This window comes from Shimia fortis (genome assembly GCF_040225985.1).
In the GTDB taxonomy this organism is placed as follows: domain Bacteria; phylum Pseudomonadota; class Alphaproteobacteria; order Rhodobacterales; family Rhodobacteraceae; genus Shimia.
On the sequence record NZ_JBBPEU010000001.1, the window covers coordinates 1 to 230,686 of the forward strand.

Annotated in this window: 195 protein-coding genes, 3 tRNA genes, 2 pseudogenes and 1 riboswitch (1 of these 201 cut by a window edge); of the genes and pseudogenes, 121 read left to right on the top strand and 79 right to left on the bottom strand. The window is 56.0% G+C overall.

What is annotated here, in order from left to right:
* Nucleotides 1-428: 428 nt before the first annotated feature.
* The 3 genes from msrQ to WNE31_RS00015 form a co-directional block, all read right to left on the bottom strand.
* Nucleotides 429-1,016 carry a protein-methionine-sulfoxide reductase heme-binding subunit MsrQ gene (msrQ, locus tag WNE31_RS00005; protein ID WP_349977532.1) on the bottom strand — a complete coding sequence of 196 codons (588 nt, stop codon included), beginning with the start codon at nucleotides 1,014-1,016 and terminating at the stop codon, nucleotides 429-431.
* Between the two features lie 88 nt (nucleotides 1,017-1,104).
* A complete protein-coding gene (gene msrP, locus WNE31_RS00010; protein WP_349977533.1) occupies nucleotides 1,105-2,013 on the bottom strand; it encodes a protein-methionine-sulfoxide reductase catalytic subunit MsrP in 909 nt (302 codons plus the stop codon).
* Between the two features lie 69 nt (nucleotides 2,014-2,082).
* Nucleotides 2,083-3,576 (bottom strand): FMN-binding glutamate synthase family protein, encoded by a 1,494-nt coding sequence (locus tag WNE31_RS00015; protein ID WP_349977534.1) that lies wholly within the window; start codon nucleotides 3,574-3,576, stop codon nucleotides 2,083-2,085.
* Nucleotides 3,577-3,702: 126 nt separating this feature from the next.
* On the opposite strand from WNE31_RS00015, the gene WNE31_RS00020 reads away from it, so the two are divergent.
* From WNE31_RS00020 to WNE31_RS00030, 3 genes are all read left to right on the top strand, one after another.
* Nucleotides 3,703-4,146, top strand: a complete 444-nt coding sequence (locus WNE31_RS00020) for a DUF302 domain-containing protein (RefSeq protein WP_349977535.1) — start codon at nucleotides 3,703-3,705, stop codon at nucleotides 4,144-4,146.
* Nucleotides 4,147-4,366: 220 nt separating this feature from the next.
* On the top strand, nucleotides 4,367-5,005 hold the full coding sequence (locus tag WNE31_RS00025; RefSeq protein WP_349977536.1) for a TetR/AcrR family transcriptional regulator: 639 nt from the start codon (nucleotides 4,367-4,369) through the stop codon (nucleotides 5,003-5,005).
* A gap of 35 nt (nucleotides 5,006-5,040) precedes the next feature.
* On the top strand, nucleotides 5,041-6,576 hold the full coding sequence (locus tag WNE31_RS00030) for a DUF1254 domain-containing protein (protein ID WP_349977537.1): 1,536 nt from the start codon (nucleotides 5,041-5,043) through the stop codon (nucleotides 6,574-6,576).
* Between the two features lie 100 nt (nucleotides 6,577-6,676).
* Here the strand turns inward: WNE31_RS00030 and WNE31_RS00035 are convergent, their stop codons facing one another.
* Nucleotides 6,677-7,111, bottom strand: a complete 435-nt coding sequence (locus WNE31_RS00035; protein WP_349977538.1) for a DsrE family protein — start codon at nucleotides 7,109-7,111, stop codon at nucleotides 6,677-6,679.
* 146 nt (nucleotides 7,112-7,257) lie between these two features.
* Nucleotides 7,258-9,873 (bottom strand): ATP-dependent chaperone ClpB, encoded by a 2,616-nt coding sequence (gene clpB / locus WNE31_RS00040; protein ID WP_349977539.1) that lies wholly within the window; start codon nucleotides 9,871-9,873, stop codon nucleotides 7,258-7,260.
* Between the two features lie 209 nt (nucleotides 9,874-10,082).
* Between clpB and WNE31_RS00045 the strand changes: the two genes are divergently transcribed.
* Together WNE31_RS00045 and pyrF are read left to right on the top strand one after the other, a co-directional pair.
* On the top strand, nucleotides 10,083-10,364 hold the full coding sequence (locus tag WNE31_RS00045) for a hypothetical protein (protein ID WP_349977540.1): 282 nt from the start codon (nucleotides 10,083-10,085) through the stop codon (nucleotides 10,362-10,364).
* 88 nt (nucleotides 10,365-10,452) lie between these two features.
* Nucleotides 10,453-11,148 carry an orotidine-5'-phosphate decarboxylase gene (gene pyrF, locus WNE31_RS00050; protein ID WP_349977541.1) on the top strand — a complete coding sequence of 232 codons (696 nt, stop codon included), beginning with the start codon at nucleotides 10,453-10,455 and terminating at the stop codon, nucleotides 11,146-11,148.
* 15 nt (nucleotides 11,149-11,163) lie between these two features.
* Here the strand turns inward: pyrF and WNE31_RS00055 are convergent, their stop codons facing one another.
* Entirely contained in the window at nucleotides 11,164-11,604 is a 441-nt protein-coding gene (locus WNE31_RS00055) for an NUDIX hydrolase (RefSeq protein ID WP_349977542.1), read from the bottom strand.
* A 33-nt stretch (nucleotides 11,605-11,637) separates the two neighbouring features.
* Between WNE31_RS00055 and WNE31_RS00060 the strand changes: the two genes are divergently transcribed.
* Nucleotides 11,638-12,891 carry a DNA polymerase IV gene (locus WNE31_RS00060; RefSeq protein WP_349977543.1) on the top strand — a complete coding sequence of 418 codons (1,254 nt, stop codon included), beginning with the start codon at nucleotides 11,638-11,640 and terminating at the stop codon, nucleotides 12,889-12,891.
* A gap of 3 nt (nucleotides 12,892-12,894) precedes the next feature.
* On the opposite strand, the gene WNE31_RS00065 is transcribed toward WNE31_RS00060, so the two are convergent.
* Complete coding sequence (locus WNE31_RS00065; protein WP_349977544.1) at nucleotides 12,895-13,758, bottom strand: N-formylglutamate amidohydrolase; 864 nt, start codon at nucleotides 13,756-13,758, stop codon at nucleotides 12,895-12,897.
* Nucleotides 13,759-13,908: 150 nt separating this feature from the next.
* On the opposite strand from WNE31_RS00065, the gene WNE31_RS00070 reads away from it, so the two are divergent.
* Nucleotides 13,909-13,983: transfer RNA gene (locus WNE31_RS00070), tRNA-Val, on the top strand.
* Between the two features lie 77 nt (nucleotides 13,984-14,060).
* Entirely contained in the window at nucleotides 14,061-14,186 is a 126-nt protein-coding gene (gene ykgO, locus WNE31_RS00075) for a type B 50S ribosomal protein L36 (protein ID WP_012177066.1), read from the top strand.
* 74 nt (nucleotides 14,187-14,260) lie between these two features.
* Here the strand turns inward: ykgO and WNE31_RS00080 are convergent, their stop codons facing one another.
* The 10 genes from WNE31_RS00080 to WNE31_RS00125 form a co-directional block, all read right to left on the bottom strand.
* Nucleotides 14,261-14,800: a GNAT family N-acetyltransferase gene (locus WNE31_RS00080; RefSeq protein ID WP_349977545.1), complete on the bottom strand. Its 540-nt coding sequence runs from the start codon at nucleotides 14,798-14,800 to the stop codon at nucleotides 14,261-14,263.
* A gap of 64 nt (nucleotides 14,801-14,864) precedes the next feature.
* Nucleotides 14,865-15,938 (bottom strand): cysteine synthase A, encoded by a 1,074-nt coding sequence (gene cysK, locus WNE31_RS00085; protein WP_349977546.1) that lies wholly within the window; start codon nucleotides 15,936-15,938, stop codon nucleotides 14,865-14,867.
* Between the two features lie 198 nt (nucleotides 15,939-16,136).
* The gene (locus tag WNE31_RS00090) at nucleotides 16,137-17,357 is read right to left on the bottom strand and encodes a phenylacetate--CoA ligase family protein (protein WP_349977547.1); all 1,221 of its coding nucleotides are present in this window, start codon (nucleotides 17,355-17,357) and stop codon (nucleotides 16,137-16,139) included.
* 158 nt (nucleotides 17,358-17,515) lie between these two features.
* Complete coding sequence (locus WNE31_RS00095; RefSeq protein ID WP_349977548.1) at nucleotides 17,516-18,340, bottom strand: ABC transporter ATP-binding protein; 825 nt, start codon at nucleotides 18,338-18,340, stop codon at nucleotides 17,516-17,518.
* Nucleotides 18,341-18,409: 69 nt separating this feature from the next.
* On the bottom strand, nucleotides 18,410-19,693 hold the full coding sequence (locus tag WNE31_RS00100) for an ABC transporter substrate-binding protein (protein ID WP_349977549.1): 1,284 nt from the start codon (nucleotides 19,691-19,693) through the stop codon (nucleotides 18,410-18,412).
* Between the two features lie 88 nt (nucleotides 19,694-19,781).
* Nucleotides 19,782-20,858, bottom strand: a complete 1,077-nt coding sequence (locus tag WNE31_RS00105) for a branched-chain amino acid ABC transporter permease (RefSeq protein ID WP_349977550.1) — start codon at nucleotides 20,856-20,858, stop codon at nucleotides 19,782-19,784.
* Nucleotides 20,859-20,863: 5 nt separating this feature from the next.
* On the bottom strand, nucleotides 20,864-21,118 hold the full coding sequence (locus WNE31_RS00110) for a hypothetical protein (RefSeq protein ID WP_349977551.1): 255 nt from the start codon (nucleotides 21,116-21,118) through the stop codon (nucleotides 20,864-20,866).
* Between the two features lie 4 nt (nucleotides 21,119-21,122).
* Nucleotides 21,123-22,127, bottom strand: a complete 1,005-nt coding sequence (locus tag WNE31_RS00115) for a branched-chain amino acid ABC transporter permease (protein ID WP_349977552.1) — start codon at nucleotides 22,125-22,127, stop codon at nucleotides 21,123-21,125.
* A gap of 41 nt (nucleotides 22,128-22,168) precedes the next feature.
* A complete protein-coding gene (locus WNE31_RS00120; protein WP_349977553.1) occupies nucleotides 22,169-22,984 on the bottom strand; it encodes an ABC transporter ATP-binding protein in 816 nt (271 codons plus the stop codon).
* Nucleotides 22,981-24,954, bottom strand: a complete 1,974-nt coding sequence (locus WNE31_RS00125) for an AMP-binding protein (RefSeq protein ID WP_349977554.1) — start codon at nucleotides 24,952-24,954, stop codon at nucleotides 22,981-22,983. Before WNE31_RS00125 ends, WNE31_RS00120 begins: the two co-directional genes overlap by 4 nt.
* 196 nt (nucleotides 24,955-25,150) lie before the next feature.
* Here WNE31_RS00125 and WNE31_RS00130 point away from each other — a divergent pair, with 196 nt between their 5' ends.
* The 3 genes from WNE31_RS00130 to WNE31_RS00140 all read left to right on the top strand — a co-directional run bounded on the left by WNE31_RS00130 (nucleotide 25,151) and on the right by WNE31_RS00140 (nucleotide 28,639).
* Nucleotides 25,151-27,058 (top strand): hybrid sensor histidine kinase/response regulator, encoded by a 1,908-nt coding sequence (locus WNE31_RS00130; protein ID WP_349977555.1) that lies wholly within the window; start codon nucleotides 25,151-25,153, stop codon nucleotides 27,056-27,058.
* A 4-nt stretch (nucleotides 27,059-27,062) separates the two neighbouring features.
* Nucleotides 27,063-27,767 (top strand): response regulator transcription factor, encoded by a 705-nt coding sequence (locus WNE31_RS00135; protein ID WP_349977556.1) that lies wholly within the window; start codon nucleotides 27,063-27,065, stop codon nucleotides 27,765-27,767.
* A 623-nt stretch (nucleotides 27,768-28,390) separates the two neighbouring features.
* A complete protein-coding gene (locus WNE31_RS00140; protein WP_349977557.1) occupies nucleotides 28,391-28,639 on the top strand; it encodes a WGR domain-containing protein in 249 nt (82 codons plus the stop codon).
* Here the strand turns inward: WNE31_RS00140 and WNE31_RS00145 are convergent.
* Nucleotides 28,629-29,828 carry a hydantoinase/carbamoylase family amidase gene (locus WNE31_RS00145; RefSeq protein ID WP_463407411.1) on the bottom strand — a complete coding sequence of 400 codons (1,200 nt, stop codon included), beginning with the start codon at nucleotides 29,826-29,828 and terminating at the stop codon, nucleotides 28,629-28,631. The genes WNE31_RS00140 and WNE31_RS00145 overlap by 11 nt on opposite strands.
* A gap of 120 nt (nucleotides 29,829-29,948) precedes the next feature.
* Complete coding sequence (gene fdhF / locus WNE31_RS00150; protein WP_349977559.1) at nucleotides 29,949-32,726, bottom strand: formate dehydrogenase subunit alpha; 2,778 nt, start codon at nucleotides 32,724-32,726, stop codon at nucleotides 29,949-29,951.
* 206 nt (nucleotides 32,727-32,932) lie between these two features.
* Between fdhF and WNE31_RS00155 the strand changes: the two genes are divergently transcribed.
* Entirely contained in the window at nucleotides 32,933-33,592 is a 660-nt protein-coding gene (locus tag WNE31_RS00155) for a histidine phosphatase family protein (protein WP_349977560.1), read from the top strand.
* A gap of 42 nt (nucleotides 33,593-33,634) precedes the next feature.
* Here the strand turns inward: WNE31_RS00155 and WNE31_RS00160 are convergent, their stop codons facing one another.
* Nucleotides 33,635-33,814, bottom strand: a complete 180-nt coding sequence (locus tag WNE31_RS00160; RefSeq protein WP_349977561.1) for a zinc-finger domain-containing protein — start codon at nucleotides 33,812-33,814, stop codon at nucleotides 33,635-33,637.
* A gap of 86 nt (nucleotides 33,815-33,900) precedes the next feature.
* Between WNE31_RS00160 and WNE31_RS00165 the strand changes: the two genes are divergently transcribed.
* Nucleotides 33,901-34,833, top strand: a complete 933-nt coding sequence (locus tag WNE31_RS00165) for an ABC transporter ATP-binding protein (RefSeq protein ID WP_349977562.1) — start codon at nucleotides 33,901-33,903, stop codon at nucleotides 34,831-34,833.
* A 27-nt stretch (nucleotides 34,834-34,860) separates the two neighbouring features.
* Here the strand turns inward: WNE31_RS00165 and WNE31_RS00170 are convergent, their stop codons facing one another.
* Complete coding sequence (locus WNE31_RS00170; RefSeq protein WP_349977563.1) at nucleotides 34,861-36,438, bottom strand: DUF5928 domain-containing protein; 1,578 nt, start codon at nucleotides 36,436-36,438, stop codon at nucleotides 34,861-34,863.
* Nucleotides 36,439-36,588: 150 nt separating this feature from the next.
* Between WNE31_RS00170 and WNE31_RS00175 the strand changes: the two genes are divergently transcribed.
* Nucleotides 36,589-37,407, top strand: a complete 819-nt coding sequence (locus WNE31_RS00175; RefSeq protein WP_349977564.1) for a sulfotransferase family protein — start codon at nucleotides 36,589-36,591, stop codon at nucleotides 37,405-37,407.
* 117 nt (nucleotides 37,408-37,524) lie between these two features.
* Here the strand turns inward: WNE31_RS00175 and WNE31_RS00180 are convergent, their stop codons facing one another.
* The 3 genes from WNE31_RS00180 to WNE31_RS00190 all read right to left on the bottom strand — a co-directional run bounded on the left by WNE31_RS00180 (nucleotide 37,525) and on the right by WNE31_RS00190 (nucleotide 40,008).
* Nucleotides 37,525-38,508 (bottom strand): adenosine kinase, encoded by a 984-nt coding sequence (locus WNE31_RS00180; protein ID WP_349977565.1) that lies wholly within the window; start codon nucleotides 38,506-38,508, stop codon nucleotides 37,525-37,527.
* A complete protein-coding gene (gene nth / locus WNE31_RS00185) occupies nucleotides 38,505-39,149 on the bottom strand; it encodes an endonuclease III (protein WP_349977566.1) in 645 nt (214 codons plus the stop codon). Before nth ends, WNE31_RS00180 begins: the two co-directional genes overlap by 4 nt.
* Before the next feature lie 61 nt (nucleotides 39,150-39,210).
* The gene (locus WNE31_RS00190) at nucleotides 39,211-40,008 is read right to left on the bottom strand and encodes an ion transporter (protein ID WP_349977567.1); all 798 of its coding nucleotides are present in this window, start codon (nucleotides 40,006-40,008) and stop codon (nucleotides 39,211-39,213) included.
* A 209-nt stretch (nucleotides 40,009-40,217) separates the two neighbouring features.
* On the opposite strand from WNE31_RS00190, the gene WNE31_RS00195 reads away from it, so the two are divergent.
* The 3 genes from WNE31_RS00195 (at nucleotide 40,218) to WNE31_RS00205 (ending at nucleotide 42,484) form a co-directional block, all read left to right on the top strand.
* Nucleotides 40,218-41,105 carry a bifunctional helix-turn-helix domain-containing protein/methylated-DNA--[protein]-cysteine S-methyltransferase gene (locus WNE31_RS00195; RefSeq protein WP_349977568.1) on the top strand — a complete coding sequence of 296 codons (888 nt, stop codon included), beginning with the start codon at nucleotides 40,218-40,220 and terminating at the stop codon, nucleotides 41,103-41,105.
* Between the two features lie 81 nt (nucleotides 41,106-41,186).
* Entirely contained in the window at nucleotides 41,187-41,840 is a 654-nt protein-coding gene (locus WNE31_RS00200; RefSeq protein WP_349977569.1) for a YiaD family glycine zipper/OmpA-like lipoprotein, read from the top strand.
* Nucleotides 41,841-41,944: 104 nt separating this feature from the next.
* Entirely contained in the window at nucleotides 41,945-42,484 is a 540-nt protein-coding gene (locus WNE31_RS00205; protein ID WP_349977570.1) for an NADPH-dependent FMN reductase, read from the top strand.
* A 3-nt stretch (nucleotides 42,485-42,487) separates the two neighbouring features.
* Here the strand turns inward: WNE31_RS00205 and WNE31_RS00210 are convergent, their stop codons facing one another.
* Complete coding sequence (locus WNE31_RS00210; protein ID WP_349977571.1) at nucleotides 42,488-42,886, bottom strand: VOC family protein; 399 nt, start codon at nucleotides 42,884-42,886, stop codon at nucleotides 42,488-42,490.
* 254 nt (nucleotides 42,887-43,140) lie between these two features.
* On the opposite strand from WNE31_RS00210, the pseudogene WNE31_RS00215 reads away from it, so the two are divergent.
* Nucleotides 43,141-43,314: pseudogene (locus WNE31_RS00215) on the top strand (FAS1-like dehydratase domain-containing protein); the annotation flags it as partial.
* Nucleotides 43,315-43,731, top strand: coding sequence for an HTD2 family dehydratase (locus tag WNE31_RS00220; RefSeq protein WP_349978254.1), 417 nt, complete (start codon nucleotides 43,315-43,317; stop codon nucleotides 43,729-43,731).
* Nucleotides 43,732-43,735: 4 nt separating this feature from the next.
* Here WNE31_RS00220 and WNE31_RS00225 read toward each other — a convergent pair whose 3' ends face one another.
* A complete protein-coding gene (locus tag WNE31_RS00225; protein WP_349977572.1) occupies nucleotides 43,736-44,770 on the bottom strand; it encodes an NAD(P)/FAD-dependent oxidoreductase in 1,035 nt (344 codons plus the stop codon).
* A 61-nt stretch (nucleotides 44,771-44,831) separates the two neighbouring features.
* On the opposite strand from WNE31_RS00225, the gene mnmC2 reads away from it, so the two are divergent.
* Both mnmC2 and WNE31_RS00235 read left to right on the top strand, forming a co-directional pair.
* A complete protein-coding gene (gene mnmC2, locus WNE31_RS00230) occupies nucleotides 44,832-45,506 on the top strand; it encodes a tRNA (5-methylaminomethyl-2-thiouridine)(34)-methyltransferase MnmC2 (RefSeq protein WP_349977573.1) in 675 nt (224 codons plus the stop codon).
* On the top strand, nucleotides 45,503-46,369 hold the full coding sequence (locus WNE31_RS00235) for a DMT family transporter (RefSeq protein ID WP_349977574.1): 867 nt from the start codon (nucleotides 45,503-45,505) through the stop codon (nucleotides 46,367-46,369). Before mnmC2 ends, WNE31_RS00235 begins: the two co-directional genes overlap by 4 nt.
* A gap of 3 nt (nucleotides 46,370-46,372) precedes the next feature.
* On the opposite strand, the gene WNE31_RS00240 is transcribed toward WNE31_RS00235, so the two are convergent.
* Entirely contained in the window at nucleotides 46,373-48,322 is a 1,950-nt protein-coding gene (locus WNE31_RS00240; RefSeq protein ID WP_349977575.1) for a lytic transglycosylase domain-containing protein, read from the bottom strand.
* 145 nt (nucleotides 48,323-48,467) lie between these two features.
* On the opposite strand from WNE31_RS00240, the gene dapA reads away from it, so the two are divergent.
* Nucleotides 48,468-49,340, top strand: coding sequence for a 4-hydroxy-tetrahydrodipicolinate synthase (gene dapA / locus WNE31_RS00245; protein WP_349977576.1), 873 nt, complete (start codon nucleotides 48,468-48,470; stop codon nucleotides 49,338-49,340).
* Between the two features lie 51 nt (nucleotides 49,341-49,391).
* Here dapA and ubiB read toward each other — a convergent pair whose 3' ends face one another.
* Nucleotides 49,392-50,924: a 2-polyprenylphenol 6-hydroxylase gene (gene ubiB, locus WNE31_RS00250; RefSeq protein WP_349977577.1), complete on the bottom strand. Its 1,533-nt coding sequence runs from the start codon at nucleotides 50,922-50,924 to the stop codon at nucleotides 49,392-49,394.
* The gene (ubiE, locus tag WNE31_RS00255) at nucleotides 50,921-51,673 is read right to left on the bottom strand and encodes a bifunctional demethylmenaquinone methyltransferase/2-methoxy-6-polyprenyl-1,4-benzoquinol methylase UbiE (protein WP_349977578.1); all 753 of its coding nucleotides are present in this window, start codon (nucleotides 51,671-51,673) and stop codon (nucleotides 50,921-50,923) included. Before ubiE ends, ubiB begins: the two co-directional genes overlap by 4 nt.
* A gap of 119 nt (nucleotides 51,674-51,792) precedes the next feature.
* On the opposite strand from ubiE, the gene WNE31_RS00260 reads away from it, so the two are divergent.
* The 9 genes from WNE31_RS00260 (at nucleotide 51,793) to WNE31_RS00300 (ending at nucleotide 63,016) form a co-directional block, all read left to right on the top strand.
* Nucleotides 51,793-52,407 carry a hypothetical protein gene (locus WNE31_RS00260; protein ID WP_349977579.1) on the top strand — a complete coding sequence of 205 codons (615 nt, stop codon included), beginning with the start codon at nucleotides 51,793-51,795 and terminating at the stop codon, nucleotides 52,405-52,407.
* A complete protein-coding gene (mutM, locus tag WNE31_RS00265; protein ID WP_349977580.1) occupies nucleotides 52,386-53,237 on the top strand; it encodes a bifunctional DNA-formamidopyrimidine glycosylase/DNA-(apurinic or apyrimidinic site) lyase in 852 nt (283 codons plus the stop codon). Before WNE31_RS00260 ends, mutM begins: the two co-directional genes overlap by 22 nt.
* A 63-nt stretch (nucleotides 53,238-53,300) precedes the next feature.
* Nucleotides 53,301-54,077, top strand: coding sequence for an enoyl-CoA hydratase (locus WNE31_RS00270; protein ID WP_349977581.1), 777 nt, complete (start codon nucleotides 53,301-53,303; stop codon nucleotides 54,075-54,077).
* A gap of 254 nt (nucleotides 54,078-54,331) precedes the next feature.
* Nucleotides 54,332-54,595 carry a 30S ribosomal protein S20 gene (gene rpsT, locus WNE31_RS00275; protein WP_349977582.1) on the top strand — a complete coding sequence of 88 codons (264 nt, stop codon included), beginning with the start codon at nucleotides 54,332-54,334 and terminating at the stop codon, nucleotides 54,593-54,595.
* Nucleotides 54,596-55,101: 506 nt separating this feature from the next.
* On the top strand, nucleotides 55,102-56,466 hold the full coding sequence (dnaA, locus tag WNE31_RS00280) for a chromosomal replication initiator protein DnaA (protein WP_349977583.1): 1,365 nt from the start codon (nucleotides 55,102-55,104) through the stop codon (nucleotides 56,464-56,466).
* A 218-nt stretch (nucleotides 56,467-56,684) separates the two neighbouring features.
* Nucleotides 56,685-57,803 (top strand): DNA polymerase III subunit beta, encoded by a 1,119-nt coding sequence (dnaN, locus tag WNE31_RS00285; protein ID WP_349977584.1) that lies wholly within the window; start codon nucleotides 56,685-56,687, stop codon nucleotides 57,801-57,803.
* Nucleotides 57,804-57,859: 56 nt separating this feature from the next.
* Nucleotides 57,860-58,966, top strand: coding sequence for a DNA replication/repair protein RecF (gene recF / locus WNE31_RS00290; RefSeq protein ID WP_349977585.1), 1,107 nt, complete (start codon nucleotides 57,860-57,862; stop codon nucleotides 58,964-58,966).
* A 128-nt stretch (nucleotides 58,967-59,094) separates the two neighbouring features.
* Nucleotides 59,095-61,512: a DNA topoisomerase (ATP-hydrolyzing) subunit B gene (gene gyrB, locus WNE31_RS00295; protein WP_349977586.1), complete on the top strand. Its 2,418-nt coding sequence runs from the start codon at nucleotides 59,095-59,097 to the stop codon at nucleotides 61,510-61,512.
* Nucleotides 61,513-61,870: 358 nt separating this feature from the next.
* Nucleotides 61,871-63,016: a tyrosine-type recombinase/integrase gene (locus WNE31_RS00300; protein ID WP_349977587.1), complete on the top strand. Its 1,146-nt coding sequence runs from the start codon at nucleotides 61,871-61,873 to the stop codon at nucleotides 63,014-63,016.
* A gap of 280 nt (nucleotides 63,017-63,296) precedes the next feature.
* On the opposite strand, the gene WNE31_RS00305 is transcribed toward WNE31_RS00300, so the two are convergent.
* From WNE31_RS00305 to WNE31_RS00320, 4 genes are all read right to left on the bottom strand, one after another.
* A complete protein-coding gene (locus tag WNE31_RS00305) occupies nucleotides 63,297-64,103 on the bottom strand; it encodes an outer membrane protein (protein WP_349977588.1) in 807 nt (268 codons plus the stop codon).
* A gap of 77 nt (nucleotides 64,104-64,180) precedes the next feature.
* Nucleotides 64,181-64,924 (bottom strand): hypothetical protein, encoded by a 744-nt coding sequence (locus WNE31_RS00310; protein WP_349977589.1) that lies wholly within the window; start codon nucleotides 64,922-64,924, stop codon nucleotides 64,181-64,183.
* A gap of 69 nt (nucleotides 64,925-64,993) precedes the next feature.
* The gene (locus tag WNE31_RS00315) at nucleotides 64,994-66,658 is read right to left on the bottom strand and encodes a sulfatase-like hydrolase/transferase (RefSeq protein ID WP_349977590.1); all 1,665 of its coding nucleotides are present in this window, start codon (nucleotides 66,656-66,658) and stop codon (nucleotides 64,994-64,996) included.
* 59 nt (nucleotides 66,659-66,717) lie between these two features.
* On the bottom strand, nucleotides 66,718-66,918 hold the full coding sequence (locus WNE31_RS00320; RefSeq protein ID WP_349977591.1) for a hypothetical protein: 201 nt from the start codon (nucleotides 66,916-66,918) through the stop codon (nucleotides 66,718-66,720).
* A gap of 30 nt (nucleotides 66,919-66,948) precedes the next feature.
* Here WNE31_RS00320 and WNE31_RS00325 point away from each other — a divergent pair, with 30 nt between their 5' ends.
* Entirely contained in the window at nucleotides 66,949-68,082 is a 1,134-nt protein-coding gene (locus tag WNE31_RS00325) for an AraC family transcriptional regulator (RefSeq protein WP_349977592.1), read from the top strand.
* Between the two features lie 342 nt (nucleotides 68,083-68,424).
* Here WNE31_RS00325 and WNE31_RS00330 read toward each other — a convergent pair whose 3' ends face one another.
* Genes WNE31_RS00330 through WNE31_RS00340 form a run of 3 tightly spaced genes read right to left on the bottom strand, consistent with a single transcriptional unit; the run spans nucleotide 68,425 to nucleotide 71,277 of the window.
* Entirely contained in the window at nucleotides 68,425-69,459 is a 1,035-nt protein-coding gene (locus WNE31_RS00330) for a tyrosine-protein phosphatase (RefSeq protein WP_349978235.1), read from the bottom strand.
* Nucleotides 69,357-71,027, bottom strand: coding sequence for a sulfatase-like hydrolase/transferase (locus WNE31_RS00335; protein ID WP_349977593.1), 1,671 nt, complete (start codon nucleotides 71,025-71,027; stop codon nucleotides 69,357-69,359). Before WNE31_RS00335 ends, WNE31_RS00330 begins: the two co-directional genes overlap by 103 nt.
* Nucleotides 71,028-71,055: 28 nt before the next feature.
* On the bottom strand, nucleotides 71,056-71,277 hold the full coding sequence (locus tag WNE31_RS00340; RefSeq protein ID WP_349977594.1) for a hypothetical protein: 222 nt from the start codon (nucleotides 71,275-71,277) through the stop codon (nucleotides 71,056-71,058).
* A 191-nt stretch (nucleotides 71,278-71,468) separates the two neighbouring features.
* Here WNE31_RS00340 and WNE31_RS00345 point away from each other — a divergent pair, with 191 nt between their 5' ends.
* From WNE31_RS00345 to WNE31_RS00355, 3 genes are all read left to right on the top strand, one after another.
* The gene (locus WNE31_RS00345) at nucleotides 71,469-72,779 is read left to right on the top strand and encodes a tetratricopeptide repeat protein (protein WP_349977595.1); all 1,311 of its coding nucleotides are present in this window, start codon (nucleotides 71,469-71,471) and stop codon (nucleotides 72,777-72,779) included.
* A 913-nt stretch (nucleotides 72,780-73,692) separates the two neighbouring features.
* Complete coding sequence (locus WNE31_RS00350; RefSeq protein WP_349977596.1) at nucleotides 73,693-74,199, top strand: helix-turn-helix domain-containing protein; 507 nt, start codon at nucleotides 73,693-73,695, stop codon at nucleotides 74,197-74,199.
* Entirely contained in the window at nucleotides 74,177-75,235 is a 1,059-nt protein-coding gene (locus tag WNE31_RS00355) for a tyrosine-type recombinase/integrase (RefSeq protein WP_349977597.1), read from the top strand. Before WNE31_RS00350 ends, WNE31_RS00355 begins: the two co-directional genes overlap by 23 nt.
* A gap of 5 nt (nucleotides 75,236-75,240) precedes the next feature.
* Here WNE31_RS00355 and WNE31_RS00360 read toward each other — a convergent pair whose 3' ends face one another.
* The 3 genes from WNE31_RS00360 to WNE31_RS00370 all read right to left on the bottom strand — a co-directional run bounded on the left by WNE31_RS00360 (nucleotide 75,241) and on the right by WNE31_RS00370 (nucleotide 78,056).
* Nucleotides 75,241-77,091, bottom strand: coding sequence for a 7-cyano-7-deazaguanine synthase (locus tag WNE31_RS00360; protein WP_349977598.1), 1,851 nt, complete (start codon nucleotides 77,089-77,091; stop codon nucleotides 75,241-75,243).
* Nucleotides 77,066-77,848, bottom strand: a complete 783-nt coding sequence (locus WNE31_RS00365; RefSeq protein ID WP_349977599.1) for a hypothetical protein — start codon at nucleotides 77,846-77,848, stop codon at nucleotides 77,066-77,068. Before WNE31_RS00365 ends, WNE31_RS00360 begins: the two co-directional genes overlap by 26 nt.
* Nucleotides 77,849-77,980: 132 nt before the next feature.
* Nucleotides 77,981-78,056: transfer RNA gene (locus WNE31_RS00370), tRNA-Lys, on the bottom strand.
* 110 nt (nucleotides 78,057-78,166) lie between these two features.
* Between WNE31_RS00370 and dapF the strand changes: the two genes are divergently transcribed.
* Genes dapF through WNE31_RS00385 form a run of 3 tightly spaced genes read left to right on the top strand, consistent with a single transcriptional unit; the run spans nucleotide 78,167 to nucleotide 80,922 of the window.
* Nucleotides 78,167-79,012: a diaminopimelate epimerase gene (gene dapF / locus WNE31_RS00375; protein WP_349977600.1), complete on the top strand. Its 846-nt coding sequence runs from the start codon at nucleotides 78,167-78,169 to the stop codon at nucleotides 79,010-79,012.
* Nucleotides 78,997-80,283, top strand: coding sequence for a tRNA (N(6)-L-threonylcarbamoyladenosine(37)-C(2))-methylthiotransferase MtaB (mtaB, locus tag WNE31_RS00380; protein ID WP_349977601.1), 1,287 nt, complete (start codon nucleotides 78,997-78,999; stop codon nucleotides 80,281-80,283). The genes dapF and mtaB overlap by 16 nt, the downstream gene beginning before the upstream one ends.
* Before the next feature lie 12 nt (nucleotides 80,284-80,295).
* Nucleotides 80,296-80,922 (top strand): glutathione S-transferase, encoded by a 627-nt coding sequence (locus WNE31_RS00385; RefSeq protein WP_349977602.1) that lies wholly within the window; start codon nucleotides 80,296-80,298, stop codon nucleotides 80,920-80,922.
* A 94-nt stretch (nucleotides 80,923-81,016) separates the two neighbouring features.
* Here the strand turns inward: WNE31_RS00385 and WNE31_RS00390 are convergent, their stop codons facing one another.
* The gene (locus WNE31_RS00390) at nucleotides 81,017-81,457 is read right to left on the bottom strand and encodes a 6,7-dimethyl-8-ribityllumazine synthase (RefSeq protein ID WP_349977603.1); all 441 of its coding nucleotides are present in this window, start codon (nucleotides 81,455-81,457) and stop codon (nucleotides 81,017-81,019) included.
* A gap of 99 nt (nucleotides 81,458-81,556) precedes the next feature.
* A riboswitch (FMN riboswitch) is annotated at nucleotides 81,557-81,706 on the bottom strand.
* 65 nt (nucleotides 81,707-81,771) lie between these two features.
* On the opposite strand from WNE31_RS00390, the gene WNE31_RS00395 reads away from it, so the two are divergent.
* From WNE31_RS00395 to pncB, 7 genes are all read left to right on the top strand, one after another.
* Nucleotides 81,772-82,404: an FMN-binding negative transcriptional regulator gene (locus WNE31_RS00395; RefSeq protein WP_349977604.1), complete on the top strand. Its 633-nt coding sequence runs from the start codon at nucleotides 81,772-81,774 to the stop codon at nucleotides 82,402-82,404.
* The gene (locus WNE31_RS00400; RefSeq protein WP_349977605.1) at nucleotides 82,401-83,006 is read left to right on the top strand and encodes a glutathione S-transferase; all 606 of its coding nucleotides are present in this window, start codon (nucleotides 82,401-82,403) and stop codon (nucleotides 83,004-83,006) included. Before WNE31_RS00395 ends, WNE31_RS00400 begins: the two co-directional genes overlap by 4 nt.
* 273 nt (nucleotides 83,007-83,279) lie before the next feature.
* Entirely contained in the window at nucleotides 83,280-83,843 is a 564-nt protein-coding gene (petA, locus tag WNE31_RS00405; RefSeq protein ID WP_349977606.1) for a ubiquinol-cytochrome c reductase iron-sulfur subunit, read from the top strand.
* Nucleotides 83,844-83,854: 11 nt separating this feature from the next.
* Nucleotides 83,855-85,168: a cytochrome b gene (petB, locus tag WNE31_RS00410; protein ID WP_349977607.1), complete on the top strand. Its 1,314-nt coding sequence runs from the start codon at nucleotides 83,855-83,857 to the stop codon at nucleotides 85,166-85,168.
* 15 nt (nucleotides 85,169-85,183) lie between these two features.
* Nucleotides 85,184-85,975 (top strand): cytochrome c1, encoded by a 792-nt coding sequence (locus WNE31_RS00415; protein ID WP_349977608.1) that lies wholly within the window; start codon nucleotides 85,184-85,186, stop codon nucleotides 85,973-85,975.
* Between the two features lie 157 nt (nucleotides 85,976-86,132).
* Nucleotides 86,133-86,726: a bifunctional nicotinamidase/pyrazinamidase gene (pncA, locus tag WNE31_RS00420; RefSeq protein WP_349977609.1), complete on the top strand. Its 594-nt coding sequence runs from the start codon at nucleotides 86,133-86,135 to the stop codon at nucleotides 86,724-86,726.
* A gap of 71 nt (nucleotides 86,727-86,797) precedes the next feature.
* A complete protein-coding gene (pncB, locus tag WNE31_RS00425; RefSeq protein WP_349977610.1) occupies nucleotides 86,798-88,090 on the top strand; it encodes a nicotinate phosphoribosyltransferase in 1,293 nt (430 codons plus the stop codon).
* Between the two features lie 9 nt (nucleotides 88,091-88,099).
* On the opposite strand, the gene WNE31_RS00430 is transcribed toward pncB, so the two are convergent.
* From WNE31_RS00430 to WNE31_RS00470, 9 genes are all read right to left on the bottom strand, one after another.
* Nucleotides 88,100-89,071 (bottom strand): phosphotransferase enzyme family protein, encoded by a 972-nt coding sequence (locus WNE31_RS00430; protein WP_349977611.1) that lies wholly within the window; start codon nucleotides 89,069-89,071, stop codon nucleotides 88,100-88,102.
* The gene (locus tag WNE31_RS00435) at nucleotides 89,068-90,333 is read right to left on the bottom strand and encodes an aspartate aminotransferase family protein (protein WP_349977612.1); all 1,266 of its coding nucleotides are present in this window, start codon (nucleotides 90,331-90,333) and stop codon (nucleotides 89,068-89,070) included. The genes WNE31_RS00430 and WNE31_RS00435 overlap by 4 nt, the downstream gene beginning before the upstream one ends.
* Before the next feature lie 62 nt (nucleotides 90,334-90,395).
* Nucleotides 90,396-91,346: a GlxA family transcriptional regulator gene (locus WNE31_RS00440; RefSeq protein WP_349977613.1), complete on the bottom strand. Its 951-nt coding sequence runs from the start codon at nucleotides 91,344-91,346 to the stop codon at nucleotides 90,396-90,398.
* 76 nt (nucleotides 91,347-91,422) lie between these two features.
* A complete protein-coding gene (gene arfB / locus WNE31_RS00445; RefSeq protein ID WP_349977614.1) occupies nucleotides 91,423-91,848 on the bottom strand; it encodes an alternative ribosome rescue aminoacyl-tRNA hydrolase ArfB in 426 nt (141 codons plus the stop codon).
* 277 nt (nucleotides 91,849-92,125) lie between these two features.
* Entirely contained in the window at nucleotides 92,126-92,761 is a 636-nt protein-coding gene (locus tag WNE31_RS00450; protein ID WP_349977615.1) for a queuosine precursor transporter, read from the bottom strand.
* 98 nt (nucleotides 92,762-92,859) lie between these two features.
* The gene (locus WNE31_RS00455; protein ID WP_349977616.1) at nucleotides 92,860-93,750 is read right to left on the bottom strand and encodes an esterase-like activity of phytase family protein; all 891 of its coding nucleotides are present in this window, start codon (nucleotides 93,748-93,750) and stop codon (nucleotides 92,860-92,862) included.
* Nucleotides 93,723-94,529, bottom strand: coding sequence for a penicillin-insensitive murein endopeptidase (gene mepA / locus WNE31_RS00460; protein WP_463407412.1), 807 nt, complete (start codon nucleotides 94,527-94,529; stop codon nucleotides 93,723-93,725). Before mepA ends, WNE31_RS00455 begins: the two co-directional genes overlap by 28 nt.
* Nucleotides 94,530-94,618: 89 nt before the next feature.
* Complete coding sequence (locus WNE31_RS00465) at nucleotides 94,619-96,004, bottom strand: MFS transporter (RefSeq protein ID WP_349977618.1); 1,386 nt, start codon at nucleotides 96,002-96,004, stop codon at nucleotides 94,619-94,621.
* A 54-nt stretch (nucleotides 96,005-96,058) separates the two neighbouring features.
* Nucleotides 96,059-96,595 carry an acyl-CoA thioesterase gene (locus WNE31_RS00470; protein WP_349977619.1) on the bottom strand — a complete coding sequence of 179 codons (537 nt, stop codon included), beginning with the start codon at nucleotides 96,593-96,595 and terminating at the stop codon, nucleotides 96,059-96,061.
* A gap of 132 nt (nucleotides 96,596-96,727) precedes the next feature.
* Here WNE31_RS00470 and WNE31_RS00475 point away from each other — a divergent pair, with 132 nt between their 5' ends.
* The 3 genes from WNE31_RS00475 (at nucleotide 96,728) to yaaA (ending at nucleotide 99,947) form a co-directional block, all read left to right on the top strand.
* Complete coding sequence (locus WNE31_RS00475) at nucleotides 96,728-97,009, top strand: YggT family protein (protein ID WP_349977620.1); 282 nt, start codon at nucleotides 96,728-96,730, stop codon at nucleotides 97,007-97,009.
* A gap of 84 nt (nucleotides 97,010-97,093) precedes the next feature.
* Nucleotides 97,094-99,133 (top strand): DNA helicase RecQ, encoded by a 2,040-nt coding sequence (gene recQ, locus WNE31_RS00480; RefSeq protein WP_349977621.1) that lies wholly within the window; start codon nucleotides 97,094-97,096, stop codon nucleotides 99,131-99,133.
* A 31-nt stretch (nucleotides 99,134-99,164) separates the two neighbouring features.
* The gene (yaaA, locus tag WNE31_RS00485; RefSeq protein WP_349978236.1) at nucleotides 99,165-99,947 is read left to right on the top strand and encodes a peroxide stress protein YaaA; all 783 of its coding nucleotides are present in this window, start codon (nucleotides 99,165-99,167) and stop codon (nucleotides 99,945-99,947) included.
* Nucleotides 99,948-99,951: 4 nt separating this feature from the next.
* On the opposite strand, the gene WNE31_RS00490 is transcribed toward yaaA, so the two are convergent.
* Nucleotides 99,952-102,141: a response regulator gene (locus WNE31_RS00490; RefSeq protein ID WP_349977622.1), complete on the bottom strand. Its 2,190-nt coding sequence runs from the start codon at nucleotides 102,139-102,141 to the stop codon at nucleotides 99,952-99,954.
* 140 nt (nucleotides 102,142-102,281) lie between these two features.
* On the opposite strand from WNE31_RS00490, the gene WNE31_RS00495 reads away from it, so the two are divergent.
* Both WNE31_RS00495 and pbpC read left to right on the top strand, forming a co-directional pair.
* Complete coding sequence (locus tag WNE31_RS00495; protein WP_349977623.1) at nucleotides 102,282-107,711, top strand: alpha-2-macroglobulin family protein; 5,430 nt, start codon at nucleotides 102,282-102,284, stop codon at nucleotides 107,709-107,711.
* Nucleotides 107,711-109,753: a penicillin-binding protein 1C gene (gene pbpC, locus WNE31_RS00500; RefSeq protein WP_349978237.1), complete on the top strand. Its 2,043-nt coding sequence runs from the start codon at nucleotides 107,711-107,713 to the stop codon at nucleotides 109,751-109,753. Before WNE31_RS00495 ends, pbpC begins: the two co-directional genes overlap by 1 nt.
* 59 nt (nucleotides 109,754-109,812) lie before the next feature.
* Here pbpC and WNE31_RS00505 read toward each other — a convergent pair whose 3' ends face one another.
* Nucleotides 109,813-110,988 carry an acetyl-CoA C-acyltransferase family protein gene (locus WNE31_RS00505; RefSeq protein WP_349977624.1) on the bottom strand — a complete coding sequence of 392 codons (1,176 nt, stop codon included), beginning with the start codon at nucleotides 110,986-110,988 and terminating at the stop codon, nucleotides 109,813-109,815.
* Between the two features lie 127 nt (nucleotides 110,989-111,115).
* Between WNE31_RS00505 and WNE31_RS00510 the strand changes: the two genes are divergently transcribed.
* The 4 genes from WNE31_RS00510 (at nucleotide 111,116) to WNE31_RS00525 (ending at nucleotide 115,013) form a co-directional block, all read left to right on the top strand.
* A complete protein-coding gene (locus tag WNE31_RS00510; protein ID WP_349977625.1) occupies nucleotides 111,116-111,679 on the top strand; it encodes a helix-turn-helix domain-containing protein in 564 nt (187 codons plus the stop codon).
* Nucleotides 111,680-111,781: 102 nt separating this feature from the next.
* Nucleotides 111,782-112,969: a glycine C-acetyltransferase gene (locus WNE31_RS00515; RefSeq protein WP_349977626.1), complete on the top strand. Its 1,188-nt coding sequence runs from the start codon at nucleotides 111,782-111,784 to the stop codon at nucleotides 112,967-112,969.
* Nucleotides 112,970-112,980: 11 nt separating this feature from the next.
* A complete protein-coding gene (gene tdh / locus WNE31_RS00520; RefSeq protein ID WP_463407413.1) occupies nucleotides 112,981-114,006 on the top strand; it encodes an L-threonine 3-dehydrogenase in 1,026 nt (341 codons plus the stop codon).
* A 50-nt stretch (nucleotides 114,007-114,056) separates the two neighbouring features.
* Nucleotides 114,057-115,013 (top strand): PLP-dependent cysteine synthase family protein, encoded by a 957-nt coding sequence (locus tag WNE31_RS00525; RefSeq protein WP_349977628.1) that lies wholly within the window; start codon nucleotides 114,057-114,059, stop codon nucleotides 115,011-115,013.
* A 252-nt stretch (nucleotides 115,014-115,265) separates the two neighbouring features.
* On the opposite strand, the gene WNE31_RS00530 is transcribed toward WNE31_RS00525, so the two are convergent.
* From WNE31_RS00530 to WNE31_RS00540, 3 genes are all read right to left on the bottom strand, one after another.
* The gene (locus WNE31_RS00530; protein WP_349977629.1) at nucleotides 115,266-115,994 is read right to left on the bottom strand and encodes a metallophosphoesterase family protein; all 729 of its coding nucleotides are present in this window, start codon (nucleotides 115,992-115,994) and stop codon (nucleotides 115,266-115,268) included.
* 93 nt (nucleotides 115,995-116,087) lie between these two features.
* Nucleotides 116,088-117,683, bottom strand: coding sequence for a phosphoglycerate dehydrogenase (gene serA, locus WNE31_RS00535; protein WP_349977630.1), 1,596 nt, complete (start codon nucleotides 117,681-117,683; stop codon nucleotides 116,088-116,090).
* 93 nt (nucleotides 117,684-117,776) lie between these two features.
* A complete protein-coding gene (locus tag WNE31_RS00540) occupies nucleotides 117,777-118,922 on the bottom strand; it encodes a phosphoserine transaminase (protein WP_349977631.1) in 1,146 nt (381 codons plus the stop codon).
* A 228-nt stretch (nucleotides 118,923-119,150) separates the two neighbouring features.
* On the opposite strand from WNE31_RS00540, the gene serB reads away from it, so the two are divergent.
* Entirely contained in the window at nucleotides 119,151-120,023 is an 873-nt protein-coding gene (gene serB / locus WNE31_RS00545; RefSeq protein WP_349977632.1) for a phosphoserine phosphatase SerB, read from the top strand.
* A gap of 53 nt (nucleotides 120,024-120,076) precedes the next feature.
* Here the strand turns inward: serB and WNE31_RS00550 are convergent, their stop codons facing one another.
* A complete protein-coding gene (locus WNE31_RS00550) occupies nucleotides 120,077-121,054 on the bottom strand; it encodes an asparaginase (protein ID WP_349977633.1) in 978 nt (325 codons plus the stop codon).
* A 181-nt stretch (nucleotides 121,055-121,235) separates the two neighbouring features.
* Here WNE31_RS00550 and WNE31_RS00555 point away from each other — a divergent pair, with 181 nt between their 5' ends.
* The 5 genes from WNE31_RS00555 (at nucleotide 121,236) to WNE31_RS00575 (ending at nucleotide 125,013) form a co-directional block, all read left to right on the top strand.
* Nucleotides 121,236-121,763, top strand: coding sequence for an invasion associated locus B family protein (locus WNE31_RS00555; RefSeq protein WP_349977634.1), 528 nt, complete (start codon nucleotides 121,236-121,238; stop codon nucleotides 121,761-121,763).
* A 131-nt stretch (nucleotides 121,764-121,894) separates the two neighbouring features.
* On the top strand, nucleotides 121,895-122,899 hold the full coding sequence (locus WNE31_RS00560; RefSeq protein ID WP_349977635.1) for a Hint domain-containing protein: 1,005 nt from the start codon (nucleotides 121,895-121,897) through the stop codon (nucleotides 122,897-122,899).
* Nucleotides 122,900-122,970: 71 nt separating this feature from the next.
* Complete coding sequence (gene rlmN, locus WNE31_RS00565; protein WP_349977636.1) at nucleotides 122,971-124,164, top strand: dual-specificity RNA methyltransferase RlmN; 1,194 nt, start codon at nucleotides 122,971-122,973, stop codon at nucleotides 124,162-124,164.
* Between the two features lie 124 nt (nucleotides 124,165-124,288).
* Entirely contained in the window at nucleotides 124,289-124,672 is a 384-nt protein-coding gene (locus tag WNE31_RS00570; RefSeq protein ID WP_349977637.1) for a hypothetical protein, read from the top strand.
* 131 nt (nucleotides 124,673-124,803) lie between these two features.
* Entirely contained in the window at nucleotides 124,804-125,013 is a 210-nt protein-coding gene (locus tag WNE31_RS00575) for a hypothetical protein (protein ID WP_349977638.1), read from the top strand.
* A 6-nt stretch (nucleotides 125,014-125,019) separates the two neighbouring features.
* Here WNE31_RS00575 and WNE31_RS00580 read toward each other — a convergent pair whose 3' ends face one another.
* Nucleotides 125,020-125,856 carry an LOG family protein gene (locus WNE31_RS00580; RefSeq protein ID WP_349977639.1) on the bottom strand — a complete coding sequence of 279 codons (837 nt, stop codon included), beginning with the start codon at nucleotides 125,854-125,856 and terminating at the stop codon, nucleotides 125,020-125,022.
* Between the two features lie 177 nt (nucleotides 125,857-126,033).
* On the opposite strand from WNE31_RS00580, the gene dapD reads away from it, so the two are divergent.
* A complete protein-coding gene (dapD, locus tag WNE31_RS00585; protein WP_349977640.1) occupies nucleotides 126,034-126,861 on the top strand; it encodes a 2,3,4,5-tetrahydropyridine-2,6-dicarboxylate N-succinyltransferase in 828 nt (275 codons plus the stop codon).
* A gap of 94 nt (nucleotides 126,862-126,955) precedes the next feature.
* Here dapD and WNE31_RS00590 read toward each other — a convergent pair whose 3' ends face one another.
* Complete coding sequence (locus WNE31_RS00590) at nucleotides 126,956-128,524, bottom strand: choice-of-anchor L domain-containing protein (RefSeq protein ID WP_349977641.1); 1,569 nt, start codon at nucleotides 128,522-128,524, stop codon at nucleotides 126,956-126,958.
* Between the two features lie 193 nt (nucleotides 128,525-128,717).
* Between WNE31_RS00590 and WNE31_RS00595 the strand changes: the two genes are divergently transcribed.
* A complete protein-coding gene (locus WNE31_RS00595) occupies nucleotides 128,718-129,086 on the top strand; it encodes a hypothetical protein (RefSeq protein WP_349977642.1) in 369 nt (122 codons plus the stop codon).
* 27 nt (nucleotides 129,087-129,113) lie between these two features.
* On the opposite strand, the gene WNE31_RS00600 is transcribed toward WNE31_RS00595, so the two are convergent.
* Together WNE31_RS00600 and WNE31_RS00605 are read right to left on the bottom strand one after the other, a co-directional pair.
* Complete coding sequence (locus WNE31_RS00600; RefSeq protein ID WP_349977643.1) at nucleotides 129,114-130,208, bottom strand: Hint domain-containing protein; 1,095 nt, start codon at nucleotides 130,206-130,208, stop codon at nucleotides 129,114-129,116.
* A gap of 12 nt (nucleotides 130,209-130,220) precedes the next feature.
* Complete coding sequence (locus tag WNE31_RS00605) at nucleotides 130,221-131,744, bottom strand: Hint domain-containing protein (RefSeq protein WP_349977644.1); 1,524 nt, start codon at nucleotides 131,742-131,744, stop codon at nucleotides 130,221-130,223.
* 354 nt (nucleotides 131,745-132,098) lie between these two features.
* Here WNE31_RS00605 and dapE point away from each other — a divergent pair, with 354 nt between their 5' ends.
* The 4 genes from dapE (at nucleotide 132,099) to WNE31_RS00625 (ending at nucleotide 137,663) form a co-directional block, all read left to right on the top strand.
* A complete protein-coding gene (gene dapE, locus WNE31_RS00610; protein ID WP_349977645.1) occupies nucleotides 132,099-133,244 on the top strand; it encodes a succinyl-diaminopimelate desuccinylase in 1,146 nt (381 codons plus the stop codon).
* A gap of 33 nt (nucleotides 133,245-133,277) precedes the next feature.
* The gene (locus WNE31_RS00615; protein WP_349977646.1) at nucleotides 133,278-133,856 is read left to right on the top strand and encodes a TIGR04282 family arsenosugar biosynthesis glycosyltransferase; all 579 of its coding nucleotides are present in this window, start codon (nucleotides 133,278-133,280) and stop codon (nucleotides 133,854-133,856) included.
* Nucleotides 133,857-133,907: 51 nt separating this feature from the next.
* Complete coding sequence (gene rnr / locus WNE31_RS00620) at nucleotides 133,908-136,160, top strand: ribonuclease R (RefSeq protein WP_349977647.1); 2,253 nt, start codon at nucleotides 133,908-133,910, stop codon at nucleotides 136,158-136,160.
* A gap of 126 nt (nucleotides 136,161-136,286) precedes the next feature.
* Complete coding sequence (locus tag WNE31_RS00625) at nucleotides 136,287-137,663, top strand: lytic murein transglycosylase (protein ID WP_463407406.1); 1,377 nt, start codon at nucleotides 136,287-136,289, stop codon at nucleotides 137,661-137,663.
* 56 nt (nucleotides 137,664-137,719) lie between these two features.
* On the opposite strand, the gene WNE31_RS00630 is transcribed toward WNE31_RS00625, so the two are convergent.
* The 6 genes from WNE31_RS00630 to WNE31_RS00655 form a co-directional block, all read right to left on the bottom strand.
* Nucleotides 137,720-138,895 carry an ABC transporter permease gene (locus tag WNE31_RS00630; RefSeq protein ID WP_349977649.1) on the bottom strand — a complete coding sequence of 392 codons (1,176 nt, stop codon included), beginning with the start codon at nucleotides 138,893-138,895 and terminating at the stop codon, nucleotides 137,720-137,722.
* Between the two features lie 5 nt (nucleotides 138,896-138,900).
* Nucleotides 138,901-140,172: an ABC transporter permease gene (locus WNE31_RS00635; protein ID WP_349977650.1), complete on the bottom strand. Its 1,272-nt coding sequence runs from the start codon at nucleotides 140,170-140,172 to the stop codon at nucleotides 138,901-138,903.
* Between the two features lie 126 nt (nucleotides 140,173-140,298).
* Entirely contained in the window at nucleotides 140,299-141,399 is a 1,101-nt protein-coding gene (locus WNE31_RS00640; RefSeq protein ID WP_349977651.1) for an extracellular solute-binding protein, read from the bottom strand.
* 75 nt (nucleotides 141,400-141,474) lie between these two features.
* Nucleotides 141,475-142,578 carry an ABC transporter ATP-binding protein gene (locus WNE31_RS00645; protein WP_349977652.1) on the bottom strand — a complete coding sequence of 368 codons (1,104 nt, stop codon included), beginning with the start codon at nucleotides 142,576-142,578 and terminating at the stop codon, nucleotides 141,475-141,477.
* A gap of 423 nt (nucleotides 142,579-143,001) precedes the next feature.
* Nucleotides 143,002-144,390, bottom strand: coding sequence for an aspartate aminotransferase family protein (locus tag WNE31_RS00650; RefSeq protein WP_349977653.1), 1,389 nt, complete (start codon nucleotides 144,388-144,390; stop codon nucleotides 143,002-143,004).
* A gap of 122 nt (nucleotides 144,391-144,512) precedes the next feature.
* On the bottom strand, nucleotides 144,513-145,223 hold the full coding sequence (locus WNE31_RS00655) for a GntR family transcriptional regulator (protein ID WP_463407407.1): 711 nt from the start codon (nucleotides 145,221-145,223) through the stop codon (nucleotides 144,513-144,515).
* Between the two features lie 111 nt (nucleotides 145,224-145,334).
* Between WNE31_RS00655 and WNE31_RS00660 the strand changes: the two genes are divergently transcribed.
* From WNE31_RS00660 to WNE31_RS00680, 5 genes are read left to right on the top strand one after another with little or no spacing between them, the layout of a single operon-like run.
* On the top strand, nucleotides 145,335-146,420 hold the full coding sequence (locus WNE31_RS00660; RefSeq protein WP_349977654.1) for a polyamine ABC transporter substrate-binding protein: 1,086 nt from the start codon (nucleotides 145,335-145,337) through the stop codon (nucleotides 146,418-146,420).
* 59 nt (nucleotides 146,421-146,479) lie between these two features.
* Nucleotides 146,480-147,604: an ABC transporter ATP-binding protein gene (locus tag WNE31_RS00665; RefSeq protein ID WP_349977655.1), complete on the top strand. Its 1,125-nt coding sequence runs from the start codon at nucleotides 146,480-146,482 to the stop codon at nucleotides 147,602-147,604.
* Between the two features lie 3 nt (nucleotides 147,605-147,607).
* Nucleotides 147,608-148,501: an ABC transporter permease subunit gene (locus WNE31_RS00670; RefSeq protein WP_349977656.1), complete on the top strand. Its 894-nt coding sequence runs from the start codon at nucleotides 147,608-147,610 to the stop codon at nucleotides 148,499-148,501.
* Nucleotides 148,498-149,319 carry an ABC transporter permease gene (locus WNE31_RS00675; RefSeq protein WP_349977657.1) on the top strand — a complete coding sequence of 274 codons (822 nt, stop codon included), beginning with the start codon at nucleotides 148,498-148,500 and terminating at the stop codon, nucleotides 149,317-149,319. The genes WNE31_RS00670 and WNE31_RS00675 overlap by 4 nt, the downstream gene beginning before the upstream one ends.
* Nucleotides 149,319-150,644 carry an NAD(P)/FAD-dependent oxidoreductase gene (locus WNE31_RS00680; RefSeq protein ID WP_349977658.1) on the top strand — a complete coding sequence of 442 codons (1,326 nt, stop codon included), beginning with the start codon at nucleotides 149,319-149,321 and terminating at the stop codon, nucleotides 150,642-150,644. The genes WNE31_RS00675 and WNE31_RS00680 overlap by 1 nt, the downstream gene beginning before the upstream one ends.
* Here the strand turns inward: WNE31_RS00680 and WNE31_RS00685 are convergent.
* The 3 genes from WNE31_RS00685 to WNE31_RS00695 are packed head-to-tail and all read right to left on the bottom strand — an operon-like array spanning nucleotide 150,614 to nucleotide 154,109.
* Entirely contained in the window at nucleotides 150,614-151,519 is a 906-nt protein-coding gene (locus tag WNE31_RS00685; RefSeq protein ID WP_349977659.1) for a phosphotransferase, read from the bottom strand. The genes WNE31_RS00680 and WNE31_RS00685 overlap by 31 nt on opposite strands.
* A gap of 43 nt (nucleotides 151,520-151,562) precedes the next feature.
* Nucleotides 151,563-152,222 (bottom strand): flagellar hook capping FlgD N-terminal domain-containing protein, encoded by a 660-nt coding sequence (locus tag WNE31_RS00690; RefSeq protein WP_349977660.1) that lies wholly within the window; start codon nucleotides 152,220-152,222, stop codon nucleotides 151,563-151,565.
* Nucleotides 152,223-152,234: 12 nt separating this feature from the next.
* Nucleotides 152,235-154,109, bottom strand: a complete 1,875-nt coding sequence (locus tag WNE31_RS00695) for a flagellar hook-length control protein FliK (RefSeq protein ID WP_349977661.1) — start codon at nucleotides 154,107-154,109, stop codon at nucleotides 152,235-152,237.
* A 110-nt stretch (nucleotides 154,110-154,219) separates the two neighbouring features.
* Between WNE31_RS00695 and WNE31_RS00700 the strand changes: the two genes are divergently transcribed.
* From WNE31_RS00700 to WNE31_RS00725, 6 genes are all read left to right on the top strand, one after another.
* On the top strand, nucleotides 154,220-154,501 hold the full coding sequence (locus tag WNE31_RS00700) for a rod-binding protein (protein ID WP_349977662.1): 282 nt from the start codon (nucleotides 154,220-154,222) through the stop codon (nucleotides 154,499-154,501).
* Nucleotides 154,491-154,838, top strand: a complete 348-nt coding sequence (locus WNE31_RS00705) for a flagellar biosynthesis protein FlgN (RefSeq protein WP_349977663.1) — start codon at nucleotides 154,491-154,493, stop codon at nucleotides 154,836-154,838. Before WNE31_RS00700 ends, WNE31_RS00705 begins: the two co-directional genes overlap by 11 nt.
* A gap of 198 nt (nucleotides 154,839-155,036) precedes the next feature.
* Nucleotides 155,037-156,248, top strand: coding sequence for a flagellin (locus WNE31_RS00710; RefSeq protein ID WP_349977664.1), 1,212 nt, complete (start codon nucleotides 155,037-155,039; stop codon nucleotides 156,246-156,248).
* A 66-nt stretch (nucleotides 156,249-156,314) separates the two neighbouring features.
* Complete coding sequence (gene flaF, locus WNE31_RS00715; RefSeq protein WP_349977665.1) at nucleotides 156,315-156,689, top strand: flagellar biosynthesis regulator FlaF; 375 nt, start codon at nucleotides 156,315-156,317, stop codon at nucleotides 156,687-156,689.
* Nucleotides 156,686-157,090 (top strand): flagellar biosynthesis repressor FlbT, encoded by a 405-nt coding sequence (gene flbT, locus WNE31_RS00720; protein WP_349977666.1) that lies wholly within the window; start codon nucleotides 156,686-156,688, stop codon nucleotides 157,088-157,090. The genes flaF and flbT overlap by 4 nt, the downstream gene beginning before the upstream one ends.
* Entirely contained in the window at nucleotides 157,087-157,884 is a 798-nt protein-coding gene (locus tag WNE31_RS00725) for a DUF1217 domain-containing protein (protein WP_349977667.1), read from the top strand. Before flbT ends, WNE31_RS00725 begins: the two co-directional genes overlap by 4 nt.
* Nucleotides 157,885-157,910: 26 nt before the next feature.
* On the opposite strand, the gene WNE31_RS00730 is transcribed toward WNE31_RS00725, so the two are convergent.
* Nucleotides 157,911-159,257, bottom strand: a complete 1,347-nt coding sequence (locus WNE31_RS00730) for a FliI/YscN family ATPase (protein ID WP_349977668.1) — start codon at nucleotides 159,255-159,257, stop codon at nucleotides 157,911-157,913.
* 84 nt (nucleotides 159,258-159,341) lie between these two features.
* On the opposite strand from WNE31_RS00730, the gene WNE31_RS00735 reads away from it, so the two are divergent.
* Genes WNE31_RS00735 through WNE31_RS00775 form a run of 9 tightly spaced genes read left to right on the top strand, consistent with a single transcriptional unit; the run spans nucleotide 159,342 to nucleotide 163,879 of the window.
* A complete protein-coding gene (locus WNE31_RS00735) occupies nucleotides 159,342-159,725 on the top strand; it encodes a FlgB family protein (protein WP_349977669.1) in 384 nt (127 codons plus the stop codon).
* A 15-nt stretch (nucleotides 159,726-159,740) separates the two neighbouring features.
* A complete protein-coding gene (gene flgC, locus WNE31_RS00740; protein ID WP_349977670.1) occupies nucleotides 159,741-160,127 on the top strand; it encodes a flagellar basal body rod protein FlgC in 387 nt (128 codons plus the stop codon).
* 10 nt (nucleotides 160,128-160,137) lie between these two features.
* Nucleotides 160,138-160,428, top strand: coding sequence for a flagellar hook-basal body complex protein FliE (fliE, locus tag WNE31_RS00745; RefSeq protein ID WP_349977671.1), 291 nt, complete (start codon nucleotides 160,138-160,140; stop codon nucleotides 160,426-160,428).
* Nucleotides 160,428-160,697, top strand: coding sequence for a flagellar biosynthetic protein FliQ (locus WNE31_RS00750; protein WP_349977672.1), 270 nt, complete (start codon nucleotides 160,428-160,430; stop codon nucleotides 160,695-160,697). The genes fliE and WNE31_RS00750 overlap by 1 nt, the downstream gene beginning before the upstream one ends.
* A 3-nt stretch (nucleotides 160,698-160,700) precedes the next feature.
* On the top strand, nucleotides 160,701-161,414 hold the full coding sequence (locus WNE31_RS00755; protein WP_349977673.1) for a flagellar hook-basal body complex protein: 714 nt from the start codon (nucleotides 160,701-160,703) through the stop codon (nucleotides 161,412-161,414).
* A gap of 16 nt (nucleotides 161,415-161,430) precedes the next feature.
* Nucleotides 161,431-162,216: a flagellar basal-body rod protein FlgG gene (gene flgG, locus WNE31_RS00760; RefSeq protein WP_349977674.1), complete on the top strand. Its 786-nt coding sequence runs from the start codon at nucleotides 161,431-161,433 to the stop codon at nucleotides 162,214-162,216.
* Complete coding sequence (gene flgA, locus WNE31_RS00765; protein ID WP_349977675.1) at nucleotides 162,216-162,632, top strand: flagellar basal body P-ring formation chaperone FlgA; 417 nt, start codon at nucleotides 162,216-162,218, stop codon at nucleotides 162,630-162,632. Before flgG ends, flgA begins: the two co-directional genes overlap by 1 nt.
* A gap of 12 nt (nucleotides 162,633-162,644) precedes the next feature.
* Entirely contained in the window at nucleotides 162,645-163,370 is a 726-nt protein-coding gene (gene flgH / locus WNE31_RS00770; protein ID WP_349977676.1) for a flagellar basal body L-ring protein FlgH, read from the top strand.
* A gap of 11 nt (nucleotides 163,371-163,381) precedes the next feature.
* Nucleotides 163,382-163,879 (top strand): flagellar basal body-associated FliL family protein, encoded by a 498-nt coding sequence (locus WNE31_RS00775; RefSeq protein WP_349977677.1) that lies wholly within the window; start codon nucleotides 163,382-163,384, stop codon nucleotides 163,877-163,879.
* Nucleotides 163,880-164,043: 164 nt separating this feature from the next.
* Here WNE31_RS00775 and WNE31_RS00780 read toward each other — a convergent pair.
* Both WNE31_RS00780 and dld read right to left on the bottom strand, forming a co-directional pair.
* Nucleotides 164,044-164,119, bottom strand: a tRNA-Thr gene (locus WNE31_RS00780).
* Nucleotides 164,120-164,256: 137 nt separating this feature from the next.
* Nucleotides 164,257-165,939, bottom strand: a complete 1,683-nt coding sequence (gene dld, locus WNE31_RS00785; RefSeq protein ID WP_349977678.1) for a D-lactate dehydrogenase — start codon at nucleotides 165,937-165,939, stop codon at nucleotides 164,257-164,259.
* A 398-nt stretch (nucleotides 165,940-166,337) separates the two neighbouring features.
* Here dld and WNE31_RS00790 point away from each other — a divergent pair, with 398 nt between their 5' ends.
* The 16 genes from WNE31_RS00790 to WNE31_RS00865 all read left to right on the top strand — a co-directional run bounded on the left by WNE31_RS00790 (nucleotide 166,338) and on the right by WNE31_RS00865 (nucleotide 198,861).
* Entirely contained in the window at nucleotides 166,338-167,111 is a 774-nt protein-coding gene (locus WNE31_RS00790) for a FadR/GntR family transcriptional regulator (protein ID WP_349977679.1), read from the top strand.
* 188 nt (nucleotides 167,112-167,299) lie between these two features.
* Nucleotides 167,300-169,516 (top strand): NADP-dependent isocitrate dehydrogenase, encoded by a 2,217-nt coding sequence (locus WNE31_RS00795; protein WP_349977680.1) that lies wholly within the window; start codon nucleotides 167,300-167,302, stop codon nucleotides 169,514-169,516.
* 187 nt (nucleotides 169,517-169,703) lie between these two features.
* A complete protein-coding gene (locus WNE31_RS00800) occupies nucleotides 169,704-172,328 on the top strand; it encodes a Hint domain-containing protein (protein ID WP_349977681.1) in 2,625 nt (874 codons plus the stop codon).
* A 62-nt stretch (nucleotides 172,329-172,390) separates the two neighbouring features.
* Nucleotides 172,391-175,327: a calcium-binding protein gene (locus WNE31_RS00805; protein WP_349977682.1), complete on the top strand. Its 2,937-nt coding sequence runs from the start codon at nucleotides 172,391-172,393 to the stop codon at nucleotides 175,325-175,327.
* Between the two features lie 16 nt (nucleotides 175,328-175,343).
* Nucleotides 175,344-176,168, top strand: coding sequence for a glycosyltransferase family A protein (locus WNE31_RS00810; protein WP_349977683.1), 825 nt, complete (start codon nucleotides 175,344-175,346; stop codon nucleotides 176,166-176,168).
* Nucleotides 176,165-177,553 carry an oligosaccharide flippase family protein gene (locus tag WNE31_RS00815; RefSeq protein WP_349977684.1) on the top strand — a complete coding sequence of 463 codons (1,389 nt, stop codon included), beginning with the start codon at nucleotides 176,165-176,167 and terminating at the stop codon, nucleotides 177,551-177,553. The genes WNE31_RS00810 and WNE31_RS00815 overlap by 4 nt, the downstream gene beginning before the upstream one ends.
* A 101-nt stretch (nucleotides 177,554-177,654) precedes the next feature.
* Entirely contained in the window at nucleotides 177,655-184,053 is a 6,399-nt protein-coding gene (locus tag WNE31_RS00820; RefSeq protein ID WP_349977685.1) for an SDR family NAD(P)-dependent oxidoreductase, read from the top strand.
* Nucleotides 184,050-185,057 carry a glycosyltransferase family 2 protein gene (locus WNE31_RS00825; RefSeq protein ID WP_349977686.1) on the top strand — a complete coding sequence of 336 codons (1,008 nt, stop codon included), beginning with the start codon at nucleotides 184,050-184,052 and terminating at the stop codon, nucleotides 185,055-185,057. The genes WNE31_RS00820 and WNE31_RS00825 overlap by 4 nt, the downstream gene beginning before the upstream one ends.
* Nucleotides 185,054-189,694: a MupA/Atu3671 family FMN-dependent luciferase-like monooxygenase gene (locus WNE31_RS00830; protein ID WP_349977687.1), complete on the top strand. Its 4,641-nt coding sequence runs from the start codon at nucleotides 185,054-185,056 to the stop codon at nucleotides 189,692-189,694. The genes WNE31_RS00825 and WNE31_RS00830 overlap by 4 nt, the downstream gene beginning before the upstream one ends.
* A gap of 86 nt (nucleotides 189,695-189,780) precedes the next feature.
* Nucleotides 189,781-190,386 (top strand): 4'-phosphopantetheinyl transferase family protein, encoded by a 606-nt coding sequence (locus WNE31_RS00835; protein ID WP_349977688.1) that lies wholly within the window; start codon nucleotides 189,781-189,783, stop codon nucleotides 190,384-190,386.
* Nucleotides 190,387-190,451: 65 nt separating this feature from the next.
* Complete coding sequence (locus tag WNE31_RS00840) at nucleotides 190,452-191,729, top strand: Wzz/FepE/Etk N-terminal domain-containing protein (RefSeq protein WP_349977689.1); 1,278 nt, start codon at nucleotides 190,452-190,454, stop codon at nucleotides 191,727-191,729.
* A 483-nt stretch (nucleotides 191,730-192,212) separates the two neighbouring features.
* Entirely contained in the window at nucleotides 192,213-192,881 is a 669-nt protein-coding gene (locus tag WNE31_RS00845; RefSeq protein ID WP_349977690.1) for a sugar transferase, read from the top strand.
* Nucleotides 192,882-193,314: 433 nt separating this feature from the next.
* Nucleotides 193,315-194,406: a hypothetical protein gene (locus tag WNE31_RS00850; RefSeq protein ID WP_349977691.1), complete on the top strand. Its 1,092-nt coding sequence runs from the start codon at nucleotides 193,315-193,317 to the stop codon at nucleotides 194,404-194,406.
* A gap of 112 nt (nucleotides 194,407-194,518) precedes the next feature.
* Nucleotides 194,519-196,516, top strand: a complete 1,998-nt coding sequence (locus tag WNE31_RS00855; protein WP_349978239.1) for an acyltransferase family protein — start codon at nucleotides 194,519-194,521, stop codon at nucleotides 196,514-196,516.
* On the top strand, nucleotides 196,509-198,098 hold the full coding sequence (locus tag WNE31_RS00860; RefSeq protein WP_349977692.1) for a GMC family oxidoreductase: 1,590 nt from the start codon (nucleotides 196,509-196,511) through the stop codon (nucleotides 198,096-198,098). The genes WNE31_RS00855 and WNE31_RS00860 overlap by 8 nt, the downstream gene beginning before the upstream one ends.
* On the top strand, nucleotides 198,091-198,861 hold the full coding sequence (locus tag WNE31_RS00865) for an SDR family NAD(P)-dependent oxidoreductase (RefSeq protein ID WP_349977693.1): 771 nt from the start codon (nucleotides 198,091-198,093) through the stop codon (nucleotides 198,859-198,861). The genes WNE31_RS00860 and WNE31_RS00865 overlap by 8 nt, the downstream gene beginning before the upstream one ends.
* 9 nt (nucleotides 198,862-198,870) lie before the next feature.
* Here WNE31_RS00865 and WNE31_RS00870 read toward each other — a convergent pair whose 3' ends face one another.
* A complete protein-coding gene (locus WNE31_RS00870; protein WP_349977694.1) occupies nucleotides 198,871-199,629 on the bottom strand; it encodes a WecB/TagA/CpsF family glycosyltransferase in 759 nt (252 codons plus the stop codon).
* A 134-nt stretch (nucleotides 199,630-199,763) separates the two neighbouring features.
* Between WNE31_RS00870 and WNE31_RS00875 the strand changes: the two are divergent.
* The 7 genes and pseudogenes from WNE31_RS00875 to WNE31_RS00905 all read left to right on the top strand — a co-directional run.
* Nucleotides 199,764-200,102: pseudogene (locus tag WNE31_RS00875) on the top strand (Gfo/Idh/MocA family protein); the annotation flags it as partial.
* Nucleotides 200,103-200,153: 51 nt separating this feature from the next.
* Entirely contained in the window at nucleotides 200,154-200,882 is a 729-nt protein-coding gene (locus WNE31_RS00880) for a Gfo/Idh/MocA family protein (protein WP_349978240.1), read from the top strand.
* Nucleotides 200,883-200,884: 2 nt separating this feature from the next.
* Nucleotides 200,885-201,841, top strand: a complete 957-nt coding sequence (locus WNE31_RS00885; protein WP_349977695.1) for an NAD-dependent epimerase/dehydratase family protein — start codon at nucleotides 200,885-200,887, stop codon at nucleotides 201,839-201,841.
* Nucleotides 201,838-203,112 (top strand): glycosyltransferase family 4 protein, encoded by a 1,275-nt coding sequence (locus tag WNE31_RS00890; protein WP_349977696.1) that lies wholly within the window; start codon nucleotides 201,838-201,840, stop codon nucleotides 203,110-203,112. The genes WNE31_RS00885 and WNE31_RS00890 overlap by 4 nt, the downstream gene beginning before the upstream one ends.
* The gene (locus WNE31_RS00895; RefSeq protein WP_349977697.1) at nucleotides 203,109-204,080 is read left to right on the top strand and encodes a glycosyltransferase family 2 protein; all 972 of its coding nucleotides are present in this window, start codon (nucleotides 203,109-203,111) and stop codon (nucleotides 204,078-204,080) included. Before WNE31_RS00890 ends, WNE31_RS00895 begins: the two co-directional genes overlap by 4 nt.
* A 28-nt stretch (nucleotides 204,081-204,108) precedes the next feature.
* A complete protein-coding gene (locus tag WNE31_RS00900; RefSeq protein WP_349977698.1) occupies nucleotides 204,109-206,205 on the top strand; it encodes an NAD-dependent epimerase/dehydratase family protein in 2,097 nt (698 codons plus the stop codon).
* A gap of 63 nt (nucleotides 206,206-206,268) precedes the next feature.
* Complete coding sequence (locus WNE31_RS00905) at nucleotides 206,269-207,027, top strand: CpsD/CapB family tyrosine-protein kinase (RefSeq protein WP_349977699.1); 759 nt, start codon at nucleotides 206,269-206,271, stop codon at nucleotides 207,025-207,027.
* Here the strand turns inward: WNE31_RS00905 and WNE31_RS00910 are convergent.
* The 3 genes from WNE31_RS00910 to WNE31_RS00920 form a co-directional block, all read right to left on the bottom strand.
* Nucleotides 207,019-208,707: a sulfatase-like hydrolase/transferase gene (locus tag WNE31_RS00910; RefSeq protein ID WP_349977700.1), complete on the bottom strand. Its 1,689-nt coding sequence runs from the start codon at nucleotides 208,705-208,707 to the stop codon at nucleotides 207,019-207,021. The genes WNE31_RS00905 and WNE31_RS00910 overlap by 9 nt on opposite strands.
* A gap of 77 nt (nucleotides 208,708-208,784) precedes the next feature.
* Nucleotides 208,785-212,048, bottom strand: coding sequence for a translocation/assembly module TamB domain-containing protein (locus tag WNE31_RS00915; RefSeq protein ID WP_349977701.1), 3,264 nt, complete (start codon nucleotides 212,046-212,048; stop codon nucleotides 208,785-208,787).
* A 179-nt stretch (nucleotides 212,049-212,227) separates the two neighbouring features.
* Complete coding sequence (locus WNE31_RS00920) at nucleotides 212,228-214,159, bottom strand: autotransporter assembly complex protein TamA (protein WP_349977702.1); 1,932 nt, start codon at nucleotides 214,157-214,159, stop codon at nucleotides 212,228-212,230.
* Between the two features lie 108 nt (nucleotides 214,160-214,267).
* Between WNE31_RS00920 and WNE31_RS00925 the strand changes: the two genes are divergently transcribed.
* The 5 genes from WNE31_RS00925 to WNE31_RS00945 all read left to right on the top strand — a co-directional run bounded on the left by WNE31_RS00925 (nucleotide 214,268) and on the right by WNE31_RS00945 (nucleotide 220,072).
* A complete protein-coding gene (locus tag WNE31_RS00925) occupies nucleotides 214,268-215,101 on the top strand; it encodes a flagellar motor protein MotB (protein ID WP_349977703.1) in 834 nt (277 codons plus the stop codon).
* 98 nt (nucleotides 215,102-215,199) lie between these two features.
* Entirely contained in the window at nucleotides 215,200-216,501 is a 1,302-nt protein-coding gene (locus tag WNE31_RS00930; protein ID WP_349977704.1) for a flagellar hook protein FlgE, read from the top strand.
* Between the two features lie 28 nt (nucleotides 216,502-216,529).
* The gene (gene flgK, locus WNE31_RS00935) at nucleotides 216,530-217,948 is read left to right on the top strand and encodes a flagellar hook-associated protein FlgK (RefSeq protein ID WP_349977705.1); all 1,419 of its coding nucleotides are present in this window, start codon (nucleotides 216,530-216,532) and stop codon (nucleotides 217,946-217,948) included.
* Between the two features lie 7 nt (nucleotides 217,949-217,955).
* The gene (locus tag WNE31_RS00940) at nucleotides 217,956-218,960 is read left to right on the top strand and encodes a hypothetical protein (protein ID WP_349977706.1); all 1,005 of its coding nucleotides are present in this window, start codon (nucleotides 217,956-217,958) and stop codon (nucleotides 218,958-218,960) included.
* Nucleotides 218,957-220,072, top strand: coding sequence for a flagellar basal body P-ring protein FlgI (locus tag WNE31_RS00945; RefSeq protein WP_349977707.1), 1,116 nt, complete (start codon nucleotides 218,957-218,959; stop codon nucleotides 220,070-220,072). The genes WNE31_RS00940 and WNE31_RS00945 overlap by 4 nt, the downstream gene beginning before the upstream one ends.
* A 66-nt stretch (nucleotides 220,073-220,138) precedes the next feature.
* Here WNE31_RS00945 and fliP read toward each other — a convergent pair whose 3' ends face one another.
* From fliP to fliF, 4 genes are read right to left on the bottom strand one after another with little or no spacing between them, the layout of a single operon-like run.
* Nucleotides 220,139-220,876: a flagellar type III secretion system pore protein FliP gene (fliP, locus tag WNE31_RS00950; protein ID WP_349977708.1), complete on the bottom strand. Its 738-nt coding sequence runs from the start codon at nucleotides 220,874-220,876 to the stop codon at nucleotides 220,139-220,141.
* Nucleotides 220,876-221,145, bottom strand: coding sequence for a FliM/FliN family flagellar motor C-terminal domain-containing protein (locus WNE31_RS00955; RefSeq protein WP_349977709.1), 270 nt, complete (start codon nucleotides 221,143-221,145; stop codon nucleotides 220,876-220,878). The genes fliP and WNE31_RS00955 overlap by 1 nt, the downstream gene beginning before the upstream one ends.
* A gap of 4 nt (nucleotides 221,146-221,149) precedes the next feature.
* Nucleotides 221,150-221,749, bottom strand: coding sequence for a FliH/SctL family protein (locus WNE31_RS00960; protein ID WP_349977710.1), 600 nt, complete (start codon nucleotides 221,747-221,749; stop codon nucleotides 221,150-221,152).
* Nucleotides 221,746-223,344, bottom strand: coding sequence for a flagellar basal-body MS-ring/collar protein FliF (gene fliF, locus WNE31_RS00965; protein WP_349977711.1), 1,599 nt, complete (start codon nucleotides 223,342-223,344; stop codon nucleotides 221,746-221,748). Before fliF ends, WNE31_RS00960 begins: the two co-directional genes overlap by 4 nt.
* A 117-nt stretch (nucleotides 223,345-223,461) precedes the next feature.
* Between fliF and WNE31_RS00970 the strand changes: the two genes are divergently transcribed.
* The 7 genes from WNE31_RS00970 to flhA form a co-directional block, all read left to right on the top strand.
* Entirely contained in the window at nucleotides 223,462-223,950 is a 489-nt protein-coding gene (locus WNE31_RS00970) for a flagellar basal body-associated FliL family protein (RefSeq protein ID WP_349977712.1), read from the top strand.
* Between the two features lie 17 nt (nucleotides 223,951-223,967).
* Nucleotides 223,968-224,330, top strand: a complete 363-nt coding sequence (locus WNE31_RS00975; protein ID WP_349977713.1) for a hypothetical protein — start codon at nucleotides 223,968-223,970, stop codon at nucleotides 224,328-224,330.
* Nucleotides 224,327-224,929: a MotE family protein gene (locus tag WNE31_RS00980; protein ID WP_349977714.1), complete on the top strand. Its 603-nt coding sequence runs from the start codon at nucleotides 224,327-224,329 to the stop codon at nucleotides 224,927-224,929. Before WNE31_RS00975 ends, WNE31_RS00980 begins: the two co-directional genes overlap by 4 nt.
* A gap of 117 nt (nucleotides 224,930-225,046) precedes the next feature.
* Nucleotides 225,047-225,916 carry a flagellar motor stator protein MotA gene (gene motA, locus WNE31_RS00985; RefSeq protein ID WP_349977715.1) on the top strand — a complete coding sequence of 290 codons (870 nt, stop codon included), beginning with the start codon at nucleotides 225,047-225,049 and terminating at the stop codon, nucleotides 225,914-225,916.
* Nucleotides 225,913-228,117, top strand: coding sequence for a hypothetical protein (locus WNE31_RS00990; protein WP_349977716.1), 2,205 nt, complete (start codon nucleotides 225,913-225,915; stop codon nucleotides 228,115-228,117). Before motA ends, WNE31_RS00990 begins: the two co-directional genes overlap by 4 nt.
* Before the next feature lie 70 nt (nucleotides 228,118-228,187).
* Nucleotides 228,188-228,934, top strand: coding sequence for a transglycosylase SLT domain-containing protein (locus tag WNE31_RS00995; RefSeq protein WP_349977717.1), 747 nt, complete (start codon nucleotides 228,188-228,190; stop codon nucleotides 228,932-228,934).
* 13 nt (nucleotides 228,935-228,947) lie between these two features.
* On the top strand, nucleotides 228,948-230,686 hold the 5' portion of the coding sequence (flhA, locus tag WNE31_RS01000; RefSeq protein WP_349977718.1) for a flagellar biosynthesis protein FlhA. 331 nt of this gene lie beyond the right edge of the window; 1,739 of the gene's 2,070 nt are visible here — the first part of the coding sequence; its start codon is at nucleotides 228,948-228,950; its stop codon lies beyond the right edge, outside the window.

A 230,686-nucleotide genomic window follows, 5' to 3' on the forward strand; every position in this document is an offset into this window, starting at 1 on the left:
TCCGCCGCTCCGTCTGGCGTCCCGTTGTGCGCCTCAGCGCCGCCGGTGAGGGGGGTTCTACGGTTACTGCACAAAACCCGCAAGTGCTTTTTTCAAAAAAATGCATCTTTTTGCGATTTTTCTGATTTTCGACGTGTTTACAATGGGTTACATTCCACTCATTTCAAAATAACCCATTCAAACGCAATTTTATTTCCCGCCCTTTAGATCCACCATTCGCACCAAACGAGATATCCACAGACATTCCCACAGTCCTGTCGCGATTCACCGCAAGTCACACACAGACTCGGTCCGTGAATCGGGATTCTTTACGAGTCTGCCACCGATTCACCGGCCTGTTTTCGGTAATCACACGTCAAAGGTCCGAGTCGCCCGAGATTCTCTATGAAACGGTTCGGGAATCGCAGATGGATTTTCCGGTAATCACCTCAGGCGCGGCAAACCTTGCGCGCGGGAACCCGTCTCAAGCCCAAAAGTACGAGAATCCCGATCAGATAAAGAAGCGGTTCGTATTGAAACCCCTTCACCAACATCGCGTAGTGCAGCGCCCCCAGCATGGCAGCCACATAGGTAAGCTTGTGGAGGACATTCCAGCGGCGACCAAGCCGACGCACCGACCAATTGTTCGAGGTCAGAGCCAAAGGCACCATTAGGGCGAAACCGACCATCCCGATGGTGATATAGGGGCGCTTGAGAATGTCAGCCCAGATCTGGGACAGGATCTGGACGTCCAGCACCAGCCAAACGCAAAGGTGCAGACATATATATAGGAACGCCAGCACACCGATTGCGCGGCGATACTTGATCAGGTTGAAACCAGCGAATTTGCGCAGAGGTGTAATGCAGAGGCCCACGACAACGAGCTGCAGGCCCGCTTTGCCAAGGCTGTGTTCCATTACCTTGACCGGATCGACGCCAAGCCCTCCGGTCATACCCTGAAAGAACAGCCACACCGGATATATCGCACCAAGGATATACAGCCACCAGGCCGGGATATGTCGCGTGAAGGACTTCATGTCAGAGACCCACCCTCGAAATATGCCTGACTTGGCACCATTTGTACGGACACCATGCCTGCGTCTGCCTTCCAAGTAGTCATTCTGCTTAATAGTGGGTCCGCAGGTCCATGCCTTCGTACAAAGACGCGACCTCTTTTTCATAGCCATTGAACATGAGGGTCGGTTTGCGTTTGGCAAACAGTCCCCCGCCAATCGTCCTTTCGGTCGCTTGCGACCACCGCGGATGATCTACGGTCGGGTTCACATTGCTATAGAACCCATACTCACGCGGGTTGGCCCGGTTCCAGCTGGTCGGCGGTTCGCCTTCGGTCAACGTGATACGAACGATCGATTTGATGGATTTGAAGCCATACTTCCAAGGTACAACCAGCCGGATCGGCGCGCCGTTCTGGTTCGGGATCGGTTTGCCATAAATCCCCGTCGCCATGAGCGTCAGAGGATGCATCGCTTCGTCCAGCCGCAAACCCTCGACATATGGCCACTCAAGAACAGGATATTTCTGACCAGGCATTTCTTCTGGACGCATCAGGGTTTCGAAGGCCACATATTTCGCACCCTCTTTCAGCCCGGCCATCTGCAATAGGTCGGCCAGTTCAAAACCGTTCCACGGCACAACCATCGACCATGCCTCGACACAGCGGAACCGGTAAATGCGTTCTTCCATCGTCATCTTGGACAGGATGTCGTCCAGAGCATAGGTACCCGGGCGTTCGACCAAGCCGTCTATCTCAATGCTCCAGGGCTCGGTGGTCAGCGAGCCCGCGTATTTCATCGGGTCGTCCTTGCCAGTCCCGAACTCGTAAAAATTGTTGTAAGAGGTAATGACCTCCCAGCTATCGGGTGTCAGGTCGGCACTTGCTCGTGCCGACGACGCCGCTCCAAGACCGGCAACGCTGACACCCGCCATACCTGCCAGGATTTGGCGGCGGTTCAGATAGGTGCTTTCCGGCGTGATATCCGCCTGTGACAGATCATTTATCCAACGCTTGGCCATCCGTACCTCCTTTGACAGTGCTTAATATGCATCTAGACAAAGTCCGGCCCCACGCCAAACCACGACATCTCACGAAGGTGTGCTTGAGTTGTAACTTGGGTAGATCTTGTTCATCGGAACCGAGCGACCGTTTGGCTGGACGATGCGGACATGCCGCCGCCGCATCTGGCGCGGCTCGCTGACGCCAACTGAATGGGCGATGGTCTCCACTTCCTTGATGATCGATTTCGCATAGCGCGCAACGCGCTTGTATTTGCGTTCTACGACCAACCCTTTCTGAAACCTGGGGTCATGCGTTGTGATGCCGGTCGGGCAGGTGTTCTTGTTACACTTGAGCGCCTGAATGCACCCGAGCGAGAACATGAATCCCCGCGCCGAAACCACAAAGTCCGCGCCCGCCGCCAGCGCCCAGGCAACATCTCCTGGATTGACCAGCTTGCCCGAAGCGATAATCCGGATGCGGTCATGCAGGCGGAATTCGTCCCGCAGGTTCACGACAAGCGGCAGCGCCTCGCGCACCGGCATCCCGACAAGATCGATCAGCGGCATGGGGGCAGCCCCGGTCCCGCCTTCGCCTCCATCGATGGTGATAAAGTCGGGCGCCGCTTCCGACCCGCGTCGCTCGATGGTTTCGAACAATTGCCGAAAGGGTTCCTCGGTGCCGACTACAGTCTTGATCCCCACCGGTTTGCCGGTGACCTCGCGCACGTGTTGGATCATGTCCAGAAGGTGGTCAAAATTGTCGATCTCGCGGTGACGGTTGGGGGAGATGCCGTCCTGCCCCACTTTCAAACCACGGATGGCAGCGATTTCCTCGGTCACTTTTTCGCCAGGCAGGATACCGCCTTTGCCGGGCTTGGCGCCTTGGGCCATCTTGATCTCGAACATGCGGATCTGCTCATGCGCAGCAACCGCGCGCAACTTGTCGTCGCTCAGGTTGCCATGCTCGTCCCGCACACCGAATTTGGCCGTGCCGATCTGGTAGACAAGATCACAGCCCCCTTCGAGGTGGAAAGGCGACACGCCCCCCTCGCCGGTGTTCATCCAGATACCAGCCTCTTTCGCACCAAGCGCAAGCGCTTGAACCGCGGGCTTGGACAATGCGCCGTAGCTCATGCCGGAAATGTTGAAAATCGACGGCGCCAGGAAAGGCTTTTCCGCAGTCGGGCCAATCAGCAGTGGTTCGGTGCTGGCGAACTGATCATCCAGCGGCGGGAACGGATCGTTGACGAAAATGGGTGTACCCACGACGTTAAGGTTGCGGGTCGATCCAAATGCAACGGTATTCCCCTTGCCCTCGCCCGACCGGGTGACCCAGTCCCGCTGCGCGCGGTTGAACGGCAGCTCTTCGCGGTCCATCGCGAAGAAATACTGGCGAAAGAACTCACCCAATTCTGAGAACAAATGCCGGAACCGTCCGATCAGGGGATAGTTACGCCGGATGGCATCGCCGGTCTGGATACGGTCAACAATAAAAAGAACCATGGCGACCAGCACCATGATCCCCAGTACGGCGACAAATACGAGACCCAGCACCTCGACGATGTCAAAGGCTCTATCCATAGACATATTCATATTATTGACTTTCTGTTGACCTGCATCAAAGCATTCAAAGGATATGGTAATAGGGTGCCCAATGTATTGCTTTATCTCAAGTCACGTTACACCAAACTTTTCGGGAGGACCGACATGAAATCCGTATTGCTGGCCGCAGGGCTTGTTCTGACTGCCTCTGTAGCATCTGCCGGGGACACCGCCGTGTCCTATACCGTCCTTCAGGACTATGATGATGTAACCTTCGGGCTGGAAAGCGCGATCACCGACAAGGGTTTGATTATTGATGCGGTGAACCACGTTGGCGACATGCTGGAACGCACCAAGGCCGATGTGGGGTCGGACGTGACCATCTTTACCCGCGCCGAAGTTTACAATTTCTGTTCGGCCACGGTGTCGCGCAAGGTGATGGAAGAAGATCCAATGAACCTGCAATTCTGTCCCTACGGTATTTTCGTGATGGAAAAACCGGGACAGGAAGGCACCACGACCATCGGTTATCGGGTGATGCCCGAGGGGCCGATGAAAGAGGTCGAGGCCTTGCTTGAGGAAATCGTCCGCGAGGCGATCGGAGAGTAAAGTGACCGGTTTGTACCTTTGAAAAACGGGCTTTGTCCGGTTTGTACAAAGTTTTCCGTTAAAGAAGAGGAAAGAAAGCCGCCTGTCTGGGGCGGCTTTTTGCATTAGGTGGCCGCCCCCACAACCTTGTGACCTTGCTCGAGGATGGAAAATTCTAGACTTCTGACACAGCGTCAGTTTTACTGACACCATGTCAGAAAAAGTTCCTCCGAAGGCGGGTATGACCCCGACCGATCCGCAACAAGCCTCTAGCAAGGCGGCCCTGACACGCGCGGCCATCCTGCGGGCTGCCGGAGAGTTTTTCGAGGAAAACCCGTTCCGCGATCTCACGGTGGGCGGCTTGATGCGGCAAACGGGGCTGAGCAGGGCCACGTTCTACCTCTATTTCAACGATCTGCACGGGTTGCTGGAAACCCTGCTGGAAGGCGTGAAAGGCGGGATCGTCGAGGGCGCGCATAAATGGTTGTCGAACGAAGGCGAGTCGATTGCGACCCTGCAGGACAGCCTGCGCGCGCTGGTGGATGTGGGCCATACCCACGGCGCCATTTTACGCGCGGTGTCTGATGGGGCACCCACGGATGCGCGTCTTGAAAATGTGTGGCAATCGTTTCTGGCATCTTTTGACGAAGTTGTGTCGGCCCGGATTGCCCAAGATCAGGCCAAGGGTCTGACACCCGAATTCGACCCGTTGCCAGTTGCGCGCACGCTGAACAGGATGGATGCGGCGATTTTGATCCACGCCTTCGGGTCGCCCCAGAAGAAAGAGAAAGAGGAGGTCCTGACGGCCCTTTTGCGCATCTGGCTGTCAACGCTGTACCCGTTCGACGCAAAGGCCGCACTGCAAAAAGAAAGCCCTTAACACCAAGCACAAACTCAAAAACAGGGAGGAGCAAGATGTCTCCGAAGAAACGACTGATCACGCTGGCCGGTTCGGCCGCATTGTGCCTGAGTACAAGTATGGCGCCGCTTTTGGCAGACGAGACGCAAAGCTTTGCGATGACCACGCCGATCCCGGACGGGATCACCACGCCTGACAATATAGAAACCCAACTGGGGGATCTGAATTTCTTTGACGGTGTGCCCGACGCGGAAACCACCGACAAGATCTATGACCTCTTGGATTTCACACATGCCTACCAAGCCTATATGGACGGCATCAAGATCGCGTCGATGGACGCCATGTTACGCGGGATCGAGGAATGGGGGCCGGCCAACAGCACCGTGGTGCAGTTCGCCGACCTGATGGATTCCAAAGCGCTGTTCCTGACGCCCAACACCACCAGCGTGTACCAGACTGCATCGCTGCGCATGACGGACGAACCCTGGGTGATCGAGACGCCGCCCAATGTACTGGGCTTTCTGAACAACGCATGGTTCAAATACGTCATGGACTTTGGCAACCTAGGGCCGGATGAAGGCAAGGGCGGCAAGTTCCTGATCCTGCCGCCCGGGTTCGAAGGGGAGGTTGACGCGTCCGGATTTACCGATGTCGTGCAGACCGACACCTATGCCCATTGGGTTTTGTGGCGCGGATATACCGACGAGAACGGATCGCCCGCGGCTGCCGTGAAAGCAACACAGGACATGTTCCGCATGTATCCGCTTTCGCAAGCGGACAGCCCGCCCGAAATGACATTTGTCAACGTCTCGGGCAAAGAGTTCAACACGATCCACCTGATGGATGGGCGGATGTTTGAAGAGGTGAACAACGTCATCCAGTCCGAACCACTGCTTGGCGAAAACCCCGAATTGCTGGGCCATCTGGCAGCGATCGGGATTATCAAGGGGCAGGAATTCACTCCGGATGCGCGGATGCAGTCGATCCTTGATCGCGCGGCTGCGGCTGGCGCGGTGACGGTGAAGACGCTGATCTCGAAACCCCGGGATGATCGCGCCTATTGGTATCCGGGCGAGAGCTATTGGCAAAACGCCTTTCCCGGCGGCGCCTATACATGGATCATCGACGGGGCCACGGTTCAGGATTTCCGGTCGGCCTTTCATTTCTATGCCACGGGTGTGACCCCCGCCATGGCGGTCAAGGCCGTAGGCAAGGGCTCGCAATACGCGTTTACCTATCGGGATTCGGACGGCAATGCGCTGGATGGCGGCAAGACCTACAAGCTGACAGTGCCCGCCAATCCGCCAGCCAAAGATTTCTGGTCGTTCACGCTTTATGACAACCAGACCCGTTCAATGCTGCAAACGGACAAGCAATTTCCAGCCCTTGGCAGCAACGATGCCAGCGTGGTCGAGAACGCGGACGGATCGACGGATATCTACTTTGGCCCGACCCCGCCTGAAGGCAAAGAAGGCAACTGGTTGCAGACCGTGCCGGGCAAAGGCTGGAATACGATCATGCGGCTTTATGGTCCGCTGGAACCCTGGTTCGACCAGACTTGGCGACCGGGTGAAATCGAACTGATGGAATGAGAAGTCTGCCCCGGCTGTACACCTTGGGCAGACCGGAGTGGTGATTTGATTGATCGGGAAGGCGGCGTCGGATTCCGGCGCCGCCTTGCATCTTGAGAGATCAGGGCCGCACGTAGGCGTAGCCCTGTTCTTGCAACTCGACGAGGCGGACAACTCCGGAAGGCACGATATTGGCTTCGTCCAGCAAAGTGATTTCCTTTCCTGCTTTCTCGCTCATCTTGCGATGGGTGTTGCCGCAAGCGGCGAATGTCAGGTTTTCAATTTCAAGAGACATCGTGGAAATGCGATCCACAACCGGGCTTTTGCCGGGAATATACATGTGCAAGCCCGGTCCGTAAGCGACGACCTCAACAATGGCGGTGTCGCCTTGCGATTCATAGTAGTTGGTCAGGTTCTGAACGTTGTTCAAAGCCATGTTGATGACCTTGGGATCGTTCTGATCCACGTGAACGGCGACATAGTGGGTTTCGCCTTCGGCGAATGCCGACGTTGCGACGGCGGCGGCCAGACAGGCCGCAGTGACAAGTTGTTTCATTTCGTTTCCTCCCTAGTGCCGTGCAGGCTAGCAAAGGAACATACGAAACCATAGAAAAACCTGCATATGTCGGTTTGTCCTTGAGGTGAAAAGTAAAATGCCGCCCCGGTGAGGGAGGCGGCATTTCTTGTCTGTCAAAACCAGAGTTAATGCACGACGGCATCATCCGGTTTCGGGCGGTCCGTTGTGCCAAGGCGATTGCCGATGATCAACCCGTCAGGACCCGCCGTGACAGGAATGGTTTCACCGTCCTTGATGTCACCAGCCAAAAGCGCCTCGGCCAGCGGGTTCTGCAATGCGCGCTGGATCACACGTTTCAGCGGGCGGGCGCCGAAGACCGGATCATAACCTTCATCGGCAAGCCATTTCTTCGCATCCTCGTCCAACGCGATCTCGATTTTGCGCCCTGCCAGACGTTTGCGCAGGCGTGTCAGCTGGATCTCGACAATGCCATCCATGTCCGCACGGGCCAGACGGTCGAAGATGATGGTTTCATCCAGACGATTCAGGAACTCGGGGCGGAAATGGGCGCGTACGGCGTCCATGACATCACGGCGTGCATCCGCGGCATCGGCCCCTTCGGGCAGTTGCGACAGGGCCTGCGCGCCTAGGTTCGACGTCAGGATGATCAGCGTCTGCTTGAAGTCCACGGTGCGGCCCTGACCATCGGTCAGTTGCCCATCATCAAGAACCTGCAACAACACGTTGAACACGTCCGGATGCGCCTTCTCGACCTCGTCAAACAGCACCACCTGGTAGGGGCGGCGGCGCACAGCCTCGGTCAGAACACCACCTTCGTCATAGCCGACATAGCCCGGAGGCGCGCCGATCAAGCGGGCGACCGAATGTTTCTCCATGAACTCGGACATGTCGATGCGGACCATCGCATTGTCGTCGTCAAACAGGAACTCGGCCACGGCCTTGGTCAGTTCTGTCTTGCCAACACCTGTCGGGCCAAGGAACAGGAACGACCCCAGCGGGCGGTTTTCATCATTGAGACCCGCACGGGCGCGGCGCACGGCGTTGGCCACGGCGGTGACAGCCGCATCCTGACCGATGACACGGCGGTGCAGGTCATCTTCCATGCGCAAAAGTTTCTCGCGCTCGCCCTCGAGCATTTTCGAGGTCGGGATACCCGTCCAGCGCTCGACGACCAAAGCGATCTGTTCGGGACGCACGGCCTCTTCAACCGCTTTGTCCGATCCTTCTTCCTCGGCCTCGGCAAGCTGTTTCTCAAGGTTCGGGATCACGCCGTAAGACAGCTCGCCCGCCTTGGCGAGGTTACCTTCGCGTTTCGCAATCTCGAGATCTGCACGTGCCTGATCAAGTTGCTCTTTCAGGTCGCGGGCCGATGCCAGCTTGTCACGGCCTGCCTGCCAGCGCGCCGTCATCTCGGCGGACTTGTCCTGAAGGTCGGCCAGATCCTTTTGCAGGGTTTCCAGACGGTCCTTGCTGGCCGCGTCATCCTCGAGTTTCAGCGCCTCTTCCTCGATCTGCAATTGCAGGATCTGGCGGTCGAGCGCGTCAAGTTCCTCGGGTTTGCTGTCCACTTCCATGCGCAGACGGCTGGCGGCTTCGTCCACAAGGTCGATTGCCTTGTCCGGCAGGAAACGGTCGGTAATATAGCGGTGTGACAGGGTCGACGCCGCCACAAGCGCGCTGTCAGAAATACGGACACCGTGGTGCAGTTCGTATTTCTCTTTGATGCCGCGCAGGATCGAGATCGTGTCCTCGACGGTCGGTTCCTCGACCACGACCGGCTGGAAGCGACGGGCCAGGGCCGCGTCTTTTTCCACGTATTTGCGGTATTCATCCAACGTGGTCGCACCAATACAGTGCAGCTCGCCCCGCGCCAGCGCCGGTTTGATCAGGTTGGCCGCATCCATCGCGCCGTCTGTTTTGCCCGCGCCGACAAGCGTATGCATCTCGTCGATAAACAGGATGATTTCGCCCGCTGCCTCGGTCACTTCGGTCAGAACGGCCTTGAGGCGTTCCTCGAACTCACCGCGATATTTCGCACCGGCAATCAGGGCACCCATATCGAGCGCGAGAAGCTTCTTGTTACGCAAGCTCTCAGGCACATCACCGTTCACGATGCGCAGCGCCATGCCCTCGGCAATCGCTGTTTTACCGACGCCGGGTTCCCCGATCAGAACCGGGTTGTTCTTGGTGCGACGGCTCAGCACCTGCATGGCGCGGCGGATTTCATCGTCGCGTCCGATGATCGGGTCGATCTTGCCCTGTTCGGCAGCTTCGGTCAGATCGCGCGCATATTTCTTCAGAGCATCATAGCCCTCTTCCGCCGACGCGCTGTCGGCGGTGCGCCCCTTGCGGATGTCATTGATAGCCGCGTTCAGCGCCTGTGCGTTCACAGCGCCTGCTTCCAGAGCGTCTTTCGCTTTGGATTTCACCATCACCAGCGCCATCAGGATTCGTTCGACCGGCACAAAACTGTCGCCGGCTTTCTTCGCGACCTTCTCGGCTTCGCTCAGAACCTTGACGGTGCTGTTGTCCAGGTAAGGTTGGCCGGTATCACCGCTGACCTGCGGGATCTTGGCCATGGCCAGATCAACAGATTCGCGGACACGGTCAGGCGCGCCACCGGCGCGTTGGATCAGGTTGGCGGCCAGCCCCTGATCGTCGTCCATCAGTGCTTTCAGGATGTGTTCGGGGACCAACCGCTGGTGGTTTTCCCGCATTGCAATGGTTTGGGCCGCTTGCACAAAACCGCGCGACCTCTCCGTGAACTTGCTCAAGTCCATGGTGTACTCTCCTCTTCTAAGCGCCCGGTTTTATATGGCGCCCGCTTTGCGGCACGCCCCGTTTCGGGCCTCGTTCAAGAAATGGAAATCTCTTCGTGGCATTTCAAGAGAAGCACGCGGAAAAGATACCTTTGATTGGTTCCAATCACGCCACAATTTGTCCTTTTCCATGTGTTTGATTTGGGATGAGCAGAAACGCGGAGGCGGAAATGAAAATTGTAGATATTGAAATGTCCGAGCAGTTTGTCGACATCAACGCAGGCATGTCTGTTGCACAGGTCACGTTTCACACCGACCAGAACAGTCAAACGCATTTCACGTGTTTGCTTCGGTCCGAAGACGTGAATGCCCAGCCTGCACCGAACCAGCGCCTGATGTTCGTGCGCGATGCGCTGCGCCAGCTACGCCGCATGCCCGAATTCCGCAGTGGTCGCGACGCCATCACATTTGGTCGGCGTCTGCTTGGGGCGCATGAGGGGCTTGCTGCATAAACCGTTTCGCCCGCCAACGCCGGTGGCTTGCGAAGTCGGGACGAGAGGACTAGGACAGGCGCAACCTGTTTCCTGAGAGGATTGCCCGATGTCCGATGACCGCCTGATCGTTGCCCTTGACGTGCCCAACGCGCTTCAGGGACTGCAATTGACTGAAACACTTGGCGACGCGGTGTCGTTTTACAAAATCGGCCTCGGAATGCTGACCGGTGGCGGCCTGGCGCTGGCCAATGAGCTGAAACAGGAACATGGCAAGCGTATCTTCCTCGATATGAAACTGTTCGACATCGGCGCCACGGTCGAGAACGCCGTGCGCGGACTAGCGCAATTCGATCTGGATTTTCTGACGGTGCATGGCGACCCCTACGTGGTCAAGGCCGCAAAGGAAGGTGCTTCGGGAAAGGATCTCAAGATTCTGGCCGTGACGATCCTGACCTCGCTGGACCGGGCCGATCTGGACGGCGCCCTGATCAAGGATGGCGCAATCAAGGATCTCGTGCAGGAGCGCGCGGGCAAGGCCTTTGAGGCGGGCGCGGATGGCGTGATCGCTTCGCCGCAAGAGGCCGCTCTCATCCGGGCCCTTCCCGCAGCTGCCGGCAAGCTGATCGTGACACCCGGTGTACGCCCGACCGGCGCGGCAATGGGCGACCAGAAACGCGTTGCCACCCCCGCCAGCGCGATTTCCGATGGCGCGGACCATATTGTTGTCGGGCGCCCCGTCTGGCAGGCGGAAGACCCCCGCGCTGCAGCCCAAGCGATCGTAGATGAACTCGCCACGCTTTGAGGGCCTGCGCCTGGATTACTCGGACGGTAACCCAGCCAAGTAATCGGCCAGTCGTGACTGGAATGGCGGAATGGCTTTGGGGTGGATCATGTACTCCATCGGATCCATCAGTTTCCAACCCTGCCCTTCATCGCCAAGCCTGATGTCGGCCTCGGCGGAGGCTGGCAGATTTACGGCCAGAAACCAGAATGGCAGTCCTTTGCGCCAATACATCCGCCCCCAATGAGGCGCGTCGAGGGGGATGATCAACCCCAGTTCTTCGTGGGTTTCGCGCACAGCGCATTGTACACCGGTTTCAGTACCCTCGCGCCCGCCACCCGGTAAATCCCAGTATCCGGGCCAAGGTATATTCGGCTTGTCGTCGCGCAAAAGCGTTGCCAGCCGCCGGCCGACAAACACGGCCAGCTTGGCCCCGTGAAAGGCCCTGTCGTCATGGCCAACTCGTGATACAGTCATACTTATACTCTCTCGCAACGTTTCGTCTTTGCCATGCCTGCCCTCTGCCGCGATTGCCTTTCTTCGTTTGATCAGCCGGGCCGTTGTCCGGCTTGTGGTAGCTTGCGAGTCAAGCACCACCCCGAATTGTTCGACCTGTCCATTGCTCATATGGATTGTGACGCGTTTTATGCCAGTGTGGAAAAGCGCGACAATCCCGATCTGCGGGACAAACCGGTCATCATCGGGGGTGGGCGCCGCGGCGTGGTCTCGACCGCCTGTTACATCGCGCGCATCCGGGGCGTGCGGTCGGCAATGCCGATGTTTCAGGCTTTGAAACTGTGCCCTGACGCGGTGGTGGTGAAACCGCGCATGGCCGTTTATGCCGGAATCTCGCGCGAAATTCGCAAGATGATGGATGACCTGACGCCGGATGTGGAGCCGCTGTCTCTGGACGAGGCGTTCATGGATCTCAGCGGCACGGCCAAGCTGCATGGCGCGCCACCGGCAGTGATGCTGGCGCGTCTTGTGAAGCGCATGAAAGACGAACTGGGGCTGACCGGATCCATTGGTCTGAGCCACAACAAGTTTCTGGCCAAGGTGGCCTCGGATCTCGAAAAGCCGCGCGGGTTTTCCGTGATAGGCAAAGAAGAGACTGCCGATTTCCTGCGCGACAGGCCGGTCCGGTTGATCTGGGGCATTGGACCCGCAGCGCAGGCGTCTTTGGATAAGGCCGGGATTCGCACATTTGCCGATTTGCTGCGCTGGGAAGAACGCGATCTGCGTGACCGTTTCGGATCAATGGGGACACGGTTGTGGCACCTTGCGCGGGGGCAGGACCGGCGCAAGGTCTCGGCACACGCGCCGATGAAAAGCATCAGCAACGAAACCACGTTTTTTGAAGATACAAGTAATCCGGATATTCTTGACGGGCATCTGTGGCGTCTGGCCGAAAAGGTGGCGGATCGCGCCAAGGCCAAGGAATCGGCCGGGCGGGTGGTGACGCTCAAGCTGAAACGCGCCGATCACAGCCTGATTTCGCGCCGGAGTGCACTCAGGGATCCGACCCAAATGGCCGATACGCTCTATCGCATCGCAAGCGGGCTGTTTGACCAAGTTGGTGATCAGGGGCCCTATCGGCTTTTGGGGGTTGGGCTGTCGGATCTGGTGCCGGAAGCACAGGCGGACATGTCGGCTGACCTTCTGGACCCGCAAGCCACCCAGCGGCGCAAGGCCGAACGGGCGACAGACGAGATCCGCAAGAAATTCGGTAGCGATGCAATTCTGAAGGGGCGCGCGATGCGCTGATAGCTATTCCGCGGCAAGTGGTTGGCTTGCCGGGCGTCCGATCTGGGAGATTTTTCCAATCACGTCGGACAGAAGACCGCGAAACGCCTCAAATTCGGCACGCGGCTGGATGGTATGTTCATCCATATAGAGGGATCGGTTCACCTCGATCTGAATGGCGTGCTGCTTGCGCGAGGGGCGACCGTAATTCTGGGTCACATAGGCCCCTGCAAACGGGGTGTTGCGAGCCACTCGCAATCCGGCATCAGTAAAGGCCTGTTCGACCTCATCGACGATATCCGGCTCGCAGGAAGCCCCAAAGCGATCGCCAAGAACGATGTCGGGGCGGGGTCGACCTGATTGGGCAATGCCGTCCAAAGCTTCGTTCGGCATGGAATGGCAATCCACCAGAATCGCACGTCCATACATCTGGATCGAGTCGTTCAAAAGCTCTTGCAGCCGGGCGTGATAAGGGCGCCAGTACGAATCAATGCGCCGGTTCGCCTCTTCCAGGGTCAGCTTGCCGCGATAGATCGGGCGGCCATTGGCGACAACGCGCGGAATCACCCCCAGCCCGGAAGCCACGCGAGGATTATGACCCACCTTGCGCACCCCCTTGATCAGGGCAGGGTCAAGCTCGTCCACCGACCGGTTCAGATCAAGGAAAGCCCGCGGCGCCCCCGCCATCAGGAACGGTGCGCCATGATCTGTTGCCATTTCAAACAACTTATCGACAAAGGCGTCTTCCGAACTGCGGATGCTGTGCGCGTTCAAAAGACTGCGACGCACGAACCATTCCGGGTAATCACAGCCGCTGTGTGGAGAGGCGAATACAACGGCAGAAGTTCTGCAGGCCGGCTGTAACAGGATAAAGGCGTGCTTGGGCATGGTGTCTCCGATCCGGCAATTATATAAACTGAAAATATTCATGTTCAAAAGCCCTTGAACCTTCCCGCGACTCCTTTTATAGACCCCGCTACCGGCGCGGATTTCCGCGCCCCCTTTTGTTAGGGGGCAAGGTCCCGAGTTGGTAAGAGTGGGCGATTAGCTCAGCGGTAGAGCACTTCGTTGACATCGAAGGGGTCACAAGTTCGATCCTTGTATCGCCCACCATTCTTATTCACCGCCTCCAAGGTTTGGGGGTGCCCGTTCAACCCGGCGCATGTCGCGCCCAATTGAGGAGAAAGGCCATGAAGGTCAAGAACTCGCTCCGCTCGCTGAAGCAGCGTCACCGCGACTGCCGTGTTGTGCGCCGCAAGGGCCGCGTTTACGTCATCAACAAGACGCAACGCCGCTTCAAGGCTCGTCAGGGCTAAGGTCCGACAGTCAGCATAGAGAAAGCCGTCCTTATGGGCGGCTTTTTTGTTTTTGGTATGCGATTGTGGAATGCTCACCAAAGATCAGGATTGTTCAACGCCTCGACACAACGCGACGCCCCCATCAAAGGGTGTAGAGGAGCGTCTGTTAATGACTGGCCCAGCCACCCCTCTGGATGTGACAGCGGAAGGGGTGGTGGTACGCACTCTGCGCTGACATGCTGAAACCCAACCTTAGCATAGAAGTTCGGGTCGCCGTAGGTCAGGGCAATGTCCACCCCGTGTAGCCGCAAATGTTCTAACCCGAACGCAATCAGGTTCTGGCCAATGCCGGTGCCCTGACGATCAGTTCTGACCGCGACAGGTGACAGGATAAACACCGTGCGATTGTCCTGATCAAAGATGAGTCGGGAAAAGCAAATGCAGCCGGCAAGGCCCCCCGACTCGACGGCGGAGACTACAAACAGGTCTTGGGGCGGTGTGCTCTCTAGAAGGCGCGTGACGAACTCTGCGATCAGCGCGCCTTCCTCTACCCCTTCCGAGTCGGAAAAAGTGTCCCTAAACAGGGCGGGCACGCTGCTGTCTTGAGGGTCTGCACCGATAATGAAGTTCATGGGGTCATCCGAAATTGGGTAGTTTCCCAAAGACTCTATCGCGCGTGGCAAACTCCCAAAAGGGCTATCCGTCCATCTGCTGACCTGGGGTGGAACGCGAAATTTGCCACTCTTCCTCGCTCATGTCCTCTGCCACCCCTTCAAACAGCGGTGTAGACAGGTAACGCTCGCCCGTATCGGGCAACATCACCAGAATATTCGAGCCTGTCGGAGCGTCCCGTGCGACCTCCATGGCCGCAGCCACGGTCCCACCCGCGGAAATGCCCACAAAAATGCCCTCTTCCGCGGCCAGCCTGCGCGACCACGCAATTGCGTCCGATCCACCGACCTTCAACAGGGAATCATAGAAACTCTTGTCGATAGTTTCCTGCAGAACGAAAGGAATGAAATCCGGTGTCCAGCCTTGAAGCGGATGCGCCTCGAACGCCTTGTGCCCTTCGGTCGCCTGATGCGCCGTGTTGCGAGGGTTGACCTCGCCCGAGGCAAGCAGCGCGGCATTTGAAGGCTCTGCCAAGACGATCTTGGTTGTGGGGCTTTTTCCCCGCAAAGCCCGCGCAACGCCTGTCACGGTGCCGCCTGTTCCATAGCCCGTCACCCAGTAATCCAGCGATGCATCCGAAAAATCGGCCAAAATCTCGCGCGCAGTGGTGTTCTCGTGGATATCAGCATTGTCTGCGGTTTCAAACTGGCTGGCCAGAAACCAACCGTTTTTCTCGGCCAACTCGATCGCCTTGCGGTACATGCCGAACGCTTTTTCGGCCTTTGGCGTCAAAACCACCTTGGCACCGAAAAACCGCATCAGCCGGCGGCGCTCGATCGAGAACGCCTCGGACATGGTGATCACAAGAGGATACCCCTTGGCGGCGCAGATCATCGCAAGGCCGATACCCGTGTTGCCCGAGGTGGCTTCGACCACGGTTTGTCCGGGCTTCAGGCGGCCGTCACGCTCGGCCGCTTCGATGATGTTCAGGGCCAACCGGTCCTTGACGGATCCGGCGGGGTTGAACGCCTCCATCTTGACGAACATGTTGACGTGGTCCGGCGCGATCTGGTTCAGTCGGATAACCGGCGTATCCCCGACTGTGTCCAGAACGCTGTCATAACGACGCCCACGGCCGCTGGTTTGTCTGATTGTCATGGCTCGCCACCTTTCCCAAGAGAACAGAGATATCTGAGCGAGTGAAGCATGTTTCGCCGCTCTGCGAAATGGGCGGGCCGCATTCAGGGAAAGCCTTCCGGACTCTGGGGCGAACACAGAAAAAGAGCGCAGGCAACGAAGCTGAAACAGGATCAGCGGTTGCCTGCGCCCCAGTCTACGGGAAGCAAATTCAGGCGATCAGTCGTATTTGCGCTGATCTTCAATCACGATTCCGTCCTTGGGCAGGCTGCCCACGGCGACAAGTTCAACCTTACCCTTCAGCTTGAGCGTTTCCGCGACCGATTTGGCATAAAGGTCTGCATCACCGCCATCGGATTCGATCTGGACTGTCATCACGTCCATCTCACCTTCGCGGGTGGCAATAACGCGCGCCTTGGCGATCTCGTCATGTTTGGCCACCAGCGCCCCAACCTGTTCAGGGCGTACGAACATGCCCTTGATCTTGGCGGTCTGATCGGCGCGCCCCATCCAGCCTTTGATGCGCAGATTGGTGCGGCCACAGGGCGAGTGTCCCTCCATCACGGCGGAAAGATCGCCGGTGGCAAAGCGGATCAACGGGTAATCGGGGTTCAGGGTGGTCACGACGACCTCGCCCACCTCTCCCGGAGCAACAGGGTCGCCGGTGCCCGGAGTGACGATTTCCACGATCACGCTTTCGTCAACGATCATGCCCTCCATCGCGGGGCTTTCATAGGCGATGTTGCCCAGATCTGCCGTGGCATAGGATTGCAGGCAGGTGATCCCGCGGTCGGCGTATTCCTGACGCAGGCTGGGGAACAGGGCCCCGCCCCCGACTGCGGCCTTTGTGATGTTCAGCTTGACGCCCATCTCGTCCGCCTTGTCGAGAATGATTTTGAGATAGTCCGGTGTGCCGGCATAGGCAGTCACACCGATGGCCGCGGCGGCCTGCACTTGAAGTTCGGTCTGCCCAATGCCGGCGGGCACAACGGCGGCCCCGACGGCCTTGGCCGCGTTTTCAAAGATCATACCGGCGGGGGTAAGATGATAGGCAAAACAGTTCTGTACGATATCTTCGGATCCGAAACCGGCGGCATGCATCGCTCGGCCCATCCGCCACCAGTCATGGCTGATGTTTCCCGGCTCGTAAATGGGGCCCGGAGACTGGAAGATATGGGCAAAATCACTGACCGGGATAGCATTGAAACCACCCAGAGGAGGATTTGCGGCCTGCGCCTTGCCCAGATCCGATTTGCGCAGAACAGGCAGCTTTACGAGGTCTGCTGCACTTGTGATCGAGGACGGATCGACATCCGCAAATGCCTCGGCATATCCGGGTAGGGCTTTGGCACGCGAAATCTGTTCCGGCAGGGCCTTGGCAAGGTCTGCTGCCCGGGCGTCCGCCGTACGTGTTTCCAGGTCGTCAAAATACTGGCTCATCTGGCCATCCTCTTTCATCTGCACTCGACCCTGTCTCCGGGCCAACTTGTTGCACGAGGCGCAACTCTCCCTTTGGCAGGCCGTTTCCGCCCTACCCTCGTGTCATTTCGATCTATTTGACCGCTTTGTTCGTCTGCCAGTTTATCTGGCGGACAGGTTCAGCTCAGCCAACGCTTGCGGCGGCGGTAAGAGCGCACGTCGCGGAAGGATTTGCGGCCTTCATCCGACATCCCGAGATAGAATTCCTTCACATCCGGGTTTTCGCGCAATTCCTTTGCCGGACCGTCCATCACGACACGCCCGCTTTCAAGGATGTAACCATAGTTCGCAAAGCGCAGCGCCACGTTGGTGTTCTGTTCCGCCAGCAAGAAAGTAACGCCTTCCTGCTCGTTCAGGTTCTTCACGATCCCGAAAATTTCTTCCACGAGCTGTGGCGCAAGACCCATTGAAGGTTCGTCAAGAAGGATGGTTTCCGGGCGCGACATCAGCGCGCGGCCCATTGCGACCATCTGTTGTTCACCACCCGACGTATATCCTGCCTGCGATTTCCGGCGCTCTTTCAGGCGCGGGAAATAAGTATAAACTAGGTCCAGATCCTGCTGGATTTTCGCGCCGCCGTCGGATCGCGTATAGGCCCCAGTCAGCAGGTTTTCTTCCACGGTCAGGTGTTCAAAGCAGTGACGGCCTTCCATCACCTGAATTACACCGGTTTTCACCAGCTCTGCGGGATCCTGATCCTGAATACGCTTGCCACGATATTCGATGGAACCTTTCGTCACCTCGCCCCGCTCGGAATGCAGCAGGTTCGAAATGGCTTTGAGGGTCGTGGTTTTGCCGGCACCGTTCCCGCCCAAGAGCGCAGTGATACCGCCTTTTGGAACCGAAAGGCTGACCCCTTTCAGAACGAGGATCACGTGGTTGTAGATCACCTCGATGTTGTTGACCTCAAGCAGGGTCTCTTCTGTGCGACCAGCGTCGAGCATGTGAAACGTCTTTCTTGTCGAAGGTTGGGGTCCCGGCCGGCGTGAACCGGCCGGGATGTTCAAAAAGCCTTACTTACACTGAGGCTCGATGTTGTTTTCTGCCGCATAGGCCGCCGAGTCTTCCTCGATCAGCTTGCCGATGACTTCCATGTCGGTCGGCGCGAAGTCCGAGATGAGCGACCAGGTCTGCGTATCCGCATCCCACTGGGTCACACCAACCAGACCGGGGCCGCCGTGGTTTTCACAGGACACGGTGAACGCCGGACCAAAGTTCGGCATGCCAAGCGACGCCATTTTCTCTTCGGTGATTTCCAGAGCTTCCATACCGTCACGCATCATCGCCGGGGTGATGTCTGCGGTGCCGTGGATTTCCTGAGCGGTTTTCGCGGCTTCGGCTGCGAGCATCGCTGCATAGAGACCACGGTTGTAGAGCACGTTACCCACCTGATCGCCAGCACCTGCAGCTTTGCCCGCGTCGACGACATATTTCTGGATGTCGTCAAAGACCGGGAAGTCACGACCAACGTTATGGAAGGTCAGCGCCTTGTAGCCGTCTGCCTTGGCACCTGCCGGGGTCACGTCATGCTCGGCACCCGACCACCAGATACCGATGAAGTTTTCCATCGGGAAACGGATGTTGGCGGCTTCCTGGATGGCGACCTGGTTCATCACGCCCCAGCCCCACATCAGGACATAGTCAGGCTTTTCGCGGCGGATTTGCAGCCACTGCGACTTCTGCTCCTGACCAGGGTGGTCAACGGGCAGCAGGCTCAGCTCGAAGCCGTGCTTCTTCTGCAGCTCTTCCAGTGTGCGGATCGGCTCCTTGCCATATGCCGAGTTGTGGTACACGAGGGCAACTTTCTTGCCGTTGATGTCGCCACCGTTGGTTTCCAGCAGGTAGTTGATCGCGCCCGACGCACCGTTCCAGTAGGTGCCCGGATAGTTGAAGGTGTGGCTGAACACGTTGCCGTTTGCCGCCGAAGTACGACCATAGCCCATCGTGTGCATCGGGATGTCGTCTGCGGTGGTTTTGGGGATCAGCTGATAGGTGATGCCGGTCGAGAGCGGTTGATACACCAGAGCGCCTTCACCCTTGGTGGATTCATAGCATTCAACGCCTTTTTCGGTGTTGTAGCCGGTTTCACATTCCAGCAGGCGGGCGGGAACGCCACCGATGCCGCCGTCGCGCTCGTTCAGCAGGGTAAAGTAGTCTGCATAGCCATCCGCGAAGGGGATGCCGCCTGCGGCGTAGGGGCCGGTGCGGTACGAGAGCGACGGGAATACCAGGTCCGCCATGACGGGGCCTGCGGCCATCAATGCGGTCAGTGCCGCGGTTGCAAAGGTCTTTTTCATCGGGTTAATCCTCCCTTTTGGTTTTCCGATGTTGTGGTCCCGGGGGCTCCTCCTGCCCCCAGTGGGATGAGTTGGCTGGGGCCCCGCCTTAGTGCGGGAAGGGCCAAAGCCGGAGTTTCTGTTTCGTCACGCGCCACAGTTGGGCGAGTCCGTGAGGTTCAAGGATCAGGAACATGATGATAAGCCCACCCACGATCACGAGCTGCAGATGCGCCACAATGTCGGTGGGCCAGCCCAGCCAGTCCACACCGACAACCTTCAGGACCACCGGCAGCAGAACCAGGAAGGCCGCGCCAGCAAAGGACCCGAAGATCGAACCCAGACCGCCAATGATGATCATGAAGAGCACAAGGAACGACTTGGTGATCCCGAAGGCTTCGCCAACCTCGACCGCGCCAAGGTAGACTGCGAAGAACAGGGCGCCCGAGATTCCGACAAAGAAACCCGAGACTGCGAAGGCACTGATCTTGGCCTTGAGGGGATTCACGCCAATGATTTCGGCTGCGATGTCCATGTCGCGGATCGCCATCCATTTGCGTCCGGCCATGCCACGCGTCAGGTTGCGGGCAATCAAGGCACTGACCACCGTGAAGACAAGGCAGAACAGATAGGTTGCCCAAGCTTCGGTGTTGGGGCCGGTCACTTCAATACCGAATACGGTGCGTTCAGGTGCGTTGATCTGGCCCGAGGCCGAGTAGTTGTAGAACCACGAGACGCGGTTGAACATCCACACAAGAAAGAACTGTGCCGCGAGGGTCGCCACCGCAAGGTAGAAGCCTTTGATCCGCAAGGACGGCAGGCCGAACACAACACAGACCAGCGCGGTAATCCCGCCCGAGAGGATGACGTGGAAGAAGATGTTCACTTCCGGAAAGCTGGTCATCAGCTTGTAGCAGGCATAAGCGCCTACGGCCATGAAACCACCGGTCCCTAGTGAAACCTGGCCACAATAGCCCACCAGGATGTTCAGACCCAGGGCCGCAATGGCGTAGATCAGGAACGGCAGCAGGATCGCGTTGGCCCAGTAGTCGTTGATCAGGAATGGAATAACCAGGAATGCCACAAGAAGTGCGGTGTAATATCCCAGCCGATCAAAACGGATCGGGAAGGTCTGGTTGTCGGCGGAGTAGGACGTTTTGAAATCGCCCGCTTCACGATAAAACATTGTATTTAGCTCCCTTGCGCGTGCGCTTTTTCGCGCGCAGCTGCGTCAAGTTGATTGGACTTCTTGGCATAGCCGCTTGCTTCGGCGGCACGCACAAGTTTCAGGTAGGCAAAGATCCCGAGGATGAGACCGGCGAAGGCAAGCAGGGCCGCCATCATCAACTGTCCGTCGGACAGGTCGCGGGAGGTGAGGGCGATGTACCCGAAGGCCCAGAACCCCGACCACGCGATGACATTGAGGATGGCGATCAGCTTGGTCATGCCGCTACACCCTCTCGATGATCTTTTCGCCGAACAGGCCTTGGGGACGGAACACCAGGAAGACCAGCGCCAGCACGTAGGCGAACCAGTTCTCCGTTGCACCACCAACCAGTGGACCCACCCAGAATTCGAACAGCTTTTCACCGACACCGATGATAAGGCCACCCACGATGGCACCCGGGATAGAGGTGAAGCCCCCCAGCATCAGAACCGGCAGGGCCTTGAGCGCGATCAGTGACAGCGAGAACTGAACACCGGATTTGGCGCCCCACATGATGCCTGCGACCAGAGCCACAAAGCCTGCGACCGACCACACCAGAACCCAGATGAAGTTCAGCGAGATACCCACCGAGAGCGCGGCCTGGTGATCGTCTGCCACAGCGCGCATGGCGCGGCCTTGTTTGGTGTATTGGCTGAAAATCACCAGCGCAGCCACAAGGATCACGGCAACAATGGTAGCGGTGATGTCGAGGTTATCGATGAAGAAGCCATAGCCGAACCAGCTATACGTGGCTTCGTCAATCGCGATGTTGATGCCCTGAGGCAGACAGGCGTTGGCGGTCATACAGACGTCGAGTGTCTTGATTTCCGAACCCCACATCAGGTCAGCAAACCCTTCAAGGAAGTAAGCCAAACCGATGGTCGCCATGAACAGGATGATCGGTTCCTGCCCCACCAAGTGGCGGAACACGAAACGCTGTACCGCCCAGGCGAGGAATACCATCACCCCAACCGTAAGCAGGATCGCGATGAATGAATGGATATGCCAGCCGAAGTGATGGATATGCGTTCCAAGAACCGCGTTGATCAGGTGCGAGAACGGCACCTGTCCGTTCTGGATCCCGACAAGCGTCATGGCCGCGAACAGCGCCATCACACCTTGGGCAAAGTTGAAGATGCCGGATGCCTTGTAGATGAGGACAAAGCCCAGCGCGACGAGGGCATAGAGAACGCCTGCCATAAGGCCGTTCAGGAACACCTCCATTGCAAATACGAGTTGTTCAGGCATTCTGCACGCCTCCGGATTTTACATTGGTTTCAATGATTTGATTAGTCATGTGCCACCCCCAGATAGGCGTCGATAACGGCCTGGTTGCTGCGCACTTCGTCGGGGGTCCCGTCGCCGATTTTCTTGCCGTAGTCCATGACGACAACGCGGTCAGACAGGTCCATCACAACGCCCATATCGTGCTCGATCAGCGCGATGGTGGTGCCGAACTCGTCGTTCATATCGAGAATAAAGCGGGACATGTCCTCTTTTTCCTCGACGTTCATACCGGCCATCGGTTCGTCCAAAAGCAGGATCGACGGTTCCGCCGCAAGGGCACGCGCCAGTTCGACCCGCTTTTTCAGACCATAGGGCAGACGACCCACGGGCGTTTTGCGGATGGCCTGAATTTCGAGGAAGTCGATGATCTTTTCCACGGCTTCGCGGTTTTCGATCTCTTCCTTCTCGGCCTTGCCGCGCCAGATTGCCTGCGACAGCAGCCCGGCATTCATCTGGCGCAGACGACCGGTCATGACGTTATCGAGAACGGTCATGCCTTCGAACAGCGCGATGTTCTGGAAGGTCCGGGCAATGCCCTGTTGGGCCACCTGGTAAGGTTTCATAGGCGGGCGCTTCTTGCCCTTGTACCAAACCTCACCTTCCTGCGGGACATAGAAGCCCGAGATCACGTTCAACATCGACGATTTGCCGGCGCCGTTCGGGCCGATGATCGCGCGGATTTCTCCTTCGCGGATGTCGAACGAAATGTCGGTGATTGCCTTCACACCGCCAAAGCGCAGCGTGATGTTTTTCATTTCCATCACCGTCGGGCCGATGGTGCGGCCGTCTTCGGTGACATAGCTTTCCTGGGTGCTCATTCTGCGGCTACCTTTGCGGATTGAGTGGGAAAGACCTTGGCGTCGCGCAGTTGCAGCGTCGCCTTGATCGCGCCCTTACGGCCGTCTTCATAGGTCACTTCGGTCACGGTCGAGACCTCGGGCGAGCCATCATAGAGCGCCTCGACGAGATCGTTGAACTTGTCGGCTACGACGACACGGCGCACCTTGCGGGTCCGGGTCATTTCGCCGTCATCCGCATCCAGTTCCTTGTGCAGGACAAGGAAGCGGTGGATCTGACAGCCCGACAGCATCGGGTCTTCGGCCACGGATTTGTTCACGGTTTCAACATGTTCCTGGATCGTGTCCAGAACACGCGGATGCCCGGCCAGTTCCTGATACGAAGCATAGGCGATGTTGTTGCGCTCGGCCCAGTTGCCAACAGCGGTCAGGTCGATGTTGATAAAGGCCACACAGCGATCTTTGCCGTTGCCGAACAGAACCGCCTCGAGAATGTCGGGATAGAACTTGAGTTTGTTCTCGACATATTTCGGGGCGAACATGCTGCCGTCGGCCATTTTGCCGACGTCCTTGGCGCGGTCAATGATACGCAAGTGACCCGAGTTTTCCTCGAAGAAGCCTGCATCGCCCGTTGCCACCCAGCCCTCGGGATCCTTGGTCGAAGCTGTCGACTCCGGGTTGTTATAGTATTCGACAAAGACGCCGGGCGAGCGATAGTAAATCTCACCATTGTCGTCGATGCGGATTTCCACGTCAGGAGCCGGCACACCAACGGTATCAGCCCGCACTTCGCCATCCGGTTGTACCGTGATGAACACAGTGGCTTCGGTCTGGCCATAAAGCTGCTTAAGGTTGATCCCAAGCGAACGATAGAAATCAAAGATCTCAGGGCCGATCGCTTCACCCGCCGTATAGCCGACACGCACGCGGCCAAGGCCCAGCGTATCCTTCAGAGGGCCATAGACGAAGAAGTTGCCGATGGCATATTTCAGGCGGTCCATGGCGCTGACGGGCTTGCCGTCGAGAATGTCACCGCCCACTTTCTTGGCGTGCGCCATGTAGCGGTTGAACATGTTGCGCTTGAACTTGCCCGCGTCTTCCATGCGGATCATGACGTTGGTCAGCTGGGTTTCGAACACGCGGGGCGGCGCGAAGAAATAGGTCGGGCCGATTTCCCGCAGGTCGGTCATCATTGTGTCTGCCGATTCAGGGCAGTTCACACAGAAGCCGCACCAATAGGCCTGGCCGACCGAGAAGATAAAGTCGCCAACCCATGCCATCGGAAGGTAAGACAGGATTTCTTCGTCCGCAGTCAGGCTGTCGAATTCTGACGCGTTCTTGGCCGACTCGATCACGTTACGGTTCGAGAGCACAACCCCCTTCGGGCGACCCGTGGTCCCCGAAGTATAAAGCATCACGCAGGTGCTGTCGTAATCCAGCTTTTCGCGGCGCTCTTTCAGATCGCTGATGAACTCGTCATGGGCCGCGCGCCCCTGGTTCTGCACATGGCTATATTCGTGCAGTGCATGGTGGTCGTATTTCCGCATGCCGCGCGGGTCGATATAAATCATGTGCTCGAACTGATGCAGGTGTTCCTGAATCTCGATGATCTTGTCGACCTGTTCCTGATCTTCAACGATGGCAAAACGTGCACCGCAGTGGCCAAGAATGTACTCCATCTCTTCCGCTGCACTGTCGTTGTAGACAGGCACTGGCACGGCGCCAACCGACTGGATGGCGACCATGGCTTGATAGAAATACGGACGGTTGCGGCCGATGATAGCGATGAAATCGCCTTCGTTCACGCCCAGATTGATCAGGCCAAGGGCCAGAGCCTCGACCTCTTTCTCGGTCTCGGCCCAGGTCCAGGTTTGCCAGATCCCGAACTCTTTCTCACGATACGCAGCCTTTTCGGCATACAGCGTGGCGTTACGTTGCAACAGCGCCGGAACGGACGCGAGTCCGCCGGTCGCCTGTGACGACTGTCCCAAAATTTAATCCTCCCTTAAGCCCGCCTCCACGGGCCAAAACCGCCAAAGCGATTCCTTCACCTGATTAGGTGCCGTTTCACACTGGTCGTCAACTTTTTCCTGAACATTTCCCAATTCTTACGAATTGTAACAGACTGCTTTTCCGTCTTTTCGCACCCTGATCCCGGTGTTAGCCATGAGATGGGAGGACAGCTTGATGGAGGCAAATTCAGCCACTGCACAGGCCATGACCATTGCCGGCCTTAACCTGATTCAACAGGCGCTGACGATTTATGACAGCGACCTGAAGCTGGTTCTTGCGAACGAACGCTTCCACGACATGTTCAAGCTCCCCAGAAAATACAACATGCCGGGAGCCGATTTCGGTGAGACCATCCGCTATCTTACAGAGCGGGGCGAATACGGGGACATCGACGATATCGATGCCTTTGTCCAAGGGCGCGTTGATCAGGCGCTGGCCTTCGAGCCGCATTATCTGGAACGCAGGATGCGCAATGGACGCTGGATCAGCGTAGAAGGATCCCCCTTACCTGAAGGCGGGTGGGTCGCGGTCTATACGGATATCACCAACACCAAGCGCCAAGAGCAACTGCTGCGCTCGCGATCCGAAGAACTCTCGGACCAACTCTTGCAATATGCAGAAGAGCTTTCAGCGACCAACCGGCAGCTTGAATCCACGGTCATGGCGCTGGAAGAGGCCAAACGGCAGCTGACCAACTCGGAAGCGCGGATGCGGTTGACGGCCGAGATGATGCCCGCCCACATCGCCCATGTCGGACCAGACAAGCATTACACCTATTCCAACAGACGCCTGTCTGCGGTGATGCCCGGCCGTCCTTCGAATATCGTCGGGCACCATATCCGCGATGCGTTGGGCGAATCTGCCTATCTCGCGATCGAGCCACATCTCGAGGGCGCCTTCCACGGCAAGGCGTCGGTATTTGAGTTCAATGACCATCTCAGCACGCGCAGGATCCGTGTGGCGTTTACCCCGGATGGCGGACAAGGCCAGTCGCGCGGCGTCTACATCCTTTCGATGGATATCACTGAAGAAACCCAAACCCGTGTCGCGCTCCAACAAACGCGTCGCCGCGAGATTGCGGCCCAAATGACCAGCGGGTTGGCCCATGACTTTTCGAACCTGCTAACCATCATCCTCGGGATGCAATCCAAACTGCAACGCATGGAGATTCCGCCGGAGGCGCAGGAGTTGATTGAGGCCACGCTGGCCGCATCGCGCCGAGGGGGTACGCTGCTGAACCGGATCGCCGACATGACAGGGCAGCGCGCGCCGGAAATGCAGCCCGTGAACATGAAGGCTTTCCTCGCCGATTTGCAAACGCTGGCCAACCCGACCCTGCCGCCGACGATCAAGCTTACAATCGAGAACGGAATTCCCGATGTGCCCGTTCTGGCAGATCCCGGCATGTTGCAGGATTCCATGGTGAACCTGATCCTGAACGCGCGGGATGCCTGCTCCGGTCATGGGGCCATCACGATCAACACCGCCCTGATCCATGACACATGGCTGCAAATCCGCGTGAGCGACACCGGCACAGGGTTTTCCGAGGAAGCCCTGAAGCGCGCGCTTGACCCGTTCTTTACCACCAAGGGCGGAGAAGGTTCGGGGCTGGGACTGGCCATGGTTTATGACATGACCAAACTGGCGGGCGGCGAAGTGCGTCTGGAAAACACGGTTGTGGGCGGATGTGTCACCCTACGCCTGCCCCTGCGGCGCGTTCATGACGAGACCGCCCCCGGGCTGGTGCTTCTGGTTGAGGACAACCCCGATTTGCGAGGCGTGATCCGCGACATGCTGACCGACATGAACCATACGGTGATCGAAGCCGCCAGTGTCGACGAAGCCCGTGCCTTGTTGGAAAGCGTGCCAGAGATTTCCATGCTTCTGTCCGATATTTCTCTGGAAGGTGAAGCAAGCGGCGTGGACCTCATCAGATCCTTGCCGCCCGATGGCATTCCGTGTTTCCTGATGACATCCTTGCCGAAGACAGATCCCCTTTATATCGAGGGGGCCGCACGGGTGCCGATACTTTCAAAACCCTTCAGCGTCGACCAACTCGACTCATTCCTGCACACGAGGTGACGCCATGACCGCCCCTTTGGTTACCATTCTGGATGATGAGCCGGAAATCCGGTCGATGCTTGCCGATGCTCTAGAGGATGCCGGGTTTCGCACGATGGGATTTGGACGCGCCACGGAATTCGAAGCGGCGCTCAAATCAACGACCCCGGATATCTGTCTTGTGGATCTGGGCCTGCCGGACAAGGACGGTTTAACGCTGGTGCATCGGCTGGCTCTGGAACAGGGCGCGTCGGTCATCATCATATCTGGGCGCGCGCAGGTGCAGGATCGTGTGACGGGTCTCGAGCTGGGAGCGGATGATTACATCATCAAACCATTTGATCCGGCCGAGGTTGTCGCCCGCGTGCGCGCGCGTTTGCGGAAAGAGCGACCCGCCGCACAGTCGAGCAGCAACACAGCCCATTTCAATGGCTGGACCGCCTATTTCGACCGGTATGTCCTTGAAGACGAAACAGGGGCCGAAACCACGTTCAGCCACGCCGAAGGCGAAGTTTTGCGCCTGTTTCTGGACAGCCCGAAGCGGCTCATCAGCCGCGCGCACATGCAGGAAACCCTTGGGGGGGCCGCCGGTGAGAGTTTCGACCGCGCCATGGACGTGCGTATTTCGCGGCTACGGACCAAATTGCAGGAAGACCCCAAGAACCCGCGGCTCATCAAAACGATCTACGGCGCGGGATATATCTTTCTCGGCGATGTCAGCTGGGGCTAGCTATAGCAGGTGCAATTCCGGCAGCGTCCCGTAACGAAGCCGCCTTTTAACACGCAGTTTGGCCGACCGGCGCAGACCTAGAAATTGGCAAAAACGCCAATCACACACAAAATATAGATTTAAGCGCAATATTATGTTATCCTTTTGGGTAAGGAGGATAACATATGACCTATGTTGGAGTCAGAACGGTGCCAAGCACAGTTTGGGTCTCCAAGTTTTTTGGCTACAGACATTCCAACCGGACCACTCTTCGCCGTTTCCCGAACATATGGAACGTTACCAGACGCCCGGATCGCTTGGGGTTACTCAAGGCGGGGCAGTCGCCACTCACGTTTCTGGGGCCGTCGCGTCCGATGCGCAGGCTGCCATGTTGATGTTGCCGGAGCGCATTTTTCCTGAGTGCGCTGGCACTGGGGATCAACAAGACATGTCTTTTCTGTTGCTAAGATACAAGCGTTCTTTTCTCTGTCGGAATGGGGCCGCGACAAATGCAAACGGCTTAAAATAGAAATCCGGGTTCACTCCCGCTGCCCCCGCAGATCCTGATGGCTGTGGGGGCCTTTTTTTGACGATGCAGAAAGGGATCTGTTGCACCGCGATTCGCGCTGGAATAGTCTGAACCTATGGCTGTCTGTATCCTTTATCGTCGAACACGAGCCTCTCGGCCCAGATACTATCGCGTTGAAATCTCTTACAATTTGTTTGAAGAGATTTCTGTTCTGCGGGAATGGGGTTTCACAGGTGGCAAAGGGCGATCCAAGGTTGACCTTTATGGCAACTTGCGCGAGGCCTCGCTGGCGGCCGACCGGTTGCGCAACAAGGCGATCAGACGCGGCTATGCCCGGTCCGATCGTATGCTTGTCAATTTGTAAGCCGCACGACCGCGCCAGCCAGCACGTTCAGGCCCACCACAAGATCTTCTTCCTCGGTGTCCTCGGAAAAGGCATGGCTGATCCCGTTAATGGAAGGTACGAACAGCATGGCCACGGGCAAATGCGCGGCGACATTCGTAGCATCATGCAGTGCACCGGAGGGCATGTCGCGCCACTGGCCCGGAGCCAAGCTCTCGGCACTCTGTCGCAGCGCCTGTTTCAGGCGCGCGTCCATTGCAACGGGTTCAAGCCCCAAAAGCGGTCCGAAGCTGACCTGCAAGCCGTGGTCTTCGGCAATGCCCATTGCCTCGGTCCGAACGATCTCTTCCATGCGGTCAAGCCGTGCCTTGTCGGCATCCCGCCACTGCATCGAAAACACCACCTTGCCCGGCACAACGGATGACGCGTTCGGGTGTAGCGATACATGTCCGATGGTCCAGACAGTTGCGGGGGTCACAACCTCGGCAAAGGCCTCGTTCAAGGAGGTGTTGAATGTGGAAAGGGTCTGAAAGGCATCTTTGCGCAGGTGCATCGGGGTCGTACCTGCATGGTTCTGTTCTCCCTCAAAAGTGATGCGCATGTCCCGGATGCCGACAATATCTGATACCACACCGATTACATCTTCAGACTGGTCCAGCCACGGACCCTGTTCGATATGCATCTCGAGGAACGCCGTGAACCGCGCCGGATCGACGAAGTTCCCCGCAAGATGGGCCATGCTTGAACGCGCCTCGGCGAATGTGATCCCATCCCTGTCGGTCAGGGTGTCAGCCTCTTCCAAAGACAGGGTGCCAGCCCAGATCGCACTGCCTGTGGTGACGCCGAAACGGCCTTCTTCGTCCTGAAAGGACACGATCGACACCGCCGGGCCGTCGTGTTCGCGGGCCGTGCGCGCGATTTCAAGCGCGGCCATCACGCCCAGCGCCCCGTCCAGCCAGCCGCCTTCGGGCTGGCTGTCGGTATGCGATCCCAAGAGCAGGGACGCCCCTTCGGCTAATCCCCAGACAGATCCTACCGGATCGACATGCGGGGTCAGCCCTGCCTCACGGATTTTCTGGATGAGCCATTTGCGCGCAGCGATATCATTCTGCGAAAACGCGGGACGCACAACGCCTTTGCCTACGCCCGAGGCCCCGAACCCGCTCAAGGCGTGCAGATCCTTCAAAAATCTCTCGGGTTGGACAGGCAAGCGCGTCATCGGGTGCTCCTTTTGTCTATCGCTCTTGATGAGATAGTCGAGTCTTGCCTCGAACCGCGCAATGGTGCGGTCGCACGAAGCGCGCCCGCACCCAGGTAAAAATGTCCGAAACTACTCTGCCGCGACTTGTCGTTCGACCTTCTCGACCCTGACAGCCGAGAATTTGAACTCGGGGATCTTGCCATATGGATCGATCGCCGGATTGGTCAGGATATTCGCTGCCGCTTCGACATAGGCGAAGGGCACGAACACCATGTCCTCGGCAATCGCGCGGTCGGCCCGCGCCATGATCTCGATTGATCCGCGCCGCGTGGTCAGCCTCACCAACTGCCCAGGCTCGACCTCCATCATCTTCAATGTCCGTGGATGCATGGAACAGTTGGCTTCCGGTTCGACCGCATCCAGAACCAGCGACCGGCGCGTCATCGACCCTGTGTGCCAATGCTCGAGCTGGCGACCCGTTGTCATGATCATCGGGTATTCATCATCCGGCGCCTCGTCCGGCGGGATGACCGACGCGGGCGTAAAGCGGGCACGCCCTTCGTCACGCGGGAACCCGTCACCAAACACGATGGCCTGACCGGGATCTGTCTCACTGAGCGAGGGATAGGTGATAGATTCTGTCTCAAGCCGCTCCCACGTGATGTTGTTGAGGGATTTCATGTTCAGCTTCATCTCGTTGAACACGTCCGACACATCCGGGTAATTCCAATTCAGCCCGATCCGCTGGGCCAATTCGACGGTGATGGCCCAGTCCTCGCGTGCCTCTCCCGGAGGGGCGACGGCGGGGCGCACACGCTGCACCTGACGATTGGTGTTCGAAACGGTACCGTTTTTTTCGTATAGGGCTGAGGCGGGCAAAATGATATCTGCGTAATTTGCCGTTTCCGTCAGGAAAATGTCCTGCACGATCAGCAGCTCCAGCTTGGCGAACGCTTCACGGGCATGTTCGACGTCGGGGTCCGACATGGCGGGGTTTTCGCCAAGAATATACATGCCGTTGATATTGCCCGCATAGACCTGATCAACGATTTCTGTGACGGTCAGGCCCTTTTCATTCGAGAAATCGTCACTCTCCCAGACTTCGGTAAAGGCATGGCGCACAGCGTCGTCCGTCACCGACTGATAATCCGGCAGGAACATCGGGATCAGGCCCGCGTCTGATGCGCCCTGCACATTGTTCTGCCCACGCAACGGGTGCAGACCCGCCCCTGGTTTGCCAACATTACCGGTCATCAGGGCCAGCGAAATCAGGCAGCGCGAGTTATCGGTCCCGTGGATATGCTGCGAAACACCCATACCCCAAAAGATCAGCCCCGCTTTGCCATTGGCAAAGGTCCGGGCCACACGGCGCAGTTGTTCCGGACTGACGCCGCAGATGTCACTCATCGCTTCTGGCGTGAATTGCGCAAGGTGTTGTTTCTCGGCTTCCCAGTTCTCGGTGTATTTGTCGATATAAGATTGATCGTAGAGACCTTCCTCGACGATCACGTTCATAATGGCGTTCAACATGGATACGTCCGCACCGGGGCGGAACTGGACCATTTCATCGGCAAAACGGCGCAGGCCGACACCACGCGGATCCATCACGATCAGCTTGCCACCACGTTTCGCGAACTGCTTGAAATAGGTGGCCGCTACCGGATGGTTTTCGATCGGATTGCACCCGATCATAATCGCGACATCGGCGTTCTCGATCTCGTTGAAGGTCGCGGTCACCGCGCCGGACCCCACGTTTTCGATCAATGCCGCAACGGAAGAGGCGTGGCACAGGCGGGTGCAGTGATCGACGTTGTTGTGTTTGAATCCCTGCCGGATGAACTTCTGGAAAAGATACGCCTCTTCATTGGTGCACTTGGCGGACCCGAACCCGGCTACGGATTGGCCGCCCTTTTCATCACGCAGCTTCATGAGACCCTTGGCAGCCAGGTCCATCGCCTCTTCCCAAGTTGCCTCGCGGAAATGCGTCGACAGATCGCCGGGATCCACGTTGAGCCCCTTTTCGGGCGCATCTTCGCGGCGGATCAGCGGTTTTGTAAGGCGATGCGGGTGGTGGATATAATCATATCCGAAACGGCCTTTCACACACAGACGGCCTTCGTTGGCGGGGCCATTGATGCCTTCGACATACTTGACCTTGCCGTCTTTCACCTTGAGCGACACCTTGCATCCAACCCCGCAGAACGGGCAGACGCTCTCGGTTTCGCTGTCATAGTCGGCGCTGTCACCCACCTGGTTTTCGTCGACGACCGTGGCGGGCATAAGTGCGCCGGTCGGGCAGGCCTGCACGCATTCGCCGCAGGCCACGCAGGTCGATTGCCCCATGGGGTCCATGATGTCAAAGGTGGGGTAGGCTTCGTGGCCGCGCCCCGCCATACCGATCACATCATTGACCTGAACTTCGCGGCAGGCGCGTACGCACAGTCCGCACGAGATACAAGCGTCAAGGTTCACACGCATAGCCACGTGGCTGTCATCCAGCAGGGGGATACGTCCCTCTTCCAGCTTGGGGAAACGGCTGTCGCTGACACCTGTGGCGTCTGCCATATCCCAAAGATGGCTGGACTTGTCCCGCGCATCTTCACGCGCGGGCTGGTCCGCGACCAGCATTTCGACAACCATCTTGCGGGCATTCGTGGCGCGTGCATTATTGGTGGTGACCACCATGCCATCCTGGGGTTCACGGATACAGGACGCTGCCAGTGTTCGTTCGCCTTCGATCTCTACCATGCAGGCCCGGCAATTGCCGTCGGGCCGGTATCCCGGCGCCGGTTTGTGGCACAGATGTGGGATGACCAGACCACGGCCATTGGCAACTTCCCAGATGGTTTCCCCGGGTTGGGCCTGAACGGTTTCCCCGTCCAGCGTGAACGTAATGGTTTCGGACATGCGTGACTCCATGATTCAGCTGCACCTTACGACGCCCTGTCAGACCCGCGAGTCTCTTAATCCGACAGGGCAAAGCAAATTTGCGCCAAGACCACCTCGTTTGCGGCAGCGCCGTGCCGGGGCGTCATGGCAGGCGCACCGGCAAAAGCCTCTTTCGATTGCCGCGCTTCTGGCTTAGGCATGAGGCGCAGTCAGAGGACGTTCAGATGCCGCATATTACCCTTGTTCGCCATGGTCAGGCAAACACCGAAGCCCGCGATGAAATCTCGTATGATCGCCTGTCCGATCTGGGCCACCAACAGGCACGTTGGCTGGGCCATCACATGGAAACCACCGCGGACAAGTTCCAGCGGGTCTATTGCGGCACCCTGACACGGCATATCGAAACCGCGACCAGCATGGGTGCAGACCGCCACGCCGATATCGTGCGCGACCCGCGGCTGAATGAATTTGCCTATTTCACACTGTCCCGGTTGATGGAGGAACAACACGGCCTGTCGGTGCCCTCGGAACGGGAGGCCTTTGTCGAACACCTGCCAACCGTGCTGGGCGCGTGGGAACGCGGCGAGATCGAAGGTGCCCCCGAGAGCTATGCCGCGTTCGAGGCCCGCGTGCGGGATGCCATGGAAGATGTCGCCGCCGGGCAAGGGCGGGCGCTGGTGGTGACGTCCGGCGGATTGATTGGCATGGTGCTGCGCCAGACACTGTCGCTCGACATTCAGGGTTGGGCCAAAATGTGCCTTGCCATCATGAATACGTCATTGCATCGCTGGCAAATGGTGCTGGACCAACCATTGCTGGTCCAATTCAATGCAGTGCCCCATCTAGAAAGCCCCGACCGACACTTCGCGCAAACCCACCTGTGAGGGGCAACCGAACCAAAAGCCCCCTATTGGGCCGATGCGATCTCAGGCGGCGTCTGCGGCGTCGGCATGGATGTATTTGCAGTCACAATAAGGACATTCGACCCATCCCTGTTCGAGCGGGATCTGCAGATAGACACGCGGGTGTCCCAAGGCGCCTTCACCACCATCACAGGCCACCTTGTAGCTGTTGACGATCTTGGTTTCCGGGGCTGGTTGAGACATTGCGTCGGGTCCTTCTGGTTGCCGTTGTGAACCTGTTTCGATATGGGCGACTATGAGCCATCCAGAGCCACGGAGCAAGAGCCGCCATGACGCAGAACGCCATTGAAATCCGGGGATTGACCAAGACATACCGTGCCGGCAAAGGTGCACCGGAAAAACTGGCCCTAAAGGGGCTGGATCTGGATGTTCCGGCGGGCTCGATCTTTGGATTGCTCGGCCCGAACGGGGCGGGCAAATCCACCACGATCAACATAATGGCTGGCCTCGTGACCAAGACAGCCGGGTCTGTGCGCATCTGGGGATTTGACCAAGATGAAAACCCGCGACAGGCGCGTGCCGCGATCGGTGTTATGCCGCAAGAGCTGAACCTTGATCCCTTCTTCACCCCGCGCGGCGCGCTTGAGGTGCAGGCAGGGCTTTACGGCGTTCCCAAGTCCCAGCGGCGCAGCGATGAAATCCTTGAAATGGTCGGACTGACCGACAAGGCCGAGGCCTATGCCCGCACGCTTTCTGGAGGAATGCGTCGGCGTCTGCTGCTTGGCAAGGCGCTTGTGCACCATCCGCAAATCCTTGTTCTCGATGAACCGACCGCCGGTGTGGACATCGAACTCAGGCAGATGCTCTGGTCCAATATCCGCAAGCTGAACAAAGAACGCGGGACAACAATCATCCTGACAACGCATTACCTCGAAGAAGCCGAAGAAATGTGCGACCAGATTGCAATTATCGACCAGGGTTCTCTTGTGGCCTGCGACAGCACCCAGAATCTTCTGGGCGCAATAGACGCGAAAACACTGGTTATTGATCCCATGTCCCCGGTCGAAGAACTGCCCGAATTTCCGGGGTTAAACGTCGCCCGCCGTGACGGCGGTGCCGTTGCCTTCACCTATCAGGCCAATGATACGACGGCCGAGGATGTGCTTGCCGCCGTGCGCGCGGCGGAAATCCGGATTCGAGACGTCAAAACCGAACAAGCCGATCTCGAAGATGTTTTCCTGAAACTTACATCCTCTCACTAGGCAAGTTGTTCGCCAAGCAACAAGCAATCAGTCGGCAAACAGGTGTTCCACCGCAAGCGCGCGCCCCGCGCGCCCTTCGGATGCGTTGAGAAATCCTGTCATGGCAAGCAGTTGTGCTTCCGGGTCATCACTCTGGCGCAACCGATAGTGGTGTTCGAAATTGCCATCGCGAATCTTGTCGCTTTCATGCACCATGTCTTGGCGGATTGTCGGCAATAGACGTTCCAAAGTTTCCTGCGGCGTTTGTGCCCCGACAAGGCCAATCCTGTTGGCGTGACCGATCAGATAGTCATCGGTAAAGTCGCACTGGATCTCCAACATGCGCGTGCCGGACCTGTCCCCGTAAAAGTCATAGATCAGGTCAAGCGACGACGGATCCAGACAGATAACCATCTGGTCTGCGTTGTAATAGTCGAACAACATCCGCATCAGCGCGCGTCGGTGGCGGGTTCGCTTGCCAAGCGATGCTTCGATCCCCCCGAGATCGGGAAGTGGCGTGCTCTCTTCATTGAACAGATACGCCATGCACGGCAGATCGGTTTCTCGCTGGATCGAGGCCAACAGACGCTTGGCCACGTGCCACTTTTTGCAGACGATGATTTTCAGTTCGCGATTGCGACCGAAAGCCGATTCCGTTTCCCAGAAACGGCTCGCGAACCGGCGACCAATCCGGCCCCGCCCTGTCAGGAATCGAAACAGGCTGGGTCCCTCGCCGGAAATCTGGAAGCGCACGCCTGTTGCGGCAAACAGGTTGCCCAACCGTTCCTTGAGTTCCAACGCCTCGGGGCTGATCTTGCGCGCGAACAGGTAGTCCTGATTGAGCAACAAATCATAATGGTCGTTATAGAAAGTCAACGGCATCCCATAATCGGTGAACATCAGGAATGTCAGCGTGCGCGTGCGGATTTCCGTTTCAGGAATCAGATGGCGCACGATAGTCTGGAAAAATGTCTCGTCCGGGATCCAGGTCGTGCGAAAAAAGCGCATCACGTCCTTGCGTTGCCGCGTAAAGTCCAGAACGGCTTCAATCGTCTGGCGGCGCAGACACCACCATTGCGACCCGATCTGAACCTGAATGTCCGCGGGGATGTCCCGGGTCAGCCCCAAACGTTTCTGCACGTTGAACATCGCATAGAAACGCCGTCTTTGGGTGCGCTCGTTGAAAAAATGGCGGTAGATCAGCCGCTCTTCCTTCCAGCCGGTCTTGATCCAGTCGCTTTCGAAATAGTCAAAGCTCTCGATGAAATCGACGTCGTGGTCATCAAGATAGTCATGTACGAAATCTGCCGTTTTGATCGGCATACAATCCCCGGACAACATGTAAAAATGTGTCGCGCGCGGAAAACTCTCGACTGCTGCCTCGACCGCATAGAGCGTTGCTTGCACAAGGCTCCATGCACCCCAACCGCATTTGATGCGTTTCCTTGAAAATACGACATTCGGATTGCCCGAGAGGGCATCTTGAATCAGATCGAAATGCTCGCGTTTCGCGCGTGCATCAAAGTGAATCGCGATATAGTCACCTGCAGCCGTCAGGCGTTGCGCCTGAAGAATGATCGCTTCGGGGTCCTTGTGGCAGAGCAGAATGAACGCGATTTTTGCCATTTTGGAAACCGTTGCCTCGTTCTTGTCTTGATTGTTTATTTTGATAATGCTGAACGGGCGTTGAATAAACAGCATTTCTTTGCTTTTTTGTAGCGAATTCAAACTGTGGCCGAATAACTCAGGACCACAGACCAACGGAGGCAGTATTTCATGGGATTTCCCGGCACCTGGATGACCGAGAGCGAAAGCGTTGTTTATCGCGTGGTTCCCAAATGCGCCTGCTCGACCATCGGGCAGATCATGTATTATTCCGATCAAGGCGAATTTTTTAACGGTGACATTCACGACGCGACCGGAGGCATGCACAAATGGGCGTTGGAAAGCAGCCAGGACCCGATCACGCGCAACGTGCAGTCACACAAATCCTATGCGTTCACCTGTGTACGCAACCCCTATACCCGCATCCTGAGTTCGTTTTTCGACAAAATCTGTGGGATTCAGCGCAACGGAAAACGGTATCGCGGCAACCTTGTCCCGACCTTAATCCAGAAATACGGAATTGAGGTGGGCGGCGATGACGGCAAACAGGAGTTTGACCAAATCCGCAGCTTCCGGCGGTTTTTGCTGTTCGCCCGCGACACCATTCGCTGGCGCCGCCCCATGGACCCCGACATTCACTGGTCCGCAATGTCAGGGCATGTATCCACCTTCATCGTGAATGGCGGGCAATACGACAACATCTTCTGGACGGAAAAATTCAACGATGGCATGCAATCCGTGCTCGACCATATCGAAACGCCTCATGCCGTGGACCTGAGTGCGATTCCTCGCTTCAATGAATCCGAAGGGCATGGCCCAAAACGCGCCCATCCGGTCGAGGACTACTTCGACGATCTGTCGATGCATCTGGTGTATGAAATCTACAAACGGGATTTTGACCTGTTCAAATATGATTTCGAGGATCCATCGAACAAGATGCCGATTGGCGAAATCGACCTTGACGAAGTGCACGCCAAGCTTGGCGACTAACCCCGCCCGCGCCCCGCGCGGATTAGTCCTTTTCTTGGGATAATTACCTCAGAGCGCGAGGCAACGCTTCGCACCCGCGCGCCTTGCGCGCAAATCCTACGCGCCGCTGGCGTCCGATCAGATCAGCCCGGCCTGTTTAAACAGGGTCTTCACGTCAGTTTCGGGACGTGCCCCATAGTGACCGATCACTTCTGCCGCCGCGACACAGCCCATCCGGCCCGAGACTTCGAGACTCTGTCCGGTGGCCACACCATAGAGGAACCCAGTGGCGAACTGATCGCCCGCCCCGGTGGCATCCACGGGCACTACCTCGTTCACCGGCACTACGGCCTCTTCGTCGCCCCGGACCAATACCACATCATGACCAGACCGCGTACAGACCACGATGCCCGCATCATTTGCGGCTTGTTCCAACGCTGAAGACAGATCCGTCTGATACAAAGACTGCCACTCATGTTCGTTGCCGATCACGAAATCCAGTTCTTTCACAAGACGGCGGAAATCCTCTCTGTGACGCTCGACACAGAACGGATCGGACAAGGCGATGCCGGCTTTGCCACCGCCGGCGCGACACAAGCGTGCGGCTGCTTCAAAGGCCTCTTTGCCTTTCGGCTTGTCGTAGAGGTAGCCCTCGAGAAACAACAACTGCGCCTTACCAGCCACGTCGTCCGGGACGTCATCAGGCCCAAGCTCAGCCGAAATCCCAAGATAGGTATTCATCGAGCGTTCACCGTCCGGAGACACAAAGATCATGGACCGCGACGTGGGCAATTCCCCGCCCGGCACGGGGGGATTCACAAAATCGGTGCCGTCGGCCTGCATTTCAGCGGCATAGAATTTGCCCAGCGCGTCGTCATGCACACGCCCGATAAAGGCGGTCGACAGACCAAGGCTGCCTAGTCCGGCAATTGTATTTGCCACGGACCCGCCGGGAGCCTGAGTGCGGTTGGTCATCCCGGCATAAAGCATCTCGCCGCGTTCGCGTTCGACGAGTTGCATGATCCCTTTCTGGATGCCCATCAGGTCAAGGAACGAGTCGTCCGACTGGGAAATCACGTCAACGATGGCGTTGCCGATGCCGACAACCTGATACTGACTCATAGGTTCTTGTCCTCGAATTCACATAGATCGCGGATCAGGCAGGTTCCGCAAAGGGGTTTACGGGCCTTACAGACATAGCGGCCGTGTAGGATCATCCAATGATGGGCGTGCAACTGGAAATCAACCGGTATGTTGTCCTCGATTGCCCGTTCCACAGCGACAACATCTTTGCCCGGACAGACACCGGAACGGTTGCCGAACCGGAAAATATGGGTATCCACGGCCTGGGCCGGATGACCCCACCACATGTTCAACACAACGTTGGCTGTCTTGCGCCCGACACCCGGCAAACCTTCAAGCGCCGCGCGCGAGCAAGGTACCTCGCCGGCATATTCCTCAACTAGAATTTTCGAGAGCTTCATCACATTCTTGGCCTTGTTGCGGTAAAGGCCGATGGTCTTGATATGCTCGATGAGTTGCTCTTCGCCAAGGTCGAGCATCTTCTGGGGCGTATCCGCCACTTTGAAAAGCTCTGCCGTGGCGCGGTTCACGCCTTTGTCTGTGGCCTGCGCTGACAAGGCCACCGCGACCACCAGCGTATAGGCATTGACGTGGTCCAGCTCGCCCTTGGGTGCGGGTTCCGCCTGTTGAAACCGCGCAAAAATTTCACGGATCGTATGGTATTTAAGTTGCTTGGCCATAATGGCGGTATGCCTGTTGCCACGTCAGGCGGCAAGGGGCCATTCCGTCATTGGCTCGTGATTACCTGTCAGAACCAGTCTTTGACTCGGACTGCGCTTTCAACAAGCCTTCAATCTCGCTCAGCCGCGAAAGAACCTCGTCCCGGTAGTTGCCGGTCAACTCGTCCGCTTCGACATTATGGGCGTCCTGCATCGAGTTCACCACCAGGCCCACAACGAGGTTAAGAATGATAAACGTCGTCGCCAGGATAAAGGGCACAAAAAACGCCCATGCATAGGGATAAGTTTCCATAACCGGACGCACGATTCCCATGGACCAGCTTTCCAGCGTCATGATCTGGAACAACGAATACATCGATTTTCCCAAGGTGCCGAACCAATCGGGGAAGGCCGCACCGAAAAGCTTGGTCGCCATCACCGCACCGATATAGAAAATAAGTCCCATCAGCATGAAAACCGACCCCATTCCAGGCAGGGCATTTAACAGTCCCTCAATCACCCTCCGCAAAGACGGGGCCACCGAGACAACCCGCAACAGTCGCAGGATGCGCAATGCACGCAGCACTGAGAAGGTCTGCGCTGCGGGGATCAACGATATGGCGACAATCGTGAAATCGAAGAGGTTCCATCCATCGCGAAAGAACCTGCCGCGATGCACAAATAATTTCGCCGTGATCTCGACCACGAAAATGGCAAGACACAGCTTGTCCAGACCAATGATGACGGGTCCGAACGCGTCCATGATCTCGGCCGATGTCTCTAGCCCGAGGATTACCGCGTTGAAAAGAATAACCCCCAGAATGAAATTGCGGACCAGAGGGCGGTCCAGAATATCGGCAAGCCTGTCGCGCAAAGACATGTGGTGCGAGTCCCCGTTGTGTTGCATGCGGCGCTATATGGGTATCTGTCGGCTGTAGGACAACCGTATTCCTCGCCGCTGACGCCTGAATAGAAACGAAAAATGCCTCACGTCTTCTTTTCAGGGGAGATGATGAGAATTGCGCAATTTTCGGGTCGCTTTGACGGGGCGCGCTTCATACTGTCAGATAAACGCCAAAGGAGGGTCTGATGACCGATTTGCAGCAAGCTTACCACTACAATGTCATGCGGCGCGCAATCGAAGTCATAGACAATAGCGAGAACGTGATCTCACTTGAGGATCTGGCGCGGGATATGGACATGAGCCCGGCCCACTTCCAGCGTACCTTTACGCGCTGGACAGGCGTTTCTCCGAAAAAGTTCCAGCAATACCTGACTTTGGGACATGCCAAGTCTTTGCTGCATGACCATTTCACAACATTGGAAACCTCGAATGCCGTGGGCCTGTCGGGCACCGGGCGTTTGCATGATCTTTTCCTGAGGTGGGAGGCCATGAGCCCCGGAGAATATGCCAAGCGCGGCGCAGGGCTGACCATTCATTGGGGCTGGTTTGAAAGCCCGTTCGGCCCGGCATTGGTCATGGGCACCGAAAAAGGTCTCTGCGGGATCGCATTCGCCGCCGAGACAGGGGCAGAGGCCGCCATGCAAGACCTGACCTCACGCTGGCCAAAAGCTACATTCAAGGAAGATTCCGCGTTGCTGCATCCGTGGGTTGCTTCAGCCTTCAATGAACATCCGGGCGAGGCCGGAAAAACGCCGATCTACATGATCGGCTCTCCGCTTCAGATCAAAGTCTGGGAAGCCTTGATGCGCATTCCTTCGGGGCAAGTCTCGACATACTCGGAAATTGCGCGCTCAATTGGCAAGCCGCGCGCGGTCAGGGCTGTCGGAACGGCCATCGGGCGCAACCCCGTAAGCTGGCTTATTCCCTGTCATCGGGCCTTGCGCAAATCTGGCGCGCTTGGCGGGTATCACTGGGGCCTTCCTGTCAAACGGGCTCTTCTTGCCCGCGAAGCCGCGCGGGCAGAAAGCGATACTACCTACCAGGCGCAAGAAACTGCCGAAAAATCAGCGTGACCTATTTGGGACTTGGCGAAAAACACCATATGCTACAGAGGAGAGCCGAATAAACGGCCCACAGATACAGAGGCAGCAGTGATGAAACGCTTACCCCTTACCCTTTTTGCCATTTCCGCAGTGGCGCTGAGCGCCTGCACGGACCCGGCCTATGTGACCGGAAGCGCAGACGAGCGCGACGAATACCGCCAAACCAAGGCGGGCGGCGTGATTGGCGGCATCGTCGGCGCAGCCGCCGCGATTGGCCTTGACGCAAACCCGGTTGCGGGGGCTGCAGTCGGTGCCGGCGTCGGCGCCCTGATCGGACGCGACCTTGACAAACAGGCCGCCGAACTGCGCGCAGAACTGGATGGCGGCATCAAGGTGGAAAACACCGGCGACCGCCTCATCGTGGTAATGCCGCATGACCTTCTTTTCGACAGTGACAGTGCCGTCGTGAGTGCAAACCTGACAGACGATCTTTACGCGGTGGCCCGCAATCTCGAGAAATACCCGAACTCGACGGTTCAGGTTCTGGGCCATACCGACAACACGGGCTCGGCGGAACACAACCAGAAACTTTCCGAGCGTCGGGCCAATGCGGTTGCAGACAAGCTGATGGCAGGGGGGGTCGCCTTTGAACGTATCCAGACGATCGGACGCGGCGAAGACCAACCTGTTGCCTCGAACCTGACCGAAGAGGGCAAGGCACAGAACCGCCGCGTTGAAATCGTGATCCTGCCTACCGAAGCCTGATACATCTAAAGACCTTGTAACGCCGCGCATGTTCTGTGCGGCGTTGCGCGTTGTATTTCCTGACAGGCCACCTAGCTTGACCTTAAGCAAAACAGGAAATTCTAATGCCCCAATATACACTTCTCGGCCTGTCAGGTTCGCTTCGTACCGAGTCGGCCAATCGAAAACTGCTGCGGGAAGCGGCCCGCATTTTTGGCGATGCCGTATATACCGAAGCCAACCTGAATGTACCCCTTTATCACGGAGACGAAGAGGATGATCATGGGTTGCCCGAGGCCGTGCAAGCCTTGGTCAAGCAGATTGCCGAGGCGGATGCTGTTCTTATCTCGACGCCGGAGTACAACAGCGGCATTTCTGGGGTTTTGAAAAATGCGCTGGATTGGATCAGTCGCGCGCCAGACAAACCTTGGATGGACAAACCCGTCGCCCTCATGTCCGCCGCCGCCGGGCGCGCGGGGGGTGCCCGCGCGCATACGATGCTGCGCTCTTGTATGGCGCCGTTCCGACCGATTGTCGCGAACGGCCCCGAGGTTCTGGTCGCGGACTGCAACAACCAGTTCGATGCAGAGGGCCGGATCACCGAAAGCTATGCCCGCAATCTCGAATTACTCATGGCCGTTTTGAAAGCTGACATAGGCCGCTGATGATCACTGAGCCGTGCTGATCTCGATCAGGTTTTGGTCGGGGTCACGGACATAGATAGACAAGATCGGACCGGTGGCGCCCGTGCGTTGCACCGGTCCTTCGATTATCTCTATGCTGTTTGCTGACAGGTGGGCCATCCACTGCGAAATCGGCGTGTCGCTCAGAAAACACAGATCAGCCGAACCCGGAACCGGGTGTTTGGCATGCGGCGCAAACACCACCTCTGCGGAGTGAAGGTTGATCTTCTGCGATCCGTATTTCAATGCCCAGCGCGTGCTGCCGTCTGCGGGGCGGAATTGTTCGATCTGCATGCCCAGTATTTCACTGTAAAATGTGAGGGTCGCAGAGATATCTGAGACGGTCAGCACCAGATGGTCCAGACTGGAGACTTTGGGTGGCATGAAATCTTGCTCCTGCTCTGATCGGCCCGTAGGGTCCGATTATGCAAGATTCCACAGTAGAACCCTATAGCCAAAGCGACGCGATGGACCCTGCACGGGCAGCAGCCTGCCTGACCGCGCTCGGCTTGCCAGCCGACTTGGGGCCTGGTGACGCGCTTCTACCGTTTTTTCATTATCTCTATTTCTGGGATGCGCAGCCTCCTGAGAACCTGGGCCGAGACGGGCACCCGAAAGTAGGGGGATTAATCCCGGATATGGGGCTGCCCCGGAGAATGTGGGCAGGTGGACAGTTGGAGTTTCACCATGACCTGCTCTGCGGTCATCCTGCAACAAAGACCACCACGGTCGCTTCTGCACAATTCAAAGAGGGGAGATCGGGGCCTCTGGGTTTCGTAAGGCTGAGGCATCAGTTCGAACAGAACGGGCGTGTGTGCGTCACCGAACATCAAGATCTGGTCTATCGTGAGGACCCTGATCCGGCAGCTCCAAAACCCATGCCGCCTGCCGCGCGTACGGATGAGGTGGATGTTGAAACGCGCAGTTTCGACAGCACCTTGTTGTTCCGGTATTCGGCCCTCACATTCAACGGACACCGAATCCACTATGATCTGGACTATGCGCGTAGCGTTGAGGGCTATGACGGTCTGGTTGTGCATGGTCCGCTTCTGGCGCAGCTTCTGATGCTGCAGGCGCGGGACAAGCTGGGCGGTCTGAACCGGTTTTCATTCCGCGCCACCGCCCCCTTGATGCACTTTGAAACCGCCGAACTTTGTTGGGGCGGCGACGGAACCCTTTGGGTTCGCGGCCCTGACGGACGTCAGAACATGATCGCCGAGGCCGAATAAGCGGTTAAAGAGATGCTTTCGGGTGAAAATCTGGTGGAATGACATCCGTCCCATCAAGGATAAGCTGCGCCATGACGTCACCCACCTTGGGCGCCATACCAAAGCCGATCTTGAAACCACCGTTCGCAATGAACGCGCCCTGGCGCAAAGGATGTGGGCCCAACATCGGGGCGCGGCTTTTGGCGCGGGGGCGCACGCCGGCCCAGCGTTCCAGAACCTTCGCAGATTTCAAGACGGGCATCGCGGCAAAAGCACGTTCAAGGACCGCGTCGATCTGATCGTCGGTGGAGGTGGGGTTCTCGAACTCCCTCTCGCTGGTCGAACCTATGGCGATTGTTCCGTCCACATGCGGCACGATGTGAACACTGTCGGCAAAGATTTGCGGCAGATTAGGACGGTCAAGTTCCAGAAGAACCGCCTGCCCTTTCACACCATTGCCAACCATACGACCCATGTCATCAGACAGGGAAACCAAACCCTGCCAGCCCGTCGCCCAGACAACCGCCCCCTCTTGCAGACCCGATGGCACGATCTCTCCGCCTTTTGCGCGGATCGCAGCGGCAAGCGCCGCACAAGCCATGCGGGGGTGCATGCGCGCGCTCAGCGTGTCATGGATCACAAACCCGGTTGGCGCATTCGGCACCCATTCGCCGGCACTTTCTTGACGGATCACCGCCCAGCTCGCGTGACCTCTCCATAGGTTAGCGGCACTCTGTTCACGGGCGCGCGCCAGTTCGAGGCCACGGTTGTTCAGGATGGGCTGCAAACGGCCAGTCCGACCATAACCCGAGCTCAGCCCCCCGGTGGCCTCGACCTCCGCCCAGAAACCTTCAGCCTTGATCAGGCTCTGAAATTGGAATTCCTTCTTGTCGTTCCAGTTTTCCGGCGTGTGTGGCGCCAGCGCCCCCACAATGCCACCTGACGCGCCTGCCCCCACGCCATGCGGTTCGATCACACGCACGCTGGCCCCCCGTTGCAGACAGGACCACGCCACCGAAAGCCCAAACGCACCCGCGCCCATTACGGTTACATCCACCATTGCCAAATCACCCCGTGTGGCCCAATGCTTTCGCGTTGCATGTTTACTAAGGCATCCTGACATGAGCGACCAGCACGCAAATCTGGAATGGCGCGATGGAGCCATACCCGTGTCGACCCGGTTCGACGATCCATATTTCAGCCTTGAAAACGGATTAGCCGAAACAACCCACGTCTTTCTGGCGGGCAACGACCTGCCAAACCGGTTCACGCCCGGGTTCCACATTGCCGAACTTGGATTTGGCACCGGACTGAACCTGCTGACCACCTGGGCCGCCTGGGATGCTGCGGACATGACTGCGCCGTTGCGCTTTACCAGCTTTGAGGGCTTTCCCATGTCCGCCGCAGAGATGGCACGCGCCCTTAGTGCCTTCCCGTCGCTTGCCACTTATTCCCAGCGGCTTGTCGAAGCATGGGCACAAGACAAAACGCTGACAACACTTGAGGGTATCAAGGCCCGTGTCATCCTTGGGGATGCCCGAAAGATGCTGGGGCAACATGATTTCGCCGCTGACGCTTGGTATCTGGACGGGTTTTCCCCTGCAAAGAACCCCGAGCTTTGGGATGCGGACCTTCTGCAAGAGGTGGGGCGGCACACCAAGGCCACAGGCACTGCGGCGACATATACTGCGGCGGGATTCGTGCGTCGCAACCTTCAAGACGCGGGCTTCGAGGTCACGCGCGTGCCGGGCTATGGCCGCAAGCGACACATGACGATTGCGCAGAAACTGCCATGACAGCGCAAGATAACCGGCTTGGCATCATGCTGATGTGCCTTACAACCTTCGTCTTTGCTATGCAGGACGGAATCTCAAGGCATCTGGCAAGTGAATACAACGTCTATTTAGTGGTGATGATCCGCTATTGGTTTTTTGCGGCTTTTGTTATTGCCCTTTCTGCGCGGCGTCCCGGTGGGTTGCGCAAAGCCGTACAAACCCAGCATCTGTTCTTGCAGTGTTTCCGCGGGGCGCTTCTGGCGCTCGAAATCGTTGTGACTGTTCTGGCCTTCACGCTGCTGGGTCTGACGGAAACCCATGCTATTTTCATTTGCTACCCTCTGATCATCGCGGCCCTGTCCGGTCCGTTTCTGGGCGAAAAGGTAGGGTGGCGCAGGTGGACCGCAATCGCAATCGGAATGCTCGGCGTTCTGATCATTCTGGAACCGGGCTATGGCGTGTTCACACCCGCAGCGATTGTTCCGCTGATCGGCGCTTTGATGTTTGCCGTCTATGGGCTGCTGACCCGCTATGTCGCCCGCACGGACGGTTCCGCAGTCAGCTTCTTTTATACCGGGACCGTCGGCATGGTGGTGATGACTGCCATCGGTGCTTTCTTCTGGGAGCCAATCGTCGGCACCGATTGGCTATGGATGCTGACGCTTTGCTGCACAGGGATTCTCGGGCACTGGCTGCTGATTAAGACCTATGACCACGCCGAGGCCAGCGCCGTTCAACCCTTTGCTTATCTGCAACTCCCGTTTGCCGCCGCTCTGGGGATGTTTGCCTTCGGGGAAAACTTGCGTGTCAACGTCGCGATTGGTGCGGTCATTGTTGTCGGGGCCGGGCTATTCACGCTCTGGCGCGAAAGAGAAACAACCTGATCCCTAGCGGGTGATCTTGATTGTCGCCCCGACCAATTCCTTGCTGAACGGGATCGGCAAAGGGTCACGCCCCAATCTGGCACGATAGATCGGCAGGCTTTCAGAGACGCGCATGACATAGTTCCGGGTTTCGCTGAACGGGATGTGTTCGATCCAATCGACAATATCCATCCCACCACGACGCCGGGGGTCTCCGCGTTCACGCATCCAGCGTTCGGGGCGTCCGGGTCCGGCATTGTATCCGGCAGAAACCATGATGACATTGCCGTCAAATTGTTCAGCAAGACCCGCGAGATATTCAGTCCCAAGCGAAATGTTGTAATCCGGCCGCCGCGTGAGCCACGACTCGGAATAGGGCAGATCAAGGCGTTGCGCGACGATTTTGGCAGTACCTGGCATCACCTGCATAAGGCCGCGCGCGCCGGCATGGCTGACAACCGTCGGGTCAAACTCGCTCTCGCGGCGCGCAATCGCAAGGGCCATCTCGGGTGACACCGCAAGGTTGCGGTTGATCATCGGATGCAGCGGATAATAGGGGCCGGGCAGCACAACACCGTCACGCACCATTTTCTTACCCAGCATCACTGCGATATGTGGCGCGCCCAGATCCTGAACCATGGTGCCCATCTGGCCCAGCCCCGTACGATCCTGGCTTTCGGACAAATGCACCCAAAAACGTTCGGCTAGCGACAATTCACCGGCCTGCAAAAACAACAGCGCAGCGTGGTGCACCGAAGACGGCACGAAGGCCGCCTTGCGCCAGTTCGGGAAAACCTCGTCACCCTTCAGGGCCGGGTTCAAGGGCAGTTTGGCCTTTTCTGCGGCGAGCAACCCATAAAAGCTCGTCTGATAAGCGCCACCTACGCGATAGGCCTCTTGCGCTTTGTCCGTTTCTCCCATGGCGTCATACGACCTGCCAATCCAGTATCCTGCGCGCCCCAGCGAAATCGGAGTGGCAACACTGGCTTCGAACCGTTTGAAATGGCCCAGTGCCACACCCGGTTTGTTCAGAAAACGAAGCGCCACGTAACCGGCAATCCATTCACAGTCTGAATAGGCATATCCGACCTCGGGGCTAAGGCGATGTGTGGCGGCAATGTCATACGCAGTCTGATAGTTCCCCGCGCGCATTTGCGAGCGTGCCAGATCGCGACGACGACGTGCCCATTCCTCGGCCTCGCCCAGCGTATCTGCGCGGCTGCGTTCAAGAAGAAGCTCAATGGCCGAATCGTCCCGTCCCTTGCGGGCGCGCCAGACAAAGCGTTCATAGGCCAGACCGGGATCCCCCTTAAGCCTCTCCGGCACCGCTGCAATCAGGGCGTCGACGTTATTGACCCGCGCCCGTAGACCAAGACGCGCATCCGCAAGTTTGTTCCATCCATCATCGACCAAGGGCCGCATCCGGTCGGTGTTGTTTTTCCAGCTCTCCCACAACACCATGTCCATGCGTGCAACGTGGTGCTTTTTCAGAAGGCGCCCATAGCGATCAAGGAACTGTGCATGCGACTGCGGCCCGATCTCCATTGTGCGCCATGCATTGATGACCAGAGCCTGTGCCGCGTCAGTTTTGCCCTGGCGCTCCAATTCTCGCGCTTGGGTCAGGACACCCTGCGCCGTTTGGGCATCGCCATACGAATAAAACTCGGAAATCTGTTGGCGCGGCGCATCTACAAAGACTTCTTCCGACTGTCTGCGCAGATATGACAACCCCGGCCAATCCGGACGCCGCGCCAGAAACGCCAACACCTGAGTAGATGTACCTTCGCCCGCACGAAGCCGGTGCCATTCGACGATGTCGTTGGCGACCTCGCTTTCCCCGCGTACTGATTGCTCCGCTGCGCGCCAATCCTGGCTGCGCACGGCCCCCATCGCATCTGCGACCGGTGTCGCCAATGCGCCCGAAGAAAAAACCGAAATAAATACCGAAACAATTGCCAGCCAAACGCGGAACATCTTGCAATTTCCAATGTGACGAAGGATAGAACCCAATCATAAGTGTGCCCGAACCTGCAGACAATTCACAAAGGTGACAAGACAGGGTCGGGTATTAGAAAATTCCGGGCGGTTCCGCCCAGCTACGCAAAAAAAGGAGCGTGCCATGTTCAAAGGGTCCTACCCCGCACTCGTCACGCCGTTCACGAACGGCGAGCTGGATCTGGAAACGCTCAAGAAGCTGGTCGAATGGCATATCGGTGAAGGCACCAACGGGTTCGTCCCTGTCGGCACCACCGGGGAAAGCCCAACCCTGACTCATGCCGAGCATGACGCTGTTGTGGAAACCGTCGTGAGGACCGCTGCAGGTCGCGTGCCCGTGATCGCCGGTGCCGGGTCAAACAATACACTGGAAGCCATCCGTCTTGCCCAGGCAGCCGAAAAAGCTGGGGCCGATGCGATCCTCGTAGTGACCCCTTACTATAACAAGCCGACCCAGCGCGGCCTGATTGCGCATTTCACGGCCGTGCATGATTGCTGTGCCCTGCCGATCATCATCTACAACATCCCCGGCCGCTCGGTCGTCGACATGAGCCCCGAAACTATGGGCGAGCTTGCCAAGCTGCCGCGCATTGCAGGCGTCAAGGATGCCACCGGCGATCTGAGCCGTGTACCGCAGCAGCGTATCACCTGTGGCAAAGACTTTATCCAACTGTCCGGCGAGGACGCCACCGCGCTTGGGTTCAACGCGCATGGCGGCGTGGGATGTATTTCCGTGACGGCGAACGTCGCGCCGAAACTCTGTGCCGAATTCCAGGCGGCAACTCTGGCCGGTGACTATGTCAAAGCCCTTGAGTATCAGGACCTGTTGATGCCGCTGCATATGGCGATTTTCGCAGAACCTGGCCTGGTAGGCGCCAAGTTCGCCATGTCCAAACTTGGCCTTTGCAGCGAAGAAGTGCGTCTGCCCCTGACTGGTCTGAGCGATCCGACCAAAGCCCAGATCGTGGCCGCAATGGAGCACGCCGGACTTCTCTGAAGCGTATTGAAAGTGAAACGATAGAACCCCGGCCAGGGCCGGGGTTATTTTTTACAAAAGGGTCAAAAGGCCCAACGTGGCGAGAACGCCAATCACCACACCGCTGACCCCGCTGAACACCACTGTCTTGCGCTTGTCTTTCTTGGCTGGAGCGTCGCCTTCCGACTGGCGGATCAGGGCAGCCTCGACCAGCCCGGGCAGTCTTGGCCCGAAGCGCGCCAGAACACGCGCAGTTTTTACCAGATCCTTGCCCAGCGCACGCGGCCCGATACTGTCTTTGATATAGCTTTCGACAACGGGCTTGGCGACATTCCAGATGTTCACTCCGGGGTCCAGCGACCGCGAGACGCCTTCAACCACAACCATCGTGCGCTGCAACAGGATCAACTCGGTGCGGGTCTCCATTCCGAAGCGTTCCGTAACCTCGAACAAATAGGACAATAGCCGCCCCATCGAGATACGGTCCGCATCCATCCCGAAAATCGGCTCTCCCACCGCGCGCAGGGCGCGGGCGAATTCTTCCACATCCTGATCGGCCGGGACATACCCCGCCTCAAAGTGAACTTCGGCAACACGGTGATAGTCACGCTGGATAAATCCAAACAGGATCTCGGCATAAACGCGACGAGTGTATTCGTCGATATGCCCCATGATCCCGAAATCATAGGCAATGATGTCGCCATTGGCTGCGACCTTGAGGTTGCCCTGATGCATATCTCCGTGGAAATACCCGTCACGCAATGCATGGTTCAGGAAAAGCGACAGAACCCGGCTGCCCAGAGCATGTCGATCATGGCCCGCCGCATCCAAGGCATCATTGTCGCCCAAGGGATCCCCTTCTGCCCAGCCAAGGGTCATCACCCGGCGCGCAGAATATTCCCATTTGACCTCAGGAACCTGAAATCCTTCATCTTGTGACGTATTGGCCGCAAACTCGCTGGCCGACGCGGATTCCAGACGCAGGTCCAGCTCGCCGGTCACGACACCATCAAAGTGTTCGATCACGTCACGCGGCCGCAAGCGTCGCGAGGCCGGAGACAACAGCTCGATCATGTCGGCCGCAAAATAGAATGCGTCTACATCTTTGCGGAACGCTTTCTCGATCCCGGGTCTCAACACCTTGACCGCGACCTGCTCTCCGGTTTCGGCCAATCGTGCCTTGTGCACCTGCGCAATCGACGCTGCGGCGACAGGCTCGGAGAATTCCGAGAACATTTCGCTCACAGGTTTTTCAAGCTCTGCCTCTACAGCCCTTTTGGCCGTTTCGATATCGAAAGGAGGCAGCTTGTCCTGCAAAACCCGCAGCTGGGTGGCAAGATCAGAGCCGACCACGTCGGGACGTGTCGAAAGAACCTGACCAAACTTGATGTAGGCCGGACCCAGCGCGGTCAGGGCCCGTGTCAGGGGGGGCATCGCCGGATCACCCTTGATGCCCAGCCACCGAAACGGCCAGACCAGTGTGCGCGCAAAGAACCGGAAGGGTTTCGGTGCATCAAGCTGGTCTAACACGACGTTCATCGCGCCGGTGCGTTCCAAGGTCGCGCCGGTACGGATCAGCCGCCAGATATTATGCGGGCCTCTCAAATCTTCCACCCCGAATGCAACGCGGCGATCCCCATTGTCAGGTTGCGATACTTGGCGTTTTCAAAACCTGCTTTGCGGATCATGCGCAGGAATGTCTCTTGATCCGGAAACTTTCTGATGGATTCAACCAAGTATTGATAGCTGTCACGGTCATTGGCAATCACCTGACCCATACGCGGGATGATGTTGAAAGAGTACAGATCATAGACCTTTTGCATCATGTCATTCGGGATCTGACTGAATTCCAGCACCATCAGACGCCCACCCGGCTTTAGCACGCGAAACGCCTCATTCAGTGCATCTTGCGGGCGGGTTACGTTCCGAATGCCGAAGGAAATGGTGTATACATCAAAGGTGTTGTCCTCGAAGGGCAAGGCCATTGCATCGCCAACCACCCAATCAAGGCTTTCGGCCATGGCCTCTGCCTCGGCGCGTTTGCGTCCTTCGACAAGCATCGGTTCTGTCAGGTCGCACACCGTGGCATGGCCATGCCCGGCCCTTTTGAGAAACCGAAAGGAGATATCCCCTGTACCACCCGCCACATCCAACAGGCGCTGGCCGGGGTGCGGGGCAAGCCAGTCCATCATCGCGTCTTTCCAGACACGGTGGATCCCCATGCTCATCACATCGTTCATTACGTCGTATTTGGACGCAACCGAGTTGAAAACACCTTGCACCTTGCCCGCCTTATCGGCCTCGCGGACGGTTTCGAAACCGAAATGGGTGGTCTTGTCATCAGCACCGGACATTGGATGTTCCCAACCTTGCCATATTTCTGTCCGCTTCGGGATACACAGTTGCAGACAAAGACACAAATCCCCTTTTGACGCGTCGCATTTGAAAGGTTTAAGCAGTGGAAAATTTGCAGATGCTTGGCCTGTATCTTGGGATCGCCATCGTCGCGAACCTGTTTCTGGGACGCTCGTGGTTGTTTCGCCGCTTTAGCGGTGACCGCGACCTTGACGAAAAACCCGCGCGTCGAACTACAGAGCAGCGATATGTCGACACGATCGCCAAGGTCGGCACGGGTCTGCCGCCGGACCAATTGTACGGGCGTCGCACTTTTCGCACGACTTGGGGGCTGCGTCTTGTGAGTCTTGCGTTGAGCAGCGTTCTGATTTTCATGCTGGGTCACGGTGTTTTGGTCGACATTTTGGGCGGGCGTGCATGGAATGGGGCCTACTTTCTGCTCATCGCGGTCGCAGCATACATCTATTTCAATTTCTACATTTTCACGTACGAAGTGGTTCTTTTCGACGGAAAACTGATCAACCGAGGATACCTGTTGACCAAACAAAGGTTCGAGCTGCGAAAACTGAAAGAAATCCAGCATAATCCGGGCGGGTATTACCGTTTGCGTTTTGCCAATGGAAAAACGACCTATGTTCTGCAGCATGTGCAAGGGCACAACGCCCTGATAGAAACGCTCAAAGACGCGGTTGAACAGGACACTTACGACATATGCCCGAGCTTCCCGAGGTAGAAACCGTACGCCGGGGCCTTGAACCCTCAATGACAGGCCAAGTGATCACACGCGCGCAGGTAAACCGCCCGGACCTGCGCTGGCCTTTTCCCGAGCGAATGGCAGAGCGCCTGGCAGGAGCGCGCGTCCTGCAGCTGCGCCGACGCTCGAAATACATCCTTGCTGATCTGGACCGGGGGGAAACTCTACTGGTCCATCTGGGCATGTCCGGTCGGATGACCGTGTCGGGCGATCCGCTGGGGCAGTTTGCGCACAACCACCCAACCGCCCAGAAACATGACCACGTCGTGTTAGATATGGAAAATGGCGCGCGCATCACGTTCAATGACCCACGACGGTTTGGCGCGATGGATTTGCTGCCGACTGACACGGCAGAGACCCATCCGCTGCTTGTCAAACTCGGACCCGAACCTTTGGGGAATGCCTTTGACGAATCTTATCTTGTGAACCAACTCTCTTCTCGCCTGACACCAATCAAATCCGCCCTGCTGGACCAGCGAATTATTGCGGGACTCGGGAATATTTACGTCTGCGAGGCGCTGTTCCGCGCTGGGATATCGCCACGTCGCAAGGCAAAAAATATCGCCAAATCCAAGGCTGCCGCGCTTGTTCCAATCATCCGGGATGTCCTACAGGAAGCCATCAGCTCGGGTGGCTCCTCTCTCAGGGATTTTCGCCAAGCTGATGGCGAGCTTGGATATTTTCAGCACAGGTTTGATGTCTATGGGCGGGAAAACGAACCTTGCCACACTCCTGGATGCAACGCTTCCATCAGGCGAATCACACAATCGGGACGCTCATCCTTCTATTGTCCGCAATGCCAAAGATGACTTGATCCGTCGGGACACGATGATAGGACTCGTCCCTGACCGACAACAAGGAAAGCACCACTCATGGCTTTTGAGACGATCATCGTCGAAATCGAGGACCACGTCGCCCTCATCAAACTGAACCGCCCTGATGCGCTGAATGCGTTGAACAGTCAGCTGATCAGCGAATTGCTCGATGCATTGGAAAGCGCCGATGCAAATGACAAAGTACGCTGCATCGTGATCACCGGATCCGACAAAGCGTTCGCGGCGGGCGCCGACATCAAGGAAATGTCGGAAATGAGCTTTGTCGACGTGTCGAACATCAATTTGTTTGGTGAAGTCAATGAGCGGGTCGGCAAGATCCGCAAGCCGATTATCGCAGCGGTTTCTGGATATGCGCTTGGCGGCGGATGCGAACTAGCGATGGCCTGTGATTTCATCATTGCCGCCGAGTCGGCCAAGTTCGGCCAGCCCGAGATCAATCTTGGCGTTATTGCAGGCATTGGCGGCAGCCAGCGTTTGACACGCTTTGTTGGTAAATCAAAATCCATGGATATGAATCTTACCGGGCGCTTCATGGATTCGGCTGAGGCCGAACGCTCGGGCCTTGTGAGCCGCGTCGTGCCGAACAAAAAACTGATGGATGAGGCCATGAGCGCCGCGCAGAAGATCGCCGAGAAATCGCTCATCACCGCTCGGACTGCGAAAGAGGCCGTAAACCGCAGCTTTGAGACGACACTGGAAGAAGGCCTGCGTTTCGAACAGCGCCTTTTCCATTCGCTCTTTGCCACCGAAGACCAGAAAGAAGGCATGGCGGCCTTCATCGAGAAGCGCCAGGCACAGTTCCGCGACAAGTGATTTCAGGTGAGAAAACCTGACATAGAAAGGCCACCTCACCCGGGTGGCCTTTTTCTTTGGGCAGAAGTACGCGGACAGGATCGGTACCGTGACAGAATTCTGTTTGCATCTGCGGGAGAATCCTATAACTAGCGCCGTCATACATGCGCGTGCAGCCCGCTCTGGCTTGAATCGATTCTCCCGACATTTTGGGGGACGTCCCGTTCGGGCAGTGACACGTGTTAAACTGAACGAACTTGAAAAGGACCTGATTCATGGCAAATTCGCCCCAGGCAAAGAAACGCGCCCGTCAGAACGCACGCCGTCTCGAAGTCAACAAAGCCCGCCGCTCGCGCATCCGCACCCACCTGCGCAAGGTCGAAGAAGCAATCGCTTCGGGCGACAAAGACGCAGCAACCGCCGCCCTGCGCGCTGCTCAGCCCGAACTGATGCGCGGCGTCACCAAAGGCGTTTACCACAAGAACACCGCATCGCGCAAAATGTCGCGTCTTGCATCGCGTGTCAAAGCGCTGGGCTAATTATCCAGCCAAACCCTTGAAGAAAAAGGCGCCATGTTCGACGGCGCCTTTTTTGTTTTAGACCTCAAAGTTATCCACAGAGATTCTTTTTCGCAAAACGCAGAGTCAAGTTCGAAGTTCAGTTGCCCGCCCCCTCCCCCAGTTGCTAATTTGGTACCTGCGATTCACATCGCCTTTGGGGGGAACAGACACCAAGCCCGCTTGATTTTGATCAAGCCACAGACCCGGCAAAATGAGCTTTTGTCGTCATGATCTTTGTTCGCGTGTAGCCGTTTTTCGGCTCGGCGAGGTTGGGTGTTTGTTTCACAGGTCTGCGCATTCAGCGCAAATTCGAACCGTAGCCTGTCAGGTGGGGACTTTGACGGGATGCGTTAATCTATGTCTTGTTTGGCAGTCAACACTGCGCGGCAAGACGGACCATGAAGGTGTGTGCGTCACAAGAATGGCAGTGAACGGGTCGCGGGGCCCGACAGACGAATGGCTTTCGGGCTTGGAAATGGGGACACATGACGCAAGAACAATGGGGTGCGATGCAAGGCAACTTGCTCAAGACGGTTGGACAAAACAATTACAAAACCTGGATTGAGCCGCTGGAATTTGCAGAGCTGGAAGGCGGAATTGCAACTTTTCACGTGCCGACGAACTTCATTGGAAACTATGTCTCGCAGAATTTTGGAGACCTGATTCTACATCAGCTTTCGAATGCTGGCGAAGATGTTCAACGGGTGCATTTCAAGGTGGCTGCCAACTCGACAACTACACCGACCAATCGTGCGCCTGTTGCAGCAAAGACAGACTCGCCTGCTTCTTTGCACACAACAAGAGAGACTTTGCCCGGTGCACCTCTGGATGCGCGCTTCACCTTTGACAGCTTTGTGGTGGGCAAGCCGAACGAACTGGCCAATGCGGCCGCCCGCCGAGTTGCGGAAGGTGGTCCTGTGACCTTCAATCCGCTGTTTCTCTATGGTGGTGTCGGTCTGGGTAAGACGCACCTGATGCATGCCATCGCGTGGGAGCTTCAGAAACGCCGCCCCGACCTAAATGTCCTGTACCTATCGGCAGAACAGTTCATGTACCGCTTTGTTCAGGCCTTGCGCGACCGTAAGATGATGGACTTCAAAGAGATGTTCCGCTCCGTGGATGTTCTGATGGTGGATGACGTTCAGTTCATCGCCGGCAAGGACTCGACCCAGGAAGAGTTCTTTCACACGTTCAATGCCCTTGTGGACCAGAACAAACAGATCATCATCTCGGCAGACCGTGCGCCCGGTGAAATCAAGGACATGGAAGACCGGATCAAAAGCCGTCTTCAATGCGGTCTGGTCGTTGACCTGCATCCGACCGATTATGAACTGCGTCTTGGCATCCTGCAGTCGAAGGTTGAACAATACCGCGTTCAGTATCCGGACCTGCAACTGGCAGATGGCGTGCTTGAATTCCTGGCACACCGCATCTCGACCAACGTGCGTGTCCTTGAAGGTGCTCTGACTCGCCTCTTTGCATTTGCGTCGCTCGTGGGTCGGGAAATCACGATGGAGCTGACGCAGGACTGTCTGTCAGACGTGTTGCGCGCGTCCGAGCGCAAAATTTCGGTCGAAGAAATCCAGCGTCGCGTGGCCGAGCACTACAACATCCGCCTGAGCGACATGATCGGCCCGAAGCGCGTGCGAACCCTTGCGCGCCCCCGCCAGATCGCGATGTACCTGTGCAAACAACTCACAAGCCGCAGCTTGCCTGAAATCGGGCGTCGGTTTGGGGGTCGGGACCACACAACCGTTATGCATGGTGTGAAACGCGTCGAAGAACTGCGTGTTCAGGACGGCCAGATTGCTGAAGACCTCGAATTGTTGCGCCGCGCGCTAGAGGCGTGATCTTGACCTAAAGATGAACAAGGGGCCGCGCAATGCATGCGCGGCTCTTTTCATTTTGGGGCGTTCGAGACTCAGTTTCCAACTTCTTTGCTGAAATGCCTGTTTCATTCCTGCTACCTTCTTGACGCCTTCCGCGAATAGGTCGACAAAAACAAAAATGCTTGCGCCAGAAGGGGAAACCGATAGTGTGCCTCTCCCGGCAGTCGGAGGACAGTGGAATGAAAATCAGTATTGAACGCGGGAATTTGCTCAAAGCCGTTTCGCAGGCGCAATCGGTTGTGGAGCGCCGCAACACCATTCCGATTTTGGCCAACGTGTTGATCGAGGCCGAGGCTGACACTGTTCAATTCCGGGCCACCGATCTGGATATCGAAGTGGTGGACAAGACCCCCGCCATGGTGGAGCGCGCCGGGGCCACCACCGTTTCCGCGACAACGCTACATGAAATTGTCCGAAAGCTGCCAGATGGTGCCCTTGTGACCCTGACCGATGATGGCGCGTCAGGGCGTCTTACAGTGGAAGCGGGACGTTCAAACTTCTCGTTGGCAACCCTGCCGAAAGAAGATTTTCCAGTGATGGCCTCGTCAGAATATCAATCCAACTTCTCGGCGCCGGCCGCCGTGTTGCGCAGGCTGTTCGACAAATCCAAATTTGCGATCTCGACGGAAGAAACCCGATATTATTTGAATGGCGTCTATATGCATGTCGCCGATGGTGAAAACGGCAAGACGCTGCGCTGCGTCGCGACCGACGGTCATCGCCTTGCGCGGATTGATGCGGACCTGCCGGAAAGCGCTTCGGACATGCCCGGCGTGATCGTCCCCCGGAAAACGGTCGGCGAGCTGCGCAAGCTTCTGGACGACGACGATATGCAAATCGCGGTGTCTGTCTCGGAAACCAAGGTGCGTTTCGCCACCCCGGATATCACCCTGACATCCAAGGTGATCGATGGCACCTTCCCGGACTATACTCGCGTCATTCCAGTTGGAAACACCCGCAAACTCGAGGTAGACGCCACCGAGTTTGCCCAAGCCGTGGATCGCGTGGCCACCGTGTCTTCGGAACGTTCGCGCGCGGTCAAACTGCAACTGGACGAAGATCGCCTGATCTTGTCCGTGAACGCTCCTGACAGCGGTGCAGCCGAGGAAGAACTGGCCGTCGCATACGGGGATGAACGTTTAGAGATCGGCTTCAACGCCAAGTACCTGCTTGAAATCGCCAGCCAGGTTGATCGTGAAAACGCCGTGTTCATGTTCAATTCCGCAGGTGATCCGACTCTTATGCGGGAAGGCAACGACACCAGCGCCGTTTACGTCGTAATGCCAATGCGCGTGTGAGCGGCAACCGTAGATGTGTGCCGCCCGCCCGCTATTGGCGTTGAAGAGGTGTAAACTTGCCAGGCCTCTTCCTTAAAAACCTGACACTCTCGCATTTCCGCTCGCATAAGCGGGGTCAACTGGTGTGCGATGGGCGGCCCCTTGCGATTTATGGGCCGAATGGCGCGGGCAAGACAAATATTCTGGAAGCGGTGTCTCTCTTTTCGCCGGGTCGTGGTCTTCGCCGATCCAGTGCCGAAGAAATGACTCGGCGCCCCGAGGCGCTGGGTTGGAAGCTGACGGGCCTTGTCCAAGCCCCAGAGGGGCTGCACGAAATCGAGATCTGGTCAGAGGGCGGCGCGGCACGGCAGTTGCGCATTGACGGTAAAACCGCCCCCCAAACCGCATTGGGTAAAATGGTGCGGGTGATCTGGTTGATCCCGGCCCTGGATCGTCTCTGGATTGAGGGGGCCGAGGGACGACGTCGGTTTCTTGACCGAATAACGCTTTCCTTTTTCCCCGATCACGCAGAACTTTCCCTTACCTATGAAAAAGCCATGCGCCAGCGTAACCGTTTGCTAAAGGACCAGGTAAGGGATGCGTCTTGGTATGATGCCCTTGAAACGCAAATGGGCCGGTCAGGCGCAGAAATACACACCAACCGCAAAGCGGCCCTCAACTCGCTGCTCGTGGCACAGTCCGGCGCGGAAACGGCCTTTCCAATCGCCGAGTTGTCTTTGACGCAATCAGACGGGACGCTGCCTGAGACGGCTGATGATCTGAAACAGGCGCTGGCCGAAGGCCGCAACAGAGACATGATCGCCGGGCGGACGCTGGTTGGGCCACACCGAACGGACATGGATGCCGTTTATTCCGCCAAGGGCGTCCCAGCGAAAGACTGTTCCACCGGCGAACAAAAGGCGCTGTTGATTTCACTTATTCTGGCCAACGGACGCGCCCTTGCCAAGCAGACCGGCGCCCCGCCAATCCTGCTGTTAGACGAGGTTGCGGCGCATCTCGACGCCGACCGCCGCGCGGCTCTTTATGACGAGATTTGCGCGCTTGGGGCCCAAGCCTGGATGACCGGGACTGGCCCCGAATTGTTCACCGACCTTGCCGGGCGTGCGCAGTTTGTCGAGGTGCGCGATACCGACGGGATTAGCAACGTGGATGCACCTTTGTAACCCTGCGGGGGCGCAAGCCTTCCAGCGCACCTTCTGAGCGTTTTCAAACGGGTTTTTCTTGCGTCTGATACGTGACATTCTCTCTCAAAACCCATAGTTTGATCGGACTGAACAAGGGAAAAAACCACATGTCCGAAGAGACGCAGAACACACCGGAATACGGCGCGGATTCCATTAAGGTTCTCAAAGGGTTGGAAGCAGTCCGAAAACGCCCGGGTATGTATATCGGCGATACCGACGATGGCTCGGGGTTGCACCACATGGTGTATGAGGTCGTAGATAACGGCATTGACGAAGCTTTAGCCGGACATGCCGATTTCGTGCGCGTGAAAATTCACGCCGACAGTTCGGTTTCGGTACGAGACAACGGACGCGGTATTCCTGTGGACATGCACCCCGAAGAAGGCGTGTCCGCCGCCGAAGTGATCATGACCCAACTGCATGCCGGCGGTAAATTCGACTCCAATTCCTACAAGGTATCGGGCGGCCTTCACGGTGTGGGTGTGTCGGTTGTGAACGCGTTGTCGGATTGGTTGGAACTGCGCGTCTGGCGAAATGACAAAGAGCATTACGCCAAGTTTGAACATGGCGATACGTCCGAGCACCTGCGCGTGGTCGGGGATTCAAATGGGGAAACCGGGACCGAAGTCCGTTTTCTTGCGTCGACAGATACCTTTTCAAACCTCGACTATTCGTTCGAAACGCTCGAAAAACGCCTTCGCGAACTGGCTTTCCTGAACTCCGGCGTCCGGATCATCCTTGAGGATGAGCGCCCGGCGGAACCTCTGAGCACCGAACTGTTCTATGACGGTGGCGTGAAGGAATTCGTCAAATACATCGACCGCCACAAAACGCCCATGATGGAAGAGCCGATCTACGTCAAAGGCGAAAAGGACGACATCGGCGTCGAGGTCGCGATGTGGTGGAACGACAGCTACCATGAAACGGTCCTGCCCTTCACCAACAACATCCCCCAGAGGGATGGCGGAACGCACATGGCGGGATTTCGGGGGGCGCTGACCCGTACCCTGCAGAAATATGCGCAAGAAAGCGGAATCGCAAAAAAGGAAAAAGTTTCCTTCACAGGGGACGACGCGCGCGAGGGGCTGACCTGTGTTCTTTCGGTCAAAGTACCCGATCCCAAATTCTCGTCCCAGACCAAGGACAAGCTGGTGTCTTCCGAAGTGCGGCCCGCCGTCGAAGGGCTGATGAACGAGAAGCTGTCAGAGTGGTTTGAGGAAAACCCGAACGTCGCCAAGATCATCGTCACCAAGATTATCGAAGCGGCCCATGCCCGCGAGGCAGCGCGCAAAGCCCGCGAACTGACCCGCCGCAAGACGGCAATGGACGTGAACTTTCTTGCGGGCAAACTCAAGGACTGTTCTGAGAAAGACCCGTCAAAAACCGAAGTCTTTCTTGTCGAGGGGGATTCGGCCGGTGGTTCCGCCCAGACAGGCCGGGATCGGATGACACAGGCGATCCTGCCCCTGCGCGGCAAGATCCTGAACGTCGAACGTGCGCGCTTTGACCGGATGCTGTCCTCGCAGGAAATCGGCAACCTTGTCATGGCGCTTGGAACCGGGATCGGGCGGGACGAGTTCAATCTCGAAAAACTGCGCTACCACAAGGTCGTGATCATGACCGATGCGGACGTCGATGGTGCGCATATCCGCACCCTGTTGCTGACGTTCTTCTACCGGCAGATGCCCGAACTGATCGAGAACGGGCACCTCTTCATTGCTCAGCCCCCACTTTATAAAGTGTCGCGCGGCAAGTCCGAGGTCTATCTAAAGGACCAGACTGCGCTGGACGACTATCTAATCGCACAAGGGACAGAAGGTGCCGTGCTGCGCCTTGGCACCGGGGAAGAGATTATCGGTCAGGATCTTCACCGTGTGGTGAACGAGGCCCGCCAGCTCAAACAGGTATTGGACGCCTTCCCGACCCACTATCCACGTCACATTCTGGAACAGGCAGCGATCGCAGGCGCCTTTGTGCCGGGCGCCGTGGACCAGGACCTGCAAGGCACCGCCGACAAGGTGGCCGCGCGTTTGGACCTGATCGCACTTGAATACGAACGGGGGTGGCAAGGTCGCATAACACAAGATCACGGCATCCGCCTTGCGCGTATCCTGCGCGGTGTGGAAGAGGTAAGAACCCTTGACGGGCCTATGCTGCGTTCAGGAGAGGCTCGCAAGACAGGCAGCTTCACGCAAGCCCTTCAAGATGTCTACAACACACCCGCAACGCTGATTCGCAAAGATCGGTCACAGGTCATTTATGGCCCGCTTGATCTGTTGCAGGCGATTCTGAGCGAAGGTGAAAAGGGGCTGTCGCTGCAACGTTACAAGGGGCTGGGCGAAATGAACCCGGATCAGCTATGGGAAACCACGCTTGATCCGGACGCGCGCACCCTGCTGCAGGTCAAGATCGAAGACATGGCCGACGCAGACGACCTATTTACCAAGCTTATGGGGGACGTGGTCGAACCGCGGCGTGAATTCATCCAGAAAAATGCTTTGAGCGTTGAAAATCTAGACTTCTAGGCGGTTCTGAAATTGGAATCCCCTTTCAGCACATGCTGCGAGGGGATTTTCTTTTGGGGAGATGCGCCAATCACCAAAATCACCCTGACGGGTGTTTGTGGCATTCTGATTTATTTGGAAGGTTTCAGTGGTGAGCCGTATAGGATTAGAATCTATGACCCACTGATTAAAAGTCTTACAGCCAATGTTTCGACAAACTACAACCCATCTCGTTGAAGAGTTATATATAACTGACTTTAATCAATAAAGCACAATGGGCCCTACTTGACGCTTCGACGCAGCTCTTGAGATTTCGCCGGGCAAAGCTTACCCTTTGCTTACCCGACTAGGAAATCTGCGGAGCTAAGCGATGCCAAGAATGAAACTTTCGAAATCGGTCGTAGAGAAACTCGGCACGGATGAATGCGAAAAGATCTTTTGGGATGACGCCCTTCACGGATTTGGTGTGCGCGTGAAACCCAACGGTACCAAAAGCTACATCGTTCAGTATCGAAACCGGACAACAGGCCGATCCAGACGTCAAACCATCGGTCGGGTTGGTCCACTCATCTCGTTCTCGGGTGCTCGCAAGGAGGCAATGCACCTGCTTAGTGATGCCGCGCAGGGTGGCGATCCTGTTGAAACAAGACAGACCGCTCGCAAAGCGGAGACCATCGCTAACCTTGCAGACCAATACCTTTCACACCACGCACAACCAAAGAAACGCACAAAGAGTGTCGTAAACGATATTTCAATGCTAAATGCCATCATCATTCCCGACTTAGGCAATCGCAAAGTTGCCGATGTCGGCCACCACGACATTCAGGCCTTGCACAATCGTTTGCGAGAAACGCCCTACAGGGCAAACCGCACACTCGCACTTCTTTCAAAGATGTTTGCCCTGTCAATCCGTTGGGGTTGGCGCAACGACAACCCAGCTAAGGGTGTAGAACGTTTTCCTGAGCAACAACGTCATCGCTGGTTATCAGATATAGAGCTGGGCCGCCTCATTACCGCCCTGAACGAACACCCAAACCAAAGCGCGGCAAACGCCATCCGCCTTCAGCTGCTGACCGGCGCACGCATTGGCGAAGTTCTAACTGCCCAATGGAGTGACTTCGATCTTTCCCGAGGCCTCTGGGTAAAACCATCCCATCACACAAAGCAGAAACGCACTGAACACTTACCGCTATCCAAAGCGGCTACCACCTTGCTGCAAGAAATCAAAGATAACGCCGACCCGAGCCATCCATTTGTTTTTCCCGGTAAGAATCCAGGTCAGCCCCTCAAAGAACTTAAACGCTTCTGGCGTAGTATAACCTCGACTGCTGAACTTTCGGATTACCGCATCCATGACAATCGGCACACACACGCCTCACACTTGGTTTCTAGCGGTCTAAGCCTTCCAGTCGTCGGTCGCCTTCTGGGGCACACAAACCCGCTTACGACGCAGAGATACGCGCATCTTGCTGACGATCCATTAAGGGCCGCGGTTGAAATCATGGCAAAGAAGATGAAGCGATGATCTACGCTCCGCTGGTCGCTTGGACATTTGACATTTCTACTAGTCTGTCGGCAGTAAATTCTTCGGCCTGCTGCTTCACCGCATCGCTTAGCACCCCAAACACACCAGCTCTGAGTTGAGGTTTGGGTTCACCAAGCACTCCATTTTTGGTGAATCTTAGCGAGTTGCTGAGAAGTATCGGGCGAGTGACGCCCCCATGTTAGTGAGTTTGACCTAGCTATATTGCTATTGTTGCAGTCTCTGGCAGAGCACAAACTCTGCCAGAGGTGATTTCATTTCATCAAAAGAAGAACTTCACGCCGACATAAGGACCATGTTGTTCGGTGTCATACGCAAAAGCACCACTAGGCAAAGTTGTTGCGTAATCCATACTAAAATAACGATATCCAAAGGTGATCGCGGTTTTCTCCCAGGGTTGATAATCGAACCCGACATTAGCACCAATCTGCAGGTCGTTACCTCCTGCGCCGAAGCCACCTAACTCAAGAGACGCAATCGTGGTCCAATTGTCATTCAGACGCCACATTCCACGTAACCCGACAACCGGCTCCCACCAGCCTTCATCACCGCCCGCCGTCGGCAGAACGCCGATATTGGCCTCTTGTTTCAGGTTGTTATAACGCGCCCCACCTTGCAGATCGAAGGTAAATCGCTGGCGGTTGCTGCCATAGGTACCATCCGCGACGCGGTAAGCCCCCATCAGCGCCAACCATTTCTGGCGGACCGTCACGTCAAATGGCGCGCCACCCGGACCGGGCAGATTGCCATCCGCTTCGATGCCCACATAGTTGGCGTCGACAATAAGCCCCCAGTCGCCGTTCCAGGCCTCGTAGCGGCCGGAGGCGGCAAAATCGAGTAGGTCCAGCACGTCCCCCAAATCGAGATCGATCGGGACCGAACTCCCATTGATCGTCGAGGTACCTGTCGTGCTTAAAGGAGCGAACATGTAAAGACCGACGGTGTGGCGCCACCCTGCTTCGCTCTGGCCTTGGGCCGGCATGGATTGGGCGTTTGCCGCCATCGGCGCGAGTTGAACGAGCGCTGCTGTCGATGCGAGCATTAATGCGCGGCGAAAGTGAATTTTCATTGAAGCTTCTCCTTGAGTTGAACCCGAACCCTATAAATGGGAGCGAAGTATTCGAATGTTCTGGTTTTCGGGAGCCGTCAGTACTTGACCCGCAGGCCGACACCTAAGCCCGAGTCGAAACTTCGATCATGGCCCAAGCCGACAAGCAGGTCTCCATAAACAGCGAGCTTGCGACTGACGTTGTAGCCGATCTGTATTTCGGCGCTGGCAGCGACGGTGTCGTTGTTCCAGTCATAAGGCACGATCAGATCCAGTTTGGCCCAATAGTCTTGTGCGAAGGGCTGCAATGCGATCAGGCGCAGCGCTGTTTGGCTGACATCTGTTGAACCGTTGTATGATTCAAAATGCTGGACGAGCGGGATTAACGTGAGGCCAGTTTTGGCGTTTGCAAAGGCAACGCCACCAAATGGCGCTAGGGTGTCGGCACCCGACCCGGTACCTTTGGCCGTATCACCCAGATCAAGCGACCATTCCAGACCAATTGCCGTTCGCATCCCCCATGTTTCGTTCAAGACTGATTCTGAAGGAAAGTAGATGGTCTTCAGGATTACTTTCTCAAAATCCTCTTCCCGAGTTCCGGTAATGTCAGTGGAGTTGTAGTGCAGCTCGTATTTCAACTTGAGGTCGTCGCGGAGCATGTATGCCCCGTCTATGAAATAACTCTGTCTGTCCACGCCGCCAGAGAGATCTCGGAACTGGTAACGGAAATCGGTGTTGTTAACAGCGGCCAACGGGTTAGAGGCGTTTTCTTCTGCAACTGCTGGAACGCCTGTTCCGAGGGCCATAACAATTGCCAGGCTGGATTGTTTTAGTCTATTCAAGTCAATTCCTAACGCGCGACAAAGATGTCCAGGATACGGACAGGGCCCTAGAGCCCTGCCCAGGTGTTACTATTGTTCTGGTGACGCCTTGCGGACGAGAAAGGCATCAACTGCAGCTGCGGTTTCCGGGCGGATGTTTTCGATCCCGTCATAAGGCAGGCCGAAGGCCGGTGGTGTGTCGGGGAACTTCTGCTTTCGTGCCTTGTGACGGGCCAAAATCCGCACAAACTCCTGCCCGCCCCATGCGCCGACCTCAGTCGATACCGAGTATTCCTCGCGCGTGTCTTGATAGAGGTTGTAGAATTTGGCCACGATCGGATTTTCACCCGGGGGCGGCAGTTTCAGCTTGAGTTGATCCTTGACGATCGCCTTGGGCTTGTCAGCCGAATAGATGATAACGTGATCGCGGCGCGCTTTGCTTTCATCTGAAAACAAGAGGGCGGCGGATTGGTCCACACCATCCACCAGACGATCGCGCGGAATGAACTGGTCCGCCCCGGCAAAGCGCGACAAGGTGGTATAAAGGTCTGAGACGTGGATGATGCTGTTCAACAGACCATCCGCCTCGATCATACCGGGCCAGCGGATAAAGGCATCGACTCGGACACCACCCTCGGTCGTATCAGCTTTGCCGCCGCGGAAGATCATCGGCGTGAATCCTGACTGGGGGGAGTACTTAGTGAAATGCCCGTTGTCACCCATCACGACGACGATGGTGTTGTCCGCCACGCCAAGCGCGTCCATCTGTGCAAACAGATCGCCCAGCCACTGGTCCAGAAGCTGCATCTTGTCAACATAGAGGCCGCCGTTCGCAGACTCCGGCCCACTGCGCCCAGCGCGGGTGTTGTCCAGCGGAATCATCGGCCAATACTGCAGGAAGAACGGTTTGTCCCCCTGTGCTAGGCGCGCCAGTTCGTCCATCGTCTTGTCCTGAAACGCCTGGTTCATTTCATCGTACTTGGCCGCATTCCAGCGCTCGCCGCTTTCCATGCGGATTTCGCGGATCGGGCCTCCAGCCTCGCCTTCGATGACCGTCATCATGGCCGAGGCATCCGGACGAAACGCGGCGTCCAGCGTGTATTTGTCGTCATAATCCTGGATCGCCACCGAGACCTGTTCCTTGATGGCATCATCATTGAAGATGGTCAGTTGGCCCTGTTGGTGCACGGCCATCTGCGCGTAATCGAACCCTTGGTTCATCGCCCAGCTTTCGGCGATGTCGCCCATGTGCCACTTGCCGACGTGACTGGTGGCATACCCGGCTTGCTTCAGAACTTCGGCCAAGGTCACTTCGGTTCCGGGCAGGCCAAAACCGGCGATGTCCACCGCCGTGTCCCCCATGCCCATGCGTACCGGAAGGCGCCCGGTCATTTGCGCGACACGGGTCGGCGTACAGGACGGTTCGGTATACATACGCACCATGCGCAGGGCTTCGTCCGAAAAGTCGTTGATGTTGGGCGTTTCATAGCCCCGGATGGCGTTCAGCTCGGGGATACCCATGTCGCCGAACCCTAGATCGTCGATCAATACGCTCACGATGTTCGGGGCTTTGCCGCCGTTTTGTGCACGGAACGAGGCGAGTCTGGCATCTACAGCGACGTCATCCTCGGCCCATTGCGCGCCGTGTTGCGACAGCAGGATGTAATACTCCGAGTCATGCGTAATCGGTGCGTCTTCGGCAAACGCGAACTGCGCCGTAGCGCAAAGCGTCGCTGCTAGGAATAGTGTCTTCATCGGGGTCTCCGTTTTTTTGTCGCAAATGCGACGTTTTTTTGCGGGTCGGCTTAGGGAACTTATTGACGGTATCTCTCAAGCCCTTCAGAAATAAGTTGATGGCAGGTCGAAGAGATAGACTGATCCGTTTCATCGGCTAGCCCTTCCAGCTGTACGCGCTCAGCCTCTGTCAGGAAGGTCACCACGCGTGCGCTGCGCGCGACCTCTTTGGCGACAGGCGGGCGGCCCGCCTTTTTCCTGTTTATACTCTGCTGTGCCATCGGCTCCTCCAAAGGTGGCAATGATTGTGTTTGCAGGTAAACTGGCAGCACTGCTTTCTTTACCACATCAAAAATTCGCCAATTGTGCAGGCACCTCCGTGTTTTGTTATTTGCCGCCGGGGCAAAATCCGTGAAACATCTGAAACCATGCGGGACGGCCCGCATCTGATGCAGTTTGGGTTTAGATGCCCCTTGGAAGAGGAATTCACTCTGACGCCACTTGAAGGACACCCGAAAAGAAAAAGCGGCAGCCCCGTTTCCGCTCCCGATCCGATGTCGACGGTTTTGTCGGACCCAAACATGATTTCGGACATATCGGGCTGGGATCTGGACATTCGCCAGATTGATCGTGGCCCGATGCGCGCCACCGCAGCGGTGCGTCAGTCCGCCAGTGTAGGCATCCTCAAGTTCAACTTTGATCGGCGTGTTCATCAGACCGGAGAGTCTCCGCAAGGCACAATCACTCTTGGCATACCTTCCCGAACCGGCCTTCAAAGCTGGCGCGGGAAAGTGATCGACGGCCCAAGTATCCTCGGTTTCGGTGACGGGGACGAATTGTGCGCAGTAAGTGATGCCGGATTTTCCGGCTTCACCGTTTCCATGTCTAAACCCGAAACTATTGCTTTGGCGGATCGTCTGCAGTTGCCCTTGCAGGACAGCCTTCTTTCCCCGAATGCGATTGGACTGCAGTCGGCCCACAGAACCGCATTTCTCTGGACCTTGCTGGAGCACCTCGTGTCCACGGACAGTCGCATGACTGCGGCACAGGACCAAGAAATCATCGCCGGCTTTCTCGAGGTGGTGTCGGGGGCCGAGGTGTATCAGGACAAGAGCACTCTCCGACAGCGCAATATTGCTGTGAACAAGGCACTGGCCATTATGCAAGACAACCTGCGCGACACTCTGTTGGTTGCGGAAATCTGTGACATGGCGGGGGTTTCGTGGCGTTCGTTGGATCGCGGCTTCAAAGAACGTTTCGGCATTGGGCCCAAGGCTTATTTGATGCGCCTGAAGCTCAGCCGCGTGCGCAGTGAATTGATCGCGCATGGGCATGTCCGCAAAGTCTCTGATATTGCGAATGATTGGGGGTTCTGGCACATGGGCCAGTTTGCCAAGGACTATGCCCGGCAATATGGCACGCTGCCGTCCGAGGTCGTCGACTGACCCATGTGTTGGTTCGGGCATGATATTGGGTGCGGTCTGAACAAATAGAGATGTCATGAACGTCAGTCACTAGTTGCGCGCGAAGCGTTTCGGATTTTTTGAGGGTGACCTTTGGATTACGAGACTGAAGCAGTCGCGGCTGTTGTGCTTTTGGTGTCAGGAAGACGTGAAACTGGCGGTCCTTCGAAAGTTCGGCCCGCGGCCCGACACGGGCTGTGGTGTTTGTTAGAGTCTTGACTGGTCGGGCGTGGCCAGTGTTTGATCTTGAGGCCCACGCCCAGGCCTGTGTCAAAATTGCATTCAGGCCCTAAGCCTTTATCCCGAAATCATGAGATAGGGGGCTTATTCAAGGTAGCGATCTCGTAGACTTTGAATGTCTGCCTCTGTGAGACCAAGTGCGTCGTGCAAGTATCCTGCAACAGATCCATGCGTTGCAGCGATGCTGTCATAAAATGTGCCGAGGTGATCAGGCCGGATACCAAGTGAGGGCCAGACGGCCTCGGGTGTCATGTTGGTGCCGTTAGCCTTGTTGACCTGATTGGCGATTTCGACGGCCTTTGAGTCTGCTTTCTTTTGAACGTTACTCATCAGGAAGTCGGCCTCGATGTCTTCGCGGGTGACGCCAAGCGCGCTTAGAACCAGTGCCGTGGCGATGCCGGTGCGGTCCTTGCCGTCCGAGCAGTGCAGCAACACGGCTTCAGCTTCGGGCTGGGCCAGCAGCACGTTGAAGAGGTTGCGGATATCTGGCGCATAGTTTTGCGGGACCGTGGCAAAGGCTTCGTAAAACAGTGCCTCGGTGTCTTCGGCCCTGGCGGTACCGGATTTGATGGCGACGCGCATGTCTTCGATCTCTTGCGCCTCTTGCTCCATCAGAGGGAAGTTGTAGCGAGCGGGCCCTTCGCCTTCGGGCCACTCTGCCGGGTGTTCGGTGGCTTCGCGCGTGGTTCTAAGGTCGACCACGGTGCTGATGCCCATAGTATCCAGCGTGGCCTTGCCAGCATCGTCGATGGCGTCGATTTCTCCGGAGCGGATGATTTGGCCCGCGCGTAAGCTGCGCCCGTCTTCGGTCTGAAGCCCGCCGAGGTCACGCGTGTTTAGGACGCCGTTCAGCTCGACGATCCGGCTTTCGGATGCCGAGGCGGCGCTCCAGAGACAAAGGTCAGCACCGTAAGAAGCGCGGCGCGCAAGGGGGTCAGGTGCATGGTACGTTTCCGATTGGTTCGCTGAAGTGGGGGTGAGCGCCGTGCGAGGGCGCGCACCCGTTTGATTGTGCCTTATTGCCAGCTGTCGAAGACCTGGCGTGCCAGTTCGCTTTCGGGGCGCAGGTTCTCGATTCCTCCATACGGGGCGTCCTTGCCCAGCGGTAAGTGCGGGTATTTTGCGATGGTCTTCTGGTGACGTTTCAACATGTCTTGGAAGCTGGCGCCGGACCAGAGCGAATAGCCGACCTGGGCGTGCTGCTCGCGCGGGTCACGCAGAACATTGAAGACAGGGGCTGCCGCGCCGGGTTGTCCGGGGGCAGGCATGTGCATCTTGAATTCCTGCTTCACGATGGACCGCAACACAGGCCCTTCGTAGATATAGACATAGTCGCGGCGGCTGTTGCCTTCACCCATGAGGAACAACGCGGTCTGATCTACACCGTCGATCACACGGTCGCGTGGGATGTGATCGGTGGCCCCTGCGATACGAGCGAAGGTGGTGAACAAGTCCGAGACGTGAATGATGTCCCCCGCTGCGCTGCCTGCTTCAATGGCGGCGGGCCAGCGGACAAAGGCGTCAGTGCGCACACCGCCTTCGAGGTGTTGGGTCTTGCCGCCACGATAGATCAGCTGGTTCAGGCCGCTGGTGCCTTCGTAGTGATACATCAGCCCGTTGTCGGCCATCAGGATTACTAGGGTGTTGTCGGCTTTGCCGGTTTCCTCAAGCGCTGTCATCAACTCGCCTACCCAGTCGTCCAGAACCTCCATCTTGTCGGCCATGAAGCCGCCGTTGCGCGACCGTGCCTGATCGGAATAGGCGAAATTCAGTGGGTATAGCGGCCAGTATTGCAGAAAGAAAGGTTCATCCTGCGCGGCCAGTTTTTGCAGCTGTTCGATGGCCTGGTCCTGATACCGTTGGTTCATGTCCTCGTATTTGGCCTGGGTCCATTCCTCGCCCGGCGCCATGTCGACTTCACGCGCCAGACCACCGGCTTCGGCCTCGACTCCTGTCACCAGACCATAGGGTTTGAAGCGTTGGTCAATTGCGAAGTCGCCGGATTGGCCCGAGGCGTGGAAGCCCAGCATGTTGTTGGCCACCATCGCTTCGCGAGTCATCAGGCTGAGTTGCACCTGCTGGTGCAGGGGGAAGGCCGCCCAGTCAAAGCCCTGGTTGTGCGGATAGGCCTGTTCGATGTCGCCCTGATGCCATTTACCGACGTGTGAGGTGTTATAGCCCACCTCTTTCAGGATTTCGGCGATGGTGACTTCTTCGGCTGAAAGACCTTCGCCCACCAGCGCGACCTTAACCTCTTCGACACCTGCACGCACTGGGTGGCGGCCCGTGAGCATGGCAGTGCGTGTCGGCGTACAGGAGGGTTCGGTGTACATGCGCATCAGCGACAGGCTTTCGTCAGCCAATTGGTTGATGTTGGGTGTCTCAAAGCCGGTGACGTAGTTCATCTTGCGGCTGCCCATTTGACCGAAGCTGACATCGTCGATCAGGACATAGAGAATGTTGGGGGGCTTGCCTCCGTTGGCATCGCGGATCGCCGCCAGAGCGTCACCGATCTCAACGTCTTGCGCATCCCATTTCTCGCCATGCTGCGCGCGCAGGAAGTTGTACTCGCCATCATGGATAATATCACCTTCGGCTGCGCTGGCGGCATTCATGGTCAAGCTGGTGGCCAAGGCAATGACGCCGGTTTTCAGCCAACTGCCCATACTGTTCGGGTGTTCTGTCATGTCTGGTCCTTTGTTCAAAAGAGTAGGTTCATTCTGCGATCCGAATGAGAATTTCGGTCCTAAGTGCGTCGAGTGTCGTTTTCAGATCCCGGATTTGTGGTGCGGCAGTTTCGGATGTGTTGTTCGAGAGGCTTGCGAGTTCTTCTTCCAGAGTTTGAAGATCCTGGCAGACCTCGTTGAGAACCGGATCGACCTGTCGCTTGCGGCGGACCAATTCCCAGTCCAGAAGAGGATTCAGGTTAACGCTCAATAGACACTCTCCAAAGGGTGGCCGTTTGCAGCCACAAGTTGCTGGACTGCTGCTTGCGACGGTCTATTGTTTCGCCTGTGCGTAAAAGTGTTTTACGGTAAATCACTCACCTAGCCGCTTGACGAACAGGGACTATCCATCAAGTCAACTGCAGCAAATGGATTTGGACAGCAGCGCCAGAAGGGGCATTCGTGACGCAGGAAACTGAAATCCGGCTTTCGTTGAAAAGTGTCACGTCGAGCGACGCGTTTGTTGCTTCACCACGCATTGTGGACTTCCTGACCTACGTGGTCGAAGAGACGCTTGCCGGACGGCAAGACGCAATCAAGGCCAAAACCATTGCGATGGACGTCTACGGCCGCACTCCGCAAGACGATCTGCCAACAAACCTTGTCCGAGTCGATGCGGGCAGGCTGCGGCGAATGCTGGATGATTACTACTATGGCCCGGTGAATGACCCCGTCAGGATCAGTATCCCGAAAGGGTCTTATGTGCCGGTTTTCGAAGAGCTGACACCAACACATAACGAGACCAGTATTCCTTCGTCACGCGGCGCAAAAGCTGACTGGGGACTCCCCCGACGCGCGTCAGTCATCATCTTGTTGTCGACGGCGCTTTTTCTGTCTGTTGGAGCTCTAGCCTATCTGCTGCTCTTTCAAGAAGATGATCCCGAGGGACGTTCTGACCGGTCTGCTATCCTGGCTGCACAACGCACGGCGACGTTTGAAGTGTCGCCGGGGCGCTTGAAAAGCACCTTTATGGTTAGACAGGCCAAAGATTTAATCTTTCCGTCCTTCGACCCCGTACGTCTAGAAAGTGCCCTCAACTTGTTTGAAAGAGCCTATGCTTTGGATTCCTCCAACAGCGATGCGCTGGCTGGGGTCGCTTTGACAACATCAATGAAGGGGCTTCTATCTCCCCCATCTGACGCGCGCGAAGCTTGGGTCGAAAAGGGTCTCGCATTGTCTGAGGATGCCATTCACATGGCTCCTTCTTCGGCATGGGCTCAGATTTCTCATGCGTGGGCCTTGTTGGCGGGTGGCAAAGCGGACAAAGCGATCGCCAAGGCCGAACAGAGCGCAGCCCTGGCACCACAAGATGCCGTAGTGCAGGACTTTCAAGCGATCATATATTTGTTTTCAGGTCGCTTCGATGAAGCGGTTCGAGTTTGTGATCCGACACTTGATGCGCTGCCCTATAATCAGCGCTCACCTCGTATGAATGCTTTGGGCGTAGCATTGTTTTATCTCGGAGAATACGAAAAGGCGGTCTCGGCACTGTTAGCATCTGCAGCGCACGGTGCGCCTGTGAGTTCATTGGCCACTGCATATTTGGCGGCCGCCTACCAAATGGATGGTCAAAAAGGTAAGTCTCTCGAGTTGGTAGATGATATTCGAGATATATGGCCGGAGGTTGATATAGTGGGTCTCAACCGAATTCTTTTTTTGCGGCATGTTGATACCAAGACCTTCGAGACTGCTCTAAAAAATGCCGGCTACTAGGTGGTTTAAATCAATATTGACGGGCCCCTCTCTCGACCGGGCAACTTGACCTGACCAAGGAAGCTTAAGGACAGCCTTAAGCTCTTGCTTAGTCTGATATTGAAATCTTCATCTATAGAGGTCGCTGTTGGCTCTAGCCGGCAGCCGAAGAGATTAGGATCGCGGAAGAACCCCTATATGCAGGCGAGAACAATACCTCTGTGGCCCATCGCAATGGCGACCGGGATTCCGGAAAGTCTTCCGTACGGCACCACTGCGTTGAGTTTTTGGGTCTCAATTTGGGACGCAATCTAGGCGCAGCTCTGTTCGCAATCTTTCAGAGTCTCTTCAAAGTATACGCTTTTAGATCATTTGACCAACGCCGCTTATCCGTCGGGCCGATGACCAGACCGCACTCCGTTAGAAACTCACTGCGATCATCCAAGAAGCCACTCCGTAAGGAAAGACATCTCGCATGGAACCGCAGATCACAACGCTACAAGGAAGGTCGGGTAAGAACACCCGTTTCTGTTTCCTAACCATTGGTCACACCTTTGAAGGCTCCTGTCATCGTTAGGCCGAATCGGACAATAGGAAACAATGACTTAGCGCAATTCATGTCACACCTTTCCAAGACGTCGCCACATACTCTTGAGCTGTCGAAGAGCATCCTGAGCCTTACAAGCAGACCGTAATGACACGGCCTGCAACGTAATCAGGAGAAGTCAAAAATGGCGCATCTCACTCAAGCCCAACTTGCAAAACGCTAGCATATCTCTCCTCGGACGCTGGAACAATGGCGTTGGCTTGGAAAGGGGCCGAAGTTTCTTAAGATCCGTGCGCGGGTTCTATACGACGAAGCCGAAGTCGAGGCATTCGAGGCCGCACAACTTTGCCAAAACACACATGGCCCGTTGGCAAGGGGGCGTATCTGATGGCCAAGAAATTCCCGGTTCAAAGGGTCAAGGTACACCACGTCTATGATGTGTGGGAGGTCGCTCAGCTTCTTGGCTGTCACAAGCAAACGGTCATCCGCTGGATCAATTTCAAAGGTCTTGCCGCGGAAAAAAGCCGCAAGCCGTGGTTGATTGAGGGGAAGGACCTCAAAGCCTTTCTTGGTGTCCGCCAGACAAAGACCGCCGTCAAACTGGCACTGCACCACTGCTATTGCCTTGGGTGCAAATCTCCACGCGAACCCGATGGAAAAATGGCCGATTACACGCAGCAGACCCCTGAAACCGGGCGCTTGACTGGCCTTTGTCACGAGTGTGGTTCGCTTATGCACAAGGTCGTCAGGCGCACCGATCTGGAGGCAATTCGCGCCAAAATCGAGGTAACGGTTCAGCAGGCCTCCCCAAGATTAGTGTCCCTTAACGATCCCGGTTCAAAAGTCACGTTCAAACAGGAGGTTGGGCACCATGCCAAGACGCAACACAAATAACCTGCGAATTAAGCGAAAATACCTCATCTGGCGAAAGGACGCACGCGGCATTGCAGAGGCATCCCTCGACAAGACCGCCGCTGCAATCGCGCTTTATAACGACTGGCTCGCGGGCAGGGATTTTCGTGCATTCCATGCAGAGCGTGCCCGCGCCTTCAAGAGGCACCTTGGCGGGCTTCGGAACGAACGGACAGGCGCACCTTTGTCCGCCGCTACCGTCAATGGAACGCTGCGCGAGTTAAAGGCGTTCTATTACTGGATGGCAGATCAGCCCGGTTACAAATCCAAGATCAGTCGTGCCGATGCTGACTACCTGACACCAGATCGCAGGTCCGAGAATGCACGGCGTGGAACTCTGTGGAAACCGCACCCTTCGCCCGCCCAGGCCCGCTACGCTATCGAACGGATGCCGACCGACACAGTAATTGAACGCCGGAACCGTGCCTTTGTCACTTTTCTGTTCCTAACAGGCTCTCGTGAGGGTGCCGCGATTTCACTGTCCTTGCGAAATCTCGACCTCACAAACGGGTGCGTGCAATTCGATGGGCGACACGTTGACACAAAATTCGGCAAGTCCTTCTCGACCGGTTTTTATCCATTCGGCACATTTGCCGAAAAGATCCTCGCCGATTGGGTTGCCGAATTGACGCACGATCATCTTTTCAGTGCAACAGACCCGTTATTTCCTAAAACCAAGGTCGGTGTAGGAGCGTCGCGCAAATTTGAGGTTGTGGGTATTTCGCGCGCACCTTGGAAAAGCGCATCCAGCGCCGCAAAGATCTTTAAGCAGGCTTTTGCAGATGCGGGACTTCCGCCCTTTCCCCCTCATCGGGTGCGCAACACAATGAGCGATCTAGCGAACGAGCATTGCCGTACGCCTGAGGACTATAAAGCTTGGTCGCAGAACATGGGCCATGATGACGTTCTTACCACCTTTAGGTCTTACGGAACCGTTCCGCAAGGGCGGCAGATGGAATTGATGAACCGGTTTCGAGACCGTGAAGGCAAAGACGACGGCTTCGATATACTTGATTGATACCATCAATCGTCACAAACTTTCCGAACCGTTATACGGTCCGGGTACAGCCGATATCCATGCCAAGGCTGATTTTCGATAACTGCGTCGGCTTCTTTAGGTTCTCTGCCAGCAGAAACCATTTTCTGTCTCAGCAACTGCCTCGCACGGTTGACCCGCCGGCGCAGAGCTTCATCGCTGTCCAAGCCCAATATCTGTGCCAGTTTCGCTGCACTTTCGAATGGATAATCGAGAAGCGCTTTACCTTGTCCCGCACCTTCAAGCCACTTCTCAGCCAAAGCAATCACAAGATCCGCCGTCGCGTTGCGTTCGATAATGATCTCGCCGTCGATCACAACGCGACGCCTACCCTCATCCACCTCCACTATGGCCGATTTGGAAGGTTCATAGTCGGCAATAGGTGGCGAATCGATTTTGGGCAAGAATGCCGACCGTTGCGCTTCACCGTAGAGTCTTGGCAGACTTCCTTCCGCAAAATCCTCCGCACCCCTTGCCTTCAACGTCGTTCTCATCACTTCGGACACACCGACCCCATGCCGCTTTAGCAGCATTGCGATCATATGAAGCGCCGTCTCCGTGGGTTGCGCCAAATGACCAGCCGCACTGATTACGGCTGGCAAGGCACGTTCCAATTCTTGCGCTGTGACATGCTCATAGGCACATGCGCTCTGCAGATAAGACAGCGCTATTTCTCGGTCTCGGACATCGGTTCTGGCGTCGTCCATCAAGGAAACCCGGTATGCCTCTTCTGGATCGAACCGATCCAAACCAGCAGCAAGAACGGCAAACCGCCGATCAATGCACTGCGAGCATCGACCACAGTGAATGTGTTGCTTGGTCTGGTTGTGAACGTCCGCACAGCTTCGGGTCTGTGCTATCTGGTCGGTCATCCCCAACCGCGCAACCGTCTCGACCACCTCCCTCTTCGTTCGCCAGAAAAATGGGTTGTCGATCCGGGTTTCAGACTTGAACACAAGGCTCAGGAAATCGGAGAACCTAGTAAGGGTTTGCGGATGGGTTGTCCTAGTCGCACGAGTGCCGAGAACATTGCCAACCGGTGACAGATTCAAGCTGACAATCCCGTTCTCATAAAATGAGACTCTGTTCAAATTGTATGCCTGGGCTGTGACCGCGCCCAGCGCTGCGAAAAGAAACGATCTGGCTCGGTGCGTCCCATCCTTGAGTCCTTTGCCCACCATCTGCACCTGCACCGAGATATGACGGCAACAGCCTTCCCCAAACTTCAAGGCCAAGGCCTTGTGAAGATTGCGCTGAACCGGTGCGATCTTCGACGCGGAAAAGTGGCTCACCAATGCGACCCGTTGGTTTTGCTCCGCAATTTCTTCAAGTGCACCGGCAAAGGAATCAAGGCCACCCGAAAACATAAGAACGCGCGTAGGCTGCCAAGCGCTCGCCTCATCAAATTTGAAAAACAGAGATCGTTCGGCTTCGCCCCCTTCTTTCGCAAGAAATCGAAAAACGAACCGATCTCCGGACAGGAACATCAGCATCTCTTCTAACGCCGAAACCACTTCTGTGCAGTCCCAAAACGCGAGATCACGAACTGGCATCTCGACTTCAAAGTGCCGGTGCCATTGCGCCCCCATTTGCCTGTCCGCCGTTCCTCCACGACTGACGGCAGCATCGGCTCCGTAGACTACTGCCGCGACCTCCAGCAGGTCCATTGTTCGGTCAGACAAGTCGGCCACAAGCTGCGCGCTCAAATGGCTGATGCAAACTTTGACCCCGACCGGTTTCCCGTCAATCGTGAGACGCAATTGAGCATCACCACCGCTTTTGGTCAGCGGCGGTAGGCACCGAACCCGATGCTCAAACGGCATCGCGCCGCCGACCAAGCTCGGACCTCATTTTCTTAAATGCATAGTCGGTGAAGCGGTTGATTGCGTCCTGATCAAGAGATTGCCGCTGCCAGACCGTTTTGCCGAACCACCCGCCTGCAAACTCCTGCACAATGCGCGAAGCTTCGAATGTGTGCTGCGCTAAGGCATGTTGAAACGCGACGCGCTGGGCGTCGGTCGCAAAACGGCGGTCCTGCCCGATGTGGTTGGCCAGCTCCCGGCTAAGGTAATAGTCCAGAGATCGGTAAGTCAGCCGTGCAAAGAAATCCCGAGCCAAGTGGGCGAACTGATCGCCCGAAGCAAATTCGCCCAGCGCAATGCGAACTTCCTGCGAGGTCGGCTCGAACAGGGTTGGCAGCCGATCACGCAAGTGGAGCGAAAAAGACTCAAGCAAAGCTGATTTGGCCAACAACCCTGCATCCGATGAGTGCCCGGTTCCGAAGCTCTGCCGATCAATGGCAGCGTCCAGACCCGCCAACAGGCTCGTAACAGAGGCCAGGGGATTATCGCCGCAGCCAAAGCCTACTAGTGTGTCCTCAAACCCAGGCGCACGCGCCAAAAGCGGCAGCCGCACAAGAAGCGATGCCACGAATTGAAAGCGCGGGTCTTTGCTCGCATTGGAAAGGTCTCGCTCCGAGGCCTTCGCCACCGCCTCAGCAATCACGTCAACCGACGCATCAGAATCAATCAAACCAACGACATCGCGCCACTTTTTTGACTGTGGCAGGGTGCCAAGCCTAATATGGCCCATCATCGTCTCCCTATTGCGCCGACGCTGACGCAACCCTTAGGGGAAATCAAAGGAAATCTGGAACCAAAAGCTTACCTTTCGCTTACCCATTGAAGGGTAGGCGCGGATCACAATATTGTAAGTATTTGATTTCAGTGGTGAGCCGTATAGGATTCGAACCTATGACCCACTGATTAAAAGTCAGTTGCTCTACCAACTGAGCTAACGGCCCACTCTCTGTAGGCGCGGTTAGTATGCCCTGCGTCTCGGAGGGTCAAGACGATTCTTCACAAAAAATGCACATGACTGGAAACCTTTTTCCAACGGGCGTATATGCGCCTCATGATCAATCTGAAAAATACGGACCTGCCCTTCGAAAAAATGCATGGGCTTGGCAACGACTTTGTCGTTTTGGATGCACGCAAGCGTGATATCCCTCTTTCGGCTGAGCTTGTCATGGCCATTGCCGACCGGCATCGTGGTGTGGGCTTTGACCAACTGGCGGTGATCGAGAACGGTGCTCATGACGCGCATCTGACCTTTTACAACAGCGATGGATCCCTCTCGGCCGCGTGCGGGAATGCAACGCGTTGTATCGCAAGAAAAATTCTGAACGAGACCGGACTGACAACCCTGCGCCTAACCACCGATCGCGGTATTCTTCTGGCTCGCGATGCGGGACAGGGTGATACGTCAGTCAACATGGGCCATCCGCAACTGGATTGGCGGGATGTTCCTCTTGCCGAGGCGATCGACACACTGGAACTTCCGATTGAAGGCGCGCCAACCGCGACCGGCATGGGCAACCCGCATTGTACCTTTTTCGTGGATGATGTTGATTCCGTTGATTTGGCAACATTCGGCGCACACTTTGAACATCATCCGCTCTATCCAGAGCGTACAAATGTGCAGGTGGCACAAGTCATCGGGCCCGATCACATCCGGATGCGCGTCTGGGAACGCGGCGTGGGGATCACGCTCGCCTCGGGGTCATCGTCTTGTGCAACGGCGGTTGCCGCTGCCCGGCGCGGCTTGACGGGCCGCTCCGTCCGGATCGACCTGGATGGCGGAACACTGAACATTGCATGGGCTGATGATGGTGTCTGGATGACGGGTGGAACAACCCATGTATTTTCTGGCACCTTCACAACTGAATTTATCGAGGCGGCGTCATGTCAGGGCCGCTAAAGTCTCCCCCAAAGTTCACGACCTTGGGCTGCAGGCTGAATGCTTACGAAACCGAGGCCATGAAAGATCTGTCGCAACAGGCAGGGCTTGAGAATGCGGTCATCGTAAACACCTGCGCGGTGACGGCCGAAGCGGTGCGCAAGGCGCGCCAAGAGATTCGCAAACTCCGCCGGGAAAACCCCGATGCCCATATTATCGTGACCGGATGTGCAGCACAGACCGAACCCGAGACCTTCGCACAGATGAGTGAAGTAGACCGTGTAATCGGGAACAATGAGAAAATGCAGGCCGCCACGTGGACCGCCATGGTGCAGCAAGGACCTAATTTCATCGGTCAGACCGAAAAGGTGCAGGTCGATGACATTATGTCCGTGACCGAAACCGCGGGGCATTTGATTGACGGGTTCGGCACGCGCAGCCGCGCCTATGTTCAGGTACAGAACGGCTGTGATCACAGGTGCACCTTTTGCATCATCCCCTACGGTCGGGGGAACTCGCGCTCGGTACCTGCCGGTGTCGTAGTCGACCAGATTAAACGACTGGTGGACAAGGGGTACAACGAAGTGGTGCTCACCGGGGTTGACCTGACCTCTTGGGGGGCTGACCTGCCCGCACAGCCGAAGCTTGGCGATCTCGTGATGCGAATTCTGAAGTTGGTGCCCGACCTGCCGCGGCTTCGGATTTCGTCCATCGACTCGATTGAGGTGGATGAAAACCTCATGATGGCAATCGCCACCGAGCCACGGCTCATGCCGCACCTTCACCTGTCGTTGCAGCATGGGGACAACCTGATCCTCAAGCGCATGGCGCGCCGCCACCTGCGAGAGGACGCCATCCGCTTTACCGAAGAGGCGCTCAAGATGCGGCCGGACATGACCTTTGGGGCGGATATCATTGCCGGCTTCCCGACCGAGACAGATGCGCATTTCGAGAATTCGGTGAAACTTGTCGATGACTGTGACCTGACATGGCTGCACGTGTTCCCGTATTCGAAACGAGAGGGCACACCGGCAGCAAAGATACCCAACCAGGTACAAGGACAAGTCATCAAGGAGCGCGCAGCAACACTGCGCGCGGCAGGAGAGTCGCGGGTCGCCAAACACCTTGCTGCACAGATCGGCAAGACACATCGCGTTTTGATGGAAAACCCGCATATGGGGCGTACGGAACAGTTTGCAGAAGTCCGTTTCCAAACACCCCAAGCCGAGGGGCAGATCGTGGCCGCCGTGATCGGAGGCGTCGAGAACGGGCAGCTTCTGGCCAAAAACTAGGGGACATTTGCCGTGACGCCTATCCTCTACAGTTTCCGCCGTTGCCCTTATGCGATGCGCGCGCGTCTTGGACTGGCAAGTGCGGGCATCCAAACGGAATTGCGCGAAGTCTTGTTACGCGACAAGGCCCCCGAATTTCTGGCGACCTCGCCAAGCGCAACCGTGCCCTGCCTTGTCACCGGGCACGAAACCATTGATGAAAGCCTCGACATCATGGTCTGGGCGTTAAACCAAAAGGACCCCGAGGCCCTTCTGGGTATGCCCGAAGACGGACATGCGCTCATTGCAGCGACGGATGGTCCTTTCAAAACTGCACTCGACCGGTACAAGTATCACACACGCTATGAAAACTGCATCCGAGAGGAAGAACGCGCAAGGGCCAGCGCGCATCTTTGGCACCTGAACACGGTGCTGACGGACAAACTCTGGCTGTTCGGTAACAAACCGAGACTGGCAGATTTCGCAATCCTTCCTTTTGTTCGGCAATTCGCATTTACGGACAAAACTTGGTTCGACGCTCAGGATTGGTCTGCTTTGCAGGGGTGGCTTGACCGGTTCATCACCTCGGACCGTTTCGCTGGCATCATGTTCAAGTATCCAAAGTGGCAGGCGGGTGACCCGGTTACGCTGTTTCCCTGAAATATCTTGGTAGCGCCACGACCCAAATTGATCTGGCCCGTTGCCCTATCCCACAGCGGGGATAGGGCGAGTCATCGCAAAGCATGCCGTATCTTTAAGCGGCGGCCTTGACCTGTGTACGGGTCGTGATGATCCCGAGCGCTGCACGGGCGGCTTCGCGCCCTTTTTCGACGAAATGAGCACGAAAAATAGCGTCGTGGTGTTCGGTTTCCTGATAGTTATGCGGGGTCAGAGAAACTGACAGTACCGGAACACCTGTATCAAGCGCTGCACGCATCAATCCATCGACAACGGCCTGTGCGACAAAGTCATGCCGGTAAATACCGCCGTCTACGACAAAAGCCGCCGCGGCAACGGCCTCGTATTTTCCGGAAGCCGCCAGATCGCGGGCCAAGAGCGGCATTTCAAACGCGCCCGGCACGTCAAAAACGTCGACCTGCGCGGCGGGAATGATTTCGCAAAACCCCTCTAATGCGCGATCAACAACACCGGCGTGCCATTGCGCCTTGATGAATGCAAATCGGGTGTGTGTCATCGTGATCTCCTTTCTGAACGATTTCCCTGACGGGAAAGACACGTCACCCAAGGCGATCACGAACAATAGGGCGCACCCCAGTCAGGGTCCGTCCTACTCTTCTATTCTCTTTCATCCGGACTGTAACCGTCGGCTCCGGCCTCTCACCGGATCTGCTGACACATCGAAACCTGTTCGAAGCCGCTCGCGGGCTCGTGGGAAACCCCACATACCGCCGGTGGGGAATTTCACCCCGCCCTGAGAACATTGCGACCTTGCCAAGGCCTGCTGCCACTTGCAACATCCAATAGCACTTCATAACCGCCGAGGCCCCTATGCATCCCAATCCAGCCTTTCGTCAGGAATCTCGCGCAAACAACCTGGCTTTCGCACGTGACCGGGGGTTTGGCGTTCTGGCCGTTTCGACCGAAACCGCGCCACTTTTGTCACATATTCCGTTTCTCCTGTCCGAAGATGGAAGGTATGCGGACCTTCATCTTGTGCGCTCCAACCCTATCAGCCGCCTGACAAGCGAATTTCTTGCCGCGACCCTCGCCGTCAGCGGACCACACAGCTACATTTCACCCGACTGGTACAACCTCGAAGATCAGGTTCCGACATGGAACTATGTCGCCGTTCACCTGGTTGGCACACTTTCCCCTTTGCCTGACAGCGCCTTGCCGGATCTTGTGGAAAGTCTCTCCGATTCCTTTGAAGAACGGCTGGCGCCCAAACCTGTCTGGAAACAAAGCAAAATGCAGCCCGACGTGCTCGGCCGCATGATGCGGATGATCCGGCCTTTTCGTCTGACCATCACAGATGTGCAGGGCACATTGAAGTTGGGCCAAAACAAACCTGAAGCGGCACGGCTTGCCGCGGCGTCCAAGGTCGCGCAACATGAGATCGGGTCCGAGACCGCTTCTCTAGCCGCCCTGATGCAGTCGACCACAAGAAAGGTATCCAGATGAAACTCGTTTCCGCCAGCGCCTCGCCTTTTGTCCGCAAGGTCCGTGTCTTGCTGCACGAAACCAACCAACTGGAGAAAGTCGACTTACTTGATGTGAAGACGTCTCCGCTTGCAACCACTGACGACGTCAAGGCCGCAAACCCTGTGGGTAAGATTCCCGCCTTGATCCGCCCTGACGCCCCGGCGCTTTACGACTCGCGCGTCATTTGCCGTTTTCTGGATGCCCGCGTACAAAGTGGGCTTTATCCCCAAACCATGCTTTGGGACGTTCTAACCTTGGAAGCAACGGCAGACGGTATCATGGATGCGGCCGTGCTTGTAACCTATGAGGGTCGCCTCAGAGCACCCGAAATGCAGGACGAGGCGTGGAGAGAGGCGCAGTGGGATAAGGTGGCCCGCGCTGTTGCTGCCGTAAACACCCGCTGGATGAGTCACCTTGCCGGTCCGTTGGACATGGGGCAGATCGCGATTGGCTGCGCGTTGGGATATCTCGACTTTCGCCATGACGCCCGCAAATGGCGTCGCGGGAATGACGCACTCGCCGCTTGGTACGAAGACTTCTCCCAGCGCCCCAGCATGATTGCAACAGCCCCCAAAGACTAAATCCGAAGCGACTCGTGCGCCTGAAAACACCACGGAAAAGCAGGATTTTCGCTTGAATACATTTGAAATGCCGCATGTTACGCCATTGCCGCACAAAGCAATGTGGCGCATCCGGCACAAAAGCGCGACAGAGGGACGCGAGGCCGCGTTCCGTGTCAAAGTTGTCTGGACGGGTGGGGCGGCCTTCGCTACATAGCGCAATTGGAGAGGCCGCGCTGCGCGTGGCCCTACAGTATGTGGCCTCAAGACTGGCCTAAGAATGGAGATAACCTCGTGTCCCACGCAGAAGATCACGAAGGCACCCGCAGAGACTTTCTCTACTATGCCACCGCTGGTGCAGGTGCCGTGACCGCAGGCGCCGCCGTTTGGCCGCTTGTCAATCAGATGAATCCCTCGGCTGACGTAAAAGCACTGTCGTCGATCCGCGTAGACGTTTCGGGTGTCGAACCCGGCACGCAGCTGACCGTCAAGTGGCTTGGTAAACCTGTGTTTATCCGTCGTCGTACCCAAGAAGAAATCGACGCCGCACGCGCCGTGACCCTGGATGACCTGACCATCGACAAGATGGGCCAGAACCGCAACGACATGGCGCTGGATGCCATGGACGAAAACCGCTCGCTGGACGAAGCCGGCGAATGGCTGGTCATGATCGGCGTTTGCACCCACCTCGGCTGTGTGCCGATTGGTGACGGCGCAGGCGAGTTCGGCGGCTGGTTCTGCCCCTGCCACGGGTCGCACTACGACACGTCCGGCCGCATCCGCAAAGGCCCGGCTCCCGAGAACCTGTGGGTTCCCGTTGCCGAATTCGTCGATGAATCGACGATCAAACTGGGATAAGGAGCGCAAACATGTCCGGAATTCCCCACGACCATTACGAGCCGAAGACCGGCGGTGAAAAGTGGCTGCATGGCCGCCTGCCGATCGTTGGCCTGATTTATGACACCATCATGATCCCCACCCCCAAGAACCTGAACTGGTGGTGGATCTGGGGTATCGTGCTCGCATTCTGCCTCGTGCTACAGATCGTGACCGGTATCGTTCTGGTGATGCACTACACGCCGCATGTCGATCTGGCCTTTGCCAGCGTAGAACACATCATGCGCAACGTGAATGGCGGGCATATGATCCGTTACATTCACATGAACGGCGCGTCGCTGTTCTTCTTCGCGGTTTATATCCACATGTTCCGCGGCCTCTACTACGGTTCTTACAAGGCCCCGCGTGAAATCACGTGGATCATCGGCATGATCATCTTCCTGCTGATGATGGCGACCGGCTTCATGGGTTACGTTCTGCCTTGGGGTCAGATGTCCTTCTGGGGCGCGACCGTGATCACCGGCCTGTTCGGCGCGATCCCGTTCATTGGCGAACCTATCCAGACCTGGCTGCTGGGCGGCCCGGCGGTGGACAATGCCACGCTGAACCGTTTCTTCTCGCTGCACTACCTGCTGCCCTTCGTGATCGCCGCGCTTGTGATCGTTCACATCTGGGCGTTCCACACCACGGGCAACAACAACCCCACCGGTGTTGAAGTACGCCGCGGATCGAAGGAAGAAGCCGCAAAAGACACGCTGCCCTTCTGGCCCTACTTCGTGATCAAGGATCTCGTGGGCCTGAGCATCGTATTGATCTTGTTCTTCGCCGTTGTTGGCTTCATGCCGAATTACTTCGGTCACCCTGACAACTATATCGAAGCCAACGCTCTGGCGACGCCTGCGCACATTGTGCCGGAATGGTACTTCTTGCCCTTCTACGCAATCCTGCGGGCCTTTACCGCAGATGTCTGGGTCGTGATGTTCGCAAGCTGGATCACCGGCGGGATCGTCGATGCGAAGTTCTTCGGCGTCCTGGCAATGTTCGGCGCGATCGCGGTCATGGCCATCGTGCCGTGGCTGGACACCAGCCGCGTCCGTTCGGGTCGTTTCCGTCCGATGTTCAAGTGGTGGTTCTACTTGCTGCTGATAGACTTCGTCGTGCTGATGTGGGCCGGCGCAATGCCCGCCGAAGGCGTCTATGCGATGATCTCTTTGATCGGGTCAACTTACTGGTTCGCCTATTTCCTCGTGATCCTGCCCATCCTGGGTGTGATCGAGAAGCCGCTGACACCGCCGGCCACGATCGAGGAAGACTTTAACGCCCATTACGGCAAACCTGCTGAATAAGAAGGAAACAGGATAATGCTTAAGAAACTTAGCATCGCCGCAGCGGCAGCCCTGTCTCTCTCGGCAGGGGCCGCCATGGCCGCCGGAGGCGCGGGCCACGTGCACGATGTCGACTTTTCGTTCGAAGGCCCGTTCGGTGCCTTCGACCAGATGCAGCTCCAGCGCGGTCTGCAAGTCTACACCGAGGTCTGTGCTGCATGTCACGGTATGCGCTATGTGCCCCTGAGGACGCTGGCTGACGAAGGTGGGCCGCAAATGCCGGAAGACCAAGTGCGCGCCTATGCCGCCCAGCTTGAAATCTTCGACGCGGAATTGGATGATTTCCGTCCGCGCACCCCGGCTGACCACTTCCCGGAAAGCGGTGATCCCAACGCACCTGACCTGTCGCTGATGGCCAAGGCGCGCGCAGGCTTCTCCGGCCCTTACGGCACCGGTATGAACCAACTGTTCAAAGGCATGGGTGGTCCCGAGTACATCGTGTCTCTTCTGACGGGCTATACCGGCAAAGAGAAAGAGGAAGCCGGCACTACCTTCTACGAAAACACCGCTTTCCCCGGTGGCTGGATCGCAATGGCCCCGCCGCTCTATGGTGAGGACGTGGAATATGCCGACGGTCACTCGAACTCTCTGCACCACGAAGCTGAAGATGTGGCGGCGTTCCTGATGTGGGCGGCCGAGCCCAAAATGATGGCACGTCAACAAGCCGGTTTTGTCGGTGTTCTGATGCTGACCCTGCTGGCTTCGCTTCTGTATCTGACGAACAAGAAGCTGTGGGCGCCGATCAAAGGCAAAAAGTTCGAAGGTTAAGCCGCTTCGATTGAGACAACAGAAAGCCCGCCATGCTCGGCGGGCTTTTTTGTCACGCCCCCAACACTGCTTTCTCGTAATCTCGCGGCAAGTTTGTGTGAAAATGAGCCGAAACCAGCTAGCTTGCCATCCCGAACACATTGACAGGAGATGCGTCATGGCCCGTGCACTTATCGTGATCGACGTCCAGAATGATTTTTGCCCCGGCGGCGCGCTGGCCGTGCCGGAAGGGGATCTTATCGTACCGAAGATCAACCACATGATGCCCGATTTCGACTCGATCATCCTGACCCAGGATTGGCATCCGGCAGGGCATTCGTCTTTCGCATCTTCTCACGAGGGGAAATCTGCTTACGACATGGTGGAAATGCCTTATGGACCACAGGTTCTTTGGCCGGATCACTGCGTTCAGGGCAGCCCCGGCGCGGCGTTTCATCCTGACCTGAACACCGACAAGGCAGACCTAATCATTCGCAAAGGTCATAGCCCACAAATAGACAGCTATTCTGCGTTTTTTGAGAACGACCAGAAAACGCCCACCGGTCTGGAAGGGTACCTGCGAACCAGGGGGATTAACGATCTCTTTATGGTTGGGCTTGCAACTGATTTTTGTGTGAATTTCTCGGCACAGGATGCAGCACGGCTTGGGTTCAAAGTGGCGGTAAATCTGGACTGCTGTCGTGCGATTGATCTTGACGGATCACTGGACACCGCTCTTGGCACGATGCGCAAGGCTGGCGTGGCTTTTTGATCAGGTATCTTCACTGGACCCTTCTGCAAATTTCCGGCTATCAACGCTGAAATCGTACTACGAGGCCCGATATGGTCGATATTGCCACCCGCGTCTGGAACCACAAATGGAAGATCGACCCGATCGTCCGTTCTCTGATCGACAATGATTTTTACAAGCTGCTCATGTGTCAATCAGTGTTCCGCAATAAACCGGATGCCACCGTCACGTTCAGCCTGATCAATCGCACCGATCATGTGCGTCTTGCAGATCTGATCGACGAAGGCGAGTTGCGCGAACAGTTGGACCATATCAGATCCCTCTCCCTGACACGCGGCGAGAGCACGTTTCTACGGGGTAATACCTTTTATGGCAAACGCCAGATGTTCCGGTCCGACTTTATGGAATGGTTCGAAAACCTCCGACTGCCGGACTACCATCTCGAAAAAAGGAACGGGCAGTACGAGTTGACCTTTGAAGGGAAATGGCACGAAGTCATGCTTTGGGAAATTCCCGCGCTGGCCGTCCTGATGGAACTCCGGGGGCGTGCCGTCCTGCACGATATGCGGAAATTCGAACTTCAGGTGCTCTACGCGCGCGCCATGACGAAGCTTTGGGAAAAGATTGAGAACCTACGAGATGTACCGGATTTGCGGATTGCTGATTTCGGGACACGCAGGCGCCATTCCTATCTTTGGCAAGACCGCTGTGTTCAGGCCATGATCGAAGGGCTTGGCAACAAGTTCATCGGAACCTCTAATTGCCTGATCGCGATGAAGCGTGACATCGAGGCAATCGGAACCAATGCCCATGAATTGCCGATGGTCTACTCTGCCTTGGCTGAGAGTGATGAAGAGCTTGCGCAGGCACCCTACCAAGTTCTGGCCGACTGGCACGAGGAACACGAGGGCAACCTTCGCATCATTCTGCCAGACACCTATGGCACCGAAGGCTTCCTGGAACGTGCGCCTGACTGGCTTGCCGGTTGGACGGGTATCCGAATCGATTCAGGCGACCCCACGGCCGGGGCTGAAATCGCAATCAAATGGTGGCAGGACCGGGGCGAAGACCCACGCGACAAGCTGATCATTTTTTCTGACGGCTTGGATGTCGAAAAGATCGTTGAACTGCGCAGGCAGTTTGCAGGTCGCGCCAAAGTTTCCTTTGGATGGGGAACTTTGCTGACCAATGATTTCCGCGGACTAACACCTGACGACGCGTTGGCGCCTTTCTCTTTGGTGTGCAAGGCAGTTTCGGCAAATGGCCAGCCCACGGTGAAGCTATCGGATAATCCAAACAAGGCAATGGGCCCTGCCTCAGAGATCGCGCGCTACAAGCGCGTGTTCGGGGTGGGTGAACAGGCCGAAATGGATGTGATCGTCTAAGCGGTTTGTCTAACGGCCATCGCGCCAGTGCCGACACATGACAAGCGCCCGCTCGGCATAGCTGCGCGTTGCGGGGTGGTGTGGATCATACCGGCCGATGACCCAGCCACAACTTGCGAGACCCCTCAAAAGCGTAAACGCCTCTAGCAGCTCTGGCGCATTTTCAGACAACGGCCTCAGAGAACTGTATCCCTCCAGCAGCGCCTGACCCAGTGCATGTTTGTTGGATTGATCCCAGTTCTGGGACATGGCGACGCCCAACTCGTACATCCGGAATCCAAAAACACCGTCGTCAAAATCGATCAGCCGCACCCGATCACCGCAAAGCATAACGTTTTCGCGCAGCGCATCAGCATGGATAAGGCCAAAGTCAGCCCCTGCGGTTATGTGATCCGAGAGGACCACTTGCAAGTCATCACGTGCGTTTTGCAAAACGTCCGCTTCTGTCGGCGACAGAGACGGGTTCTCCCAGAACCGCCCCCACGCGGGCGCATCGCCCAACAAGGCCTCCATCGACAATTCTGGGCGCACAAAGTTGACTGGCAAGGTCGCGTTGTCGCTCAAAATATGCAGCCGGGCCAATTCGCGCCCGAGCGCATGGTGCCATGTGACCTGCTGTTCGGGCGTGCCAGATAGGGGCACATCCCCTTCGCCCATGGGTTCTCCTTCGATCCAGCTGACCAAAGACGCCACGCGACCGGCTTCTTCGATATAGGCCAGCACATCCCCGACCGTCGTCCGATAAGGCAACGGAACAACCATTCCGCCTTCGACCAACGCCTCGGTCCACCAAAGTTCCGAACGGATGGCATCCTCAGTCTGGTATCCCGGACGATGCAGCCGCAACGCTGCCCGCGCATCGTCAGGGGCCCTTACCTCGAACACTGCGTTCTCTCGGTTCTTGATCAGGCGGGGTTCACACGCCACGCCCCAATGGCGCATGGCCTGCCGCGCAAATTCGAGAGCTTGGGCGTCGTTCATGCCACCGCACCCAATGCTTGATCCAGCACATCCGCGAGATGATCGGCGTTTTTGCGGCCGAAGACACAAGGTGGACGCACCTTGAGGGTATTGTCGTATCGTCCGACCGAATGCAGCAACACACCCCGATCGCGCATTTCGTCGACCATTTGGGCGCAAAGATCAGTTGCGGGCTTTCCATCGCGCCACAACTCAACCCCAAAAAACAGACCTGAGCCACGGACGTCGGCGATCACATCGTGGCGCTTTGCCAACGCGTTCAATAGCCCAAGCGCGTAACGACCAGTCTGATCGGCGTTTTCGACAAGGTTCTCGTCTTCGATGACATTCAACACAGCCATTGCCGCGGCGGCGCTGACTGGATTACCACCAAACGTGTTGAAATATTTGAACGCCTCCTGAAAACAGCCAAGAATGTCCGGTCGGGTCACAACCGCAGCAACGGGGTGACCGTTCCCCATCGGCTTGCCTAGCGTCACGATATCCGGCGTAAAGCCAAGCTTTTCATGCCCCCACCAGTGGCTGCCAATCCTGCCGAATCCTGGCTGGACCTCATCCGCAATAATCAGCCCCCCTGCGGCACGCACCGCTGCAATCGCTTCGTCCAGAAATCCGCGCTCCAGCGTGGGAAACCCTTCATTTGCGAAAAAGGGGCAGATAACGAGTGCAGAAACGCCGTGGCCGTTTTCCTCAAGTTCGGCAATTGCGCGCGTCACGCCCGCAGCAAATGCATCGGCTTGGGCCACGCGCGATCCGCCGGCCGGCTCCATGTTATCTGGTGCAGGAACTTGCCGCACATGGTCCTGATATCCGCCAACCGGCACTTTCGAAGAGTTCAGTTGCGATACTGCCGCCGTATTGCCGTGATAGGTATTGTCCGTGCCAATAATCCCGGTTTTTCCGGTGACGGCCTGCGCCATCCGCAAGGCCACGTCATTGGCCTCGGATCCCGAACACACCATGACCATGCTATCAAGGCCGTCTGCGAACTTGGAAGTCAGAGCTTCTCCGTAATCAAGGATCGCGTCATGAACATAGCGCGTGTGCGTATTCAGCGTGCCCGCCTGACGGCAAATCGCATCGACGACGCGCGGGTGACAGTGTCCGACATGCGGGACGTTGTTATAGCAATCAAGATACCGCCTGCCGTCTTTGTCCCAGAGATAAACACCTTCGCCACGCGCGACATGCACCGGATCGCGGTAAAAGGTGGTCATGTGCGGCCCAAGAAGGCGCGCTCGGCGCTCTAGTGCTGTGGTCATATCCTGTTCCTGCTCGCTGCCCGGCTCTTAGATGCCACAGCAGGCAAAAGATACAAGCCCGTTTACCCTGCGCCTTGCTCTCCCCGCAAACGATGAGGGGACATGCCATAGCGCTGACGGAACAAACGCGAAAAATGTGACGAGGAGTTGAAGCCACAAGCGACGGATACTTCCGTGACGGACATAGAGGTCTGCAGCAAAAGGTGCTGCGCCCTCTGCAGCCGCATATCCATGTAGTATTTCTTGGGCGTGGCACTGAGATAGCGCCGGAACAACCGCTCAAGTTGGCGAGTGGAAATATTGACGGTCTGTGCAAGATCCCCCGGCCGCAGAGGTTCTTCCAGATTGGTTTCCATAAGCGCAAGGATTTCCGAAAGCTTCGGGTGGCGCATGCCGATGCGTTCGGCAACCTGCACGCGCGCGGAATGCTGCAGCACCCGAATGTTCGTATACATCAGCTGATCCGCCACGAGGTTGGCCAACTCTTGCCCTTCCGCTTCGGCAATGAGGTGCAACATCAGGTCAATTGACGACGTTCCGCCCGCCGTTGAATACCGTTTGTCCCGGACGATGTAGGTATAGTCAGAAAGTTCTACCTCGGGAAATTCCTCGACAAAACTGGACCGGTTTTCCCAATGAATTGTCGCGGTATAGCCATCTAGCAAACCCGCCTTGGCCATCACCCAAGCCCCGGTGTTCAGACCCGCAATTTCGCTGCCCTGGCGCGCACAGCGTCTCAACCATTGCAGAACGGCAGGAGCGCATGTCTCTCGGACGTTCAAGCCGGAACAAATCACGATAATGCTGTCTCGCCCAAACTCTTCCAGACCATGATCTATCGGGAATTCGGCGCCAAGCGAATCTCGAACGGGGATACCCCCTTCAGAGCAGACAAGACGTTCAAACGGCTTTTCGCCGCTCATCCTGTTTGCCAAACGCAAGGTTTCCATCGACATGGAAAACGACATGGCTGAGTAATTCGGCAGCAATAGAAACACAAAGCGTTTGCTCATTTGCTTTAGTGTCTCCTGATGTTTTTTTGTCGATATTGACCCCTACTTTGCAACACAGGTGCAAAGAGAGGCAAGATCACAGGTCTTCGCCGCGCACTCTGCCTCGCATGGATTTAACCTCCCCGCGTTCTTTCTTGGCCTTGAGGCGACGTTGCTGGGACCCATAAGTCGGCTTGGTCTTGATCCGGCGCTTCGGCGCGACGGTTGCCTTTCGGATCAGTTCTGCCAAACGGTCCCGCGCAATATCGCGGTTGCGCGCCTGGCTGCGGGTTTCGTCACATTGGATGATGATTGCGCCGTCCTTGGTCCAACGGCGTCCTGCCAAACGTTTCAGGCGCGCTTTGACCTGCGGTGGCAGAGAAGGCGACCGCTCTGCTTCGAAACGAAGTTCGACTGCGGTGGCAACCTTATTCACGTTTTGCCCACCCGGACCAGAGGCGCGGATAAACTGTTCGGTCAGTTCCCAGTCTTGCAAAGTGATCTGATCGTTGATGACAAGCATGACTTGGCCTTTTCAAAGCGCGGTCTGGGTTTGCAGAACACAGAGACGATATCAAAAAGGGCCGTTCCTACGCTGGAACAGCCCTTCGAGATGGTAGGAGGTGCGCCGGTTAGGCGTGCACCAATTCGGTTTTCGTATCAGCCAAGGGCTGCCTCAGCTGCACTCCTTCCGAACTGTTCCGACACCTTTCTCCATAGCTTCTCTAGACAATGGGCACCTCCTTTCAAGCTGTTTCGCAAGGTCAGGTTGCCACAGCCTGTGGATAAGTCAAACAAAATCATGTGGTGCGCGGCACCAAAAACCCCACGATGATGCGGAATGGCACAAGAGCAAGCAGTGCTAGGGTCAATTTCACCATCCAGTCGGCAAAACCAAGGCTCACCCAAAGGGGGACCACAGGACCGACATCCAGAAGAGGCAGCATTTCCCCTGCCCAGCTCACATCATTTGCAGGCTCAAGGACTGTCAAGGCGCCAGAGAACGCGATCGTAAAGAAAATCGCGGTGTCGACAGACGACCCGACCAAGGTCGACGCAAGCGGGGCACGCCACCATGCGCCGGAACGCAGACGGTCAAAAATCGCAACGTCCATCAGTTGTGCCGTCAGAAACGCAAGCCCCGAACCGATCGCGATCCGAAGTGTAACTGCGGGATAGGTATATCCATCGCCTTGCAGCATGATCTGGGTGCCAATCGCGGAACAGGCGACCCCGACGAGAAAGCCGACAAAGACAACCCGGCGCGCAGCGGCAACACCGTAGACACGATTCATGATGTCCGTAACAAGAAACGCAAGCGGATAGGTAAAGGCCCCCCATGTCAGCCATTGGCCGAACAGGAATTGCACAAGGATGTTTGAGGCTACAACAATAGCAGCCATGGCAAGAATGCCGGGAAGGTGGATGGTTTTCATATCTCTAAGCCCGTTTTGACAAGGTAGCGGCGACTTGGCCCCGCAGGATTACGGGACGGGCGGGGTTTATAGAGACATGCAGAACAAATCAAGTGGGTCTAAGGAACCACGTATTCCACAATTTCGGTGCGCTGGATAAAGCGGAAATTGTCGTCAGAGATCATGGTCAGGCGAATACGCCCTTGGGAGTCCCGCCAGACAGACAACCCTTCTAGGTTATCATGAACCCCCGTCCTTGTTCGCAAAAGCTCGGTATCATTTTTGAAACCATCTTTGCCCATATCAAAACGCCGCACGCGACTGCGAAAGCCAAAACCGTTAAAGCCGCGTTCCAGCAGATAGAACCTGCCGTCCGGTCCGATATCTGCACCGACAGGCTTGAACCCATCCGACCGCTGTATTGAAAAGGGCATGTACCATTTACCTCTTTCATATCGCAGAACCACGGTTCGCTCCTCTGAACCAATCGGTTCTTCCGACATGGCATAAAGGCGGCCTTGTGCATCAATAGCCAAAGCTTCAAGCGACCCGTTCAGGCGAAAAGCACGAAAGAAATCTTCCTTGGGCAGGATGGTCGCCCGCTGTCCAAGAGACTTGTAGGCCTCGACACGATGCCGCCCCTCGAACGATACGAATGCCGGATACCCGTCCTGCAGGGCCAACCCCTCAGAGTCTTTCAACTTGGCAGCCGGTGGTCGCCCCGCGCTATCCAGCAAGGCACCGTGCTGATCCATCGTCAACGCCGTAATACGCCCGTTTTCACGCGCGAAATGCCCGGTGGCAAAGTGGCTCCGGTCAGACAGTATGGTGAAGCTGCGCCCGCCCTCCGAGACCTCGATCCCAGAAAACCCTCCGAACCAGCTTTGGGAGATGTGCCAAGGTGTAATCGATACCAGTTGTGCATGGCTTTGAAAGCCCGCACGAACCGCCTGCCACCCTACCCCGACTGTCAGAAGCGCGATCAGGGTGATTGCAAAACGTTTACGCATTGTCCGGGAAGATCTGCCATTTCAAGTTGACGACGTGGTTTCGGCTTGGGGGCGTTCGGATTGGGCGGCGGGGGGAACAGGATATCATGCACCCACTTCTCGGCATCCTTGCATCCGTCACCCGGCGGGGGCGCGCTTTGGTTCACGCAGCCTGTCGCGCCTTTGGGGCAGTTCAGGCGCACATGAAAATGATAGTGGTGTCCCCACCACGGGCGGACCTTGCGCAGCCAGGCTCGATTCCCCTTTTCATCGTTGCACATCTGAACTTTGGCCCCGGGGAACACGAAAATGCGCGCTGTGCGCGGATCCTTGGCAGCGGCCTTCAGGATTTCATGATGCGCGCGTGTCCAGCCGCTGTTCACATAGGCTCCATTCGAGCGCCGCATCGAGATCGAGGAAATGTTTTCACGCTCCGACACGCTCAGGTTCAAGCGGTCCGCAGGGCGCATCCAGATATCAATATCCATCCCGATCTGGTGACTTCTATGACCAGATAGCATCGGTCCGCCGCGCGGCTGGCTAATATCCCCTATATAGAGACCGTTCCACCCGGGCTGCCGCGCCGCTTTGGCCGACAGGTCGCGGATAAAGTCGATCGTTTCAGGATAACCCCAGTTCCGGTTGCGCGACAGGCGCATTGCCTGCCAGGTGGGTCCAGTTTCGGGCAATTGCACCGCACCCGCGACGCAGCCCTTGGAATAGCCGCCAAACGGTTCCGCCTTTTGGGCAGACCCTTGCTTGGTCGCGCCGAACAGTTGTCGCGCCTCGACGCCCTGCATAGAAGCCGGGATTTTCTGCTTGGTGGAAACCGTCGCCTCTTCTGAGGTTTTGGTTTGACAGGCAGCGACTGCCAGAACCGCCATCAGTATCAGGAAGCGTCTGCCCATGTTTCCTTGTCTCCCTTTGCGTTGACCCAGCGTAGCAGGATCAAACCCAGAACGAAAAGCAGGATGACCGGCGATACGCCAAGTCTTGCCGACCCCGTCATGGTCGTGGCGATGCCGATAAGGATCGGCGCGATAAAGGCCGTAGCCCGTCCTGACAGCCCGTAAAGGCCAAAGCTCTCGGTCGGCGTGGCGGGATCGGTGTGGCGTACCATCAGTGTCCGGCTTGCCGCCTGCAGGATACCGCCCATGCCCCCGAACAGGGCGCCGCAGATCATCATCACGATATCAGGCAGGTTTGATCCTTCGGCCAAGGGCATTCCGAAAAATTCTTCGCGTGACATGTTGATGATCACAATGGCGGACCCGATCAAGACCCAGATTGCCCCGATGATGACCGGTTTCGGGCCAAACCGCTTGTCCAGTTTGCCACCAATCCAGCTAAAAAAGACCGCACTGGTCGCCCCGAGAATGCCGAAAATGCCGACCTGCGGAACCGACCAGTCCAGAACGAGGTTGGCGTAGATTCCGCCGAATGTATACATCCCGTTCAGCGCATCGCGGTACAGCATCGAAGAAATCAGGAACCACAACAGGCTCCGGCGATATTTCAGCTTGCCAATTGTCTCGGCAAGAGTCGCCATCGCTTCGGACACGGTACCGCGCACCTTGTTGACCAAAGGTTCGTGCACCCAGCGGAAGTAGGGGATCATGAACACCAGATACCAAAGCGCGGTGATCGGTCCGGTCGCCCGCGTGCCTTGCATCTGATCGGCATCCAATAGGCCAAACGCCGGGGCCAGCCCCGCAATAGTTTTTCCCTCGCCCATCTCAGCAAAAAATACCAGGACAATGATCAGGGACAGCAAGCCACCAAAATAGCCGAATGCAAACCCCGATCCCGAGATTTCGCCAACCTCTTCTTCGGTTCCCAACTCAGGAAGCTGCGAATTGATGAAGATCAGCGCGTATTCCGCCCCGATAAAGCCCAGCGAAAAGAAGATAAGCATCCAGTACAGGTTCGACCCGTCCAACGCGATGAACCAAAGCGCGGCGGCGCCGATAACATACATTGCCGAAAAGCCCATGATCCACGGGCGGCGTCTGCCTCGCGTATCGGCCAGGGCGCCCATGATCGGCGCGCCGATGCCAATGATCAGACCGGCCGCCCCCATATTCCAGGCCCAAAGGGATTGTGCGCCAGCCTTGGCCGCCTCTTCCTCCATGCCAGTGCCCAGGAAGTACTCGGTGGCAACAACTGCAAAAAACGGTCCGAAAATGAAAGTGACCAACAGCGTGTGATACGGCTGGCTGGCCCAGTCAAAGAACCACCAGCCCCAAATGCGCTTGCGTTGAGAAATTTCCGCCATGCCTGTCCCTATGCGTTTTCTTAACTTAACGCATGGACGGATGGACGGGGCAAGCTAATCCTGCATCGGGGGCCAAGGGCGGGAGCCCTCGGCGTCAATCCAGTTTTGCACCCAATTGGGTGTTTCGGGGCTTGTCGCTGTAATGCCCATCGCATCAATGACACGCGCGGGCGAGACAATCCCGTTCTTGTCGGTCAGGGCCGCCCGGTACAAGGCATGGTTGGCGCATTCCCCGTTCTTTTTCCAACTGGACTGTTCCAGATAAACAAACTTGTCATCCCAGCAAACGGCGCGACTGCGAATTTCAAAGCGTTCAAACGTCTTGATACGGCGGCGATATCGCACACTGACACCAGCCATGGTCATGCTCCAGCGTTCACGACGCATCACGTTGATCAGCCCGATCCGCATGGCCAACGGGATACGCCCCAAATCAAGCAGGGTCAGCGTGCGCCCGTTGTTCAACTCCATCCAGATATCGATATCCCAGGGCCAGCAGATATGCGTGGACACATGCGTCCCCGTAAGCGCAAGCGGTTCTGCGTTGCGGTTCTTTGCCAACTCTTTGAGCATACGAATGACGGGATACACGGGCGACTCTCCTAATGTTCAAGCCCGTTTTCTGCCTGCTTTACGGTAACGTCAACCACGACCCCGCGCCACACTTGCCCTTTGCGATGCAGATGCTTAATTGTTTGTCGGACAACACGGAGACATCGGCTCATGATGGCAATTTACGGACCTCTTCGGCTCATTCTGGATGTGGCATTCTTCATCATGCTGATCCACATCATCATGAGTTGGCTGATCAGCTTTCAGGTGTTGAACCTTGGCCAGCAATTCGTGGCGCAGATATGGTACGGCCTGAACCGTCTGCTTGAACCGATCTATACCCCAATACGGAATATCCTGCCGGATACGCGGCCTCTGGACCTGGCGCCGTTGGTGGCGTTTATCATCATTATCAGCCTGCGCGACTACGTTCTGCCGTCCTTGCTATTCTAGACCTGTTCGGGGCTTGTTCACGGAATCCGGTTATGGGAAAGTCAGCTCTAACGAGCAGACTGAAATCAAAACACGGGTTCCCAAATGTGCGCCGCTGGCACGTTATTGCGTGACGTCTTCGGATTCGACTCTTTTCGCCCCGGGCAGGAAGAGATTGTTGAGGCCGTGGTGCGTGGGGAAAACGTGCTTGCCATCATGCCGACCGGTGGTGGCAAGTCATTGTGTTTTCAACTTCCCGCTCTTGTCCGGGACGGTGTCACGGTTGTCATTTCCCCGCTGATTGCCCTGATGCGCGATCAGGTGCGTGCCTTGCGCGAGGCTGGGGTCGAAGCCGGGGCTCTGACATCCGGAAATACCGATGAAGAAAACGCCGCTGTGTGGGACGCCGTCGAGACGGGCAGGCTCAAGCTGCTTTATATCGCGCCGGAACGGCTATCCTCCGGGGCCGCGCTGGGGATGTTGCGTCGAATCGGGGTTGGCCTGATCGCCGTAGACGAAGCCCATTGCGTCAGCCAGTGGGGCCACGATTTTCGCCCCGATTACCTGCGCATCGGTGATTTGCGCCGCGCCCTGAATGTGCCCCTCGCCGCCTTCACGGCCACGGCGGATGCGGAAACGCGGGATGAAATCGTTAACCGATTGTTCGACGGACAAGTCCCGAACACGTTTCTACACGGTTTCGATCGCCCGAACATCCACCTGGCTTTTGCCGCCAAAGACAGCCCTCGTCGGCAAATTCTCGACTTTGCCGCGGCACGGAAGGGTCAATCCGGCATTGTGTACTGCGGGACAAGAGCCAAAACCGAAAGCATTGCCGCCGCACTTGGGCAGGATGGACACCTCGCGATCCACTACCACGGTGGCATGGACCCCGAAGCACGGCGCTCGGCAGAAACAAGGTTTCAGCAGGAAGACGGCATGGTCGTCGTGGCTACGGTGGCCTTCGGCATGGGCATCGACAAGCCCGACATTCGCTGGGTCGCACATGCCGACCTGCCAAAATCAATCGAAGCCTATTATCAGGAAATCGGACGCGCAGGTCGGGATGGCGCGCCGGCAGAAACCCTAACACTGTTTGGTCCGGACGATATCCGTCTGCGGCGTTCGCAAATTGACGAAGGTCTGGCCCCGCCAGAGCGACGCGTGGCCGACCACGCGCGGCTGAACGCCCTGTTGGGTCTCGCCGAAGCACTGCGGTGCCGCAGGCAATCACTGCTCGAGTATTTTGGCGAGACAAATGTCAGCTGCGGAAACTGTGATCTGTGCGACACTCCGGCGGATGTGTTCGATGGCACCACCGCCGTGCGCAAGGCCCTGTCGGCCGCCCTGCGCACAGGGGAATGGTTCGGCTCTGGGCATTTGATCGACATCCTGCTTGGCAATGAAACCGACAAGGTGCGCGAGCGTGGCCATGATACTTTGCCGACCTTTGGGGTGGGACAAGAATACAGCCGTCGCCAATGGCAGGTCATTTTTCGGCAGATGATGGGGCGCGACCTTCTTAGGCCCGACCCCGATCGGCACGGTGGGCTGCGCATGACGGACGATGCCCTTCCCCTGCTCAAAGGTGAGGCCACCATTGAACTGCGCCAAGATTCAATCCGCAAGGCAGACCGCCGCCCTGCTGCCAAAACCCTGGTCAACGAAGAAGACGCACCGCTTCTGAGCGCACTCAAGGCCAAACGGCGGGCGCTGGCGGAAGCGGCGCGCGTCCCAGCCTATGTCATCTTCAACGATCGCACACTTATCGAAATGGCCGAGAAACGGCCCTGCTCGGTAGACGAGATGGCACGGATCGGCGGTGTCGGAGCGAAGAAACTGGCCAGCTACGGCGATGCTTTCCTAGAAATCATCAATGGCGAAGCCGAAAAAATGCACCCGACCCGGCGCAAGCTGGCCGGTCGCGAAGCAGGTTCTCTTTATGATGAGTTGCTTGCAGTGCAGGCCGATCTAGCACGCGGCCCCAAAGGCACCGACAAGCCACTAAGCTGCTCGGCCTCTTTGCTGGCCAAGGTCGCGAGTCTGCGCCCCAAGGATCAGGCGAGCCTGAATCAGTTGCTTGGCGAAAAACGGGCGGACCGGTTTGGGGCGGCTTTTCTGGACGTTCTGCGCGAGGCGAGCTAGATTTGCCGTCAGGAATGCAAGGAACCCTTACATGCTCGTCGTCATTTCTCCGGCAAAACGCCTGAATTGGGATCCCGTTGGGGGGTCAACCACCACGCCTGTATTTCAGGATGAAGCCCTGAAGCTGGTGAAAACTGCGCGTAACCTCACGCTGGGGGACCTGCAAAAGCTCATGTCTCTCAGTCCCGATCTGGCCAAGCTGAACCGGGATCGCTTCAAGGCTTTCGAGGCCGAGCCGGACGGTTTTGCGACGCGCCCTGCTGTACATGCCTTTGCCGGCGATACCTATGTGGGCCTGGAGGCATCTTCGCTGGACCCCGAAGAAATGCAATGGGCGCAGGATCATCTGCGTATCCTATCAGGGCTCTACGGTCTATTGCGACCCCTCGATGCGATGCAGCCTTATCGCCTGGAAATGGGCAGTCGCCTGAAGACCCGGCGCGGCAAGAATCTCTATGAGTTTTGGCGCGACAGCATTGCCAAAGCATTGAATGCGCAAGCCGAACAGCTGAAAACAGATGTTCTGGTCAACTGTGCGAGCCAAGAATATTTTGGCGCCGTTGATCCCGACGCTCTACAGATTCGGGTCATCACGCCCGTTTTCATGGAAAACAAGAACGGCACCCCGAAAATAGTCAGCTTTTTTGCCAAGAAGGCGCGCGGGTCAATGGCGAGGTTCATTATCCAGAACCGCCTGTCCAATCCTGAAAGCCTCAAGGACTTTGATCTTGGCGGTTATGCTTACGAGCCAGACCTGTCTGAAGGGGATCGCATGGTTTTCTTGCGGGACTATCCGGATGGGAAAGCCGCCTAGCAGGTTACGAGCCGGTGGCGCCCAGAGCATTTGGAAATGGATCGCTGACGTGCTTGGGCAAAAGATCCCGGATGATCCGGAAGATTTCAGCCTTGCGCAAAGGTTTGGTCAGATAGTGGTCAAGGCCCGCCGACATGATGCCTTCTTTGTCCCCGTCCACAGCATGGGCGGTCAGCGCGACAATGGGCACTTGGCCATGGCTTGACTCGCTCTGACGAATTCGAGCTGTCGCCTCTTTGCCATCCATGACAGGCATCGAGATATCCATAAAGATGATGTCCGGCCGGAAGGACACAAAGGCTTCGACGGCCTCAACGCCATTCTTTGCGAACTGCAGGTCAATGTCGAGCGGCGCCAGAAGTTTTTCCAGCAACAGGCGGTTGGTTTTGTTGTCTTCAGCGGCAAGGATTTTCAGTTTCCGACAGCCTTCTGTTAAAGTCGCTGGTTCTTCGGCCTGGGCGAGTTGGACTGGTCCGGCGGTGGCATCTGCGATCTTTTGAAAAAGTTCTCGACGTGACGTCGGTTTCTTGATGACGCCTTCAAACGTACCATTGGCCCCTTGGGGTTCAACATCCACCGGATTTGAGCTCAGGATCAGGCAAGGTGCGATGACCCCTGCGTTCCTCAGCGCCGTAGCGAATTGCATACCGGTCATAGGCGGCAGCCCCTGATCCGAAATGATGAGATCCACATCGGCCGCAAGCGACAGTGCCTCCTTAGCGTCGCTCGACAAGATGACCTTGGCCCCCATCTGCTCCATCTGTTTTTGCAGCAGTGTGCGATTGACACGGTGCCGATCGGCCACAAGTACCGTCTGGATATGAGCAGGCAACGCGGGGGGGTTGATACTGAGATCTTCATCCACAGGCAGTTCGATCCGGAATCCGAAACTCGTCCCGTCCCCCTCTCGCGAGTCGACCCATATCTCACCATCCATCAGTTCTAGCAGCCTTTCGGAAATCGCGAGGCCAAGTCCGGTCCCTTCAAATTTGCGATTGCGCTCGGCCTCGACCTGATTGAATTCACCAAAAATGTGCGCGACCTTGTCAGCCGGAATCCCGATCCCGGTATCTTCGACGGTTACATGCAACTCACACGACCCGCTTTCTGCGCGGGGTTCTCCAACCACACGCACAAGCACATGGCCTTCATGCGTAAACTTGACCGCATTGCCGATCAGGTTCGTCAAAACCTGCCGTATACGTCCGGGATCCCCTACGAATAGGGTTGGCAGGAACAGGTCGTAATCCACGATCAGGTCGACCGACTTTTCCCGCGCACTGGGTTGCAGCAGTGTTAGGATGTCATGGATGCAACGTTCCAGATCAAAGGTTTCGGGATGAAGCGAGAGCTTTTCCGCCTCGATTTTAGAATAGTCTAGAACATCGTTGATGATCACCAGTAACGCCTCGCCCGAATTCTTGATGGTCGAGACAAAAAGCTGCTGCTCTTCATTCATCGGTGTATCCAGAAGCAGATCCGCCATCCCCACGACACCGTTCATGGGCGTGCGGATTTCATGGCTCATATTCGCGAGGAACGCAGACTTTGCCCGGTTGGCCGACTCGGCGCGTTCCTGTTCCTTGCGCAGTTTCGCCTCGTATCGAACCGTGTCGGTGATGTTCAGCGCAAGGCTGACAATATCCCCCCCATGCCCACGCCGGTCCATCATCTTGATGTATTCGCCATTCCAAAGCCGGCAGACAATGGGTGCGGGGTTTGGTCTGTGCCATCGTTCGATCATCGAGGCACACCAGCTATGCGCTGACATGTCCCCTGTGTGGAAAATACCCTCTTCCGTGATCAACTCGAGGATTCGCTGATATGTGATGCCAGGGCCGACCTCCTCCAGACCATCGAAGATCGCGAGGTATGACGGGTTCGCCGCGATCAGTTTGCTTTCGGCATCGAAGAACGCGAAGCCATCCTGAATTGTCTCGATGGAATGCCAAAGCCTGCGCTCGGCGATTTCCATTTTGTGATTTGCCACTTGAAGGTCGGATTTGACGCGTTGATTTTCAAAACGCACGGTTTCGACTTCTGCGCGGGTTTCTACGATTTCGTTCGAAAGCTGTTGGGCATGCTGGCCCAGCTTGCGGTTCGCTTCAAACAGTTCCGCCTGTTTCAATTCCAGCAGGCGCTCTGCGGCAAGGCGCGCGCGTCGCTCCTCGGCCAGTTGACGAGCAAGAGTCATTGTCTTTCCCGGTTTGGAAATAATCTCGTCAGCACGTTCCGCGTTCTGAGTGAAAATCTGCTTAATTTTCGGTCGAGGGTGAATCGTTGCCACGGCGTATCCGGACATGCCACCATGCAAGTATAGCCGAGGAGTTTATTATGCGCTGGATTCTTGCCGTTCTGACTGTTGTTTTCGCGTCCCAAATTTCTTTTGCCAGCGAAAGCTATATCCCAGAGCGGCGGGCGATCATAAGTCAAGACGTGGATTTCTATGGATCCGACCTGGCGAATATTTTCGATACCAGTTTTTCTGCATGTCGGACGGCTTGCTTGAACAATCCGGAATGCAAGGCCTTTACCTTCAACGCACGCTCGAATGCCTGTTTCCCCAAAAGCGAAATCAGCGACAGACAACCCTATGAGGGTGCGCTTTCGGGTGAGATTCTAGCGGCTTCGAAAGACCTCCTTGACAATGCGCCAAGCCGCGCCCTAGAGCTGGATTTTTTGCTCAAACCGGACCTGACCCGCGCCAAAGATCAGGCTAAGCAGATTGGACGTTTACACTCTGGCGGACCATGGACCACCAAGGCGATGCTCGACGCGGCCCGCGATCGGCAATCCCAAGGTGACACGCTCCATGCCATGCGGTGGATCGGAGGGGCCGTTGGTAAATCGGACAAGAGCGACCTCTGGCTGGAGTACGCGCGTCTGAATCAAGACCTTGCGCGTCAGAACAACAATGATCGCGCTAAGTATCAGGACCGCGCTTTACTGTCAGCAATCAATGCCTATCTGCGCGCGCAGAAAGATGCCGAACGGGTATCTGCCCTTGCTACTATGGCAGAGCTTCTGGAAACCGGCGATCGGGGCCGCGCGGCGTTAAGCGCGTTGCGGCTGGCCGAGTCGATCCAACCCCGGCGCGATATTCAAACGGCGCTGGAACGCGCCGTGGCAAAATACGGTTTCCGGATTTCAGAACATCGCACGGAGAGCAACCTTGCAAACCCACGCATTTGCGCTGAGTTCAACGAACCTCTTGTCAAAGCCGGAATCGACTACGCCACATTCGTGCGCTTACCAGACCAGAGGCTCGCCGTTGAAGCCAAGGATCGCGATATTTGCATCGAAGGTGTGGAACACGGAGGCCATTACACGGTCACCTTCCGGCGAGGCTTGCCAGCTGCCAGTGGCGAGACACTGATCAAGGACATTGAACTGACAATGTATGTGCGGGACCGCAAGCCCGCGGTGAAATTCCCCGAGCGCGCCTATGTCCTGCCGCGCAGCGCCGATGCCGGCCTACCCATCAAGACCGTCAACACCGATTCAGTTGACCTGACCCTCGATCGTGTGAGCGACCGCAACATTCTGCGCACAATGCAGGAAAGCTATTTCGGCAATCCACTAAGCGGATGGCAAATCCGAAATTTTCGCAGTGATGTGGCTGAAACGGTGTGGAAGGGCGAGGCTGATATCGGTAATGATCTGAATAAGGATATCACCACGCGCCTGCCTCTTGGGGATGTCGTGACCGGAATGCCACCGGGGGTCTATGCGCTGACGGCCGATCTGCCCGGCGCCAACGAATATGACGAAACCAGCACGACACAGTGGTTTGTGTTGTCCGATCTGGGCGTCACCACACTATCAGGCGGAGACGGGTTGCATGTGTTCGTACGCAGCCTTGGCACCGCCGAGGTCAAACAAGGCAGCAAAGTCACCCTTTTCTCACGTGGCAACCGGGTTCTCGGCAGTGCCACGTCTGACGCTGACGGATATGTCCGTTTTGACCCGGGCCTGACGCGCGGCACGGGCACGGCTGCTCCAGCGCTTGTAACCATTGAAAACGGGGACGATTTTTCATTTCTGTCTTTGACGGATGCCGCTTTTGACCTGTCCGACCGCGGTGTCGAGGGACTGCCTCCCGCGCCGCCCGTGGATGTTTTCCTGGCAACGGATCGCGGGGCCTATCGCGCCGGCGAAACGATTTTTGCCACCGCTCTGGTTCGAGACGAAAAGACGCGCGCCATTTCGGGCTTGCCAGTGACCACGATCCTGACCCGACCGGATGGGGTTGAATATAGCCGACACGTTTCGCAAAGCGACAGTGCAGGCGGGCATGTCTTCCAGATTCCGGTGGGCCAGACCGTGCCGCGAGGTACTTGGACACTTTCCGTGAAATCGGATCCGCAGGCCCAAGCGCTGGCAACTCAGAAAGTACTCATCGAGGACTTTTTACCAGAACGTATCGACTTTGAAATGTCATTGCCAGATGGTGCCATTCCGGCGCAATCGCCCCGCGTACCCCTGACCGTTTCCGCCCGCTACCTGTTTGGAGCGCCCGGTGCCGGTTTGAATGTAGAAGGCCAGATCACACTGCGCGCCCGCGACCATGTTGAAGGGTACGATGGGTACGTTTTCGGGCGATACGATGAGCGCCTTTCCCCCCGGAACGATTTTTTCGGAGGGGAACAAACCGACAAGAACGGCGTTGCAGAAATCAACCTAACCCTGCCTGAGATCGACCAGAGTGGATTGCCCCTCGAGGCGGAGATCATAACACGCGTTCTGGAAGGGTCCGGTCGTCCGGTCGAGCGCCGCATGACCCATCCAGTCGAATCCTCTGGCCCTATGATCGGGATCAAACCCCTTTTTGAACACGTGGTCCGTGAAGGCACGGAAGCGCGCTTTGATCTTATTGCACTAGCTCCGGATCTTGCTGCCGCGCCCATGCGAGTGCGCTGGACGGTGAACCGGGTCGAAACACGGTATCAGTGGTACAACCTCTACGGCAATTGGGAGTGGGAACCCACGACGCGCAGAACCCGAGTTGCAGGCGGCGAGGCCATGCTGGGCCAGCAACCTGTCACAGTTTCCGCGCCGGTGGAGTGGGGGCGTTATGAGGTTATCGTAGAACGTCTTGATGAAACCTATGTCAGCAGTTCCTCGGACTTTTACGCGGGTTGGTATGCCCCTGCGGATGCGACAGAAACCCCTGACACGCTTGAACTATCATTGGACAAGTCGACCTATCGCAGCGGTGAAAAAGCGACTCTGCGCATCGTGCCACGGTTCAGCGGCACCGCCCTTGTGACCGTGATGTCAAACCACTTGATCGCCATGCAGGCCGTCGAAGTGTCAGAAGGCGAGAACCTGATTCCGCTGGATGTAACCGACGAATGGGGCGCGGGGGCCTATGTGACGGCATCCGTCATACGGCCCTCAGACGTGTCCGCGGGACAAAACCCAGCGCGCGCGTTGGGGCTGAGCTATGCCACGATCGACCCTGATGAAAAGCAACTCTCAGTCACCCTCGATGCCTCGGAAAAGATGGTGCCAAAAGGCATTCTGGACGTCTCCGTTCAAGTGGACGGAGCCAACGAGAACACGTTTGTGACACTGGCCGCGGTGGATGTAGGTATTCTGAACCTCACGGCATTCCAAAGCCCGAATCCCTCATACCACTACTTTGGTCAACGCCGTCTGGGTATGGAAATCCGTGACATCTATGGCCGCCTTATTGACGGACTAAGCGGGGATATGGGCAACATTCGCTCTGGTGGTGACACCGGCGCTGGAGCACAGTTTCAATCCCCACCCCCGACCGAAGATCTTGTCGCCTTCTTTTCCGGCCCTGTACGCGTCGCCCCGGATGGCAGCGCCAATATCCAATTTGATATCCCGGAATTCAACGGCACCGTACGCCTGATGGCCATCGCATGGAGCGATACAGCCGTCGGACAGGCGGACCGCGAGGTGTTGGTCCGCAACCCGGTGGTCGTGACAGCCAGTGTACCGCGTTTCCTTGCACCTCGCGACACAAGCCGCCTTTTACTTGAAATTACACATGCCGACGGACCAATTGGCCGTGTCGGACTGGATGTGACCGCAACGGGCGTATCCATCGACACGGCCGTGGTACCCTCGGGCGTTGATATTGCAAAGAGCGGCACCACGCGCCTGTCAGTTCCCTTCCAAGCAAACGAGGTCGGGGATCACGAGATCCGCATCGTGCTGACCACGCCTGATGGAAAACAATCGGTCAAAACTCTGTTGATGCCGGTCCGTGCCAATGACCCTGCCATCAGCACAACGCAACGCCTTACGCTGGCTGCTGGGGATACGTTCACGCTGGATGACAACCTGTTCGCCGACCTGCGGGACGGAACCGGCCAAGCCGTGATTTCGGCCGGTGCCCTTGCGCGTTTTGACGTGCCCGGGCTGTTACAGTCGCTGGATCAATACCCCTATGGCTGTACCGAACAGGTTGTCTCCAAAGCCCTGCCCCTTCTGTATTTCGAACAAGTCAGCAGCGCACTGGATCTTGATAATCCTCAAAAGGTGCCAGAGCGGCTCAAAGACGCGCTCTCCGTGGTCCTGAGCCGACAATCCGGAAACGGCGCCTTCGGACTTTGGTACCCTGACTCGGGTGATTTCTGGCTGGATGCCTATGTCGGAGATTTCCTGTCCCGCGCCAAGGCAGAAGGATATACAATCCCGGATCATGCGTTCCGCGCGACCCTCGATAACCTTCGAAACCGAGTTAATTATGCCCCTGATTTCGATCTGGGTGGCGAAGATATTGCCTATGCCTTGATGGTTCTGGCGCGCGAAGGGGCCGCGAATATGGGCGACTTGCGCTACTATGCCGACGTCAAGGCCGACGCCTTTGCTACGCCACTGGCCGCTGCGCAACTCGCGGCCGCTCTTGCGTTCTATGGTGACCAAACGCGTGCCGACCGCATGTTCCGCATAGCTGCGCAGCATCTCGAGGCCGATTGGGATCGTCCCAAAACGCCTGTTTGGAGGTCGGATTACGGAACGCGTCTTAGAGATGCGGCCGGTTTGCTGGCACTTGCCGTCGAGGCGGGCAGCGACGCCGTGGACCGCAATTATTGGGGGGAGAGTATTGTCCACTTGAACGCCCCCCTGTCCACGCAGGAGTCCGCATGGTCGCTACTGGCGGCACATGCCCTGATCACCGATCCAGCAACATCACAGCTGAGTGTCAACGGCACCAAAGTTGACGGCCCTCTGATTCGCGCCATGGCCAACGCTGTGGCATCGACGCCCGCGCGGATCCACAATGAAGGGACCAAAGATACCGCTTTGACCCTCACCACGATCGGTGTGCCCGATTACACGGTTGATGCCGGAGGCTACGGCTATCGGATCGAACGCAACTTCTTCACGACAGAAGGTGCCGTATTGGCGCTGGAAGATCTCAGGGTCGGAGATCGTTTTGTCACTGTGTTGAAAGTTCTTCCAGACTCTCAGGTCGGAGCACGATTGATGGTAAACGATCCGCTGCCTGCTGGCTTCGAAATCGACAACCCAAACCTGCTGACCTCTGGGGATATCCGCGAACTCAACTGGCTCAAACTGGCCAATGCCCAAAATGCCGAGTTCCGGTCGGACAGGTTTCTTGCCGCAGTGGACTGGCGCTCGGACCAGCCGTTTGAGCTGGCCTATATCGTGCGCGCGGTTTCACCCGGCGAATACCACCATCCGGCTGCTACCGTCGAAGATATGTATCGGCCCCAATTCCGCGCCCGCACCGCCGCAAGCAGGGTCAAGATTGTCGAGTGATGCGTCGCTATGGGCTCTTCATAAGTGTTGCGCTTCTCTTTGCTTTTGCCGCAGGACACGATGCGTTTGACCGGTGGGTGGACAAGACCGAACTTCCCGCGATCGCAGCCGAAACCTCGGCCGAGGTGCGCGATCGTCATGGTCAACTGCTTAGGGCATATACGACGAAGGACGGTATTTGGCGGCTTGGTGCATCCCCAAATCAAGTGGACCCCGAATTCATCAAACTTTTGATCGCGTACGAGGACAAGAGGTTTTGGTCACACCAAGGGGTAGACACTCTCGCAATGGCCCGCGCCTTCGGCCAGGCGGTCTGGAATGGCCGGGCTGTTTCAGGCGGCTCGACCCTGACCATGCAGGTCGCGCGGCTTCTTGAAAATAGCGGCACAGGGCGCTGGCAAGGGAAACTCAGGCAAATACGTCTGGCCCTCGCACTTGAGCGTTCGCTTTCTAAAGACCGGATCCTTGAGCTTTACCTTACGCATGCGCCCTATGGAGGGAACCTTGAGGGGATCCGCGCTGCCACTTTGGCGTGGTACCAAAAGGAACCCGCGCGCTTGACCACGGCGCAGGCGGCCTTTTTGATCGCGCTACCCCAGAGCCCGGAAACCCGACGCCCCGACCGTAATCCCGAAGCAGCGATTGCTGCACGAGATCGCGTTTTGGCGCGACTGCTCAAACAGGCGTACATTGGGATTGATGCGATAGCGGGCGCAGGGACCGAAGCTGTTCCCGCGAGAAAAGCCGCATTCCCAAAACTGACTGCGCATCTTTCCGATAGGGTTACGCGGTCTGCACCAGAACGCACGCGACATCACCTGACGATAGACGGATCGCTTCAAGGCAAACTGGAAGCGCTGGCAACCCACACGATGTCCAGCAAGCAGGCCCAGCTGTCGATTGCGATTCTGGTTGCAAATCATCAGAGCGGAGAGATCCTCGCCAGTGTCGGCTCGGCGGGATATTCGAACAACGACCATCGCGAGGGGTTTGTGGACATGACCCAGGCAGTGCGCTCACCGGGGTCGACACTCAAACCGCTGGTTTATGCGATGGGGTTTGACGATGGGCTTGTGCATGCGGAAACGATGATCGACGACCGCCCTGTACGTTTCGGAACTTATGCGCCCCAGAATTTCGATGGCGTGTTTCGCGGCGAATTGCGTGTCGCCGAGGCGCTGCGTCTTTCGCTGAACATTCCGGTTGTTCTCTTGGCCGATCAGATCGGGCCCTCGCGCATCATGGCGGCGATGCGCAAATCTGGCGCGCAGCCTCGACTTCCCTCAGGCAAGGCCGGTCTGGCGATGACCCTTGGGGGAATCGGCATAACGCTTGAAGATCTGGTGCAGCTTTATGCCATGCAGGCCCGCGGCGGGGTGCCGGTAGAGTTGTTTTCGCAGATCGAAGCCAAACCACAGCCGCAGCCTCGCGTTTTGAGCCGGTCTGCCGCGTGGCAGATCGGTCATATCCTTGGCGGCATGCCCCCTCCCGCAGGGATGCCGCGGAACCGATTAGCCTATAAGACAGGCACCAGCTATGGCCACCGGGATGCCTGGGCCGTAGGCTATGACGGAACTCATGTGATCGGTGTCTGGCTCGGTAGGCCGGACGGCACGCCCGTTCCGGGCGCCTTTGGCGGTGATATTGCAGCGCCGGTCCTGTTCGAGGCTTTCCAACTATTGAAACCCCGACTTGACCCTCTTGGACCTCCGCCACCCGAAACACTCTTGGTCAATACAGCCGCACTGCCGAAACCGTTGCAAAGGTTCAGAGGCCGTAACGCCGTATTCACATCCGCCGCAGACGGCCCCGAAGTGACGTTCCCGCCGGACGGCGCGCGGCTTAGTTCCGCGCGTGAAGGGATAACTGTAAAAGTCAGGAACGGCACATTGCCTTATTCGATCTTGTCGAATGGACGGCTTGCGGTCACGGGGGTGCATCACCGCGAGGTTGTCTTGCCCGATCCCGGCAAAGGCGCTTCGACATTTACGATCATTGATGCCAGCGGCAAATCAGACCGGATTTCAGTCTGGATCGACTAGCTTCGTGAAAAAGGGCCTGCCATTTGAAGGCAGGCCCCCAATCTTCAAATTGGCCTTGCTCAGATGCGCTCGATCGCAATCGCAATACCCTGACCACCACCAATGCACATAGTGATCAACGCCTTGGAGCCGCCAATACGCTCAAGTTCGTACAGTGCCTTGACGGTGATGATAGCACCGGTCGCGCCAACAGGGTGGCCCAGCGCGATTGCGCCGCCGTTAGGGTTTACCTTGGCTGCATCCAGACCCAAGCCCTTATTCACAGCCAACGCCTGCGCGGCAAAAGCTTCGTTTGACTCGATGACGTCAAAGTCAGACAAGGAAAGGCCGGTTTTCGCCAGCAGGTTTTCCACCGCGGGCACCGGGCCGATGCCCATCACTTCGGGACGCACACCTGCATGGGCATAGCCCAGCACGCGTGCTTTAGGTTTCAAACCCGCTTTCTCAGCCGCTTCGGCACGTGCAAGAACAATCGCCGCCGCGCCGTCATTGATCCCGGACGCGTTGCCGGCCGTCACGCGACCGTCTTTCTTGAAAACCGCGCGCAGCTTGCCAAGCGACTCCATGGTCGATGCCGTGGGGTGTTCGTCTGTATCAAACGGTACCATATCGCGTCTGACCTTTACCTCGACCGGGACGATCTGGCTCTTGAAATGGCCCGCTTCGATGGCCGCCGCGGCCCGCTGTTGCGAGGTCAGGGCAAACTCGTCCATTTGCGTGCGGGTGACGTCATGTTCGTCGGCGACATTTTCAGCGGTGACGCCCATGTGTCCGGTTCCGAACGGGCAGTTTAGCGCCCCAAGCATCATATCGAGCGTTTTGACGTCGCCCATTTTCTGACCCCAGCGTTGGGCCTGCATGATATAGGGCGAACGGCTCATGCTTTCAGCCCCGCCAGCAAGTGCGAAATCGGCATCGCCCAACATTAGCGATTGTGTGGCCGAAACGATGGCTTGGGCGCCGGATCCGCAAAGGCGGTTCACGTTCATCGCCGGAGTGGTGTCGGGGATACCCGCGTTCATGGCCGCAACACGGCTTAGATACATGTCGCGCGGTTCGGTATTGATGACATGTCCGAAGACAACCTGACCGATTTGCCCACCTTCGACACCCGAACGTTCCAGCGCGGCTTTGGCCGCCGTGGCCCCCAGATCAATCGGCGCAGTCCCGGCAAGCGAGCCACCGAATGTACCGATGGCGGTGCGCGCACCATCCAGAATAACGATATCCGACATAAGTTCCCTCCAAAGAATCTCTCAGTGTTTCCACCCTAGCGTTCCGCTCTGAGGCCACAAGACCGCATAATCACGCATGACGCGGCGTGCATTGACAGGAACGCCAGAGCACAGCAGGAATGAGAGGATGAATACCGATATCCAAATCCTCGACCTTTTGCCGACCCGCCTGAAAGAAGCACGGCGCGCACAAGGATTGTCTCTTGATGCCGTGGCAAAGCTCTCTGGTGTTTCGCGCTCGATGGTGAGCCAGATCGAACGCGGCGAATCCAGCCCGACCATTGCGACCCTGTGGAACCTGACCCGGGCGTTGCAGGTGGATTTTGCGGGCCTTCTAGAAGATGGCACGGCGCAAGATCGGATCGAATTGCTGCGTGATGCTGATGTGCCAACAATTGAAAATCGCGGCCTAGGGTGTCGCATTCGCATCCTCTCTCCTCCGGAAGAAGCCGGGAAACACGAAGTCTATGAATTGGTTCTGGACGAGAATGGTCTTCTCGAAAGCCAGGCGCATGCCCGGGGCGCGCGTGAACAGCTGAGTGTCATTGAAGGTCGGATCGAAGTGGTGTCAGGTGCCTCTCGGGACGTCCTGAATGCTGGCGACACCGCACGTTATTCTGCCGACGTGACGCATAGTATCCGCGCCCTCAAAGATGGGGCACGCGCCTTTCTGATCGTGCAGAACGCTTAAGCTCAAATTCCCCAATAACGGATATTTTCCGAAATATGGGATTCTTCTATTTTGGAAACCTCTCCGTTATGGTAGAAAGCCTCCAGAATCGTGGAGGTGATCATGTCTGAATCCTTTTTGAAAACAGTCTCTCGAACGCTAGCCCTGATTGACTCCGAGGGGCTGATGAAAACCGAGCGCATGATCACCTCTCCCCAAAGTGGCGAAATCATGGTTGGGGACAAGCAGGTCATCAATCTGTGTGCCAACAATTATCTCGGCCTTGCAGACAATCCGGATTTGATTGCGGCGGCCCAGGCATCAATGGGCCCCAAAGGGTTTGGGATGGCTTCTGTCCGCTTCATTTGCGGCACGCAGGACATCCACCGTGACTTGGAACAGAAGCTCGCAAAGTTTCTGAACAAAGACGATGCAATCCTTTTTGCAGCGTGTTTTGACGCCAATGGTGGCCTGTTCGAACCCCTCTTGGGGCCCGAGGATGCTGTGATCTCGGACAGCTTGAACCATGCCTCCATCATCGACGGTATCCGCCTTTGCAAGGCGAAACGCTATCGCTACCTGAACAACGACATGCAGGACCTTGAAGCCTGGCTAAAACAGGCGCGCGCCGACGGTGTACGCAATATCATGATCGCCACGGACGGCGTGTTCTCAATGGATGGCTATCTTGCAAACTTGCCGGAAATCACCCACCTCGCTCGCAAATATGATGCTGTTGTCATGGTCGACGATTGCCACGCCACGGGATTCATGGGGCCGAACGGCGCCGGAACACCTGACCATTTCGGGGTGGATGTGGACATCCTGACCGGCACCTTGGGCAAGGCTCTGGGCGGGGCCATCGGCGGATATGTGGCGGGTCCACAGCCAGTGATTGACCTGCTGCGCCAAAGGGCGCGCCCTTACCTTTTCTCGAACTCTCTGCCGCCCGCCATCGTTGCGGCAGGTGTTGAGGCCCTGCGATTGGTTGAAGAAGGGGCCGAAATGCGTGCCCGTCTGTTTGAAAACGCGCGTTACTGGCGCAATGGGCTGGAAAAGCTGGGCTTTGAAATTCTGCCCGGCGAACACCCGATTATCCCTGTTATGCTGGGAGAAGCCCAGCTTGCGCAGGATATGGCGGCACAGCTTTTTGAAGAGGGCGTCTATGTCAGCGGCTTCTTCTTCCCCGTCGTGCCCCGCGGCCAAGCCCGCATTCGCACCCAGATGAGCGCCGCCTTGAGCAATGCAGACCTCGATCGCGCCCTTACCGCATTTGCCAAGGTTGGTCGCGCTTTGGGGGTGATCCAATGACCAGAAATACGATGAAAGCTTTGGAAAAATCGAAACCGGAAGAAGGGCTGTGGATGGTTGAGGCCCCGGTTCCCGAGATCGGCCCGGAGGACGTGCTGATTCGTGTGAAACGCACTGGGATCTGCGGCACCGACATCCATATCTGGAACTGGGATGACTGGGCCTCCGCGACTGTTCCGGTTCCGATGATCACTGGCCACGAATTCGCAGGTGAGATTGTCGAACTTGGCCGCAACGTGGACGGGTTGACGATCGGGCAGCGCTGTTCAGGAGAGGGCCACCTCGTTACCCATGACAGCCGCCAGAGCAGGGCTGGTAAATTCCATCTGGACCCTGGCACCCGAGGGATTGGCGTCAATGAACAGGGGGCATTTGCCGAGTACCTACGCCTTCCTGCCTTTAACGTCGTGCCCCTGCCCGACGAGATTCCCGACGAGATAGGGGCCATTCTGGATCCGCTGGGGAATGCCGTTCATACCGCGCTCAGCTTTGATCTGCTGGGCGAAGATGTTTTGATAACTGGCGCAGGGCCCATCGGGATCATGGCCGCCGCGGTTGCGCGACATGCGGGCGCACGAAACGTGGTGATCACAGATGTGAACCCCGACCGTCTGGATCTTGCCGCTCATGTTGTTCCGTCGGTGCGGACCGTCGACGTGTCCCGTGAAGATCTGCACGACATCATCCCGGAACTGGGCATGTCGCAAGGTTTCGATGTTGGGCTTGAAATGTCCGGTAATCAAAACGCCCTCGATCAGATGATCGATGCGCTTGTGATGGGCGGCAAGATCGCTCTTCTGGGTATCCCGCCGGGGACGTCGCCGGTCGACTGGTCCAGCATCGTGTTCAAGGCCATCACCATCAAAGGCGTCTACGGCCGCGAAATGTTCGAGACATGGTACAAGATGATCGCCATGTTGCAGAATGGGCTGGATGTCTCGCGTGTGATCACCCACAGATTTCCTGCGGCGCAATTCCACGAAGGATTTACCGCAATGAAGTCGGGTCGTTCAGGAAAGGTTGTGCTCGACTGGTAGCCGGTGCAGCCTACCGCGAACAGGTACTTTCAGAGGGCCGAGAGGCGGATATGGCACTAGCTTCAATCGTTGATGCAATTGGGAAAACTCCTTCAGTCTGGCTTGACCGGATGGTCGCGGCACGTGGGCTTGAGGGACGCATACTGGCCAAGCTTGATTATCTGAACCCCGGGTTCTCCAAGAAGGACCGCGCCGCTAAGGGGATTATTGATGCAGCTGAATCCGAAGGCACCCTGAAACCTGGCCAAACCGTGGTAGAGCTGACCAGCGGAAACATGGGGACAGGGTTGGCCATTGTATGCCGGCAGAGAGGATATCCTTTTGTGGCGGTGATGAGTCGTGGCAACTCTGTCGAAAGAGCGCGCATGATGGCGGCGATGGGGGCAGAGGTTGTTCTTGTGGATCAGTTGCCCAACTCTTCGCCGGGACAGGTTTCTGGCGGCGACCTTGCCGAGGTGGAGAAAGTGGCGCAAACCCTTGTGCAAGACAGAAACGCCTTTCGCGCCGACCAGTTTCATCACTTTGGAAATGCAAAGGCCCATTTTGAAACGACAGGGCCGGAAATCTGGAATGACAGCGACCAGTCTCTTACCGCGTTTGTCGATTTTGCAGGTTCGGGCGGGACATTTGCAGGAACGATCGCAGCACTGCGATCCTTTTGCCCCGAAACCCGAGGCTATGTCCTTGAGCCCGAAGGCGCCGCTGCCTTATCCGGCGCGCGGGTCACCAACCCCAATCACCCGATCCAGGGCGGCGGATACGCGATGCCGCAGCTTTCGTTCCTGGCGAACACTGCCGTGGACGGATACCTGACGGTTGATGGCCAGACGGCACAGAACACAGCGCGGGCACTTGCACTGGAAGAAGGTATTTTTGGTGGCGTCTCTGCCGGCGCGAATGTAGCCGCCGCGCTGGATCTTCTTGCAGGTCCAGAGCGCGGCGGAACAATCGGTGTCACGATTTGCGACAGCGGATTGAAATATCTGTCCACAGATCTTTGGGTCTGATGGTCAATCCTGTCTACTCTGGAACAGGGTAGAATCCCCGAGTCCGGCCAACAGACGTACCAAGCCCTGCATTGAATTTTCATTCATACTACGTTGCCGCCTATGGACAGGGTCGGCACCCTGCCAGACCAGTTTTGGATTAAGCATTTTGTCACCCCTTCAAGTTGGGGCCCCCACAGCGCCAAGTATGGATCAATAACCCTTACCGAAAGGTAAACGGCATGCCGTAAAATCTTTAGAATTTGTGACACATTAGGGAACAAGGGGGGTGCGACCCGCATCTCCCAGTGTCCAGCACGCGCGCCCCTCGAACACGGCCGCCGTGATCGGACGGTTATAGCCCGCACCAGAATCCAGGTTGATACGATTGCCCATGTGAACCGCTGATTGCCCTGGCGTGTGACCATGTACAACCAGCCAGGGATGCGGGTCCGTATAGTTCAAGAAGTCATGCCGGATCCAGCACATGTCGTCTTCGGTTTGTTCGTCCAGCGGAATCTCAGGACGAATGCCAGCGTGCACAAACAGCAGATCTTCGAGAAGCACATAGGGCGGAAGATCTGCCATGAATTTCTGATGGGCATCCGGAATAACGTCGCGCGCGACGGGGTGGATCTGAAAATATCTCGCATTTTCAGGGATGTCGATTCCATATGACGCGAGCGTGGTTTTGCCCCCGATGCGGTCGTTGAACCAGTCAAACCCCAAAAGAACTTGCGGGTCCGGGCGCGGTTGGTCCTCGAGGAAATAGGAATACATCCGGTCATGGTTGCCACGCACTACCGACCAGTTTCTGCCCGCTGCCATGCCCTTGAGCAACAGGTCGATAACCCCGGCACTGTCCGGCCCCCGATCCACGAGATCTCCCAAAAACACGACCTTGGCATCGGAGCCACCGTCTTTTTCGATCCGCTCAAGGGCACCTTCCAGCATCCCTAACTGACCATGTATGTCACCAACGGCGTAGATCGGATTGCTCATATTTTATGCCCACTTCACTGCGTCACCTGTGAATTAACGCAAAAACGCCGCCCCGGCGAGGGGCGGCGCTTCAAAATTCAAACCTGAATGGGATCAAGAGACATCAAAGGCCAGCGGCTTGACCTGACGGAACATTCCCGTCTTGCAAAGCTTGTCGATGATCGGTGCCGGAACCGGCGCATCGACATACAGTAGCGCGATGGCTTCACCGCCGACATCCGCACGGCCAAGGGTAAAGTTGGCAATGTTCACGCCGTTTTCGCCCATGGTCTGACCCAGCGTCCCGATGATGCCCGGCACGTCTTCGTTTGTAGTATAAAGCATGTTGGCACCGACCTCGGCGTCAATGTTGATGCCCTTGATCTGGATGAAGCGCGGCTTGCCATCCGAAAAGACAGTACCCGCAACCGAACGTTCACGCTTGTCAGTGACGACGGTGATTTTGATGTACCCCTCAAACGCGCCCGACTTGTCCTGGTTGGTGGTCGAGATCTGGATGCCACGTTCCTTGGCAACGACAGGGGCCGACACCATGTTAACGTCAGGGTTGGCTTTCTTCATGATACCAGCCACCACCGCACAATTCAGCGCGGCGAGGTTCATTTCCGAGACAACACCGTCATACAGGATGTTGATGGCCTTGATCGGCTCATCCGTCATCTGCCCGCTGAACGACCCAAGGTGGTCTGCCAGCTTAATCCACGGCCCCATCACCTTCGCCTCTTCTGCGGTAACCGAAGGCATGTTCAGCGCGTTTTCAACAGCGCCGGTCAACAGATAGTTCGACATCTGCTCGGCCACTTGCAGGGCCACGTTTTCCTGAGCTTCGGTGGTGGCGGCGCCAAGGTGTGGGGTGCAAACCACGTTGGGCAGGTTGAACAGAGCGTTTTCCTTGGCGGGCTCTTCCGAGAACACGTCAAACGCCGCGCCAGCGACATGGCCGGATTTCAGCAGCTCTGCGAGGGCTTCTTCGTCAACCAGACCACCGCGGGCACAGTTGATGATGCGCACGCCTTTCTTGGTCTTGGCGAGGTTTTCCGCCGACAGGATGTTAGCGGTCGCCGGGGTGAAGGGCACGTGCAAGGTGATGAAATCGGCGCGGGCGAGGAGATCGTCGAGTTCAACCTTTTCGACGCCCATCTTGTTGGCCTTCTCTTCGCTGAGGAAGGGGTCATAGGCGATGACCTTCATCTTAAGGCCACGGGCGCGGTCGCAGACGATGCCGCCGATGTTGCCGGCACCAATGACGCCGAGGGTCTTGTTGGTGAGTTCGACACCCATGAATTTCGACTTTTCCCACTTGCCCGCATGGGTCGACGCTGAAGCCTCGGGAATCTGACGCGCCACGGCGAACATCATGGCGATGGCGTGTTCGGCGGTGGTGATCATGTTGCCGAAGGGCGTGTTCATGACGATCACGCCTTTTTTCGACGCGGCCTCCTTATCGACGTTGTCGGTGCCGATGCCGGCGCGACCTACCACTTTGAGGTTGGTGGCGGCTTCGAGGATGGTCGGGGTGACCTTGGTGGCCGAGCGGATGGCAAGGCCGTCATACTGGCCGATCACTTCGGCAAGCTTGTCCTTGTCCTTGCCGAGGTCAGGCATGAAGTCGACGTCAATGCCGCGATCGCGGAAGATCTGGACGGCGGTTTCGGACAGTTTGTCGGATACGAGAACTTTGGGGGCCATGGTAGTGGTCCTTTTGGAATGTCGGGAAGCGGTGCGTGAGATCACGCACCCTACGGGGTTGTGGTAGGGTGCGTGCTTGCACGCACCTTGGTCTCAGGCTTGTGCTTCGATTTCGGCTTCAAAGGCCCATGCGAGCCAAGGCAGCATGGCTTCGATGTCCGCAGTTTCGACCGTGCCGCCGCACCAGATGCGCAGGCCCGCGGGGGCATCGCGATAGGCGCCGATGTCGAGCGCGATGTTCTCGTTCTCAAGGCGCTTGGCGACGGCCTTGGCAAAGGCGGCGCCATCCTTGATGCGGTCATCGGTGAACTTGAGGCAAACGCTGGTGTTCGAACGGGTCGCGTCATCTTCGGCGAGGTTGGCGATCCAGTCATTTGCGTCGCAGAAATCGAACACGGCCTGTGCGTTGGCATCGGCGCGGGCGATCAGACCCTTGAGGCCACCGACCGAGCGGGCCCAGTCGAGCGCGAAGAGGTAGTCTTCGACGGCGAGCATCGAGGGGGTGTTGATGGTGGCGCCGGTGAAGATGCCGTCGATGAGCTTGCCACCTTTGGTCAGGCGGAAGATTTTCGGCAGCGGCCATGCGGGGGTGTAGCTTTCCAGACGTTCCACAGCGCGGGGGCTGAGGATCAACATGCCGTGGGCCGCTTCGCCGCCCAGAACCTTCTGCCAGGAGAAGGTCGTCACATCGAGCTTGTCCCAGGGCAGGTCCATTGCGAAGGCGGCCGAAGTGGCGTCGCAGATGGTCAGGCCTTCGCGGTCATCCGCGATCCAATCGGCGTTGGGGACGCGCACACCGGCGGTGGTGCCGTTCCATGTGAAGACAACATCGTTGTTGCAATCGACCGAAGCGAGATCAACGATCTGGCCGTAGTCGGCGGTTTTTACCTCGGCGTCGATCTTGAGCTGTTTCACCACGTCGGTGACCCAGCCAGAGCCGAAGCTTTCCCATGCCAGCATCTCGACCTTGCGTTCGCCCAGAAGCGACCACAGGGCCATTTCGACCGCGCCGGTATCCGAGGCGGGAACGATGCCGATCTTGTAATCAGCGGGGATGCCCAGAACTTCGCGCGTGCCTTCGATCGCGGCCTTCAGCTTGTCCTTGCCAATGGCGGCACGGTGCGAGCGGCCCAGAGCGGCGTCGGCGAGTTTGGTGACATCGAATGTGGGGGGTTTGGCGCAGGGGCCAGAGGAAAAACGCGGGTTTGCCGGCCGCGTTGCCGGTTGTTCAATAGCCATGAATGCTACCCTTCCAGATAAGCGCCCCTCGTTGGGGAGGGGTGTCCCACGGATGGACATAGGGCCATTGGTCTGACGGCACAAGTCAGAAAATGTCACATGTGCGACGGTTCAAAAATCAAAACCGACGGAAAAAGACGCCTATAGGAAACTTGCGAAACCCGATCTGAAACACTGGTCACAGATCAACCTGTTTGCTAGGAGCCTCCCGACTCAAAGGAGACACAGATGTTTAACGCAATCTTGCTTACCGCCCCCGCGTCCCGCTCGCTTGACCCTGCGCTGGTCGACTCTCTGCGCAATGCCTGGGGTGGAGGGGATGCGGTCTGGCTCGCGCCGGATGAAGCTGCCGAGTTTTCTCTGGATGTCATGCCAGAGAACCGTTGGGTTGTCTGGGAAGACCTACAAAAGATGGGAGTGGACCTTGTGATCATTCCGGCTGACGGTCGCAGAAAGAAAATGCTTTTGGCCGACATGGATTCCACCATGATCCAACAGGAATGCATCGACGAACTAGCCGAAGAGGCCGGGGTCGGGGACCGTGTCAAGGACATTACCGCCCGCGCCATGAACGGCGAACTGGATTTCGAGGGCGCCCTGACTGAACGAGTTGGTCTTCTGAAAGGTCTTGATGAATCTGTTATCGCCAAGGTTCTGTCCGAAAGAATTACATTCATGCCGGGCGGTGCGACCTTGCTGGCCACGATAAAGGCGCAAGGGGCCTATGCTGCATTGGTCTCTGGCGGCTTCACGGCCTTTACATCAAAGGTGGCGACGGAACTCGGGTTCGATGAAAACCGCGCCAATGCGCTGCTTGTCGAAAACGGAAAACTTACCGGCGATGTGGGCCGCCCGATCTTGGGGCGCGAGGCCAAGGTGCAGGCTCTTGAAGAAATCACCGAACGCCTTGGCATTGCACATGCCGATGTCATGGCTGTGGGCGATGGGGCGAATGACCTCGGGATGCTGCAACTGGCAGGGGCGGGTGTGGCGCTTCATGCCAAGCCGTCGGTCGCCGCAGAATGCGATATCCGCATCAACCACGGTGACCTGACGGCCCTGCTTTATATTCAGGGCTATGCAAAATCCGAATTCGTCTAACAGAAGTGCTTTGCTGGCGAAAATCGGCCAGACACGCCCTTACGTCGCGTTGATCACATAAATCCTTCTGCAGGTTTCATGCGCCCCGTTACGAGACCGTCCCAGTTCTGGATGGGCCCGTTGATATATTTCTGGGCAAGAGGATGCGTTGCCCCCAATACCCCCAGTTTCACCAGAATAGCCGCAATCGCGCATTCCGCGCCCCGAGTGCCTCCGTCGACGATTTTCAACGACACCCCCAGCTTCTTCTCGGGAATGATGGCGATGAAGTAGGCCTCGGCACCAGTCTTGACAGCCACCTTGCTGTCCATGGCGCGCATCAAATCGGTGCATGCGCGACCCTCTCCCGCCACAAGTTCAGGATAAGTGGTCATCGCTCGGGTCAGTTTGGCCGCGGCAGACTCGCGAAGGTTTCCATCCGGATTCGCACTGGCAAAAAAAGCCATGGCCCGTGCCATACCATGCATCGTCGTGGCAAAATTCGGCGCCGAGCATCCGTCGATCCCATAGCCGGGCGTTTCCTCTTGGGTCACTTCCTCGAACACGGCTTTGACGGCTTTTTGAACGGGGTGATCAAGGTCGACATAATCTGGTCCTGCTTTAAGGTATTTGGTCAGCGTCAAGAATCCCGAATGCTTGCCGGAACAGTTGTTGTGATAGCGGCAAACGGGTTTGTCTTCTTTGATCAGCTCGTTACGTGCTGCAATGTCGCGTGGTTCCTGCGGCCCACAGCAGAAATCATCATCCGACTTTCCGAGATCCCGAAGCCACGCACGCACGCGCGAAGAGTGAATTTCTGCGCCATTGTGGGATGCACAGGCAAGGGCCAATTGTTCATCCGTCAAACCAGCATCCGCTGCCGCGCCACTTTCGAGCAAAGGCAGGGCCTGCAGCATTTTCGACGATGAGCGCGGCAAGACAACTGCATCGGGATCACCCCATGCCTCGACAATCTGTCCCGCCGCATCACAGACCACCGCGTGGCCGTGATGCATGCTTTCCAGAAAAGGCCCGCGCCAGATTTCGACCATGGGAACCGCCTGCGCCATGTTTTACCTTTCGATCAATGGGCAAAATTGTGCCAACGGGTCTTTTCCCATCTGGCCAAATCAGGCTAGTATGATTGTATCGAGATGAAAACGCCCCGGTCAAAAAAACCACGAACGATGGGAACCGGGCCACTGAGGCAATCACAGCTTGGAGGCTGTACATATGGGATCACGTTTCGTGAGCATTCTTGCCGCGTCTGCCATGGCGCTGGCATCTGGTATCGCGCATGCGCAGCAAAGCAGCACAAATCAGGTCGCTGCCATGACGGACTGGAGCGTCTTTGAGGCCAAAGAGCCCCGTGAATGCTGGGCTGTCAGTACCGCGAAAGAAAGCGTCAACACCAAGGATGGCCGTGTGGTTGCGGTGCGCCGTAGCGATATCCTGTTCATGGTATTCTATCGCCCGACCGCGAATGTCAGCGGACAGGTCGGGTTTACCGGCGGATATCCATTTGCAAGCGGGTCCATGGTGGATCTGGAAATCGACGGCAGCAAACATGTTCTGATCACGGAAGGCGAATGGGCCTGGCCCGCGACACCATCGGACGACGCCAAGATCGTGGCCGCCATGAAGCGGGGTTCAGAAGCCAAGCTGACCGCGCGTTCGTCACGCGGGACAAAAACAGAAGATACCTTCTCGTTGCTGGGTTTCACTGCGGCTGTTGAGGACGCCGAAAAACGCTGCAAGTAGCGCACCCCTTTTAGTCCGCGCCAAAGCGGGCTGCTGCAGGTCACTGCCAGGACCTAAGATCGCCACATCGTCACCACTGGGGGAAACCGTTCGGAGCAACCGTCCGGTTCAAACCCTGTTGGAGGACGAGCATGCCAACCCCGGAAATCACCGAGATCAAGTATCGCGGCGCTGCCAGTGACGATTTCATCGAAGTGTCGATTGCACAGGGCACGGATGTATCGACGATCCAGATCGTCGTTTACCACCCCAATGGCAATATACGCTCTACCGACGGGATTGGTGTCTATCAGGACACCATGTTCGGCAAAGATGTGTACACGCTGTCGACAGGTGTTCATAAGAATGGGGCGGTCGCGCTTGTTCAAGATGGCATTCTGATCGACTTTGTGTCGTTTGATAGTGTTGTAACCCCCGCCACCGGACCCGCCGCCGGGGTGTCCTCTACCCAGATCGGATCCACCGGAAATAACCAGAATGAGTCGGTTCAACTGGATGGCGACGGATCCTGGACGACAGGCCCGATCAACGAAGGCTCCATCCCTTGTTTCCTATCGGGCACCTTGATCGCAACCAAGCGCGGCGAAGTGGCCGTCGAAAACCTGCGCCCGGGAGACCGCGTGGTCGTGCGCGATGGCGGCTTTGCTCCGATCCGGTGGATCGGGTCGTTCACCGCAGATGCCCGAGGCGCCAATTTCGAGGCAAACGCCCCGGTCTGCATTCCGAGAAGCGCCATGGGCCGCGGCGTTCCCGCGCGGGATTTATACATATCTCCCAACCACCGGATTTTCATGCAGGATGCTAGCTACGAGGTTTTCTTTTCGGACCGCGAGGTTCTGATTCCGGCCAAGCACCTGATCGGATGGAAGGGCATTAGGCAGGTCTCTTATGTGCCCCAACCAGAGTATTTCCACATCCTTCTTGATCAGCACGCGATCATTCTGTCAGACGGGCTGCTGACCGAGAGCTTTCACCCCGCCGGCGAAACCTTCGACCAGTTCGAACACGAGACCCGCGACGAAATTCTGCGAATGTTCCCCGAGCTTTTATCATTGGCCAGCAACGGGGATACTGCACGGCGCTGTCTCAAACGTTTTGAGGTGCCCCTTGCGCTGAGTGCGAAATCCGCCGCCTGAGCCTTGTTTTGTTTGCTTTTGCGACCAAATGGTGTATGCCACGCCTTTGATTTCGCAACAGGACCGATCCGATGACGACCAGCGCCCCTGTCACGCAGGATGTAATGACCATTCCGCGAAAATTGCCGGAAAGCGACAAGATCAACCTTGTCGGGCTGACGCGTGATGCCATGCGCACGGTGTTGATTGAAAATGGCACTCCGGAAAAGCAGGCAAAGATGCGGGTCGGCCAAATCTGGCAGTGGATCTACCAGTGGGGCAAACGTGACTTTGCCGAGATGACAAACCTGTCCAAGGCTTATCGCGCAGATCTGGCCGAAAAGTTCGTTATCCAGATTCCCGAAGTCGTCAGCAAACTGGTCTCTGAAGACGGTACACGTAAATACCTTGTGCGCATCGCGGGCGGACATGAGGTTGAAGTCGTCTACATCCCCGAAGACGATCGTGGAACCTTGTGCATTTCATCGCAAGTCGGGTGCACTCTGACCTGTTCATTCTGCCATACAGGGACCCAAAAACTGGTGCGTAACCTGACCGCCGGGGAAATTGTCGGGCAGGTGATGATGGCGCGCGACGACCTTGATGAATGGCCGGTGCCCGGGGCCCCCAAAGATGAAACGCGCCTGTTGTCGAACATTGTTCTGATGGGCATGGGCGAACCGCTGTACAATTTTGAAAACGTGCGCGACGCGATGAAGATCGCAATGGACCCGGAAGGAATTTCCCTGTCGCGTCGCCGTATCACGCTCTCGACCTCGGGTGTGGTGCCTGAAATTGCCCGCACCGCCGAAGAAATAGGCTGCTTGCTGGCCATTTCTTTTCATGCGACGACGGACGAAACGCGTGACGTTCTTGTCCCGATCAACAAGCGCTGGAATATTGAAGAGCTTCTGGCAGCGCTGGCAAGCTATCCCAAGGTGTCAAACTCCGAGCGGATCACCTTTGAATACGTCATGCTGGACGGTGTGAATGACACGGACGAAGACGCGCATCGCCTGATCGAACATATCAAGCGCCACAATATCCCTGCGAAGATCAATCTGATTCCTTTCAATGAATGGCCCGGATCGCCTTACAAGCGCTCGTCCAACAACCGCATCCGTGCCTTTGCCAATATCATCTACCAAGCTGGGTATGCCTCTCCGATCCGCAAGACCAGGGGCGATGATATCATGGCAGCATGTGGTCAGTTGAAATCGGCTACCGAACGCGCGCGGAAGTCTCGCAAGCAGATCGAGGCGGAAGCCGGCCTTTCTTCCAGCTAGGACAAACCGTCGGCATCTGATGACCCGGGCCAACTGAAAGAGAATTTCGGGTCACAAAACAGGTGTATATCGAGAAATTTCCGTTACCTTAGAGCCAAACATCCAGGTTCTGCGAGGTTACCCAATGACACGTCACCTAATGTCGATCGCCGCTCATCTTATCGGTAATGCGGCGGGCCTTTTGCTCGCCATGCTATTGCTTAGCGGTTTTTCGATCGACATCCTGTCCTTTATCATCGTTGTCGTGGTTTTCACCCTGATCGAGGTCGTGACCTCGCCTTTGATCAACAAACTTTCGGAAAAACGAGTTCCGGCGCTTAAGGGGGGGATCGCCCTCGCGACAACTTTTGTCGGGCTGATTATAACGGAACTTCTGATTTCCGGATTCACCATCGGTGGGATTGCCAACCTTCTGGCGGCGACCCTGCTTGTCTGGCTCGGTGCCGTTATCGCGGGCATTCTAATCCCAATGTTTCTTTTCAAGGAGCTCCGCGATCCCCGTAAATAGGCGGTCGATTGTTCGCGAATTGAGGGCAATCGCACCCTTTGCCCTCAATTTTTCACAATTCCGGTAAATTTCAGCCCCGATCAACAGTCAGTTTCTTAATTGTAAACAATGACTCATCAGAGGACTGAAAAATGGCACATGCAGATATCGGCGGCGCAATCATCGATAGCCCGACACTTGATCTGATCACACGAGAGCGCGCCAAAGCCCTGAGCCCGCGGGAATGGAAATTCCGGCTTGCGGGCTATGGCTATGCCATCAAGGATGTACAAGGCGCCCAGGTCGTCACCAAACTGCCCCAAGGCACCGAACTGGGCGTTTTGCCCGCGCACATCCACTAAGGCCGATCACCGACCCGGAATGACATCGCGCGGGGCACAATCGCCCCACGTATCGATAACTTCGATCGCCTCTTCTGAGGTTTCGACAAAACGGAACAGCTTGAGGTCATCCTCTGAAATGGTGCCGGCATCGGCCAGCGCCTCCCAGTTGATGATTTTCTCCCAGAAGGCGCGTCCGAACAGCAGGAATGGCACGCATTCCATACGGCCCGTTTGAATAAGCGTGAGGGCTTCGAACAACTCGTCCAGAGTGCCAAAGCCGCCTGGGAAAATGCAAATCGCCCGCGCCCGCATCAAGAAATGCATTTTGCGGATCGCGAAGTAGTGGAAGTTGAAACAAAGCTCGGGCGTCACGAACTCATTCGGAGCCTGCTCGTGTGGCAGTACGATATTCAGTCCGATGGACTTGCCCCCTGCATCGGCAGCGCCACGGTTTCCAGCTTCCATCACGCCCGGACCACCGCCCGTCACGATCACGTCCGTCTTGCCATCACTGCGTAGCGTCATGAGCCGCGCAAATTCACGGGCCTCGTCATAAAACCGCGAGAGATCTGCCAGAGTTTGGGTACGGGCTGTCTCTTTCTTCGCAGGTGCCGGAATGCGCGCACCTCCAAACATGACAATCGTGCCCTCGATCCCTTCCTCCATAAGCTCAAGTTGCGGTTTGTGCAGTTCAAGCTGCAAACGCACTGCACGCATTTCGTCCCTGCACAGAAAATCCTGATCTGCATAGGCCAGACGATAGGCCGGTGATCTGGTCTGCGGCGTATCGGGCACATGGCTTGCTGTGTCGCGATCGGTATGGGCGCTGGGCAGCGGGCTAAAACGGGGATGATTTTCCATCAACCTACCTTTTCTATCTTTGATTACCTCAAGAGGTAGAGAAGAAACCGGACCTTGACCAGTGACACCCTGATGACGCCAGTCGCCTGCCTTGACCTCACGACGCATTGCGCACTGGTCTGTGGGTGCCTATACCGCTAAACAACGTGAAATCCTGAGACTTCGGAGTCGAAAAACATGTCGAACGCCCAATTGGAAAAAGCCATCGAAGCCGCGTGGGACGCACGTGATACCATCACGTCCTCTACGGGTGGTGAAACACGCGAAGCCATCGAAGCCACACTGAACGCGCTGGACTCGGGCAAATTGCGCGTCGCTGAGAAACTGGAAAACGGTGATTGGCACGTCAACCAATGGGCCAAGAAAGCAGTGCTTCTCGGGTTCCGCATCAAGGATATGGAACATCAGGACGGCGGCCCCCAAGGAGGCGGCTGGTGGGACAAGGTCGACTCCAAGTTCAAGGGCTGGGGTGACCACGAATGGAAAGAAGCGGGCTTTCGCGCTGTGCCTAACTGCGTCGTGCGCAAATCGGCCTATGTAGCCCCCGGCGTGGTCTTGATGCCGTCTTTCGTGAACCTTGGTGCATACGTTGATGAAGGCACCATGGTCGATACCTGGGCCACCGTTGGATCTTGCGCCCAGATTGGCAAGAACGTGCACCTTTCTGGCGGCGTTGGGATTGGCGGTGTTCTGGAACCGATGCAGGCTGGACCCACGATCATTGAAGACAACTGCTTTATTGGAGCACGCTCGGAAGTTGTCGAAGGCTGTATTGTCCGCGAAGGCTCGGTTCTGGGCATGGGCGTGTTCATCGGCCAGTCGACCAAGATCGTAGATCGCGAAACGGGCGAAGTCATGTATGGCGAAGTACCTGCAGGGTCGGTTGTTGTGGCGGGCTCCATGCCTTCGAAGAATGGTGTGAACCTGTATTGTGCGGTCATCGTAAAACGCGTTGATGCACAAACCCGCTCTAAGACCTCAATCAACGACCTTCTGCGGGATTAAGCTCCGCCCTGCGCTAAATGCGCCACAAATTTTGGGCCAGTCGTTTTCTGCGACCGGCCCTTCTTTTGCGTTTCGTTTGCGTTTGAACGAAACCTCACACCCGCAACAGGGCGCGTGCCTCGTGCTGGCGCAACGCGATCCGCGCGGTGGGTCCATAGCCAAACCCGGTCATGGCATCCATGCTTGGCATGAGCCGCAGAATCTCATCGCGTGTTTCTGTATCAAAGCCGTCCAGTGTTTCGCGACCGGGATGATAGCTTTCGCTGTCCAGCCCGTTGCCACGCACGATCTCATGACGATCAAACAGCATATGCACATAGACAACAGGTTTGTGGTCCACCCGCCGTCGGATGGTCATGTCATTGACCAGATCCTTAGCCTTCACCAATACCTCGTTTTCTCCGAACAGTAGACCTGCCGTAGGCGAGTTGATCAGAACGCGGTGGTTTGGCGAAAACTCGACGGCGTCGTGTTGTCCAAGCGCCCCGGCTTCGAAACGGATCGGGGCATCTTTGCCGGACGCAAGTCTGGTGCTTGATCCAATCCAACGCAACGGCTGGAACCCATTGTCACGGGTCAGAACCAGATCGCCGACGCACAGATCCTCGACCGCGACCTCGCCTGTATTGGTCACGATCTTGGTGCCCGCGACAAAACAGGCCGTCGTGACAGTGACGAAGCCGACATCGGTATTCCCGTCGGCATCTTCGATCGTGTATGAAAACACGTTGGACCCGATATCACCGTCGGTGGTGACTGTAATCGTGCCATCCCCGTTGAAGGTGATCGTTTCGCCGGTGCCAAGATCAATCGGCTCTCCAATCACAACCTCTTGGCCGTTGATGTGCGTGATGTTGAGCGTCACGCCAGTGTGGCTGACGTCGTTGGCCGCGATATCAAATGTCTGGGTCGCGTTCCGGGCAAGGGTCACCTCATCATCGTTGGCGACAAGTGCAGTCTGGACCGAGTCCCCAGCGATCAGAAGATTACTGTCGTAAACGGCGTCGCCACCATCGGCGATGGCAATCTTGATGGTGTTTTCCTCGCCTGGATTTACATCGGCTTTCAGGGTCATGGTGACCGTGAAACCATCCATCTCGGTATTGGCGACCTCTGCATTGGCCGGGTTGTCGATATAAAGGTTCGAGTTGCTGGTCGTGTTGATGTTGTTGATCGTGATGTCACCATCACCGACCGTCAGCTCGGCCTGTTCACCGTTGACCCAGATCCCAACAGCATCGTTGAACCCCGAATTCACATATTCAAGGTATTCTTCGGACGAGAATGTCACCTGCATGGTCAGAACACTACCCTCGGGGACAAATGTTGCCTCAAGAATGGCAGCGTCATAGGTCTGGGCATTCGCAATCCCATTCAGGTCGCTATCGCCAGCAAGCCCGTGATTGGTGGATTCATTAGCCTGTCGATTCGGATCGCCGCTGCTGCGGGTGATATCGCTGGCTTGGCCCGTTGACAGGATTACACCACTGTCAGATGGCGTCAGGTTGGGGGCGACGGTGTCGCCGTCCGAGAAAATGCCCGAAGCACTGTTCGCCCCGGTATATGTTGCGGATTCTACTGTGACGCCCGCGCCAAACATGGCTTGGGCCATGTCCAGGGCTGATGCAGACGTGTTGATCGGCAATTCTGATGCAGTGGGCATGTATCGAACCTCAATTTACTCGCACGCGCAAAGTTTCGCGCTCAAAAATGTATTTTTCATTAGATTCGCAGAGGAATCTTGTGGGAAAGCTGCGGCTTTCTTCCCAGTATTCTGCACTTGCGTAGTGGCAATAATTGGACACCCGCGTGACAAGAGTTGACCAAGGTCCATTTTTACAGCTATGGCCGCACTCATGGAAAAGCCTCAGAAAAAATCGCGCCAGCAGGTTTATACGCTGTTGGTTCAGGTCGGCCGCAAAGACGGCGATGGTCTGCCCGAAGGCGCAACGGGTGCCGCCCTGATGATCTATGCCAGCGGCGTGGATGAAGCAGAAGCCGTGCGTGAAACCGTCGCGATTCTCAAGCAGGCGGATCTCGCACCGCTTGACGTGACCGGCTATGGCACATTGGCCGAACGCGAAGCCCAAGGACACGACATCGCCCAAGACGAACGTGACCTCATGCAACGCGCGCTGGATGAAAATTCGGTCGTGGTGGCCCAGATGACCGAGTTCTACAACGGCGAAGAATGCCTGGATCCGGATGAAAGCAGCCTTAACTAGAGCTGCTAACAAAATACGCGAGTTGCCTTAGGCCGCTCTTTGCTCGGCCAAAACCAACGCCTCGAACGAACGCAACACGGGGAATGCCGTGCGCGAGTGTTCTGGCAGCAGGGCCCGTTCATAAGGCGCAAGCAAAGTAGAGCGCAGCAGGTCGCGTTTCCTGCGAATCCGCCCGATGTTCAAGCTTTCGACATAGGTTCCCGCGACTTCGATGGCTTCGTGATCGGGCAAGAGCAGTTGTGTGTATGTCACAAGCGCATGATCCGACTCTTTGATCGCAGCACTGCCGTTGACCAGATGACGCGCTGGAACAAGAACATGTTCCGACCCGAACATGTACTCGACCCGCGAGCCACCCACGATAAGGCGCTGCTCGGGGGCCACCACCACATCCTGCACCAACCCGAAATAGGGCGCCCTCATCCGTACCGGTTCAAACAGCCCGCGGGCAGGAACGGTGCGCTTGATAACCTGTAAGACCGGCACCAAGCCCCCATCCAGTGTCTCGACCAGGTCCCCGCGCTTTAGATCCCCGATCGCACGGTATCCGAATGACGTTGCCACCGGCGTCGAAGACGTAATGCCAGGCATGGGGCCGATCGGCTCGACCCGGTCAGACACACCAAAGAACAAGACATCGTTCGACATGCTGCGCAAAGCGCGGTTCATGGTCATTTCTCGCACATCTGCCAGGGTGATCGGCAACGGGTTTTCGAGAACGATTTGAAAGGCAAGCCCCGTGTCGGGCCGTTCCAACGCGATCCGGGCTTTTTTGTGTGACATGTCCCAACTGTAAGTCACCCTGAGGATATCTGTTCGGGACAGCGAGTCATGGCTCAACACCCCGTGAAAGACATCCTGACCCCGTGAATGCACAAGCGAGATTCCGGCGCCCGGAATGGCCCGGATCATGAATTTCAATGCGTGTTCAAAACCGCGCTCGAAGCCGAGCAACAGCTGCGGCTGACTATGAGGGGACAAACGTGTCTCAAGCAAAAGGCTGCCCGTGTTCAGGACCTGCTCAAGGTCTCTGCGCGTGCAGGGTGTGTCTTTGCTCGCATTGGACAGCCCGTTGGCTGCAAAGAGCTGAGTGTTGTGATCCGCAATGGCAAGCCAGGTCATGGAGCCTTCTCCTTATGCAACTCGCTTTTGGGACAGCAGGACATCCACCTCGAACCCTTTGAGCATCTTCCTTGCAGCGGGGCTGTACCCTTCGCCGGTCAAAGTGTTCAGTTCGGGAAAGATCGTGGTGATCTCATTAAGCGTTTCCGCCTCGAAAATATTGGTGATCTGGGGGCCCGGCAGAAAACTTTCTGTTTCCAATCCCTGCGAGAACACGATCTGGTGCCTGTCAAACAGCATATGGAAATACTGGACCGTCCCACCGCTTTGACGTTTGATGGACTGATCGTTCACAAGATCCTTGGCCGCGACAAGCACTTCGGTCTCGCCAAACAACAGCTCGGCCAAGCTGTCACGGATCAGGACACGGTGCTGCGGAGACACAAGCAGCGCAGCGTGATCCCCCAAAGTCCCGGCCTCAATCCTAATCGGGGCGAACTTGTCTTCTGCCGGAACGGTACGGTGACCAATCCAACGTAACGGCTGTGCGCCATCGTCATAGGTTTCCACAAGATCCCCGATCTCAAGATCCTCAACCGGAATATCCCCCATGGGCGTGCGGATCAGGGTCCCGGCCACAAAACATGGCGCTGCGTTGATGGTCACGAAGCCAACGTCGCTCACGCCGTTTTCGTTTTCCACCGTATAAGTGAAATTCGCGACCTCAGTATCCGCATCAGAGGTCAGTGTAACCGTCCCATCCGCGTTCAGCAAAATGGATTGCCCAGAGGCCAGAACAACTGTGGAGCCAGCGCTCACGGGTTGTCCGTTGATGTGCGTGATGGTCAACACACTACCCGAGTTCTGATCATTCGCGGTCAGGTCGACCGTTTTCGAGGCATTCAACCCGATATTTACCGTATCCGTTTCGGCAATAACGGCCGTCTGCACGGAGTTCGCCGCGATCAGCAGGTTGGAGTCGTAGCTGGCGTCCGACACATCGGCGATGGCGATCCGAATGGTGTTTTCATCACCCGGATTGACGTCCATCGTCAGGGTCATGGTGATGGTGAAACCATCCATTTCCGTGTTATACGCGTCCCCCGTGTTATCAATGAAAAGGCTTTCGTTTTCGCCGTCATTCACATTGCCCGGATCGACATCCCCGTTACCGATATCCATGGGGACTAGTTCGTCATTTACCCAGACAGCCACGAAATCCTGATAGATTGAGCTGACGTATTCCGGATACTCTTCAGACGCGAACACGAACTGCATTGTCATGGTGTCGCCGGTAGGAATGAACGTGATGTCCATATAGGCGGCGTCATAGGTGTTCGTACCGGCAATCGCGTTGAATTCAGCGACATTGTTCGGACCGCTCGAACTTGTTGTCTGGTTGGTATCCTGATTGAACTCGCCGTTGCGGTTCGCAAAAAAGCGTGTATCGCCCGTCGACAGGATCACGCCAGTGTCGCTCGGGGCAACACCGGGCGAGATTGAATCTGCGTCTGTATAGATCGCGGAAGAATCGCGGTCGCCCGTATAGGTTGCAGATACAACCTGCACACCTTCACCGAAAATGGTTTCGGCCATTTCCGTCGCAGTTGCGTTTCGATCAACCGGTAACCTTGCCATACCTGAACTGCCCCACTCGCCAACAGCAAGGCAGGACACGTGCAGAATCGGGGAAGAACCCCGAATGTGTAACGTGTTCACCCCCGGCCCTATAAAGGTCGGTGGATGACTGGTATTGGGCCTTTTGGCCTGACTGCTCGTTGACCTGCCTCGGTCATTTTTATTGACTGTACTAAACCGCAGATCAGGTCCGTTGTTAAGCCTTTTGACCCCTGCGCATTGAAAAAACACACCTTTTTGTGGCTTTCCGGCCCCACGGTGGTGTGCGAAAACAGCAACTCAAAGACAGTTCTGTCGACATAAGGAGTTCCCATGTCAAAAACTGATGCTGTGGCGCTGACTGCTGATCTTATCCGCTGTCCGTCCGTCACTCCCGAAGAAGGGGGCGCGCTTGTCCTGTTGGAGAACCTCCTGAGCGAGGCTGGCTTTGAGTGTGCCCGCGTGGATCGCGAGGGCATCAGCAACCTTTTTGCCCGCTGGGGCGAAAAAGGGCACGTGCGCAGCTTTGGGTTCAACGGGCATACGGATGTCGTCCCCGTCGGTGACGAAGCGGCATGGTCGGTTGATCCTTTTGGCGCGGAGATCAAAGACGGTATCATGTTCGGACGTGGGGCGACTGATATGAAATCCGGCGTGGCGGCTTTCGTGGCGGCTGCCATTGATTTTGTGAAAGAAACGCCGCCGGACGGAGCGGTTATGCTGACCATCACCGGCGATGAAGAGGGCGATGCCCTGGACGGCACCACGGCGTTGCTGGATTATATGGAACGCATGGGCGAAAGGATGTCGGTCTGCCTTGTCGGGGAACCCACTTGTCCAAACGAAATGGGCGACATGATGAAGATCGGACGACGTGGATCGCTCACAGCGTGGTTCACCTTCACAGGCGTTCAGGGTCACTCTGCTTACCCGCATCGTGCTAAGAACCCCCTGCCCGCCATGGCCGACCTGATGAACCGGCTGGCAACGCATGAGTTGGACAGTGGCAACGCCCATTTTGATGCATCCACGCTGGCGATTGTGACCATGGACACAGGCAACCCCGCCACCAACGTGATTCCCGCGCAATGTCGCGCAACCGTCAATATCCGGTTCAATGACATGCATTCCGGCGACACCCTAACCGCTTGGCTGAATGACCTGAGCACGCTTGTGTCCGAGGAAACCGGCGTTTCGATAGACCTTGAAGTCAAGGTATCTGGTGAAAGCTTCATCACCCCGCCCGGGCAGCTGTCCGATCTCGTTGCCGCAGCAGTCGAGAGCGAAACGGGTCGCCGTCCCGAACTTTCTACTAGTGGCGGCACATCGGATGCTCGTTTTGTTAAGAACCACTGTCCGGTGGTGGAATTCGGGTTGGTTGGGAAAACCATGCACCAAGTTGATGAAAACGTACCGGTCGCACAAATCGAGCAACTCAAGGCGATTTATGCGCGCATTTTGCGGGACTATTTCGCGTAAACTCCGATGCGCTATCGCCCTCGGCTTGTTGTCATGGTCAAAGAACCCCGCCCGGGCCGTGTTAAAACACGGCTGGGCCAGGATATCGGCATGACACGATCGGCATGGTGGTTTCGGCATCAGAGCGCGGCCTTGTTACGTCGTCTTGTTGATCCGCAGTGGGACGTGTTTCTGGCAGTGTCGCCGGACGGTGAAGGGATGAGCAGTCGGGTCTGGCCGCCTAAATTTCCAAGATTGCCGCAAGGATCTGGCGATCTGGGTGACAGGATGGCACGAATGTTCCAAACGGTGCCGGCGGGGCCTGTCTGTATCATCGGGGCAGACATTCCGGGCATCCAGCGCCAACATATCGCGCAAGCCTTCCTTGCCCTCGGAAACCACGATGCAGTTTTTGGGCCGGCGATGGATGGGGGATTTTGGTTGACCGGCTTGAAACGGGTCGGGCCCGTCCCGGTTGATCTCTTCAAAGACGTGCGTTGGTCGACGCGCCATGCGCTTGCCGACAGCCTCGCCACCCTGAAGGGAAAACGCATCGCCATGGTCGCGGCCTTGCAGGATGTCGATACATACGCCGATCTTTGCGCGCTTCGAGAACAAAAGAGCACGACTTAAACGAAGCGTTTTTCTCATGACGTGCCCCGGCGCACATGCTAGGGCAAAAGTATGCGCATTCCGACCAAAGAAGAAATCCTTGAATGGATTTCCGAGAACCCGACACAAACCTCCAAACGAGATATCGCCAAGGCCTTTGGCATCAAAGGCGCCGCGCGGATTGACTTGAAACGCGTGCTCAAGGAACTCGAAGCGGAAGGGCATCTGCAAAAGCGCAAGAAAACCTATACTGATCCCGATCGCCTACCTCCGGTGAGCGTGCTGCAGGTCACAGGCCCTAGTGCCGATGGCGACCTGATGGCGCGTCCTCTGGAATGGCACGGAGAAGGCGAAGCCCCCGCAATTCTGGTCGTCACACGCCCCAGCGACCCGGCTCTGGGCGGCGGCGATCGTATCCTTGGGCGGCTTACCTCGATCAAAGGAGAAACACATCAATACGAAGCCCGGCTGATCCGGCGTATTGGCACCAACCCAAGGCGCGTTCTGGGCGTGTTCCGCAAGACTGCCGAGGGCGGGCGGCTGTTACCGATCGACAAGGGCGACGGGAAAGAATGGCAAATCCTTTCCGAGGGCGTCAACGATGCGCGTGATGGTGAACTGGTTGAGGCACAGCAAACCGGCCCCAAAGGTCGCCTTGGCCTGCCACGCGCCAAGATCGTCGAACGGCTGGGAGATCCGAGTGCCCCAAAGGCGGTGTCTCTGATCGCGATTCACCAGCACGGCATTCCGGATGATTTCCCCAATGATGTCATCGCCGAAGCAGACGCTGCAAAACCGGCGCCTCTGGCCGATCGGGATGATATGCGGGATATGCCGCTCGTCACGATTGACCCGGCCGACGCAAGGGACCACGACGATGCTTGCTGGGCTCATGCAGATGACGATCCGAAGAACGAGGGCGGGCATGTGATTTGGGTCGCGATTGCGGATGTGGCCCATTATGTAACGCCCGGATCAGCCCTTGATCGCGAAGCCCGAAAACGCGGCAATTCTTCTTATTTTCCTGACCGCGTCGTCCCCATGCTGCCCGACCGGCTGTCTGGCGACCTTTGTTCGCTTCACGAAGGCGTTCCCCGCGCCTGTCTAGCCGTGCGCATGCAAATCAATGCCAAGGGCGAAAAGCTCGGCCACAGGTTTCTGCGGGGCATGATGCGATCTGTTGCATCGCTGAACTATGCCGAAGTTCAGGAAGCCCGGGATGGAAACCCCAACGAACGCTGTGCGCCCTTGATGAGTGAGGTCATCAACCCGCTTTATGACGCCTACCACGCCCTGACCAAGGCTCGTGCGGCGCGGCAACCTTTGGATCTGGACCTGCCTGAACGTAAGGTTGAACTTACCCCCGAGGGCAAGGTGGCCTCGGTGATGTTCCGCGATCGGTTTGATGCACATAAACTGATCGAAGAGTTCATGATCCTCGCCAATGTCGCGGCAGCTGAAACACTGATCGCCGCCAAGTCACCGCTGCTGTTTCGAGTGCATGAGGAACCCAACCCCGAAAAGTTGGATGCATTGCGTGAAACTGCTCAGACGGCGGGGTTCAACCTTGCCAAAGGGCAGGTCTTGAAAACCCAGCATCTGAACGCCCTTCTCAATGCGGCAGCCGGGACAGAGGATGCGGAACTTATAAATATCTCGACCCTGCGGTCCATGACGCAGGCCTATTACAGCCCCTCGAACTTTGGGCATTTCGGGCTGGCGCTGCAGTCTTATGCGCATTTCACCTCGCCTATCCGCAGATATGCCGACCTGATCGTACACCGCGCGCTGATTACTGCGCATGGATGGGGTGACGATGGGCTGTCCCCTCAAGGTATCGAAATGCTAGAAAACACGGCAGCGCATATCTCAGACACGGAACGGCGTTCGATGCTTGCGGAACGTGATACCAATGACCGATATTTGGCGGCCTACCTGTCCGAGCGTATCGGCAATGAGTTTTCCGGGCGGGTTAGCGGGATCGCGCGTTTTGGCGTCTTCGTGAAACTGGACGAAACCGGTGCGGACGGGCTTGTTCCGATGCGCAGTCTTGGGCGCGAATATTTTCGGTTTGACCCCGAGGAAAATACCCTCACGGGGTCGGAAACCGGCATGACCATCGGGCTCGGGCAACGCGTAACTGTGCGCCTTACGGAAGCGGCCCCCGTCACAGGCGGCATCGCACTCGAGTTGTTGACGATTGATGACAAATCGGTCGCCAGAGGCCCGCGCAACACACTCGGTAAGCCGGTGCGCCGGAAGGCCGGAAAGGCCAAGCATAAATCCGCAAAAGTCAAAAAGTCGGTGTCGCGCCGTCGCCGCTAGATTAAACGGCGGGCAATTGCCGATCGCTCGCGGAATCGGCCGATACAGGCGTTTGCCCACGCGCCTTCCTTTTTAAAGTTCCGGATTCGCGCTATCCTCTTGGCAAAGAAAAGTACGAGGCAAACGATGCGATACATATTACCAGCAGCGTTGATCGCTGCAGGTGCGACGGGCAGTCCAGTATTTGCCAAAGCACCCCCAGAATCTCTGCGACCCGTTGCCAGGGCACAAACCATCCCGGCTCAAGTTCAGATGGCGTCTGTTGTGGTGCGCCCGGTATTGCGGCCCGACAGCGTAACCGATGCTGCCCCATCCATAGATCAAACCGCAGGAAACCTTGCGTTTCAGCGTTGGGTCGAAGGGTTCAGGGGGCGCGCGCTGTCCGCAGGGATATCTGCCAGCACATTTGACCGGGCCTTTCGGAATGTCAGATACAATACCGACGTCATTCAAAAAGACCGGAACCAGTCTGAATTCACAAAAACGATCTGGCAGTATCTAGAAAGCGCGGCATCAGAGACGCGCATCAAAGATGGCCAGGCGGCTCTTCGGACCTATCGCCGTCAACTTGATTCAATCGAACGGAAGTACGGTGTCGACAAAGAAGTCGTGGTCGCAATCTGGGGCATGGAAAGTCGCTATGGCACCTATAAAGGGGACCTGCCCGTTATCGATTCCCTTGCAACGCTAGCCTACGACGGCAGACGTGGTAGGTTCTTTGAAAAGCAGTTGATCGCAGCCCTGAAGATCCTTCAAAACGGCGATATCACACCGGCCCGCATGAAAGGCAGTTGGGCAGGTGCGATGGGGCATACCCAGTTCATTCCGACATCCTATCTGGCCTATGCAGTCGATTTCACGGGCGACGGCAAACGCGATATCTGGTCCAACGACCCGTCTGATGCATTGGCATCAACGGCTGCTTATCTTGCGCGTTCGGGCTGGCAAAAGGGCAAGCCATGGGGCGTCGAGGTCCGTCTGCCATCGAACTTCAACTACGGGCTTGCCGACCGGAAGATCACCAAATCTCCCTCCGAGTGGGCCGCCCTTGGTGTCACCGGCGTTAATGGGCGCGCTGTGCCGAACGGCTATGGCAGCGGGGCGATCTTGCTGCCTGCTGGTGGGCGTGGTGTCGCATTCATGGTTTTCCGCAACTTCAGGGCTATCGAGCGCTATAATGCCGCCGACGCCTATGTGATCGGCGTTGGACATCTCAGCGACCGGATTAAGGGGGGTGCCCCAATCAAGGGTAACTGGCCCGAAGGTGATCGCGCCCTGACCGAGAAAGAGCGCAAGGAACTTCAACGCCTTCTGAACCGCGCGGGATACAAGGTTGGTAAGGTCGACGGTATGATTGGCCCCAAATCCATGGACGCGATCCGACGCTTTCAACAATCAAAGGGCATGCCTGCAGACGGGTTTCCATCCTATAGCCTGCTGAAGGCCATGCGTACCGCCCGGCCCGGAGCGACAGGTGGGGGCGGGCAATACGGTCGCAACTAATATTAAAAAAGGCCCGTCAGGATCTGGCGGGCCTTTTTTATTTATTGAGAGGTGAATTAGCTCGGTGTAATCCCGCGCAGCCGTTCGGACCGGCGGCGCAGCATTTCCACGGTTGTCAGAAGTGCAATGGAAATGACCACAAGAATGGTAGCCACGGCGAGGATCGTTGGAGAAATCTGTTCGCGTAGACCAGTGAACATTTGCCACGGCAAGGTCTTTTGACCGGCCGAACCGACAAACAACACCACCACAACTTCGTCGAACGAAGTAATGAACGCGAACAGGCCACCCGAGATAACACCCGGCAAAATCAGAGGCATCTGCACGCGGAAGAAGGTGGTCACGGGGTCTGCGCCCATGTTTGCCGCTGCACGGGTCAAGGACCGATCAAAACCCACCAGCGTCGCGGTGACGGTAATGATCACGAACGGAATTCCCAATGCCGCATGGGCAAGCACAACACCGAAATAGGTGCCTTGCAGCCCAATCCGGCTGTAGAAGAAATACATGCCGGCCGCCGAGATGATCAGCGGGACGATCATTGGCGAAATCAGGATCGCCATGATGGCTCTACGGAAGGGCACATGCGGTTGGCTCAGGCCGATGGCTGCCAAAGTCCCGAAGCCGACCGACAACAGAGTGGCTGCAGGTGCAATCAACAACGAATTACGCAGCGCGCTCTGCCACTGATCGTTGCTAAAGAAGTCGCGATAGTGCTTCAGAGAATACCCCTCCGCTTCAAACCGCAGCATCTCGGGTGTGAAGGTAAAGAAATCCTGAGCGTTGAACGACAACGGCATCACCACAAGGATCGGGGTGATCAGGAACACGAAGATCACGCCGCAAATCACACGGAAGCTGTAGTGCCAGAGGACCTGTCCGGGTGTCAGGTAGGGCGGCAGGTGGGCGCGGTACTTGCTTGTCGCGATCCAGAACGCGAACCAGCCGAAGAACCAGCCAAACAGCGCACCGACAACAGCCCCAGGCAAGCCACCCAAGGCAAATCCGGCTGCAATGAACGCCGCCAACAGCACCATACGTACCGGACGCTCTTTTTCCGTCATCTTGGACGCGATAAGCCCAATCAGCGCCAGCAAAATAGCACCGATAACGGCGCCCATTAGACCCGACCCTTGGGATGTGCCCACGAACATTCCGGCAAAGGCCCCCGATGCCGCGCTCACAGCTGCAGTGAAACCGGGGGTTTGGTTTGTAACTGGTGTCAAAGCCATTTTCGTTATCCCAGCTTCACGTTATCGATGCCGACGATCTTGTCATAGGCCCAGTAGAGCGCCAGGACGACCACTAGAAGGATCGTGCCCAAGGCTGCCGCGAGACCCCAGTTGAGTGATGTCGAGATGTGGAAGGCAATCCGGTTCGAGATGAACACGCCTTTGGTACCACCGACCAGTTCCGGCGTGATGTAGTAACCGATGGCCAGAATGAACACGAGGATCGAGCCTGCGCCGATACCCGGCACGGATTGCGGGAAATAGACCCGCCAAAACGCGGTCCAGTTCGTCGCGCCAAGGGATTTCGCAGCACGCAGATAGGTCGGATTGATCGTCTGCATGACCGAGTACATCGGCAAAATCATGAACGGCAACAAAATATGGGTCATAGCGACAATCGTACCGAACTGGTTGTTGATCATGACGAGTCGTGCGTCATCGGCCACCAGCCCAAGCCAGACTAGTGTTTCGTTAATCACACCTTGTTGCTGCAACATGACCTTCCAGGCGGACGTTCGCACCAGAAGCGATGTCCAGAAAGGCAACAGGACAAGGATCATCAAGAGGTTCGCAGAACGGGATGGCAAATTCGCAAGGATCCATGCCACCGGATATCCGAGGATGATACAAGACGTTGTAATCGCGAGCGACATGATCAGCGTCCGGATGAACAGGGTCCAGTAGATTTGTTCATTCTCAGGGCGCCATTCCGGTCCGTCAGGGCCCTTTTGCAAATCTGCCGCGTTCAAAAAGTAACCATTGGTGAACTTTGGGGAATATGCCTGAATGGTACGCCAAACATCCGGATCCCCCCAGTTCTTGTGCAGGTCAAGGAACTTTTCTTTATACGGGCCATCGTTTTCGACGTCCCATTTCTTGACCTGCCGTCCCGCCTTTCGGAACAACGAAGAGATACCCGGATTTTCATAGTTAAGCCGCGAGCCAACACGCGTGTGAAGCTTGGCTTCGGCAGCCGCCTTCATATCAACGGCAAGGGCGGCAAAGACCTCTTCACCCGGGGCCTCGCCACTTTCCGTATCCCAGTCCTGAAGGGCCACAACCGTTTCAGGCAGTGTCTCGGAAACGATCTGGTTCTCAACCGAGCGAAACAGCATATCCGCAATCGGGAGAATGAACGTTAGCAGTACAAAAATCAGCAGAGGCGCAATCAGCATCAAGGCGCGCAGCTTCTGCATTCGGAGCGCGCGGGCGAGGCTTCGCTTGAGAGGCGTGCCGTCGGCGGCAAGAACCGGCCCGTTATTCGTTGTGTCGCTCATGGGTGTCCCCGTGTTGGTCCTGCACCGGATGGAAGTTCCGGCTGCAAATCGGGCCCTCTACGGGGCGCCTTTAATCTTTGACAGAAGGGCGCGTACGCCCTTCCGCATATCATTCAAACGCTTGGCTTACTTGGCCAGCCACGCCTGGAACTTGGCGTCCAGATCATCGCGGTTGTCGGCCCACCATTCGTAGTCATAGACGTGCACGTTGCCAGCATTCGCCGGATCGGTTGGCATATGCGGTGCCATTTCGATGCCCAGTTCGGCGTGCTTGCCGACCAGCGGTGCAGACGACGCACGCGCCGGGCCGTACGAAATGTACTTGGCCTGATCCGCCAGACGCTGGGTGTCGGTCGCGAACTTCAGGAAGTCCATCGCACGCGCTTTGCGCTCGGGCGACAGACCTGCGGGCACGATCCAGCCATCAAGGTCAAACGACTGCATGTCCCAGAGCATGCCGATCGGCTGCCCTTGCTCGGCAATGGCCGAGAACAGACGACCGTTGAAGGTCGAGCCCATCACGACTTCGCCGTCGGCCAGAAGCTGGGGCGTTTCCGCACCGGCGCTCCACCAGACGACGCTGTCCTTGATCGAGTCGAGCTTGGCCAGTGCACGGTCTACGCCTTCGGCAGTGCCCAGAACGTCATAGATTTCGTCTTTGGCAACGCCATCGCAGTAAAGTGCCCATTCCATGTTGTCGATCGGGCGTTTCTGCAGGGCGCGTTTGCCCGGATATTTGTCGGTGTCAAAGATTGCGCAAACCGAATCGGGCTTATCGATCAGGTCGGTGCGATAGCCGAAGGTTGTCGAATAAACGATTTGCGGGATGAAGCAGTCCGAAACCAGTAGAGCACCGAAGTCTTCCGACGCAGGCGTGCCATCAGGCGCCGCGGCGAGTTCGGCATCATGGTCGATCTCTTCGGCCAGACCTTCATCGCAAAGGCGCATGGAGTCAGAGGCCACGACGTCAACCAGGTCCCAGGTGACATTGCCCGCTTCGTTCATGGCACGCAGCTTTGCGACCGCTTCGGCCGAGCTTTCGTCCCAAACCACTTTGAGGCCGGGGTTCATCGCCAGATAGGGCTCAACATACGCTTTGTGTTGGCTCTCTTGGTATGCGCCACCCCACGAGACGAGGGTCATCTCCATGGCCATATCTTCGGCCATTGCCATGGGGGCGCACAGTGCGGTCGTTGCGACCAGTGCAGACATTTTCGTGAATTTCATGTTTTTTCACTCCTTGTTGAACTTGTTATAGTTGGGAACCCCGCCATTCAGCGAGATCACGTGCAGAGCATTGGATCAGGCATCCAGCGCGCGGCAGTCTTCGGGCAACCAGCCAATGTCGATCTTCTGGCCGGGTGTCAGACGCACTTGGTCCGGTGCGTTCCGAGTCTTGATAATGAACTCATCATTACCCGCGACACGTAGGCGTGTTCGGAAAATGTCGCCCATATAGATGAATTCCAGCACTTCAGCCTTAAGCGTGTGTGCCCCTTCCTGAAGCCGGTCCTTGTTATACTCGACACGCTCCGGGCGGATCGACACACGTGTCCGCGCTCCGGGCCGCACCGAGTCGTGAACCGGTTTGCAATCAATGAGTTCGCCATCGTCCAGCTGCACAAGCGCCAGACCGTTGTTTATCTCTTTCACCGTGCCCTCAAGCGTATTGTTCTCGCCAATGAACTGGGCCACAAAGCTATTCTTTGGCTCTTCATAGAGCGTATCCGGCGGATCAAGCTGCTGGATGCGTCCGTCGTCAAAAACAGCGACGCGGTCTGACATCGTCAGCGCTTCGGTTTGGTCATGCGTCACGTACACTGTGGTAATGCCCAGATTGTGGGCAAGATGCGTGATCTCGAATTGCATCTTTTCGCGAAGCTGTTTGTCGAGAGCACCAAGCGGCTCATCCATCAGTACAAGTTCGGGTTCAAACACCAGCGCGCGCGCCAAAGCAATCCGTTGCTGTTGCCCCCCCGACAATTGTGCCGGGCGACGGCCGCCGAATGCACCCATCTCGACCATATCCAAGGCGCGTTTGATTTTCTCTTCACGCTCGGACTTACCCATTTTGCGCACCTCGAGCGGGAAGCTCAGGTTTTCTGCAATCGTCATGTGTGGGAAGAGTGCATAGTTTTGAAAGACCATGCCGATCCCACGCTTGTGCGGCGGGATGTTGTTGATCTCGCGACCGTCCAGACGGATTTCGCCGTGGGTTGCGGTTTCGAAACCGGCCAGCATCATCAGGCAAGTCGTTTTGCCCGACCCGGATGGCCCAAGCATTGTCAGAAACTCGCCCTTGGGCATTTGCAGGTTGAGGTCTTTGACGACGAGATTTTCGCCATCATAGCTTTTCTGAACGCGATCAAATTCAACGAACGCGCCATTCGTTGCGGTATCAGCCAATGATAGGCTCCCTGAGTAAATTTCCGGCAGATTGGTTCTGCGCTTGTGTCAAGAATGTAAACACACCTGTATCAGGATGTGAACACCACGTTTTATCGAACACACGCTAGGGCCAGTTCACCCAAGCACAGATTAGTTTTGCGACAGGTTTGGCGCAAAAGGCGACGTGGGGTCAGCTTTCAGATTGGGGAATATGAGCCCAAATTGCGCCGTTTGGCCCAGCGTAGCAGGCACTTTCACACAAAATAATGCAGGGCAATCCGGACGGTTTACAAGAATTGCGCAGCAAATCGGCAACCTGCAATACCCTTGGGGCATTTTTACGCACGCGCAGGTGAAATCCATATCGACACAAAAAAGCACCCGCCCTTTTCGGCGGATGCTTTTCTGTTCGCTATTGAGAATCACCGCTGTGCTTGGCGGTTATTTGAACAGCCCCTCTTTCTTAAGCTGGACCAACGTCAGATCAAGCGCTTTGCGGGCACGTTCAATCAGCGTGTCGATTTCGGCTTTCGTGATCACGAGCGGCGGCGAAATCACCATGCGATCTCCTACGTGACGCATGATGAGATTGTTAGCAAAGCAATGCTCCCGGCATTTGAAACCAACTGTACCCGGATCTGTCTTGAATGGAGCGCGGGTTGCTTTGTCGGGAGTCAGAGCAAGTGACCCCATCATACCAACGATCTTGACCTCACCCACAAGCGGGTGATCGGCGAGGGATTCCCATTTTTCCTTCAGGTAAGGGCCTGTGTCCTCGCGCACGGTTTCGATAATGTTTTCTTCTTCAAGAATACGCAGGTTTTCCAGCGCAACAGCCGCGGCAACAGGGTGCCCCGAGTAAGTGTAGCCATGATTGAACTCTGTGGCGTTAATGACCTCTGCCACCTCATCAGACAGGATTGAGGCCGCAATCGGCGCGTATCCCGAGCTCAGACCTTTGGCGATGGTGATGATGTCAGGGCGGATATTGAGAGTCTGACTGCCAAACCAGTTACCGGTGCGACCGAAGCCGCAGATCACTTCATCCACGATCAGCAAAATCTCGTACTTGTCGCAAATCCGCTGGATTTCAGGCCAATAGGTGTCAGGCGCAACAATCACACCGCCAGCACCTTGAACCGGCTCGGCAATGAAGGCCGCAACACGGTCTTCGCCCATTTCTAGGATCGCTTTTTCCAATTCCTGTGCGCGTTTGATCCCGAATTCCGCGGGGTCCATGTCGCCGCCTTCGGTATACCAGTTAGGCTGATTGATATGGTGGATGTCCGGGATCGGTAAACCGCCTTGGGCATGCATGCCGCTCATGCCGCCAAGGCTGGCGCCAGCCATCGTTGATCCGTGATAGGCATTGTGGCGGCTGATCACGACTTTCTTCTCGGGTTTGCCCTTTTGCGCCCAATAGGTGCGTACAAGGCGAAGGTTCGTATCATTGGCTTCCGAACCCGAGCCACCAAAGAAAACGTGGTTCAAATCACCCGGTGCCAACTCTGCCAGCTTCGCCGACAACGCAATCACAGGAACATGGGTCGTTTGGAAAAAAGTATTGTAATAGGGCAGTTCTTTCATCTGGCGCGCAGCAACTTCGGCCAGCTCCTCGCGGCCATACCCAATGTTGACACACCAAAGACCCGCCATCGCGTCCAGAATTTCGATACCTTCCGAGTCGACAAGCGTCACGCCCTTGGCGCGGGTGATGACCCGGGCGCCTTTGGCTGCAAGTTCATCCTGATGAGAGAAAGGATGCACATGATGGGCCGCGTCCAGCGCCTGCAATTCGGCCGTAGGCATGTGGTTAGTGATCATTTCCATAACGGTCCTCGCGATTCTTGGAAAAAACGGCGTCCTGCGCCGGCTAGCTTCTGCCCGACACAATATGATCAAATTTTTCCATGTCAATCTCGGGTGTCTACGAAATGGTTAACCCGGGGTCTCTAAAGCGAGTCGCGAACCTGCTCCATGCCCTGAACAACATCATCCAAGATCGCATTCGCGGCCTTTTCGGCATCCCCCTGTCTTAGGGCGTCTAGTGTTTCTTTGTGCTGATCAGGTAGGTTCTGCGTTCCAAGCCGCCCGCACACCACGCGCAGGGAGGGTCCGAACCTTAACCACAGGCCGTCCGCAATCGCCGTGAGGATAGGGGCATCTGCAATCGTGTAAAGCTTGGCGTGGAAGGCATAATTCTGCCGGAGATAGGTTTCGACATCCCCATTTGAGATAGCCGCGTCGAGGCGATTGTCGATCTGTTCAAGTTCATCGATTTCAGAAGGCGAAATCTGCCGGGTTGCGCGCATAACCAATTCTGGCTCAATCGCTTTACGGGCATACATCAACTCCTCGATATCTTTTGAAGAAGGCGTCGGAACCGTCACCCGCCGATTCCCTTGAAATTCGAGTGCGCCTTCAGCGGTTAAGCGGCGAATCGCCTCTCGCACTGGCGTCATTCCGGCCTCTAATTGTTCGACCAAACCCTGAATCGTCACGGGCTGACCCGGTGTGAGCTCGCCGAAAAGCACCTGTTCGCGCAGCATTAAATAGACTTGCTGATGTGCGGGGATCCGCGTGGCGTTTTCCGTGTCATTCGCGGAGCTTAGCATCGCTTTTTCAGCGCCCGTCATTTGTGCATTTCCCACATCATCATTCATCTTTCATCACCGTTCGTGCAATCCAATGTTGCCATATCATGAAAACTTGATCAAATTATTCTCACAGCTTATCGCATCGGGCATCGCCCTGCGACCCAACGGGAGAAAACCATGAAAACAACTTTGATCTCACTGACCGCATCGGTTGCCCTCGGGGCAATGGCCGCTCATGCGGACGAAGTGCGTGTCTATAACTGGTCGGACTATATCGACGAGGCCCTTCTCGAGAAATTCGAAGAAGAAACCGGCATCAAGCTGATCTACGACGTATTCGACAGCAATGAAGTGCTGGAAACGAAAATGCTTGCCGGCGGATCGGGGTATGACGTGGTTGTGCCCTCGGGGACCTTCCTGCAGCGTCAGATCACGGCAGGAGCGTTCCAGCCGCTCGATCTGGCCAAACTGCCGAACCATTCGAATATGTGGGATTTGATCCAGACGCGGACTGAACAGTACGATCCCGGCAACGCATACTCGATCAACTATATGTGGGGCACCACAGGTATCGGGTATAACATTGGCAAAGTCACCGAAGTACTCGGTGAAGACGCACCGATGGACAGCTGGTCGCTGGTGTTTGACCCCGCCAACATGGAAAAACTTGCCGAATGCGGCGTCTATTTCCTCGACGCACCGGCCGAGATGATCCCGGCCGCGTTGAACTATCTGGGTGAAGACCCCGACAGCCATGATCCAGAAGTGATCGCCAAGGCAGAGGGCGTATTTGCAGCTATCCGCCCCTATATCCGGAAGTTCCACAGCTCTGAATACATCACCGCGCTGGCCAACGGCGACATTTGCGTGGCCGTCGGCTGGTCTGGCGACGTCTTCCAAGCACAATTCAGCGCCTCTGAGGCTGAAAACGGCCACGAGATCGACTATTCGATTCCGGTCGAAGGTGCACAGATGTGGTTCGACCAAATGGCGATCCCTGCGGACGCGCCGAACCCGGACGCAGCCCACGCTTTCATTAACTTTATCCTTGATGCTCAAAACTCGGCAGCCGCGACCAACTATGTTTGGTACGCCTCGGGCAACAAGGCCGCGCAAGAGTTCATTGATCAGGAGATCCTAGATTATCCGGCGGTCTACCCCGATGATGCAACACTCGAAAAGCTCTACACCACCACGCCTTATCCGCAAAAGGTTCAGCGCGTTGTGACCCGTCTTTGGACTAAAATCAAATCGGGCACCTAAGACCCGCAATTGGCCCGCGTCTGACGGCGCGGGCCTTCTACTAACCACGGAGTCCAGCAATGGCGCTTGATGCATTTGCACCCTGGGACAATCCCGAAGCGAAACCCATCATCCAGTTCAAAAACGTTACAAAGCGATTTGGCGATTTTGTCGCGATTGATGATCTCACGGTCGACATTTACGAAAAAGAGTTCTTTGCTCTACTGGGGCCATCCGGCTGTGGGAAAACCACGATGATGCGGATGCTGGGCGGGTTCGAGACCCCGACCGAGGGCACCATCCTTTTGTCCGGGCAGGACATCGCACCTGTGCCACCGAACAAACGCGCCGTGAACATGATGTTCCAATCCTATGCCTTGTTCCCACATCTGAGCATCTGGGAGAACATCGCATTTGGACTGAAGCGCGACAATATGCCGAAGAACGACATCAAGGATCGCGTGGAAGAAATGCTGCGCCTGACACGGATGGAAAAATTCGCGCGGCGCAAACCCCATCAAATCTCAGGGGGTCAGCGCCAGCGTGTCGCGCTGGCGCGTTCACTGGCCAAAGCTCCCAAACTGCTGCTCTTGGATGAACCGCTGGGTGCGCTCGATAAGAAACTCCGGCAGGATACCCAGTTCGAACTGATGGACATCCAGGAAAAAACCGGCACGACTTTTGTCATCGTGACGCACGACCAAGAAGAAGCGATGACCGTCGCCAGCCGAATCGCCGTCATGGATCACGGCAAAATCATTCAGGTGGCCACACCCGGCGCAATTTACGAGACGCCGAATTCAACCTATGTCGCCGACTTTATCGGCGAGGTGAATATTATCGAAGGTAAAGCGACAAAAGTTGGTGAAAAGGTGCATATGGCTTGGGCTGAAGGACAGCCCGAGATCATCGGAACGCCAACGCGCGAATTTGCGCTCGGCCAGACCTGTCACTTTGCGATCCGCCCCGAGAAAGTGAATATCACTGCGCAAAAACCTGAAGGCGCGGCAAATGCCGTCAAGGGAAAGATCCTTGATATTGCCTATCTCGGGAACATCTCGACCTATCACGTAGAACTGGCCGGCGGGCAGATCATCAAGGCCCAAGCGGCCAATAACCGGCGACTCTCGCGGCGCAGCTTTACCTGGGAAGACAAAGTTTGGCTCAGTTGGACAGACACCGCCGGTGTTCTGTTGGAGCATTGATCCATGCGCCGCTTCACCCTGATCGCGATACCCTATTTCTGGCTTCTGGCACTATTCCTTGTGCCATTTGCCATTGTCCTGAAAATCTCGCTCTCGGATACGGCACTGGCCATTCCGCCCTACACGCCGACTCTCGACTTTTCAGAGGGGTGGTGGCTGGGTCTTAGTGCGTTCTGGTCAGAGCTTGATTTCGAGAACTTCATTTGGTTGACCCAAGACGATCTTTACTGGAAGGCCTACCTTTCCAGCCTTAAAATCGCCTTGGTCGCAACCTTCCTGACCCTGCTTGTCGGGTTTCCCATCGCTTACGGAATGGCGCGTGCCCCGCACCATTGGCGCGCCACCCTGCTGATGCTGGTTATCCTGCCATTTTGGACCAGCTTTCTGATCCGAGTCTATTCTTGGATGGGGATTCTGAGCAAAGAAGGATACCTGAACCAGCTGCTGATGAGCCTTGGCTTGATAGGCGAGCCGTTGATCATCCTGAACACCAACATCGCGGTCTATATCGGCATCGTTTATACCTACCTGCCCTTCATGATCCTTCCGATCTATTCGGCGCTCGAGAAACTTGATGAAAGCCTTCTGGAAGCCGCCGAAGACTTGGGCTGCTCGCGGTTCAGCGCATTCTGGCTCATCACGGTGCCCTTGTCCAAGCAAGGGATCATCGCCGGGTCCTTCCTCGTATTCATTCCGACATTGGGCGAGTTCGTAATCCCGTCGCTTCTCGGCGGTTCGAAAACACTGATGATCGGCAAGGTTCTTTGGGAAGAGTTTTTCTCGAACCGAGATTGGCCGGTCGCGTCGGCCGTGGCCATCATTCTGCTTTTGATTCTGATCATCCCGATCATCCTGTTCCAACGCAATGAACAAAAACAGCGGGAGGCCGAAGGATGAGACGCTTTTCTTGGTTTAACGCCACTTCGCTGACGCTTGGCTTCGCCTTTCTGTACCTGCCAATGATCATTCTGGTGGTATACAGCTTTAACGAATCCAAACTCGTTACGGTCTGGGCTGGGTTCTCGACCAAGTGGTACGGGGAATTGTTCCAAAACGAGGCCTTTCTCGATGCTGCTTGGGTGACGGTGAAGGTTGCTGTTCTGAGTTCGACTTTTGCCACCGTCCTCGGAACGATGGCAGCGCTGGTTCTTGTACGTGCAGGTCGCTTTTTGGGACGCACCCTTTTCTCTGGCATGATCTATGCGCCCTTGGTTATGCCCGAGGTCATCACCGGCCTGTCCCTGCTGCTTCTGTTCATTGGGATCGGACTAGACCGCGGGGTATTGACGATTGTCCTGGCCCACACAACCTTTTCCATGTGCTATGTTTCCGTCGTGGTCAGTTCACGCCTTGTGAGCTTTGATCGCTCGCTTGAAGAAGCAGCGATGGATCTTGGCTGCTCGACACTGCAGGCTTTCCGCCTTGTCACCCTGCCGATCATCGCGCCCGCCGTGATTTCGGGGTGGCTGTTGGCCTTCACGCTGTCACTTGATGATCTTGTGATTGCCTCATTTACGGCTGGCCCGTCCGCGACAACTTTGCCGATGAAAATCTGGAGCTCCGTACGCCTTGGTGTCAGCCCCGAGATCAACGCCCTGTCTACACTGATGATCCTTGTTGTTGCGATCGGCGTCATCACGGCATCTCTGGTCAGCAAACAGGCGGCCATCCGACAAGAAAGGGAAGAGCGCGCCGCCGAACGAAGCGAGGCATAATGGACCGCATATGTGATCCATTTGCATATGGGAGTGGGCCCGTTGAAAGCTGTTTTTGGCCGGAAACAACCCGAGCCCTTTCATACCAATCGCTCACCAGAAACCTTCTAGCAGATGTTACAATCATCGGTTCGGGCTTTACTGGCCTGTCAGCAGCTCTTCGGCTGGCCAGCGCCGGTCTAAAAGTGGTGGTTCTGGACGCGAAGCAACCGGGCTGGGGCGCCTCCGGGCGCAACGGGGGTTTCTGTTGCATGGGCGGATCAAAGCTTCCGGAAAAAGCACTTGTGAGCAGGTTCGGGGATGCCGACGCGTTGGACTATCGCCTTGCAGAACGGGATGCCGTCGATTTTGTAGACCACCTCATATCCTCGCTGGGGTTTGACGTCGACCGTCACTCCAACGGAGAGGTGGTATTGGCGCACCGCAAGAAGGATTTGCCTGTTCTTGAACATGAGGCCCAAGGCTTCCGAAGAACCTTTGGCGTTGAACCAAGAATGATGACACAGGAATGCCTGGCCCAAGAAGGGATGTCAGGCCCGTTTTACGGTGGTCTCTCCATCCCAGTCGGCTTTGCGCTCAATCCCCTGAAATACGGACTTCAGCTGGCCGAAGCCGCCGAAAACGCTGGCGCCATGCTTTTTGGAGAAAGCCCTGTCACGAATGTTCAGCAGACGAGAAAAGGCTTTGTCGTATCGACCAGTCAGGCAAACGTGCGTAGTAGGAAGGTCATTTTAGCAACCAATGGATACGCAAGTGAAAACATTCCGTCCTGGATGTCGGGGCGTTATATTCCCGCCCAATCCAGCGTGATTGTCACACGCCCCCTCACCGAGCAAGAACGCGCGGCCCAAGGCTGGCACAGCAGCCAGATGGCGTATGATACGCGGAACCTTCTTCACTATTTTCGCTTGATGCCGGATGGGCGGTTCCTTTTCGGGATGCGGGGCGGATTGTCCACGGGCCCAAAGGTACACAAGAAAATCCGAAACACTGTGCGACGCGAATTCGACCGGATGTTTTCAGAATGGAAAGATGTTGAAACGCCCTATTTCTGGTCGGGTTTTGTCTGTTTCAACGCGAAACTATTACCCTTCGCAGGAGAGATCCCGACGGCTCCCGGACTATATGCGGCCTTTGCGTACCACGGAAACGGGGTTGCCATGGGCAGCTATTGCGGCGCTTTGGTCGCTGATAAAATTTTAGGCAGGCGACAGTTACGCTACCCTAGGGCAATAGAACAGCCACCCCCAAAGTTTCCGGGAGGGCGATTTCGACGCCTAGGCATGTGGCCAGCTTACTTGTTGTATGCCCTTAGCGATCTGTGAAGGGCAGAGGTTTCAAGATCGTAACCCCGCTGATACGCGAGCGATCCGTTTTCGCATTGCCAGAGACAATAGGCCGCCATTCGCCAGTGATAACAAGGCGCAAGTTTCATGTATCTTTCCCGAAGGCGCTCACTTCCGTAGGATGACCAGAATTCCTCAAGCTCTCGTTGGGACAGCGCCTTTCCGCGATAAATTTGCTGCATCGCAGGCGACAGGAATATCGCAATGTCTTCACACGGGTCCCCTGCCCCCGGGCATTGCCAATCAATGAGCGAAAGGCCAGCCTCGCTCTTGATCACATTTCCAGGGACAATGTCCGAATGCAATAGTGCAATTTTATAACTTGGCGGAACCACTATTTCAGGGCGCTCTCGCAAAAGGTCTTCGGACTGCGTGCACTGATCAAGAATGGTCTGGGCATGCCTCAGGATTTGCTCGCTTCCATTGGGAAGCGACCGTAGCCAAGTTAATGGAGCCATGGCGTGTAGTTGCCTCATCAACCACGCAACAGCGCCCGTTCCCTTTTGCCAAGGCCGACCCGGGACATGCTCAAAAACGTTATATCGCCCAGCGCACGTTTCGAAGCTGCCCAGTATTGTTTGCGCCGGAAACTGTCCTTCCAAAGCGGTCAGTATTCGCGCCTCGGCGAACGGGTCATTTGGAAACAGCGGGTTAGGCCTGTTGGCGTTATACCATTTAATCACTAAAGACGTTGAGAGTTTGTCCGACTGGACCAACCAGCACACATTTGTGCGCCCCCCGTGCAAGGTTGTCCATTGCGCGTGCTCATCAATCCCGAAAGCACCGCACACATGTTGAGTCAAAACTTCGGGTGGGGATATCTTGAGGTTTAACAGTGTCTGCTTCCTGCTCATGGCGCGGTGGGACGCTAGTGCAGAAAACAGCAATCGACAAGACTTACTGTGACTGTCTGAGGGCCGTGACTTCGGTTGACATCACCTCTCGACCGCTTCCCAAAACCAAGGTGGCTCCGTTCGGACCAAGGCGTGCCTCGGACACTAGGTGATAGGCTTGGGCTCTCGAGCTTTCTAACAGCGAACCCGAGGCAAAGCTCTCCACCGAAAATTGGTACAGACCATGAGGCATTGCGGATCCGTTTGCGTCGGTACCAGCCCAAGTAAACTCATTCTCTCCCAACGGCGCCTGCAGCCGATCTATCTCGAACCCATCGGAGTCCCTGACGCTTAGCCAAACATCATCGGCAAGGGTGTGAGGAGACAGGTGCACCTCAACAGGCGATCCAGTGAACTGCACAGGCGCGTCTACGCGTGCTTGCATCCCGATCCAACTCGCATATTGGCTTAGCCCTGCAGTGGAAGACTGTAACATCATTTGCTGCAACAGATTATTAGTTTGGACCTGTTGCTCTACCGAGGAAAACGTCGCCAGTTGCACCGCGTAGTCCGCCGAATCTACCGGATTCAGAGGATCTTGATTTTGCATTTGCACGGTGAGCATCTTCAAAAAAGTTTCAAAGTCCGCGCTCAAGGGCGCGGCGTCACGTTGTTTTTGCGCCACGCTGTTCGAAACGGTTGAGGAAAGTGAATTAACCTGCATTTTCGTGTGCCCCTATATTCTTATATCGATACCAGCACCGTCGCGACGGTTCTGCGCCCTGCCAAGAGCAACGGTGCTGTCTTCTGTAACGGTATCAATGTCGATATCGGTAAGGTCGTTGCTTGTGTTGGACGATTCCGACTTATGCTGATCCCGTTCGAAAAACGAAAACTGCGCATCTTCAAATCCAAACGAAAGCAGTTCTTTTTCAAGTTCTTGGTGGTGGCGGCGTATCAGTTCCAGCGTTTCAGATCTTTCGGCCTGAACTGAAATGACAATAGATTGTTCCGATTGGGTCACTGACAGCCGCACTCTGCCAAGCTCTTCCGGATTCAGTCGAATCTCGATGGATCCATCGACCTGTCGGATCACGTTTTCGGCAATCTGCCTGGACCAAGAAACATTCTCACCGGGTCGTGCAAACGATTGCGCCGAGGCCACCTCGGTGCCCCTTGACAAAGAGGTTGAAGATACTCTGTCGAGAGAAGAATGGCTTTCTGCCGGGGTGACCCAGTCCGCTTGAGGTATTGTGTCTACTAAGGACACCGTCTCAGATGCAGATTTCGCAGCGCCCCGACCAAAACTGTTTGATTGCTGTGTCATAGCCTGACCTGCGCGTGCAAACATGTTTACCGCGATGGCACCGATTGTAGTACCCTGAATGGCTTCGTGCCCTCCAACAATTGGCGTGCTGTGCATCGACTTAGCCGGCTCGGAGAGTTTTGTGGAAAAACTGCCAGGTGTATTGGTCAGGTCAATGGATGGGTCAGCTCTCAATGAGCCCGATAATCCGCTTTTTGACGGTTGCTTGGTCATCAGTTGCTTCAAACTGGCTCCATCCACATGTTGTTGAGCGGATCTTGCGTTATCCGAAAGCCGCAAAATATCTTGCGGCACATAGACATCGGATTGCCCCTGGCCCTGATGGAAATGTCGAGTTTGCGGAGTCGCATTTTGCTCGGGACTGTATGCAGGCACGCTTTCACCCAAAGACCCACGAGGCTGATCATTTAGCGACATTAAACCACTTGGCGCGCTTGGAACTGGCGATTGAGGGTTGATTGTCTGAACAGCTGTTTGGCCCTGAATTTTGCTATCAGTGTTGGGTTGAGAACGACCAAAAGAAACCGCTGAACCATCGGGTCGGGTCTCAACGCCTTCGGACGCGCGCGTTATCGGAAGGCTGGCAAAACCCAACCCAAAACTTTTTTCCAAATTTGAATGGGCAGATGGGTGTGCCCCAACCGCATCAACACCTGCAGACAGCTGAATGTGTTTGAGTCTTGCGTTGTCGGAAGATGTTGTCTCTGCTTTCAAAAAGTTTGAAAGCGGGCCGTTTAGGGTTTCTTGCTTTGACGGGAAAAGCGAGTGAATCAAATCAGACCTTTTAAACTCACTGTGTAAATCGCTGGCGTACCCCCCAACCGGCATGGCAACGAAATTCGCAATAGTTTGGGCGCTATCCGCCTGAATCTCCCTCAGCTGGCCATTTTTTATAACCGGTGCGTGCGCCAACTCGCCACCCTCGTGAGTTGCCGAGTTGTTTTGCGAAAGCTTGCGGCTTTCGTTTTGCAGCGTCGCATCCATTTCCAGGTCATAGTTAGAACCATCTTTGGTATCGGAGACAGGCGATTTGTCTTGATTGGTGCGATCCTCATCAAGCGAGTCCGAAGCGGCGTCTGCGCCGCTGATGCCATCTTTGAACGTAGTTGCTGCGGCATTTGGAATGCTTATGCAGTCTGATACATCACACAATTCTTCAAACAGTGCACCAAACCCGCCCCCTTTTGAGGCTTCCTCGGAACTGACAATCAGCACGTTTCGAAGCATACTACTTTGTGGCACGTCCTGAAGACTCACTGCGTTAGCGAAGTTGAAAGGCGTCATGACACTTCCCGGAATCGTTTGTGTCCGCCGTTTATGACGTATGGCCGGTTACCAGATCTTTACCCAAAGCAGACACTCTGAGCGAAATCACATCAAATTAGAGATACACAATGAATGCTGAGTCTTTTTCGATTCCATCGACGCGTACACAGGTTGCAACTGCCCCGCCGTTGAAAAAAGCCGCCCAGGAACTTGAGGCAACCTTTCTCGCTGAGATGTTAAAATCAGCAGGTCTTGGCGAGACCAAAAGTGCGTTTCAGGGTGGGGTCGGCGAAGATCAATTCGCGTCTTTTTTACGTGAAGAACAAGCCCGTCAAATGGCTCAAACAGGTGGGATAGGTCTCGCTGAACTCATTTTTGATAGCATGAAGGAACAATTGAATGGACGCTAATCCTCTCACCACACTCGAAACCATTCTCGAAAAAGAGAAAAATGCTCTTCTAAATGGACATATCGGTCTCCTTGAAAACCTTAGCCACGAGAAGGAGAGCGTTTTGAAATCTCTATCGTTTCACGATGCTGGAGAGCCAGAGAGGGTCTTCGCACTACAGCAAAAAATGCTACGCAACCAGACGCTGCTGGAAAGCGCCCTGGCGGGCATCAAAGCAGTCTCGGAAAGACTGCAAACCTCTCGAAAAGTGCGTGAAGCCCTCCAAACATACGATGATCACGGGAGACGGCTGAGCGTATCGGTCCGAACGTCTGGCGCATTAGAAAGACGGGCTTGATCTTTGATTGAATCAAATGCTCGCGAAAGGAGGTGTCGCGTTTAGCAATCCATTAGCAAAAGTGAGGACATGGTAGCCCTGCACCACAAAGGTGGCGCTGCCCTACACCGGGTCAGCAACGGTCAGAATGGCAGATCAAGAGGGCTAATTGTTGGCCACAATCCAAGTGTGAAGCACTTAAAACAAGAAGGAACTACCATGTCCAGCATCTTGACCAACAACAGCGCAATGGTCGCGCTGCAAACCTTGAAAACAATCAACGCGAGTCTGTCGGATACACAAAGCCAGATCTCGACCGGTAAAAGGGTCGCATCTGCTACCGACAATTCCGCAGTTTGGGCAATTTCCAAAGTAATGGAATCCGATGTTGAAGGGTTCAAATCCATCTCGGAAAGCCTCGCCCTGGGCCAATCGACGGTTGCTGTAGCACGACAGGCTTCAGAAACCGTGACAGATTTGCTCACGCAGATGAAAGGCAAAATTGTCGCCGCGCAGGAGGACAATGTTGATCGAGCCAAGTTGAACGCGGATGTCAGCGCCCTGAAAGACCAGATCGAATCGGTCGTAGGCGCTGCGCAGTTCAACGGCCTGAACCTAGTGAACGGATCAACGGCAAGTGCGTCTGTACTTTCGTCTCTTGATCGCGGCTCATCGGGCAATGTTGCAGCTTCGTCGATCACGGTCACTGCTCAGAACCTTTCGACCGGTGGGTATACCGCCAAAGCCGCCTTTACAGGTTCCGATGGTGTGGCCGCCGACAGTGCGGACGCCTTCGGGTTTTCTTTGGACGGAAATGGCGGGACCACGGATTCTGGCACAATCGTGATTGCCGACCCGACCTACGCAGCTGGCGACAAGATCACTCTCAGGCTGGGCGATAGCGAAGTTTCCTACACTGTCACAGCCGATGATGTTGCCTCTTCTACGACAGAAGATATTGTGGCGGTCGGCCTGAAAGCGGCAATAGAAGCAACGGGCGCTGATGTGACTGTTGACTATGACAGCGCGAATCCTGGCGAACTGGTGATCACCAACGACTCGTCCGACTCGATCCAGATCAGCGGTCAATTCACCAATGCCAACGCTGGCGGGTTGGGTGCGCTTGCCTCGATTGATGTGTCCAGCTCCGCGGGCGCTGCCGCAGCACTGGGCGCGATCGAGACACTGATTGATACTGCGATTGACGCATCGTCGGCGTTCGGATCGGTCGAGGGACGCATCAATACCCAGTCCGATTTCGTGTCAAAGCTTACCGATTCTTTAAAAACCGGCATCGGCTCGCTTGTCGACGCTGACATGGAAGAAACTTCGGCACGCCTGCAGGCGCTCCAGGTACAACAGCAGCTGGCGACCCAGTCGCTCTCCATTGCGAACCAGGCACCGCAATCGATCCTGTCTCTATTCCGCTAAAGTCAAACTTGGTCGGGCAGGTATAGCGTGCCCGACTATCCCCTCTCTTGAACTGGAGGACCGGAAATGGATTCAAACACGCTTGCAGGTGCGGTCTATAGCAACTCTACGCCCCTACGCACCCCAAAAGCTCTTGAGTTTGAAGCAATTGCTGCGTCGACACGAAAGCTCAAATCTGCTGCCCAAATGGGAAAAAAAGGGTATGTGCAACTTGCCAACGCCCTATACGAAAATCGCCGCCTTTGGACGTTCCTGGCAACCCAGGTTGCGGATAATGAGAATGATTTGCCGAATGAACTGCGCGCTCAGATTTTCTATCTTGCGCAGTTCACGCAGGTTCACAGTGCCAAAATCCTCGAAGGAAAAGCCCGCGTGCGCCCTTTGATCGAAATTAACATGGCACTGCTACGCGGACTTGGCGAAGCGGGAGCCGGGCAATGAGCGGACTTGTTTTGAAACTTGGCCCGAAAGAACGGGTTCTGATCAACGGCGCTGTTGTAGAGAACGGGGAGCGCCGGTCTCGGCTCTTCATCCTAACGCCACATGCGAACCTATTGCGGTTGCGGGATGCGATACACCCTGATGAAGCGAACACTCCTGTCAGACGCGTCTGTTACGCCATGCAGCTTGTTCTTTCTGGCGATGCCAGCCCAGAGGACAGCCGGTTGTCCACGCTAAGACACATCGAGGAACTCAGCCGTATCCTGACCGACTCGGATAGTCGTCGACATCTGACGATTGCCACAGACTCCGTTCTGGAAGGTAAATATTATCAGGGCCTTAAGGCTTTGAAATGCCTGATCCCGCGTGAAGACCGACTGCTTGCATCGCATCGCTCATGACAGTTACAGCCTTTTTGCCAACTGGCGGCCTCAGCGGCTGGACCTTTTTGAAGCGCACCAAAACAGCGCAGCTAGAGACTTTTGCGAAGATACCCGCCATAGAACGCGAAATATCCTACTTTCGCGAGCAGATTGAAAACATAAGGTCGGCCCAAGAGCTTGTCTCAGATCGCCGTTTATTGGGGGTATCCTTGGGGGCCTTCGGGCTGTCTGACGATCTCAATAACAGGTTTTTCATCCAAAAAATATTGGAGGAAGGCACTGCAACACCGGATGCGCTTGCCATAAAACTAAGTGATACAAGATACCGGTCGCTCGCCTCGACCTTTGGCTTTGATCGTACATCAGGATTCGCGAACTGGGATCCCGGGTTCGTCGAAAATCTGATTTCGCGATATACGAACCAGTCTTTTGAAGAGGCCGTCGGTCAACAAGATCAAGAACTTAGGCTTTCGCTAAACGCCCAGCGCGAACTTGGCGACCTTGCGTCTGAGGACTTGAGTGAAAAGACCAAATGGTACAGAGTTATGGGATCCCCTCCCCTCCGCGAAGTCTTTGAAATCGCTTTGGGCCTACCGCAATCATTTGGTGAGTGGGACATCGATAAGCAGTTGGAAATCTTTAGGGACAAGACCGAAGACCTCACTGGAGAAAAAACTATTTCGCAATTCAAGGATGAGGCGGCCGCTGACCTCGTAATCAACCGCTACCTTCTGATGTCACAGCTCAACAATGGTCTTTCACTTACGCCGGGCCAAATCGCGATTTCGCTTCTTCAGGCAGCCACACCGTAGTGAGCCGAGCGAACGCCTGGGTCCCGTCATCGAGCGGCCTCATTCACAGGACTGCTTGCGCGGCGCAAAAGCAATCCGAGTTGCGCAAAGCAAGATGCAGTCGCCGTACTTTTTCTGGAAGCCCAAAATTTCTCGAGTTCCGGCCAAAGACGCAGGGCTTTGTCCACCTGCAGATCACTACCTTCGGAATAAAGGCCGGATTTGATCATCATTTCTGAGTCTTCGTAAGCGCCAAGAAGTCCCCTAATTTCTGAAATGATCGCATTCTCGTGCTCGTTCGCGGCACCGGGCAAGCTCCGAGATACTGATTTGACGATATCCACTGACGGGTACCGGCCACGTTCCGCAATCTTGCGATCCAGAACAATGTGTCCATCCAAAGCGCCTCGCAGGATATCGGCGATGGGTTCTTCCAAATCCGACCCCGCCACCAAGACGCTGAAAACGGCGGTAATGTCGCCACCACCGTCTTCTCCGGGGCCCGCCCGTTCGCAAAGCGACATGATCGTATGTGCCGTTGAAGCTGGGTATCCTCTTAACGCAGGCATCTCCCCTGCCGCAACGGCGATCTCTCGGTGCGCTTCGGCAAATCGGGTCACCGAATCCATCAGCAAAAGCACATGCCGCCCTTCGTCCCGAAAATGCTCGGCAATCGCCATTGCGGTTAAGGCACAGCGCTTTCGATAGGTCGGGGGCTGGTCTGAGGTGGCGGCCACCACAACAGAGCGTGACAAGCCCTCCGGTCCGAGCACGTCTTCCACAAATTCTCGAATCTCGCGCCCGCGTTCTCCGACAAGCGCAATGACGACCAAATCTGCCGTCATCCTCCGGGCTAGATCTGCAATCAGACTAGACTTTCCCACACCAGACCCGGCGAAAAGGCCAATGCGTTGTCCGCGCACAACCGGGAGAACGGTGTTGAAAATGGGTGAGCCCGTTTCAAGCCGTTCGCCCAACGCCTTTCGGCGAGTCGCTATCAAGGGCTTACGTTTGATGTCGACTGGGGACACGCCGCCCAATAACGGGAATCCATCCATGGCGTCTCCATTCGCGTCAACGATTCGTCCGAGCCAGCTGTCACTTGGGCTGAGCTTTTGCGGTCCGAGAAGACGCACGCGATCCCCGATTGCTACACCATCCGGAACCCCATCAGGAAGGACAGAAACCTCCGCCCCGTGAAGCTGAATCACTTCTCCAGTTAAGCAAACCCTCAAAGAGGTTTCGACCCGCAAACAGTCACCGACGCGCGCCAAACCGCCCAACCCTCGCACACGCAACAAATTGCTCTCTACCGCACAAACCCGCCCTATATCGCGGGCGGTTTCCAATTCGGCGATTTCGGTTCGTACTGAAAGGAGGTTACAGGCAGCCATTCAATTCTCCTCAATTCTTCTGAAAACAATTTCTAAAGGAATCAGGGTTAAGCCTTGCTTTAAGTTGTTCGAGGAGAAACCCGAATGTTCAAAGGACTAAAAGTTTTTCAATTGTCTTACGCCATGGCATCCCATGCCGCACAACGACAGGCGATCGTTTCACAGAACGTGGCGAATGCAGACACACCCGGATATGCCGCCAAGGATGTGACACCCTTTGCAGAGGTCTTATCTTCAAGCGCAGGTTCATTTGAAATGCGCTCAACCCGCTCCCAACACGTAAGTACTGCAGCCTCAGGGCTCGCAGAGCCGGTAACCCGTGCGACGCCCAATTCGCCCAACGGAAACGGCATTTCCATCGAGGAAGAACTGTTAAAGTCAGTCGACGCCAAAAGGCAACATGATCGCGCACTGGCAATCTACAAATCCGGCATGAACGTTCTGCGTTCAAGCCTGGGCAAAGTATGATCGGTGGAGTGAAAAATGACTGAATTTTCTGCCGCACTCCAAATCAGCAGCAGCGGTCTTCGCGCACAGGCAAAGAGACTGCGGCATATCTCGGAAAATATCGCGAATGCAGACACCCCCGGATATCGCAGAAAGACAGTGCCATTTGAACTGGACTCGGGCGAGTCGCTCGGTTCGGTGCGCCTAGGAAAGGTTCATTTGGACAGATCCGACCTGCGGCAGGTGTTCGATCCTTCGCATCCGCTTGCCAATGCAAAGGGGTTTTTTGAAGCTTCGAACGTCAACCTGATGGTCGAGATTGCCGACGCCCGCGAGGCGCATCGCAGCTATGAGGCCAATCTTAAAATGTTCGATCAGACACGGCAAATGTCATCTTCGCTTATGGAACTTCTCAGAAAATAGAGGGCAAACAATGGATCTTCGTACAAATTTCGCAACGCAAGGTTATGCTGCAGCCAAACCCGCAACCCAAGCGCAACCGTCATCAGGCAGCCTTGGCGACAGTTTGCATGTTGCTGCGAACGACTTCGCTGCCACACTACATAAAAGCGAAGTGATCGCTAAAAACGCGATGACCGGATCGGCAGACCCCCATGCTTTGGTGCAGGCTTTGGCGCAAACGGAATTGGCTGTCGAAACCGCCGTAACCGTCCGCAACAAGGTTGTTGAGGCGTATCAGGAGATCCTGCGGATGCCGGTTTGATGCTGTCAGACTCAGTCTTTTTCGACATTTTACGACAGGGCCTTTGGGTAGCCGTGATCATCTCAGTCCCGATTCTGGCCGCTGCATTGATAACCGGTGTGGTGATCGGCCTTTTTCAGGCGCTGACGTCTATCCAGGAAATGACTCTGACCTTTGTGCCAAAGCTCATCGCAATCGCCGTCGTGTTCTGGATTTCGATGAACTTCATGACGAAAACGCTGGTTTCCTTTTTTCAGGATCAACTCATCCCGCTCATTATCGGAGCCTGACCCATGGACAACACAAGCTATACAATTTTGACCCGGCAATCTGGTTTGACCCGGGAGATGTCCACCATTGCGAATAATATCGCCAATGCTTCAACCACGGGCTTTCGTCAAGAAGGGTTGGTTTTCTCCGAGTACGTGCAAAAAGTCGGCCGAAATGACTCGGTTTCTATGGCGACCTCGCGGGTGTCTCATGTTCGGGGTGAACAAGGCGCACTTATACAAACGGGTAACTCTTTCGACCTAGCGGTCGAAGGTGACGGATTTTTCCTTGTTCAGACACCCGATGGAGAACGCCTGACCCGCGCCGGTGCGTTTACGCCCAATCACGATGGTGATCTTGTCAACATGGACGGATACGCCGTGCTCGATGTTTCGGGGTCACCCATTTTCATTCCGCCTGACAGCGTAGGCATCAAGATCGCCCCCGACGGAACGATCAGCAATCAGGGTCAGCTTTTGGGTCAGATCGGCTTGGTGCGTCCAACAACTGCACATGACTTGACCCGCGAGGCAGGGGTCTTGTTTTCGGTCAAAAATGGCCATGAGCCCGTGGTCGCTGGGCGGGTTATGCAAGGGTTTCTAGAAAATTCAAATGTGAACACAATTGGTCAGCTGACCCGGATGATCGAGGTTCAGCGCGCCTATGAAGCGGGGCAGAGCTTTCTGGAACAGGAAAATGATCGCGTTCTGAACACCGTGAAAACGCTTATCCGATAACGTGAAAGGATTTTAAATGCGCGCACTAAAAATTGCCGCCACAGGCATGAGCGCCCAACAATTGCGGGTTGAAACGATTTCCAACAACCTCGCCAACATGTCGACGACCGGCTACAATGCTCGGCGAGCGGAGTTCTCAGACCTGCATTATCAACAGGCATCAAGGCCCGGGACAATCAATGCCGCAGACGGCACTATCCTGCCGACGGGTGTTCAACTCGGGCTTGGCGTCAGGCCAACTGCGGTATCCGTACATCTGGCCCAAGGATCTTTATCTCAAACAAATGGCGATTTGGACATCGCGATTGAGGGGCGGGGATATTTTGAAATTGTGCTGCCTTCGGGCCAATCCGGATATACAAGAGATGGTGGACTCAAACGTAGCGCAGACGGATTGATCGTTACCTCCGATGGGTTTCCCGTTGCACCCGAGATCGTCATTCCCGAGGACGCTCGCAGCATTTCTATCAACGCCGACGGTCAGGTTTTTGCCTATTTCTCCGATGCGGCTGAGGCACAGCTATTGGGTGAGTTTTCACTTGCCAACTTTGCCAATCCCAAGGGGTTGGAGGCTGTGGGCAGCAATCTGTTCCTGGAGACTGAAGCTTCGGGAGTCCCCATTGTCTCGGCACCCGGTGAAGATGGCTTGGGCACCCTGAGACAAGGGTATCTCGAAGACAGTTCGGTCGACGCCGTTCGCGAAGTGACCGAGTTGATCGAAGCGCAGCGCGGGTACGAGTTGAACGCAAAGGTGATTACGGCCGCCGATCAGATGCTCGCGGCAACCGCGCAGGTGCGTTGATGTTTCGTGGACTCGCAACCTTCCTGATTTTCCCTACTCTCTGCTGGGGTGATACCGTGGTGCCGACGCGTACTATTCGGCCGATGACCCTAATTGAACCGGCTTTCGTGACCCTGTCTCCCACAGACACCCAGGGCACTTATTCGAGTCTTCAAGATGTAATCGGTTTAGAGGCGAGGGTCGCGCTGTATCCAGGTCGCGCCATACGGCACGGAGATGTGGGACCTGCAGCGATAGTTGAACGCAACAAAATCGTTCTGCTGGTTTTTACCAACGGTGGTTTGAAAATCTTTACCGAAGGTCGGTCGCTAGAACGTGCAGGCACTGGCGAAAGAATCCGCGCGCTCAATCTCGAATCCAGGGTTCCTGTCTACGGGGTTGTGCAGCCCGACGGTTCCATCCTTGTTACTAAATAGAAAGGAGGTACGATGCGTTACCTCGTTGTTATTTTGTCTATTCTTGCTGTTTCCAACTGTGGACGTGTAGATCACTTTGGCAAGGCGCCTGAATTCACCTCAACGATGAATAATCAGGAACACTTTGCCATGATGAACCCGCCCCTTCCTGTCGTTTTGGAAAGTGCAAAACCTTCCGATCAGGCCTCATTGTGGAGCAAGAACCGACAATCGTTGCTTGGGGATCGGCGCGCGGTGCGGCGGGGTGATATCTTGACCGTTGTTATTGAACTGGACGAAGAGGCCGAGATTTCGAATGCGACGTCCCGTAAACGGCAAGGGTCCGAAAATGTGGCCGTTCCTCAACTGCTTGGGTTACCACAACGACTGGATGAAAACCTGCCAGCCGGCGCCTCGTCCGCCGAGGCCGTCGAAATTGGCTCCAAAAGTTACAGCAGCGGGGATGGATCGGTAAGTCGAAGCGAACAACTTACCTTGCGCGTTGCCGCGACCATCACTGATGTTCTGCCAAACGGTGTATTGGCCATCCAAGGCGGGCAGGAGTTGCGCGTCAACTTTGAAATGCGAGAGCTTCTGGTGTCAGGTTTCGTGCGTCCCGAAGACATCTCGCGGCAGAACGAAATCACCTATGACAAGATCGCCTCGGCACGTGTTTCTTATGGAGGACGTGGTCAGATCACGGACGTTCAACAGCCCCGTTACGGGCAACAGATTCTGGATATGATTCTTCCGTTTTGACAGGTGGAAAAGTGAAGAAATTCCTCCCGATTATTCTCATCGTTCTTGGTCTGGCTGCCGGTGCCGGAGCGGGGATCTACTTACAGCCGAAAAAGTCAGATCCAGAGGCCAGCACCGAAGACTGCCAACCATCGGCTACAGAGGCAGAACGGGCCAAGGATAACGCGCGCCCACTTGCGCCACAGGATGTTGAATATGCCAAACTCAACAACCAATTCGTTATCCCAATAGTACAGGACGATTCGGTGACGTCGTTGGTCGTCATTTCCCTAACGCTTGAGGTGACACCCGGTACGAGGGAAGGTGTTTTTGCACGCGAACCCAAATTGCGGGATACCTTTTTGCAAGTCATGTTCGATCACGCAAATATGGGTGGGTTTGAAGGAAAGTTTACCAACTCCTCAAACCTTGAAGTGTTGCGAAATGCCTTGTTCGAAACGGCGCGCAACATCCTTGGGAGCAACATCAAGGATGTGTTGATCATGGATATCGTAAGGCAGGAAATATGAAGGCCCTCACGCACTGAACATGAGGCTTTCGCAATTTGAAATCAAAATGCAGCGCCTCGTGCTTTGTGCCTACACAACACCCTACAAACACCAACCAATCAATTCACTTGAGACTTAAAGCTACAAATGTTCTGCATGAAATTGCCGAAAGAGGCCGGGGATTTTGGTGCCGGTGATAGGACTCGAACCTACGACCCCATCATTACGAATGACGTGCTCTACCAGCTGAGCTACACCGGCGCAGGAGCTTACATAGAGTGGGCTCAGAACCGAAGCAAGCCAAATCAACTATGATTTGTAAAGAAGGTAAAGATCGCGCTTCAATCATCCAGGCGACAGACAGAAAAGGTGGCAAAACTTGTGGCACTACTTTTCCGTTACGCATAGTTTTTGTTGCGTGACATTTTACCTATGCCCGGGTTCAGACTGTTGGTCGGGTCAACCGATTTGTAGAACGCGGCGAGATCAGGTTTGGCGGGATAGAGATGTCCGACATTATGCTCGGCCGGATACTCGGCACCGCGTTGGTCCAGAATTTCAAGCATCGCCTCCTTCAGGGTCTTTGGATCCGCGCCTTTCTTTAGGATGTAATCCTGGTGAAGCACATGACACATGAAATGCCCATAGTAGAGCCGCCCCACAAGTTGATCCGAAATCTCCTTCGGTAACTGCTCGAACCACTCGGTGTCGTTACGGCGCAGGGCAATATCCAGGGCCAGAATATCCTCGACCTCGTCAGCATGTACTTTCATGTAGCGGATGGCGGCTCCTGCCGCGGCGAACCGGTGCAGCCCGGCGATCTTGGCCTCGCGTTCATCACATGCGAAATAGCTCAGCTTTCCCTGATCGACCATTTCATCCAGAAGGTGTTGGGCTTCTTCAATACCGCCGTCATGCATCTTCAAGATCAGATGATGCGGATACTGCTCACGGTATTCCCGCATTCTCTTAGGCAGGATATCTGGCCAAAATTTCATGACAAATTGCATGAAACTGTCGGTGAAATTTCTCATGCCGGGTATATTGGCCAACCGGGCATCCACTGCACCCTTTAGGGCGAAAAAGGTTGGCAGACGATCCGTACCCAGTTTGTCGATCATGACCATGGTGTCTTTGCCGTAAACATCTGAAATATCGAAAACTTCTTCATGCATGTACTCGGCGCTGACGGGCAGAGTTTTGAACTCTGACAAAATTCGGCGACGCAACTCGGTCAAAGCCGCGGTCTCTTTTGCTCCGACATAGAACGTGCGCTCTTTCTCATTCTTGGCGTAGGTGTCCAGACGTACCGCAAAAACGGCAAGCTTACCCGCGCAGCCAGCGGCCTCGTACAGGCGCGATTTATCAGCGTTGAACCGGGCTGGCGTGCTGGCGTTCACATCCCGAACACGTTGGGCATAGTCTGTATCGGATGCCTTGCGATTGTCAGTTTCGATATCGGCTGCTTCAAAAGCCCCGTGTTCAAGATTTGAGAGAATTTCCTCGGGTGTCTCACCCAACTTGATCCCAAGGTGGTTCACCAATTCCAGACTGCCTTCCTCGGTGATGCGGGCATACAGCGACAGCTCGGTATATGAAGGGCCACGCTCCACAAGCGAACCGCCAGAGTTGTTGCACACCCCTCCCACGACCGAGGCCCCGATACAGGACGACCCGATCACGGAATGTGGCTGGCGACCGATGGGCTCGAGCAGCTTTTCAAGCTTGAACAGGGTCGATCCAGGGAAGCTGATCACCTGTTTGCCATCATTAATCAGGTGAAGCCTGTCCATACGCCGAGTATTTATCAGAACCACACCGCGGTCATAGGTGCCTTTGGGCGTCGAGCCCTCGGTCAACCCGGTGTTGGCGGCTTGCATGATGACGATCTTGTCCGCCCGTACACACGCCTGCAACACTTGCCATTGCTGCAACAGGGTTGCCGGTTGAACGACAGCAAGAGCATCGCCTTCGCCAGAACGAAACCCTTTGCGAAACCTTTGCGTGCTGCGCGCGCTGGTCAACACATGGCGTGCCCCGCAAATTGTCTTTAAGCGTTTGATCAGGTCTGCGTCTGTCATCACATGCTCTTTCACTGGATTTGGCCAAGGCGACAGGCCGCCAGAGGGTTGAGGCCTTGGAAATGATTTTGACCGTTGCAGTTCAGGTTACCACAAGAACGATGGCGCGTCAGACAGTGCTCGGAAGTTGCACCAACCTCTCGCCAGATACTTATGGTAAATAATATTTACCATTGCGACCGGTCAACAATTTTCTTTACCAGCAACTGAAGACCAAGATAAACTGCGAAGTTTTACTTACACTTTGATCGACCTAGCCCTCAATTACGCAACAAAGAGTCATAAAATTTTAAAGTATGGTCATACGCGACTTGGGGACGGGCTGTGTTGCAATGCTATCAAATGATGGTAAATAATATGAACATCTCTAGTCGGCATATTTGATTTCGGAGACAAGTTTGAGCAACAAGAGCGCCTTTGATGCCGTGGGACACGAATCCCTCGCTGATGCCGTCGTTGACCAGATCGAGACGATGATCGTGGACGGAATTCTGAAAGAAGGGCACAAACTGCCCTCCGAGCGAGAGCTTTCAGATGCGCTTGGCGTGTCGCGTCCGAAACTACGCGAGGCCTTGCAAACGCTTGAACAAAGAGGGCTCGTGAACGTGCGTCACGGAGAGGGCACGTTTATCGCAAAACTGACGGGCCGCGCCATGTCACCAGCTTTGTTGGCGCTTTACACGCGGCATGGGCGGGCGTTCTATGATTACCTTGAGTATCGCCGCGAACAAGAAGCCTTTGCCTGTCGCTTGGCCGCAAAGCGCGCCACCCAATCAGACAAGACACGCCTTACGGAAATTCTGGATGTTATGGTTGAGACGCATAAAAGCGCTGACACCGAAGCAAGCCGGGACGCAGATCTCAAACTTCATGCGGCGGTGGTCGACGCAAGCCAGAATACAACGTTGATCCACATGATGGCATCCGTTTACGACCTGACACGGCAAGGCGTGTTTTATAACCGGGCGTTTCTTCGAACTATGGATGGCACGGGACAGAAACTCCTCACACAGCACAAGGACATCGTTGACGCAATTTTGGCGGGTGATCCGGAACTCGCAGACGCCGCCGCGCGCACGCACATAGATTTTGTCGAAGCCTCTTATCGCCAGAGCGAAGAACAACACGCGCGGGAAGAGCGCGCCGCCAAGCGAAAGCAACTTGCGACCTAGCCCCGTGGCATCATGCCTCTGTCATTGATCACAACAGTCAATTGAATTTCGCAATCCTTTCATTTAAAGGGGCGACATAAGTTTCTGTTGCCGGGTCCGTGCCTGTGGCTCTGCAACGCCAACCTTGGATCGCAACACCCTGCGAAACTGACCCGAACTTCCTAAACTCGCTGAAAGGTAGGGAAATCATGGCCGATAAACTGAACGCCGACATATTGTATACCATTGTAGACGAAGCGCCCGAGCTGGCCTCTGCTTCGTTTCTTCCAATCATCCGCAAGTTTGTTTCCGCTGCCGGCATCACCGTTGGCACGCCCGACATTTCGCTGGCAGGCCGTATCATCTCTACGTTCCCCGAGAACCTGACTGACGAACAGCGCCAATCCGATGACCTTGCCGCGCTGGGTGAACTGGTCAAGACACCTGATGCAAACGTCATCAAGCTGCCGAACATCTCGGCTTCGGTGCCGCAGCTGACCGCCGCAATCGCAGAACTTCAGGCGCAGGGCTATAATATCCCGAACTATCCAGAAGACCCGCAGACTGATGAGGAGAAGGCAATCCGCGCCCGCTATGACGGGATCAAGGGGTCTGCCGTGAACCCAGTTCTTCGCGAGGGTAACTCGGACCGCCGCGCGGCCAAGGCCGTCAAGAACTATGCCCAGAACAACCCACATTCGATGGGCACTTGGGAAAACGACAGCAAGACCAAGGTCTCGTCCATGCCGGCTGACGATTTCTATGCCAACGAAGTCTCTGCCACTATCACTGAAGCTCAGGCCGGTGATGCGAAGATCGAATTTGTTGGCAAAGACGGCAGCGTGACCGTTCTGAAGGACGGTTGGCCGCTTGAGGCAGGCACTGTTGCCGACGCGACGTTCATGAGCGCCAAGGCGCTGGGCGCATTCCTGGCGGAAGCCATTCAAGACACCAAAGCAGACGGCACCATGTTCTCGCTGCACATGAAGGCGACGATGATGAAAGTGTCGGATCCGATCATCTTTGGTCATGCGGTCAAGGCATGGCTTGGCCCGGTCTGGGACAAGCACGGTGAAGCAATCATCGCCGCTGGTGGCTCGCCGAACTCGGGTCTGGGCGCTGTTCTGGCCGCAATCGACTCGTTGCCGAACGCGGACGAAATCAAGGGCGAGATCGACGCGTTGGATCGTCCGTCCATGTATATGGTCGATAGTGACAAAGGCATCACCAACCTGCATGTGCCTTCGGACGTGATCATCGACGCATCGATGCCCGCGGTGATCCGCGCAGGCGGCAAAGGCTGGGACGAAACCGGCGCTAAGGGCGACACCAACTGCGTGATCCCCGACCGTTGCTATTCGACCGTCTATGACGAAACAATCAACTTTTTCAAAGCCAATGGCGCACTTGACGTGACCACCGCCGGATCGGTAGCCAACGTTGGCCTGATGGCACAGAAGGCGGAAGAATATGGGTCCCACCCGACCACGTTCGAGGCACCTGCCGATGGCACGATTCGCATCGTTCTGGCGAACGGCGAAACGCTGCACAGCCATGAGGTTGAGGCAGGTGACATCTGGCGGTCCTGTACCGCGAAAAAAGCGCCGATCGAGAACTGGATCGAGCTGGCCATGGACCGTCAGCGTCTCACCGGCTCGGAAGCGATCTTCTGGCTGGACGCAAACCGCGCCCATGACGCCGAGTTGATCAAATACGTCAAACCCGCTCTGGAAGCGGCTGGTGTGGCCGACAAGTTCCAAATCATGGCACCGCGCGAAGCAACCCGCCAGTCGCTGGAAACCATCACGGCAGGCAAGGACAGCATCGCCATCACGGGTAACGTGCTGCGCGACTATCTGACCGACTTGTTCCCGATCCTTGAACTGGGCACCTCAGCCAAGATGCTGTCGATCGTGAAGTTGATGAAAGGCGGCGGCCTGTTTGAAACCGGTGCTGGCGGCTCGGCTCCGAAACACGTTCAGCAACTGGTTGAACAGAATCACCTGCGCTGGGACTCGATGGGTGAGTTCTGTGCGCTTGGTGAATCGCTGAACTTCCTTGCCGACGCCAAAGGCAATGCCAAGGCTGGTGTGCTTGGCCGCGCGGCCGAAGCCGCGACACAAGGTATTCTCGACAACAACCGTTCGCCCAGCCGCAAGGTTGGTGAGCCGGACAACCGCGACAGCCACTACTGGTTCGCACGCTACTGGGCCGAAGCATTGGCTGCGCAAACCGATGATGCCGATCTGGCGGCAGAATTTGCACCGATCGCCGAGGCACTGGCCGATGGCGAAGAAGCAATTCTTGCTGAACTGGCCGCAGCGCAGGGGCCTGCTGCAGAAATCGGTGGCTACTTCCGTCCGTCTGTCGAGCTGAAAGCAAAGGTCATGCGCCCATCGGCGACGCTGAACGCGATCATTGACTGAACCGACCCGACAGAAATCTTTGGGAAAGCGCCCTTTCGGGGGCGCTTTTTCTTTGCCTCACACAAGGATTGGCATTGCTTCTGCGAACGAATTGTTCCCAAATTTGACCACAATCACCAGATAGGCTGACCAGAATACTCAAGGCCGTCCCTTTTTTAAGCGGTTCATTCAGAGGTGAGCAAAACCAATGCCCGAGCATGTGCTCAATTGGGCCGATGTAGGTCCAGACGGTCTATTTGTGACCGGCACCGGCAGCGATGCCGTGGGCATCGGCGTGACCTCTGGGATCAATACTCAAAGCCAATCCGCCGAAACGCGGCACGACGGGACACCTGAGGCAGATGCGCTTTGGGTGGATGGGTTGCAGTCCCGAGTGACCACGCAGATCATTTTTGAAAAGCCGGTCCAGAACATCGCATTCGAAGTCTTTAATCTCGACCAGGAAACTGGCAGCTGGGATAATCGGCTGACTATTCTTGCTACCAATGCAACGGGTGCACAGGTGCCTGTCAGCTACGGAAACCTAGATGGTCTGCACAGCGTGACGGGTCCAATCGTAGATGCGGATGGAAACGCATCAACCGGTGTTGAAACCACTGGCGCTGACGATAGCGTGTCCGTGTCGGTCACCGGTCCGATCGTCGCCTTGGAGTTCGTTTTTGAACCTGGCGAAAGCGCTGGCGTCACAGGAACTTTCGGTATCGGCAATATCGGCTTTGACAGCGCGCCCGACACGCCTGGCGTTGTGGATGGCACAGTCGGCGACGATACGATCAATATTTACTACACGGACAGCGATAACGACAGCGTCACCGCAGGAGATGACATCATTCGCGCGGACGCCGGAAATGACTCGATTGATGCGGATGGCGGCAACGACCGTATTTTTGGGGAGGATGGAAACGACACCATTTCAGCGGGAGATGGAAACGATACTATTTTCGGCGGAGACGGGGCCGACTCGGTCGAACTGGGCGCGGGCAACGACATTTTCTTTGGCGGAGACGGGGATGATTGGGTCAACGGCGATGTCGGCAATGATGTCCTTCACGGGGGTGCCGGTGATGATTTTCTGCGCGGCAGTTTTGGCGAAGACACAATTTACAGCGGGGGCGCCGGGGAAGGCGACGATTACCTTTGGGGCGGATATCGCGATGACCGCTTCGTTTTCGAGGATGGCTTTGGAAACGACACCGTCGAAGGTGAAAGCATCGACGAAACTTTTGGCGATGTACTGGATCTCACGCGGATTACAGGCGACCTGACGCTCGACCTCAGGGATCCGACCGAAGGCACGGGTAGCCTTTCGGTCGGATCGGACACCGCAATTTATAACGAGATTGAACATATTCTTCTCGGACAGGGGACCAATACGATCCTACTGGCCGATGGGTCGGGCAACGACACCATCACCGGGTTCCGCGTGCCTACAGAAAACCCGGATGGCAGCTTTACCACCAAGGATTTGCTAGACGTTTCACTGGTGACCCGCGACTACGGGACCACTCCCATCACTGTACGCGACATCACTGTTGGCGATGATGGCAGCGGCAATGCTGTTCTACAGTTCCCCTATGGAGACACCCTGACCCTTGAGGGCGTGCCGCCCAGCGCGTTTGACGATCCGGCAATTTTCGAAGCCATGGGTGTGCCGGAAAACCCTGACGGGATCATCACCGGAACTGATGGCGATGATTTTATCTACAGCGGATATGCTGGCGACAATGACGGTGACCGTGTCGACAACGACGACGCTTTGCTCTCGGGTGAAACCGGAGATGACGATATCATCGTTGCCGGGGCCGGCGCTGACCTGATCTTTTCCGGGAACGCTCAGGATGAGGTCTTTGCCGGAGATGGCAACGATATCGTCTTTGGCGGGCTGGGCGACGATCAGCTTTTTGGCGAGGCAGACAATGATGACCTGTACGGCAACGAAGGCAACGACACACTTGACGGGGGCGATGGCAACGACACGCTGACCGGCGGTGACGGTGCAGACCTTCTACTGGGGGGCGCAGGTGATGACGAATTTCTGGGCGCAACCGTCGGGGATACCGTCGTCGGCGGAGAAGGCGACGGTGATACCCTGGACCTTACGGGTTATGCGCCGTTCCGCGTTCACTATGATGTCGGCACCACATCCTCAGGCAGGGTCGACTTTCTGAACAGCAGCGGCGGCGTTGACGGCAGTATGACCTTCGCCGGCATCGAGACGGTCATTGCCTGCTTCACCCAAGACACCTTGATCGCCTCGGCGAAGGGACACATGCCGGTTCAGGATCTGCGCGTTGATGACCGAGTATTGACCCGCGACCATGGATATCAGGGTATTCGCTGGATCGGACAACGAAACTTGGATGCAGACGAATTGGCTGAGAACCCTCAGTGGTACCCAGTTACTATCGCAAAGGGAGCCTTGGGCAACGGCTTGCCCGACCGTGAGACCAGTTTCAGTCCGAACCATCGTGTTTTGTTCTCGGGCCCGCAGGCCAGTTTGTGCTTCGGAGAACCTGAAGTGCTCGTCGCCGCGAAACACCTAATCGGTCTGCAGGGCGTGTCCCAACCGACGGTGTCCTCGACGACATATTGGCACATTCTTTTTGACCGCCACGAACTTGTTCTGTCGAACAATGCCTGGACCGAGAGCTTTCAGCCGGGTTCCTATGTGATGAACGGCCTCGAAGAACATCAGCGGCAGGAAATATTTGAGCTATTCCCCGAATTGCGTTGCGACATTGCCGAAAATTCGTTCGAGGCGTCACGCCGGGTACTGACCCGCCACGAAGCAAAGCTGCTCTTGGCCCAATAAGTCTTTTTCGCGAGTCCAAAGAAGGCCATAGTCTGTTAATGTTCACCACTTGAGGCATTGTCATGAAACTGATCCGAAAGCTTGGTTTTGCGGTCTTGGCCTTGTTGGGTCTCGGCCCCTTGTCGCCCGCCAGCGCCGCAGACGACCTGAAACTTTATGTCTTTGGAAATAGCCTGATCCACCATCAGTCCGAAACGGAACAAACCGCCGTTCCCTATTGGCTGGCAAGGTTCTCCGAAGCGGCCGGTCATGGATTTTCGGTTGATGGCGAATGGGGTTTCTTGCGCGACTTTGCATCGTCGGCGCGCCCCAAGGCACAATGGCGTTTTGACGGGGCCGATCCGGCCTGGACCCGGAATATCCGGAACTTTGCCGATGTGGGCTATGATGTTGTCATGGTCAATCCCGCAAACTTTATCCAATATCAAGGTGCGGATGAGCCTTTTGATGGCGACAACCCGGACCGCCAGACGCCAGTAAGCGCGGCGGCTGGCATTGCGGAAAAAGCAAATATCGACCGCTTCGTTATCTACGAAGGTTGGGCCGACATGAGTGCCTTTCTGCGCAGCTTCCCGCCCAGCGCACGTCAATTGCGGCGCTATCACCGGTTCAACATGGGTGATTATCACGACTGGTACGTCGAGTATCGAGACCTTGTCCAAGCGGCGCTGCCCGAGCGCGATGTCAGCCTGATACCCGTGGCAAGCATTCTCAGCAAACTATTTACCGAAGGCCCCTTGGAAGACCTACCGGCTGAGACGCTTTATGTGGACGACGCCCCTCATGGTACGCCGACGCTGTACTTTTTGGCCGCTGCGATCACCTATATCGGTCTTTTCCAAGAACCGCTTCCGTCTGAGATGTCATTGCCCGACAGCCTGCACCCCGATGTGAGAGAGCGGTACTTTGACATTCGGTCTTTCATTCAGGCAGAAATGGGATCGCTGAAAAAGGCAGCCTTTGCACCACCCCCAAAGCCGACTGAAGTGGTTATCAAGGCATCAATGGCCGAAGACGAACCTGCGCCGGGCCTTGGGCTTGGAACCCCCTCAATCGGCGCCGGGACAAGTTTCGTTGCCGATTGGAGCACCCAGCATGCCTTTATTGACCTCATGAAATCAGCACGCCCGTGGGTGGGTCATCTGCCCGGTCAATGGGGCGGCGTTACAGCCGAAGACTTAGAGAATGGTGGATTTTTTGACGAACACGGCTGGATTTGGGGAATTCCGCCAGAAGTGGAATCGGTTGAAACGCTGATCCTTGCCGACCAGCCAGAAGACGCGGTCAGTCTGATCGGCCGGTATCGTTTGACATACGAAGGGACCGGCAAGATTACTGTGACGGGTCGCGCCCGTGTTCAATCGGTTCAAGACGGCGAAATCTGGTTTGAGTATCGGCCGGGGGACGGGCTCGTCGGGATACGGATCGACGAAACTGACCCGCTGCGGACCGGAGACTACATTCATCACATCAAAGTCATGCACGAAGATCATATCGCGCTTTACGAAGCCGGACTAATCTTCAATCCGCTATGGCTGGAGAAGGTGCAGGATCTGCGGGTTCTGCGCTTTATGGATTGGATGCTCACCAATCACTCCAAGATTGCAGAATGGTCGGAACGCCCACGTGTTTCAGACTTTTCCTATGCATGGCGTGGCGTACCTGCAGAAACCATGATCGCGCTGGGCAATCGAATTGGGGCGGATATCTGGTTCACCCTACCGCATATGGCGACCAACGACTATGCCGCAGAATTCGCGCGTCTTACCAAGGCCAGCCTGCATCCTGATCGCAAAGTCTATGTCGAATATTCCAACGAGTTGTGGAATTTCACCTTTGACCAGGCCCAATGGGCACAACAAAAGGCCATTGAGAGATGGGGCCGTGACGCCCCCGGCGATGCGTGGATTCAATACGCGGGCATGCGCGCAGCTGAAATTGCACGCATATGGGAATGGGAATTCGGAGATGACGCCAAAGATCGCCTTGTGCGTGTCGTCGCCGTGCACACCGGTTGGAAAGGCCTGGAACAGCCCCAATTGGAAGCGCCTCTCTGGCTCGATGAAGCGCGCGGTAACCCGGCCCCTGTCACTGCGTTTGATGCTTATGCGGTCTCGGGCTATTTCGGGCTTGACCTGGGATCGGACGAAGGCGCCGAACGATCGCTTGAGTGGATAAATGAATCCATGCAGGCGGCGCTTGGGGACGCAATGAAGCAGGGCCTGAAACGCGTTGCCATGCAGGAATATGTCCGTGAACACCTCTATGATGCTGCGATCCCCAAAGCGGCCGAGGCACTGCAATCCGGATCACTCGAGGAACTGACCTACGATCTTTGGCCCTATCATGCGCAAGTGGCACGCGACAACGGGCTTGCTCTTGTGATGTATGAAGGCGGCACGCATGTGACCGGGGTTGGTGAATGGGCCAATGACGAGGCGCTGACCAACCTTTTCACAAGGCTGAACTATAGCGCCGAAATGGGTGCCCTTTATTCTGAACTGCTGCGCCAGTGGCGGGCTCTCGAAGGGGCCACGTTCTTTAACGCTTACAGCGATGTGTCCTATCCCAGCAAATGGGGCAGTTGGGGCGCTTTACGCCATCTCGACGATCGCAACCCGCGCCATGATGCCTTGGCCGAGGCCAACACGATCGCGCCACATTGGGAAGAAGAGCGTGCAAACGATGCTTTTCTGCATGGCGGAATTTTCAAGGGCAGCGATGGGGCCGACCGCCTTGCAGGCACTTTCAAACACGACGTCATTCTTGCAGGAGCGGGGGATGACGTATTGGTTGCCGCGGGGTCTGGCGATAATCTTCATGGCGGTGCGGGATATGATATCGCCGAACTACCCGGCCAAGCCTCGGACTATGTGATCCTGCAAATCGGCCAAAGAACATTCGCGGTCTCGGACGGTGCGCGCTATGTGCTTGCCCAGGTCGAAGCCATAACGTTCTCGGATTCGGACGGTGTGCTAGACCTTCCGTTGCAACAATGACGGCAAGGCCTGTCGCGTGATCAGCATCATCATCCCCGCCAACAACGAGGCCAACCTGATCGGGCATTGTCTCGAGTCTCTTCTCGCGTCGCAGGGTGCCAAGGGAGTTGAGGTGGTTGTCGTTGCCAACGGATGTCAGGATCACACGGCCACCGAGGCGTTAAAATACGAAGAGCAATTCTCTGCCAAGGGGTGGGCTCTGCACGTTCTCGACTTGCCCGAAGGTGGCAAACCGAATGCCCTGAATGCTGGGGATGCCATCGCAACAGGGAACAAGCGCATTTACCTTGATGCCGACATCACGGTATCGCCAGATCTTATTGCGCAGCTTGACCAAAGGCTTTCGGTGGACAGTCCGACTTATGCGAGTGGCACAATGCGCCTTGCGCAGACTCAAACCTGGGTTTCGCGCGCCTACGGCCGCATCTACGCGCGGGTTCCCTTCATGACACAAGGGGTTCCAGGTGCCGGGCTTTTCGCCGTGAATGAAGCGGGTCGTAAGCGTTGGACAGAGTTTCCCCCGATCATCTCGGATGACACATACGTGCGGCTGCAATTCGCGCCCAACGAGCGCTTCGCGGTCCCGGCCACCTATGACTGGCCGCTTGTCGAGGGCTTTTCGACCCTTGTACGTGTCCGAAGGCGACAGGATGCAGGTGTCACCGAGATCCGAGCCAAGTACCCCGAGCTTCTGGAAAACGACGACAATAATGCCTTGGAAATATCCGGCATGGCGAAGCTTTTTGTCACTGATCCAGTAGGGTTTCTGGTATATCTCGCTGTCGCACTCTCTGTAAGATTGGGTAAGCGTACCCCTGCGGCTTGGGAGAGAGGTCGATGACGGACACACCTGCAAAACCATCTCTCTGGCGCCGTTTTACCCATGGCGAAAACCTTGGCGCGCGCGCGGCGCGCAGTTCGATGTTTACCATTCTCGGATATGGCGGCGGGCAATTCCTACGGCTTTTGTCAAACCTTATTCTGACCCGCCTGCTCTATCCAGAGGCCTTTGGTTTACTCAGCCTTGTCTGGGTTTTCATGGTCGGGCTTCAGAACTTTTCGGACATTGGCATCGCCACCTCGATCCAGCAAAACAAAAACGGCGACGAACCCGCCTTCCTTGACACGGCATGGACCCTTCAGGTGGCCCGTGGCGTTGTTCTGTGGGGGCTGACCATAGTCTTGGCCAATCCTGTGGCTGCCTTCTATGACGCGCCAGACCTGGCCGAGCTTTTGCCAGTGGTTGGCCTTACACTCCTGATTGCCGGCTTCTTTCCCATGCGCAAGGAAAGCGCGAACCGTCACTTGATGCTGGGGCGGGTCACGGCGCTGGACCTTGTTGCACAAGCCATTGGTTTGTGTGTCGGGGTTGTGATTGCATGGGCCACAGGGTCAATCTGGGCACTGGTTTTCAGTGCGCTTTCCGTGTCCTTGATGCAGCTGGTGCTCTATATGCTTTTTCTGCCCGGACGCCCCAGCCGCTTTGGCTTCGACAAACCCTCTGCTTCTGAAATCGCCAAATTCGGCAGCTGGATCTTTTTCAGCACGATTGCCGGGTTCATCTTTTCCCAGGGCGACAAACTGGTGCTTGGGAAATACCTCTCCCTTCACGCGCTGGGTATCTATAATATCGGCTTTTTCTGGGCGAGCTTCCCCTTGATGCTTGGGGGAATGGTCGTCTGGAAAGTCTTGATCCCCGTATACAGGGAACGCCCGCCATCAGAGTCAAACGCCAACTTTCTCGCGCTGCGCAAACTACGCTTTGCACTGACCTCGGCGCTTTTTGCGATGCTCTGCATCTTGGCGTTTGGAGGGGCTCTTCTGGTAGATATCCTCTATGACGAACGATACCTGCTCTCGGGTGGTGTTCTGGTTTTGATCGCGCTTGTCCAGATACCTCAAGTCATTGTTTTGACTTATGATCAATCCGCGATCGCGTCCGGCGATGCGCGAAGGTTTTTCATTCTGGCCGCGACTAGGGCCGCCTTCATGGTTGCGGGCCTTCTGGTCGGCGTGCAATTCGCCGGATTGGCGGGGGCGCTGGTTGGGCAGGCCGTTGCGATGATCTTGGTTTACCCGGTCACGGTTTGGATGGCCCGCTCGCAGGGCAGTTGGGATCCATTGCATGATGGCATCTTTGCAGGCGTGGGTGTGTTGTGCTCAGCGACAGCCCTTTATCTAAATTTCGATGCCATATCCGCATTGGCAGCCTTGAATTTGCCCTAGTTTCTTCATTCTGAGAATGAGTTTCCTCTATAGTATCTTCAGACAAGAGTAGTATTTTTGCTAATTCCACCGGAATTGGCTTTTCCGTTTTGAGGCAATCCATGGCTGACTCTGATCAGGTTTCGACCGAAGACGACATTGCAATCGTGGGGATGGCCGCCCATTTGCCGGGCGCTGCCGATATCGATACATATTGGCAAAACCTGCGCAACGGGATCGAGTCCATTCGCCGCCTCAGCGAGAGTGAGCTGTTGGACGCGGGCGAATTGCCTTCGAAGATACGCCACAAGAACTATGTGCCGGCGGCTGCGGTTCTTGATAATTTTGAAAAGTTCGATGCCGACTTCTTCGGGCTCAGCCCCAAGGAAGCCGCCATCATGGACCCACAACACCGCCAGTTTCTCGAGGTCAGCTGGGAGGCGCTTGAAAACGCGGCGCATCCTCCGGAAAGTTTTAACGGTCCAATCGGCGTGTTCGCGGGCTGCGGGATGGGCAGCTATTTCTATTTCAATATTTGCTCGAACCCGGAGCTGGTGCGCGATACCGGAATGTTCTTGTTGCGGCATACCGGCAACGACAAAGATTTCCTAAGCACGCGCCTGTCTCATATCCTTGATCTGAAAGGCCCGTCTTTGGGTCTGCAAACGGCCTGTTCCACATCTCTGGTGGCGGTGCACTACGCCGCGCAATCCCTGCTGAATGGTGAATGTGACATGGCCATTGCGGGGGGAGTCACGATCGAACTGCCACACAGGCGCGGATATGTGTTCGAAGAAGGAGAAATTCTATCGCCAGATGGCCACTGTCATGCCTTTGACCATCGCGCGCAAGGCACGGTCTTCGGAAGCGGTGCGGGCGCTGTTGTCCTGCGCAGGCTGTCAGATGCCATCGCAGACGGAGACCATATCTGGGCCGTCATCAAAGGGTCGAATGTCAACAATGACGGGTCGGCCAAGGCCGGATACCTTGCCCCGAGCGTCGACGGACAGGCGGAGGCCATAGCCAACGCCCACGCGCTGGCTGGTATTCCGGCGGATACTATCGACTATGTCGAGTGCCACGGCACAGGCACCTATCTGGGCGATCCGATCGAAGTTACTGCCCTGACCGAAGCGTTCCGAGAAACAACCGACGATATCGGGTATTGTCGTATTGGGTCAGTCAAAACGAATATTGGCCATCTGGATACGGCGGCTGGGGCCGCAAGCCTTATCAAAACGGCCCTGTCGTTGCATCACAAAGAGATGCCGCCGTCCTTGGGGTACGAAAAGCCAAATCCGGCGATTGATTTTGAAACCAGCCCGTTCAGAGTCAATGACACATTGACCGAATGGACCAGCGCGAAGGGGCCGCGACGGGCGGGGGTGAACTCGCTCGGGGTTGGCGGCACCAACGCGCATGTGGTTCTGGAAGAGGCCCCTATACGCCCGCCTTCGCAAGAGGCAGACTGGCCCTTCCTGCCAATCGTTCTCTCGGCAAAGAGCTCAAAGGCATTGGATGCCAACACGGCCAACCTTGCCGCCCACCTGCGCGCCAACCCGGACCAACCGTTCGCAGATGTTGCTTTCACTCTCAAGGAAGGTCGCCGCGCCTTCGAGAAACGCCGCGCTGTTATTGCCGAAAGCAATGAAGAAGCTGCACAACTTCTTGAAGCGGGTGATCCCCGGCGGGTGTTCACCCACAGCGCGGATCTGGACGATCCCGAACTGGTCTTCATGTTTCCCGGCGGCGGGGCACAATATGTGGGCATGGCGCGCGACCTATATGAAACCGAACCGGTTTTCATGGAGTGGATGGACCGTGGTTTCACTTATTTAGAGGCGAAAACCGAGGACAATCTCAAATCTTTGTGGCTGTCCGAAGGTGCGGCCGCAGAACAGGCGCGTAAAACGCTTGCGCGGCCCTCCGCACAGTTACCGCTCATCATGATTGTCGAATATGCATTGGCGCAACTTTGGATCAGCTGGGGGGTCACACCGAATGCCCTTATCGGCCACTCTATGGGGGAAAATACCGCCGCCGCGATTGCGGGTGTGATGAGCTTTGAGGATTGCCTCGGGTTGGTTCTCTTGCGTGGCCAGCTTTTTGATACGGTCGCTCCAGGCGGTATGCTCAGTGTTCCGATGTCGCTTGCCGAGGTCACGCCCTATCTTGATGAACGCCACGACATCGCATCGGTGAACGCACCTGCATTGACCGTGATTTCTGGCCCGGATGAAGCTTTGATCGAACTGGCCGAAAAACTCTCGGCGGGCGAGATCGAGACCCAGCGCATCAATATCAATATTGCGGCACATTCCGCAATGTTAGAGCCTATTCTTGAGGGCTTTCGTTCCTATCTGACGCAAATCGACCTGCATGCCCCAGAGATTGACATTATATCCAATCGAACCGGCGCCGTTCTTCTTTCAGAAGAGGCAACCGATCCGGATTACTGGGTGGCGCACCTGCGCAATACGGTTCTGTTTTCAGATGGAATTGGGGCCCTCTCTCAAAACAGGAACCGCATCTATCTCGAAGTTGGTCCCGGCAAAGCCCTGAGCTCGCTCACGCGGATGAGCGGCCAGATACCTTCCGACAAAATCCTGTCGAGTTTGCGGCACCCCGACGAAGATCTGCCCGATGACCTGTATTTCCTGCAAGTTCTGGCACAGCTTTGGGCCTGCGGGGTCGATGCGGATTGGGAACAGATCTGGGGGGACACACCTCGTCAGCGTGTCGTGTTGCCGACCTATGCCTTTCAGAAGTCGCCCTTTTTCATAGAACCCGGTACACAACAGCAGAGTCTGCCCGAGGCTGACCTTGTCCGCGAAGCGGACCGTGGTGAGTGGAGCTACGTACCCAGTTGGACCCCGCAATACGCGGCCTGCGCCATCGACGTTGTAAAAGAGCTTGAACAAGCTGAAAAACACAGTTGGCTGGTTTTCGATGATGATCAGAAAACAGGCTCTAACATTGCCAATACCCTTCGAGAAGCAGGCCATCATGCCACCATTGTCGAGGCCGGCGATAAATACGGAAAGATCCGGGAAGATCACTATGTGATTGCGCCAGAACGGGGACGCGAAGGCTATGACGCCCTGATACGCGATCTCATGAGCAACGGACGGGCACCGGACCGCGTGCTGCATATGTGGCTGTTCACGGACAAAGAAAGCTTCAGGCCCGGAAGCAGTTTCTTCCATCGCAATCAGGAACAGGGTCTGTTCAGCCTGTTTTTACTAGCTCAGGCCATGACCGACGAGAGCCTGCCACTGCCGATTCACGTCACCGTTTTGACTTCTGGGGCGGTTCAGTTGCGCGACGAGGCCTTGCCCTATCCCGAAAAAGCAACCGTTCTTGGCGCCGTTCAGGTCATTCCACGCGAAATGCCTGGATTGACCTGTAGCCTCGTTGATGTGGCACCGGAGGATGTTTCAACAGAGTCGCTTCTGGAAGAAATTCTTTCACCGCCTGCCAACGCCATCATTGCCTACCGGGGTCCGAAACGGTTTGTCCGAGGATATCGTAAACAAACCCTGACCGCAAAGCCCCCTGCCTGGAAAGACGACGCTACCTATCTGATTACAGGCGGGTTCGGGGGCATTGGCATCACTTTGGCCGAACGGATGGTACGACAGGCAAAGGCCAATGTTGTTCTGATGGGGCGCAGCGCGCTTCCTCCAAGAGAGGACTGGCCCCGGTATCTACAAAGCCGCGGCCCGAATGACCGCATCGCCCAGAGAATTCGGGCTGTCGAACGTTTGGAAAGCCTCGGCGGGACGGTGCTTTGCGTTGATGGCGATGTCTGCAACCTCGACGATATGCAGCGCGTTGCGGAAGAAATCCGCGAACGGTTTGGAAAAGTGGATGGGGTCATTCATGCCGCTGGCGTGATCGACGATGCTCCGTTTCTGACGAAGACATCTGCGGGACTTGATGACGTGCTGGCGCCTAAACTACACGGAACCGAGGTTCTCGAGGCCGTTTTTCCGGACGGGACCCTTGATTGGCTCGCGCTGTTTTCGTCCTCGAGCACGGCAACGGCGCCCGCAGGACAAATTGACTATGTCGCCGCGAATGCCTTTCTGAATGCTTACGCCCAGTCCAGATCGGGCGACAAAACACGCGTTGTCGCGATCAACTGGGGTATTTGGGCAGATGTCGGCATGGCAGCAGATGCCGTGTCGGCCTTTTCGGGCCCCAATGAACCAGTCCCTCTGACCCCCATCGACGCGCCCCTTCTAGACGGCGCGGGGTTTGACGAAAACGACAATCGGATATTCCAATCTGACCTATCCTGCGAATCTCGTTGGGTTCTTTCGGAACACCGCACCAAAGAAGGAAAAGCAGTTTTCCCAGGGACAGGGTATCTCGAACTCGCGGCAGAGGCCTGGCGCGCGCAAGGCGAAACCGGTCCCTTCGAGATTCGCGATTTGACGTTCCTGCGAGCGCTGGCTGTCGAAGATGGTTCGAACGTCAAGATGCGGGTCCGGCTGATCCGATCGGACGAGGGATACAAGTTTGAGGTTAAGAGCAAATGCCGCTTTGAGGGGCAGGACGCATATCAGTTGCACGCCGAAGCGCGGCTTGTGCCGCTGCATGGGAAAGCAAGCCCTGCCATCGACCCTCCTGATGCTCTCAAAATTGATCCGACAGCAGCATCCGTGACGTCTCCACAGGAAGTTCATCTCAATTTTGGGGCGCGATGGAAAGTCTTGCGGTCCATGCAGACCAAAGGCGCCACAGGTGTCGCACATCTCTCGCTTGGGGCGGCGTACGAAACAGAGTTGGGTGAGAACGGGTTTGCCCTGCACCCAGGTCTTCTCGATCTTGCAACGGGCTGGGCGATGAACCTAATTCCCGGGTATCACGCGGCGCACCTTTGGGTACCTGTGTCCTATGCGCAAGTCGACGTTTGGAAACCTTTACCCGCATCATTGATCAGCCATGTGCGGCTGGTGTCAGGCGACGCCGCCAGTGGCGTAGCCAGCTTTGACGTCGACCTCACAGATGAAAACGGCAGCCTTTGTATCTCAGTCTCTGGTTTGACAATCAAGAAGGTCGCGACTTCGGTTGGGTTCGCTGCGGCCCCGCCTCTGCGTCGGAACGAGGTGGAAATCACCTCGAACAGAAATGACAGACCCACGTCGGCCGCGGAAGAGCGTCTGGCCTATAACATGTCTCAGGGTATCCCACCGGAGGATGGGGCACAGCTATTCGAAGCTGGGCTGGCCTCGGGCCTGTCGCAAGTGCTCTTTTCGTCTTTGGATCTTCATACCTTGATGGAACAGGCCGCCACCCAATCCGGCGCGACCGAGAGCGTGAACGCAGGTTTCGAACGCCCAGAGCTGGAAACCGATTTTGTCGAGCCATCAAATGATATCGAGCGCACGCTTGCCGGGTTCTGGCAAGACCTACTCGGGGTTTCCAAGGTCGGCGTGGAAGACAACTTTTTCGATCTTGGCGGGCATTCCCTGATCGCTGTGCGCCTGTTTGCGATGGTGAAAAAGACCTATCGTATCGAATTCCCGATCTCGGTGTTGTTCGAAGCGCCCACGATTTCCAAGTGTGCAGCTCTGATTGAAGAACAGGTCGGCCCGCAAGAAGGCACAGATGATATTGCTACGCCGGGCCAGACCAAAGAACCGGCACGACGGTTCACCCATCTTGTCCCGATGCATAGCGGCGAAGGTGGGCCGCGAACGCCCTTCTTCCTTGTCGCAGGGATGTTCGGCAATGTGCTCAACCTGCGCCACCTTGCGCACCTTATCGGTGCCGACCGTCCGTTCTATGGGCTCCAGGCTCGCGGTCTTTATGGCGATGCAGCGCCACATGACGACCTGCGCGAGGCCGCGGCGGATTACATCGCAGAAATGCGGCATGTACAGCCCCACGGCCCGTATCTTTTGGGGGGCTTTTCAGGGGGCGGTATAACGGCCTATGAAATCGCCCATCAACTCGAGGCCGCTGGCGAAGAGATCGGCCTTGTGATCCTTCTGGATACTCCGCTGCCCGTCCGTCGCGCATTGAGTTTCGAAGACCGCTTGAAAATACAGATGCAAGAATTGCGGTCCGGTGGTCTCGCCTATCCGGCAAAGTGGGTGCAGAACCGCATTCGCTGGGAAATGGAAAAACGCCGTCCCGTCGAAAATACGTCAGAGACCGACACCTCGGACACGCAGTTCCACAATGCCGAGATCGAAGCCGCGTTCCTGCGTGCGGTGGCACGCTATCCCATGCGTCCCTGGGATGGCCGCATGGCTTTGTTCCGCCCGCCATTGTCGGGGAAATGGGATCTGGGCGATGGTAAACTGGTGGATCATCAGCGCGCCTATGTCTTCCATGACAATGACTGGGGGCAATATGTCAACGACCTCGAAGTGATCGAGGTTCCCGGCGATCACGACTCCATGGTGCTTGAACCGAATGTCCGTGTCTTGGCGACCCGCATGAAACGCATCATTGAATCCGCAGAACGCGAGATTAAGCGCCAGATTGCCAAAGAGGCTGCGGAATGACGCGATCTGTGACCCTTCTCGTGGTGGTCCTGAACTACCGCACGCCGGATATGACGGCCGATGCCGTAGATGCGGCGCTGAAAGAGATGGAAGAGTTACGCGGGCACCTTATCTTGGTCGACAATGACTCGGGCGACGGGTCTTTCGAACGGCTGCAAAGGGCCTCGCAGAAGCGCGGCTGGGGCGACAGGGTGACTTTGGTCGAGTCCGGCCACAATGGCGGTTTTGGGGCCGGGAACAATTTTGGCATCCGCACCGGCCTGAAACTGGTTTCACCCGATTATGTATATATCCTGAACTCGGATGCATTTCCCGACAAAGGCGCGATCTGTCGCCTTGTCGACGTCATGGAAGCGCGCCCCGAGGTGGGCATTGCAGGGAGCTATATTCACGGGCCGGACGGTGCTCCCCATATCACGGCGTTCCGTTTTCCGACGATCAAGGGCGAATTTGAAGGTGCCGCGCGCGTTGGCCCAGTCAGCCGCGTTCTCGATCGGCATGTCGTGCCATTGCCACTGCCGAAAGAAACCTGCGAAGTGGATTGGCTGGCCGGGGCCAGCATGATCATCCGGCCAGAGCTTCTTGAAGTCATTGGCCTGTTTGACGAAAGGTTCTTCCTGTATTTCGAGGAAACGGATTTGTGCTTGCGGGCGCGACGTGCCGGTTGGACGACGGTCTATGTCCGCGACAGCGAAGTAACCCATATCGGCTCGGTTTCCACGGGAATGAAAACGTGGAGCCGGATGCCAACCTATTGGTTCGACTCACGCCGGTATTACTTCACCATGAACCACGGAAAGTTTTACGCTGCTTTTGCAACGATGGCGCATTTCGCGGGGGGATGTCTCTGGCGTGTCTGGCGCGTTCTGACACGCAAAGACCGACGCGATCCTGATCGGTTTCTTCTGGATCTCATTGCACATGACCTGCGCTGGCGCGCCCCGAATGCGCGCGCCGCGCCGTCCTATTCACCCTTGCCACACACAAAGGGAGGTGTCTCATGACCACCCAACAGACCCAAACTGCGATCTTGATCGGCAACGAGTCACTGCTGGTCCAATGCGCCCAAATGTGGCGCGATGCAGGGCACCGGATCAAGGCCGTGGTGACGCGGTCAGACGAGATTTCACACTGGGCGACGCAGGCGGGAATAGAAGTTGTGTCCTCTGACACAGACCTTTCTGAGACTCTTTCTTCTCATGAATTTGACTGGCTTCTGAGCATTGCGAACCTCGACATGCTGGACCAGCGCGTTCTCGAGATGCCACGCCGCGGTGCTGTGAACTTTCACGATGGCCCCCTGCCTGCCTATGCCGGATTGAACGCACCTGTTTGGGCGCGGATCCACCGGGAAACCGAACATGGCATCACCTGGCATTTAATGACGGCGGGTGCCGACAAGGGCGGAATCCTTTTGCAGCGCAAGTTTGAAATCACGCCAACCGACACGGCATTGACGCTAAACACCAAGTGCTATGAAGCCGCAATTGAGAGTTTCCCCGAACTGATGGACATGCTCGTGCAGGATCCTGTGCGCACAAAGCCGCAGGACTTCTCCAGGCGCAGCTATTTTGGTCGCTCAAGCCGACCCGAAGCGGCAGCGCGACTGGACTTTCGCAAAGATGCCGAAGACCTTGTTGCACTGGTCAAGGCGCTGGACCATGGTGATTACTGGAACCCGCTATGTTGTCCCAAAATTGTTGCGGGCGGCAAAGTACTTTGTGTTGCCCGCGCCGATCTGGCGCCACCCTCGGCAGGACGCGGGTTACCGGGGGCCGTGCTGGCTTGTGACGACACAAGCCTGATCGTCGCTTGCGGGCGAGGCAGTATCGTTCTTGAAAAAATCACGGACAGTGCAGGGCGTGATATCTCGCCCCTGCGCCTTGTCTCTGTTGGCGCCACACTGCCGTCGCTCGAACGCGACAGCGCGCAGGAATTGACCAAGGCCACTGCCGGGGTTCTGAAAGATGAAACATATTGGAGAAAAGTTCTACCTGGCTTTCACGCGTCGCGATTGCCGCTGGTGACTGCTGCTGGCGATCTGCCGGATATTCGCAGGATAGAAATTGATGTCGCCGATGGGTTCACAGCAACGGAGATCGCGGCTATTGCCTCGGTCTGGGCGTTGCGCAGCGGTGTCCCTGCCCCGTGCGACATGGCATTTCATAAACCTGTTCCAGCCGCCAAAGGATACCTGAACCCGTGGGTGCCCTTGCGGGTTGAAGACGAACAGCACAGCTCGTTGAGTGAACTGCAAGAACGGGTTGGCAACACTTTAAAGACACTGGAAACGAAGGATACTTTTGCCTGCGACCTCGTCCTGCGTGATCCTAAGCTTAGCCCTCTGGAAACCCCGGATATCGCCCTTTGCTTTGAGGCTAACTCGGCCCATGTCGATGGTGCAGCCATTACGATCGCTGTCTCGGCAGATAAGGCCGTGTTCTTCTACGACGCTTCCAGAGTGCCCGCCTCTCATGCGGAACGTCTGGCAGAGCGGTTTGTTTGTCTTTCCGCTGCATGGAAGCGGGCGCCAGTGACTGACTTCGTCGGATCTTTGGACGCACTGCCACAGGGTGAGCGTGATGAACTGTTGCACCTCTGGAACGCGACGGACGTTGCCTACGACGCAAAGGCAGGCATTCATCATCAATTCGAGCAGCAGGTCGAGAAAACGCCCGAATCCGTTGCCCTGATATTCGAAAATCAGTCTCTAACATACCGGGAATTGAACGAGCGGGCGAACAAGGCAGCTCGAGTTCTGACGGATATGGGGGTGACGCCCGGCGCTTTGGTTGGGCTTTACTGTCGCCGGTCACTGGATCTGTTAATAGGCGCGCTAGCCATCCTCAAAGCTGGCGGGGCCTATGTGCCAATGGATCCGACATATCCCGAGGACAGGATTGCGCATTACATCAAAGACAGTGGCGCAGAGGTCATCGTTACGCAGACTGAACTATCAGAAACGCTGCCACAGAGCGATGCGGCGTTGCTGTTCATCGACAGCGATCTGAGAATTTCGGGTGCCGCAGTGTCAAACCTTGATCTGTCGCTGTCGGAAGACACGCTTGCGTATGTTATCTATACATCCGGTTCGACCGGCGTGCCCAAGGGCGTGATGGTATCGCACAAAAACGTGTCCAATTTCTTTGCTGGGATGGATGAACGGGTCGACCACGACCCGGCAGGCACGTGGCTTGCGGTGACCAGCTTGTCGTTTGATATTTCCGTACTTGAACTGTTCTACAGCCTGGCGCGGGGGTTCAAATTGGTGCTGAGCGGTGATGAAAGTCGCACCCAAATCTCGAACGGCCATGTCCCGACCAGCGACACAGGTATGGAGTTTTCCGTCTATTACTGGGGCAATGATGACGCCCCCGGACCCAAGAAGTATGAACTCCTGCTTGAGGGCGCCAAATTCGCCGACCAGCACGGGTTCTGTGCCGTCTGGACGCCAGAACGTCACTTCCATGCGTTTGGGGGCCCCTACCCCAACCCCTCTGTGACCGGGGCTGCAGTTGCCGCTGTGACCAAGAACATTGGGGTCCGCGCGGGTAGCTGTGTTTCGCCGCTACACCATACCGCGCGGCTTGCCGAAGAATGGGCGGTGATCGACAACCTGACAGCGGGGCGCGCAGGTTTGGCCATTGCGTCGGGGTGGCAACCGGATGATTTCGTTTTGCGTCCTGAAAACACCCCCCCGCGCAACCGCGATGCCATGTTCGAACAAATGGAAGAGCTTCGCGCATTGTGGCGGGGCGAACCGGTCGAATTTCCCCGTCAGGATGGGTCGATGCACGCGGTTGTGACCCAGCCGCGACCGGTCTCGAAAGAGATCGAACTCTGGGTCACCACAGCGGGCAATCCCGAAACCTGGAAACAGGCTGGACGGGCGGGCGCCCACATACTGACCCATCTCCTAGGGCAAAGCATCGACGAAGTGGCAGAAAAAATTAGTCTCTATCACGCCGAATTACGCGCATCCGGCTTTGATCCAGAAAACTTCAAGGTCACGCTGATGCTGCACACGTTCCTTGCCGATGACAGGGAACATGCACGCGAAATCGCACGCGAACCCATGAAAAACTATCTTCGCAGCGCGGCTGGGCTGATCAAACAATACGCTTGGGCGTTCCCGGCTTTCAAACGGCCGGATGGTGTGAATTCGGCGTTTGATCTGGATCTCGGCATTCTGTCAGAAGACGAACTCGAAAGCATTCTCGATTTTGCCTTCCTGCGGTATTTTGAAGACTCAGGTTTGTTTGGCACGGTTCAGGACGCATTGGATCGGGTTGAACAACTCAAGAAAATCGGTGTCAGCGAAGTGGCGTGCCTCATTGACTATGGCATTGACAAAGACAACGTCCTGCAAAGCCTCGCCCTCGTTGCAGAGGTGCTGAAACGCTCAAATACCGCTGGGGTTCTGGCCGAAGATGATTTCTCGATTGCGGCACAAATCCTGCGCCACAAGGTGACCCATCTGCAGTGCACCCCCAGTATGGCGCGCATGTTGACCATGAATGACGAGGCCCGTTTTGCGCTTGGCCAGCTTGACCACCTGATGATCGGAGGTGAGGCTTTGCCTGGTGCGCTGGTGGCCGAGTTGAGCGAACTGACCCGTGCAAAAATTCTAAATATGTATGGGCCGACAGAGACCACGATCTGGTCGACCACGGCCGAGGCATTGCCGTCCGATGGCGTGGTTAGCATTGGCAAACCGATTGCGAACACGCAGATCTATGTGCTTGATGAAAACTGGGCTCCGACGCCGGTCGGGGTTCCGGGGGAAATGTATATTGGTGGCGATGGTGTCACCCCCGGTTATTGGCAACGCCCAGAAATGACCGAAGACCGATTTGTGGCCGATACCATTAATGGTACGACGGGGCGTTTGTACCGGACAGGGGATCTCGTGCGCTGGCAGCCCGACGGGACACTGGACTTCCTCGGTCGGGCAGACCATCAGGTCAAACTGCGCGGGTACAGGATTGAACTGGGCGAAATCGAATCTCTGCTCGAAGCTGACTCTGGGATCGCGCAGGCGGTCGTCATGGCGCGCGAAGACACGCCCGGCGACACGCGCCTTGTTGCCTACTTGCGTGGGCCAGCAGCCAATGACACAGACCGCTTACGGGCCGTTCTGAAAGAGGCGTTGCCGGATTTCATGGTCCCTTCGCATTTTGTGACCGTGCAGGACTTCCCCCTGACACCCAACAAAAAGGTGGACCGGAAAGCTCTGCCCGCACCATCGGAAAAGGGAAGCAAACCTGCCGGCCGCGCTGTCGCGAAACAACCGGCCACCGAAACAGCGACACGCATTTCTGAAATCTGGTGCCGGGTTTTGGGGCTATCCGAGGTGTCGTCAGGCGACAACTTCTTTGACCTTGGCGGCCATTCTCTCTTGGCGGTGCAGGCCCACCGCGAAATCCGGCAAGACCTGGATGTGCCCAAGCTTGGCATTACCGACATTTTCCGGTTCCCGATTCTTTCGGATCTGGCTCAAAAAGTCGATGAACTGGGTGGCGGGGCGCTGCCCGCTCCCAACATGGAAAAAGATACCTCTCCGGATGAGCGCGCCACGGAAAGATCCGAGGCGATGGCAAAGCGGCGGGCTATGCGTAGCCGACGAAGGGTGCGCGCTTGATGCCAGGTGCATTGGCCTCTGCCCTTGGGCACATTCTTCCCGAGGGCATTGGCGTTGGAGACTGCGAAATTGGCGATCCCCGCGCCTTGCTGTTTAACGAAGAGCGCGCCTATATGGGCACCGCTCTGCCGCGTCGGGTGGCGGAGTTTACTGCTGGCCGGCACGCGGCACGGCAGGCAATGCGCGCTCTCGGCGAAGCCCCGCGATCTGTTCAAATGTACGCTGACAGATCTCCGAAGTGGCCGCCCGGCATTGTCGGAAGCATTTCCCATGATGCGCAAAAATGCGTTGCGGTGGTAGGGCGTTCGCAAAACTGGCAATCACTCGGGATCGACATCGAACCTGACATTCCGCTTGATGCAGATCTGGTCCCAGAAATCTGCACCACGCGCGAACAAGACTGGCTCGCCCAACAGCCTGAAAGTGACCGTTTGCGGCTTGCCAGATTGATTTTCTGTGCAAAAGAGTGCGCCTACAAATGCCAATATCCCATCACGCGCGCCTTGTTTGGCTTTGACGCTTTGGAAGTCGCGATTGGTGTGTCTGCATTCACGGCCACTTTCACCGAACAGATTGGTCCCTTTGCTGCCGGCGACGTTTTGACCGGTGGCTTTACATTTATTGACGGAAAGATGATTTCCTTCATGGCCAAGTCTGCGGTAGAGGTCACATCCCAAGGGATTTCCACGTAAACGCCTTACCTTCGACAAGAAACGCAGGCATCACGCGCACTAAAGACCTAGGAATCGATTGAGCAGTGAACCAGTCATTGGGTGAAATTCTAAGTACACTTCGGCGACGGATTGTGAGTTGGAGCATTATTGTCGGCCTCGGAACGCTGGCTGCGTTGGCCTATGTCATGTCCAAGCCGAACATGTACGAATCCTCTGCCGTGATTCAGATCGAGCAGGCCTCGGTCAAGGACACAGGCACCACTGTCGGAAACGCGGCGGCCATTCAAACGCTGCAAATCATCGAACAGCGCGTGATGGCGCGGGATAATCTGATTGCGATCATTGAAAAGTACGGACTTTTTTCCAACGCACCTGACATGACAATGTCCGAGAAGGTGTTCCAGTTGCGCCTTGCTGCCCGCGTCGTGCAGATTGCCGACCCGAGTATGCAATGGCGGCAGGATCTTAGCCCAACCGCGCTGAACGTGATGGTGAAATGGGATGATCCCGAGCTGGCCGCAGCGATTGCCAACGAGTTGGTCAACAACGTTCTGGTCCAGACCGAACAGCGCCGTCGTGCGCGTGCCGAAGAGTCACTGGCGTTTTACGACAGCGAAGAACGGCGTGTCGGCGAGGCGATCATCGTACTGGAAGAACAACTGGCCGCTTACAAACGCCAGAACTCATCGTCTTTGCCAGGCGCGCTTGAGGAACAACGCCAACGGCTGGCCGACGTGCGCGCTATCGAGCTCGAACTCGATAGTGAAATCATTGGGCTGCGAAGTGGTGACCAGACCTCGTCTTCGTCGATCCAGGCCAATCGCATCCGACGTTTGGAAGAGCAGAAAAACCTTTACAGAGCCGAGGCTGAGGAACTGTCCGACGCCATCGCCCGCGCGCCAGAAGTCGAACAGACGTTGAATACAATGCAGCTTGAGCTTCAGAAGCTGACAGATCAATACCTTGCCATCTCGGCCGGTCGCGCCGAGGCAGAGATGGAGCATATGCTCGAAGCCAGTCAAAAGGGCGACAAGTTCGAGGTTCTGGAAAAGGCACTCGTGCCGGAGCAGCCGCTTTCAGCCAACCGCAAGCGCAACTTGGCGCTTGGGATGATCGCAAGTGCCGCGATTGCCACCGGCCTTGTTCTGCTGCTCGAGGCGCGCAGCCCTGTTATCTGGAACGACGCACAGCTCACCCGCAAAACCGGATTGAGTGCCGTGGTCACCTTCCCCCAAATCGAGACATCATCAGCGCGTCGGAAACGGCTCGCGAAAGAGATTTTGACACTGTTGTTCTTAGGCGTTGTCTTTGCAGGCGCGGCTTTTGTGGTTGTGCAGCTCATGGGCCGTGCTTCTGGCTGATGGCAACAACCGTGGCAAGTAGCGCTGCAGTTTTCCCATGGGGACAATCCGTCAGTTTTAAAGATATGAATTGATTCGGGGTGGTTTCACGATCGGAAACAGTACCAGGAATGCAGCACAATAGTCACCAAAGTGCAGACAGACGTTGAGGAAATAAGGCAACAATTGGGCAATTCAAAATAAATTTTTGGATCAAATTTTCTGAAATCTTAAATTTTTTCAAACACTTACAAAAAAACACAACCCTGGGGCTACTAGACAAAAAGTTGAATATGTCTTTTTCTTGCCTTTATCGGACAGAGGTAAGGGAGCGCTTCGGGAAGCCGGAGTTAGTCCACTGGGGGACTCTGACACCTGCCGGTACCGCATAGGGCAAAATAAACATGGGGAAAACACCGTCTGTTTTCCCTGTAATGATTGCTTTGTCCTCTCACTATTTGGATTTGGGTGGGGGCCTAAAGCCAGATTTAAGGTAGAATGCAGATGACGATGTATTCAGAAGAGGGTTTCAAAGCGGGCTATGCCGCCGTCGGCGAACCCAAGAGCGCGTACCGCGACTTCATCAAACGTCCGTTTGACATCCTGTTCGTCATTTTGATCGCCATCCCGGTTCTGACCATCGTTACCGGGTTGTCTGCGATCATCTTCCTGAAGGATCGGCGTAACCCGTTTTATCTGCAAAAACGCGTCGGCCTTGAGGGGCGTGTTTTCAAAATGGTGAAATTGCGCACCATGGTGCCGAACGCCGATCAGCTGTTGAACAGCTATCTCGAGTCGAACCCCGAAGCCAAAGAAGAGTGGGACCATCACCAGAAGCTGCGTCATGATCCGCGCATCACGCCGTTTGGGCGTTTTCTGCGGCGCAGTTCTCTGGATGAATTGCCGCAATTCTGGAACGTTTTTGTGGGCGAAATGTCGGTTGTTGGGCCACGTCCTATGATGGTGGATCAGGTCGACCTGTATCCCGGCAAAGACTACTTTGGCGTGCGCCCGGGGATCACGGGTTTCTGGCAGACGTCCGAGCGGAACGTCACCAGCTTTGCCGAGCGCGCGCATTACGACACGCTATACGACCGGAACCTGACCTTTGGTACAGATATCAAGGTCATCGCCCGGACGGTGAGTGTGGTCTTCAGTGGCACCGGTGTGTAACGACAGGTCCTGACAGCGCGATCCCGAAGGTTTATCGTGGGGCTAATCTGCGACACGAGGACGGCACCCACACATGCCCAATTCATTTGCCTATCTTGTTCTGGGCCTCGCACCTGTCGCGATATGGGTTTTGTTCAGGCGTCTTCCTGCCGGGAAGGCGGTTGTCTGGTCGCTGGTCGGAGCGTATCTTTTGCTCCCCCCTTATCCCGTTGCATTTGATCCGCCATTGATGCCGGCACTGAACAAGGCGACACTTCCAAATCTTGCCGTTTTGGTGGCTTGGGTCGCGACAACAAAATCCCGCGTATTTCTTCTTCCGAGGTCGCGGATCGCAACGGTTTTAATTCTAGTCTTTATCCTATCGCCGCTTCCCACGGTCTTCACCAATTCAGAGCCCCTGATTTTTGCCCAAACCGCCATTCGCGGACTTGGCTTGAGCGATGCCGTGGGTCTGATGCTGACGCAATTCATGACCATTGCTGGTTTTCTTGTCGCACGAAACGTCCTGACCACCGCCGAGTCTCAGAAGGATATTTTACGCATCTTTGTCATTGCTGGGCTGGTGTTCACAATCCCGGTTCTGGTTGAGGTGCGGCTCAGCCCGCAGCTCAATACTTGGGTTTATGGCTTCTTCCAGCATTTGTTCTCGCAAGCCATGCGCGGCGGCGGCTTTCGTCCGATGGTGTTCCTTGAACACGGGATCTGGGTTGCCTTCTTTGTTATGATGACAACGATGTTTGCGTTCGCTCTGTTCAAGGGCGAGACATCCGCAGCCAAAGCCAGATATCTTCTGGCGGGGCTTTACCTGCTGGTCGTGCTGACCCTTTGCAAGACACTGGCCCCCCTGATTTATGCCGGCCTTGTGGGGGCGCTGATCCTGTTTGCTTCGCACAGATTGCAAACACATGTTGCGGCGCTGTTGGCTGTGCTGGCCCTGGCTTATCCGCTCATGAAAGGGGCACATATCGTCCCCGAAAGGTTCATGCTGGAACAGGCTGCCAAGGTCAGCGCCGAACGGGCTCAGTCCCTCGCATTCCGGTTCGAAAATGAAAACGGCCTTTTGCAACGTGCCGAACTCAAACCCGTATTCGGCTGGGGATCATGGGGGCGCAACCAAGAGCGAGACGCCTTTACAGGCGAAATCGAGTCCGTGACGGACGGCCGGTGGATCATTGCCCTCGGCATGTATGGATGGGTCGGCTTCCTTGCTGAGTTCGGATTGTTATCGTTACCGATTTTCATGATTTGGCGGCAACAAGTGCGTCCGCGCGCCAACAAAGTGGACAGGCGACACAACACCTCGTCGCGATGGACACAGTTCGAGATTTCCCCTTACGCTGGCGCGATTGCGCTAGTTCTTGCAATCAACCTTGTTGACCTGCTTCCCAATGCCACACTGACGCCCCTAACGTGGCTTTTGGCGGGCGCATTGCTGGGACACGCAGAACAGATGACGCGTTGGCGAAAAGAAGAGCAGAAAGCCACCGACAGCCAGCCGAGCCCACGCAAACGAACCTACATGTAAGTCTTGGAGTGATCACAATACTGAACCCCTTTCGCCCAAAAGTTTGCGTATCCCCAAGCTTAGTTTCAAAGTGTTTCAATAACAGCCACGCAAACCAAACGTGACCCAACCAGTGCCAAAGCCAGCCGCGCCTCTCGCGCATCGAGCAGAAATAGACGGATTGCGCAGCATCGCGGTGATGGCCGTTGTGCTGTATCACTTCGACGTTGCAGGCGTGGGCGGCGGTTTTGTTGGCGTAGATATTTTCTTTGTTATCTCGGGCTTTCTGATCGGTTCCATCCTCTGGCGGGAACTGGAAATAGAGGGGCAGATCTCGCTATCCCGCTTCTATCTGCGACGTATCCGACGCCTGGCCCCTGCCTATTTTGTCATGGTCTTTGCCGCGCTGCTGGTTGGGTGGTTTGCACTCCTGCCTTTCGACTTTCGCGAACTCGGCAAAGGCGCTATTGCCGCGACGGTGTATCTTTCGAATGTCCTTTTCTATCGGCAGGCCGGATATTTCGATGGATCGGCAGAAGAAAAGCTGCTGCTGCACACCTGGTCCCTTTCGGTGGAAGAGCAGTTTTATCTGTTTCTACCCCTTGCACTTTTGCTGTTCGCCCGTTGGAAACACACAATCCTGCCTGCGCTCTGGGGGTTGTTCGCAACATCGCTGATCGCGTCCCTGTACCTGACCTACACGCACCAACCCGCCGCCTTTTATCTTTTCCCCTTCCGTGCGTGGGAGCTTTTGGCGGGTGTCCTATTGTCCATTGTCGGGCACCAACAGAAGCTGTCTTGGAAGTTAAGCTCTTGGGTTTCGTGGGCTGGGTTGGGGCTGGTTGTCGGGTCCATACTGCTGAGTCGGCCCGACTACGGGTTTCCCGGTTGGCAGGCCATCGTACCTGTGTTGGGCACCGTGCTCTTGATCCTTGGTGGACAGGGAAATAATCCCGTCAACCGCGCCTTGTCGACCAAGGCACCTGTGTTCATCGGGCTGATCTCCTATTCGCTGTACCTCTGGCATTGGCCGGTCATGGTGTTTGCCACCTACATCTGGGGGCCGCCGGATTCTTTACCGGCAAAGGTATTCTGGATCGCAGTGTCCATGGGGCTTGCCGCCCTGTGCTGGCGCTTTGTGGAACAACCTGTGCGCAGGTCTGCAAACATCAGCCCGCGCACTGTGTTTAGCGTGGCCGCAGGCACCTCGGCGCTAGTCCTGCTTCTGGGTGCTGTGGTTTTCAAAGCGGATGGCCTGCCTGATCGTTTTTCCCCTGAGACACGCATTCATATCGATGCCTCTGCCGACTTCATCCAGGATTGGAGCCGCTGCCACATTCCGGCAACCGGACGGTTTCAGGGGATTGAGGTCTGCCCGATCGGCCCAGACGGTCCACAACACCTTCTGATCTGGGGCGACTCGCATCTGCGCGCCTATATGGATGGTCTGGCGCAGCTAGCTGATGAGCAACAAACCCCTGCACTCATCCTCTGGAGGGCCGGCTGCCCACCATTCTTCGGGGCATCCAAGACCGAACGCGCCGCTACAGCCGCTCAGGATCAAGAGTGTGAAACTGCAAATCGCAGGATTGAAAGCGACATCTCCGAATGGAGCAATCTTGCTGCTGTCCTTTTGGTCGGACGTTGGGCCTACTACGCTACCGGCCAAGGCTACGGGATAGACGCCCATAACACGATTGAAGTCTCCCCCGGTTTTTCGGCCCTCGCGTCCCGCACGGTCGAAACGCTGAACGATACCCGTGTGAACGTCTTTGTCGCCCAACAGGTGCCCGAATTGGCCAACTATGACTCTCGCCGTGTTGCCCGCGATCTTGCTTATGGCAGGCTGTCGCCAGAACAGGCCGCCGAGGCTGCACGCATATCGAAGGATGCGGTTATGCTCCGTCAGGCATCTGTAAGGGCGGTTTGGGATACGCTATCTGCGCAAGGCGCAATTCAGAGAATCGACACATGGCCCAACATGTGTGACGGGGCAAACTGCTTTGCCATACACGGTCAGGTGGGGCAGTATTTTGACAACAACCACCTGACAAATGCCGCCGCACAGCGACTGCGCGCCTTGTTCCTGCCTGCCTTTGAAGCCGCCCGAAAAGGGGAAACCCATGACTGAAACGCCCACTGACCAAATCTGGGACGTGATCGTCATCGGAACTGGTATGGGCGGCGGTCCGTTGGGGCGCTGGCTGGCAGAAAAAGGATGGTCGGTACTCTATCTGGAACGCGGACCACAGGGTCACCCGGCTGCAAGGCATGACCTCAATTACGAGATGGGAGACCCCGTCGCACGTCACGTGCGCGGGTATTGGCCCACCCCGATACAAGCGACCATAAACGGTAAGAGTTTTTCATTTTTTGCGCCAATCGGGTCTGGCGTCGGTGGCTCTTCGACCTTCTATGCGGGGGCGTTAGAGCGCCCCGAACCTCATGATCTCGACCATAGCGAAGCCCGCCCGCACCCAACCGGGGGTTGGCCTGTGTCCTATGCCGAGATGCAACCGTGGTTTTCTGCCGCGGAAAGCATGTTCAAGGTGAATGGCACCCCAGACCCGCTTGGTGAAAGCGACGGAACCCTCGATCCGCCCAGCCCCCCACGCCGGGACGAGGCGGCGTTGATGCAGAAACTGGCCGCAAACGGGTTGCACCCCTATCAGGGCCATCTCTGTTTCCATCGGGATGAGGACTGCCCAACCTGCAAAGAAACACGCTGTCCCAAACACCCCAAGATGGATGGCCGAACCGCAGGGGTAGACCCGGCGTTGGCCACAGGCCGTGCGGAAGTTCAAGTCAACACAGCCGTGCGCAAGTTCATCGGGGATACGGATCATGTCTCACGCGTCGAAATCGAAACACCTGACGGCGTCGAAACACTCAGCGCCCGATATTTTGTTCTGGCAGCAGGTGCCCTCGCCTCGCCCTCTCTGTTGCTTCGGTCGCAATCTGAAGACTGGCCGGAAGGCTGCGGCAACTCAAGCGGCCTTGTCGGCCGAAACCTGATGTTCCACATGAACGAAATGTTCGCACTCTGGCCCCCACGGTCGGCGCGTACAGAGGGTCCGACCAAGGCGATCGCTCTGAGGGACCTGTATTTCAAGGACGGTCAACGGCTGGGATTGATACAGGCCATGGGGATCGAGGCACGATATGGCGAAATCGTGCATTTCCTGAACTTGGCGTTCGATCGGTCGCCCCTGCGCAAACTAACCTGGCTGCGACAGTTTACCCGCATTCCCGCACTGATCGCTTCCAAACTCTTTGGCAGCGCCGCCGTTTTCGTGGGCATCCTCGAGGACCTGCCCTACCCCGAGAACCGGGTGATCGTGAACAGTGACCGCCCAGACCAATTGGCGTTCCAATACGACATTGCCCCCGAGCTTCTGAAACGTCGCAAAACCTTCCGGTCCGAAATTCGAAAGACTTTGCGCGGCATGCGATGGGTCTTTCTAAACCACGGACCCGAGTTGAACTATGGCCATGCCTGCGGGACCCTGAGATTCGGCTCTGATCCAGCCGAAAGCGTGCTTGATCCAAACTGCAAGGTACACGATCTGGACAATTTGTATGTGACGGATGCGAGCTTCATGCCCACGTCATGCGGCACGAATCCTAGCCTCACCATCGCCGCCAATGCACTGCGTGTGGCCGACCATATCCATAAGACCCTCAGCCGTCAGAAGGATTGCAAAAATGATTGATCCACGCCACGACATCGCCTTGGTGACGGGCGCCGGCTCCGGTCTGGGGCAGGCGCTTGCGCTGGAGTTGGTGCAAAAAGGCCTAAGTGTGATCGGCTTTGGGCGACGGGACTCGGCGCTGCAAGACACGATGTCCAAGGCGCAGAGCGATCGGTTTGTGCCGATGGTCGTGGATGTGGCAGATTCGAAAGCTGTCGAACAAGCGTTTCAATCCATTGAACAGACATTGGGCCACGTCACCCTTTTGATCAACAACGCCGGGATTTATCCCCGTCGCGATATTTTCGACGAAACCGGCGCAAGCTTCATGGAAGTTGTCGGTACAAATCTTGGAGGCACTGTCTCGTGCACAATCTCGGCACTTTTATATATGGGTGAAACCGGGTTTGGTCGTATCATCAACGTTTCGAGTTTTGCAGACATGGCCCCGCTTCCCGCCAGTTCGGCTTATGCCGTGTCAAAAGGGGCAGGTCGCATCTTCGGCGCGGCACTTCACGCCGATCTACACGACAGGTTCCCCGAAATCATCGTGAACACTTGGATGCCGGGCATGCTGGCAACTGATATGGGGATACAAGACGGGCTTGATCCGGCAATCGCTGCCAAATGGGGTGTTGGTCTGGCGCTTTGGCATGACCCGTCCCTGAACGGCGCCATCTTTGAAATGAATCGCGAGGTGCCAGCGCCTCGTGGCCTGAAACGAAAAATCAAGGACTTGATTTTGTTGCGGCGCCCGCCCAAACCGCGTGTTGTAGAAGTATAAAAACAGACTCTATCTTGGCTGCTTTCGCTGTTTGATCGCATCTGCCGTGAGTCCCGGAAGGATCACAAAACAACGCGCATAGCGGGCCGAAAGGCGTTTTGGGTTTTGAAGCATCCGCCAGAACCATTCCATCGCCATCGCTCTTACCCAAGCAGGCGCGCGCTTCTGACTCCCCGCCAGAAAATCCAGGCCCGCGCCGATAGACACAAACCCCACATCCGGCGTGACCGTGCGCCCACGCGCGGCTAGGATCTCTTGTTTCGGCGCCCCGAGCGCCAGAAAACACAACTTCGCGCCGGCGTTTTCAGCCTCTCTCAGAACGGTGTTTGCGGCCGCGCTATCGGGGTCAAACCCCATGGGTGGCGCAATACAACACGCGATGTCCAGCATTGGGACCTCGGCTTTCATGGCCTCGGCTGCCCGTTCCAAAGCGTCGTCCGTTGTACCGATCAACCCAACCGGCACCCCCAACCTTGCGGCGACCTTCGCCAGCGGCAGAACGAGGTCAGACCCCGGCAGCAATTCCAGCGGCTGATCTGCCAGTTGGGACATCCAGACAACCGGATTTCCATCCGCAACAACCAAATCCTGCAAGAGATAGGCCCGCGCGAAATCTGCATCATCTTTAAGTTTTACCAGATGGTCGAGGTTGATTGTGGCAAGGGCAAACCCTTCGCGTTTTTCTAGTTTTTCCGCAACCTTCAGCAAAAGCGTTGCCTCATCGGGCACATTGACTGCAATGCGGCCTGCAACCGATGGGAAATCCACTCTGCAACTCCTGTTCTCGAACGGGTTGTCCTACTTATGTCACATCATCCCATCGTCGACTACAACCGTCTGGTTTGACAACGCTCCAAGTGGTTAAATCGCGGGACATAAACCGAATTCTTTCGAGAGAGCCTATGAAATCAGTCGCAATAATCGGATGTGGTTTCGTTGCCGACCTCTACATGCGCTCATTCGCTGAATATCCCGATGTGTCTGTGATCCATTGTCATGACCGGGATGCCGAACGTCTCAGCGCCTTTTGCGATCATTGGCAACTAACTGGTCACCCCTCGATGGACGGTTTTTTTGCGTCCCTGCCCGACGGATGCCTTATTTTGAACCTGACGAACCCTGCGTCTCATTTCGACGTCAGTATGGCCAGCCTCAATGCGGGTTATCCGGTGTATTCGGAAAAGCCACTCGCAATGGAAATGGATCAGGCCCTAACCCTTGCCAAAACAGCCGAGGAAAGAGGGCTAATGTTAGGGTCGGCACCCTGTTCCTTTCTAGGGGAAGCGTCTCAAATGCTGGGCAAAGCCATGCGGGACGGGATCGCAGGACAGGTGCGCCTCATCTATGCCGAGTTGGATGACGGGTTCATTTCACAGGCCCCATATCAAGACTGGCAAAGTGAATCCGGCGCCAAGTGGCCTGCCGAGGATGAATTCCGGGTCGGATGCACGCTAGAACATGCGGGCTACTACCTCACTTGGCTTATTGGGCATCTCGGCAGCGTTCGGCGCGTCGTGGCAGCCAGTGCAGAAGTTTTGCCCGACAAGGGGTCCGGGGGTACGCCGGACGTTTCTATTGCAACCCTGTTTTTTGAATGCGGGGTGGTCGCGCGGCTAACCTGTTCCATTGTTGCGCCCCACGACCACCAAATCCGGGTCATCGGGGACAAGGGCGTTCTTAGGGTGGGCCGCGCCTGGGACAACGCCGCGCCGGTGAAATTTCACAGGCGTTTGCGCGTACGCAGGCGCCTTCTGGAACATCCTCTGGGGCGTCGGATCCGCCCGCCTGCCAAAACCCACCCCAAGGTTGAGCGTTGGGGGGCCGCTTCGATGAATTTTGCACTGGGCCCGGTCGAAATGCTGTCCGCGATGGCCGACGACCGGCCTTCACGGATGTCCACGGACCTTGCTTTGCATGTCAACGAAGTAACTCTCGCGATCCAGAATGCCAGTGATGATAGCGGATCCGTTGCCATGCAAACCCGATGCGTCCCGATCGAGCCGATGCCATGGGCAAAATAGAGGTGAAACAGACTCTATTAGTGACCGGCGCGGGCGGCTATATCGGTCAGGCTGTCGTGACACACGCCCTGCGCGCGGGCTACCACGTCAAAGCCCTCCTGCGTCCGGGCAAACTCCCTCCGGTCGCGCTGGAAAGCGCCGAGATTGTATATGCCGATCTTGTCGAAGACCCAGAAATCTTGACGCAAGCTCTCGTCGGGACAGACGCAGTCATCCACGCCGCGGGCAGTTTCAGCGCTGATCCGGTTTGCATGGCACGTAATACCGTCAAAGCCTCGGAATGTCTGGCCAAGGCCATGACCAACGAAGGGACAAGACGGTTGGTATTGGTCGGGTCCATGGCTGTGTATGACTATCAGGCGTCCCAGAATATTGACGAAAATGCATTATTAGAGCCTAATTTGGGCGGACGTGACGCATATTGCGCCGCAAAGCTTCAACAGGAGCAGGCTTTGCAAACCTTCACATCTCTTGACCTCCGCATCTTACGGGTCGGGGCTGTCTGGGGGCCCGACCGTTTGTTCAATGCCCATCTTGGCGTTTCCTCGGGACCGGCCATGTTCCGGCTTGGGTCAGCTGGCGAAATCCCAACCTGCCATATCGACACCTGTGCAAGCGCTCTCGTAGCCTCCTGTGCTGCCCCCGATGGCCCGATGATCGTCAACGTGCTGGATGACGACCGCCCAACCCGTGACCGGTACCTTGCCGCAGTCCGCGCTTGCGGCTGGCCAAAAGTGGTTGTCCCCCTGCCACTGGCCCCCTTGCGCCTGATGGCGCGGCATCTGCCCACATCGCTACGGCGCGTTGGCCTTCTACAACCTGCCACGCTGGCGGCCCGCTTTGGCGCCACGACATTCTCCAACAAACGGCTACACGAACGCCTTGAAGGCGTCACAATGGTCGCGTTTGAACACGCCATGAGCCAAGCCATCGCCAACACACGCGGGCCAGAGGCATGACCGTCTCGAAACCCTGCAGCCGGATCGCCTATCTGACAGGCGAATATCCCCGCGCCACGGATACTTTCATCCAGCGCGAGGTTGCGGCATTGCGCGCGCTGGGTCACGAGGTGAAAACCTGCTCCATCCGGCGCACGAACGCCGAACATCACGTGGGACCCGAGCAAAAGGCCGAGGCCGCCGCCACATTCCATGTGCTCGCAGCTGCGAAGAACCCTTTGCATCTCTTCAAGTGCCACCTGCTGATGCTGTTGGCCTCACCCGCAGGCTATGGCCGTGCGCTATGGCTCGCGATCCGCACCGCTCCGGCAGGCCTGAGGGCGCTGCTCTATCAGCTCTTCTATTTCGCCGAGGCCGCCGTTCTGGCCCAGCATCTGAAATCACACAAGATCGACCAACTACACAATCACATCGCAAAATCCAGTTGCACGGTTGCGATGCTGGCCTCTGCCCTGTCTGGTATCCCTTACAGTTTCACGCTGCACGGTCCGGATATCTTTTTTGCGCCTGAACACTGGCGTCTGGACAAGAAGATCGAAACCGCCAGCTTTGTGGCCTGCATCAGTCATTTCTGCCGCGCACAGGCGATGGCGTTTTCTGATCCGGCGCACTGGGGCAAGCTGCATATCGTCCACTGTGGCGTAGACCCCCAGCGATACAATTTCGAAGAGACTGCGCCCGCCATTGGTAACATCCTGTTCGTGGGACGACTGGCTGGAGTCAAAGGGGTCCCTCTGCTTCTGGATGCTGTGCAAGACCTGCGCCAAACCTACCCGACGCTTACGGTCAAATTGGTCGGTGACGGGCCCGAGCGCGCAGCGATTGAAACAAAAGCACACAAGATGGGTTTGGCCGAAACGGTGGAATTCCTCGGCTATCAATCGCAAGACTCGGTAGCTGAATTGCTCAAAAACACCGACATGCTCGTCCTGCCCAGCTTTGCCGAGGGCGTGCCTGTGGTCCTAATGGAGGCCATGGCAGCACGACGGCCTGTTGTCACGACACGTATCGCAGGGGTGCCCGAATTGGTTGAGGATGGCGTTTCAGGGCATGTCGTTGCGGCTGGGGATCTTGATGCTCTGAAGTCGGCGATCTCGAAAGTGCTAGACAACCCGGAACACGCGCAAACGATGGGTGAGGCTGGGCGCACGAAAGTCGTCGCCGAATACAGCAACCTGGCAGAAGCGGAATGGCTAAGTGAGTTGTTCGAGGGCTATGTGTCTTGCGCTCCGCCAAACACGCTGCGCCCTGTTTCGGAGAGCAACAGATGAGCGGAAGCGTGACGGTTGTCGTGATCGGGCGGAATGAAGGGCAGCGGTTGGTAGCCTGCCTCGCCTCGCTTTCTGCACAGGACGTGGCCATCATTTATGTCGACAGCGGATCAACCGACAACAGTATCGAAGAGGCGCGCAAGGTCGGTGCCACGGTAGTTGATCTGGACACTTCGGTGCCTTTCACCGCCGCGCGCGCGCGTAACGCCGGCGTAGATGCCCTACGCGAGGCCGGATTGCCAGACTATATCCAGTTCATCGACGGCGATTGCAGCGTCGAATCCGGATGGATCAGCCACGCCCGGCTTGCATTGGATACGCATCCCGAAATGGGTATCGTGACCGGCTGGCGGTCGGAAATCTATCCGACCCAAAGCATCTACAATGACCTGTGCGAGTTCGAATGGCATCGCCCTGCCGGCGATATCGAGGCATGCGGCGGTGACATGATGGTGCGCAGCACCGCGTTTGAGCAGGTAGGGGGATTTGATCCCACCGTGATCGCTGCCGAGGATGACGAGTTCTGTGTAAGGGTGCGCGCGGCAGGCTGGCGCGCACATCGCCTGCCGCAATCCATGACACGACACGACGCTGCCATGACACGGTTTGGCCAATGGTGGCAGCGTGCCGTGCGCAGCGGCCACGGCTTTGCGCAAGTGGGTTTCCTGCATCCTGAGTATTTCGTGCCCGAACGTCGCCGCGTGTGGCTTTTCGGGGCGGTCCTGCCCTTGCTGTTCGTTCTGGGCCTGCTGTTCTCTGGCATTTTGACCTTGGCCGTGCTTGGCGCTTACATCCTGTCGTATTCAAGGACCGTGAAGGGCCTGACGGCTCAGGGGCTGGAGCCTGCCCGCGCACGCCACCATGCGGTCTTTCTTTCCCTCTCGAAGTTTCCGAACTTTCTGGGGATGATGACCTTTTACTGGCGGCGCTACAAAGGGCGCAGCATGAGAATTATCGAGTACAAATAGAAAAACCGGCGTCTGAAAGATGTACAAAATGAACAAAAATCGTATTCGCACTGCCATTGTGGGGGCAGGTTACATCGCTGACTGGCATGCAGACGCCATCAAGGCCACCCGCGGTGTTGACCTTGTTGCAGTTTGCGACAGGTCCGCCGCCGCTGCCACAGCCATGGCGGAAGCCCGGGGTGTTCAAGCCTTTACCGATCTTCAAGACATGCTGGAGGCCGGGGTTTGCGATGCAGTTCATATTCTCACGCCACCGGACTCTCACAAACCTTTGGCCAAGCAATGCCTCGCGGCCGGGCTACACTGCCTTGTCGAGAAGCCCGTCGCACTGTCGGCTGATGATGCGCGTGACATGGCGGCAACGGCAGCAGAACATGGTAAGCTTCTGGGGTTTGGGCATAATTTCCTTGGTATTCCCGCATATGAGCGCCTCAACAAAACTATCTCCGAAGGCAAGTTGGGGCGGATCGCAAATGCCGAAATCAACTGGCACTTCCCGCTTGGGCCGTTGCGGTCTGGGCCTTTCGGTCTGTGGTTGCTACGGGAAACGCGCAATCTCTTGCTGGAACTCGGCCCTCATCTCTTTGCCTTTGCCGTCGACCTGTTTGGGCCACTCGAGATTATCTCGGTTAATTCTGGCAAGGTAATCCAACTGCCAGCGGGTGAGTCCCGCCCCCAAAGCTGGCGCATTCTGGCACGCGCCGGTGACGTCGATGTCACGCTGAACCTGTCGCTGGTCGAAACCTATGACGACCGTTCGGTGATCGTGCGCGGGTCAAGTGGCATGGCGCGCCTAGACTTTGCGAATGACGTTCTGAACTGTGCATATGATAACACAACCGACATTGTGATTAACCCACTGATGAAGCAGTTGGCGCGCGCGGGATCCAATGTCGCGGCGGGGGTGTCAAACTTTGGAAAACAACTGGTTTCGCTCAATCGCAAGTCGCCCTACGCATTGAGTTTTCAGGGAACACTCAAAGCTTTCTATAGTGCGATCCGCAATGATGCCCCACTCGACGCCCGCTTTGCGCCGGTCAGTGGCGTGAACGTCATGCAGGCCATTGATGATTGTCTGGCATTGCTGCCGGAAGAGCCTTTGTTGGTACGACCTTCGGGCACTCCGTCGCCCGACGTGCTTGTCATTGGTGGTACCGGCTTCATCGGGCGGGCGCTGACCCGCCGCATTGTCGCATCAGGTCGGGATGTAAGGGTTCTGAGCCGTGGAAACGGTGGGCCATTTGACGACATTTCAGACCATGTTGAACTTTTTTCAGCGTCGCTTTCCAGTGCCGAAGCTCTGGATCGCGCTATGGAAGGTATCAAAACGGTTTATCATCTGGGCAAATCGCTTGACGCAACATGGGAAGCGGCGCTTAAAAACGATGTGGGCACGACGGTTACAATAGCCGAAGCTGCGCTGCGTGCCGGTGTCCACCGCTTCATCTACACTGGCACCATTGCGTCTTATGACATGTCGGATCCGGAAAATGTCATTACTGAAGCCACGCCATTAGATCAGGACATGACCGACAGAAACCTCTACGCGCGGTCAAAAGCTGAATGTGAGGCACGGTTGCTGAAACTGCATAAGGAACGCGACCTGCCCCTTGTGATCGCTCGACCCGGGATTGTGGTTGGACCCGGCGGCCCTCTGCAACATTGGGGAATAGGGCGCTGGCACGGGGCCGGCGCGGTGCGCATTTGGGGGCGAGGCCATCATAACCTACCCTTTGTTCTGAACGACGACGTCGCTGATGCCTTGATCCTGATGGCAGAGAACGAAGCAGCAATTGGGGACTCGTTCAACCTGATCGGAGAGCCAATGTTCACCGCACGGGGGTATTTCGACGCGATACACGAGGCGCTGAATGCGAGGATCAAGGTCGTGCCAGGCAATCTGACCCTGTTCTATCTGACGGATGGGGTGAAGTTTTTCCTCAAGAAGTACGTATTGCGGAGATACGGGATCAGCCGTCCATCCTTGGCCGATTGGAAATCGCGTGCGCATTATGCGCAATTCGACAATAGTCACCCCAAAGAGGTTCTTGGGTGGCGCCCCGAAATGGACCGGACAAAGTTTGTCGAACAGGCTATCAAACAGGCAAACCTGTTCGGGTTTTGAAACCACTTCAAGCAGCGGGGCAGATGTCCGGCTGGCTGGAACGTTGAGAATGCGGATGCGTAAATGAGCGATGATGATTTCATAGAAGATCACGAAATGCCGGACAATCTTCCCGCGGTGCAGGATCCTCTTGAGGTTTGGAGGTATTTGCAGCGCGTGCCATTTGACCTCGATTTGTTGGACAAGAACCACATCGTCACGGCCAAACGCACACATGCCGCGAACCGGACATTCGACATGCTTCGGACCAGATTGTTGCAAACTATGAAAGAACAAGGTTGGAAGCGAGTCGCGATCACATCGCCCACAAACACTTGCGGGAAAACCTTTGTAGCCGCCAACCTTGCGGTTTCATTGTTGCGGCTGGACGAAGTCTTCACGATGTTGATCGACTTGGATCTCCGCAATCCCGGTTTGGCGGATATGTTCGGTATCAAACCCAAAGCGTCGATGCAGAAATACCTCGAAGGTCGGATCGACCCGCAAGAGTTTTATCTCGCACATGGGCGAAATCTTGGGTTGGGATTGGCCGGTGCACCTGCGGACAATGCCTCGGAACTCTTCCAATCTACGATGACCATGGATGTTCTCGACGAGATGGAGGATTTGTTCTGTCCAGACGTGATGCTGTTCGATTTGCCACCGGCGCTGGAACATGATGATGTTCTGGCTTTTCTACCAAAGGTGGACGCGGTCCTGCTGGTCGTGGGCGGTGGCGTGTCCACGACGGAAGAAATTGAGCGGGTCGAATCCCTGATCGCAGGGATCAAACCACTTGCAGGAATCGTTATGAATAAAGCCGAGGGCGGTATCTCACTCTGATTTCGGCCCTGCCTTGCGTCCGTGCCTGTCTTGATACGGGGGGGCGGTGCGATTGCGATAATGCACCGTCAACTCAAGCGGTGTGTCATTTTCATCGTAAATCCCGATAACAACGCCCGTGCCGCGATTACCCCGCATCTGCCGCAGTTGCTCTGCCGACCGGGTCGTGCGCTGAGATGGACGACGTGCCCACGCAAAAAGCTTGTCATACATGTCGCTGATCACGCGCGAGTATTCTGGATCATCGCCCAGATCATTCAGCTCTTCCGGATCACTCTCGAGATCAAACAGAATGGGTCGATAGCCTCCCTCGCAATGGATCAACTTCCATTTCTTGTCGGCAACCATGAACATCACCGCCTCGCGCACGTCCACGTCCATCAGCGCGGCGATCGGCGAGGCGCTATAGTCATATTCACAGATGACATAGTTGCGCTTTGTCCGGTTTCGGGCCCCGTGTAGAATGGGAAGCAAGCTCTCCCCTTCAAGAACGTGATCCGCGACCTGTCCTCCGGCAACTTCGACGAAGGTCGGAGCAAGGTCGATGCTCTCGACAAGGGCATCGCACACGGTTCCGCGCGTCGCGTCCGCCTCGGGCGAGGGGTCATAAATGATAAGGGGCACCTTGGTAGAGGTATCATGGAAGAAGGTCTTCTCGCCCATCCAGTGATCGCCCAGAAAATCGCCATGGTCAGACGTGAGTACGATCATGGTATCTTCCATCTTTCCCGTATCCTCGAGCCACTTGAACAGCATACCCATCTGGTCGTCCGCCTGTTTGATCAACCCCATATAGGCGGGGATGACCGCCTCACGAACGTGGTCCTGGCTAAAGGCCTGCCCAACCTTGGTGCCCATAAATGCCTTCAGGACCGGGTGGGCGTCATCAAATTCCGACCGGGACCTAATCGGAGGCAAAACATGCTCTGGCCCATACATTGACGCATAAGGCTCGGGCACAACATAGGGCCAGTGCGGCTTGATATAGGAAAGGTGGCAACACCACGGTCCTTTGGCCTGTTTGATGAAGTCGATCCCACGCCGGGTTAGATAAGGCGTTTCGCTGTCGTCTTCCTCAATATTTGCAGCATACGCAGAGTTTTTCAGAAACCATCCCGAAAGAACATTCCCGTCCTCGTCGAGGCCGGAGTTCGCAAAGTCATGCCAGGGGTTGTCGCTGTCATACCCGTGTTCGCGCAGATACTCGTTATATGCCTTTGCGCCGCCCGGATCATACATCCCGTCAGGGCCTTCGGGGCGCATGCCGTCATCGCGTTCAAAGACATCAAATCCACATTCCGCAACACGTGCGCCGATCAGGCTGTCCGGTTCCAAACCCAGCCGCGCCATCCCTTCGGCATCAGCGCGCATGTGGGTTTTCCCCACCAGCCAGCATCCCATACCCGCCGCACGCAAATGATCGCCAAGGGTTTGCTCGCCCACTTTCAGGGGGATACCGTTCCAGCTCGCGCCATGACTGTGCACGTAGCGCCCCGTGTAGGTCGACATACGCGAAGACCCGCAGATCGGCGATTGGATATAGGCTCGAGCAAACCGCACCCCACGCTTGGCAAGCCTGTCAATATGCGGCGTTTCCAGATGGGGATGCCCATAACAGCTCAGATAATCCCACCTGAGTTGATCAAACATAATGAATAAGACATTCTTGGCTTTGGCCATCTCACATCCCTGTCGGCTTTGCTAAACATGTTCAGCATCAGGGTAGTAAGCGAACCCGCGAAGGTCACGAAAAACTTTCAGTAATCAAACCGGAAGAACGCGCCAATCCCCGTGTTAGACTCTGAATCGACGCTGCCTTTGACGGTAAAGCTGTCTGTAACATCAAGGTTCAGGTTGATGGTGCTTTCACCTTTCGCACCAACAGTAATGTCGGTGTAGATGTTTTCGTTGATGTACTTTCCGGCACGTAGACCTGCGTTGCCTTCGTCATCGGTGGTAATGCCAAAGTCGTCCAACCCACCCGCATTGCGCGTTCCCAACAAAGCACGTTGCCCGGTGCCGGACAGTGTGGCCGCAGCCGAGGCGAGTTGCGCCGCCTGAACGGCGGAAATGTTGGATACACCTTTTCCGAACAGCAAATGCGATAGCATTTCTTCTTCGGGCAATTCAGGGTCTGATGTCATGTCCAGTTGTGGATTCGCGGCAGATCCGGAAACGACAATGTCAAAATCTGTATCACCAGACCGCGTCTCTGCCACGATCCGCATATCCGGAACGAAGCTTCCCGCCAGACGTATGAACCCTTCGGTCAATTCAAACTGCTTCCCAAGAAAGGCCAGCCGCCCGCGCATGAGATCGAATTCACCGTCCGTAGAGATGTTCGTACTCGTCCCCACTACGTCCAGCCCACCTTCGAAATCCGCATGAAGCCCAAGCCCATCCACTACGATCCGTTCGGCTGCACGTACAGAGATATCAAGATCAACCTGAGTTCCCGAGGGTTGTGAATCACCTTCGGATTCTTCGACGACAAGATTGGCAAATTTGCGGGTCTGGAACACGGCGCCGGGTTCATTTACGTGACCCACCTCAGGAACGGCACCAGCCCCACCCAGCGCAGAGGTAGACAGGCGCACCTGCGTTCCATAAAGCCCGATATCTCCGGCGACTGCGGGCCGTGACGCCAGGGGACCGGAAACCTGTATACCGCCATTGAGCGTCGTGCTGAATAGGCTGCCCATCTGGAAAATGAGCTGATTGAGCGCAATGTCGAGGTTTGAGGCAAACGGCGCCACCATATCCACCCCGCCAGTCACACTGATCTGACCGCCATAGCGTCCATTGGTTGAAAGGCGCATATCTGCGCGGCTGTTGGCGATATCTACGCGCGTCGCAATATCCGAGAGAACGAACTGCAATTCAGGCAGAACGAACTGCGCCCCGGCTGTTGAAAGACTTCCCGTCAAACTCTGAACAGTCGGAGGGCCCGTCAAGGCCAGATCAAAGTCGACGTTTCCTTGTACCGAATTTGGTCTGAGCGCCGAATTGGCCAGAGCAAGCGGCAGCGACCCGTTTGCAACCAGATCAGCCTTCTGGAAATCTTGGGACACGGTACCGCTTACCCGCGCATTTGCACCGATTGATCCTTCCAGCGCGACTTGAACATCCCAAGCGTCTGCCGTCTGCGCCACATCTGCATCCATCGTTGCGGATCCCGGCAAGCCTGGAACAAGGGTAGAGACATTGCCGATCTCCGCATCGAGAGTCGCAGCCAACGCCCCGGTCTCATCGCCAGTCAGTCGAGCGGACAATACCGTATCGCCCGGGGCAGTGGCATCAACCTGTGCCCGTAGACCTGCGGGTGATTGCTGCAACCGCCCTTCGACAGCGGCAGGTCCGGAAATATCCGGCACCAGAAGGGCTGTGTCAGCAAGCGCAGCCTTAAATTTGAGGTCACCATTCTGGCTATTGAGGGTGCCGTTTGCATCGGCTGTAACGTTTTCAGCCTCGAGCGACGCTTGCCTCAAAGTGATCCCTGTCGCATCACGCTTTGCCGAGACCAGCACACGGCTTTCACCTGCCGCCAGAGCATCGACCTGTGGAATGCCCACACCAAGATCTTTGGAGATGGCAGAAAGCGTTACATCAAACGCCCCAGCCAAGAGCGACAGATTGCCCGAAAGCTCGGTAGAGACGGCCCCCTTGAGGTCGCGTTTGGCGATCTTGGAGAACCCGGACAGTTCATCAATCCGTGCTTTTGCCTGTCCCTCAACGGCAAGATCCTGCCCGCTTCCAGACAGCTCTGCCGTCGCGGTGGCCTCCAATCCTTCTGCATTCAGCGAGAGCTCCTCAACAAAAAGCGGCCCGCCCTTTTGCCACGAAAGCTCTGTGTCAAAGTTCAATGCGCTACCCAAAGCCTCTCGCAGACCTTCATCCGCCGTTTCAATGCCCAGAATATCCGCCGAGACCCGCGCAGTGATGCTGGGCACATCGCCCAAAAGAATATCCCCCGAGCCTTCTAGGTCGGCGGTATCGAATTGTAGGGACGCCTGATCGAACCCGTTAATGCGACCGCGCAAGTTCCATGTATCGGCTGACAGTTGGTTATATGTCGCGATCAGCCGTGCGCTTGAAAGGCGGGTTTCTTCGCCAGGAAGCGGCAGCAATACAGGCGCGCCATCGGCGGTTGCCATGTTGATATCAAGGTTGAAACGGCTGGGCATCTTATCTGGCGCAAGGGCCAGATCACCCTTGACCGAAAAGTGTGCGGTTTGGAGCAACAGTTGATCCAGACGCACTCGCCCATCTGCCATGGACCTGACAACCGACGTTATCGAGACATTTTCACCGAAGAAATCTTGGTACTGCGGCGCAAACAACGGTGTGACGTCACCTTGAAGATCTATGGAAAAGACGCGCATCGGGTCAACAAGCGGCGCTCCCTGCGCCGGCGTGGGCTGGTCAGGGTCCGCAACAACATTTATCGCCACAAAGCCCGCAAGACGCTCTTCATCGTTCGTCTTCAATTCAAGGCGCGCAACATAGTCTTCAAGCTCGCCTTCGCCCTTTATCGAGAACTCGAGAGAGGGACGGTCAGGCAGGTTCGCAAGATTTGCGATGATCCCGTCTTCCGCCTCTTGCGCAAAGAGATCGATTTTCAACAAGCGCGTGGCGTTGCTGAAGCCTGCATCCAAATCGAAAACACCGTCATGCCCATCCGTCCGGTTGATCTCAAACCTGGCCAATCCATCACCTCCGGCAAGGGAAAACGCACCTCCCACTGTGAAGGTTGCATCGGTGCCAATGATATCCTCGCCCAGAAACAGAGAGTCGGCCTCAAGCGCCCCGATATTGATACTCACCGGGAGTTCGGGCAACGCAAAGGGCGTGGCTTCTGGCGAGGTGGGGGCCGGTTCTGTTTTGGGCAACCGGGGTAACAGAATTTTCGAAGCCCGCAATTCATTGACCTGAATATCCCCTCGCAAAATAGAGGCTCTGTTCCAGTCCAGAACGGCATCTTCCAAGGTCAACCAAACGCCATCCGCATCGGAAATCGTCATGCTTTCCATTGTGACCGTGGAACTCAGGGCGCCTTTGAATCCTTCTATGACGACTTCGCGCCCCCCGCCTGAAAGAGCGTTTTCCAAAAATCTGGTAATACGGCTTTTGTCATCCTCAGCCTCCTGAGCTGACACGACCAATGGTGCAATTATGAAGGATATGAGCAGAAGCCAACGCATCAAAAGGCCTGTCCAATCCCGACATATAGCTGGAGCCCGTCACCGGTGTTTCCCGAGACAGGCGCAGCAAGGTCGATCCGCACCGGCCCGAAATCCGTGTGATAACGGAACCCAAGGCCCGCGCCGGAATGGGTATTGCCACTTCCCTCAAAGTCACTCGTCTCGCCAACAAAACCGAAATCGTAGAAGGCCACCAAAGACATCGCGGCGCGGAACCTGTAGCGCACTTCGCCCGAGACCGTGAAATAAGACAAGCCACCACTGGTGATCCCACCGACGGTCACGTTGTTAGATTGATACGGTTGCCCGCGCACGCTTCCGCCGCCGCCGGTATAGAACAGCATGTCTGGTGGAGTGGTCGCTCGCGTCGGGCCGATGATGGATCCGAACTGAAACCGGCCCGCAAAGGTCACACCCGAGTTTCCGGGTGTAAAGAACGCCCTTGCGTCCCCCTCTATATAGGTTCCTGAAGCACCCTCCATGAAATCCGTGAAAGGCATCACGGTGCCACGCAGATAATAGCCACTGGTTGCATCAAGCTGGTCGTTGCGCTTGTCCCAAGTGATCATACCCGGCACACCGAATGTCGAGAACTGTCTGTTTCCGAAATCATCCCGCACATTGCTTCTTTGATAAAGCAAACCGGCGGCGACCTGAAATTCGTCTGAAATGACCCGCGTGAACGTAAAGGCAGCTTCGAATTGTTTCATGAAATAGAAAGGATCGTCGATCTGGCTTGCTTCGATCCGAAAGGCGACTTCGCTATCTGCATTGAACGTGGCGGGCCGGACAAGTTCTGCACTCAGAATATAGTCAATGCCGCCAGTCTGCGCACCAATCCCTGAAATCTCACCTTCAAGCCTCAGGCGTTCTGCACCCCCGAAAATGTTTCTGTGAATCCAGTAGGTCGACACGCTCAAACCATCGCGCGACTCAAGTTCCGCTTCGAAAGCGATCCGCCTAGGTTTCTCGTCCGTGACCGCAAGATCAATGTCTAGAGTACCGTCCGGGTTGGGATCGTCGGCTTCTGCAATCGTCACCGAACGGAATGCGCCAGTGCGATGCAGTCTCTTTCTGCCATCCTCAAGATCTTCGGGATCAAAAGACTCGCCTGAAGGCAAATCCATGAGTGCGCGTAGCCTGCTCTCGCGGACGTAACTTTCGGAGCTTATGGTCAGATTGCCAAACCGCAGGAAAGGACCGGGGTTCATATCAATATCAACGTCCAGCGTGCTTTGTTTATGGTTCGCTGTCAGACGTTGCCCCGCCACTTCGACCTTGGCATGGCCAGCCGCCCGCCACGCCTGAAATGCACGTGTCGTCGCGTTTGTGATGATTGATGTTCTGGCTGGTTTGCCCGGAGCAAAACCTTCTGGCAGATCGGTTTCGGGCGCGAGGGGGGACACATCAGTCCGGTTAAATTGAAAAGGGCTGCCCGGCGTGACGTCTACCTGGATTTTTGAAACTGCAGTGACCCGCTGAAACGGCGGCAATGTGGCGGCCTCTCGGCCATCCACGAAGACATGTATGCGAGGCCCGAAAAAGCCCTCTGAATAAAGCACAGAAATCAGACGGCGGTACTCTGCCTGCGCATTCGCGATGATTTCCTGCACATCCGTCACGTTGTCTCGCTTGGCGGTTTCAAGCAAAGAGGCATTCTGCAAAGATTTCAGAAGATCTTCCGAGGCCGTGCCTGTCCACACAAGCTCGAACGCCCGAGCAGAATTAGAAACGCCCGCGAAAACCAGCAAAACAATAAATGCCAGGTTGATTTTCAAACTGCTCAGTTTGCCATTCTTCATCAAGGTGACGTGCTCAACTGCTCTGGGTATGGGCAAATCGTATGTCTTTACGCAGCAATCTAGGCCACATGAACCCTCAAAGCCATAGAAACAATCACTGCGCGCGTAACCTCGATACAAAATGCCCAAATTTGAGAGAAAAGCGCCTTTCTTCCAAGTTGGGGCCCAGAGGTGCCTTAGGAGTTTGGAAACTTCTCACCCGTACTCCTTGTACTGGGTGAGTAATAGGTGGTGAAAATGAGTGGGTCGACAAACGTCGCACCAGTCATCATCAAACGCAAAAAGACTGTCAAAGGCGAAGGTCACCACGGTGGTGCCTGGAAAGTCGCCTATGCCGACTTCGTAACGGCAATGATGGCCTTTTTCATGTTGATGTGGCTGTTGAACGCAACAACCGAAAAACAACGCAAAGGAATTGCCGACTACTTTAGTCCAACAGTGCCGATCAACCGGATATCCGGTGGGGGTGAAGGTATGTTCGGAGGCAGCAATGTGTTTGAACAACAACTGCTTGCGCGCAATGGGCGTGGCGGTCTTCCGTTTAAAGGTGAAGAAACAGGTCAACCGGCACAGCGCACCGTAGATCAGGAACAGCAAGACGCCGAGGCACAGAAATTCGGGGAAGTGGAGGAATTTCTGCTTGGGAATGGCGGGGAAAGCCTCATCGACCAAAACTCTTTCAAGCATGTTACATCTCGCCTAACAGACGAAGGGTTGGTCATCGAACTTTTCGACAGGGAGGGCAGCCCGCTGTTTGTCTTTGAGGGCGACGCGCCAACCCGGCTTTTGGTTGATCTCATCCGCACGGTGGCACGTGCCTCGTTGATTGTTCAAAACAACATCGCCGTAGAGGGGCATGTCGCTGCCGAACCAGTGGTGCGCGCGGAAAAGGCAGTTTGGCCCTTGTCGGCAAGACGTGCGGAAAGCGTCCGGAAACTTCTCGAAGCGCATGGCATCTCTCCAGACCGGATGCAGCGCGTCACCGGCCACGCGGACAAAGAACGCAAATTTCCCGACCCGCTGGATGCAAGGCACAACAGAATCGAGGTCATTCTGCTGCGCAAGCAATAGCCCAAAAATCTGGAAGATTTTAGTTGTTAGCCGCCTGTTAAGTCAGCCGCGCCTAGGTGTTGTACCAAATCGAATTGGTACTGCAGAAAGGCGTGTCCATGACCATTTCCTCTTCTCTGAATGCCGGCGTCGCAGGCCTGGCGGCAAATGCCAGCAGGCTCGCGGCAATTTCTGACAACATCGCGAACTCCGCGACCTACGGCTACAAGCGGATGGAATCAGATTTCCATTCCATGGTCATTTCCTCTTCGGGCGGGAGCTATTCTGCTGGAGGCGTCCGGTCGACCACACAGCGCATCATTGACGAAAGCGGCGCCCTGGTCACAACCTCTAACCCCACAGACCTCGCTGTCAGGGGGCGCGGGATGCTACCGGTTGCCAGCGTCTCGGAAATGTCTGCTGAAAATGGAACCACCCAGATGCTTCTGGCGTCGACCGGGTCATTCCGTACCAATGCCGAAGGGTTCCTCACAACTGAAAGCGGCTTGGTTCTTCTGGGGTGGCCCGCAAACGCGGATGGCACGGTTCCCACCTATCCACGCGACACAAGCGATGGATTGGAGCCTGTGCAGATAAACGTAAACCAACTGACTGGCGAACCAACCACCCGGATGTCCTTGGGGGTAAACCTGCCCGCAACCGAGACCGGTGCAGGGGCGGATGGCGAGGTTCAGGAACTGTCGGTAGAATACTACGACAACCTTGGCACCTCTGAAAACCTCTTGGTCGAATTCGTTCCGACGGTGCCCGCCTCCGGGTCGTCGAATGAATGGACAATGCGCATTCGCGACTCGGCATCTGAGAACACTGTTGTGGGTGAATACACCCTCACCTTCGATGATTCTCGCGGATCTGGTGGCACACTTTCCAGCGTAACGGCTATGTCTGGTGGCACCTATGATCCTGCTATGGGCTCAATCATTGTCGATGTGGCCGGCGGACCAATGGAGATCAACATCGGTCAATTGGGTACAAACGATGGCCTGACCCAACTGTCGGATTCCTTTGCGCCTCTTCAAATCTCAAAGGATGGCTCACCGGTTGGGAACATGACATCAGTCGAAGTAGACTCGAACGGGTTTGTCCATGCGTTCTTTGACACCGGGATCACGCGGACGATCTTCCAGGTTCCTCTTGTAGATTTGCCGAACCCAAATGGGATGGTGGCAATGGACCACCAGACCTATCTGCCCTCTCCTGAAAGCGGGTCGTTCTTCCTCTGGAACGCTGGCGATGGCCCCACGGGTGATGTTGTGGCCTACGCACGGGAAGAGTCAGCAACAGATGTCGCGGGTGAGTTGACGGACATGATCCAAACACAGCGCGCTTATAGTTCGAATGCCAAGGTTATCCAGACGGTTGATGAAATGTTGCAGGAAACAACAAACATCAAACGCTGATTTACACACTTCCGAGAAAGGCTGATCGATGAGTATTTCAAACGCCCTCGCCAATGCGCTAAGTGGGCTTTTAGTATCGTCAAAAAGAGCCGAACTGGTATCCGCCAATGTCGCAAACGTCATGACCGAAGGTTTTGCGCGGCGGGAACTTAACGTAGAAGCCACGAATCCGGCTGGGGCTTCGGTCACCAGTGTCTCGCGCGTGGTCAATGAACAAACTATCACTGATCGACGCATGGCCGATGCCGATCTCGCCCATTCAAACACACTGCTTGCCTTTCACACAAAAGTTGAGAGTCTGATCGGTACACCGCTGGATGATCATTCCCTCTCCGCCCGTTTTGCAGACTTCGAAGCAGCTTTGGACATGGCGATAAGCAGACCGGATCTGGAAAATCGTCTTCAAGCGGTGTCGATCTCTGCCGACCGCATCGCAAGCAAGTTTAACAATGTTTCTGACGCAATTCAGGAGATGCGCAGAAACGCGGATGCTGAGGCAGCCAAACTTGTCTCCACCCTCTCCGAAAACCTGGATCGTGTTGCCGAACTGAACCGGCTGATCATTGCCGCTGATGTCAACAACCACGACGCCGCCGCGCTCTTTGACCAAAGACAAACAGTGATTGATGAAATCGCTGAAATCGTACCGGTCCGCGTGGCGCGCCGTGACCATGGAGAAGTTGCGCTTTTTTCCCATGGGGGCGCAATCCTGCTCGATGGTGCGCCAGCGGAACTGGCATTCTCAAATACACCACTTGTTACCGCGCACATGTCGCAAGAGAATGAATTGCTTTCGGAGGTAATGTATCGCGGTCGCCCGGCAGGAGAGTCCCTCTCTGGAGGTGCTCTGGAAGCTGTTTTCAAGATCAGAGATGAGCTTGCACCCAAAATTCAAAACGAGCTGGACAAGGCCGCGCTTGATTTGTCTCTCCGCTTCCAGGACCCGAATGTCGACCACACTCTCGGACCTTCTCAAGCTGCGCTGTTTACCGACGAAGACGCGCGAGTATCAGAGATGAATGTCGTAGGGCTGTCCGGTCGTCTAAAGGTGAGCGCCTTTGTCTCTCGGGATGGCGCATTTGACGTCTGGAAATTGCGCGACGGTTTGGGAGCATTATCATCCGGTGAGCCCGGGCAAAATGCGCTACTTTCGGCGATGAAATCTGCTTTGCGCATTGATCGGGTTGCCGGCACGGCGTCTTTGGCAAGCGTCTTCGACTTGGCAGCAGGTTTGGAAACGAACGCTGCCTCAAACCGAATACAACAAGAAAAGACACAAGGATTTGCCTCCGCGAAACACACGCAACTAAAGGAAATCGAGCTGTCATATGGCGTCGACACCGACGCAGAAATGCAAAATCTCCTTGTGATTGAACAGGCCTACGCCGCCAACGCACGCGTTGTGCAAACGCTGGATGAGCTTATGGAAACACTTTTGAGAATGTGAGGTAAGAATGCAAAGCATTGGAAATTTGGCACAGCACCTCCTTCTACGCCATCAAAATAAATACCTCCGTACCGATGTGCTCTCAGCATCAAAAGAGCTGGCAACGGGTCTTTCCTCGGATCCCGCGCAGCACTTGGAAGGTAACTTTTCTGAACTTGCGAGTTTGCAACTTAACTTACGTCGCCTTGAGACATACAGCCTCAATGCCGGCGAGACGAAACTCACCTTAAATGCTGCAACAGCAGCCATCTCTTCGCTGAGTGATATGACCGGTGACTTGGCAAACAGGATTGCTAGCCTGAATGACACCATTTACGCGACAAGCGCCAAATCCATTTCTCATATGGCTCTGCAAAATTTTCAGTCGGCGGTCAACGCGCTCAATACCAACATAGCGGGAAAGGCGGTGTTTGCCGGTGCGCGGCTTGACCAGAATCCGCTACTGTCCGCCGATCAAATGCTGAGCGATGTCGCAGAATATGTCGCAGAACATGCCGACCCCGCGACTTTTGCGCAAACCGTGCAGGATTGGTTTATGTCGTCCGGAGGAGGGTTTGAAACCAACGGCTACAGGGGATCGATAACATCTGCTCAGCCGATTGAAGTCTCAGCGGAAGCTCGCATTGATTTCAACTTGCGCGCCAATGATGAAGCCTTGCGCGGAACGCTGGCGAACCTAGCCACTATCGCGCTGTTATCACAAGATTCGCACTCACTTTCATCAAAGGAAAGGCAACACGTCATTTCCCAAACGCTACCAAATCTGGTGGCAAGTCAAGAGAAACTCACAGAGCTTGAGGCGCTTTTGGGTGGTTCCATTGAGTACCTAGACCAAGCTATCGCCTCGAATGAATCCGCGCGCGCCGCATCAGAAATGGCAGTTACAGAAGCTCTATCAGTGGACCAATATGAAGCCGCCACTCGGTTGGAAGCAATAACCACCCAGTTAGAAAGCTTGTACCTGATCACGGCAAAACTGAACCGGCTTTCATTGATGGATTATCTCTCATGATACGCTTTGCACTTATATTCTCAGTCCTTTTGCCGTCCTCCCTGATGCTGGGAGGACCGGGAAATGCAGACCAGATACGCATTAAGGACCTAGTCGAAATTGATGGTGTGCGCGGAAACGACCTTGTCGGCTATGGTCTGGTGGTCGGCCTGAATGGAACGGGTGATGGTCTACGAAATGCGCCATTTACCGAAGAGATGATGTCAAATATTCTAGAGCGGCTCGGTGTCAACATTACCGGTGAACAGTTTCGCCCCAAGAACGTTGCTGCAGTGTTTGTAACAGCAACGTTGCCTCCTTTCGCGCGCGCCGGAAGCAAGATCGATGTCACTGTTTCGGCAATCGGCGATGCCAAAAGCCTGCTAGGCGGCACGCTCATCATGACGCCCATGAATGCTGCGGATGGACAAATTTATGCCGTTGCGCAAGGCACGGTGATTGCTGGCGGCGCCGAGGTCGAAGGCGAAGCAGCGCGCATTGTAAAGGGAGTTCCGACCTCGGGTTCGATCCCAGCCGGCGGGAGAATCGAACGCGAAGTGCAATTCTCATTTGAAAATATGGACGTACTACGGATTGCCCTGCGTGAACCAGACTTCACTACAGCCGCCAGGATTGAGCGTGCCATCAACCGCAGTTTTGGACGACAGGTCGCAATTATGACTGATCCGGGAACCGTGAGTTTGAGGATCGCCGCATCGAACATGCCATCAGTTGCGCACGCTTTGGAAAGAATTGAAAACCTGCTTGTTGAACCCGAAAGAAAAGCCAGGGTCGTGGTTGATCAACGTTCAGGAACGATCGTGATGGGGGACGATGTACGTATCTCAAGGGTCGCTGTTGCCCAAGGCAACCTTACCTTACGCATTGAGGAAGCGCCCATTGCTGTCCAGCCCAACCCCTTCGCAGACGGGCAAACAGTAGTTGTGCCACGTACCGGAGCAGAGCTTAACGAAGAGGAAGGCACTCAACTTGCAGAAATCCCCGCAGGCACATCGCTCAGCGAAGTCATTGAAGGGCTGAACGCTCTTGGCGTGCAGCCACGCGACATGATCGACATCTTGAAAACGATCAAGGCAGCAGGGGCATTGCATGCCGAATTCATCGTTCAATGATGCCAACGCCTGCCAGTTGCAGGTTCCGACACCAAGTTGATGGCGGGTGTTTTTTGAAGAGAGCTGTCAGAAATAGCTTCGAACGAGGCTTCCAGCTACTAGGCTCCAACCGTCCGCAAGAACAAAGAAGCCAAGCTTGAATGGCAACGATACAATCGCTGGCGGCACCATCATCATACCCATCGACATAAGTATTGCTGCGACTACAAGGTCGATTACCAGAAACGGTAGAAAGATGATGAAGCCGATTTGAAAGGCCCGCGATATCTCAGAGAGCATGAAACTGGGCAGCAGTACCGACAATGGAACATCTGGAGAAGGTTCCGTTACGCCGCTTTCCATCCGCAAACTTGAAATGGTCTCAAGCGTGTCTGTATCTAGCCGGTCCGCCATGAAAACTCGGAAGGGCTGTAATACCAGTTCGATGGCCTGCTCTTGGGGAATCACATCGTTCAGGAAAGGCGAAATCCCCTGCTCCCACGCGATCGTAAAAACTGGCTCCATCACGAAGTAGGTTAAGAACAACGCCAGACTGACAATCATCATGTTTGGCGGCGACTGTTGCAGTCCAATTGCCTGTCGCAAAATTGACAACACAGTAAGCACAAAAGGAAAGCAAGTCACCATTATTGCCAGCGCGGGGGCCAAACTCAGCAAAGTCACCAACAGAATAAGTTGAATGCTTGTTGTCGCCAGGGAACCGTTTTCGCCGATCGAAATCGACAGTTCTTGCGCGGCAATAGGTTTCGTCCAAAGTAAAGTAATGGCGATGATGATGCCTAATACGAAACCCGAGCGCCGCATCAGAGTGTCCCGTCATGTATGTTTGAGATTTCCGTCAGACGCACAACTAGTTGACCCGTATCCGAATCATCCTGTTGTTCAAGATGACCTTTAGCAATCAGCCTTTCGCCGATATAGAGTTCGACAGGATCGTCTACTTTCTTGTCGAGGTGCAAAACCGTATTGGGTTTTAACTCAAGAAGATCTCCGATCGATGGACGCGCCTTGCCGACGGAAACGGTGATGTTGATCGGAACAGATCCAAATGGAGAGGAAACTGAGTTTGGCATGGCGTCACTCTTGCTCGCGTTGCTTCTGGGTTTGGTAAATGAAAGCTTCGAAAGTTTTGTTGAGACCTGAAAAGAACTCTTCAAAGTCTATTTGCCGTTCGCGACCATTAATCGAGATGTGAGCCTGACCTTCGTCGAGCATCGGGTCTGGCGCGACGTGAATCTGCAATGCATCCATTTTGGGAAGCACGGCCCTGACAGCCTCAACTTCGGCAGGTGCCACATGGACCTGAGCTTCGTGAACGCTCGTTTTATCAGCAAGCTTATTCAGTTGCTCTACAATTTGAAGCCCGATTGTTTGACGTGCGAATTCTGGAAGTATCTTTTCAACGAGGGTCGAAAACAGCGGCGCGAGGTCCGCGAGAACTGTGGTCCTCGCGTCATGATAGGTGAACGACATTTCCTGAAGGTTCTGGCCTAATATCGTCGAAACATGGGCTATTTCGTCGGATTTGGCACGAATCGCATCTTCCCAGCCGGCTTTGTATCCTTGCTCAAACGTATCCAGCAGTTCTTCGTCATCTGCAGGTTTGCTTAATTCACTGGGTGAAACCGCTCCGGAGCTCGCTCCGAAGTCTTGCAAAATATCAGCGAGAGACTTCATTTGCTCCCCTCTCGCTGATCCATCCAGCTTCTAAGGATTTCCACGGTTTCATCTTGACGGTCAGCAATGAGTGCGCGTAACCGCTCAACCGGCGCCACCGTAGGATTTTGCGTTGCTGGGACAGGTGTTTCTGCGAAATGTGGATCAGCGGGCAGGATTTCGCCTTGTGCAATCGGCGTAGAAAGCTCTTGAATTTCATTATTAGCTTGCTGCTGCTTTTGAGGATCTAAGGTAGGTCTTTCCAAGAGGTTTTGAGGATTTTGAATCAAAATTGGTTTCAAAACGAAAAGCCCAAGCAGGACAGCAAAAATGCCGATCACTCCCAATTGGGCCAATGTGTTAGTATCTATCCGACCATTCCCCCAAATTGATCGTTCAGGCAAACTGCCAAGATCGTCGATGGGAAGGAACGACATTGACTTAAGTGTCACTACATCGCCGCGCTCACTGCTAAAGCCAATTGCAGACTTGACCAGCTCCTGCAGCGCATCCAATTCATCGCTTGCCCTTGGGGTTGAAACCAGTTTCCCATCAGCATCCGGAACCAAGGCTTCGTTCACGAGCACTGCAACGGAAATCCGACGTAAAGTTCCTGGTTTACGTACGGTTTCACGTTGTGTTTCAGACACTTCATAGTTGATCCGCTCGCGTGTTTCAGTGTTCTGGTCGCGCGAATTTTCTGTACCTGCAGCGTCTCCATCCGGGAGATTCGAGGCGACAGTGACCGTAGGCTGGCCCGAATTTTCTGATTGGTTGCTGCGTTCTTCCGTATCCGTGCTAATTGCCACCCGGCTTGTAGGATCGAAGATACGCTCATGAACGATTTCTTCTTCTGTTGCCGTTTCAACCGAAACTTCAACAACTGCGTTTCCAAGACCGACACGCGCCTCAAGCAATCTTTGCACCCGCTCACGCAAGATTTGTGACTTGTCGAAGCCCTCATTTGGGATTTCAACTGCACCGGTTCCGCTTATGATACCCTCCCGGCTATCAATGACGCTCACGTCATCCGGGGCCATGCCTGAAACCGCGGAGGCAACAAGAAACTGAAGCGCTCGGGCATAGTTGGGTTCTATGCCTCCAATTCGGGACACGATGGAAACAGAAGCGGTTGGTTTCGAATTCCTTCTAAACGCCGAGGCCCCTGCCTTGGAGATATGGACACGCGCATTCGCTATTTGCGGATTGGAAACAATTGTCCGAGCAAGCTCTCCCTCTTTGGCACGCCAATAAGCCGCGTCGAACATTTGAGAGGTGGTACCGAAGCCAGACAAAGAATCCAGCAATTCGTATCCCATACTCGTATTCGCCGGAATGCCCTCGCTAGCAAGGGTTAGCCGCAATGCATCACGCCTAGCTTCCGGCACATAAATCCCGTCACCTTTTACGGAATAGGTGACCCCGTTCTGATCAAGTGCCGACAAGACTTCTCCCGCAGACTTTTCTTCCAATCCACCGTACAGCAAGACCATTTTGGGCGCAGATACCACGCTAAGAATAGCGACAAACGTTCCCACCAGAACCACGGCTCCAGCACACAGCATGATTCTGCGACGCAGGTCCAAAGACGACCAAAGCGACATAAATTTTTGCACAGGTCCCTCCAGTGGAATCTAAATAGACGGTTTCTGTGCGACATTCCCCCATCAGGCTTAACAATCGGTTAGTGACTGATCGCTTAGGCTACGGTGGCGGAAAAAATGGAGGTCTGAATGACTGCTACTTCGGAAAACGTACAAGACCCGCAGCCACGCGCTCCCCAAAAGTGGTTACTCCTGAGTCTACTGCTGACGGTGGTCGGGGGTGGCGGTATGTTCTACGCTGGATATTCCGGGCTGCTTTTCAAGACTGATAGCGAGGAAAGAAAAAGTGTTGGCCAAGACGAGCCGGAACCGCTTCCAGAAGTTTCATTTATTCCGCTGGACCCGATCATTGTCTCGCTGGGGCCAAATGCATCAAGCCAACACCTGAGGTTTCGGGCACAACTCGAAATTCAACCTGAATACCAAAGTGATGTCGAATATTTCCTGCCGCGGATCATAGACGTTCTCAACAACTACCTGAGGGCCCTGGAGGCATCCGATCTAGAGGCACCCGGCGCGCTAATGGTGCTCAGAGCTCAGATGCTGCGGCGAATCGAGGTTGTCGTTGGGCCGGGCCGGGTAAACGATTTGCTCGTCATGGAGTTTGTATTGAACTGAAAGGCTTGGAGATGGAAATGATTGCAGACGCTCTTTTAGTTTTGGGCGCCATCGGAGCAGGACTTTACTGTTTGATCCTAGGGCGCAGGCTTTCACGCTTCAACAACCTTCAAACCGGTGTTGGGGGGGCCGTGGCCCTACTTTCGGCACAGGTCGACGACCTCACCAAGGCACTCGCTGAAGGTAAGGAGGCTGCGCAGCGAGCAGCGGAGGACCTGACCGAACTGACAAGGCGAGCCGATGAGTCTTCCAAGCGCCTCGAGTTGCTTGTGGCATCTATGCATGATCTGCCTTCGACAGCTTCGCAACCTACCCCAAATGCAGAAAAGGAAGCCGTGTTCTTTCGCCACCCCGCCAAGGCCACCGAGGATGCAACATGAGTGAAATGGGTAAAGCCCCAAAACTGCGAGTAAAGCGCGGAAGCCTGTCAATTGTTGCCTTGTGTCTTTTCGCCTCGGCAGCAATCCGAATTGGCTCAGAAACGGGGCAGGCCCTTGCGCGCGAAACATCATTCGACGACGTTGGTGCTCAGCCGGGAGCTCCTGCGACGACCGAGGCCTGTGAAACACCAGAAGACTTGCGACAGGTTCTCGATCTTTTCGCAAAACGGGACGAAACGCTGAAAATCCAAGAAGAGGAAATGCAAATGCGATCGGTAACGCTGGCCCTAGCCGAAGAGACAATCGATCAGAAACTTGCTGAACTAGTCGCGATCGAAGAAAGCCTAAAACAAACCATCGCTTTCGCGTCTACCGCTGCCGAAGACGATTTGAGCAGACTTACCTCCGTTTACGAAAATATGAAACCTAAGGATGCAGCCGCATTGTTCGAAACAATGGCCCCCGAATTTGCTGCCGGATTTCTGGGTCGCATGAGGCCAGACTCTGCCGCACAGATCATGGCAGGCCTGTCTCCTCAAGCCGCCTACACCATAAGTGTCGTCATCGCGGGCAGGAACGCCGAAGCCCCAACAAAGTAGGTCATTCCTCAGTATTCTTTAACGAACTGATGCCATCATTTTCCAAGTTCGTAACAACAGGGCTGCGCCAGTTTAATGCGGACTTCTAGTTGCAAATCATCCTGAGAGGAACTGAACGTGATTGGGCTGATTGGGATCGTCACAATTTTTGCGATGGTGTTTGGAGGGTACCTTGCGGCCGGGGGAAAGCTGGCCATCATTCTGAAGTCATTACCTTTTGAAATGATGATGATCGGAGGTGCGGCAATTGGAGCGTTTCTAATAAGCAATGACATGCATGCGATCAAGCAAACCGTCAAAGATATCACAAAGGTTTTCAAAGGGCCCAAATGGCACCATGATGACTACAAGGATTTGCTCTGCCTTCTTTTCGAATTGATCCGGTTGGCGAAACAGAATCCAGTGGCGATAGAAAGAGAAATCGAAGCGCCTGAAGAGTCGGAAATATTCGGGAAGTATCCAAAAATTCAAGCCGACAAAGAAGCTGTCGCTCTCATTGCTGATACGCTCAGGTCCGCCTCAATGAACTATGACGACCCTCACCAGGTTGAAGAAGTTCTCGAGAAACGGATGGAAACCAACCTCCATAGCGCACTTCATTCGAGTCACGCCCTGCAAACTGTGGCCGATGCCCTTCCTGCTCTGGGAATTGTTGCGGCCGTTCTAGGTGTGATCAAAACCATGGGGTCCATCGATCAGCCTCCAGAGATATTGGGAAAAATGATTGGCGGTGCGCTTGTCGGGACTTTCCTGGGCGTCTTTCTTGCATATGGTTTGGTGGGGCCTTTTGCAGCAAAGCTGCGTTCCGTTGTCGAGGAAGACAGCCATTTTTACAGCTTGATCAGAGAAGTGCTGATAGCGAACCTCCATAGCCATCCCGCGAATATATGTATCGAAGTTGGGCGACAAAACACGCCAGCACATTGTCGACCACAATTCTCTGAACTCGAAGATGCACTGAAATCGATCAGAAAGGATGCAGCATGATCGTTCGCATCTTTATGCTATTGTCTCTTTTTCTATACGCAGCGCCCACCCCAGCTGCAGAATTTATCCTGAAATCTGGCGAGCATGAAGACTTTACCCGCATCGTAGTGACACTACCCAACGAAGAGTCGGGTTGGGATTTCGCACCTAGCGCGACGGGGTATTCACTTACGGTTGATGACGAAAATCCCAAATTTGAATATTCTGAAGTTTTCGACCGTATACCCAGAACGCGGCTGTCGGCGCTAGCGACAAACAACGCGGGAAATGGTCTCAACTTTTCGCTGGCCTGCGATTGTAAAGCCGCTGCGAGCAAATACGAAAACCGCTATGTCATTATCGATATCCGGGCTTCTGAAACTGATTTACCCAAAGGTACGGCGCAGCCTCACACACACACTCTGAATTTGAATAAAGTGTCTTTTCCTAACCTTTTGCAAATCAGAAAGGACGCAGTTTCGATTGACAGGTATTTGCCGGCTGATCCGGGTTCAAACTCTGTAGGTACGCCCCTTAAGGAGCAAATTTCTCTGGCTATAAAGCAAGACCTTCTGACCCCCTCCACTCCAGCTTCTGACGACAAGCCAATGGATAAGATTTTCCTCTCACAAGTCAGGAGCAACGACACCCAACCAAGCCAAGAGGTCACAGTCCCTCCTTCACAACTTAAAGTTCACGAGACCACACACACGCAATTTGAAGCACCAAACTTGGTGCTGAGAAGCGGTACTATGGATAGGGATTGTCCAACCAGAGACCTATTGAACGATTTCGGCGAGGAGGCAAAAAGATCTTTTCACTCCAAACTCGGCAAATTGCGTCGGAGCGCAATCAACGAGCATTACGCATTCGAGACCTCGGCAATGATCGAACTCGCAGAATTTTATGTGTCGAATGGGTTTGGAGCGGAAGCCTATGAGCTTTTTAGCACTTTGTCAGACCGCAGCATTGATTCAGATTTTCTCAAGAGAGCCTCAGTGGTTGTAGACGGATTGCAAAGGCAGGCAGAACTAATTCCTGTCGAATACCTTGAATGCGGTGGCAGCGTTTCGATTTTCACCTTCTTGTCACAGAAAATCACATTTCCGAAAGGTCTTGATGAAGAGGCCTTTCTCCTCGCATTTAATAGGTTAACCCCTGCACTTAGAGATCAATTAGGGCCGCGTCTGGTCGATCTTTTGCTGGCATCTGATAAGCTTGACTTGGCTTCCAGGGTTTTAGACGCATCGCAACGCGTTAGGCAGACACCTTCGGACGAACAAATGTTAAGCAAAGCGAGCCTCTTGATAGCAGACGATCAGTTTCAAAAGGCTGAGAGTGTCTTGGATGCCATTCATTTATCGGGATCAGAAACCACTTCGATGGCCTTGAAGAAAAAGATTGAGATAAAAGAAGAAGATCAAACAGTTCCTGATGTAGAAACTCTCTCGCTGGCCCAGTCGCTTGCTCTTGAAATGCGCGACACAGATGTCGAGCCCGAAGCCGCCGGCACCTATTTACGGGCTCTCATACTGGCGGGGAACTTCCAAGAAGTTTTTGCGTTGCTATCGAATGAGGAACAAACTCTGGACAAGTCCACTAAAGACACACTTCAATCAAAGGCGTTGGTTGCACTTGCAGACTACGGATCGTCGAAAGACTTCCTGTTGATTGCGACATCCATGGATCCACAAGACCCGACTCTTACTCTAAACGCTAGAAAGCGGTTGGCGCACCGTTTTATAAGTGAAGGGTTTTATAACCAGGCCAGAGATTTTCTGGCTCAAGAGTTTGGGCATCAGCTTGACGATGAAGCCAAGGTTTTGCGTGCAACCGCTTCTTTCAATGCACACAAGCCCCACCGAGCCGCAGCAGACATTCTTGGCGTCGATACCCCGTCCGCAAGACACTTACGTGCAAAAATACTCTCTGAGATCGGGGAGCATAGAAAATCTGGAAGGCTGTATTCCGATGTGGGCGCTCATGAAGAGGCTGAAAAAGAACGAGTATTGGCGCGCGAGTGGGCAGAGCTTGGCAAATCAAAAAATGCGTCTTTCGCAGCTTTTGCTAGGATTCATGCACTGCAATCGAACCAAACAGTTTCCGACCTTTCGGAAATCGCTGCCGGGACCCAAGCGTTGCAGCAGAGCGCCGAAATTCGAACACTCCTGAGCGAGTTCATTTTGAACCGCAGCAGCTTGGTCAATGCGCCACCGAACTAAATGCGATTACGAAAAATAAATCTCTGCTGTTTAGCTTTGGCAATAAAGAAGTTGCAGAAGGCAATGGGCGATGATTTTGTTTTCAATCACAGTGGGAGGCAAAGCACCTAGGTGTTCAATTCCTGTTTTCTTGGCGATGTGTTTTGCGTTGCTCTCGAGACAGGCTTTTGCCGCTGTGGAAACACCATCGCACCCAAGCACCCTTTGTGAAAAGGCCGCGCTTTTCGCGTCATCCAAAACAGGCGTGCCGCTTAGCATCCTGCGCGCGATCACACGTACGGAAACGGGCAAAAAACACGGGGGCCTATTTGGCCCATGGCCATGGGCCGTCAATCTGAACGGAAAAGGGTTCTGGTTCGATGATGTGAGTACAGCGCACAAATTCGTAATGAAACAGCGCCAATCTGGAGTGGAGAATTTTGATTTAGGGTGCTTCCAAATCAATTATCGCTGGCATGGCGACGCCTTTGAATCCCTTGAAGAGATGCTTTCACCCGAAAAGAACGCCCTTTATGCCGCAAAATTCCTTGAGCGCCTCTACAAGGAGAAAGGAGATTGGCCAAGTGCGATCGGAGCCTACCATTCTCGCACGCCAAAACATGCGAGCAGATACCTGCGCGCGTTCAACAAGAGCTTCGAGGCAATTCATAAAGCACCGCCGTTAGAATCATCTAACAACCATATCCCACGCACTAACTTGCGTGAGAATTTGTTTCCACTTTTGACCAAACCTTCTCTGCCAACACCGTCTTTAGGTTCATTGGTTCCTCTACAGCAAGAAGCACCAAACCCCATGATTCATTTCAACAAAAACTGAGCGTTCCTTGAACATGGCAAGTAAACTTAATCCGACCATTCTTCTTTCTGTCGCCTTGATTGCGATCATTGTGATGATGATCTTGCCCGTCCCTGCCGTGTTGCTGGACGTTGGCTTGGCCCTTTCATTCGGGCTAGCAATCTTGATCTTTACAATCACCTTGTTCATCGAAAGGCCGCTGGATTTTTCAAGTTTCCCGACAGTTCTTTTGGCATCCCTGATGCTACGCCTCGCTTTGAATGTCTCGTCCACAAAGCTCATTATTGGCCAGGGGCATCAGGGCACGAGAGCCGCGGGACAGGTCATCGAAGGGTTTTCAAGTTTCGTCATGGGTGGCAACCTGTTTCTGGGTTTGGTCGTCTTCTGTGTACTTCTCATTGTAAACTTCATGGTAATCACGAAGGGCGCGGCCAGAATGGCTGAAGTAGGTGCGCGTTTTGCCCTAGATGCCATGCCAGGCAAGCAGCTTGCAATTGATGCAGACATGTCTGCTGGCGCTATCAACCATCAAGAAGCGAAAGAACGACGAGAACGAGAACAGCAAGAAACCACCTTCTTTGGATCACTTGATGGTGCATCGAAATTCGTAAAGGGCGACGCCGTTGCCGGTCTATTAATTACACTTCTGAATATCGTCGTTGGCCTTGTGATGGGTGTCGCATTTCACGACATGGAGCTATCAAAAGCCTTTGAAACCTATGCCATTTTGACGGTTGGTGATGGCCTTGTAACCCAGATTCCCGCGGTCATCATTTCGATCGCAGCTGCATTGTTGCTTGCACGAGGCGGGACAACAGGATCTACCGATCTGACGCTGTTTCAACAGTTCGGATCTCACCCGGCCGCTCTTAGCACAGTTGGCCTGCTGATGTTGATTTTTGCAGTTGTACCGGGGCTTCCCTTCCTTCCATTTACCATCGGTTCTTTTCTACTTTTCGCAATTGCGTACACGCAATCACAAAAGGATCAAACCGAAGATGTGGAGCGAGCGGTTTCGCAATCCAAAGAGGCCTCTTCGCCCAAACAAACAATAGGTGACATATTAGAACTTGATGACATTCATCTTCAATTCTCAACGGATCTGGTCAATCTGGTTCTGGACCCCGGCAGCGGAATTGATGTGCGCATAGACAGTATGCGAACCCATATCGCGAAGAGTTATGGTATTATTCTGCCCGAAATCCGCTTGACGGATGATCCCAGCCTGCCAGACGGCACGTATGTCATTCGAATACAAGGCGTTGCTCTTGTTGAGGCTAGGTTGTACCCCGGGAAAGTGCTAGCTTTGTTGCCTGGTCAAGCCGCAGTTCAAATTCCAGCCGGCATTGATGTAGATGAACCGGTGTATCAGGCTGCTGCTCGATGGATTTCAAGTCAGGACCGCGAAATGGCTGCTTTAGCAGGGGTCACAACTGTAGGCCCCGCTGAAGTATTGGCCACCCATTTGCTGGAAACTATCAAACGGAACTTCGATCGCTTGCTTACCCTGCGCACGTTGCACCGTATTTTGGATGAAATGGTCAGCCTTTCCGATCCGGTAAGAGCAGAAGCCAATCGAAAGCTGTTAGACGAAATTATCCCAGACAAAGTGCCTTTGGATCTGCTACACAAGATTCTTCGCCTTTTGCTGGAAGAGCGCGTCTCGATCCGTAATTTGCCGCTGATACTGGAAGCGATTTCAGAAGCACGCCATATGGGGCAACCCGAAGCAATTTGTGAATATGTTCGGCAACGTTTGGGATTTCAGCTTGT

Coding starts and splice junctions, on each gene's coding strand:
- WNE31_RS00730 (WP_349977668.1), bottom strand. CDS start 159,257: ATGGCTGCCTGTAACCTCCTTTCAGTACGAACCGAAATCGCCGAATTG.
- WNE31_RS00990 (WP_349977716.1), top strand. CDS start 225,913: ATGATCGTTCGCATCTTTATGCTATTGTCTCTTTTTCTATACGCAGCG.
- WNE31_RS00860 (WP_349977692.1), top strand. CDS start 196,509: ATGACTGAAACGCCCACTGACCAAATCTGGGACGTGATCGTCATCGGA.
- pyrF (WP_349977541.1), top strand. CDS start 10,453: ATGTCCGATGACCGCCTGATCGTTGCCCTTGACGTGCCCAACGCGCTT.
- dapF (WP_349977600.1), top strand. CDS start 78,167: ATGATCAATCTGAAAAATACGGACCTGCCCTTCGAAAAAATGCATGGG.
- dnaA (WP_349977583.1), top strand. CDS start 55,102: ATGACGCAAGAACAATGGGGTGCGATGCAAGGCAACTTGCTCAAGACG.
- WNE31_RS00315 (WP_349977590.1), bottom strand. CDS start 66,658: ATGAAGACACTATTCCTAGCAGCGACGCTTTGCGCTACGGCGCAGTTC.
- WNE31_RS00805 (WP_349977682.1), top strand. CDS start 172,391: ATGAAACTGATCCGAAAGCTTGGTTTTGCGGTCTTGGCCTTGTTGGGT.
- clpB (WP_349977539.1), bottom strand. CDS start 9,873: ATGGACTTGAGCAAGTTCACGGAGAGGTCGCGCGGTTTTGTGCAAGCG.
- WNE31_RS00180 (WP_349977565.1), bottom strand. CDS start 38,508: ATGAGTCAGTATCAGGTTGTCGGCATCGGCAACGCCATCGTTGACGTG.
- WNE31_RS00105 (WP_349977550.1), bottom strand. CDS start 20,858: ATGTTTTATCGTGAAGCGGGCGATTTCAAAACGTCCTACTCCGCCGAC.
- WNE31_RS00430 (WP_349977611.1), bottom strand. CDS start 89,071: ATGAACGACGCCCAAGCTCTCGAATTTGCGCGGCAGGCCATGCGCCAT.
- WNE31_RS00135 (WP_349977556.1), top strand. CDS start 27,063: ATGACCGCCCCTTTGGTTACCATTCTGGATGATGAGCCGGAAATCCGG.
- WNE31_RS00030 (WP_349977537.1), top strand. CDS start 5,041: ATGTCTCCGAAGAAACGACTGATCACGCTGGCCGGTTCGGCCGCATTG.
- fdhF (WP_349977559.1), bottom strand. CDS start 32,726: ATGTCCGAAACCATTACGTTCACGCTGGACGGGGAAACCGTTCAGGCC.
- WNE31_RS00335 (WP_349977593.1), bottom strand. CDS start 71,027: ATGACAGAACACCCGAACAGTATGGGCAGTTGGCTGAAAACCGGCGTC.
- WNE31_RS00675 (WP_349977657.1), top strand. CDS start 148,498: ATGAGACGCTTTTCTTGGTTTAACGCCACTTCGCTGACGCTTGGCTTC.
- WNE31_RS00100 (WP_349977549.1), bottom strand. CDS start 19,693: ATGAAAAAGACCTTTGCAACCGCGGCACTGACCGCATTGATGGCCGCA.
- WNE31_RS00845 (WP_349977690.1), top strand. CDS start 192,213: ATGACGATGTATTCAGAAGAGGGTTTCAAAGCGGGCTATGCCGCCGTC.
- WNE31_RS00450 (WP_349977615.1), bottom strand. CDS start 92,761: ATGAAAACCATCCACCTTCCCGGCATTCTTGCCATGGCTGCTATTGTT.
- WNE31_RS00025 (WP_349977536.1), top strand. CDS start 4,367: ATGACCCCGACCGATCCGCAACAAGCCTCTAGCAAGGCGGCCCTGACA.
- gyrB (WP_349977586.1), top strand. CDS start 59,095: ATGTCCGAAGAGACGCAGAACACACCGGAATACGGCGCGGATTCCATT.
- WNE31_RS00905 (WP_349977699.1), top strand. CDS start 206,269: ATGAGCGATGATGATTTCATAGAAGATCACGAAATGCCGGACAATCTT.
- WNE31_RS00575 (WP_349977638.1), top strand. CDS start 124,804: ATGGCACATGCAGATATCGGCGGCGCAATCATCGATAGCCCGACACTT.
- WNE31_RS00695 (WP_349977661.1), bottom strand. CDS start 154,109: ATGACGCCTTTCAACTTCGCTAACGCAGTGAGTCTTCAGGACGTGCCA.
- mtaB (WP_349977601.1), top strand. CDS start 78,997: ATGTCAGGGCCGCTAAAGTCTCCCCCAAAGTTCACGACCTTGGGCTGC.
- ubiE (WP_349977578.1), bottom strand. CDS start 51,673: ATGTCCGGTGCTGATGACAAGACCACCCATTTCGGTTTCGAAACCGTC.
- flgC (WP_349977670.1), top strand. CDS start 159,741: ATGACTGAATTTTCTGCCGCACTCCAAATCAGCAGCAGCGGTCTTCGC.
- dapE (WP_349977645.1), top strand. CDS start 132,099: ATGTCAAAAACTGATGCTGTGGCGCTGACTGCTGATCTTATCCGCTGT.
- WNE31_RS00865 (WP_349977693.1), top strand. CDS start 198,091: ATGATTGATCCACGCCACGACATCGCCTTGGTGACGGGCGCCGGCTCC.
- recQ (WP_349977621.1), top strand. CDS start 97,094: ATGTGCGCCGCTGGCACGTTATTGCGTGACGTCTTCGGATTCGACTCT.
- WNE31_RS00495 (WP_349977623.1), top strand. CDS start 102,282: ATGCGCTGGATTCTTGCCGTTCTGACTGTTGTTTTCGCGTCCCAAATT.
- WNE31_RS00525 (WP_349977628.1), top strand. CDS start 114,057: ATGGCACTAGCTTCAATCGTTGATGCAATTGGGAAAACTCCTTCAGTC.
- WNE31_RS00300 (WP_349977587.1), top strand. CDS start 61,871: ATGAAACTTTCGAAATCGGTCGTAGAGAAACTCGGCACGGATGAATGC.
- flgH (WP_349977676.1), top strand. CDS start 162,645: ATGCGTTACCTCGTTGTTATTTTGTCTATTCTTGCTGTTTCCAACTGT.
- WNE31_RS00750 (WP_349977672.1), top strand. CDS start 160,428: ATGCTGTCAGACTCAGTCTTTTTCGACATTTTACGACAGGGCCTTTGG.
- WNE31_RS00475 (WP_349977620.1), top strand. CDS start 96,728: ATGATGGCAATTTACGGACCTCTTCGGCTCATTCTGGATGTGGCATTC.
- WNE31_RS00705 (WP_349977663.1), top strand. CDS start 154,491: ATGGACGCTAATCCTCTCACCACACTCGAAACCATTCTCGAAAAAGAG.
- ykgO (WP_012177066.1), top strand. CDS start 14,061: ATGAAGGTCAAGAACTCGCTCCGCTCGCTGAAGCAGCGTCACCGCGAC.
- WNE31_RS00560 (WP_349977635.1), top strand. CDS start 121,895: ATGCCAACCCCGGAAATCACCGAGATCAAGTATCGCGGCGCTGCCAGT.
- WNE31_RS00600 (WP_349977643.1), bottom strand. CDS start 130,208: ATGACCTGGCTTGCCATTGCGGATCACAACACTCAGCTCTTTGCAGCC.
- WNE31_RS00690 (WP_349977660.1), bottom strand. CDS start 152,222: ATGCAGGTTAATTCACTTTCCTCAACCGTTTCGAACAGCGTGGCGCAA.
- dapA (WP_349977576.1), top strand. CDS start 48,468: ATGTTCAAAGGGTCCTACCCCGCACTCGTCACGCCGTTCACGAACGGC.
- WNE31_RS00825 (WP_349977686.1), top strand. CDS start 184,050: ATGACGCGATCTGTGACCCTTCTCGTGGTGGTCCTGAACTACCGCACG.
- WNE31_RS00640 (WP_349977651.1), bottom strand. CDS start 141,399: ATGAAATTCACGAAAATGTCTGCACTGGTCGCAACGACCGCACTGTGC.
- nth (WP_349977566.1), bottom strand. CDS start 39,149: ATGGCCAAGCAACTTAAATACCATACGATCCGTGAAATTTTTGCGCGG.
- fliP (WP_349977708.1), bottom strand. CDS start 220,876: ATGCGGCGCTCGGGTTTCGTATTAGGCATCATCATCGCCATTACTTTA.
- WNE31_RS00975 (WP_349977713.1), top strand. CDS start 223,968: ATGATTGCAGACGCTCTTTTAGTTTTGGGCGCCATCGGAGCAGGACTT.
- WNE31_RS00055 (WP_349977542.1), bottom strand. CDS start 11,604: ATGACTGTATCACGAGTTGGCCATGACGACAGGGCCTTTCACGGGGCC.
- pbpC (WP_349978237.1), top strand. CDS start 107,711: ATGCGTCGCTATGGGCTCTTCATAAGTGTTGCGCTTCTCTTTGCTTTT.
- WNE31_RS00820 (WP_349977685.1), top strand. CDS start 177,655: ATGGCTGACTCTGATCAGGTTTCGACCGAAGACGACATTGCAATCGTG.
- WNE31_RS00880 (WP_349978240.1), top strand. CDS start 200,154: ATGCTGGGCAAAGCCATGCGGGACGGGATCGCAGGACAGGTGCGCCTC.
- mepA (WP_463407412.1), bottom strand. CDS start 94,529: ATGCAGGGCGTCGAGGCGCGACAACTGTTCGGCGCGACCAAGCAAGGG.
- WNE31_RS00700 (WP_349977662.1), top strand. CDS start 154,220: ATGAATGCTGAGTCTTTTTCGATTCCATCGACGCGTACACAGGTTGCA.
- WNE31_RS00655 (WP_463407407.1), bottom strand. CDS start 145,223: ATGAATGATGATGTGGGAAATGCACAAATGACGGGCGCTGAAAAAGCG.
- mutM (WP_349977580.1), top strand. CDS start 52,386: ATGCCCGAGCTTCCCGAGGTAGAAACCGTACGCCGGGGCCTTGAACCC.
- WNE31_RS00140 (WP_349977557.1), top strand. CDS start 28,391: ATGGCTGTCTGTATCCTTTATCGTCGAACACGAGCCTCTCGGCCCAGA.
- WNE31_RS00015 (WP_349977534.1), bottom strand. CDS start 3,576: ATGGATAGAGCCTTTGACATCGTCGAGGTGCTGGGTCTCGTATTTGTC.
- WNE31_RS00270 (WP_349977581.1), top strand. CDS start 53,301: ATGGCTTTTGAGACGATCATCGTCGAAATCGAGGACCACGTCGCCCTC.
- WNE31_RS00235 (WP_349977574.1), top strand. CDS start 45,503: ATGACAGCGCAAGATAACCGGCTTGGCATCATGCTGATGTGCCTTACA.
- WNE31_RS00455 (WP_349977616.1), bottom strand. CDS start 93,750: ATGCGTAAACGTTTTGCAATCACCCTGATCGCGCTTCTGACAGTCGGG.
- WNE31_RS00940 (WP_349977706.1), top strand. CDS start 217,956: ATGCAAAGCATTGGAAATTTGGCACAGCACCTCCTTCTACGCCATCAA.
- flgA (WP_349977675.1), top strand. CDS start 162,216: ATGTTTCGTGGACTCGCAACCTTCCTGATTTTCCCTACTCTCTGCTGG.
- dapD (WP_349977640.1), top strand. CDS start 126,034: ATGTCGAACGCCCAATTGGAAAAAGCCATCGAAGCCGCGTGGGACGCA.
- WNE31_RS00685 (WP_349977659.1), bottom strand. CDS start 151,519: ATGAGCAGGAAGCAGACACTGTTAAACCTCAAGATATCCCCACCCGAA.
- WNE31_RS00995 (WP_349977717.1), top strand. CDS start 228,188: ATGATTTTGTTTTCAATCACAGTGGGAGGCAAAGCACCTAGGTGTTCA.
- WNE31_RS00900 (WP_349977698.1), top strand. CDS start 204,109: ATGAACAAAAATCGTATTCGCACTGCCATTGTGGGGGCAGGTTACATC.
- arfB (WP_349977614.1), bottom strand. CDS start 91,848: ATGCTTGTCATCAACGATCAGATCACTTTGCAAGACTGGGAACTGACC.
- WNE31_RS00045 (WP_349977540.1), top strand. CDS start 10,083: ATGAAAATTGTAGATATTGAAATGTCCGAGCAGTTTGTCGACATCAAC.
- WNE31_RS00915 (WP_349977701.1), bottom strand. CDS start 212,048: ATGACGATTTCCGATGCGGATGGCGTTTGGTTGACCTTGGAAGATGCC.
- yaaA (WP_349978236.1), top strand. CDS start 99,165: ATGCTCGTCGTCATTTCTCCGGCAAAACGCCTGAATTGGGATCCCGTT.
- WNE31_RS00080 (WP_349977545.1), bottom strand. CDS start 14,800: ATGAACTTCATTATCGGTGCAGACCCTCAAGACAGCAGCGTGCCCGCC.
- mnmC2 (WP_349977573.1), top strand. CDS start 44,832: ATGAGCGACCAGCACGCAAATCTGGAATGGCGCGATGGAGCCATACCC.
- WNE31_RS00320 (WP_349977591.1), bottom strand. CDS start 66,918: ATGGCACAGCAGAGTATAAACAGGAAAAAGGCGGGCCGCCCGCCTGTC.
- WNE31_RS00515 (WP_349977626.1), top strand. CDS start 111,782: ATGTCTGAATCCTTTTTGAAAACAGTCTCTCGAACGCTAGCCCTGATT.
- WNE31_RS00260 (WP_349977579.1), top strand. CDS start 51,793: ATGCTTGGCCTGTATCTTGGGATCGCCATCGTCGCGAACCTGTTTCTG.
- WNE31_RS00630 (WP_349977649.1), bottom strand. CDS start 138,895: ATGGCTTTGACACCAGTTACAAACCAAACCCCCGGTTTCACTGCAGCT.
- WNE31_RS00435 (WP_349977612.1), bottom strand. CDS start 90,333: ATGACCACAGCACTAGAGCGCCGAGCGCGCCTTCTTGGGCCGCACATG.
- flbT (WP_349977666.1), top strand. CDS start 156,686: ATGAGCGGACTTGTTTTGAAACTTGGCCCGAAAGAACGGGTTCTGATC.
- WNE31_RS00205 (WP_349977570.1), top strand. CDS start 41,945: ATGCCCCAATATACACTTCTCGGCCTGTCAGGTTCGCTTCGTACCGAG.
- serA (WP_349977630.1), bottom strand. CDS start 117,683: ATGGCCCCCAAAGTTCTCGTATCCGACAAACTGTCCGAAACCGCCGTC.
- WNE31_RS00555 (WP_349977634.1), top strand. CDS start 121,236: ATGGGATCACGTTTCGTGAGCATTCTTGCCGCGTCTGCCATGGCGCTG.
- pncA (WP_349977609.1), top strand. CDS start 86,133: ATGGCCCGTGCACTTATCGTGATCGACGTCCAGAATGATTTTTGCCCC.
- WNE31_RS00670 (WP_349977656.1), top strand. CDS start 147,608: ATGCGCCGCTTCACCCTGATCGCGATACCCTATTTCTGGCTTCTGGCA.
- tdh (WP_463407413.1), top strand. CDS start 112,981: ATGAAAGCTTTGGAAAAATCGAAACCGGAAGAAGGGCTGTGGATGGTT.
- WNE31_RS00895 (WP_349977697.1), top strand. CDS start 203,109: ATGAGCGGAAGCGTGACGGTTGTCGTGATCGGGCGGAATGAAGGGCAG.
- WNE31_RS00710 (WP_349977664.1), top strand. CDS start 155,037: ATGTCCAGCATCTTGACCAACAACAGCGCAATGGTCGCGCTGCAAACC.
- cysK (WP_349977546.1), bottom strand. CDS start 15,938: ATGACAATCAGACAAACCAGCGGCCGTGGGCGTCGTTATGACAGCGTT.
- rnr (WP_349977647.1), top strand. CDS start 133,908: ATGCGCATTCCGACCAAAGAAGAAATCCTTGAATGGATTTCCGAGAAC.
- dnaN (WP_349977584.1), top strand. CDS start 56,685: ATGAAAATCAGTATTGAACGCGGGAATTTGCTCAAAGCCGTTTCGCAG.
- WNE31_RS00680 (WP_349977658.1), top strand. CDS start 149,319: ATGGACCGCATATGTGATCCATTTGCATATGGGAGTGGGCCCGTTGAA.
- WNE31_RS00115 (WP_349977552.1), bottom strand. CDS start 22,127: ATGCCTGAACAACTCGTATTTGCAATGGAGGTGTTCCTGAACGGCCTT.
- dld (WP_349977678.1), bottom strand. CDS start 165,939: ATGACAGACGCAGACCTGATCAAACGCTTAAAGACAATTTGCGGGGCA.
- WNE31_RS00365 (WP_349977599.1), bottom strand. CDS start 77,848: ATGATGGGCCATATTAGGCTTGGCACCCTGCCACAGTCAAAAAAGTGG.
- WNE31_RS00155 (WP_349977560.1), top strand. CDS start 32,933: ATGCCGCATATTACCCTTGTTCGCCATGGTCAGGCAAACACCGAAGCC.
- WNE31_RS00095 (WP_349977548.1), bottom strand. CDS start 18,340: ATGCTCGACGCTGGTCGCACAGAAGAGACCCTGCTTGAGGTCAACAAC.
- WNE31_RS00925 (WP_349977703.1), top strand. CDS start 214,268: ATGAGTGGGTCGACAAACGTCGCACCAGTCATCATCAAACGCAAAAAG.
- WNE31_RS00910 (WP_349977700.1), bottom strand. CDS start 208,707: ATGGCCAAAGCCAAGAATGTCTTATTCATTATGTTTGATCAACTCAGG.
- WNE31_RS00130 (WP_349977555.1), top strand. CDS start 25,151: ATGGAGGCAAATTCAGCCACTGCACAGGCCATGACCATTGCCGGCCTT.
- WNE31_RS00735 (WP_349977669.1), top strand. CDS start 159,342: ATGTTCAAAGGACTAAAAGTTTTTCAATTGTCTTACGCCATGGCATCC.
- WNE31_RS00090 (WP_349977547.1), bottom strand. CDS start 17,357: ATGAGCCAGTATTTTGACGACCTGGAAACACGTACGGCGGACGCCCGG.
- WNE31_RS00160 (WP_349977561.1), bottom strand. CDS start 33,814: ATGTCTCAACCAGCCCCGGAAACCAAGATCGTCAACAGCTACAAGGTG.
- WNE31_RS00530 (WP_349977629.1), bottom strand. CDS start 115,994: ATGAGCAATCCGATCTACGCCGTTGGTGACATACATGGTCAGTTAGGG.
- WNE31_RS00570 (WP_349977637.1), top strand. CDS start 124,289: ATGACACGTCACCTAATGTCGATCGCCGCTCATCTTATCGGTAATGCG.
- WNE31_RS00550 (WP_349977633.1), bottom strand. CDS start 121,054: ATGGTCGAAATCTGGCGCGGGCCTTTTCTGGAAAGCATGCATCACGGC.
- WNE31_RS00540 (WP_349977631.1), bottom strand. CDS start 118,922: ATGGCTATTGAACAACCGGCAACGCGGCCGGCAAACCCGCGTTTTTCC.
- msrP (WP_349977533.1), bottom strand. CDS start 2,013: ATGGCCAAGCGTTGGATAAATGATCTGTCACAGGCGGATATCACGCCG.
- WNE31_RS00580 (WP_349977639.1), bottom strand. CDS start 125,856: ATGGAAAATCATCCCCGTTTTAGCCCGCTGCCCAGCGCCCATACCGAT.
- WNE31_RS00635 (WP_349977650.1), bottom strand. CDS start 140,172: ATGAGCGACACAACGAATAACGGGCCGGTTCTTGCCGCCGACGGCACG.
- WNE31_RS00830 (WP_349977687.1), top strand. CDS start 185,054: ATGACCACCCAACAGACCCAAACTGCGATCTTGATCGGCAACGAGTCA.
- WNE31_RS00350 (WP_349977596.1), top strand. CDS start 73,693: ATGGCCAAGAAATTCCCGGTTCAAAGGGTCAAGGTACACCACGTCTAT.
- petB (WP_349977607.1), top strand. CDS start 83,855: ATGTCCGGAATTCCCCACGACCATTACGAGCCGAAGACCGGCGGTGAA.
- rpsT (WP_349977582.1), top strand. CDS start 54,332: ATGGCAAATTCGCCCCAGGCAAAGAAACGCGCCCGTCAGAACGCACGC.
- WNE31_RS00400 (WP_349977605.1), top strand. CDS start 82,401: ATGAAACTCGTTTCCGCCAGCGCCTCGCCTTTTGTCCGCAAGGTCCGT.
- WNE31_RS00490 (WP_349977622.1), bottom strand. CDS start 102,141: ATGACTCTTGCTCGTCAACTGGCCGAGGAGCGACGCGCGCGCCTTGCC.
- WNE31_RS00595 (WP_349977642.1), top strand. CDS start 128,718: ATGGAAAAGCCTCAGAAAAAATCGCGCCAGCAGGTTTATACGCTGTTG.
- pncB (WP_349977610.1), top strand. CDS start 86,798: ATGGTCGATATTGCCACCCGCGTCTGGAACCACAAATGGAAGATCGAC.
- WNE31_RS00110 (WP_349977551.1), bottom strand. CDS start 21,118: ATGACCAAGCTGATCGCCATCCTCAATGTCATCGCGTGGTCGGGGTTC.
- WNE31_RS00970 (WP_349977712.1), top strand. CDS start 223,462: ATGACTGCTACTTCGGAAAACGTACAAGACCCGCAGCCACGCGCTCCC.
- WNE31_RS00120 (WP_349977553.1), bottom strand. CDS start 22,984: ATGAGCACCCAGGAAAGCTATGTCACCGAAGACGGCCGCACCATCGGC.
- WNE31_RS00890 (WP_349977696.1), top strand. CDS start 201,838: ATGACCGTCTCGAAACCCTGCAGCCGGATCGCCTATCTGACAGGCGAA.
- WNE31_RS00415 (WP_349977608.1), top strand. CDS start 85,184: ATGCTTAAGAAACTTAGCATCGCCGCAGCGGCAGCCCTGTCTCTCTCG.
- WNE31_RS00305 (WP_349977588.1), bottom strand. CDS start 64,103: ATGAAAATTCACTTTCGCCGCGCATTAATGCTCGCATCGACAGCAGCG.
- WNE31_RS00165 (WP_349977562.1), top strand. CDS start 33,901: ATGACGCAGAACGCCATTGAAATCCGGGGATTGACCAAGACATACCGT.
- WNE31_RS00725 (WP_349977667.1), top strand. CDS start 157,087: ATGACAGTTACAGCCTTTTTGCCAACTGGCGGCCTCAGCGGCTGGACC.
- WNE31_RS00955 (WP_349977709.1), bottom strand. CDS start 221,145: ATGCCAAACTCAGTTTCCTCTCCATTTGGATCTGTTCCGATCAACATC.
- WNE31_RS00960 (WP_349977710.1), bottom strand. CDS start 221,749: ATGAAGTCTCTCGCTGATATTTTGCAAGACTTCGGAGCGAGCTCCGGA.
- flaF (WP_349977665.1), top strand. CDS start 156,315: ATGGATTCAAACACGCTTGCAGGTGCGGTCTATAGCAACTCTACGCCC.
- WNE31_RS00190 (WP_349977567.1), bottom strand. CDS start 40,008: ATGTCTTTGCGCGACAGGCTTGCCGATATTCTGGACCGCCCTCTGGTC.
- WNE31_RS00020 (WP_349977535.1), top strand. CDS start 3,703: ATGAAATCCGTATTGCTGGCCGCAGGGCTTGTTCTGACTGCCTCTGTA.
- WNE31_RS00930 (WP_349977704.1), top strand. CDS start 215,200: ATGACCATTTCCTCTTCTCTGAATGCCGGCGTCGCAGGCCTGGCGGCA.
- WNE31_RS00355 (WP_349977597.1), top strand. CDS start 74,177: ATGCCAAGACGCAACACAAATAACCTGCGAATTAAGCGAAAATACCTC.
- flgK (WP_349977705.1), top strand. CDS start 216,530: ATGAGTATTTCAAACGCCCTCGCCAATGCGCTAAGTGGGCTTTTAGTA.
- WNE31_RS00170 (WP_349977563.1), bottom strand. CDS start 36,438: ATGGCAAAAATCGCGTTCATTCTGCTCTGCCACAAGGACCCCGAAGCG.
- WNE31_RS00660 (WP_349977654.1), top strand. CDS start 145,335: ATGAAAACAACTTTGATCTCACTGACCGCATCGGTTGCCCTCGGGGCA.
- WNE31_RS00510 (WP_349977625.1), top strand. CDS start 111,116: ATGAATACCGATATCCAAATCCTCGACCTTTTGCCGACCCGCCTGAAA.
- WNE31_RS00065 (WP_349977544.1), bottom strand. CDS start 13,758: ATGCCCAAGCACGCCTTTATCCTGTTACAGCCGGCCTGCAGAACTTCT.
- WNE31_RS00980 (WP_349977714.1), top strand. CDS start 224,327: ATGAGTGAAATGGGTAAAGCCCCAAAACTGCGAGTAAAGCGCGGAAGC.
- WNE31_RS00505 (WP_349977624.1), bottom strand. CDS start 110,988: ATGTCGGATATCGTTATTCTGGATGGTGCGCGCACCGCCATCGGTACA.
- WNE31_RS00615 (WP_349977646.1), top strand. CDS start 133,278: ATGGTCAAAGAACCCCGCCCGGGCCGTGTTAAAACACGGCTGGGCCAG.
- WNE31_RS00210 (WP_349977571.1), bottom strand. CDS start 42,886: ATGCCACCCAAAGTCTCCAGTCTGGACCATCTGGTGCTGACCGTCTCA.
- WNE31_RS00800 (WP_349977681.1), top strand. CDS start 169,704: ATGCCCGAGCATGTGCTCAATTGGGCCGATGTAGGTCCAGACGGTCTA.
- WNE31_RS00195 (WP_349977568.1), top strand. CDS start 40,218: ATGACCGATTTGCAGCAAGCTTACCACTACAATGTCATGCGGCGCGCA.
- WNE31_RS00650 (WP_349977653.1), bottom strand. CDS start 144,390: ATGGAAATGATCACTAACCACATGCCTACGGCCGAATTGCAGGCGCTG.
- msrQ (WP_349977532.1), bottom strand. CDS start 1,016: ATGAAGTCCTTCACGCGACATATCCCGGCCTGGTGGCTGTATATCCTT.
- WNE31_RS00755 (WP_349977673.1), top strand. CDS start 160,701: ATGGACAACACAAGCTATACAATTTTGACCCGGCAATCTGGTTTGACC.
- WNE31_RS00605 (WP_349977644.1), bottom strand. CDS start 131,744: ATGGCCGAAACCATTTTCGGTGAAGGTGTGCAGGTTGTATCTGCAACC.
- WNE31_RS00440 (WP_349977613.1), bottom strand. CDS start 91,346: ATGAGCAAACGCTTTGTGTTTCTATTGCTGCCGAATTACTCAGCCATG.
- WNE31_RS00225 (WP_349977572.1), bottom strand. CDS start 44,770: ATGGTGGATGTAACCGTAATGGGCGCGGGTGCGTTTGGGCTTTCGGTG.
- WNE31_RS00240 (WP_349977575.1), bottom strand. CDS start 48,322: ATGTTCCGCGTTTGGCTGGCAATTGTTTCGGTATTTATTTCGGTTTTT.
- WNE31_RS00060 (WP_349977543.1), top strand. CDS start 11,638: ATGCCTGCCCTCTGCCGCGATTGCCTTTCTTCGTTTGATCAGCCGGGC.
- WNE31_RS00175 (WP_349977564.1), top strand. CDS start 36,589: ATGGGATTTCCCGGCACCTGGATGACCGAGAGCGAAAGCGTTGTTTAT.
- WNE31_RS00815 (WP_349977684.1), top strand. CDS start 176,165: ATGACGGACACACCTGCAAAACCATCTCTCTGGCGCCGTTTTACCCAT.
- WNE31_RS00200 (WP_349977569.1), top strand. CDS start 41,187: ATGAAACGCTTACCCCTTACCCTTTTTGCCATTTCCGCAGTGGCGCTG.
- rlmN (WP_349977636.1), top strand. CDS start 122,971: ATGACGACCAGCGCCCCTGTCACGCAGGATGTAATGACCATTCCGCGA.
- WNE31_RS00945 (WP_349977707.1), top strand. CDS start 218,957: ATGATACGCTTTGCACTTATATTCTCAGTCCTTTTGCCGTCCTCCCTG.
- serB (WP_349977632.1), top strand. CDS start 119,151: ATGTTTAACGCAATCTTGCTTACCGCCCCCGCGTCCCGCTCGCTTGAC.
- WNE31_RS00795 (WP_349977680.1), top strand. CDS start 167,300: ATGGCCGATAAACTGAACGCCGACATATTGTATACCATTGTAGACGAA.
- WNE31_RS00395 (WP_349977604.1), top strand. CDS start 81,772: ATGCATCCCAATCCAGCCTTTCGTCAGGAATCTCGCGCAAACAACCTG.
- flgG (WP_349977674.1), top strand. CDS start 161,431: ATGCGCGCACTAAAAATTGCCGCCACAGGCATGAGCGCCCAACAATTG.
- WNE31_RS00035 (WP_349977538.1), bottom strand. CDS start 7,111: ATGAAACAACTTGTCACTGCGGCCTGTCTGGCCGCCGCCGTCGCAACG.
- WNE31_RS00390 (WP_349977603.1), bottom strand. CDS start 81,457: ATGACACACACCCGATTTGCATTCATCAAGGCGCAATGGCACGCCGGT.
- WNE31_RS00465 (WP_349977618.1), bottom strand. CDS start 96,004: ATGGCGGAAATTTCTCAACGCAAGCGCATTTGGGGCTGGTGGTTCTTT.
- WNE31_RS00625 (WP_463407406.1), top strand. CDS start 136,287: ATGCGATACATATTACCAGCAGCGTTGATCGCTGCAGGTGCGACGGGC.
- WNE31_RS00590 (WP_349977641.1), bottom strand. CDS start 128,524: ATGCCCACTGCATCAGAATTGCCGATCAACACGTCTGCATCAGCCCTG.
- fliE (WP_349977671.1), top strand. CDS start 160,138: ATGGATCTTCGTACAAATTTCGCAACGCAAGGTTATGCTGCAGCCAAA.
- WNE31_RS00665 (WP_349977655.1), top strand. CDS start 146,480: ATGGCGCTTGATGCATTTGCACCCTGGGACAATCCCGAAGCGAAACCC.